This is a genomic window from Herbaspirillum sp. VT-16-41 (genome assembly GCF_001994935.1).
GTDB classification, from domain to species: Bacteria; Pseudomonadota; Gammaproteobacteria; order Burkholderiales; family Burkholderiaceae_D; genus Herbaspirillum; species Herbaspirillum frisingense.
This window is the reverse complement of the sequence record NZ_MUXB01000106.1, coordinates 55,730-262,002: the sequence shown is the minus strand read 5'-3', so window position 1 is coordinate 262,002 and position 206,273 is coordinate 55,730. Positions and strand designations below refer to the sequence as shown.

Here is a 206,273-nt window from a genome sequence, read left to right as displayed (position 1 = left end):
GACGCCGCAACAGTTTGCAGAGACTTTTTTAACCGCAGACTCCAAGTCGTTCTCGTACTAAATTGGGGAGCAGGTCAGCAGAATGTTAGCCAAATGGACCGAAAGCCGTCTCTCTCTTGGCCCAGCAAATCGCGACGCTCGGACAATCCATACGCAAGCCATGCGCGCATCTGCCGTTCCAAGTTGTCCAGCACCGTACATATTGGCGATGTTCCACATTGCCTCGGCCCAGCCTAGGTCTGCAGCTCTGGAATAGAGTTCAAAACCTTTATTTCTGTCTTGCGGAACGCCGAGCCCCATATCGTAAAGATAAGCTGCGCTATTTGTTGCCTGGGCATGCCCTTGCAATGCTGCTTTCTCGTACCAGAAAAGTGCATCCCTGTACTCTTTTCCCTCCTGAAACATGCTTCCCAGACTGTTCTGCGCTTCGACATTACCCCCTTCGGCAGCCACGCGATACCACTTCATCGCGTTACTTCTATCTTGCGGCGCACCTTTGCCGGTATCGTAAGCTAGGGCAACCTGAATCTGCGCTTCAGCATCGCCCGCTTCGGCTTTGACGATCAGTGCCTTGGTTTCTTCAGAAAGGAACCAGTCTGCTGTGGCTGTCAGAGGAAATGCGCTAAGGGAAATGAGTAAAAGGAAGATCAGGTTTTTGTTCATTATTTTTACCATGGGTTTCATCCATATTTTCTAGTGTGTCTTGAGGGAGCGACTCCGGCTTATTCTGGACATTGCCAAGAACGGTTTTCTGAATTATCGGTTCTTGCCACTAAGGTCGGCGCCCTAGAAAAGATTCTCGCCTCATCTTTTCTAATGCCATAACGCTCCCTCCTGTCAGCCTCGATTTCGCCAATGCATCCGCGGTAGTCGCCATCACAATCGACGGGCAGCGGGTCACCGCTTTGATTTAATATTTCTTGGAATATACCGCAAATGTTCGGCATCTCAGGTGCCAACCACAACGCAACGGCGGATGCGACCCGAAAGCCAATAATGAGCACAGCTTTCTGATCGGAAAAGGAGAGGAAATACTTGGTACCAGCCGTCGCCAGAAGCTCGTAGAACGCCGCAGTTCTAAGCCCTCCAAATGCAGACATTCCAACCAGGTTTCCGGCTAAGTGAGTGGCACGAGCGTCTCTGGAGCAGGGACGCCCCACGAAGGACAATTCAAACCATAAAACTCAAGCTGGGATAGAGCGACTGCTTTCTCCAGCAATACCGCAGCGACTAGATTCTCATTTGGATCAGTTCCCTGATATGAGGCAAGGTCGTACTCACGATGACCCGCTTGATGCGGTTGAAAGAAGATCGTTGGGCAATTTCCGCAGCCGCATCGACCAACTTTTTGCGCAGAAAGGAGTGGCGTTAGTCCGTCCCTGCGGGCGCCTGCTCAGCCTCACCCGCCACAGGAGTTTCCGGATCGCCACCCTTTGCACTTACTTCGCGATCACCACTTCGACATCGGTCTCGGCCAGCAGCTTGGCCAGTTCCGGCGGTGGAGGGGCATCGGTGAAGAGCACATCGATCTGCGACAGGTGCGCCATCTTCACCAGCGCCTGCCGGCCGAACTTGCTGGCGTCGGCCACCAGCCAGACCTGGCGTGACTGTTCGATGATGGTCTGGGCCACCTTGACCTCGCGGGCGTCGAAGTCGCGCAGCACGCCGTCCATCTCGATACTGGAAATGCCGATGATGCCGATGTCCACCTTGAACTGGCGGATGAAATCGATGGTCGCCTCGCCGACGATGCCACGGTCACGGGCGCGCACCACGCCGCCGGCGATGATCACTTCCAGTTCGGGATTGCTGGCCAGTGAATTGGCCACGTTCAGGTTGTTGGTCACCACGTGCAGGTTGCGATGCTGTTGCAGGGCGCGCGCAACCTCTTCCGTGGTGGTGCCCAGGTTCAGGATCAGGGAGCAGCCGTCGGGCACGCGGGCAGCTACGGTACGACCGATGCGGCGTTTGGCTTCGGCATGCAGGACCTGGCGCTCCGGATAGGCGATGTTCTCGGTCGAGGACAGCAGGCCGACGCCGCCGTGGTAGCGCGCCAGCAGGCTGGCATCGACCATCGCCTTGACGTCGCGGCGCACGGTCTGGGTGGTCACGCCCAGCTGTTGAGCCAACTCTTCGACCGAGATCGTGCCGTGCTTGCGCACGCATTCCAGTAGCGTCTGTTGCCTGGGATTGAGCATGGTGTGCTTGAAAAAGGATTAACGGTTGCGATCAGAGATGAACATTAAAAAACATAAACGAACTTAAAACAACAAATAATTGTTGATTTACGTTCGGGATGTCGCTTATCTTACTGGGCATTGCCAACTCCCGGGAAATGGGTGAGTTGGGTGCAGCGAACGAAGCAAAAAGCGAACAAGCGGAAAGTGGAGAACAGGCCAATGGCGCTCGAATACGATCTCTTGGTGGTAGGCGGTGGCATCAACGGTGCAGGCATTGCACGTGATGCGGCCGGCCGCGGGCTGCGGGTGCTGCTGTGCGAACAGCATGACCTGGCCCAGCACACCTCTTCGGCCAGCACCAAGCTCATCCATGGCGGCCTGCGTTATCTCGAATACTACGAATTCAAGCTGGTGCGCAAGGCGCTCCAGGAGCGCGAAGTGCTGCTGCGCTCGGCGCCGCACATCATCTGGCCCCTGCGTTTCGTCATGCCGCACGATGCCAACCAGCGTCCGGCCTGGATGATCCGCGCCGGCCTGTTCATGTATGACTACCTGGCCAAGCGCGAGATATTGCCAGCCTCCGAAGGTGCCAACCTGACCCGGCACGTCGCGGGCCAACCCTTGAAGGGCGACTATCGTCGTGGCTTCGTCTATTCCGATGGCTGGGTCGACGATGCGCGCCTGGTGGTCCTGAATGCGATGGACGCGCAGGAGCGCGGCGCCCGTATCCTCACCCGTACCAAGTGCATCAGCGCCCGCCGCGAGGGCGATGCCTGGCATGCCGTGCTGGAACATCAGCATGCCAATGGCGTGCAACAGGAAGAAGTGCGCGCCCGCGCCATCGTCAACGCTGCAGGCCCGTGGGCCGCACGCTTCGCGCAGGCGGTGCCGCAGGCCAGGACCGGGCGCAGCCTGCGCCTGATCAAGGGCAGCCACATCGTGGTCAAGCGCCTCTTCGACCATCCCTACGCCTACATCTTCCAGAACCCCGACAAGCGCATCATCTTCGCCATTCCCTATCAGGAAGAATTCACCCTCATCGGTACCACCGACCTTGAATACCACGGCGATGCCGGCAAGGTCGAGATCGATGCCGAGGAGATCGATTACCTCTGCGAGATGGCCAACCGCTACTTCAAGCGCCAGATCGGCCGTGAAGACGTGGTCTGGACCTATTCCGGTGTGCGTCCGCTGTTGGACGACAGCGCCGAGAATGCATCGGCCATCACCCGCGACTACCTGCTCGAATGCGACGACGCCGGTGCGCCCATGTTGAATGTCTGGGGCGGCAAGATCACCACCTATCGCAAGCTGGCCGAAGAGGCGCTGGCCATGCTGGCGCCGCATCTGGGCGCCTCCAGTCAGCCGTGGACAGCTGGTGCGCCGCTGCCCGGCGGCGACCTGGAACAGCCCGGCAAGACTGTGGCGCGCTACGATTTCGACGCCTTCCTGCGCCAGTTCCAGGCACGTCATCCCTGGCTGCCGGCCGCGCTTGCGCATCGCTATGCGCGCAGCTATGGTTCGCGCGTGACCCAGATCATCGGTCAGGCCGACAGCCTGGCCGCGCTGGGCGAGGAGCTGACCCCGGGCCTGTATGAAGCCGAGGCGCGTTACCTGGTGCAACACGAATGGGCGCGCGGCGCCGACGATATCCTCTGGCGCCGCAGCAAGCTGGGCCTGCACTGCGGGCCCCAGCACAGAGGACGGCTGGAGGCGTGGTTGGCGAGTCTGCCCGATCACGCCGCCAGCTGATCCCAGGTCGACGCCCACCATCAATCAAAAAAATGCAGTGAGGAGACAGCGTGACCCTGGAACTGAAACAAGTGGCCAAGACGGTCGGTGCCGAAACGCACCTCTACCCGCTTGACCTGAATCTCGCCAAAGGTGGCATCAACGTCCTGCTAGGCCCGACCCAGGCCGGCAAGACCTCGCTGATGCGCATCATCGCCGGGCTCGACAGGCCCACCGCCGGCCGCGTGCTGGTCGATGGCCAGGATGTCACTGGCGTGGGGGTGCGCGAGCGCAACCTGGCGATGGTCTACCAGCAATTCATCAACTATCCCGGCCTGACGGTGTTCGAGAACATCGCAGCACCCTTGCGCCTGCAAAGGCAGGGCGAGCAGGAAATCACCCGGCGCGTCAACGAGATCGCCGACAAGCTGCACATCGCCCATCTGCTGCAACGCCTGCCGGGCGAACTCTCCGGCGGCCAGCAGCAGCGCACTGCGCTGGCGCGCGCGCTGATCAAGCGCGCCCCGCTGGTGCTGCTGGACGAGCCGCTGGTGAACCTGGACTACAAGCTGCGCGAGGAATTGCGCAGCGAACTGATTTCGCTCTTCGCCACCGGCGACACCACCGTGGTCTATGCCACCACCGAGCCGCAGGAAGCCCTGCTGCTGGGCGGCCATACTGCGGTGATGCACGAAGGCCGGCTGCTGCAGTTCGCACCGACCCTGGAACTGTTCAATTCGCCGGCCTCCACCCAGGTAGCGGCGATCTTCAATGATCCGCCGATGAACCTGCTGGATGCCACGGCCGTGTCCTCGGCCAATGGCGTGGCCGCCGTCCGCATGAACGATGGCAGCGTGCTGGAGATTGCCGGCCGTGCGCTGACACTGGCCGAAGGCCAGCGCTGCAAGCTGGGCATCCGCTGCAACGACGTACGCCTGCAGGCGCTGGACGCACCGGGCGTGAGCCTGGGATGCAGCGTGGCCCTGGCCGAGCTGTCCGGCTCCGAGACCTATCTGCACCTGCGCCATGGCGAGGTACCGCTGGTGGCGCAGCTCTCGGGCGTGCATGAAGTGGCCATCGGCAGCACGGTGCAGGTCAGCATCGCCGCCGCCAAGGCTTTCCTGTTCGACACAGAGGGTCGCCTGTTGAGCGCCCCGTTGGAGACGCACTGACATGGCCCGCATCGAATTCAAGAACCTGGGCCATGCCTACAGCGGCAATCCGGCCAGCCTCAAGGACTACGCCCTGCAACCCATGAACATGGTGTGGGAAGACGGTGGCGCCTATGCCTTGCTGGGCCCCTCCGGCTGCGGCAAGTCCACGCTGCTCAACATCATCTCGGGGCTGTTGCAGCCTTCCGAAGGGCAGGTGCTGTTCGACGGTGTCGACATGACCCGCATGGCAACCCGCGATCGCAACATCGCCCAGGTGTTCCAGTTCCCGGTGCTGTACGACACCATGAGCGTGTTCGACAACCTGGCCTTCCCGCTGCGCAACCGCAAGATGCCCGAGCGCGAAGTGCAGGCGCGTGTGCGCGAGATCGCCGAGATGCTCGATCTCACCCGCGACCTCAAGCAGCGTGCTGCCGGCCTGTCGGCTGATGCCAAGCAAAAGATTTCGCTGGGGCGCGGCCTGGTGCGCAAGGACGTGGCCGCCATCCTGTTCGATGAACCGCTGACGGTGATCGACCCCCACATGAAGTGGGAACTGCGCCAGAAACTGAAGGAAATCCACCACCAGCTGAAGCTGACCCTCATCTACGTTACGCACGATCAGGTCGAGGCATTGACCTTCGCCGACGAAGTGGTGGTCATGACCGAAGGCAAGGTGGTGCAGCAGGGCAAGCCAGAGGCACTGTTCCTGCGGCCGGACCACACCTTCGTGGGCTACTTCATCGGCAGCCCCGGCATGAACTTCTGCCCGCTCAGCATCGAAGGCGATACCGTGCTGCTGGGCCGGCAGCAAGTGCAGGTGGACGCGGCGCAGTTGCAGGCGTTGAAGAACAGCAGTGGCGAACTGAAGCTGGGCATCCGCCCCGAATTCGTCGAATTGGCCGCGCCCGGCACGGCCGGTGCCATCAGCGCCGAGGTCACGCAGGTCCAGCATCTGGGAACCAGCCAGCTGGTGACGGCGCAGTTCGAGGGCATGAGCGTGAAGGCGCGCGTGGCGCCGGAGATGAAGATCGCTACCGGGCCGCAATGGCTGCGACTGGCCAAGCCCGAGACGATCTACTTCAGCAACGACCAGAGAATAGGACGCTAAGCCCATGAACAAGCCCTACAACAACAAGGCCTGGTTCTTCATCCTCCCGGTCTTCCTGACGGTGGCCTTCTCGGCCATCATCCCGCTGATGACGGTGGTCAACTATTCGGTGCAGGACATCATCAGCCCCGAGCAGAAGGTCTTCGTCGGCCTGGAATGGTTCAAGGATGTCATGCGCGACAGCGAGCTGCATGCGGCCCTGCTGCGCCAGCTGATCTTTTCCTTCTGCGTGCTGCTGGTGCAGATCCCGCTGGGCATCGGCCTGGCGCTGGCCATGCCGCACAAGGGCTGGAAATCCTCGGCCACGCTGGTGATCCTGGCCATGCCGCTGCTCATCCCATGGAACGTGGTCGGTACCATCTGGCAGATCTTCGGCCGCGCCGACATCGGCCTGGGTGGCTACGTGCTCAACCTGCTGGGCATCGGCTACAACTACGCCTCCAATCCGCTGGATGCCTGGCTGACCGTGCTGGTGATGGACGTGTGGCACTGGACACCGCTGGTGGCGCTGCTGGCCTTCGCCGGTCTGCGCTCGATCCCGGATGCCTACTACCAGGCCGCGCAGATCGATGGCGCCAGCCGCTGGGCAGTGTTCCGTTTCATCCAGCTGCCCAAGATGCGCGGCGTGCTGGTGATCGCGGTGCTGCTGCGCTTCATGGACAGCTTCATGATCTACACCGAGCCCTTCGTGCTCACCGGTGGTGGCCCCGGCAATTCCACCACGTTCCTGAGCCAGTACCTCACGCAGAAAGCCGTGGGCCAGTTCGACCTCGGTCCGGCCGCCGCCTTCTCGCTGATCTACTTCCTCATCATCCTGCTGTTGTCCTTCGTGCTCTACAACTGGATGCAGAGCGCCGGCAACAACGCCAATGCTTCGGGTGGCCAACATGAATAAAATCCAGGGAAAAAACCAGGACAAGACCCTCACCCGCGTGCTGGTGATGCTGGTCTACATCGCCTTCACGCTGGTCCCGCTGTACTGGCTGCTGAACACGTCGTTGAAGACCAACGAGGAAACCCTGTCGGTGTTCACCCTCTGGCCCAATGCGCCCACGCTGGACAACTACAAGGTGATCTTCACCGATCCTTCGTGGTATTCGGGTTACATCAACTCCATCATCTACGTGGCCATGAACACGGTCATGTCGCTGCTGGTGGCCTTGCCGGCAGCCTATGCCTTCTCGCGCTATCGCTTCCTGGGCGACAAGCACATGTTCTTCTGGCTGCTGACCAACCGCATGACGCCGCCGGCGGTGTTCCTGCTGCCGTTCTTCCAGCTGTATTCCACCATCGGCCTGTCCGACACCCACATCGCGGTGGCGCTGGCGCACATGCTCTTCAACGTGCCGCTGGCGGTGTGGATCCTGGAGGGCTTCATGTCGGGCGTGCCGCGTGAGATCGACGAGACCGCCTATATCGACGGCTTCTCCTTCCCGCGCTTCTTCCTGCGTATCTTCCTGCCGCTGATCAAGTCCGGCGTGGGCGTGACGGCCTTCTTCTGCTTCATGTTCAGCTGGGTGGAGCTGCTGCTGGCGCGCACCCTGACCTCGGTCAACGCCAAGCCGATCAGCGCCATCATGACCCGCACCGCCTCGGCGGCGGGCATGGACTGGGGCATCCTGGCCGCAGCCGGTATGTTGACGATTGTTCCTGGTGCCCTGGTGATCTGGTTCGTGCGCAACCATATCGCCAAGGGCTTCGCAATGGGGAGAGTGTGATCATGGCAAATGCATTTGCGTGGATGTCGTGGACGCCACCAGTGGCGATCTTCTTCACCTGTGTGGCACTGATGCTGGTGGGCATGACGGTGTGGGAGGTGCGTTCTCCCACGATCGAGCGCAAGGGCTTCCTGCCCATGCGCACCACCCGCGGCGATCGCCTCTTCATCGGACTGCTGGCAGCGGCCTATATCAACCTGGCCTGGGTCGGCCTGACCGACCTGGACCAGTGGTACGCAGCGGTGTTGGGTTTGCTCGCCCTGGTGCTGATCATGCGCAAGGGCTGATCGGAGCTGATGACTCCCGTTCGTCCTGAGTAGCGGCGCAGCCGCGTATCGAAGGTTCGCATGAGGCTGAGCGTCTTAGATACGGCCCTGGCGGGCCTGCTCGGTCCGAACGGTTCGTGGTGAGCTGGACATCGATTTTTTATAGCAGCAGGCAACAGATCTGTAGTGCCAATCAGAACGGACGTCCGGGGATACTCCTTCCCTACCCGGCACGCCAATTCAGGGGAAGGTGACGAGGAGACATGATGCAGAACATGCGGAAAATCAAATTAACCGTGCTGGTGGCTGCCATGGCGATGGCCGGTGTCGCCGGCAATGCCTGGGCCGACATCAAAGCGGCCGAGAAGTGGGTGGATTCGGAATTCCAGCCCAGCACGCTGTCGCGCCAGCAGCAGGTCAGCGAGATGCAATGGTTCATCGACGCTGCCGCCAAGCTCAAGGCCAAGGGCGTCAAGGAAATCCACGTGGTCTCCGAGACCCTGGATACCCACGCCTATGAATCCAAGACCCTGGCCAAGGCCTTCGAGGAAATCACCGGCATCAAGGTCATCCACGACGTGATCCAGGAAGGCGACGTGGTCGAGAAGATGCAGACCTCGCTGCAATCCGGCAAGTCCATCTACGACGGCTGGGTCAATGACTCGGACCTGATCGGTACCCACTACCGCAACGGCCAGACCGTGGTGCTGACCGACTACATGGCCGGCCCCGGCAAGGAATACACCAACCCCGGCCTGGACCTGAAGGATTTCATCGGCACCAGCTTCACCACCGCGCCCGACGGCAAGCTCTACCAGCTGCCCGACCAGCAGTTCGCCAACCTGTACTGGTTCCGTGCCGACTGGTTCGCACGCAAGGACCTGCAGGACAAGTTCAAGGCCAAGTACGGCTATGAACTGGGCGTGCCGCAGAACTGGTCGGCCTATGAAGACATTGCGGCCTTCTTCACCAACGACGTGAAGGAACTCGATGGCAAGAAGATCTACGGTCACATGGACTACGGCAAGAAGGACCCCTCACTGGGCTGGCGCTTCACCGATGCCTGGCTGTCGATGGCTGGCGCCGCCGACAAGGGTTTGCCCAACGGCTTGCCGGTGGATGAGTGGGGCATCCGCGTAGCCGACGACAAGTGCACCCCGGTGGGCGCATCGGTGGCACGCGGCGGCGCGACCAACTCGCCGGCAGCGGTCTATGCCCTGACCAAGTACCTGGACTGGATGAAGAAGTATGCCCCGCCCGAGGCGCTGGGCATGACCTTCTCCGAAGCCGGCCCGGTGCCGGCGCAGGGTCACATCGCGCAGCAGATCTTCTGGTACAGCGCCTTCACCGCCAGCATGACCAAGCAGGGCCTGCCGGTGGTCAACACCGATGGCTCGCCCAAGTGGCGCATGGCCCCCGGCCCGCACGGCCCGTACTGGAAGGATGGCATGCAGAACGGTTACCAGGACGTAGGCTCGTGGACCTTCCTCAAGAGCACCCCGCCGGACCAGATGGCTGCGGCCTGGCTGTATGCGCAGTTCACCACGGCCAAGACCGTCTCGCTGAAGAAGTCCATCGTCGGCGTGACCTTCATCCGTGACTCCGACATCCGCTCCGACTACTTCACCAAGAATGCGGCCAAGTACGGCGGCCTGATCGAGTTCTATCGCAGCCCGGCACGGGTGGCGTGGACCCCGACCGGTACCAACGTGCCCGACTATCCGAAGATGGCGCAGATCTGGTGGAAGAACATCTCCTCGGCCATCTCCGGCGAGAAGACCCCGCAAGGTGCGATGGACAACCTGGCCGACGAGATGGACGGTATCATGGCCCGCCTGCAGCGCGCCGGCATGAAGCAGTGCGCGCCCAAGCTGAACCCGAAGAAGGACCCGGCCTCCTGGCTGTCCGACAAGGGGGCGCCGTGGGCCAAGCTGGCCAACGAAAAGCCCAAGGGCGAGACCATCCCCTACGACAAGCTGCTGCAGGCCTGGAAGGATGGCCGCGTACGCTGATGCAGTCTGATCGTGCAATCTGATCCGCATCACGCGTAGGATGACGCCATCCCGGCTTGTGTCGGGATGGCGTCTTCGTGTTTCTGGTGTACCGGTCTTGTAGCCGGTCTGATTCAGTTTTTCCGTTTTCAAGGCTTCATTTTCAACCCGCCGTTTTCAGTACGTCAGCAAGGAACCAGCATGGCCTATCTGCTCGCCCTCGACCAGGGAACCTCCAGCTCGCGCAGCATCATCTTCGACCAGAGCGGGGCCATCGTGGCCACCGCCCAGCAGGAGTTCCCGCAGATCTTCCCCCAGCCGGGCTGGGTCGAACACGACCCCATGGACCTGTGGCAAAGCCAGTTGCAGACCGCGCAGAAGGTGTTGGCGCAAAGTGGCATCCAGGCCAGTGAGCTGACCGCGCTGGGCATCACCAACCAGCGCGAGACCACCGTGGTCTGGGAGCGCGCCACCGGCAAGCCGGTCTACAACGCCGTGGTGTGGCAGGACCGACGCGCCGAGGTGGTGTGCGCGGCGCTGCGCGAACGCGGCCTGGGCGAGGCCATCCAGAAGAAGACCGGGCTGGTGCTCGACCCCTATTTCTCCGGCACCAAGTTGCGCTGGATTCTCGATAACGTGGCCGGCCTGCGCGAGCGTGCCGAGCGCGGCGAACTGCTGTTCGGCACGGTCGACTCCTGGCTGGTGTGGAAGCTCACTGGCGGCCGTCTGCATGTGAGCGATGTTTCCAACGCCTCGCGCACCATGCTGTGGAATATCCACACCGGTGCCTGGGACGAGGAACTGCTGCAGTGGCTGGGCATTCCGGCATCGATGCTGCCGCAGGTGCATGCCTCGGCCCATCTCTATGGCGAGATCGATGCGCAGCACCTGGGCGCGCCGGTGAAGATAGGCGGTATCGCCGGCGACCAGCAGTCGGCCCTGTTCGGACAGGCCTGCGTGCGCCCCGGCATGGCCAAGAATACCTATGGCACCGGTTGTTTCATGCTGCTGCATACCGGCGACCAGTGCGCCACCTCGCACAACGGCCTGATCAGCACCGCCGCCTGCCAGGTCGACGAACGCAAGCAATATGCCCTGGAAGGCAGCGTCTTCATCGGGGGCGCAGTGGTGCAATGGCTGCGTGATGGCTTGAAAGCCATCAAGACCTCTACCGACGTCGAAGGCCTGGCCTGCACGGTGGAGGATTCGGGCGGGGTGGTGTTCGTGCCGTCCTTCACCGGCCTGGGTGCGCCCTACTGGAACCCGTCGGCCAAGGGCGCCATCGTGGGCCTGAGCCGGGGCAGTACGGTGGCGCACATCGCCCGCGCGGCGCTGGAATCGATCGCCTTCCAGAGCACGGCCCTGCTCAATGCCATGGTGCGGGACGCGGTCTCGCCCATCACCGAATTGCGGGTCGATGGCGGAGCGGCCGCCAACAACCTGCTGCTGCAGTTCCAGGCCGACCTGCTGGGCATTCCCGTGATCCGCCCGCAGGTCACCGAGACCACCGCGCTGGGCGCGGCCTACCTGGCCGGCGTGGCCACCGGGGTCTATCGGGATCTGTCCGAGTTGTCCGCGCAGTGGCGCATGGAGCGCACCTTCGAGCCGCGCTTCACGCGGGAACAGGCGCAGGAAAGAATCCACGCCTGGGAAGCGGCGATCCGCCAGGTCAGCGCGGCCTGACTGGTGGTCAGGCGGTGGGTGGTGCAATGTTTCAACTGAAATCCAGTCCGCACCGCCTGACATCGGATTGACACGGCGCGACCGCATGATGTTCTCAAGCCCGCAGCAATCAGGCGGCGGGTCTTTCAAGGAGAACGATCATGGAAAGCTTCCTGCTGGATTGCATGCAACTCGCCACGGGTTTCTTCGACGCCGCTTCCACCTTCGTGATGGCCTGCGACATCGGTGTACCCGATGCCTCCCACGAGGCCCATGGCCGCCACTTCATGACGGCACTGGGCATGGCCTGAGCGGATCGGGACAGGCTTAGCCCGGTGTGCCGGTGCTGAGCAATTGCATGGAATCCAGATGGCTCAGGCGCGCCCATTCCTCGCCGCCGCGGGCGACGATGGTATCGGCTTCGGGCGTGGCCATCAGGTCGAGGATTTCGGTATCGCTCATTTCCATGCTGTCGTTGTAGCGGAACACCTTCAATACCGGACGGGTCAGGTCCTGGGCGTTCTGCCGGATCACGAAGCCGGAACGGCCCGATTCCAGCTTGACGATGGAACCCACCGGGTAGATGCCCAGGGTCTTGACGAAGGCCAGGAACATGGCGCGGTCGAAGTGGCCGGTCCAGGTGGCCATGGTGGAGATCGCTTCGGCCGGGTCCCAGGCGCGCTTGTAGGGGCGGTCCGAGGTGAGGGCGTCGTAGACGTCGCAGATCGCCGCCATACGCGAATACAGGCTGATGGAGCCGCTGCGCAGGGCTTCCGGGTAACCGTTGCCGTCCATCTTTTCGTGGTGGTGCAGGCAGACGTCACGCGCGTAGTCGGGAACGTTGGGGTCCTGGCTCAGGTATTTGTAGCCCAGTTCGGGATGCTTCTTGATCTGGGTGAATTCTTCGTCGGTGAGCTTGCCGGGCTTGTTGAGCAGTTCATGCGGGATGAAGGCCTTGCCCACGTCGTGCAGGAAGCCACCCAGGCCCGCTTCGCGACAGGCTGCCTCGTCCAGGCCCAGGGTGCGACCCAGCGCTACCATCAGGGCGCATACCGCCACCGAGTGCAGGTAGGTATATTCATCGGCCAGCTTCAGGCGCAAGACGCTGAGCATGCCGCTGGGGCTCTTGACGACCGAACTGGCGATTTCTTCCACCACCGAGACGCAACGCTCCATGTCCAGCACCTTGCCCATGCGGGCTTCGCTGAACATGGCCTTGGTGGCTTTCTTGGCCGTCTCGCGCAGGGACATGGCATCCATCAGCGTGGTGTCGATGGCCGGGACCGGGGCTGGTTCGGGGGGCAGCGGGGCGGGTTCGGCTTGTTCTGCGTCCACCTCGGGGGCGTCCGTGGGCGCCTGTTCGGCCACGTCCAGGCCGCGTGAAATATCGATCCAGCAATAGGCGATGCCACTGGCATGGGCCTGCTTGAGCTCGTTCTCGTTCTTGAGCAGGAACTTGTTCTTCCAGAACGGATGGTCCAGCCATGCGGCCTCGAAGCCGCAGAAGTACATGCCGAGGACCAGATCCTCCGTTTTGATTTTCTTTAACATTTCTCGTACTTCTCTCCGGCGCGCCGGGGGAACAGGTTAGCTTGGCCCGCCCTGACCCGGGCTGGCGGCAGGTTGCCATTGAGTCCTGGTCAGGATTGCCAGTCGTTAATGATCTCATACGAAAGACCATAAGTGAACGGTTGAGCTGCCTGCAAATCCCTTGCAGCCGGCAATCCGACAAAGACGCCACACCCTGAAGCACGGGTAACGGGCGAAAAAAAGGCCCGTCCGGGGGATGGACGGGCCTGAAAGATCCGCTGGATGTCGTCGCAGCGGACAAGGGGAAAGAGGAGATCCCGATGTGCCCACTGTAGGCGTTGAAAATTAAGCGAGACTTAAATCGCCGAAAAATTGAGAGCAGGAAGAAATGCCATCGCCGCGCAGGTCGGTGAGTGGCTCCACCGGTGCCGATGATGCCGACACTCCCGGCCTGTGAGTGGCGGCAGGCAAAAAGCTGCAGCGAGGCAATCATTTGTGGCAAGTAGCAAACAAGATTGTAAATTTAGCTAAACTTTTTGTTGTCTTTTGATTAAAATCCTTTCCGGATTAATGTCGAATTGACAACAAAGAGAAGCCCATGAAAACCCTGATTGCAGCCATCCTTATGGTAGCCAGTTCAATCGCCAGCTCGGGCGCCAGCGCCGCCCCGAGCGCCCCCAGCGTGGCCAATGCCAGCCGCGACGATGTGACCCTGAGTGCTCACAAGGCCGACAACTTTACCTTTGCCGTAGGTAATGCGCAGGCAGGCCCCTCCGGAACGAGCTCGCTCTTCAGCAGCGCCTTCGGCGGCGGGACCTGGAACCTGCTCAACAAGATCGACTCGACCGGCGCGCTCGTCGGCAGCCCGGGCTCGGTGCTGGGTTCCAACATCAGCGTCAGCTTCACCCTGGGCAGCGACAGCAAGAGCGGGACCTGGACCATCACCTCCAGCAAGAGCCTGCAGATGGACCTGGTACTGGGTATCCACGCGGGCAATGCCACCGGTTCCTTCCTGTTCGACAACCTGGTGCTGACCGCCGGCCAGACCCAGAGTGGCAGCTTCGCCATCAACTGGACCAACAATGGCGGCAAGGTGCCGGGATACTCCAACCTGACTATGTTCTATTCCAACGCTGCCCTGCGCACTGTGGCCCCGGTACCGGAACCGTCGACCTACGCCATGCTGCTGGTAGGCTTGGCGTTGGTAGGTGGAATGGCCTGGCGCCGTCGTCGCCGGGGCGATGCACGTGCTGTCTCCGCCGCTTCCCTGAGCGCGGCTTGATCTGGCGGCACTGACTGAAGCGTCACGACCGTCCGACCGCAGCGGTCCAAAAAAAGCGCGCTGGCCTGAAAGCCAGCGCGCTTTTGTTTTGGGTCAGGGTTTTTCTCCGCCGTCAGTGCTCCCGCACGTCCGGCAGCAACACCGTCAGCAGCCCGGCCAGCGGCAGGAAGGCGCACAGACCGTAGACCCAGGCGATGCCGTAGAGATCGGCCAGGTGGCCCAGCAGCGCCGCACCGATGCCACCGAAGCCGAACATGAGGCCGAAGAACACCCCGGCGATCATGCCCACCTTGCCCGGCACCAGCTCCTGGGCGTACACCACGATGGCCGAGAAGGCCGAGGAAATGATCAGGCCGATCACCACCGACAGCACTGCCGTCCAGAAGAGGTTGGCATGCGGCAGCATCAGGGCGAACGGTGCCGCGCCAAGGATGGAAATCCAGATCACCAGCTTGCGTCCGATGCGGTCACCGATGGGGCCGCCCACGAAGGTGCCCACGGCCACCGCACCCAGGAACAGGAACAGGTAAAGCTGCGAGGACGCCACCGACATCTGGAAGCGGTCGATCAGGTAGAACGTGAAATAGCTGGTGAAGCTGGCCATGTAGAAATACTTGGAGAACACCAGCAGGGCCAGGACTACCAGAGCGCGGCGCACGGTCGAGGCCGGCAGCTGATGACGGGCCAGCACCTTGCCCTTGCCCTTGCCGGCGGCCAGGTGGCTGCGGTACCAGGACGACACCCGCGACAGCACCAGGATGGCCAGCGCCGAGAGCACCAGGAACCAGGCCACATGGGTTTGCCCGTAAGGCACCACGATGGCGGCCGCCAGCAGGGGGCCGAAGGCCGAGCCGGCATTGCCGCCGACCTGGAAGGTCGATTGCGCGAGGCCGAAACGGCCGCCCGAGGCCATGCGGGCGATGCGCGAGGCTTCCGGGTGGAAGGTGGAGGAGCCGATGCCGATCAGCGCCGCCGCCACCAGGAAGGCGCTGAAGCTGCCGGCCAGCGCCAGCAGTACGATGCCGACCAAGGTGGCGACGGCACCGGTGGGCAGCAGCCAGGGCTGCGGGTGGCGGTCGGTGTACATGCCGATCCAGGGTTGCAGCAGCGAAGCGGTGACCTGGAAGGTAAGGGTGATCAGCCCGACCTGGGTGAAGCTGAGCCCATAGCCCGTCTTGAGCATGGGGTAGATCGAAGGCAGCAGGGCCTGGATCATGTCGTTGATCAGGTGGGCGCCGCCGCAGGCCAGGATGATGCTCATCACCAGCGGCGGGGCAGCGCTGATGGCGGGCTGGGTGGCGGCGGCGGAGGCTGCAGAGGTGTTGGGATCGGTAGCACTTGTCATGACATGAGCAGTTCGAGTGAACAAAAAGGGAGGAGCGAAGCGTATCATTGGCATCTATTGATGATGATGCCAATTGTTAGCGATTAAATGCCATGGTTGCCCAGCTCAAGCCTGTCTGTCCCAGTGCCGAGGTCAATGCCTTCCAGCAGGCACGCAGTGTGGTGGTGGCCTTTGCCCGGGAACTGGCCTATCGCGACCTGCTGACGGCGCACTCGCATGCGCGTGGCCAGTTGCTCTACGCAGTGGAAGGCGTGATGCAGGTGCGCACGCCGCAAGGGGTGTGGCTGGTGCCGCCGCAACGCGCCCTGTGGGTGCCACCCATGGTCGAGCACGAAATCCGCATGCTGAGCAAGGTCAGCATGCGCACCCTCTACATCGCTCAGGCCGAGGGGCGCGCGATCGGTGAACAGTGCCGCTTGCTGGAAGTCTCGGTCTTGCTGCGCGAACTGATTCTGGCCTCGCTGGCCGAGCCCAGGGAATATGAACCGGAGAGCCGCGCCGGTCATGTGGCGGCCCTGATCATGTCGGAGCTGGCGCGGGCACCGTCCATTCCGGTGGCCATCCCCTGGCCGCAGGACCGCCGCCTGCAGGCCATCTGCGAAGCCATCCTGGCCGAGCCCGGGCGGCAGTTTGCGCTGGCCGACTGGGCCGGGGTGGGTGGGGCCAGCGTGCGTACGGTGATTCGCCTGTTTCCGCGTGAAACCGGCCTGCAGTTCCGGCACTGGGTGCAGCAGGTGCATCTGAGCGAAGCACTGGTGCGCCTGGCGCGTGGCGATGCGGTGGGCGTGGTAGCGCAGGCCCTCGGGTATCGCAGCCAGAGCGCCTTTTCCAACATGTTCCGCAAGGCCCTGCGCAGTTCACCCAATCATTACCAGCCGCGCCAGGAAAGGCGGCGCATCACCCTGCCGGAGCAGGATCGCGACGCGCTTCAATAGGGAATGACCACCACCCGCGGGCCGCGTCGGATCGGCGCTGTTGTGCTTGCCACCGGCGGGCCGGCCGATACGCTGGCTTGCCGTTTTGGCTGGTCGGGGTCACGTTCCAGGAAGTAAGGGTCATCTTGCGGTGCCAGTGCGCTGACCGCGCCGGTCACCTGCTGGGCCCGCTCATTGGCGGCGCCCCCGCCCACCGAGCAGACCTGGAAGAAGTCGGCGCTGCCCTCGGAGAAATCGATGCGGCATTTCTCCGCCACCACCACCGAGATATCGAGCGCGGCGAGGTTGGCCGCTGTGGCTGTTTCGCTGCGCTGGGCTTGCAGCACCAGCATGAGCGTCATCATGGCGATGACGGGGTAGGCTTTGTTCATGGCGTTCTCCTGTGCCTTCACTGTAGCGCTTGGCCCGTCATCCGCGCATCGGAGAAATCCTGAACTGTCACGTCCTGCAGAGACCGTGATCGCCCGAGACGCCGCGTCCCGCCTGGATGATGCCGATTTGCAAGTGTAAAGATTGTCGATTTTCTACCGTAACCAAGTCATGAGAACTCCGACCCAGGAGAGCGGACATGGCGATGGAAACCGATCTGGCCATCATGGCGCGCGAAGCCGTCGCGCAACTGACCACGCAGCAACACCCCCGGGGCGATACGCCACCGGCGAGCACGGCCGCCAGTGCCACGGCGCCGCCAGTGCCGCCCGATGAGGGCGTGACGCTGACACTGTCGGCGCAGGGCAAGCTCATGGCGGCCCTGGCCACGGCGGTCGACCATGTCACCACGGCGGCGGTGGATTCCACCGAAGCGGCGCAGGGTGCCACTGCCAGTGCACCGGCGGCGGTGAAGGCGATGCTGGACGCCACGCTGCCGATCACCCGCAATACGCTCTTCGCCATCGAGGCAAGACTGGTCGCGGCACGACGCGGGGCCGACGCGATTGCGGCGGCCGATGCCGAGGTGCCGCCCTCGTCCGATCCGCGTCGCCTGAACCAGGCACGGCAGGCCACCGAAGCACTGTATGGTCGCGCCCCCAATCCGTTTGCGGGCTGGTCACGGGCCGAGCTGTCGGCCATCGTCTATGACGAGAGCGGCGCCTACACCATCAATGAGCGCTACGCCGCCGCCAACCAGCGTACCGAGCTGGACCAGAAATTCTGGGCGCCGGTGTTCCAGCGAGCCCTCGACAGCGGTGACTGGAAGCCGGTCATCACCGCAGCGCTGGTGTTCTACGCCAGCCTGTCGGCCCTGGAGCAGACCGCCTATCCCGACAACTACGCCCAGTTGCTGCAGCAATATCTGGATCTCTACCAGTTGCAGCCGCAGGCGCCGTTGCCGCCGCAACAGCAGATCGATCTGGCGCGCATGCTGGAAACGCTGGTGCTGCCAATGGGACCGCTGGCGCTGGCCGGCGGTGTCATCCGGGGTCTGATGCTGCCCCGCCTGGGGCCGTCATTGGCCGAACTGATCGCCGCCGCTCCGCGCCTGGCCGACCTGATCCAGGTCAACAATGCCGCCCACAGCGTGCAGGACAGCGCCTATCTGGTCCTGCTGCAACGGGTCTTCGGGGTGCTGCGGCGCGAGGATGAACCTACGCCGGTGCGACGTACCACGGCCGGTGTGGCCAGCCGCGATTTCCTGGCCTATGGCGACCGGCGCCTGCTGGCCGAAGCCTATGCCTACGCCCAGGCCAACGGGATGGCGCTGGACGAGGTGGATGCATTGGCGCGGGATCTGGCCACCTATCGGCAGGCACGCGCCGGCGGCCCGGCTTCCTATGGCGGCGCTTCCAGCGGGCAGGCGGGTGCGGTATCGCTGGCGCAGGCAGGCCGCATGAGCAGTGAAGAGGCCGCCATCGCGCAGCGCCTGCTGACCAGCCGCGCGGCCAGCATGACCCGGCTGGACCATGGCTTCCTGGCGTGGCTGCTCGACCCTGCCGGCGGCGGCTGGCGTGACGGCGACCTGAGCGGTCATGTGAGCAGCTTCAGTGCCCTGGAAAAACTGCTGGCCGGCCTGGCCGGAGTACCGCTGGGCGAGAGTGCGGGAGAGAGCAGCGAACTGGAAGCCGCTTATCGGATGGTGCTGGAACGCATCGCGCTGCAGGATGCGCCCTCCATGAGGCAGCCACTGCTAGCGGCGGCGGCCGAGGGTGCGCGCAACCTGACCCTGGCGGCGCAGATGGCGGCGCTGGCGCGCAGTGACGCGGCCGACAACGCCTTCATGAACAATGCCCTGATGCTGCTGCGCATGTACCGCATGTCGCTGACGATGAGTGCGGCCGAGCAGCGTACTCTGTCCGAACTGGTCTACTCGGCCATGAAGCAGCGCCGCCTGCGCACACGCCGTGGCAAGCTCTTCGTGGCCTGGGGCGAACGCAGCCCCCTGATGCCATCGCTGCCATCCCTGCCGGGCTGAACGAGGTTGAACCGGGTGGGGGGCCGGGATCAGCCCGGCCAGGCGCGCTGCAGGATGGCTTGCTGGGCCGGCAGACTGTGGCCTGCCAGCGTGCCGTAGACCCGGCCGCCATCGCCTTCGCCACGACTGGCAAGGAAGGCATCGGCCGAGCCGGCAGGGGCGTGGCGCAGCATCAGCATGCCCTGCAGGGCCAGCACCAGTTGCTGTACCAGCCGCCGGGCACAGGCTTCGCGTTCTTCCTCGGGTGCCTGCAGCATCTGCTTGAGGGCGCTCACGCGTTGCGCCAGCGAAACATGCGCGCCGGCCGCGTCCTCCAGTTCCTGCAGTAGTAGCTGGAAACCTTGCGTTTCACGGCCAATGGCGCGCAGCACGTCCAGGCACATCACATTGCCCGAACCCTCCCAGATCGAATTGACCGGGGCCTCCCGGTACAGGCGCGCCATCGGCCCGGTTTCCACGTAGCCGTTGCCGCCCCAGACTTCCATGCATTCGCCGGTGAATTCCAGGGCACGCTTGCAGATCCAGAACTTGGCGGCGGGCGTGACGATGCGTTTCCAGGCGCGCTGCAACGGGTCGTCCGGGGCATCGAAGGCATGCGCCAGGCGCAGCATGAGCATGGTGGCGGCTTCGCTTTCCAGGGCCAGGTCGCAAAGGACGTTGCGCATGAGCGGCTGTTCGGCCAGCAGGCGGCCGAAGGCGCTGCGATGGCGGGCGTGGTGGATTGCCTGCACCAGGGCCTGGCGCATCAGCGCGGCGCTGCCGATGACGCAATCCAGGCGGGTATGGTTGGCCATCTCGAGGATGGTGGTGATGCCGCGCCCGTCGGCACCGACCATGATGCCCATGGCTTCCTCGAATTCGATCTCGCTGCTGCTGTTGGAGCGATTGCCGAGCTTGTCCTTGAGCCGCTGGAGGAGGATGGGGTTGCGCGTGCCATCGGGCAGCCAGCGCGGCACGAAGAAACAGGACAGGCCGTTCTCGGTGCGCGCCAGCATCAGGTGGGCATCGCACATCGGCGCCGAGAAGAACCACTTGTGCCCCGACAGCAGATAGGCCGTGCCGCAGCCGTCGTTGAGCGGATCGGCCGGCATGGCGATGGCGGTATTGCTGCGCACGTCGGAGCCGCCCTGTTTCTCGGTCATGCCCATGCCGATCAGGATGGAGCGCTTGTGCGTGATCGGCAGGTCGCGGGCGTCGTGCTCGCGCGAGAACAGGCGCGTGCGCAACTGTTCGAACAGGGCCGGTTCCTGCTGCAGCACCGGGATCGCGGCGAAGGTCATGGTGGTCGGGCAGAGCGAACCGGCCTCGATCTGCGCATGCAGGAAGTAGCCGGCAGCGCGGGCGGCGTGGGCGCCATCGCCCGGCTGCATCCAGGGCAGGGCGTGCAAGCCCGCGCGGCGCAGCTGTTCCAGCAGGGTGTGCCAGGCCGGGTGGAACTCGACCACGTCGATGCGATGGCCGGTGCGGTCATGGGTCTGCAATACGGGGGTGTGACGATTGGCCAGTTCGGCCAGCTGCATCATCTCGGCGCTGCCGAGCGCCTCGCCCTGGCTGGCCAGGGTGCAGTCGTGCCAGTGGGCGCCTTCGCGCCGGACGGCGTCGACCAGGGCGGCGTCGCTGCGGTAGAGGTTGTAGTCGTGCAGGTCCGGGACCTGGTTGCTGATCTCGTGGGTGTGCATGGCGTCTCCGAAAACGCGCACAGCTGTTTTGATGGGGCAGCTTCGCCCGCTTTTTTGTGCACTTTGATAGGTGGCAGTGTGCGCGTATTTGCAGGACTTGGGAACCGTTCCAGGCTTTTGCCTTCCTTGCTCCTTGCTGCGACTGCCCCCGCCCGGATCCTGCCTGGTCGTCCCTACGATGTTTTGGCTATATCCATATAAGCATCTTGTTAGGTGGCGTCGCCGGCACATGCGTTGCAGTCATATTAGAATGCTTGTTTCGACCAAAGATCGCCCCCGTGCGTGTGCACGGCTGCGCAAGGAAGCCCAGCAGATGTCTTATCCGACCATCGAATCCACCATCGGCAATACCCCGCTGATCCAGTTGCCGCGCATCGGCGGCGATGAAGCCCGGCGCCGCAACAACATCATCCTCGGCAAGCTCGAAGGCAACAACCCGGCCGGTTCGGTCAAGGACCGTGCCGCCTATTCCATGATCACCCGCGCCGAGGCGCGTGGCCAGATCAAGCCCGGCGACACCCTGATCGAAGCCACCAGCGGCAATACCGGTATCGCGCTGGCGATGGTGGCGGCCATGCGTGGCTACAAGATGGTGCTGCTGATGCCGGAGAACCTCTCCGAGGAGCGCCGCCAGAGCATGGCGGCCTATGGCGCGCGTATCGTGCTCACGCCCAAGAGCGGCGGCATGGAATACGCCCGCGACCTGGCTGAGCAGATGCAGAAGAACGGCGAAGGCCTGATCCTGGACCAGTTCGCCAACCCGGATAATCCGCTGGCCCACTACGAGACCACCGGTCCCGAAATCTGGCGCGATACCAAGGGCAGCATCACCCACTTCGTCAGTGCCATGGGCACGACCGGAACCATCATGGGTGTGTCGCAATATCTGAAGGAAAAGAACCCGCAGGTGCAGATCGTCGGTGCCCAGCCGGAAGAGGGCTCGTCCATTCCGGGCATCCGCAAGTGGCCCGAGGCCTACCTGCCCAGGATTTTCGACCGTTCCCGCGTGGACCAGACCGAATCGGTCAGCCAGGCCGATGCCGAGAACATGGCCCGCAAGCTGGCCGTGACCGAGGGGCTGTTCTGCGGCATCTCGGCCGCTGGCGCCTGTGAGGTGGCAGTGCGGCTGTCGCACCAGCTGGAGAACGCGACCATCGTCTTCATCGTCTGCGATCGCGGCGACCGCTATCTCTCTACCGGGGTGTTCCCGGCCTGACGCCGGCCGACGCATGACGCACAATGCAAAACGGAGCCAATGGCTCCGTTTTGTTTTTGTCGCACAGTCGGGACCAGGTCCCGGGCCGTTGCCTACTCCGGCGAACCGGCGGTCGGCGCAGCGCCAGGAGCAGCACCTGGCTTCGGCTTGAACTGCTTGTCGCTGATGCGGAATTTCTCGCGGCGATCACCCATCAGTTCGCGCAGCTCGCGAATGGACAGCTCGCTGACTTCATGCATGCGGATCAAGAGCGATGCACCCACCGGCAGGCGGCGGTGACGAATCTTGCTGATCACCGGCGGCGCCACTTCCAGCGCGCGTGACAGGGCTGCGTCATTCTTCAGGTGCAGCTTCTCGATCAACGCATCCAGCAGATGGTTCGGATCGTAGTTGACATGATCGGAAATGGAGTTGGTTTCAGCAGTATCGTTGGTAGTCATGATCGGGACGTTCCATTATGCAGATGTTTGTGGAAGGCTTTGCGCCTATGCATTAATTGTTTGTAAAACTGCAAAACGCGACTGACGGTATCTGAGAGCCAAGGCGATGCCTTTTTCTGCAGGATAACGAAAGCCCTATCAAAGAACGACTTCAAAACAACGCTTATCAAGTTCTCTGTTCTCTGACCAAGTGCGCTTGAGGCAGCACAACAATAATTCTATGTCTATATAGAAATAATTGCACATTTTTCATGCAGTCAGAAAATTCTATTCCACAATAGTTGCAGAAACTCATGCCCGAATTTGTAACAGATATTAACAGCATTCCTCGAAAAATTGCTAGCGTTGCCGTTTTGATACGACAAATGGCAGCATGTTCCAGCCAGTTAGCCCCAATTTCCTCAAGGTAACCATGTTTTTATCGAAGATGGCGGAGGCATCGGGGTAGGCTTCCACGGCCCTGTCGATGCTGTTTTCTCGCAACAGATGGAGGATGGGAAAAGGCGAGCGATTGCTGTAGTTCTCGATATCGTCGGGTTGCGTGTCGGCAAACTGGTAGTCCGGGTGGAAGCTGGCGATCTGCAGCACGCCGTCGAGCTCGAGTCGTTCCAGGATGCGATCGGCCCAATCCAGGAAGTCGTTGTATTCGTGGAAGTCGGCTAATGCGAGCGGAATGATGAAGAGGGTGGTGTCCACCTGTTCCGGGTCGGTCTTTGCCAGAAAGGCCAATTGCTGTTCCAGATCGGCCGCCAGGCTGTCCCAGTCCTGGCCCTGGCTGACGTGGTAGCGGACCTGGTCCTTCACATGGACCGACTTGGCAAAGGGACAAAGATTGAGGCCGATGACGGCCTGTTCCAGCCAGGCGCGGGTGAGGGCGATGACGTCGTCGTCGCTGAAGGGGGGCTCGGCGGCAGGGGAGGCGGAGGTGGCGTTCATGGGGCGGCATTGTCGCATGGGCAGGCGGACACGGGCAGCCGCCGGCCAGTTCAAGCCGCCACAAATGCCCACGCACCGGCCAGATCGGCTATGCTTGCCAACCTTTGGCGGCGGCCCCGTACCGGCGGCCCCGCATTTCCTTAGCAAGTACAAGTACACATTCCATGGCGCTCAAATCCACCATCTTCAAGGCTGACCTGCAGATCTCCGACATGGATCGGCATTACTACCAGCAACACGCACTGACCATTGCCCGCCATCCGTCCGAGACCGACGAGCGCATGATGATCCGGGTGCTGGCCTTCGCCCTCAACGCCAGCGAGTCACTGGCCTTCGGCAAGGGACTCTCCGATACCGACGAGCCCGACCTGTGGCAGAAGGACCTGACCGGCACCATCGAACTCTGGGTCGAAGTCGGCCAGCCCGATGACCGCGCCATCCTCAAGGCCTGTGGCCGCGCCGACCGGGTGCTGGTGTATAGCTACAGCAGCGTCTCCAATATCTGGTGGAACCAGACCGGCAGCCGCGTGGAGCGCGCCAAGAACCTGAAGGTGGTCAATATCCCGGCCGAGGCCAGCCAGGCACTGGCGGCCCTGGCGCAGCGCACCATGCAATTGCAATGCACGATCCAGGATGGTCAGGTCTGGCTGGGCGCCAATGAAGAGATGGTGTTGATCGAACCGGAAACGATCAAGGATTTTGCCTGATTCTCCACCAGGTTTGCGCGACGTGGCGCCTGTGCCTCAGCGCGCGGCCTGATTGACTGCAGCGGAAGCCCTATCCGGCTTGTGCTCCAGCGCATCGGCCCGATGCTGCAGATGCGTCAGCAGGCGCTGTCCTTCGCTGGTGTGGAACCACGCAGCGTGGCCCAGGAAATAGGTGTCATAGGCCAGCGAGGCATTCTGCGGCGACTGCGTCACGCCGTGGAAGTAATCCAGCTCGGCCAGCGCGAACTCGGCATGCACCAGCGGCAGTAGCGCCGCCAATGCGCGTGTCTGGCGCGCGTTCAGTGGTAGCACCGAGGCATATCCGTCCAGCATCGCATCCAGCAGATCCAGGTGCACCAGCTGCACCTGGCGTTGCGGGATGGCCAGCCATTCGACGATGTTGCGCTCGATGGCGGTCGCCAGGTCGTGCAGCGCGCAGGTGCGGTCGCACAGGCCGAAGTCCAGTACCGTCTCCACCTGCGCCTGTTCGGTGGCATCGCTCCACAGCAGGTTGGAGGCATGCCAGTCGTTGTGGGTCCACAGCGGCGAAAATTCATCCAGATAGGGTTTCAATCCGGCGTGCCAGGGCAGCAGGTGCTGTGCCACCTCGCCCCGCCAGGGGCGGTTTTCCAGGTAATCGGCGATGGCCGGACGCTGTTCGATGTAAGCCTGCAGGGGCCGCACCGGGTCTTCCTGCGAGAAGATGGTGAAGCTCGACACCAGCGGACGCGCCGGCCGCGCCGGCGCGTCGTAGCCGGCCGATGCCTGGTGCAGTCGTGCCAGCATGTGGCCTGCGGAATGCGCATGCTGGCCGCTGCTGAAGGGCGTCCACGACATCGCCTCACGGTACAGGTCGACCCCCGGCGCCAGCGGAAATACTTCATAGGTCCAGTATTCGTCGGCCAGCGCGGTGGCGCCCTCGGCGGTGGCCAGCGCCGGGCTGACCGGCAATCCGTTCGCCTGCAGGTGCGCCACGAAGCGATGTTCCTCGGCCAGTGCGACGACATCGCGTACCCGCGCATGATGGCGCTTGACGATGACGGGCCCGCTGGCGGTCTGCATCACGCAGGCCGCCGAGAACGGGCGTGGGCTATGCCACTCCAGCCGCAGCGGCTGGCCGACCTCGGGATAGTGATGCAGCACCCGGGCCACCTCCGCGGAGGTCAGCGCCGGCCAGTCGGAGATGACCGGCTCGGCGCCCATGCCATGGCTGATGACGCGGGTGAGATGGTGCGAGGCGGCTTGCATGATCGCGGCAACCGGTCAGAAATCGTATTGCAGCGACAGGCGCGCCGTGCGCGGCGCACCCAGGTGCACATAGCCGTCGCCCAGGTACTGGCCGGCATCCTTCCAGTAGCGCTTGTCGAAGAGGTTGTCGATGTTGGCGCGCAGGGTGGCGGTATGGCTGCCCATGCGCATGCGGTAGCGCAGGCCGGCATTGAAGACATGTACCGCCGGCAGATTGACGCTGCCATCGCGGGTGGCCGGCTTGCTGCTGCTGTAGAGCCAGTTGCCCATCAGGTTCAGGCCTTCCACGCCGGGCAGCGCGTAATCGGCATAGACGCTGCTGCGCAGGCGCGGCACGTTGACCACCTGCTGGCCATCGTAGGCGGCGGTGCCGGTATCGCTGGCGCGTGCGCGGGTGGCGGCCACGCTGGCACCAACGGCCAGGCGCGGGCTGAGCTTGCCGCTGGCGCCCAGCTCGATGCCGGTGTTGGTCTGGCGGCCTTGCTGGACGTAGGTAAAGCCGCTGGCGCTGGAATCCGGCTGCTGGTATTCGTAGGCCTTGCGGATACGGAACAGGGCGGCCGTCAGTGCCAGGTCAGGCGAGACATCCCATTTCACGCCGGTTTCCAGCTGACGTGCCACCGAAGGCGGCAAGGTGGTCGGGAAGTTGCTGACCCAGAACGGCGCGGAGGTCCCGAGGGTCAGTGTCTCTGCGTAGCTGCCATAGACCGAGAGGTCCTGCAGCGGCTTGAAGATCAGTGCCAGTTGCGGCAGGAACAGGTTGCGGGAGGTAGTGCGCGTGGCGTTGCCGTCGGCATCGAAGGCCTGCTCGTTCAACCACACCTGGCGGCCGCCGGCGATGGCTTGCCAGCGCTCGGAGAATTGCAGGCGGTCGCTGAAGAACATCGCCTTCTGGCGGCTGTCCAGGTTGCGATAGGCCGGGCCGGGAACATCGGTGGCCGGTGCCAATTCCGGTGTGCCAGTATAGATATTGCCCTCGCCCACCAACACGCTGATGCCATCGGGCTTGTCCACGGTCCGGCGCGACATCGCCAGGCCCAGCGTCAACTCGTGCTGCAGCCAGCCGGTGGCGAACTTGCCGATCATGACCGCCTGCGCTTCGTCATTGCGACGTTCGTCATTGGGGACGCGATAGTCATAGACATCGAAGTCGCCATTGGCACCGAAGGTGGTGGAAGCGAAGCTGCCGCTGCCATACGGGAAAGCCAGGTAATCATCGATCACCGCCCGGCTGCGACCGGCCTGCACGTAGCCGCGCCAGTCGGCATTGAATTCGGTATCCACGCGCAGGCGGTAGTTCAGCGCACTGTCGCGCACCGGTTGCGCCCACGATTGTGGCGTCAGCATGGTCTTGGGCGAGACTCTCGAGGGCAGGGTGGTGCCGCCCAGCAGCTGGTAGCCGGCTACCGAGTGCTGCGCCTTCTGCTGGTATTCGGCATCGAACTGCACCAGCGTCTTGGAGGACAGCGCCCAGGTCGCCGACAGCGAGGCAAAGTCGCGCCAGCCATCGCCATGGTCGACGTAGGAGTGGATGTCTTCATGCGCGGCGTTGATGCGCAGGCCGAACTGTTTCTGTTCGCCGAAGAGTACGCCCAGGTCGGTGGCCAGGTAGCGCGAGCCGTAGGAATCGGTACCCAGGGTGATCGAGCGTACATCGGCCGGGCGCTTGGTCACGTAATTGACGATGCCGCCGGCGCTGCTGACACCGGCCTGCAGTCCGGCCACGCCCTTGAGGAATTCGACGCGTTCCTTGTTTTCCAGCGCGATGTTCTGTTCGCCGGTCACCGTCAGGCCATCGATGCGATAGGCGCTGGCCGGGTCGAGCGTCACGCCACGGATGCTGAAGTTCTCGTAATAGCCCACCGGAGCGTAATTCTCGTTGATGGCGGCATCGTTCTTGACCACGTCCGAGAGCAGGCGCGATTGCTGGTCACGCATTTGCGCGGCCGTGACCACGGCCACCGAGGCCGGGGTATCCAGCAGCGGCGCATCGTCGAAACCGGCCACGGCGGCTGATCGAGGGCGCGCGCCATCCCTGGTCGTCCCGCTGGCGGTGACGTTGACCGTGGGCAGCGCTTCGCCCTTGTCGTCGCCGACATCGGCGGCGCGGGCAGTGGCCGACAGGCCGAGCGAGGTGCCGGCCAGCGTCAGCATCAGCGTGGAGGCCAGGGGTGCAATGCGTTTCATGGTGGTTCTGATCGTGGAGGGTAGGAGAGCCGGAGCGCCGGGCGCTCCGTCGTATCGGCCAGCGTGGTCGCCGGCTCAGCGATTGCGGGCGACGGCCACGGCGCGGCCGAGGTCGGCCACCGACATCGCATAGAAGTAGCTGCGATTGTACTGTGTGATGGCGTAGAAGTTATTGGTGGCGATCCAGTACTCGGTCGGGCCGGTGCCGTTCTGCAGATCGACCAGGCCGAAGCGCTGGCCGGCCGGCAGCGGCGGGGTGGAGATGCCGGCCGCGTGCAACTGGTCTTCGCTGTACTTGGCCTCCAGCCCCTGGTTGAGCATGGCTTGCCATTGCAGGTTGTCGGCCGAGACGGTGACCGGGAAGGCCACCGGTTCGCCGCGCTGCCAGCCATGCACGGACAGATAGTGGGCCACGCTGCCGATGGCATCCACCGGCGAATTGCGCAGGTCGATCTTGCCGTCGCCATCGAAGTCGACCGCGTATTCGCGGATGCTGCCGGGCATGAATTGCGGCCAGCCGATGGCGCCGGCATAGGAGCCGCGCAGCGACAGCGGATCGATACCGGCCTCGCGAGCCAGCAGCAGGGTGTTTTCCAGCTCGCCGCGGAAGAAGGCCATGCGGGCCTCGCGATTGGGCGTGTTGGGATAATCGAAGGCCAGCGTGGTGAGCGCATCCATGACGCGGAAGTTGCCGGTGTTGCGGCCGTAGACCGTTTCCACGCCGATGATGCCGACGATGATTTCCATCGGCACCCCGTATTGCGCTTCGGCGCGCGCCAGCGCCACGCCATAGGTATTCCAGAACTCGACGCCGGCATTGATGCGCACCGGTTCCACGAAGCGGGCGCGATAGGCGCTCCAGTTCTTGGGTTTGGTGCTGGGGGCCGGCTTGATCAGCTGGATGGCGCTGTCCACATAACGGGTCTTGGCGAAGAGATCGTTGAGGTCGCCCCGCTGGAACTGGTTGCGCTCGACCATCTCGTCGATGAAGCGGCCGACGTCCTTCCAGTCATTGAAGTTGACGAACTCGCCCTGATCGTCTGCCACGACTTTCTTCTTCGCTGCCGACTTTGCTGGCGGCTTGGCCTTGGGCTTGGCTTTGTCGCTGCCGGCTTTTTTGTCTGCCGGCTTTTTCTGGGTTTTCTTTTCCACAGGCTTGCCGTCCTGCGCATGCGCTGCCGGCGCCAGGGCGCACAGGCCGGCGAGCAACAGGGTGGAGAGGGACGAAGTCAGGCGAGGCAGGGAGATGGGCATGAGCGGCAAGCGGTGAAGCGATCTGGTCAGCGGAGCAGGGGCGGGACAAGCCTGCAAGTATACCGCATCGGCCCCCTTGCCCCGTGCTGGTGCATGCTGGGTGCTGCGTCCCGTACACGATACGCGACAGCGGATGTACACTAGGGCCTGTTCACATTCAATCTGGCGCCAACCCTCCGGGAGAGGCCGCCAAGCGTCGCCTGCCGTTGTTGCAGCTCCTTGCCGTAGCACCACTACGGCGCGTCGCTGCGCCTAGGCAGTCAACGCTTGGCGACCTCTCGCACTCGTAGATTGAATGTGAACAGGCCCCAGCCCGATGAGACAACCCGGCCGGCCACGGCTTGCCTGTTAGTAACAAGAGCAATAATGACCACCGCCATCTATACGCACGCCGACTGCCAGCGCCACGAAATGGGCGACTGGCACCCCGAGGCCCCCGCCCGTCTGGAGGCCATCGAAGATCAGTTGATCCTGAGCCGGATCGATCAATTCCTCGACCGCCGGGAAGCGCCGCTGGCCGATCCGGCCGAACTGGAGCGGGTACACACGGCTGCGGCCGTGGATTACGTGCGCGAGCACAGTCATGCGCTGAGCCTGTCGGGCGAGCGCTATTACTCCATCGACGGCGAGACCCTGATCAACCGGCACAGCTGGAATGCGGCCCTGCGTGCGGCCGGCGCGGCCGTGGCGGCGACTGATGCGGTGCTGGCCGGCGAGCTGGACAACGCCTTCTGCGCCGTGCGTCCGCCCGGGCATCACGCCACGCACGACAAGGCCATGGGTTTTTGCCTGTTCAACAACGTGGCGGTGGCGGCTCGGCATGCCATCGACGTGCACGGGCTGCAGCGGGTGGCGGTGATCGATTTCGACGTGCATCACGGCAATGGCACCGAAGACATCTTTGCCCATGATCCACGGGTGCTGATGGTGAGTTTCTTCCAGCATCCTTTCTATCCCTTTTCCGGCGATGGTCCGACCGAGTCGCACATCGTCAACGTACCGGTGCCGGCCTACTCCGATGGGGGGGCGGTGCGTCAGGTGGTGACCGAGAAATGGCTGCCGGCGCTGCATGCGCACCAGCCGCAGATGATCTTCATCTCGGCCGGTTTCGATGCCCATCGCGAAGACGACATGGGCCAGATGGGGCTGGTCGAGGCCGATTACGCCTGGATCACGCGGCAGATCATGAAGATCGCCGACCAGTACGCCCAGGGCCGCATCGTCAGCTGCCTGGAGGGAGGTTATAGCCCCTCGGCGCTGGGGCGCAGCGTGGTGGCCCACCTGAAGGTGTTGGCCGACCTGGAGTGAGCCACGCGCGCGCGGCGAGGATTTGCTGGCGCGCTAGGCCGGGTGGGGCTCGTAGGCCTCATAGGCCGCGATGATCGCATCGGCCACCGCCCGCACCCGGGCGGTACGGTTCAGGTCGCTGTGCAGGACCAGCCACATGTCGTAGGGCGTGGCCCGTTCCGGCCAGATGCGCACCAGCCCGCTGGCAGCGTCGCCCACATGGATGGGCAGTTCGCCGATCCCGAATCCCGCCTGCAGGCAGTCGTACATCACCAGCCCGGTACTGACTTCCATGGCCACGTTGGCATGGACGATGGATTCGCCACAGATCTGTTCGGGCTTGTTCGGCGAGATGCTGTACGGGTAGATCACGACGTCATGCCCCTTCAAACCGCTGCCGGATTCGGGCCGCCCCCGCTTTTTCACATAGGCCTTGGACGCATACATGCCTTTGTGCAGCCGCTTGAGATGGCGCGTGATCAGGTCCGGCGCGTCCGGGCGCACCGTGCGCACGGCGATGTCGGCTTCGCGCTTGGTCAGGTTGCTCAACTGGGTGGAGGTGGTGAGCACCACCTTGATGGTGGGATGGGATTCCCGCAGCCGCTTCAGGGCCGGCAACAGGAAATGCCGCGCCGTGATGTCGGTGGCGGCCAGCCGTACCACGCCGCACAGGCGCTCGTCGATTCCCTGCATCTGCCGCTGCAGTTGCTCGGCGCCTTGCTCCATCTGGCTGGCGGCCGCTGCAGCCAGTTCGCCAGCAGGGGTGGGCACGTAGCCACCCGGGGTGCGCAGGAACAGGCGTGCGCCCAGCGATTTTTCCAGCGCGGCCAGGCGCCGGCCGACCGTGGCCTGGTCGATCTCCAGGTGCTCGGCTGCACCGCGCAGGGTACCAACGCGGTAGATGGCGAGAAAGATGCGGGCGTTGTCCCAGTCCATGAGGATGTGCTTTCCGGGTAGATGAGCTGATGCAGATTTGCATCAGCCCGCTGATTTTATACCTCTTTATTGCATCGCAGCGAACGCCTAGAATCCATCCATCGTCACTCGCCCCGGGGGTACCGGCAGCGGGTCTGCCGCTCTCCCTTGCGCCCTTCGCGCAGAAAGAATGTCATGTCTTCCGTTCCTCGTCCGCTTGGCCCGGCACCCGCCGGCCATCCCCCTGTCACCGCTTTACCCCATCGGGCTGGCTTGCTGCCACTGGTAGCGCTGGCCATCGGTTTCGTCATGGCCATGCTGGACGTGACGGTGGTCAACGTCGGTCTCTCCAATATCGCCACCAGTCTCGATGCACCGCTGTCCACCCTGGTCTGGATCGTGGATGGCTATACCCTGACCTTTGCCGCCATGCTGCTGGTGGGCGGTGCGCTGGCCGACCGCTTCGGCGCGCGCAAGCTGTACCTGGCCGGACTTTTCCTGTTCGTGCTGGCCTCGTTGCTGTGCGGGGCGGCGCCCAATGGTCCTTTCCTGGTGGCGGCGCGCCTGCTGCAGGGGCTGGGTGCGGCTTTCTTCATGCCCAGTTCGCTGAGCCTGCTCAGTCACGTCTACGAGGATGACCGCGTGCGCGCCCGCATGCTGGGCGTGTGGTCGGCCACGGTCGGCCTGGCCGCAGCCATCGGTCCGCTGGTGGGGGGCGTGCTGATCCACTGGCTGGGCTGGCGCAGTATCTTCCTCATCAACGTGCCGGTCGGGCTGGTGGGCCTGTTGATGGCCAGGAAGCTCATCCCGCAGGTGGCCGGGCAGGCCCGTGCCCTGCATCTGTATAGCCACCTGGCCGGGGTGGTGATGCTGGCCGGGCTGTCCTTTGTGCTGATCCAGGGGCCGGTCTATGGCTGGACCTCGCCGCGCATCCTGGCCGGGCTGGCGGTGGCAGTGCTGGCCGCCGTGGCCCTGGTGCGACACGAACTGCGTGGCGTGGCGCCGCTGCTGCCCAAGGCCCTGTTCGCCACACCACAGTTTGCGGCCGCCAATGGCATCGGCTTCATGATCAACTTCGGGATCTACGGCAACCTGTTCTACCTGGCGCTGTTCCTGCAGCAGGGGCGCGGTGCCGATGCCCTGCATACCGGCCTGCAACTGGTGCCGATGATGGCCGTGGTGTTCTTCGGCAACCTGATGTCGGGCCGCATGGCCGCGCACTGGGGACCGCGCGTGCCGCTGTTGCTGGGTTTGTCGGTGGGTACGGTGTTTACCGCCGTGGCCATGAGCTTCCGCCCGGACACGCCTTACTGGGTGCTGGCCGTGGTCTGCGCTGCAGCCAACCTGGGCATCAGCACGGCCATCCCCGCCATGACCACGGTGGTGATGCAGGTGGCCGGCAAGGCCCACGCCAACAGCGCGGCGGCGGCCCTGAACGCCAATCGCCAGATCGGTGCCCTGGTCGGCGTGGCCCTGATGGGCGCCATCCTGCACAGCGTGGACGGCTGGGGGCTGCGCAATGGCCTGGCCTTTGGCGTCATGGCCGCCGCTTACGGGCTGGCGCTGTGGCTGGTGTGGCGTTTCGTCGGTGTTGTCAAGGAGTAATGGGTGACCCGGCGCGCCTGAGCGCGGTGTTGTTCCCCGTCCAACAGCCTGCCCCGACTTGTGCGCGGCAGGCTGTTTTATTGGGGATTTGTTAGGGATTGGCGGGGCAGGGCCGTAAAATAGCGCCTTCAACGAAATACGCACCAGAAAGAAATCCCGCATGTCCATCCAATGGTTCCCCGGTCACATGAACTCGGCCCGCCGCAAGGCCGCCGAGAGCATGGAAAAAGTCGATATGGTCATCGAAGTGGTCGATGCCCGCCTGCCGCAGGCCAGCTGCAATCCGATGATCGAGCAGTTGCGCAATGCGCGTCAGCGTCCCTGCCTGAAGATCCTCAACAAGACCGACATGGCCGACCCGGTGGCCACGCAAGCCTGGATCGACTACTACAACAGCCAGAAGGGCGTGACCGCCGTGGCGCTGTCGTGCAAGAAGCCCTCCGACGTGGCACGCGTGCCCAAGCTGGCCATGCAGGTGGCCCCGCATCGCGGCACGGCCCTGAAGCCCTTGCGCATGATGATCATGGGCATCCCCAACGTGGGCAAGTCCACACTGATGAATGCCTTGCTGAAAAAGCGCGTGGCGGCAGTCGGCGACGAGCCGGCCGTGACCAAGACCCAGCAGCGGCTCTACCTGGGCAACAACATGGTCCTGACCGATACCCCGGGCATGCTGTGGCCCAAGATCGAGCACCCCAGCGATGGCCTGATGCTGGCCGCCAGCCATGCGGTGGGCAGCAATGCGCTGATCGAGGAAGAGGTGGCCACCTTCCTGGCCGACCTGCTGCTGCAGCGTTATCCGCAATTGCTCAAGGCGCGCTACGGCTTCGATCCCGAGGACATGGATGGCGTGGCCGTGGTGGAGGGCGTGGCGGCCAAGCGGGGCTTCCGTCTCAAGGGTGGCGACTACGATTTCGAAAAGGCCGCGCATACCTTCCTGCAGGATTACCGCAGTGGTGCGCTGGGGCGCATCTCGCTGGAGACCCCGGCGTCGCGTGCCGAGCTGCTGGCGACCTACCGTTCCACCGACAACCCCGATGCCCTGCCGGCCGAGGATGAGGAAGACGAGGAAGAGGACGACTGGCGCAATGCGCCGGATCACCGGGAGCGCAAGGACTGAGTGCGCCTGTGCCGCTCGGTCGGCTTTCCTTCCGGCGTGCTCAAATCATCTAAATGATTTGAGCACGCCGGAAAAGCAACAAGGCCAGCGCGAAGCTGGCCTTTTCGTTTGCTGCAAGGATGCTGCAGGGGAGGCGGATTACCAGGAGGTGATCACGGAACCCTTGTACTTCTCCAGCACGAACTTCTTCACTTCCGGGCTGTGGTAGGCCTTGACCAGCTTGGCGACCCAGGGCTTGTCCTTGTCGGCAGCGCGGATGGCCAGCACGTTGGCGTAGGGGCCGGTCGACGCTTCCACGGCGATGGCGTCCTTGGTCGGCGACAGGCCGGCCGATTCGGCGTAGTTGCCGTTGATGACGGCAGCGTCGAAGTCATCCAGCGAACGCGGCAGCTGGGCGGCATCCAGTTCGATGATCTTGACCTTCTTGGGGTTCTCGACGATGTCCAGCGGGGTGGCCTTCAGACCGGCATCGGCCTTGAGCTTGATCACGCCCTTGGCCTGCAGCACCAGCAGTGCGCGACCGCCGTTGGTGGGGTCGTTGGGCACGCCGACACGGGCGCCTTGCTTGAGGTCGTTGAGCGACTTGACCTTCTTGGAGTACACGCCCATCGGGAAGGTGATGGTGGTGCCGACGCTGATGAACTTGTAGCCGCGATCCTTGATCTGCGCATCCAGGTAGGGCTGGTGTTGGTAGGAGTTGGCGTCCAGGTCGCCGGCGGCCAGGGCGGCGTTGGGCTGGATGTAGTCGGTGAATTCGATGACCTTCATCTGCACGCCGTCTTTTTCCAGCAGCTTCTTGACCTGTTCCATGATCTCGGCGTGCGGACCTGCGGTCACGCCCATCTTGATCTGGTCTTCGGCGAATGCGGGGGCCGACACCAGGCCGGCGGCCAGGCCCAGGCCTGCGATGAATTGAATCAACTGACGACGCTTCATGACTTTCCTTTCAAGCTTTTTTGAAATGCGCGGCGGATAGCTGCGCGGTGTTATCGATGCCGGTTGCGCGTGGCGCTCTTGGCGCTCTCTTGGCACGCTCTTGCGGCCACTCAGCGATGACTGAGCTTGCGCACCAGCAGGTCTCCCAGGGATTGCACCAACTGCACGAACACGATCAGGATCAGCACCACCGCCAGCATCACTTCCGGCAGGAAGCGCTGGTAGCCGTAGCGGATGCCCAGGTCACCCAGGCCACCGCCACCGATGGCGCCGGCCATGGCCGAATAGCCGACCAGGCTGACGAAGGTGATCGTGAGACCGGCGACGATACCAGCAAATGCTTCTGGTACCAAGACCTTGTAGATGATCTGCCAGGTGTTCGCACCCATGGCCTGTGCGGCTTCGACCAGGCCGTGGTCCACTTCGCGCAAGGCGGTCTCGACCAGGCGGGCGATGAAGGGCGCGGCGGCAATGGTAAGCGGCACGATGGCGGCAGCCGTACCGATGGAGGTGCCGACGAAGAAACGCGTCATCGGGATCACCGCCACCAGCAGGATGATGAAGGGGGTGGAGCGCACTGCATTGACCAGCAGGCCGGCGACGCGGTTGAAGACCGCATTGGGCAGTACGCCCTTGTCTTCGGTGATGTGCAGGGCGATGCCCAGCGGGATGCCCAGCAGCGAACCGACCAGGCCGGAAATCACCACCATCATCAGCGTCTCACCGAAGGAGCTGACGAACAGATCGATCAGTTCAGATGACATGGTTGAGCTCCTCGACGACGACGCCCTGCTCGCGCAGGTATTGCATGGCTTGGTTGATGTTTTCCTGCGAGCCGTTGGCGAGGATCGCCAGCGAGCCGAAGGCCTGGCCCTGGATCTCGTCGATCTGGCCGTGCAGGATGTTGAAATTCAGGTTGAAGCGGCGCACCGCTTCCGACAGGTGCGGCTGGTCCACATCGTTGCCGGTGAAAGCAAAGCGGAACAGGTGGTCGGTGCCCTGGCCGGCATCGGCGCGGGCCAGGCGCTCGCGCAGGCGCGCCAGCACGCCCTTGGGCAGTTCGTGGGCGATGACGTCGCCGATCAGTGCACGGGTGACTTCATGGCGCGGCTGGCGGAACACCTCCAGCACCTCGCCCTGTTCGATCACCTGGCCGGCTTCCATCACGGCCACGCGGTCGCAGATGTCCTTGATGACTTCCATCTGGTGGGTGATCAGGACGATGGTCAGGCCCAGTTCCTTGTTGATCTTGTGCAGCAGTTCCAGGATGGAGCGGGTGGTTTCCGGGTCCAGTGCGGAGGTGGCCTCGTCAGAGAGCAGGACCTTGGGATCGTTGGCCAGTGCGCGGGCGATGCCCACGCGCTGTTTCTGGCCGCCCGAAATCTGCGCCGGGTAACGGTCGCGCAGGGCGGTCAGGCCCACCAGTTCCAGCAGCGGCTCCACCTTGGCGGCGATCTCGGACTTGCTCTTGCCGGCCAGTTCCAGCGGCAGGGCGATGTTGTCGTAGACGCTGCGCGAGGACAGCAGGTTGAAATGCTGGAAGATCATGCCGATGCCACGGCGGGCCTCGCGCAGCTGGGACGAGGACAGGGTGGTCAGGTCCTGGCCGTCCAGGATGATACGTCCGGAGGTGGGGCGGTTCAGCAGGTTCAGGGTGCGTACCAGCGTGCTCTTGCCGGCGCCGCTGCGGCCGATGATGCCGAAGACCTCGCCTTTGCGGATCGACAGTTCGACGTTGCGCACCGCTTCGACATTGCCGAATCGCTGGGTGACAGCTTGTATTTCGATCATGATGGGAACGGAAATGGCAGCGGGCCCCCGGGTGCCGGCATCCCGGCACAACCCCTCAGGGAGACGCGCGGGCGGTCGCCGGATCACAGGTCTCCACTGCCATCGATATTTTTTATAAGAAGCCGCTATTTTAAGGCGGCAAGGTTATATAGGGAAAACAATTTTTCGCTTATGCATATAACCTCCGCGTCTTAGCATGCGACGGGAAGCCGCCTGGAGACTGACTTCCAGGGCGGCATCGGCACTTTTCCAGGCGCTGGTTGCCGGCCTGGTACGACAAAGTCTTCGAATAAATTCTAGTGGGTGCAGCAATTTTTGCCGGGATCGTCGCCGGGCGTCCGGGGAAGCGTATCTTTTTGCGTTCTTTCGGCCCGGTGGTGGCCGGTGCGCTACGTACCGCCTGCTGCCTCGACTACACCTATTCCCATGTACGCATACCCCGTCCAGGCGCTCAATGGTCGGCTCGATGAATTGCTGGAGCTGGCCAATATCGATGAAGTCATCCTCACCCGCGACAACGCCGAAAACCTCGTGCTGGTGCGGGAATCGGTCTGGCGCGGAGTCCAGGAGGCCCTGCACCTGCTGGGTAACGACCTCAATGCCGAGCGGCTCCTGTGCAGCCTTCAGCAGCTGCGGGCCACGTTGCCATCCGGACCATCCCCTTCGTGAACAGGCTCTGGCTTTCGCCGATGGCCCGGCAGGACCTGGCCTGGTGGCGCCGCCACGACCGTGTCACGGCCCGCGAGCTGTTGGGCCTGCTGCGACGGCTGCAAGACGACACCCCGCTGCCTGCCGCGCGCATGACCCGGTTGCCGCTGCGCTTGCCGGGCCTGTGGGCCATCCGGCTGTGCGGCGAACACCGCATCGTGATCGAGTGGATGCCGGGGATCGTCATCGTGCATCAGTGTGGATTTCATTACTGAAGCAGCAAAAAGGGACGTCCCTTTTTGTTGGCATTGGTTGCAATAAAGATACAGAATAATCTCATAAATCGACACAATTCAAATTATGAATCGATTGAGAAAATAAATACCGTTTAGATTTGCCGTAACTTCTTGAAGTCATCTTCCGGGAAGTGTGGGGGTGGCCACGCGAGATCGCGACCGGCACCCGCCAATCAACAGCAATCAAACCACTACGGAGTACTCTCTATGAAAAAGTCCATCCTGGCCCTGGCCGTGCTGGCTGCCTTCGCCGGCGCGGCGCATGCACAAAGCACTGTCACCGTCTATGGTTCGGTCGATGCCAGCCTGTCCTACACCAACAAGATCATCACTTCCGGCAAGGAAACCGGCGGTCAGGTGGCACTCGATTCCGGCCTGATGAAGGGCTCGCGCCTGGGCATCAAGGGTAGCGAAGACCTGGGCGGCGGCCTGAAGGCCGTGTTCAACATCGAGAACGGCTTCAACGTCGATACCGGCGAAGCTGGTCAGAAGGGCTTGCTGTGGGGCCGTCAGGCTTTCGTTGGCGTTTCGGGCAACTTCGGTACCATCCTGGCCGGTCGTCAGAAGGACGTCCTGGATGATATCGGCGGTATTACCTCGCCGGGTGACTTCGGCGGCGGTGTCAGCCGCATCCACTCGCTGAACCTGGACCGCACCAACGGCGAGCGCGTCAACAACTCCATCCGCTATAACTCCCCTGACTTCAACGGCTTCACCGGCAGCCTGATCTATGGCTTCGGCGAAGAGGCCGGCCGCACCGGTTCCGGTCAATCCTTCGGCCTGGGCGGCCTGTACGCCAACGGCCCGCTGAACGTCGGCCTGGGTTATTTCCAGAGCAAGATGGGTGATTCCAAGAATGCCAGTGACGTCAATGGCGCGGCAGCCTGCAACGGCCCCGGCAAGAATGGCGACACCTGCCTGAAGACCTGGACCCTGGCGGCTTCTTACCAGTTCGGCCCGGCCAAGGTCTACGGTTCGTACTCGCGCGTGAAACTGCCGCTGACCGCAGCACGTCCGGACTACAACCCGAAGGACTACAACTTCGCGATGCTGGTCGACCCGAAGCGCAAGGATCCTGCCTACAAGCCGGCAGAGAAGGCTGACTTTGCCATCGGCGGTCCCAACAACGAGTCCAGCCAGACTCTGGATGTAGGCGTGAACTACAAGCTGCTGCCGGCCCTGTCGCTGATCAGCAGTGTGCAACTGACCAGCGCCAAGTTCGTCAAGGGCTCCAACGGTCGCCTGGTGCAGTTGAACCTGGGCGCCAAGTATGACCTGTCCAAGCGCACCACGACGTATGCTGTCCTGCGCAACCTGCGTTCGAACGACATGTACAACGTCGGCACGGCCAGCGACCGCATCCCGGGCGCCAACCGCAGCCAGACCGGTCTGAATGCCGGGATGATCCACAGCTTCTAAGACGTTGGACGCCGCGCCTGCAAGGGCGCACTGTTCGAAGACCCGCATCCCACAAGGATGCGGGTCTTTTTCATTGTGTGAATTCCTGCATCAAGCTTCCGTCCTGGAATATGGTCGGCTGGCACGACCGCTCCAGAGACAGAGGGCAGGCGACTCAGAGTTGATCGCAAATCCGGCACGACCAGCGGCAAATGCCGATCGAAAGGTAGCGCGGAGCGGAACTGCCGCGCAGAGCGAAATCGGCCACCATCCAGTGGCACCAGCACAATAAAAAACCCGCATCGTCACCGATGCGGGTTTTCTTCTTGCAGCACAGGCCATGTCATCCATGGCCCGCAGCAGGAGGGCAATTACATCATGCCGTCCATACCGCCCATGCCGCCCATACCACCCATGCCGCCAGGCATGCCGGCCGGCTTGTCGTCAGCCACTTCGGCCACCAGGGCGTCGGTGGTCAGGATCAGGCTGGCCACGGAGGCAGCGTTCTGCAGAGCCGAACGGGTCACCTTGGCCGGATCCAGCACGCCCAGTTCCACCAGGTCACCGTAGGTGCCGTTGGAGGCGTTGTAGCCGAAGTTGCCCGAACCTTCCAGCACCTTGTTCACCACCACCGACGGCTCGTCGCCGGCGTTGAAGACGATCTGGCGCAGCGGCTCTTCGATGGCGCGCAGCACGATCTTGATACCGGCTTCCTGGTCGGGGTTGTCGCCCTTCAGGTCCTTGACGTTGGCGCGAGCGCGCAGCAGGGCCACGCCACCGCCAGGCACGACGCCTTCTTCAACGGCAGCGCGGGTAGCGTGCAGTGCATCTTCGACGCGGGCCTTCTTTTCCTTCATTTCGACTTCGGTGGCAGCGCCAACCTTGATCAGTGCAACACCGCCGGCCAGCTTGGCCACGCGCTCTTGCAGCTTTTCACGATCATAGTCGGAAGTTGCTTCGCCGATCTGGGTGCGGATCATGGTCACGCGTGCTTCGATGCCGGCAGCTTCGCCAGCGCCGTCGATGATGGTGGTGTTTTCCTTGCCGATCTCGACGCGCTTGGCTTGGCCCAGTTCAGCCAGGGTGGCCTTTTCCAGGGTCAGGCCGACTTCTTCGGCGATCACTTGACCACCGGTCAGGATGGCGATGTCTTCCAGCATGGCCTTGCGGCGGTCGCCGAAGCCAGGAGCCTTGACGGCAGCGGTCTTCAGGATGCCACGGATGTTGTTGACCACCAGGGTAGCCAGGGCTTCGCCTTCGACGTCTTCAGCCACGATCAGCAGCGGACGGCCAGCCTTGGCGACTTGTTCCAGCACCGGCAGCAGGTCACGGATGTTGGAGATCTTCTTGTCGAACAGCAGGATGAAGGGATTGTCCAGGGCGACGATCTGCTTCTCTTGGTTGTTGATGAAGTACGGCGACAGGTAGCCGCGGTCGAATTGCATACCTTCGACGATGTCCAGTTCGTTTTCCAGCGACTTGCCGTCTTCAACGGTGATCACGCCTTCCTTGCCGACCTTTTCCATGGCCTTGGCGATGATGTCGCCGATGTCCGCGTCGGAGTTGGCCGAGATCGAGCCGACTTGAGCGATTTCCTTGGAGGTGGTGGTGGGCTTGGACAGGTTCTTCACTTCACCGACGATGGCGGTGACGGCCTTGTCGATACCGCGCTTCAGGTCGGTCGGGTTGAAACCGGCGGCGACGTACTTGAAGCCTTCGCGCACGATGGCCTGGGCCAGCACGGTAGCGGTGGTGGTACCGTCACCGGCGTTGTCGGAGGTCTTGGAAGCCACTTCCTTGACCAGCTGGGCACCCATGTTTTCCAGCTTGTCCTTCAGTTCGATTTCCTTGGCGACGGAAACGCCGTCCTTGGTCACGGTCGGGGCGCCGAAGCTGCGCTCCAGCACGACGTTACGACCCTTGGGGCCCAGGGTGACCTTGACTGCGTTGGCCAGGATGTTGACGCCGTTGACGATCTTGGCGCGTGCTTCATCGCCGAAAATAACTTGCTTTGCTGCCATGTTGGATTCTCCAGAAATTCGGTTCAGTTCATGTCGCCGGGCTTGGTGCTGAAAGCTGGGGCAAGCGCCGGCTGCTGTCTTGTTGCCGAGGGCCCTCTATATATGAAGATACAGACGGGCCGGATGCCGAATTACTTCTCGACGACGGCGAACAGGTCTTCTTCGCGCATGACCAGCAGTTCCTGGCCATCGACCTTCACGGCCTGGCCGGAATACTTGCCGAACAGGACGCGGTCGCCGACCTTCACAGCCAGTTGGCGGACCTTGCCATCTTCCAGGATCTTGCCATTGCCGACGGCCAGGATTTCGCCCTGGTCCGGCTTTTCGGTCGCTGCATCAGGCAGAACGATACCGGAAGCGGTCTTGGTTTCCTGGTCGAGGCGCTTGACGATGACGCGATCGTGCAAAGGGCGAAGATTCATGAGAACTCCTTAATTTTCAATAAGTTAGCATTGATTGCGGCGAAGCCTGCAACGGTTTTCTTCCAAATGCAGCAAACCTCACCGCAAGAAAAAGGGGATTGCGCCCGGCGGGCTGTTAGCACTCTGCCGTGACGAGTGCTAAGTATAGGGATGGGCTTTGGATTTTTCAAGGCGTCAATTGACTGGCGCAAGTCGTGCTTACACCTTCAAACGCGAGGCAGCGAGGGAGCAGGGTGGCCGCGGACAAACCGATTTTCTCATCTTGCGGGATGAGTACCTTGGTGAGAAATGCGTACCCCCTGCGACCACTTGTGCGGGCGTGCAGTTTTTTTCGGTTTCACGTTCCCATTTGGTGCGAAACCCAATGCCGCGTATTAAAAAAGTGCATAAAACGTGCGATCTGTCTGAAGAACTGTACTGGTCTCCGTGCGCCGCTCCCAGCCGCACCATTACGGTGTATTCTGCCCAGCGGGGTGGATCGCGTCGTAGGAACTGCCCCGCCTGGCCTGGCGTTTCGTCCGGGCCGCTTACCTGAGGTGGCTCCGTCCCTTTTTAAGCGGGAAACACCACGGGGAGGGCTCCCGAGTCGTGATGCCATGGGGCATGGCTCGTTTTTTGCAGTAGCAGAGTCCGCAAGCAACATCCAGTCAGCAACTGGGGGTGCTGCGGTGTTGATCGTCCGGGCCTTCGTTCGCGGATGTCAGGATTGGTCAGCGCATATAACAAATGGCACAACGAACTGCGTTTTCAATCACTCTATCGGAAGTAATAGGAGCATTTCATGCAAAAAATTAAAGGGATTCCTGTCGCCACCGCCATCGTGGCAGCGTTCGCATTCGCAGGGGCTGCGCAGGCACAAGAGGTCATCAAGATCGGTCACGTCGCTCCCCTGACCGGTCCCAACGCCCACATCGGCAAGGACAACGAAAACGGCGCCCGCATGGCCGTGGACGAGCTCAATGCCAAGGGCTTCATGATCGGCGGCAAGAAAGTGACTTTCCAGCTGGTTCCCCAGGATGACGCTTCCGATCCGAAGCAAGCCACCACCGTGGCCCAGGCCCTGGTCGATGCCAAGGTCAAGGGCGTGGTCGGCCACATGAACTCGGGCACCACCATCCCCGCTTCCAAGATCTACTTCGATGCCGGCATCCCGCAAATCTCGCCGTCGGCCACCAACCCCAAGTACACCCAACAAGGCTTCAACACCGCCTTCCGCGTGGTGGCCAACGATGGCCAGCTGGGTGGCGTGCTGGGTCGCTACGCCGTCAATGAACTCAAGGGCAAGAACGTCGCCGTCATCGACGACCGTACTGCCTACGGTCAAGGCGTGGCTGAGGAATTCCGCAAGAGCGCGCTGGCTGCCGGTGCTACCGTGGTGGCGACCCAGTACACCACCGACAAGGCCACCGACTTCAACGCCATCCTGACCTCGGTCAAGTCCAAGAAGCCTGATCTGGTCTTCTTCGGCGGCATGGACGCCGTGGCCGGCCCGATGCTGCGCCAGATGGATCAGCTGGGCGTGGCTGCCAAGTTCATGGGCGGTGACGGCATCTGCACCACCGAACTGCCCAACCTGGCTGGCCCCGGTCTGAAGGACAGCGAAGTGGTCTGCGCCGAAGCCGGTGGCGTGACCGAAGCAGGCAAGAAGGCGCTGGACGACTTCAAGGCTGCCTACAAGAAGAAGTTCAACCAGGACGTCGTGATCTACGCTCCGTACACCTACGATGCGCTGATGACCCTGGCCGATGCCATGCAGAAGGCCGGTTCTTCCGATCCCAAGGTCTACCTGCCAGAACTGGCCAAGATCCACCACAAGGGCGTGACCGGCGAAATCGCCTTCGACGCCAAGGGTGACATCCTGAACGGTACCCTGACCCTGTACACCTACAAGGGTGGCAAGCGCTCGCTGCTGAGCGTGGTCAAGTAAAGAGGGAAGCTGCAGTTCTGCTCCTGCCGGCCACTGTTACGGTGGGCGGCAGCAAGCCAGGGCCGTACAAACCTGGACAAAGCCCCGGCCTCGTGCCGGGGCTTTGTCGTTTTTCCCGTCGATTAATTCACAAGGCTTCATCCGTAAATGAAGGTTTGTTGGCGCACCGTTCTTTACGGATTATAATGAGAACAGTTCTCATTATTTTTCGCCGTCATGACCGACGTCGTCCAACCCGCTCCGCGTCACCCAGACATCGCTGGCCTCTACACCGGTCATCACCAATGGCTGCTGGGCTGGCTGCGCCGTCGCACCCATGATGCGGAACTGGCGGCCGACCTGGCCCAGGACACCTTCGTGCGGGTCATGGTGTCGCGCCGCAGCTTCTATCTGGAGGAAGTACGGGCCCTGCTGGCGACCATCGCACGCGGTCTGGTGATCGATCATTTCCGTCGCTGCGCGCTGGAAGCCAGCTTCCTGGAGCTGCTGGCGCAACTGCCGCCCGAGCACCTGCCATCGCCCGAGGCGCAATTGCTGGTGCTGGAAACCCTCAACGAAATCGATGCCATGCTGGCCGCATTGCCGGCCAAGGTGCGCAGCGCCTTCCTGCTGTCACAACTGGATGGCCTGGGCTATGCCGAGATCGCCGAGCGCCTGCAGGTTTCGCTCAGTTCGGTACAGCAATACATGAAGCGTGCCTTCACCGCCTGTTACAGCGTCCAATATGGCCGCTGAGATCACCGCTCCCACCGACGACATCGTCAGGACCGCCATCGACTGGATGGTGCGGCTGCAATCGGGCACCGCCACCGCCCAGGAACACGAAGCCTGCCGCCGCTGGCGCACCGAGCAGCCGCAGCACGAACTGGCCTGGCAGCGGCTGCAGTCGTTGAGCGAGCGGGTTGCCACGCTACCGCGCACACTGGCGCATGGCAGCATCGGCGATGGTGAAGCCCGCAGTCGTCATAACCGCCGCTTCGCCGTCAAGGCCCTGTGCCTGGTCGCAGGGGTAGGGCTGGTGGCCACCGGCGCCGGCATGGCCACCTCCTGGCCGGCGTTGATGGCCGAATATTCCACCCGGGTGGGCGAGCGGCGGCGTGTGCTGCTGGCCGACGGTACCGTGCTCGAACTCAACAGTGCCACGGCCATCGACACCGCCTACGACGACCAGCAGCGCCTGATCAAGCTGCATCGCGGTGAAGTGCTCATCACCACCGCCCGCGAAGAGGGCCACCCCTATCGTCCGTTCATGGTCCACACCCGCCTGGGGCAGGCGCGTGCGCTGGGTACCCGCTTCCAGTTGCGTGACAGCGAGGCCGGCATGCGACTGGCCGTCTATGCCGGTGCGGTGGCCTTCACCGCCAGGGATGGCGTTGGCAGCGTGCGCATCGATGCCGGGCGGCAGGGCATGTTCGACCAGCATGGCCTGGTCGGCAATCTGACGCCCGCCAATGAACAGGCGCTGGCCTGGACCGACGGCGTCATCGTCGCCGACCGCATGCCGCTGGGCGAACTGGTGGCCGAGCTGGACCGTTACCTGCGCGGCAGGCTGCGCTGCGATCCGGCTGTTGCGTCGCTGCCCATCTCGGGCGTGTTCCCGCTGGACCAGCCGGCGCGTATCCTGGCCGCCATCGCGCGTACCTTGCCGGTGCAGATCGATACCTGGACTTCCTACTGGATCACCCTGCGTCCACGGGCAGCAGCCCCACACAGCACGACGTAAAGATTTCTTGGCCAGCCTCTGCAGTTTTTTGCAGCTCGTTCGGTTTACCTGATAGCAAGCTCGCCCATCACCGTAGACCGACATGAAAACAACGACCCGTTTCCCCTCCCGTCCGACCCTCTCCAGGCTGGCCGTACTGGCTGCCCTGGCAACGCCCATGGCCACCGTCCAGGCCCAGGCCAGTGACGCCCAGCGCCAGGCCTATGATCTGCCCGCCGGCCCGCTGAACCAGGTCTTGAACAGCTTTGCGCGCCGTGCCGGCGTGCTGCTCTCGTTCGACCCCGCCGTGACCCGCGAACGCCAGAGTGCCGGCCTGTCCGGGCGCTACACCGTGGACGAGGGCTTCGCCGCCCTGTTGAGCGGCTCCAGCCTGCAGGCCGTCAAGAATGCCGATGGTGGCTACACGCTGCTGGCACCCACCGTGGGCAGCAACGCCAATGCCGTCCTGCCCACCGTGACCATCACCGAAAGCGCCGACCCGACCGCCCCCTATGCCGGCGGCCTGGTGGCGCGGGGTGGCAGCCTGGGCGTGCTCGGCACTGCCAGCGTCATGGATACCCCGTTCAGCACCACCAACTACACGTCGCAAGGCATCGAAGACGTGCAGGCGCGCGCCATCGGCGACGTCATCGCCAACGACGCCTCGGTGCGCAACACCAATGGCAACGGTGGCTTTGGCGATAGCTACCAGATCCGCGGCTTCACCATGTCGGCCAACGATGTGGCCTTCAATGGCCTGTATGGCATGGTGCCGCTGACCCGCATGCCCATCTCCATGGTCGAGCGCATCGAAGTGCTCAAAGGTCCGGGCACCCTGATGTATGGCATGGGGCCGGCCGGCGGTGTCGGCGGCGCGGTCAACCTGATTCCCAAGCGCGCCCATGAAGACCCCATTTCCAGCGTGACGGCCACCTATCTGTCCAATTCGCAGTTCGGTCTCAAGGCCGACCTCGGCCGCCGCTTCGGTGAAAACCAGGAATGGGGCGTGCGCGTCAATGCGCTCTATGCCGACGGCAATACCGGCCTGTCCGGCAGCAATCAACAGCAGAGCATGGGGTCGGTCGGACTGGACTACAACGGCGGTCGTGTGCGCTGGAGCCTGGACGCCTATACCCAGCATGAAGATGCCCGCAACTTCCGCCCGCAATTCAGCATCAGCAGCCTGGTCATGCCGGACGCGCCCTCGGGCAAGACCAATCTGTATCCCGGCACCACGCTGCAATCGGACGACAAGGCCGCCACCACCCGTCTGGAATACGACATCAACGACCAGCTGACCGCCTATGGCGCAGTCGGCTACCACGTCGCCAGTTCCGCCCAGAGCTGGCCCGGCGCCACCATCCTCAATGCACGCGGCGACACGGCTACCCTGTACAACGGCTATTACGACCAGCAGGTGACCTCCACCTCTGCCGATGTCGGCATGCGGGCGCGCTTCAATACCGGCGGCATCAAGCACACCCTGATGCTGGGCGTGAACATGCTGAACCAGCAGACCGATTATTTCTACCTCTCCGAACCCAGCAGCGTCACCTCCAACCTGTATAACCCGGTGGCCCTGCCCACCGTCACCGGCAGCCGCGGCCAGCCCACGCCGCAAAGCCAGGTGCGCCTGACCAGCGTGGCCCTGACCGATACCCTGTCGCTGGCCGATGACCGCCTGCGCCTGATCGGCGGACTGCGCCGCCAGCAGGTCTATTCGCACAGCCTGGTTGACGATACCCAAACCTCCAACAAGACCGCCATTTCCCCGGTGCTGGGCGTGGTGGTCAAGCCGATGGAGAGTGTCTCCCTCTACGCCAACTACACGGCAGCCCTCAGCGCCGGCGGCTTCCCCTCAGCCACCGACGGCAATCCCAACCAGCTGTTCCCGCCGTACAAATCCAAGCAGATCGAGACCGGTGCCAAGATCGACTGGGGCCGCGTGACCACCACTGCCGCCGTGTTCCAGATCGAGCAGGCCAATTCCAGCACCACCCTCGTCAATGGCATCAACACCACCACCCAGGATGGTCGCAACCGCGTGCGCGGCCTGGAACTGGCGGCCTATGGCGAACTGCAGCGCGGCCTGCGCTTCAATGCCAGCGGCACCTTCTTCGACGCCAAGCAATACCACACCGACAATGGCACCAACGACGGCAAGGATGTCGGCGCCATCCCCAGCAGCAACTTCAACCTCGGGCTGGACTGGGACGCGCCCTGGCTGCAAGGCCTGGCGCTCAATACCCGCGTGACCCGCACCGGTTCGATGTGGTACAGCAATGAAAACACGCTCAAGGTGCCGGGCTGGACCCGCGTTGATATCGGTGCCCGCTACATCACCAAGGCGGCAGGGCAGGTCGTGACCTACCGCGCCAATATCGAAAACCTGTTCGACAAGAACTACTGGCTGATGCAGAACGGCTATGTGGGTACCTCGTCCGGCCGCACGCTGGTGCTGTCGGCGCAGGTCGATTTCTGACCTCACCCGCTTGCGCCGTCAGGCGCAGCGTCCAAGCCTGCAGAAAAGCTCTGTCGCCCTCGGGGCGGCAGGGCTTTTTTTCTTGAGCCTGTTGAGCCTGTTCTGGTCCGATGGCGAATATTTTTTATACGATTTATATCGCCGACCTCTTCTACAGGATCAGGGCCGCTTGACACTGCAGTGAGTCAGGCCGCTCAGGCCGCTCAGGTCGCTCAGGTCGCTAAGGTCGCTCAGGTCGGTACAGCATCCATCTCCCGCGCGCTTTCCAGGAATATCCGCCGCAGCCACTCGATGCCCGGATCATTGGTGCGATAGCGGTGCCACTGCATCATCTGATGCATCTCGGCCAGCGGCAACGGGCTCTCCTTGATCACCACCGGCCATTGCGGCGCCAGCTTGCGCGCCAGGCGGCCGTGCACGGTGGCAATCCGGTCCGTGCCCTGCACCAGCGCCACCGCAGAGGCAAAGCTGAAACTGGTGACTTCCACGCGCCTGGCAAAGCCCAGCTTGTTGGTCATCCACGCTTCCACCGACGAGGCATTGGCGCCCGGCGGCACCATCACCACATGGCCCGCGTTCATGTAGCGTTCCAGCGTCAGTTCGCCGTCGGCCAGCGGGCTGTCGCGCCAGACCACGCACACGTGGCGTTCGCGAAAGACTTCTTCGGCGGGGTGGTCGGGCGTGCAGAATTCCTGCGGCAGGATCAGCAGATCGACCTCGGCACGGTCCAGAGAGCGGGGCGGGTCTTGCACCTGCGGCATCAGCGCAAAGCGGATGCCCGGCCCCTCGGCGTAGGCACGCGCCATCACCCGCGGCACCAGCACACTCAGGCTGAAGTCCGAGACCGAGATGCGGAATTCCCGTTGTGATTGCGCCGGCACGAAAGCCGGCTTGGCGGCGATCGAACCCTCGATGCGCCGCAGGACATCATTGACCGCGTCGCGCAGCACTTCGGCCCGTGGCGTGGCTTCCATGCGGCGCCCGACCTGGATCAGCAATTCATCGTCGAAATATTCGCGCAGGCGGGCCAGCGCATTGCTCATGGCCGACTGGCTCAGGTGAATCTTCTCGGCGGCGCGGCTGATGCTCAGTTCAGTCAGCAAGGCATCCAGGGCGACCAGCAGGTTGAGGTCGAGCTTGTTGAAGCGCATGGGCGTATCTCCGTTGTTCGGGCGTGCCGGCCTTCTGTACACAGGGTGTGCGGGCGCGGTCATGTATTGATGCCGCCCATATCATGAATCAAAACAATCCATTTGATCAATATCAAGCTCGAACTTAAGCTTCCCTCATCCGCTGCACGGCCCCCGCAGATCGAAGAAAGGGCCGGCACGGCAAGCCGGCGGCGCCCTCTGCGCGCTGCTTTCGGCCTGGCCCCCAAAAGACGCCGCGATGGCGAGACAACAAGCCAGGCAGGGTAGGAGACAAGGAGACAGAAGTGAAGAGAGGATACGTACCAGTCCAGCAGCTGGCCACATGCGCCGTCCTGGGCATGCTGGGCACGGCGGCCATGCAGTCCGCACAAGCGTTTGAAGGTGGCATCTCGCCATTCCCCACCGGGTCCACCAGTGAATACATCGCCGCGCTGCCGCCCATCCCGGGCCTGTTTGCGGTGGAGCAATTCAACTACAGCAGTGCCGACGGTCTGTACGACAACAAGGGCAACAAGCTGCCCATCCCCTTCAAGTCCGAAGCTTTCTCCGCCACCACGCGTCTGCTGGCCTCCTATGGCGTGGAATGGTTCGGCGCCAAGGTGTATTCGCAACTGGTGCTGCCGGTGGTGTCGCTGCATACCGAAGTGGCCGGCCACGGCGAGAACCACAACGGCCTGTCCAACGTCACCGTCACGCCGCTGCTGCTGCGCTGGGATGTGGCGGCCCACACCAATGTCACGTTCGGGTTCGACTTCGCACTCAAGACCGGCTCCTACAATCCCGCCCGCCCCAGCGTGGCAGTGGGCTATACCTCGTACCAGCCGGTGCTGGCGATACGCCACAACGATCCCGATGGACTGGACCTGGGCATCTCCAACCGCCTGCTCTTCAATGACAAGAACAGCGATACCAATTACCGCTCCGGCACCGCCTACGTGGCCGATTTCATCGGCGGCTGGAACTTCGGGAAGTGGAAGGTCGGCGTGACCGGTTCCTACCTGAACCAGTTCACCGACGACCGCCAGAACGGCAGCGACATCCCTGGCAATCGCATGCGCAGCTTCGCCATGGGCCCGACCGTCGCCTATAACGCCGGTCCCTTCAGCATCAACATGAATGTCCAGCGCGGTCTGTACGCCGCCAACACGGCCAAGAGCGATGCCATCTGGATCAACTTCGCCATGCCGTTGTGGCTGGGCGGCCCGCACTGAGGACCTGGGTCCGGCCCACCCCAAGCATCACTCATCATCAAAGGAGTTTCACCATGTTCCGTTACTTCCCGACGAATTATGTCTGGAATCTTTCCGTCGACCTTGCCATCGAGATGGGGGCGCGCATCGGCGAGATCGAAGCCATGTGCGCACCTCTGCAGGAGGCGGCCAAGCAGCCTGACGCCGAAGGCACGGCCGCCTTCCGCGCCACCTGGGCGGACATGGCGGAAAAGCTGTGCAGCCTAGCCGCCGAGGACGAAGTGCGCGGCCGGCTGCTCTCGGCCGGCGCCAAGTACAAGCGCGCCGCCAGCTATCTGCTGACCTGCGAACGCCTGCAGGGCCACGGTGCGCCGGGCCGGCTGGCACTGTACCGGCGTTTCCTCGAAGTGTTCCAGCGCGGCATCGCCCTGGCCGGCGACAACTGCCAGCGCGTCGAGATCCCCTATGAAGGCCAGGTGATCTCGGGCCTCTATACCCGCGCCATCGGTGTGCAGGGACCGGCACCGGTGCTGGTCCAGCTCAACGGCCTGGATTCGACCAAGGAAATGAAATACCTGGTCGGCCTGCCCGGCTGGCTGGCCGAGCGCGGCGTGTCCTCGTTGGTGATTGACCAGCCCGGTACCGGCGAAGCCCTGCGCCTGCACGGCATGACCGCGCGCTTCGATGCCGAGCACTGGGCGGCTCACGTGGTGGACTGGCTGGAGCAGCGCGATGACGTGGACCCCAAACGCATCGGTTGCGAAGGCGTTTCGCTGGGCGGCTACTACTGCCCGCGCGTGGTGGCCATGGAGCCGCGCTTTGCCTGCGGCGTGGTGTGGGGCGCCAATCACGACTGGCGCGACGTGCAGAAGCGTCGCCTGGAAAAGGAGGGCGATTTCCCCGTGCCGCATTACTGGCAGCACGTGTGCTGGGTGTGGGGCGCCAAGGACGTCGACGACTTCATGCGTATCGCCGAAGACGTGCACCTGGATGGCGTGGTCGAAAAGATCCGCGTGCCCTTCCTGGTCACCCACGGCGAAAAGGACAGCCAGATTCCGCTCAAGTGGGCGCATCGCACCTACGAACAACTGGTCAACAGCCCCAAGCGCGAATTGAAGATCTTCACCGACCGCGAAGGCGGGGTGCAGCACGCCAGTTTCGATAACTCCATCAATGCCGGCCACGTCATCGCCGACTGGGTGGCCGAGACCCTGGGTGGTCGCACCCGGGGCTGAGGCAGAACGATCACCGATGACACACAGACTGAATCACAAGGAAATCCGCATGAACATCATTGGACCCGATGCCCTGGTCTTTGGCGTGGACGATCTGCCCGCCTGCCGCCAGTACCTGCTCGACTATGGCCTGAGCGACGCCGGCGACGACCGTTTCGAAGCCCTGGATGGCACCGCCATCGTGCTGCGTGCCCGCGACGATGCCACCCTCCCGCCGGCCATGAGCACCGCCAGCCTGTTGCGCGAAACCGTCTACGGGGTGGCCGATGCCGCCTCCCTGGACGCCATCGAAACCGAATTGCGCCGCGACCGCGAAGTCAGTCGTCGTGACGGCGTGGTACGCAGCGTGGACGACATGGGCTTTGCGCTGGCCTTCCAGCTGACCGTACGCCGCCCCCTGGTCATGCCCGCCGAACGCGTCAACGGTCCGGGCGACCCGCAGCGCGCGCCCAATCAGCTGGGCCTGCCGCCGGAACTGCCGGCCCTGCCGCGTACGCTCTCGCACGTGGTGTATTTCGTCCCTGATGCGGCACGGGCCGAGGCCTTCTACCAGCGGCTGGGCTTCGTCTGCACCGACCGCTTCACCGGCGTGGGGCCCTTCCTGCGCCCGGCCGGCACGCAGGACCACCATACCCTCTTCATGATCCAGACCCCGCCCTTCATGAAAGGCTGCGAACACTTCACCTTCCACATGGGCGGCCCGACCGAAGTGCTGCTGGCCGGCACCCGCTTCGTCGAAAAGGGTTACCAGAGCTTCTGGGGGCCTGGCCGCCATCGTTTCGGCAGCAACTGGTTCTGGTACTTCAATTCGCCGCTGGGCTGCCACGTCGAATACGACGCCGACATGGACCTGCATGATGAGGCCTGGGCCGCCCGCGAAGTGCCGATGGGCGCGGATGCCTCGCAACTGTTCCTGTTCCAGTATCGCGAGAAATGGGCACCCAGCGGTCCGCCGCCGCCGGGCGCCGCACACTGACCCCACCGGGAGAGACGGCCATGTACCTGTGTCACGTCACGCAATTGCCCGAGGATGGCGCACGCGGTTTCGATACCGACGGGGCGGGGCAGGCCACCATCTTCCTGCTGCGCCGGGGCGAGCAGGTGCGCGCCTGGCGCGACCGCTGTCCGCATCACGGCACACCGCTGCCGTGGCGGCGCGATGCCTATCTCGACGCCAGCGGGCAGCACGTGGTCTGTGCCGCCCATGGCGCCCTGTTCGATCCGCTCACCGGACTGTGCACGCTCGGTCCCTGCCTGGGCGACACGCTCACACCGGTCGCGCTGCGCATCGATGACGACGGTGGCCTGCACCTGGCCAGCGGCGATCACGTTTAACTCATCAAGAAAAAGATTCAGGAGACACCATGACACTCGCAGCCCAACGCATCCTCATCATCGGCGGCGGCTTTTCCGGCATGTCCGCCGCCATCAATCTGTGCCGCCGTGGCGCCCAGGTCGATCTGGTGGAGCTCGATGCCCAGTGGCGCAACTATGGCGCCGGCATCAGTCTGGGCCCGGCCACCCTGCGTGCACTCAAGCAACTGGGCGTACTGGAGGCCTTCCTGCGCGAAGGCGCGGCCGGTGACGGCGTGCGCCTGTGCCTGCCGCACGGCCCGCAGATCGCCGAGCTGCCCACGCCGCGCCTGGCAGCACCCGATGTACCGGGTGGCGGTGCCATCCTGCGCCCGGTACTGGCGCGCATCCTGGCCGATGCCACCCGCGCGGCGGGTGCCGATGTCCGCCTGGGTTGCACCTTCACCGCCCTGCGTGAGCAGGGCGACCAGGTCGTGGTGGAATTCACCGATGGTCAGACCCGCCGCTACGACCTGGTGATCGGCGCCGATGGCCTGTACTCCAAACTGCGCGCCCAGCTCTTTCCCGACGCACCCAAGCCGCGCTACAGCGGCCAGGCCGTGTGGCGCGCCATCCTGCCGCGTCCGGCCGAGATCGATACCTGCACCATGTGGATGGGCCCGCGTATCAAGCCCGGCGTCAATCCGGTCTCCCGGGACGAGATGTACCTCTTCGTGACCGAGCCACGTCCGGTCAACGACCACATCGATCCATCCACCTTCGTGGCGCGCCTGCGCGGCTTGCTGGAAGACTTCAGCGCCCCGGCGCTCAAGACCATCCGCGACCAGCTCGATGACAGCGCCCGCATCATCTTCCGTCCGCTGGAAGGCCTGCTGCTGCCGCGTCCCTGGTATCAGGGACGCGTGGTGCTGATCGGCGATGCGGTACATGCCACCACGCCGCACCTGGCCTCGGGCGCCTGCATCGGCATCGAGGATGCCCTGGTGCTGGCCGACGAGCTGGCACGCAACGATAGCGTGCCGCTGACCTTGTCGGCTTTCGAAGAGCGTCGCTGGGAGCGCTGCCGCATGGTGGTGGAGAACTCGGCGCGGCTGGGCGAGATCGAGGTGGAGGGCGGCGACAAGGACGAGCACTCCCGCATCATGCGCGAATCGCACGCGGCACTGGTGCAACCCATCTGAATGCCACCATCACCATAAAAAATAGAAACCATGAACGGCTTTGCAATCCGCGTACGACGCGAGGAGACAAGATGATCACGACCTATTCCAAGCGCGCCCTGGCTGCGCTGATGCTGGCGCACTGCGCCGGCATGATCGACCTGGTTGCCTTGCCGGTCTGGGTCGGCACGCTGGTGGCGCACTACCACTTCGATCCCCGCCAGGCCGGCCTGCTGGCCTCGTTGTTCCTGGGCGGCGCCGTGTTGGCCAGCGCCTGGCTGGCACCGCGCTTCGATCCGGATACCGCGCGCTGGAAGGCGGCCATCGGCTTCGCGCTCTCGGCGCTGCTGTTCACCGTGGCTGCGCAGACCCAGCACTACCTGCTGCTGGCCTTGCTGCATGCGGTGTGCGGTGTCACGACCGGGCTATCCCTGAGTGTCACGCATGGCACCCTCGCGCGGGGCAGCAATCCGCATCGCGGCTTTGCGCTGGTGGGTATCGCGCTGGGCGTGTTCGCCATCGTGTTCCTGGGCAGTGCGCCACCCATCATCGCCAGCCTGGGTGGTCCTGCGCTGTTCTATCTCTTCGCCGGCGTGATGGCCGTGGGTGCGCTGGCCTGTGCCCTGGCCTTTCCGCGTGCCGAAACCGATGGCACGGCGCGCGTCGCCGCTCCCCGTCTTCCCGTACCGCGCCAGGTCTGGTATGGCATTGCGGGCATCGCCTGCATGGGTCTGGTGCAATCCATGACCTTCAGTTTCCTGGAACGTGTCGGCAGTGATCGTGGCTTCGGCCTGCAGGCGGTGACCGGCGTACTTATCGCGCTGGGCTTCGTCAATCTCTTGCCGGCACCGCTGGCGGCCTTGCTGGAAAAACGCCTGCCCGCCCGCAGCGTGCTGATGGCCGGCCCACTGGTCCAGGCGCTGCTGGTGGTGGTGATCATGTCGTCGGCGCGCTTCCTGCCCTATGCCGCTGCCGCCTCGGTGTTCGCCGCCGTGATGATCTTTACCCACACCTTCGCCTTCGGCCTCATGGCCCGGCTGGACCGCAGTGGCCGCGCCATGGCCGCCACGCCTGCGATGCTGATGACGGGCGCGGCCATCGGTCCCATCCTTGGCGGCACGCTGGTGCAGGGCTGGAGCTACGCCAGCCTGGGCCCGGTGGCCGTGGTGCTGGGCGTGGCCGCATCGTTCTGTTTCTCGCGGCTGCCGCGCGCAGCCGCCATCCAACCCCAGGAGGCCCTGGCATGACCGCATCCCTGCAGGCGCGTCGCCGACATCGTTTCGTCGACCTGTCCATCTATCTCGAAAACGACGTGCTCTCCGATCCGCCGCCGCTGGCGCCCAAGATCACCTACCAGAAGCATGCCGACACCTTGCCCGAATTCATGGCCATGCTGCCCGGCACCCGGCCTGAGGATTATCCCGATGGCGAGGCGGCAGCGGCCGAATGGGTCACCCTGACCACCCACAACGGCACCCACCTGGACGCACCCTGGCACTTCCATTCCACCCAGGATGCCAAGAATGGCGGTGCACGTCCTTCGATCACCATCGATGAAGTGCCGCTGGAATGGTGTTTCCAGCCGGGTGTGAAGCTGGACTTTCGCCACTTCCCGGATGGCTACGTCGCCAGCGCCGCCGACGTCGACGCCGAACTCAAGCGCATCGGTCATGTGCTGCAGCCGCTGGACATCGTGGTGGTCAACACCCGCGCCGGTTCGCGCTATGGTCATCGCGACTATCTCGGCGCCGGTTGCGGCATGGGCTATGAAGCCACCATGTACCTGCTCGAACGTGGCGTGCGCCTGACCGGCACCGATGCCTGGAGCTGGGATGCACCGTTTTCCTACACCGCCCAGCGGGTGGCCGAGACCGGCGACAAGTCCCTGATCTGGGAAGGCCATAAGGCCGGTCGCGACATCGGCTACTGCCATCTGGAAAAGTTGCACAACCTGGAAGCCCTGCCACCACACGGTTTCACCATCAGCTGCTTCCCGCACAAGATCCGGGGCGCCAGCGCCGGCTGGACACGGGCGGTGGCGATCTTTGACGCTTCCTGAAGGAACCCGGATGATTTTTCCTCCCATCTACCGCGTGGTCACCGGCCACGATGCGCAAGGCCATTCCATCGTCAGCACTGAGGGTCTGCTACCGACGGTGGTGGAAGTGGCCGCCATTCCCGGCACGCTGTTCCATGAAGTCTGGAGTACCGGCGCCACGCCCGTGCCCGTGGACAACGGCCCTGATCCCACCCTGGGCGCTCTGGTGCTCTCGCCCCCGGCGCATGGCACGCGCATGCGCTTCGTCGATATTCCGCCCGACACCGAAGAATTCCTGGCCAGCGCCAGCAGCAGGATGCACGACGCCTTCAGCCAGATCGGCGAAGCCGCTGCCTCCACCGTGCAGGCCGACTCCCCCCATCCACTGATGCACCGGACCGAATCGGTGGACTATGGCATCGTCATCGAAGGAGAGATGACTCTGGTACTGGAGCGTGGCGAAGTCGACCTCAAGCCCGGCAGCGTGGTCGTGCAGCGTGGCACCAACCATGCCTGGGCCAATCGCTCGGGCAAGCCTTGCCGCATGCTCTTCATTCTGGTGGATGGCCGGTATGACCCGGCCATCGCCGCGCAACTCGGTCGGGGGGATAAGCCATGAAGTTTGCCACCCTGCATGACGGCAGCGCCGATGGCACCCTGGTTCTGGTGGCGCGGGATGGGCGCAGAGCCCTGCCGGTGCCGCAGATCGCTGCCACCCTGATCGATGCCATGGCGCGCTGGGAAGAAGTGCGTGCGCCCCTGGAAGCGTGTTACCGGGCCCTCAGCGAAGCTCAGGTGGAAGGGGCCATCGCCTTCGACCCCCGGCAGTGCATGGCGCCACTGCCTCGCGCGCCGCAATGGCTGGATGCCTCGGCCTTCCTCAATCACGGCAGGCTGATGGAAGAAGCCTTCAAGACGCCCCCGATCCCGCATTTCGATACGGTGCCGGTGATGTACCAGGGCGCCAGTGATGACTTCCTTGGCCCGCATCAGGATGTGCCTTTGTGTTCGGAATCCGAAGGCATCGATTTCGAAGGCGAGTTCGGTGTGGTGGTCGGTCCGGTGGCCATGGGCGCCAGCCCGGAACAGGCGCAGCAGGCCGTGCGCCTGGTGCTGCAGCTCAACGACTGGAGCCTGCGTGCGCTCGGCCCGCATGAAATGAAGACCGGCTTCGGCTTCCTGCAGGCCAAGCCTTCCACCGCCTTCGCACCCATCGCGGTCACCCCCGACGAACTGGGCGAGGCATGGCGCGACGGCAGGGTGCAGATGCATCTGCAGGTGCAATGGAACGGCGTGGACTTCGGCCAGCCACATGGCGGCGAGATGAATTTCTCCTTCGGCGAGCTGATCGCGCATGCCGCGCACAGTCGTCGCCTCACCGCTGGCTGCATCATCGGTTCGGGGACTGTCTCCAATGTGGCGCGCGCCGCTGGCTCCGCCTGCATCGCCGAGCGCCGCGTGATCGAAAAGATCGACCTGGGCGAGATCCGCACCGGTTTCATGCGTTTCGGTGACGAGGTGCGCATGCAGGCCCGCTACGCCGACGGCCGCGAAGGTCCCTTCGGCATCCTGCAGCAGCGCGTGGTGCAGGCGCCATGAAGGTATTGGTCACCGGTGCCGGCGGTTTCATCGGCGCGACCCTGATGCAACTGCTGCAGCAGGTGGGGCAGATCGGGGCGCAGCGCATCACGCAGCTGGCCGCCATGGATCGGCACTTGCCGCCCACGTCGGCTGACATCGTGCGCATCGAAGGCGAGCTGCAGGATGCTGCGGTGCTGGAGCGCATCTCCCGTTTCGGCGCTGATCTCTGCTTTCACCTGGCCGCTGTGCCCGGCGGGGCGGCCGAGGCGGATCCCGCATTGAGCCGTCGCGTCAACCTGGATGCCACCCTCGACCTGTTCGAGGTGCTGGCGGCCAGGCCGGCAGCGGGCGCTGCGCCGGTGGTGGTGTATGCCAGCACCATCGCCGTCTATGGCACACCCTTGCCCGACCCGGTCACCCCGTCCACGCCCGCGCAGCCGGCACTGGTCTATGGCGCCCACAAGCGCGCCTGCGAAATCCTGCTGGCCGATGCCACGCGTCGCGGCCAGCTCGATGGTCGTTCCTTGCGGCTGCCGGGTATCGTGGCACGCCCCCGCGCCGCATCCGGACTGGTCTCGGCCTTCATGAGCGAACTGCTGCATGCACTGGCTGCCGGCGCCCCGGTGACGCTGCCGGTCGGCCCGCAGGCTACCGCCTGGTGGATGTCGGCGCAGTGTTGCGCCGGGAATCTGCTGCATGCCGCCACCATGGACCCGACGCTGGATACCGAAGCTCATCGCGAACGTTGCTGGGCCTTGCCGGTGCTACGGCTCTCCATGGGCGAACTGGTGGACACGCTGTCGACGCTGTATGGCGTGGACGGCCATGCGCTGGTGCGCTATGCACCGCAGGAAGGGGTGGAAGCGATCTTCGGCAGATATCCCGTGCTCGATGACTGTCGTGCACGGCAACTGGGATTGAAGGATGATGGCGACGCCAGAACGCTGGTCAGGCGGGCCCTGGCGCCCTATGCCCTATAGCCGGCCGTGGTGAGCGCCGCGGGCGGTCAGGCCGCCAGTCCCAGTTCGTTGGCGGCTTCCGGCGGGCGCTGCTGCAGCACTTCATCCAGTTCCAGCGCCTTGCTGAACAACCAGCCCTGGGCGTGGATGTCGGGGGCGATGCCGCGAATGAGCTGCAGTTGCTCGTCGGTCTCGATGCCTTCGATGACCACCTGCAGATCCAGTTCGCCGGCCAGGCGCAGCAGGTTGGGCACCACCGAACGCAGCGGCGAACCGGTACTCAGCGCACTGGTGAACAGCCGGTCGATCTTGATGCCGTCGAAGCGGGCGTAGGAAAGGTGCGAGAGATTGGCGCTGCCCGTGCCGAAGTCGTCGATCCAGATCGCAAAGCCGGCCCGCCTCAGCAATTCGATATTGTGGGTGAAGGCATCGGAGCGGATATCGGCGCGCTCGGTCACCTCCAGGTGCAATTGCCGGCGCAGGGCCGCTTGGTTGGCGGTGAGGTCGAGTGCGAAGCGGATGAAGTTGGCGTCTTCGATGTCGGCAACTTCGGTATTGATCGCCAGGATGAGATCGGGATTGGCCAGCAGCAGCTGCTGCATCTCGCGCAATGCGCGCGCGAGGACGACCTTGGCCAGGGCCGTGCAGAGCCGATTCTGCACCGCCAGCGGCACGAAGATATCGGGGCCGATTTCCGGCTCATCGGCCGGGCGCCAGCGGGCAAGCGCTTCATAGCCCTTCAGGCTCAGATCGTTGATGCAGACGATGGGCTGGTACAACAGCACGATTTCATCGTTGGCAATGCCATGCCGCAGCCGGTCCAGCACCCCCTGGTGGCGCCGGCTGCGCAGGTGGAGCAGGCAGGCCAGGGCGCCGGCGACGAAGCTGCCGGCCAGCAGCGCAATGAGTCCTCGCGGATAGAGTACCGGGTACCAGTGCAGGCGCGCCGATGCCTGTGCGCACAGCGCCAGATCGGCATTGCAGTGGGTCACGTCGATCCCCGGCAGCAGCCCGATGGCACCGTCCGGGTTGTAGCGCATGCCTTCGCGCTCAACCAGCACGTGCGTGCCGTCTGCGTTGGTGATGCGCAGCGAGACATCCTGATAGAAGCGATTGAGATCGAAGGTGGTCGGTGCGGTAAGGGCCAGGCTGCGCTGCAGGCCGACCACGTTGCTGGGGGCGTGAGTGTGCACGATGGCCTGCCCCAGCCAGATCTTGAAGCCGCGGCCGGCCTGGTAAAGCGGCTCCGGCAGCACAAACGGCTCAGCCAGCTGGCCCCATAGCGCGGTACAGCGCACCATACCCTGGTCGATGCGTCCGAGATCGGCCACATAGCTGTTGGCGTAGGCGATATTGCGCAGCACCGCCAGGTCGTCGTCCGAGCAATGCTGGAACGGGCTGGCCTCGGCCCGACGCAGCGCATCCCCCGTGGCGCGTGCCGCATCCTCGGCGCGCTGCAAGGCCTGCAGCGACGAGGCGTCGATGTGGCGCAGCTCCGAAACGGTCAGCGCAAGCTGTGCCAGGACCAGCCCGATGAGCATGCCAAGACAGGCCCAGAGCAGGATTTTCCATGCCGACACGCGACGGAAGACTTTGCGATTCATTGTTTAAAAGATAACTATCCCTGGCGCAAGCTTAATTTAAATCCGTTATGACTTATTTGGTTTTTTTCGCAGGCTGTTGTTTTGAATCGGATTTCACTTCGATTTCCCGGCCGGCGATAGAAATCCGACCCCCTGCTGATGCGTATCGGACTCAATTCTCGCCATTCCTCCCCATTTCCCCGTCATTGCCCCGTCACTCCTCCGTGATTCCCTCTTTTTGTGACGTCCGCGGTGTGGTTCAGGACGTGACCTTCACGGCGCGTCCGATATAGAGGATGGGGCCGGTCGGTCGTCCGGTGGGCGAGCCGGTGCCGGGTTCCAGGGTGATTTCGAAAAGTTGATCGGCCTGCAGCGGGGGCAGTTTCTCCAGCGCCACCTGCTGCGTCCTGCCGGGCTGGACCAGTCCCAGCGATACCGGTGCGCTCCAGTTGGCGCCTTTGGTCCAGAACTGCAGGGCCTTTTCCTGCGGGATGGTAGCCACGCCCAGAGGGATCAGATTCAGGCGCCCACTGCCGCCGGTCTGGACTACCCAGCCCGGAGCCTTGTCCTGGGGCGCGACCAGTACCACCATGAAGGATGGTGCAGGACCCGGCGGCTCGGCACGCAGTACCAGCAGCGCCAGCAAGACCGAGCAGGTCAGCGCCCCAGCGGTGCTCCAGCGCCAGAAATTGACGCTCTCCCACCATTGTCGCCAGCCGCCCTGGCGGCGCACCGGCGCCGGCATCGGCAGGCTGCGTTCGATCCGCTGCCATAGGCCCGGCGAAGGTTGTTCAGGCGGCGCCAGTGCGGTCAGTGGATGCAATCTGGCTTCCCATGCATCGACCGCGGCGCGCAGGGCAGGCTCTTGCGGCAGGCGTCGTTCCACCGCCTGGCGCTGTGCCAGGTCCAGCGTGCCCAGCACATACTGGCCAGCCAGCCATTGCAGTTCGTCGTGTGATTCGTTCATCCGATGCACTCCCGCAGCGCGGCCAGGCCCCGCTTGATCCATGCCTTGACCGATCCCAGTGGCGCCTTGAGGCGTTCGGCGATTTCGGTGTGGGTGCAGCCATCGACATAGGCGTAGACGATGCTGGCGCGCTTGGCATCACTCAACTGCCCCAGGCAGTCTTCCAGCCGGCCGAGATCGGCTTGCCACTCGGGCATCTGGACAGCGGACTCATGGTGGTCGGCCAGTTCTTCCAGATCGTCGCCGGCATTGACCTCGTGCTGCAGGGCGCGCAGGCGGTTCAGCGCCGTATGGCGCACCACCGTGAAGATCCAGCCGCGCGCTGCACCCCGCGAGGGGTCGAAGCTGGCGGCGCGGGTCCAGATATTGAGGAAGGCGTCGTGCAGCACGTCCTCGGCCAGCGCCCGGTCGCGTACGATACGCAGCGCCACGCCCAGCAGATAGCGCCCCTCCTGCTGGTACAGCCTCTGCAATGCCCCGCGCTCACCAGCGGCGCAGGCGAGGAGGGTGGCTTCATGGTCGAAAGCAGGGGCGAAAGCAGGGGCGTCTGTCACGCGAAAGGGTCCGGGCGCTTGTTGCCCGGCCGGAACATCCGGCCGGGATGGCGTCGATTATAGCGACGCCAGCGCCTGACTTAGTTGGCTTTCCAGAAAATATAATCGGCCTGGTAGCCCACCTTCTGCTTGGCACCGGCCTTGCTCATGTCGCAGGCCTCGGCCGGCGCCACGCCACCCCGGGTGGCGACCCGCTGGATGTAGGTGGTCTGCGTCATCGCACCCATGCCGGTGGCCGGATTGGCCTTCACCAGCTGGTACGGGATATTGCCGGTGCCGGCCGGTGCCACCGCCACCTGGGTCGCGGTCACCTTGGAGCCGTCGCTGCTCTCCCAGGTGGCCGGCGGTCCATAGTAGCGACCGACCTGCATGCCGCTACGGTCCTTCAACACCGCATCCGGGCCGACGAAGGTCCATTCGAACTGGCCGGGCATGTCCTTCTTGGGGCGGCATTCATAGAGGATTTCGCCCGCGCCCACCGTCTGCAGCACCACCTTGTTGCCGGACGGCACCTTGACGGCGTCGGGCAGGCTGTCCTGCGAATACATGGTCGACATCGGTGCGCAGGCCGCCAGCGTGAGGCTGGCCGCGGCGGCAGCGACGGTGGCGGTCCGGCCCAGGACGGGGCGCAGGGCGGACAGGTGACGCGAGAAGGGGATGGACGGGATGGAATGTTGCATGATGGGCTCCTGTAAGTTCTTGAAATGGGTCGTACCACGATCAGCTTTTCCTGCTGACATGAGTACTACCCACCAGGCGCCCGAACGGATGCAGTCCCGCGAAAATTTATTTTTCGGGCGGCTGCAAGCCGTCCTGGATGGATCTCAGCTGCGGGTGGCAATGGCCGGGTAGCCTCCGCTGCCCTCCGGCCAGGGCGTGAGGATTTCATAGCCCTTGGCTGTGACCACCACCATGTGTTCCCACTGCGCCGACAGCGAACCGTCGGCGGTCACCACGGTCCAGCCGTCCTCGAGTTGCTGCGTATGGCGCTTGCCGGCATTCAACATCGGTTCGATGGTGAAGATCATGCCTTCCTTGAGTGGCAGGCCGGCATTGCGCTGGCCGTAGTGCAGCACTTGCGGTTCGTCGTGATAGACGGTGCCGATGCCATGGCCGCAATATTCCCGTACCACGGAAAAACCATCCCGCTGCGCCACCGTCTGGATGGCATGGCCGACATCGCCGAGCGTGGCGCCCGGGCGTACCGCGCGGATGCCCGCGCACATCGCCTCATAGGTGGTGTTGACCAGCTTGCGCGCCGTGGCATTGGGCGAACCCACGAAATACATGCGGCTGCAGTCGCCATACCAGCCGTCCTTGATCACGGCCACGTCGATGTTGATGATGTCGCCATCCTTCAGCACCTGGCCACCGGGAATGCCATGGCAGATCACTTCGTTGACGGAACTGCAGATGGTCTTGGGGAAACCGTGATAGCCCACATTGGCCGGCGTGGCCTTTTGCACGTTGACGATATGGTCGTGGCAGATGCGGTCCAGTTCATCGGTACTCACCCCGGCCCGGACGTGCTCGGCCACGATGTGCAGCACTTCGGCCGCCAGTTGCCCGGCCACGCGGGCCTGGGCGATTTCTGCGGCGTTGCGCAGCTTCACTTTTCTCATGCTTGTCTGATCTCGGTGTGCCACGCGCTGCGTGGCGGTCGTTCGGCCGTGTATTTTATCCGTCTCGTGCGCCGCCCGCCTCGGTTTGCGCGATCGTCGGGATTTTTCGACAAGTAATGGGTATTTTCGACTCCCGGCCTGGCCTCATGCACTTATGGGTAAAATCGATAGTTTGTACTTGATCCATCCATTTCACAGATAAACCAGATTCTCTCAAGAGGATTCTCACCAGGGGCCGTATGGAACTGAGGCAACTGCGCCAATTCGTGGCGCTGGCGGAAGAAAAGAGTTTTACCCGGGCCGCTTCGCGCTGCCATATCGTGCAATCGGCGCTGTCGTCTTCCATCCGCCTGCTGGAAGAGGAACTGGCCGCACCGCTGTTCGTGCGCACCACGCGCCGGGTCGAACTGACTGCGGCCGGCGAAGCCTTCCTCGACAGCGCCCGGCGCGCATTGGGTGCGCTGGAGCAGGGCGCCACCGATGTGGCCGATGTCAATGCCATGCGACGCGGCCGCCTGTCCATCGGCACGGTGCAGAGCCTGCCTTCCTTCGTCGACCTGCCGGCCGTTCTGGCACGCTTCCATCGTCGTCATCCTGCCGTGGAGGTCCGGCTGTGCCAAGGCGCGGCGGGCGAGTTGAACGAGAAGGTGGCTTCGCGCCAGCTGGACCTGGCCGTCCTGCCCATCGAAGAAAGCGGCGAAGGCCTGCAGAGCCATATCATCGCCTGCGAAGACCTGGTGCTGGCCTGCACCCCGACCCATCGCCTGGCCAAGGCGCGCTCGGTGACACTGGAACAACTGGCCGGCGAGGATTTCGTCGATTTCGAGACCGGCCTGGGTACGCGGGCCTTGGTGGATCGCGGCTTTGCCGAAGCCGGCCTGCGGCGCCGCCTGGCCTTCGAGGTCAGCGATCTGGTGACCTTGCTGGACCTGGTCGTACACGGACTGGGCGTGGCCCTGTTGCCGCGCGACGTGGTGCGCTCCCGCCGGGGCAAGCTGGCCACGGTCAACCTGCGCGGCGTGGAGCTGTGCTGGGAGCTGGTGGTCACCCACAAGGGTGCCGCCCGCAATGGCGCACCGGTGCTCGACGCAGCACCGGCGGCGTTTCTCGAATTACTGATGGAACAGGCGCGGGAGCAGGGGCGGGCGTGACTTGACCGACCTTTCCTGCCCGCACTTCGTGGTACTTGAACGCTACTGCTGCAGGGAATTTATTCGGCGCACCAGACCGCCAGCTCATAACCATCCAGGTCGCTGAAATGGAAGCGCCTGCCGCCCGGGAAGGAGAAGGTGGGGCGGGTGATGGTGGCACCGGCCGCCAGCAAGCGGTCCTGGATGGCATCCAGGTCGTCACCGTAGAGGATCACCAGCGGGCCGCCCGGGCGCACCGCTTCGCCGGTGGTGAAGCCACCCTTGAGGCGGCCGTCGCTGAATTCGGTGTAGGTCGGGCCGTAGTCGGTGAAGGTCCAGCCGAATACGCTGCCGTAGAAAGTCTTGCTGCGGGCGATGTCGGTGACGTTGAATTCGATGTTGTCGATCCTTAATGCAGCAGGGGCGGGGCTCATGGTTTGCGTCATCCTGATTCAGTGGCAATGGGTAGGCCGGTAAGGCGGGCAGCACATCGCGATGGTGCCCCGCGTCAGCCGGCAGGGACCGCCACCTTAGCATGCCGGCCGGACAACCCTTCAGATGAAACGCCGTACCGCCTTGCCGCCGAACAGTGCGACCACCACCATCACCAGCGATACGCCCACGAAGCTCACCCGCAAGCCCAGATGTTCGGCCACGCCACCGATGAAGACCGGCCCCAGCAGCATGCCCACATAGGCGAAGCGGGCCACGGCGGCAATGCTCTCGGCGGCCGCCATGCCCGGTACCCGGGCCGCAGCCAGGAAGAAGATCGGCATCAGGTTGGCAATGCCCAGGCCCGCCAGCAGCAGCCCGGCCATGGTGGCCAGGGGTACCGGCCAGGCCGCCGCCAGGGCGATGCCGGCGGCACCGGCCGCACCGCTCCAGGCCAGGGTGCGCAGGCCGCCGATGCGGGCACGGATGCGGTCGCCGGTCAGCCGTCCGGTCGCCATGCCGGTGGAAAACGCCGCATAGCTGTAGCTGACCCAGGCCGCCGGCGACTGCGCCACGTCGCGCATGTACACCGCCGCCCAGTCATACATGCCGCCTTCGCATACCAGCGCCAGGAAGGCGATGCCACCCAGCACCAGTACCATGCGACGCGCCCGGCCATCGGTGCCGCCAGCGCCCGTGGCCTCGTCATGCACGGCGTCGGGCAGGGCGAAGGGGCCGATGGACAAGGCCACCGCCAGCGTGCCGGCCCCGACCAGCGCCGCATGGGCCAGCGGCGACAGCCCGGGCAGGGCGCCCAGCGCCGAGCCGGCGATGCCGCCGATGCTGAACATGGCGTGCAGGGTGGACATGATGGGCCGCGTGCGCTGGCCCTCCACCAGTGCGGCCTGTACCGACATGGCCACATCGAAGGCGGCCATGGCGCTGCCGAACACCAGCAGCAGCGCCACCAGCATCCAGAACTGGGGTGCCAGCGGGATCAGCAACAGCGTGGCCGCATACAGGATGCCGACCTGGCGCAGGGCACGGGCGCTACCGACGCGCGCGATCCACTTGCCGGACTGGCCCATGGTCAGCAGCGCGCCCCCGGCCACGGCCAGCATGGCCAGCGACAGCACCGCGTCGGACAGCGCGAAACGATCCTTCACCGAGGGAATCAGCACGCCCCAGGTGGCGAAGGTGGCGCCGTTGACGAAGAACTGCGCCATCGTGGCGCGGGTGGCATGACGGATGCGGACGGGTTCGGCGGAGGAAGAGGAGGTGCCTGGCGTCATGAAAACCTGTGGAAAAAATCAAAAAGCGTGACTTTGCCAGTATTTGATTCATTCGTTAAATGGAATATTCAGATCAACTTCATCGATCAGACAGATGAATCAGCCCACCCATGCCAGCCGATGTCATCCGGTCGGCAGGTGGACGACCGAAAAAAAGCCCGGCCAGCTTGCGCCGGACCGGGCTGAGGGACTACCGAGGAGGAGGGTTTGGCTTACTGCCTTACCACTCGGCAAAGCTGCCGTCCTTGTGGCGCCAGATCGGGTTGCGCCAGCGGTGGCCGACTTCGGCGCGCTGACGGACATATTCTTCGTTGATCTCGATGCCCAGGCCCGGGCCTTGCGGGATCTTGACGTAGCCGTCTTCATAGGCGAACACGTTCTTGTCGCGGATGTAGTCCAGCAGGTCATTGCTTTCGTTGTAATGGATGCCCAGGCTCTGTTCCTGGATGAAGGCGTTGTAGCTGCCGGCGTCCACCTGCAGGCAGGAGGCCAGGGCGATCGGACCCAGCGGGCAGTGCAGCGCCAGCGCCACGTCGTAGGCCTCGGCCATCATGGCGATCTTGCGGGTCTCGGTGATGCCGCCGGCGTGCGAGACATCGGGCTGGATGATGTCCACGTAACCCTCGGAGAGGATGCGCTTGAAGTCCCAGCGCGAATACAGGCGTTCACCCAGGGCGATCGGGGTCGAGGTCAGGTGGGCGATTTCCTTGAGGGCCTCGTAGTTCTCCGACAGCACCGGTTCTTCGATGAACATCAGCTTGTACGGCTCCAGTTCCTTGATCAATACCTTGGCCATGGGCTTGTGTACGCGGCCGTGGAAGTCCACGCCGATGCCCACGTTGGGGCCGACCGCTTCGCGCACGGCCTGGACGTTGGCCAGGGTCAGTTCGATCTTGTCGTGGCTGTCGATGAATTGCAGTTCTTCGGTACCGTTCATCTTCACGGCGGTGAAGCCGCGTGCCACCGCATTCTTGGCCGCCGCAGCCGTATCGGCCGGCCGGTCGCCGCCGATCCAGGAATACACGCGGATGGAGTCACGCACTGCACCACCCAGCAACTGGTGTACCGGTACACCCAGGGCCTTGCCCTTGATATCCCACAGGGCCTGGTCGATGCCGGCCAGGGCGCTCATGTGGATGGCGCCGCCACGGTAGAAACCGCCGCGATAGAGCACCGTCCAGTGGTCTTCGATATTGCGCGGGTCCTTGCCGATGAGGTAGTCGGCCAGTTCGTCCACGGCGGCCGAGACGCTATGGGCGCGACCTTCGACGATGGGCTCGCCCCAGCCGACGATGCCTTCGTCAGTCTCGATCTTGAGGAAGCACCAGCGCGGCGGCACGATGAAGGTAGTGATCTTGGTGATTTTCATTGTTCTGTCCGGTTATGCGTTTAATCTGTTCAGGTGAAAAATGATCGGCGTGCGATCGGTTGCAACGATGAATGTCCTGGGCCGGCAGGCGTGCTCTCAGCCCAGCGCATTCCACGCGGTGACGAAGGCGACGGCGCGCTGGCGCACTTCCTCGGCCGACAGGCCGGGGGTGTACAAGGCCGAGCCCAGGCCGAAGCCCGATGCGCCGGCTGCGCGGAACACCGCCATGCCCTCGGGCGTGATGCCGCCCACTGGCAGCAGCGCGATGTCGCGCGAGATGACGGCACGCCAGGCCTTGACCACCTGGGGGCCGAGCTGTTCGGCCGGGAACATCTTGAGGACGTCGGCACCATTGTCCAGGGCGGCAAAGGCCTCGGTCACGGTGGCTACACCCGGTGCGCTGTAGAGGCCGGCATCACGGGCTGCGCGGATGACGGCGCCATCGCTGTGGGGCATGACGATCAGTTCGCCACCGGCATCCTTGACCTGCTGTACCTGCGCGGCCTTGAGGACCGTGCCGGCGCCGACGATGCAGTCGGCCGGCAGGCTCTTGCGCAGGGCGCTGATGCTCACCAGCGGGTCGGGCGAATTGAGCGGTACTTCGATGATCCGAAAGCCGCTGTCATAGAGGGCCGCGCCGATGGCTTCGGCCTCGGCGTTGCGCACGCCGCGCAGGATGGCGATCATGCCGGTGTTGCGCAGGGCGTCGTTGAATCGTTGGGTCTGGAGTTGCATGTTTTCTTCCGTGATGCGGTTGATGGTGGCGACCTTGGCCTCAGGCGACCAGTCCGGCGTGGCGTGCCAGCACCCACAGGCCGACTTCGGTGGCGGCGTCGGCCTGGCTGACCGGCCCCAGGCCGAACAGGTCCAGCGCCAGCTGGTAGCGGCGGCACAGACCGGCGTCGCCGATCAGGACGATGGCCGGCGCCTGGGCCGGGTACAGGGTTTTCAGCGCGGCCAGTTCATGGCCGATCAACAGGCCCGACAGGTAGTCCGGCTGCGCCTCGGCTGCCAGTTCGCCGGTCAGCCCGAGGGTGCGGCTGCTGAAGATGTTGGAGAGCACACCGCTCTTGCCTTCCGGCCCCAGCGCCACGCGCGCCCCACGCAGGAAGGCGGCATCATCGGCGGCATCGGGCTTGTGCATGGTGCGACCGAGGATGGTGTGGGCGCACAGGGCGCCGTAGACCTCGCCGGTCATGAAGGTGTCGAAATGCTCGATGCGGCCAGCGACCACGCGCACCCACTTCGAATGGGTGCCAGGCAGGCCGATCAGCAGCTCGCGCTCATGGCGTGTCTGCAGGGCGCCGATGACCTGGGTTTCCTCGCCGCGCATCACGTTGGGCAGGGGCGAGGCCTGCAGCAGGCCCGGCACGATCCACAGCGGACGGCCCAGCCCGGTATCGACCTCGGTCAGCTTGCTGCCGATCAGGTCGGGCGAGAGCGGCACGTTCAGGTAGGCGGCTTCGCGCCAGCCCTGCTTGCTGCCGACCATGCCGGCGGCAATCAGCGGAGCCTGCGGTGCAGCCTCCAGCCAGTCGCCGCAGGCGGCTTGCAGCGCGACGCGGTAGGGCGCGTGCGCGTCCTCGCCATGCTCCACGGCGGGCAGGTTCATGATGCCCCAGGGATGGGCGCGGCGCTCGATCACCTGGCCGTTGTGGTCGAAGCGGTAGCAGCGCAGCGAGGAAGTACCCCAGTCGAGGGCGATCAGGGCGCAGTCTGTTTGGATATCTTGGTGGGTCGTCATGTTCGGTGCCGGGCGTCAGCGCGCCAGGCTGGTATGGTTCGTTTCGCTGCGTGCCTGTTCCTGGGCGATGTCGCAGACCGTGAAGCGGGTCAGCAGCACCATGTCTTCGCCCGGGGCCAGCGCGATCAGGCCGGGCTGGTTGGGCTGGTGGAAGGCATCGATGGGATGGGTCACCGGCTCCAGACAGAAATACGGCAGGCCATTGGGCCGGAACATCAGCACGTAACCGCTGCGGTCAGTGGTGTGCATCTGCAGGCGCAGGCCGCGGGTGGGGTCTTCGATCATGGCCAGGCCGTCCCAGCCCTCGAAGCAGTTGTCGATCAGGCCGCCCTGCAACAGCGCCGGGCGGTTGTAGTCCCAGCCGGCCGGCAACTGGCGGCTGAAACCGGTGGGGATGCGATCAGGTCCGGACAGCCATACGCCGCGTGCACGGAACTGCAGACGGGTGTGGGCGTCGTGCAGGAAGTAGGGATGCAGGCCCAGGCCATAGGGCAGGGTCTCTTCGCCGGTGTTGGTGACCCGCAGTTCGATCTCCAGTGCATTCTCGCGCAGCGTCAGCACCTGGCGCGCCTGATAGACATAGGGATTGCCGTCGCAGCGCGCCGAGTCCAGCGCCAGGGTCATGCGATCCTCGCTCTGGGCCACGATGCTCCAGGCCTGGCGCCAGCTGTCGCCATGGATGGGAAACGGTTCGCCAGCGCGGTTGGGCTGCAGCGGGTAATGCTTGCCATTGAAATCGAAACCGCCGCCGGTAATGCGGTTGGACCAGGGCAGCAGCGGGAAGCAGGCCGTCGCGTAGAGCGCAGCCGGATCGGCGCTCCAGGGGCGCAGCAGCGGCAGCCACTTACGCTCGCGCTGCCATTCCCACCCGGCCAATGCCCCGCCCAGCGCGGGGAGCACGTGCAGACGCTGACGCCCTGATTGCAGGGTATGGATTTCCGGCAGCCCCTTGGAGCCTGCGCGGTTGGCATCGGTTGCTCGGGATGGCATGGTGTCTCGTATCTTGTTATGGAGTGCGGCGCGCATCAGCGTTGCGGTGGTGCGGCGTCCCGTCGTGGGGACAGCGAAGTCGTCGGCAGGAAGAAGGAGTGGGCTCACGTGGATTCGCGCTCGGTCTTCAGGCTTGCGCTTCTAAAAAAATCTGGCTGATCCTATCACCGCCCTCCGATAGGGAATAATGAAAAAAACATCGCAAACGATATCAAAATTGCGCGGCGCGTGCTGCTCGCTGCAGCACCTGCGGGCATGCGCCGGCGCGGTGCAGCGGTAGGCCGATTTTCCCCAACGATGTGCGAAACGGTATCGAAAAACATTAAAAATTCATTGGATACCTATTGGTCGCTTGCCTAATATGGAGCGCGAATCAGGGACTTCACGGCCTTCAGGGAGTACAGGGTCGTCCAGGATTTCAGCCGCACCGCGCCGCTTCCCGACTTCATACTTATAAATCAAACGCATTCCGGCGCAGCGCAACCCACGCATACAACAAAGGGAAGTCCACAATTCCCTGCCAACGGAGACTGACAATGAACTCGAAAAGAAGAGCGCTTCTGGGCGCAGCCATTTGCATGAGCCTGGGTAGCAGCGCCATGAGCCTTCCAGCTTTCGCTGCCGACAAACCGCTGACCATGGGCTTTTCCCAGGTGGGCGCCGAGAGTGAATGGCGCACCGCCAATACCGTATCCATCAAGGATGCTGCCAAGCAGGCCGGCGTCAATCTCAAATTCGCGGACGCCCAGCAGAAGCAGGAAAACCAGGTCAAGGCGATCCGCTCCTTCATCGCGCAAAAGGTGGACGTGATCGCCTTCTCGCCGGTGGTGGAATCGGGCTGGGAAACCGTGCTGCGTGAAGCCAAGGCCGCCAAGATCCCGGTCATCCTGACCGACCGTGCCGTCAACGTCACCGACAAGTCGCTGTATGTGACCTTCATCGGTTCGGACTTCGTCGAAGAAGGCCGTCGCGCCGGTCGCTGGCTGCTGGAAAAGGCCAAGTCCATGCCGGCAGGTGACATCAATATCGTCGAACTGCAGGGCACTGTCGGTTCGGCTCCGGCCATCGATCGCAAGAACGGCTTCGAGGAAATCATCAAGAGCGAACCGCGCCTGAAGATCATCCGCTCGCAGACCGGTGACTTCACCCGCGCCAAGGGCAAGGAAGTGATGGAAGCCTTCCTCAAGGCCGAGGGCAAGAAGATCAACGTGCTCTACGCCCACAACGACGACATGGCCATCGGTGCCATCCAGGCCATCGAAGAGGCCGGCATGAAGCCGGGCAAGGACATCATCATCATCTCCATCGACGGCGTGAAGGGTGCCTTCGAAGCCATGATGGCCGGCAAGCTCAATGTGACCGTGGAATGCAGTCCGCTGCTGGGTCCGCAACTGATGCAGATCGCCAAGGACATCAAGGCCGGCAAGGAAGTGCCCAAGCGCATCACCACCGAGGAAAGCGTCTTCCCGGCCGAAGTGGCGGCCAAGGAATTCCCGAACCGCAAGTATTGAGATCGGCATGAAGGCAACACACCCGCCCTGGGCTTCAGGGCGGGTGTGTTGCTGGTCTGGCGGGTCGGACCTGGTGCGCACGCTGGCGCATGAGGTGTTGCGATGGTTTTGATGGAGTTGCGATGACGATGTCTGTCGGGGCGCAGGCGCGTCCCATGCTGGAATTGAGTGGTGTACACAAGGCATTCGCGGGCGTGAAGGCGCTCACCGATGTCGGCTTGCGGCTGTTCCCCGGGGAAGTACATACCCTGATGGGACAGAACGGCGCAGGCAAGTCCACGCTGATCAAGGTGTTGACGGGTGTGCATGAGCCCGATCAGGGCAAGATCGAACTGGATGGCCGCGCCATTGCACCGGCCTCCACGCTGGAGGCCCAGGCGCTTGGCATCAGCACGGTCTACCAGGAAGTCAATCTGTGTCCCAATCTGTCGGTGGCCGAGAATATCTTCATCGGCCGCTATCCCAAGCGCTTCGGTCGGATCGACTGGAAAAGCGTCCACGCACAAGCCAGGCTGCTGCTGCAGCAGCAATTGCAGATCGATATCGATGTGGCTGCCCAGTTGTCGTCCTATCCGCTGGCGATCCAGCAGATGGTGGCGATCTCGCGTGCGCTGTCGGTATCGGCCAAGGTGCTGATCCTGGATGAGCCCACCTCCAGCCTGGACGAGGCCGAGGTGCAGCAACTGTTCAAGGTGCTGCGGCGCCTGCGCGAGCAGGGCATGGCGATTCTCTTCGTGACCCATTTCCTGGACCAGACCTACGAGATTTCGGACCGCATCACGGTACTGCGCAATGGGGTACGCGAAGGCGAATACCTGGTCGCCGACCTGTCGCGTCTGGAGCTGGTCAACAAGATGGTGGGCGTGACCGCAGTCGATCATCGCAAGGTCGAAGCCGGTGCCGAGGCCCTGGCCTCGGGGCTGTCGGCCGATGCGGCAGAGCAGGGCGAAGTCTTCCTGCAGGCCGACGGGTTCGGTCGGCGTGGCGTATTGGCGCCGCAGGACCTGGAATTGCGGCGCGGCGAAGTATATGGCCTGTGCGGCCTGCTGGGCTCGGGACGGACCGAGATGGCGCGTCTGCTGTTTGGCGCCGACCGCGCCGATAGCGGCCAACTGCGCATCGAAGGTCGCGCCGTCAAACTCAATGTGCCGCGTGATGCGATTGCGGCCGGCATCGGCTTCTGTTCCGAGGACCGCAAGAAGGAAGGCGCGATCCTGGAGCTGTCGGTGCGCGAAAACATCATCCTGGCGCTGCAGGCAAGGCAGGGCCTGTTCCGCGTACTGCCGCGCAAGCGCCAGAACCAGATTGCCAGCGATTACGTGAAATGGCTGGGCATCAAGACTGCCGACCTGGAAACCCCGATCGGCCTGCTGTCCGGCGGCAACCAGCAGAAGGCCTTGCTGGCGCGCTGGCTGGCGACCGACCCGGGCATGCTGATCCTGGATGAACCCACGCGCGGCATCGACGTGCGGGCCAAGCAGGAGATCATGGATTTCGTCATCGCCATGTGCCGCAAGGGCATGGCCATTCTTTTCATTTCCTCGGAGATTCCCGAGGTCCTGCGCTGCAGCGACCGTATGCTGGTGCTGCGCGACCGTCGTGCCTGTGGAGAATACCGTCGCGGTGAACTCGATGAGCAGACGGTCCTGCAGGTCATCGCGGGAGAGGCCGCATGAGTGCTTCCATGGATTCCAAACTGATTCCCGATGCCGCCACCCACGCCGGCGGGGCGGGCTGGACGGCGCTCTTGCGCCACCCGCTGGTGCGTCCGCTGGCGGCACTGGCATTGCTGTTGCTGATCGATTTCCTGCTGGTGTCGGGCTTCTTCAGGCTGGAGATCAAGGATGGCCACCTGTATGGCGCGCTGATCGATATCGTCAACCGTGCCGCGCCGCTGATGCTGGCGGCACTGGGCATGACCCTGGTCATCGCCACGCGTGGCGTGGATATCTCGGTGGGCGCGGTGGTGGCCATTTCCGGCGCGGTCGCAGCGATCCTGATCGGCGGCAAGATGGTGGTGGTCAATGGTGTGCCGGAGTATGTCAGCAACGTACCGATGGTGTGGGCCCTGGCCGCAGCCATGGGCGCGGCATTGCTGTGCGGCGCCTGGAACGGCGTGCTGGTGGCCGGGCTGGGACTGCAGCCCATCATCGCCACGCTGATCCTGATGGTGGCCGGGCGCGGATTGGCGCAGTTGCTCACCGATGGCCAGATCGTGACGGTCTACTACAAGCCCTTCTTCTTCCTCGGCGGTGGTTACCTGTTCGGCCTGCCATTCTCGCTCTACATCGCCGTCGGCATGTTCCTGCTGCTGGCGCTGCTGATGAAGAAGACCGCCCTGGGCCTGTTCATCGAATCGGTCGGCATCAATCCGGTGGCTTCGCGCCTGGCCGGCATCCGCACGGCGGCGCTGATCTTCTTCGTCTATATGTTCTGCAGTGCCTGCGCCGGGCTGGCGGGCCTGATGATCGCGTCCAACATCAAGAGCGCCGACGCCAATAATGCCGGTCTGCTGCTGGAGCTCGATGCCATCCTGGCCGTCACCCTGGGTGGTACCTCGCTGGCCGGGGGCAAGTTCAGCCTGGTGGGCAGCGTCATCGGTGCGCTCATCATCCAGACCCTGACCTATACGATCTATTCGCTGGGGGTGCCGCCCGAGGTCAACATGGTGGTCAAGTCCATCGTGGTGTTCCTGGTCTGCCTGTCGCAGTCGCCGCAATTCCGTCGCATGTTGAGGATGTCCAAATCATGATGCTCGTTTCTTCCTTGCGGCGCGCTTCCCATGCGCCGTGGTTTACCTCCATGGTGACCGTGGTGTTGCTGGTGATCATGCTGCTTGCAGGGGCAGCAGGGTATGACGGTTTCCTGTCGCCGCAGGTGATGCTGAACCTGCTCATCGACAATGCCTTCCTGCTGGTGGTGGCCATCGGCATGAGCTTTGTCATCCTCTCCGGCGGCATCGACCTGTCGGTCGGTTCGGTGCTGGCGCTGACCACCATGGTGGCGGCCTTCCTGCTGCAGCACTGGCACTGGCCCCCGCTGCTGGTGATGGTCACGGTGCTGCTGATGGGCGCAGGCTTCGGCGCGGCCATGGGCGCGATGATCCACTACTTCAAGCTGCAGGCTTTCATCGTGACGCTGGCCGGCATGTTCTTGGCGCGCGGCCTGTGCTACCTCATCAGTATCGATTCCATCACCATCGACGATCCCTTCTTCACGGCCATGTCACAGACGCGCATCGAGTTCGCCGGCCTGTTCATCTCGCCCAGCGTGGTGATCGCACTGATCGTGCTGGCCGTGGCCATCTGGATGGCGCATGGCACGCGCTTCGGCCGTGCCGTCTATGCCATCGGCGGCAGCGAAAGCTCGGCCATGCTGATGGGCTTGCCGGTGGCGCGCACCAAGGTCTTGGTGTATGCCTTCAGCGGTTTCTGCGCATCGGTGGGTGGTCTGCTGTTTTCGTTCTACATGCTGTCGGGCTATGGCCTGCATGCGCAGGGCGTGGAACTGGACGCGATTGCGGCCGTGGTCATCGGCGGCACCCTGCTCACCGGCGGCTACGGTTATGTGGCCGGCACGCTCACCGGCGTGCTCATCCTTGGCGTGATCCAGACCCTCATTGCCTTCGATGGCAGCCTCAGTTCCTGGTGGACCAAGATCTTCATCGGCGCACTGCTTTTCGTCTTTTGCGTGGCTCAACGCATCATTTCCCTGGGTGCCCTGCGCGGCAAACCGGCCGGATCGGCGAAAGCCGCGCCAGTCGGGGCTTCGGCGGGATTTTCTAAGCTTAGTTAAGATAACTTTACATAGAGGGAGTTATACCGAAAAACATATCCATTACGCTCAAAAAATCATTAGAAATGTATTGGTAAAGCAATTAATGTAGAGCCCGCAAAACAGTTGCTCTGCATGACATTCATCAGAAATCGCGGCGCTGTTTTAGAAATAACTACAACACGCCATTCCATAAATAGAGACTGGAGACTCGAAGCATGAAAATCAAATCGGTATTGACCGGGATCGCACTCGGCCTGGGCGTGACCCTGATGTCCATCAGCGCACAGGTGAGCGCACAGAGCAAGGCCCTGGTCGGCGTGGCCATGCCCACCAAGTCCTCGGCACGCTGGATCGCCGACGGCAACAACATGGTCAAGGTCCTGAAGGAAAAGGGCTACCAGACCGACCTGCAATACGCGGAAGACGACATCCCCAACCAGCTGTCCCAGATCGAGAACATGCTGACCAAGGGCGCCAAGGTGCTGGTGATCGCCGCCATCGACGGCACCACCCTGACCGACGTGCTGCAGAAGGCGGCCGACAAGGGCGTCAAGGTCATCGCCTATGACCGCCTGATCCGTGGTTCCAAGAACGTCGACTACTACGCCACCTTCGACAACTTCCAGGTCGGCGTGCTGCAGGCACAGTCGCTGGAAAAGGCCCTGGGCCTGAAGGAAGGCAAGGGTCCGTTCAACATCGAACTGTTCGGCGGTTCCTCGGACGACAACAACGCCTTCTTCTTCTATAACGGCGCCATGTCGGTCCTGAAGCCCTACATCGACAGCGGCAAGCTGGTGGTGCGCTCCAAGCAGATGGGCATGGACAAGGTCGCGACCCTGCGCTGGGATCCGGCTACCGCCCAGGCCCGTATGGATAACCTGCTGTCGGCCTTCTACACCAACGCCAAGGTCAATGCCGTGCTGTCGCCGTATGACGGCCTGTCCATCGGCATCCTGTCCTCGCTGCGCGGCGTGGGTTACGGTTCGCCGCAACAACCCTTCCCCTACGTTTCGGGTCAGGATGCGGAAGTGCCTTCGGTCAAGTCCATCATCCGTGGCGAGCAGTACTCCACCATCTTCAAGGACACCCGCGAACTGGCCAAGGTCACGGTCGGCATGGTTGATGCCGTCCTGGGTGGCAAGCAGCCCCAGATCAACGACACCAAGACCTACAACAACGGTGTGAAGGTCGTTCCGTCCTACCTGTTGAAGCCGGTCGTGGTCGACAAGTCGAACTGGAAGGAAATCCTGGTCGGCAGCGGTTACTACACCGAAGCCCAGCTGAAGTAAGCACGAAGGCGGGCGCGCCGGCAGGATTTCCTGCCGCGCCGCCCGCCGGGTCTTTCATGGCAGTCGTCACAACAAGACCAGCATAGTCCCGCCCTGTGCGGGACTAGTTCTTTCAGGAAGATGTGCTTGCACCAAAGCAATGCACACGAGATAAAAACTCCGGCTTGGCAGGGTTTCGCAAGACCGGCAGAAGAGAGGTCAGCATCATGAGCAACATTCTGGAAATGCGCGGCATCGAGAAGAGCTTCCCGGGTGTGAAGGCGTTGAACAACGTCAACCTGGCGGTGCGCGAAGGCGAGATCCATGCCATCGTCGGCGAGAACGGCGCCGGCAAGTCCACGTTGATGAAGGTGCTCTCGGGCGTGTACCCGCACGGTAGCTACTCGGGCGACATCGTCTACAAGGGTGAGGTGCGTGCCTTCAAGGATATCCGCGACAGCGAGCACCTGGGCATCATCATCATCCACCAGGAGCTGGCACTGGTGCCGCTGCTGTCGGTGATGGAAAACCTGTTCCTCGGCAACGAGCAGGCCAGTGGCGGCGTGATCGACTGGGAGCAGTCCTATGTGCGCGCCAAGGCACTGCTGGCCAAGGTCGGCCTGAAGGAATCGCCCCAGACGCAGGTCGGTGACCTGGGCGTGGGCAAGCAGCAGCTGATCGAGATCGCCAAGGCGCTCTCCAAGGAAGTCAAGCTGCTGATCCTCGATGAACCGACCGCCAGCCTCAACGAAAGCGACTCGGATGCCTTGCTGGAATTGCTGCTGGAACTGAAGCGCCAGGGCATTGCCTCGATCCTGATCTCGCACAAGCTCAACGAAATTTCCAAGGTGGCCGACTCCATCACCGTGCTGCGCGACGGCACCACGGTCGATACCTTCGACTGCCGCGCTGAACCCATCAGCGAAGACCGTATCATCCAGCACATGGTTGGCCGCGAGATGGCCGACCGCTATCCCCAGCGTGATCCGCAGATCGGCGACGTGATCTTTGAAGTGCGCGACTGGCGCGTGCACCATCCGCTGCACAGCGACCGCCTGGCCATCAAGGACGTCAACATGACGGTACGCGCCGGCGAGATCGTCGGCATCGCCGGCCTGATGGGCGCCGGCCGTACCGAACTGGCCAAGAGCATCTTCGGCCGCGCCTACGGCAAGAAGATCAGTGGCAAGGTCTTCCTGCATGGCAAGGAAGCAGACCTGTCCACCATCCAGAAGGCCATCAACAAGGGCATCGCCTACGTCACGGAAGACCGCAAGGGCGACGGCCTGGTGCTGGAAGAAGACATCAAGAAGAACATCTCGCTGGCCAACCTGGGTGGCGTTTCCGAGCGTACTGTCATCGACGAGGCGCGCGAGTACAAGATTGCCGCCGACTTCAAGGCGCAGATGCGCATCCGCTGTTCCAGCGTGCTGCAGAAGGTGGTCAACCTCTCCGGCGGCAACCAGCAGAAGGTGGTGCTGTCGAAGTGGCTGTTCTCGCAACCCGAAGTGCTGATCCTGGACGAACCCACGCGCGGCATCGATGTGGGCGCCAAGTTCGAGATCTACAACATCATCAGCAAGCTGGCTGCCGAGGGCAAGTGCATCATCATGATCTCGTCGGAGATGCCGGAACTGCTGGGCATGTGCGACCGCATCTACGTCATGAACGAAGGCCAGTTCGTGGGCCATCTGCCCAAGGCCGAGGCCAGCCAGGAAAACATCATGCGCGCCATCATGCGCAACAAGCGCATCGACGATTCCGGCCTGTCCCAGGCCGCCTGAAACCCTGACACCAAGCCGGAGCCAAACCGGCGGCAACTATCATAAAGACCAGAGAGCACCAGAGGAGCAAGACAATGGAAAGCATTGACGTGAGCAAGAAGCCGGCCGTCGCCGGTGGCGCCGCCGAAAAGAAGGACTACGGCAGCTTCCTGAAGAACAACATGCGTGAATACGGCATGTTGATGTCGTTGGTGGCCATCATGGCCTTCTTCCAGATCATGACCGACGGCACGCTGATGCGTCCGCTGAACCTGACCAACCTGGTGCTGCAGAACAGCTACATCGTCATCATGGCGCTGGGCATGCTGATGGTGATCGTGGCCGGTCACATCGACCTGTCGGTGGGTTCGGTGGTGGGCCTGATCGGCGCGCTGGCGGCGGTGCTGATGGTGGACTATGGCTGGGGCTTCGTGCCGGCCTCCATCGTCTGTCTGATCGCCGGTGGCCTGATCGGTGCGGCGCAGGGTTACTGGATCGCCTACTTCAAGATTCCCTCCTTCATCGTCACCCTGGCCGGCATGCTGGTCTTCAAGGGCATGGCGCTGGCGCTGCTGCAGGGCCAGTCGCTGGGCCCCTTCCCGCCGACCTTCCAGATGCTGTCCTCGGGTTTCATCCCGGAGCTGACGGACAATGCCACCTTCCGTACCACCTCGCTGGTCGTCGGCATCCTGGCCGCCGTGGTGCTGGTGCTGGTCAAGCTGCACGGCCGTCGCAAGCAGACCAAGCATGGCATGGAAGATGAACCGGTCCTGTTCTTCCTGCTCAAGAACGGTATCTTCGCCGCGGCCATCATCGCCTTCAGCTACCTGCTGTCGACCTATCGCGGCATGCCCAACGTGTTGATCATCATGTTCGCGCTGATGGTGCTCTACACCTTCATCACCAGCCGCACCACCCTGGGTCGTCGTGTCTATGCGGTGGGCGGCAACGAGAAGGCGGCCAAGCTGTCCGGCATCAAGACCGAACGCGTGTCCTTCTTCACCTTCGTCAACATGGGCGTGCTGGCCGCGCTGGCCGGCCTGATCTTCGCGGCCCGCCTGAACACCGCCACTCCCAAGGCTGGTCTGGGCTTCGAGCTGGACGTGATCGCGGCCTGCTTCATCGGTGGCGCATCGGCCTCGGGCGGCGTGGGCAAGGTGATGGGCGCGGTCATCGGCGCCTTCGTGATGGGCGTGATGAACAACGGCATGTCCATCATGGGCATCGGCATCGACTACCAGCAGATGATCAAGGGCTTCGTGCTGCTGATGGCCGTGTGCTTCGACGTCTACAACAAGAACAAGTAATCCGGATGAGCAAGGCGGGCAGGGTTGCCCGCCTTTTGCATTCGGGACCACCAGATCCTTTCGTTTCCTTCAGTCAGGAATTCAACAATGAGTAGCGATAAAAAAGACAAGAGCCGCACCCTGCGCTCGGCCGGCTGGTTCGGCACTGCCGACAAGAACGGCTTCATGTACCGCAGCTGGATGAAGAACCAGGGCATCCCCGATCACGAATTCCAGGGCAAGCCGGTCATCGGCATCTGCAACACCTGGTCGGAACTGACGCCCTGCAATGCGCACTTCCGCAAGATCGCCGAACACGTGCGTCGCGGCATCATCGAAGCCGGTGGCTTCCCGGTGGAGTTCCCGGTGTTCTCCAATGGCGAATCCAACCTGCGCCCGACCGCCATGCTGACCCGCAACCTGGCCAGCATGGATGTGGAAGAATCGATCCGTGGCAATCCCATCGACGGCGTGGTGCTGCTGACCGGCTGCGACAAGACCACCCCGGCCCTGCTGATGGGCGCTGCCAGCTGCGACGTGCCGGCCATCGTCGTGACCGGTGGCCCGATGTTGAACGGCAAGCACCAGGGCCGTGACATCGGTTCCGGTACGGTGGTGTGGCAACTGTCGGAGCAGGTCAAGGCCGGCGAGATCACCATCCACGACTTCATGGCCGCCGAAGCCGGCATGTCGCGCTCGGCGGGTACCTGCAACACCATGGGCACCGCTTCCACCATGGCCTGCATGGCCGAGTCGCTGGGCGTGTCGCTGCCGCACAATGCGGCCATTCCGGCCGTTGATGCGCGCCGTTACGTGCTGGCGCACCTGTCCGGCATGCGCATTGTCGACATGGTCTGGGAAGGCCTGACCCTGTCCAAGATCCTGACCCGCAAGGCCTTCGAGAACGCCATCCGCACCAATGCCGCCATCGGTGGCTCCACTAATGCCGTGATCCACTTGAAGGCCATCGCCGGCCGCATCGGCGTGGACCTGGAACTGGAAGACTGGACCCGCATCGGCCGTGGCACTCCGACCATTGTCGACCTGCAGCCCTCGGGCCGCTACCTGATGGAAGAGTTCTACTACGCCGGTGGTCTGCCTGCCGTGCTGCGCCGCATGGGCGAAGCCGACCTGCTGCCGCACAAGGATGCGCTGACCGTCAACGGCCAGACCATGTGGGACAACGTCAAGGATGCGCCGATCTACAACGATGAAGTGGTGCGGCCGCTGGCCAAGCCGCTGATCGAGGATGGCGGCATCTGCATCCTGCGCGGCAACCTGGCGCCACGCGGCGCGGTCTTGAAGCCTTCGGCCGCCACGCCTGAACTGATGAAGCATCGCGGCCGTGCCGTGGTGTTCGAAGACTTCAACCACTACAAGGAACGCATCAACGATCCCGACCTGGATGTCGATGCCTCCTGCGTGCTGGTGATGAAGAACGTCGGCCCCAAGGGTTACCCCGGCATGGCCGAAGTGGGCAACATGGGCTTGCCGCCCAAGGTGCTGGCCACGGGTGTGAAGGACATGGTGCGCATCTCGGACGCCCGCATGAGCGGTACCGCCTATGGCACCGTGATCCTGCACGTGGCGCCGGAAGCCGCTGCCGGTGGGCCGCTGGGCATCGTCCAGGATGGTGACTTCATCGAACTGGATGCCTACGCCGGCAAGTTGCAGCTCGACATCAGCGACGAGGAAATGCAGCGTCGCCTGGCCGAACGCGCCAAGGTGCTGGCCGAACGCAAACCGGAAATGGTTGGCGGCTACCAGTCCCTGTACGTGGACCGCGTTCTGCAGGCCGACGAAGGCTGCGACTTCGACTTCCTGGTCGGTTGCCGTGGCGCGGCCGTTCCCAAGCACTCGCACTGATCCATCACGACAAGACAGCGCCGGTGTCGGCATGACACCGGCCAGCAAGGAAACCTCATGAGCAACACTCCCCAGAACGTGCAGCTGGCGACTTTCCCCAGCCTGAAGGGCAAGCGTGTCTTCATTACCGGCGGTGGCACCGGCATCGGTGCAGCCATTGTCGAAGCATTTGCGCAGCAGGGTGCGCACGTGGCCTTCGTCGATATCGCCCGCGAAGCCAGCGAGACACTGTGCAATGAGCTGGCCAGCGCCGGCTATCCCAAGCCGCTGTTCCGCCATTGCGACCTGCGCGACATCCCGGCATTCCAGAAGACCATTGCCGAGCTGCAGGGCGAGCTTGGCGACTTCGATGTGCTGGTCAACAATGCCGCCAATGACGAACGTCACAAGCTGGAAGACGTGACCCTCGATTACTGGAACGACCGCATCGCCATCAACCAGCGTCCGTCCTTCTTCGCCGTGCAAGCGGTGGTGGACGGCATGAAGCGTCGTGGCGGTGGCTCCATCATCAACTTCAGTTCCATCAGCTGGCATCAGTCCAGCGGCGGATTCCCGGTGTACACCACGGCCAAGGCCTCGACCCTGGGCCTGACCCGCGGTCTGGCGCGCGACCTTGGTCCGCACAAGATCCGTGTCAACACGGTCACGCCGGGTTGGGTCATGACCGAACGCCAGATCAAGTTGTGGCTGGATGAAGAAGGCAAGAAGGCCATTGCCCGCAACCAGTGCCTGCAGGAGGACCTGCTGCCCTGGCACCTGGCGCGCATGGTCCTGTTCCTGGCCGCTGACGACAGTGCGATGTGTACCGCGCAGGAATTCATCGTCGATGCTGGCTGGGTGTGAGGCAGCAATGACCGCCCGATATCCCGTCGGCGCGGATCTTGAAAAAGAGTCGCCATTTGGCGACTCTTTTTTTTGTGATGCAGCCACATTCTCGTGTGGGTGATGCAGAGCTGTCATACAACTCGGAAAAAACTTAGTTTTTATCCGGTTTGTAGTGTTGTTTTTTTGCTGCGATTTTTTAATGAATTGGTGCGCCTGGAATTGTTTCGAGCAGCCCTATTTTTGAATTTTCAGATCGGCTTACTCTTCCTTACATTTCTTAATAAAACTCGGCGCAGTTCCGCCACCCCGTGATCGCATAATGCGCGGGTTGGCGAGGAAAGGGATCAGTAGATCATCTTGGCCACTTCACGGATGGCCTGCAGCACCAGATTGGCACCCGGCGAGAGCAGGTTGTCCTGGCGGGTGATGATGCCGAAGCCGGCCATGCGGCAGGGCAGCTCGATGGGCAGGATGTCCATCAGGCGCGCCTGGGTGTAATAACGCGCCACTTCAGTGGGCATGGCGTAGATGAAATCGGTCTGCTGCAACAGGCTGGTGATGAACAGGATGGCCGTGGTGTCGACCACGTTGGAGGGCGGCGCCAGGCCTTGTTCGCGGAACATCTGGTCGCAGCGAGCACGCAGGATGCTGCCCTTGGGCGCCATGATCCAGGCTTCGCCGGCGAGGTCGGCCAGGCTCAGGTCGTTGCGGGTGTGGAAGGGATGTCCCACCCGGGCCACGGCGCATACCGGCTCGTCGGCCAGCTCTTCATAGAGCAGGCCGCTGCGGGCTTCCTCGTCGAGGATGCGGCCGATGATGAAGTCCAGTTCGCCATGCAGCAGACGCGACAGCAGGATGTTGCTGCTTTCCACTTCGACGCCGATACGCAACATCGGCGCCTGTTCCTTCACGCGGGCGATGGCTGGCGGCAACAATGCCATGCCGGGCGAGAGAATCACGCCCACATCGACCTGGCCGGACAGGCCGGACTTCAGTGCCACGATGTCTTCATGCGCCTTGGACAGGCTGGTCAGGGCCATGCGCGCATGGCGGATCATGGCCTCGCCATAGATGGTGGGCCGCATGCCACGGGGCAGGCGCTCGAAGAGGGACACGCCCAGCATGTCTTCGAGGTCCTTCAACTGCTTGGAGGCGGCCGGCTGCGTCATATTGAGTTCGCTGGCGGCGCGATGGATGTTGCGGGTGTCGTCGAGGGCGATGAGCAGAAGGAGTTGGCGTGTCTTCAATCGCGCCCGCAGAAACCAGTTCGGGTCACTGTTTTTCATAAGTCTCCGGGGACGGTGTTCTAAATTTTTTCAATGATTTTTTTATTAGAAATTCATGATATCAAATCGCATATCGGAATTGCTAAAGATTTCATTGGAAAGACATGAACCGAATACTTAGTATCTAGCCACATTCCGGACTGTACAGGACAATGACCAAAGGGCCGGAATGAAAGAAGAGAAGGTCGGGCAGCATCAAAACAAAAAGTTGGGAGACCGTCAGGAGTCCGTCAGGATTCAAGGGGTCTGAAGTGCAAAGCTGCACGACCAAGCCCACCGACGACAAAAATTTAAACGGCAATATCCACGGAGACTATTCATGAAGCAAGTGAAGCCATCCTTTATTGGAGCAAAGACCCTGTGCGCGCTCGCGCTGATGGGAGCGTTCTCGGCACAGGCGCAGGCGCAAAGCAGTGTCACCATCTACGGTCGCGTCGTGGCCGGTGTGGACGTCATGACCAACGTGCCGAAGAACGATGGTTCCGGTACCACCGGCACCCGTATTCGCTCCGCCAGCAACCAGTGGGGCACGAGCATGATCGGCTTCAAGGGAACAGAGGACCTGGGCGGCGGTACTAATGCCTTCTTCCTGCTGGAATCGGGCTTTGGCTCCACCACTGGTGGCCTGAACGGCACCGATATCAACGGCACCTCGCTGTTCAATCGTCGTTCTTATGTCGGCCTGTCGTCGACCAACGCCGGTACCCTGAAGTTGGGTAAGAACTTGTTCATCAACAATGACGTCTGGTTCCTGGATCCGACCGGCCAGCAATGGATTGGTACCGCCAACCTGGTACGAGGCCGTAACTGGCCCGGCGCCAGCAACGTGATCGAGTACACCACCCCGACCTTCGGCGGCTTCGGTGCTACCGTGCAGACCAGCCTGGGCGAAGCGGCAGGTTCATTCAGCAAGGGCGGTACCAGCACCAAGTACGGTCGCAAGGACGGCCTGTCACTGGTGTATCAGAACAACGGTCTGGAACTGCGTGGTATCTACGACGTCGTGCGTGACCCCAACGGCCGCTACACCGACGTATATGACACCTCCAAGGAGTTGATCCTGGGTGGTACTTATAAGATCGACAAGCTCAAGCTGTTCCTGGGTTACGAAAATCTGCGTGCACCTGATGTCAATACCGCCAGCGGCGCACCGGATCGCGTTAACCACTACTGGCTGGGCGCGAACTACGACGTGACCTCGCAGTTCCAACTGGTCGGTTCGGTGTTCCACGTCAATGCCAACAACGGCAACGGCAGCGCCAACCTGTTCATGGCAGGCGTGAACTACTTCCTGTCCAAGCGTACCCTGTTGTACGTTGGTGGTGGCACCATGCGCAACGGCAACAATGCTAACTACTCGCTGGAAGCTGACAGCTCGACGGGCGGTGGCAAGGGCACCAATCAGACTGGCGGCTACTTCGGTATCGCCCACTCGTTCTGATGTAACGATCTAGTAGTATCTGTAATCCTTCCTGAGGTGGTCTTGATGTAGTTGAGGGTGGGCGCAAGCCCACCCTTTTTTGTCTTGTGGCCGGCGCACACGGGCGTGGCCGGGACACTGACATTGTTTTATATCGTTTATTTCATTTATCTTATTTAATTGATTTGCAGGCGGAAACCCGATGAATGCGCAATTGCTGGTCGACGGACATCATGAACTGGGCGAAGGCGTCCTCTGGTGCGAACGCTCGCAAACGGTCTTCTGGACCGATATCCACGCTTCGCGCCTGTGGAACCACGATCCGCAAAGCGGCGCCACGCGCAGCTGGCCCATGCCTGAGCGGCTGTGCTGCTTCGCCTTTACCGCCGATCCCGAGCGGCTGCTGATCGGCCTGGCATCGCGCCTGGCTTTCTTCAATCTCGGTACCGGCGCCATCACGCCGATCTGCCGCATCGAGGATGACCTGCCGACCACGCGCCTGAACGACGGTCGTTGCGACCGCCAGGGCCGCTTCGTCTTCGGCACCCTCAACGAGGACGTCGGCCGCGCACCCATTGCCAGCTTCTATCGCCTCAATGCCGACCTGAGCCTGGAGCGCCTGCCGCTGCCGGGCATCGCCATTTCCAACAGCATCTGCTTCAGTCCCGATGGCACGCGCATGTATCACTGCGATTCCATGGAAGGCAAGATCATGGTCTGCGACTATGATCCGGCTTCCGGCGCCATTGCCAACCAGCGCGTGTTCGCCGATCTGGCGCAACAGCCGGGCGGCCCCGATGGTTCCACCGTGGACGCCGACGGCCATGTCTGGAACGCGCAGTGGGGTGGGGCGCGGGTAGTGCGCTTTACGCCCGATGGCCGCATCGATCGCATCGTCGACATGCCGACCGCCCAGCCTTCCTGTGTGGCCTTCGGTGGCGCGGCGCTCGATACGCTGTTCGTCACCTCGGCGCATGAAGGCATGAGCGCCCGGCAGCGCGAGCAGGATGCATTGGCCGGTGCGCTTTTCGCCGTGCCGGAGACCGGCGTGCGTGGCCTGCCGGAAGTGCGTTTCGCCGGCTAGCACCGGCAGCTAGCACCGGCAGCTGGCGCCAGCCTCAGGCGCCGAAGCTCGAATCCCCCATCAGTCGCGACAGCCGCGCCGAAATCTCCTGGACGATGCCTTGCACCTCGTCCAGGCTGGGGTTGACCTTCTTGTCGATGCGTTCGATATAGGGCACATTGAGTGCAGCCAGCATGCGGTTGTTGGCCCCCATCACCGGATAGGACAGGTTGATCACGCCCCGGATCTGCCGGCTCTCCATGCGCGAATGCCCGCGCTTGCGGGTGTCCTCGATCTGCCGCATCAGCTGCGCCGTCCCGATCTCCTGCTCACCATCCATGCGCACATGCGCGGCCAGCATGCTGGCCTGTTCGGCCTGGTCGCGGAAGGCTAGCAGTACATGGCCGGAAGCCGTATCCGTCAGGCTCACCAGCGCCCCCACCTTGAGCCCGAAGGCCCAGCGTTCGGGGCTGTCCACCTGCGCCACCACGATCACCCGTCCGGCCTCATAGACTGTCAGATGCGTCGATTGCATGGATCGGTTGGCCAGTTCGCGCATGTGGGGCAGGGCGGTGCTGACCAGCGAGCGGATCGGCTGGTGATGGTGTGCCAGCTCGAACAGCTTCAGTGACAGCCGGTAGTGGTCGTTGTCGGCGATCAGGTAACCACGCTGCTCCAGCGTCACCACCATGCGGAAGATCTCGTTGACGCTGCGACCCAGCTGGCGCGAGATCTGGTTCAGCGTCAGCATCTGCTCCGAGCGGCTCAACAGTTCCAGGATATCCAGTCCCTTGTCCAGCGCTGGCGCGGCATAGCGCGTCTTGCCGCTGGTGCCGTCATGGCCGCTGTCGCTACCCATCTCATTGTCGTCGTTGATCGCGGCGGCGGCCGCTGCGGTCTGCAGCGCAGGGGCGTCGGAAGGATTGATTTTCCTGGTTCTGGGCATGGCAGCCTGGGTATCGTTAGCGGGCAGGAGGGCGGAAACAGAAGGGGGAATCCGCCGGTTTCTGGGGCCGGATTGTAGGGGATTTTTGATGGACGACGTGTTTTATTTGTAAAATTATTTTTTATAGATAGCTTTGATGCTACGGTGCTGACATCCCTAAATCGATATCGATCGATACCGAAACTTCATCGGGCCGGCCCGGCAATAAGAGGATAATCGAGGTTATGCTGTGTCGCTCACAGATAAAAACAAATTTTATTTGTGAGTAAAACGAACAAGGGGCCAGCCCCCGGAGACGACAACCGGCAGCCGCCCCCCAGCGGCCAGCCCGCCGACCAGCGGCAAGCAGAGGCAGCGCCCGAGCCCGAGGCGCCACCCGTCCCGCAGCGGCATCACGCTAGAGACCGATGACCAAGATTACCGCCATGCGCGTGCTGGACGTGCGCTTTCCCACTTCGCAATCACTGGACGGTTCGGATGCGATGAATCCGGACCCGGACTATTCCGCCGCCTACGTCATCCTCGACACCGACCACCCGCAACTGAAAGGCCACGGCCTGACCTTCACCATCGGTCGCGGCAATGAAATCTGCTGCGCCGCCATCCGCACCATGGAACATCTCGTGGTCGGTCTGGATCTGGAATGGATCGCCGCCGACATGTGCCGCTTCTGGCGTCACGTCACCTCCGACAGCCAGTTGCGCTGGATCGGCCCGGACAAGGGCGCCATCCACCTGGCCACCGGCGCGGTAGTCAATGCCGCCTGGGACCTGTGGGCCAAGGCCGAAGGCAAGCCGGTATGGAAGCTGGTGGCCGACATGACGCCCGAGGAGCTGGTACGCACCATCGACTTCCGCTACATCACCGATTGCATCACCCCCGATGAGGCCCTGGCGCTGCTGCGCGAGAAGGAAGGGGGCAAGGTCGAGCGCCTGCGTGTCCTGCAGCAGGAAGGCTATCCCTGCTACACCACCTCGGCCGGCTGGCTGGGCTATGACGATGCCAAGTTGCGCCGCCTGTGCCAGGAAGCCATCGACCAGGGCTTCAACCATGTCAAGCTCAAGGTCGGGCGCGACCTGGCCGACGACAAGCGTCGCGTCACCATCGCCCGTGAAGTACTGGGCCCGCAGCGTCACTTGATGATCGACGCCAACCAGGTCTGGGAAGTGGATCAGGCCATCGACTGGGTCAACCACCTGGCGTTTGCCAAGCCCTGGTTCATCGAGGAACCGACCAGCCCGGATGACGTGGAAGGTCACCGCAAGATCCGTGCAGGCATCGGCGCAGTCAAGGTCGCCACCGGCGAGATGTGCCAGAACCGTGTGCTGTTCAAGCAGTTCATCATGCGCGACGCCATCGACGTGGTGCAGATCGACTCCTGCCGTCTGGGTGGCGTCAACGAAATCCTGGCCGTCATGCTGATGGCCGCCAAGTACGGCAAGGTGGTCTGTCCGCATGCCGGCGGCGTGGGGCTGTGTGAATACGTGCAGCACCTGTCGATGATCGACTATCTGTGCATCTCCGGTTCCAAGGAGGGACGCGTGACCGAATACGTGGATCACCTGCATGAGCATTTCGTCGACCCCTGTGTGATCCGCAACGCGGCCTACATGCCGCCCAGCCTGCCTGGCTTCTCGATCGAGATGAAGCCGGAATCGCTGGAGCAGTACCGCTTTCGCGGCTAGCCCCCGGCAAGTGGCGGCGTCAGGAAATGATATAAAACATAACGGAGACTGAAGTGGATCTGAACCTGCAAGACAAGGTTGTCATCGTGACCGGCGGTGCCTCCGGCATTGGTGCGGCGATCAGCATGCAACTGGCCGCCGAAGGCGCCATTCCGGTGGTCTTTGCGCGTAGCGAACCGGAGCCGCAATTCTGGACCCGGCTGACCGCGCTGCAGCCGCACGCCACCCTGTTCCAGCTGGAATTGCAGGATGAAGCCCGCTGTGGCCAGGCCGTGGCCGAGACGGTGCAGCGCTTCGGTCGTCTGGACGGTCTGGTCAACAATGCCGGCGTCAACGACAGCGTCGGCCTGGAAGCTGGACGCGACCAGTTCGTCGCTTCGCTGGAACGCAATCTGATCCATTACTACGTGATGGCCCATTACTGCGTACCGCACCTGAAGGCTACGCGCGGCGCCATCGTCAATGTCTCGTCCAAGACCGCGCTCACCGGCCAGGGCAATACCAGCGGCTATTGCGCCTCCAAGGGCGCGCAGCTGTCGCTGACCCGGGAATGGGCGGCGGCATTGCTGGCCGACGGCGTGCGCGTGAATGCGCTGATCCCGGCCGAGGTGATGACGCCCCTCTATGAACGCTGGATCGCCACCTTCGAGCATCCGGAGGAAAAGCTCGCCGCCATCACCAGCAAGATCCCGCTGGGCAAGCGCTTCACCACCTCCGAGGAAATGGCGGACATGGCCGTCTTCCTGCTCTCCGGGCGCTCGTCGCATACCACCGGGCAGTGGATTTTCGTCGATGGGGGTTACACCCATCTCGACCGTGCCCTGAGCTGAGGCCCGTATGCGTACCGTGCTGGCACTGGACCTGAAGGACGACCCGGCGCTCATCGCCGAGTATGAACAGCATCACCGGCGCATCTGGCCCGAGATCGCGCAGCACCTGAAGCAGCAGGGGGTGACCGGCATGGAAATCTACCGTCTCGGTACCCGCATGATGATGGTGATGGAGACCGATGACGCCGTCTTCGACGCAGCAGCAATGGCAGCGGCGACCGACACCGATCCCCGCGTGCGCGCCTGGGAAGAATTGATGTGGCGCTTCCAGGCGCCCACACCCTGGACGCCGGCCGGACAGAAATGGGTGCCGATGACGCGCATCTTCGATCTGTCGCAGCAGCAGGATTAGGAACGCGTCGGCAGGGCCGCACCATGTGCGCTCAGTAGCAGTAGGCAAGCAGCAGGCAGCGACCGCAGAGTCGCGTCAATGATGGTCCAGGCAGCAAGGGCCGGCAATGCATCCGCATCCGAGGTGAGCATGCAACAAGATAACGAGACATCCAGACCATCCCCCGCAGCGACGCCCCCGCTGATCGCGCTGCGTAACGTCAGCAAGCGCTTTCCCGGCGTACTGGCGCTGGACAATTGCCAGTTCGACCTGGTCGCCGGCGAGGTACACGCCCTGATGGGCGAGAACGGCGCCGGCAAGTCGACGCTGATGAAAATCCTTTCCGGCGTCTACCAGTGCGACAGCGGCGAGATCCTCCTCGACGGCAAACCGGTGCAGATCGGTGAGCCGCGCCAGGCGCAGGCGTTGGGCATCGGCATCATCCATCAGGAACTGAACCTGATGAACCACCTGTCGGCGGCGCAGAACATCTTTATCGGTCGCGAGCCGCGCAAGGCGTTCGGCCTGATCATTGATGAAGAGCAGTTGAATCGCCAGACCGCTGCCATCTTTGCCCGCATGCGCCTTGAGATGGACCCGCGCACGCCGGTGGGCGAACTGACCGTGGCGCGCCAGCAGATGGTGGAAATCGCCAAGGCCCTGTCCTTCGATTCACGCGTGCTGATCATGGACGAACCGACGGCGGCCTTGAACAACGCGGAGATCGCCGAGCTCTTCCGCATCATCCGCGACCTGCAGGCGCAAGGCGTGGGCATCGTCTATATCTCGCACAAGATGGACGAGCTGCGCCAGATCGCCGACCGCGTCAGCGTCATGCGCGATGGCCGCTACATCGCCACCGTGCCGATGCAGGGGACTTCCATGGACAGCATCATTTCCATGATGGTCGGCCGTTCGCTGGAAGGCGAGCAACGTACCCCGCCGGATACCTCCGCCAACGAGGTGGTGCTGGAAGTGCGCGGGCTCAACCGCGGCCGCGCCATCCGCGATGTCAGCTTCCAGTTGCGCAAGGGCGAGATCCTCGGCTTTGCCGGTCTCATGGGCGCCGGCCGCACCGAGGTGGCGCGCGCCATCTTCGGTGCCGACCCGCTGGAGTCCGGCGAGATCATCATCCACGGTGGCAAGGCCGTAATCCGCCAGCCGGCCGATGCCGTGGCGCATGGCATTGGTTATCTTTCTGAAGACCGCAAGCACTTCGGGCTGGCGGTGGGCATGGATGTGCAGGCCAACATCGCGCTCTCCAGCATGGGCCGTTTCACCCGCGCCGGTTTCATGAACCAGCGTGCCATCCGTGAAGTGGCGCAGGGCTATGTGCGGCAACTGGCGATCAAGACGCCTTCGGTGGAACAGCAGGCGCGCCTGCTCTCGGGTGGCAATCAGCAGAAGATCGTGATTGCCAAGTGGCTGCTACGGGACTGCGACATCCTGTTCTTCGATGAACCCACGCGCGGCATCGACATCGGCGCCAAGAGCGAAATCTACAAGCTCCTTGACGCCCTGGCCGAGCAGGGCAAGGCGATCGTGATGATCTCCTCTGAACTGCCGGAGGTCTTGCGCATGAGCCATCGCGTACTGGTGATGTGCGAAGGTCGCATCACCGGCGAGCTCACTCGCGCCGAGGCGACCCAGGAAAACATCATGCAACTGGCCACGCAGCGCGAACCGGCGGTGGCGCACTAGCCGGTCGGGCCGCACTGCGATCCAACCCCTATCAGAGACCAGAACCATCATGGCAAACAACATCCATTCCGCAGCGTCCGCATCCACCATGGCCAATACCGCTTCCTCCTCGGGCCTGCGCGCCCGCCTGTTCAACCCGGCCGCTCGCCAGAAGCTGCTGGCCTTCGCCAGCCTGCTCTTGCTGATCGTGTTCTTCAGCGTCGCCTCGCCCAATTTCATGGAGGTGGACAACCTGGTCAGCATCCTGCAATCGACTGCCGTCAACGGCGTGCTGGCCATTGCCTGCACCTACGTCATCATCACTTCCGGCATCGACCTGTCGGTGGGCACCATGATGACTTTTTGCGCCGTCATGGCCGGGGTGGTGCTGACCAACTGGGGCATGCCGCTGCCGCTGGGCATCGCCGCCGCCATCTTCTTCGGTGCGCTCTCGGGCTGGGTTTCCGGCATGGTGATCGCCAAGTTGAAGGTGCCGCCCTTCATCGCCACGCTGGGCATGATGATGTTGCTCAAGGGGCTGTCGCTGGTGATTTCCGGTACCCGGCCGATCTACTTCAACGATACCGAGGGTTTCTCGGCCATTGCCCAGGATTCGCTGATCGGCGACCTGATCCCGGCGCTGCCGATTCCCAATGCGGTGCTGATCCTGTTCCTGGTGGCCATCGGCGCTTCCATCATCCTCAACAAGACAGTGTTCGGCCGCTATACCTTCGCCCTGGGCAGCAACGAGGAAGCGCTGCGCCTGTCGGGCGTGAAGGTGGATTTCTGGAAGGTTGCGGTCTACACCTTCTCCGGCGCCATCTGCGGCATCGCCGGCCTGATCATCGCGTCCCGCCTGAACTCGGCGCAGCCGGCGCTGGGCCAGGGTTACGAGCTGGACGCCATTGCCGCCGTGGTGATCGGCGGCACCTCGCTCTCCGGTGGCACCGGCACCATCATGGGCACCATCATCGGCGCCTTCATCATGAGCGTGCTGGTCAACGGCCTGCGCATCATGTCGGTGGCGCAGGAGTGGCAGACGGTGGTGACCGGGGTGATCATCATCCTGGCGGTCTACCTCGACATCCTGCGCCGTCGTCGTCGTGCCTGAACCGGTATCCACATCAGCCACAGCAGCAGTATTCGCAGTAGCAATGCAAGCCCCGCCGGGCAACGCCAATGTCCGGCACTCCATCATCGATAACAAAAGGAGACTTACCGTGTTCAAGAAACAACTACTGGGCGCTGCCCTGGGCCTGGCCTTCGCTGTCGGCGGTTCGGCCGCACAGGCGCAGGAAGTGTATGTGCCGCTCATTTCCAAGGGCTTCCAGCACCAGTTCTGGCAGGCCGTGAAGGCCGGCGCCGACCAGGCCGGCAAGGATCTGAAGGTGAAGGTCACCTTCGAAGGTCCCGAGACCGAAGCCATGGTCGACAAGCAGATCGACATGCTCTCCGCCGCGCTGGCCAAGAAGCCGCAGGCCATCGGTTTTGCCGCGCTGGACAGCAAGGCCGCCATCCCGCTGCTGAAGAAGGCGCAGGCCGCCAAGATCCCGGTGGTGGCCTTCGACTCGGGCGTGGATAGCGACATCCCGGTCACCACTGCCACCACCGACAACCGTGCTGCCGCTGCACTGGCGGCCGACAAGATGGCCGAGCTGGTTGGCAAGGAAGGCGAAGTGGCCGTGGTCGCCCACGACCAGACCAGCCGCACCGGCATCGACCGCCGCGACGGCTTCCTGGAACGCATCAAGGCCAACTATCCCAAGATCAAGGTGGTCAGTGTGCAATATGGCGCCGGCGACCAGTTGAAGTCCACCGAGGTCACCAAGTCCATCCTGCAGGCCTATCCCAAGATCAAGGGCATCTTCGGTACCAACGAAGGTTCGGCCATCGGTGTGGTCAATGGCGTCAAGGAAATGAAGCGCAAGATCGTCATCATCGGCTATGACTCCGGCAAGCAGCAGAAGGATGCGATCCGCGAAGGCGTGATGGCCGGCGCCATCACCCAGAACCCGGTGGGCATCGGCTACAAGACCGTGGAAGCGGCGGTCAAGGCAATCAAGGGCGAGAAGCTGCCCAAGGTCATCGATACCGGCTTCTACTGGTACGACAAGAGCAACATCGACGACGCCAAGATCGCGGCTGTGCTGTACGACTGATCTTGACGTGACGTGACGGGAGGGCGTCGCCAGCGGCGGCGCCTTGCCGTTTTCCTGTTTCTGGTGTTTTTGTATTCCCCTGCCGGTTGTGCGCAATGCAGACCGGCAATCCTGCGCCGTCCTGCCCCTCGAAGAGACCATCATGAAGCCGCATCGCATCGACGCCCATCAGCATTTCTGGTTCTACCAGCCCGACGCCTACCCCTGGATCGGCCGCGGCATGGAACTGTTGGCCTGCGACCGCACGCCCGGCCAATTGCAGCCCGTGCTGGTCGCCGAAGGGCTGGAACAGTCCATCGCCGTGCAGGCGCGCGCCGGTCGCGACGAAACCGAATTCCTGCTGGATCTGGCGCGCGGTAACCGACGTATCGCCGGGGTAGTCGGCTGGGAAGACCTCGCTTCGCCGCACCTGGCGGCCAATGTGGAGCGATGGGGAAGTGACAAGCTGGTGGGCTTTCGCCACCAGCTGCAGGATGAGGCCGACGTAAGTACCTTTGTCGAAGCACCGGCCTTCAATACCGGCATCGGCTGGCTGCAACGGCGCGGCCTGGTCTATGACGTGCTGATCTATGCGCGCCAGATGCCCGAAGTGCAAGCCTTCTGCGCCCGCCATGATCGCCACTGGCTGGTGCTGGATCACCTGGGCAAGCCGGCCCTGGCCGATTTCGGCAAGAGCGAGGCGGTCTTCGCCGACTGGAAGCGCCACCTGCGCGCCCTGGCAGCCTTGCCGCACGTGGCCTGCAAGCTATCGGGGCTGGTCACGGAGGCCGACTGGCAGCGTGGTCTGCGTCAGAAGGATTACGACAATATCGTCCTCTGCCTGGATGCGGCGCTGGACGCCTTCGGCCCGCAGCGCCTGATGTTCGGCTCGGACTGGCCGGTCTGCCTGCTGGCCGCCTCCTATGCCAAGGTGGCCGCCGTGGTGCGGGAGTGGGCCGCGACCCGGCTGTCGGCGTCCGAACAGGAGCTGTTGTGGGGGCAGACGGCCGCGCGCTGCTACGGCCTGGGCTAGGCCCTAATCCCGTGTGAAACCGTTGAAGGCCACGTGCAGCATGTACTTCACGATGTCTTCGGTACTCATCTTGCTGAACTTCTGCAGGTAGTCCACCGCCGGATCACAGGTGCGGGCGTAGTAGCTGTACAGGATCACATCGCTGGGCAGCGCGGCGTCGAGTTCGCCGCTTTTCTGTGCTTCCTTGACCAGCTTTTCCAGCTGGCCGTTGAGCTTGAGCACCCGCATCACATACTTGACGTTGCGCATGAGCATGTCGCGCACCGGTGTACTGGTGGAAGGCAGGAAGGGCAGGCCGCCCTCCAGCCGCACCCGCAGTGCCCATTCCAGCATCGCCTCCAGCTTGCCACGCGGGCTGGGAATGCCCTCCAGCTGCGCCAGCTGGTCGATGGCGCCATCGATGAGACGGATCATGGTCTCGCCGATCAATTCTTCCTTGGACTTGAAATGCTTGTACAGGCTGGGTTTGGAGATACCCACCGCACCGGCGACGTCGTCCATCGTCATCAGGTCATAGCCCTTGCTGCCCAGTACCGACGTGGCCGCATCCAGGATGGCGTTTTCCCGTAATTTGAAGGCTTGATCCTTGAAGCTCAGTTTGCCGAAAATACTCATTGGTAGTTTAAGTTACTAATTAGTAGATTTTATTTTTCTTTGGTAGTAATCTTAGCACCTAAATCGCGGCAGGGTAGAAATACTGAGACGCCAAAGCAGGCCAGCAGACAAAAAGAGTCCCGGCGGCAGGCGCCGCCCGGCCGAGGGCAACACCCCAATAACAAAGACATAGGTGGACAAGATTTCATGAATCCAGGTACAGCAGCCATCGAGCAGGCATCAGGACAGCGCATCGCCGTCATTGGCGCCGGCATTTCCGGCCTGGCCAGCGCCTATCTGCTGGCGCGCCGGCACCAGGTGGTGCTGTTCGAGTCCGCGCCCACCCTGGGTGGGCATGCCAATACCGTGGACATCGCGCCGCAGGGCGTACCGTTCCCGGTCGATACGGGTTTCCTGGTCTTCAATGACTGGACCTATCCCAACCTGATCGCCCTGTTCGATGAATTGAAGGTCGAGACCTACGACACCGACATGTCCTTCGGCGTCTCGATGGATGAGGGCCGCTTTGAATGGGCCGGCACCAATCTGGACACCGTCTTCGCCCAGCGCAAGCGCCTGCTGCAGCCCTCCTTCCTGGGCATGCTGCGCGACATCCTGCGCTTCAACCGTGCCGCCCACGCCAACCTGGCGGCTTGCGACGGGCATCCCGTGAGCCTGCGCCAGTTGCTCAAGGACGGCCGCTACGGTGCCCTGTTCAGCGATGCCTACCTGATCCCCATGGCGGCCGCCATCTGGTCCAGTTCGCCCTCGGACATCCTGGACTTCCCGGCCGCCACTTTCCTGCGCTTCTGCATCAATCACGGCCTGCTGCAGGTGAACAATCGCCCCCGCTGGCGCACCGTGCGCGGCGGTTCGCGCCAGTATGTACGTCGCATCGCCGCCACCCTGGAAGATGTGCGCCTGGGCAGCCGCCTGGAGAGCGTCACCCGCAATGAGCGCGGCGTGCTGGTACGCAGCGGTGGCGCCGAACCACGCGAGGAACAGTTCGACGCCGTCGTCTTCGCCACCCATGCCCCGCAGACCCTGGCCCTGTTGCAGGACGCCACTATCGAGGAACATCAGGTGCTCTCGGCCGTGCGTTACCAGGCCAATACCGCCTGGCTGCATGGCGACACGACCCTCATGCCGCTGCTGCCCAAGGTCTGGTCGGCCTGGAATTACCTGGGCTCGCGCCACGACGACGGCAGTCGCGCCGTCTGCGTGAGCTACTGGCTGAACCGTCTGCAGGACCTGCCTTGCAAGAGCGACGTCATCCTCACCCTGAACCCGCCGCAGGCCCCGAATCCGGCCACCGTGATGGGTCGCTTCGACTACGAACATCCGGTCTTCGACCAGCCCGCCATCGACGCCCAGCAGCGCCTGCCCCAGATCCAGGGCCGTCACCGGGCCTGGTTCGCCGGCGCCTGGACCGGCTATGGCTTCCATGAAGACGGCCTGAAGTCGGCGCTGCGGGTGAGCCAGCATTTCGGCGTGCTGCCGCACTGGGCGGTCCTATGAACGACTCGCGCGCTTCGCATGCCGATGCCGCCGCGCTGCTGCTGAGCGGACAGGTGATGCACCAGCGCCTGCGCCCGGTGCGGCACCGCTTCGTCTATCCGGTCTTTTGCGTGCGCCTGGACCTGGCACGCATGGCTGAGGCGGGCAATGCCTGGTTTGGCGTGGATCGTCGGCGCCTGATGTGCGTGCGTACCCGCGACTATGGCCCGCGTGACGGCAGCGACCTCGGTACCTGGGTGCGCGGCCATTTGCAACAGGCCGGCCTGCCGCACGATGGCACGATCTGGCTGCAGACCTTCCCGCGCCTGTTCGGCTTTGTCTTCAACCCGGTCAGCTTCTTCCTCTGTCATGACCGCGACGGCGCCTTGCGTGCCGTTTTGGCCGAAGTCAACAGCACCTTTGGCGAAACCCAGCACTACCTGCTGTCGGCTCCGCAGCAGGGCGTCATCGACGAGCACACCCGCCTGCACTGCAACAAGCTGATGCATGTCTCGCCCTTCTGCGAGGTCCGTGGCTTCTATCGCTTCCGCTTTCGCGACCATGCTGCCCGCGAGAGGGGGCAGGGTGAGCAGGGTGGCCAGGACGCGACCGCCTTCGTCGGCATCGATTACTACGACCTCGGCCAGCCTGCCGAGGTGAGCACCGGCCTGCAGCCGCTGATGCGCACCTCCATCGGCGGCCGTCTGCAGCCCCTGACCGCCGCCTCGGCCTTCGCCGCACTGTGCGCGCAGCCGCTGCTTACCCTGGGTGTGGTCGCCCGCATTCACTGGCAAGCCTTGCTGCTGTGGCGCAAGCGCGTGCCCTGGTTCAGCAAGCCCGAACGCAATAGCCCCACAGGAGCACCCTCCGGAAAGGAAACCCTATCGTGAACCATAGCCCCGCATTGCAGACCTCCGGCCGGCGCATCGGCGCACGCCTTGGCTCCATTTCGACCCGCCTGTTCCTGGCGATGCTGGAACGCCTGAACCACGGTCACCTGGAACTGATCACGCCGCACGGCACCACCCTGACCTTCGGCGACCTGCGCCAGCCGCCCAGCGCACAGCTACGCATCCTCGACTGGCGTGCCTGCGGTGCCATCCTGCGTGCCGGCGACATCGGTTTCGGCGAAGCCTACGGCAACGGCTGGGTGGATACCCCGGACCTGGCCGCGCTGCTGCGCCTGGCCATGCGCAACCGCAAGGCGCTTTCCAGCGCCGTCGAAGGCGGGCGCCTGGCCTCCTGGTGGTATCGCCTGCGACACCTGCTGCGCTCCAACACCCGCACCGGCAGCCGCCGCAACATCCACGCGCATTACGACCTGGGCAATGATTTCTACCAGCTGTGGCTGGACCCCAGCATGACCTACTCCAGCGCCATCTTCAGCCAGCCCGGCCAGAGCCTGGCCTCGGCACAGGCCGCCAAGTACCAGCGCATCATCGACCAGCTCGGTCTGCGCAGCGGCGACCGCGTGCTGGAAATCGGCTGCGGCTGGGGTGGCTTCGCCGAACATGCGGCGCGCCTGGGCATCCGCGTGCACGGCGTGACCATCTCGCCGGCGCAACTGGCCTTCGCTCAGGATCGCCTGCGCCATCAGCAGCTGGATCACCTGGCGCACCTGGAACTGTGCGACTACCGCGACCTGGACGGCCAATACGATGCCATCGTCTCCATCGAGATGTTCGAAGCCGTCGGCGAGCGTTTCTGGCAGACCTACTTCGACACCGTTGCCGCGCGCCTGAAGGCCGGCGGCCGCGCCCTGATCCAGTCGATCACCATTGATGAAGCCGTCTTCGAACGCTACCGCGACAGCGCCGACTTCATCCGCGAATTCATCTTCCCCGGCGGCATGCTGCCCAGCCACGAGCGCTTCTCGCTTAGCGCCCAGCGCGCCGGCCTGGCCACCCGCGACCGCTTCCATTTCGGACGCGACTATGCCGAGACCCTGCGCCGCTGGAACGAGACCTTCCAGGCCCGGCGCGAGACCATCGCCGCCCAGGGCTTCGATGAACGCTTCCGCCGCCTGTGGCAGCTGTATTACGTGTTCTGTGAAGTCGGCTTCGACGAAGGCCAGACCGATGTGGTGCAATTCCTCTTACAGAAGGAGTGAGTCATGGATGCCATCGCAATGCGCAAGGACGCCCGGGCGCGTCGGGGGGGCTGGCTGGCCTTGATCATGCTTGCCGTACTGGCACTGGCGCTGACCGGATGCGCCTCGCAGCAGCTGTCCGACTATGCCGGCAAGACGCCGGTGTTCGATCCCGCGGTGTTCTTCAAGGGCCGCACCGAAGCGTGGGGCATGTTCCAGAAGCGCGGTGGTGAGGTGGCCCGGCGCTTCCATGTCGTGGTCACCGGCAGCGTCGAGGGCAATACCCTGACCCTGGATGAGCGCTTCCGCTATGACGACGGCCAGACCCAGACCCGCGTCTGGACCCTGGTGCGTCAGCCCGACAACAGCTGGCGCGGAAGCGCCGGTGACGTCATCGGCGAGGCCATCGGCCACACCGCCGGCAACGCCCTGCACTGGAACTATACGTTGCTGCTGCCGGTGGACGACAAGCAATACGAAGTCCAGATGGATGACTGGATGTACCAGATGGACGAGCGCACCCTCATCAACCGCACCAGCATGCGCAAGTTCGGGGTTGAAGTCGGCCAGGTCACGCTGTTCTTCCGCAAGGAGGGGGTATGAGCATCCACACCAGTCCGCTGCCCAAGCAGGCCGCATCCGAGCGTGCCCCGATCTCGCGACCGGCGGTCCTGTTCGGTCCCATGAACCAGCCGGTCAGTGACCTGCGCGGCCTGCGCATCTGGCTGGTCGGCGCCTCCAGCGGCATCGGCGCCGAACTGGCGCGCCAGGCCCTGCAGGCCGGTGCGCGCGTGGCGCTGTCGGCACGCCGGGGCGACGTATTGCAGGAGGTGGCCGCAGGTCACAAGAATGCCCTCATCGCCCCGCTCGACGTGCTCTGCCACGATGCCTGGCGCGACCAGCATGCGCGCATCCTGGAGGCCTTCGGCGGCATCGACCTGCTGGTCTTCTGTGCCGCCAAATACCGGCCCGAACGCAGCTGGGAAGTACAGGAAGACGAAGCCGAGCACACCATCCGCACCAATCTCGCCAGCGTCTATTCGGCGCTCGGTGCGGCACTGCCGGACATGCTGGCCCGCGGCAGCGGCGGCATTGCCCTGGTAGCCAGCGTGGCCGGTTATGTCGGCCTGCCCGGCGCGAGCGTCTATGGTCCGGGCAAGGCGGCCCTGATCAACCTGGCGGAAATCCTCTACAGCGACCTGCGACCCAAGGGCTTGAACGTCTATCTGGTCAATCCGGGTTTCGTGAAGACCGACCTGACCGACAAGAACGACTTCCCCATGCCGGCCATCCAGACCCCGCAGCAAGCCGCCAGCGCCATCTGGCGCGGCATTGCCGAGGGTCGCTTCGAGATCCATTTCCCGCTGCGCTTTACGGCCTGGCTGAAGCTGCTGCGGCTCTTGCCGTTCCGCCTGCGCTTCATGCTGTTCCAGCGCTTCCTGCTGAACTGAATTGACTGAATGACTGAGTCGAGTGAATTGACGATGCAGAACCTGGACCGATTACTGCAATGGTATGCCGCGCTGGATCGCGCCAGCCTGGAGCGCATCGACGAGTTCTATGCGCCACAGGCCCTGTTCAAGGACCCCTTCAACGACGTCAAGGGCGTGCGCTCGATCCGGGCCATCTTCGCGCACATGTTCGCCACCACCGATGATCCGCGTTTCGTGATCCTGGAGCGCATGGGGCAGGGCGAGCAGGGCTTCGCCACCTGGCGTTTCGAGTTCCGGCTCAAGGGACGTTTCTATACTGTGCTGGGGGCGACGCATTTCCGCTTCGATGAGGCGGGACGGGTCAGCGAACATCGCGATTACTGGGATGCGGCTGAGGAGCTGTGGCAGAAACTGCCCGTCATCGGCGGGCCGGTCAAGTGGTTGCGGGGGCGGTTCAGGGCGACCGGGCATTGAGCGGCCGCCCTGTTGGATGTCATTGCCAGAACGGCGAGGCTGCAGAGATCAGACCGGCGATGTACAGGGCGCCTTCGGCAAGCATGGGCAGGATGGGCATGTTGTTCTCCTTGGGTTGATGCCGTCAGCGGTTTGCGTCTGGCCATGTAGTCATCATGCCGTCGAGCCGTTACAGGTCGATTGCAGGAAACCACCCCCGGATTTCAATTGAAACAGTTCCGCCCGCCAGCCCGGTAGCGCAGGTCAGTCGGTGGTGCTGGGGCTCCAGAATGCCTGCTTCACCGCCGGCAGGGCCAGCAGGCGCTCGATCAGCGCGTCCAGTTCGTCGCCATCGACCGAGGTAGCCGCCAGGGTCGCCTCGATTTCCACCTCGTCTTCGGCAAAAGGCCGCACCTCCAGGTCGTGCAGGGGATAGCGGCTTTGCTCCAGCATGTCGGTCACGGCAGCCAGCACACGCTTCTGGTGCTCGCTCTCCACGATCAGGTGCAGGGTGTTGGTCACTTCCACCGACGGCACATCCAGCGGCTTGCGGTTGATGGTATTGACCACCGGACGCAGCAGCGTATTGGCCGCCAGCACAAAGACGGTCGCCAGGATCGCCTCCAGAAGCAGGTCGGCGCCCGCCGCCGCCCCCACCGCCGCCGAGCCCCACAAGGTCGCGGCGGTATTGATGCCGCGCACATTGCCTTCTTCGCGCATGATCACGCCCGCGCCCAGGAAACCCACCCCCGACACCACATAGGCCACCACATGCACCGCGCCCTCATGGCCGCCCATGCGATTGGCCATGTCCACGAAGACCGCCGCGCCCAGTGCCACTAGGACATTGGTGCGCAGACCGGCAGTGCGTTGCCGGTACTGGCGTTCCAGCCCGATCAGACCGCCCAGGATGAAGGCCGCAGTCAGGCTGATGAGGGTATCGAGCAGGGAAGCGAGATTGATGTTGGCGAGAATTTGCATGGAGATCAGGTCTGGACGATGTGGAAGGGCAGGGCCGCTGCGCAATGGTGCGCGATGATGCCGGACAAATGCAACAGGCGCGTGACAAGCGGACCTGGCGTATACGCTGCAAGCGTGGCCGGCAAGGCCTACAATCCGGGGTTCCGCCTTCTCGGGCAGCAAGACGACTTATCCACAAGGAGTTTCCATGAGCAGCAAAGTAGCCCTGATCACCGCCGCCGGCAGCGGCATGGGCGCCGCCGCGGCGCGTCGCCTGGCGGCCGACGGTTTCCAGGTTGGCATTCTTTCCTCGTCCGGCAAGGGCGAGGCGCTGGCCGCCGAACTGGGCGGCATCGGCGTGACCGGTTCCAATCAGTCAGTGGACGACCTGCAACGCCTGGTGGACCTGGCCGTGCAACGCTGGGGCCGCGTCGATGTGCTGGTCAACAGCGCCGGCCACGGCCCGCGCGCGCCCATTCTCGACATCACCGACGAGGACTGGCATCGCGGCATGGATACCTACCTGCTCAACGTGATCCGCCCCACGCGCCTGGTCACGCCACTGATGCAGCAGGCCGGCGGTGGCGCCATCATCAACATTTCCTCGGCCTGGGCCTTCGAGCCGTCCGACATGTTCCCGACCTCGGCCGTGTTCCGCGCTGGCCTGGCCGCCTTCACCAAACTCTTCGCCGACAAGTACGCCCCTGACAACATCCGCATCAACAATGTCCTGCCAGGCTGGATCGACAGCCTGCCGCAACGCGAAGAGCGCCGCGCCGGCGTGCCCATGCAGCGCTACGGCACCAGCGACGAAGTGGCGGCCACCATCGCCTTCCTGGCCTCGCCCGGCGCGGGCTACATCACCGGCCAGAACCTCAGGGTCGATGGCGGGCTGATGCGTTCGGTCTGAGGGCGCTACCCGCCATGGCCGCGTATGCGGGCCATGGCGGGTGCTGCACTGCATCGTTTTTCATTCTTCCTGTTGTTTCCTGCAAAAAAGTATCGGTCGTCCGGCGCTGGTGATGTAGAAGCCGCACCTGGCGGGAACTAAGATGCGGTCAATGACAGAAACTGCCAACTTCGAGTTGCCAGTTTCGATAAAGAAAATGCTCTCGATTGAGAGGAGACACGATGCAACCCGACCTGGAACTGGTCCATATCCGTAAGGGCGAATCCTTCGCGGCCTGGATGCACGGCTACCCTTTCCGTACCGTGCGTTGGCATTACCATCCCGAATACGAAATCCATCTGGTGGTGGCCACCCGCGGCCGCTTCTATGTGGGCGACCACATCGGGGACTTTGCTCCGGGGCAACTGGTGATGACCGGTCCCAATCTTCCACAGAACTGGATTTCCGATATCGCCCCTGACGAAGTGGTGCCGGTGCGCTCGCTGGTGATCCAGTTTCCTGCGCAACTGGTGGACCAGTGCGCGGCCGGCATTGCCGAGATGGAAGCCATCATGCCGCTGCTGGAGCGCAGCCATCGCGGCCTGCTGTTCGACCAGGCCACCAGCGACACCGTGCGTCCGCTGATGCAGCGCCTCATCGATCAGCGTGGCTTGAAGCGCCTGGCCCTGTTTTGGGACATCCTCGACGTGCTGGCCAATGCCCCTGAGCCGGAGGTGCTGGCCAGCCTGTCCTACAAGCTGGACTTGTCGGACATGCAGGGCAGTGGCCTGAACCGCGCTATTGCCTACCTGCGCGAACATCTCACCGATGACATCGGCGAGCAGGACCTGGCCGACATGGTAGGCCAGCACCCGAGCAGTTTCTCGCGGGCCTTCAAGCGCCATACCGGCACCACGCTCGTGCGCTACAAGAACCAGTTGCGCGTCGATCTCGCCTGCCTGGCCCTGCTGACGCGGCCTGAGGCACGCATCACCGACATCTGCTACGAGACCGGTTTTTCCAACCTGTCCAATTTCAACCGTCATTTCCACCGGATCAAGGGCATGTCGCCCTCGGCATTTCGCAACACCTTTGCCACCAACAGCCTCTTTGCCGCTACCGGATAGTCAGGGCGGCGGCTGAGCTACGGAGCAGGTTTTCCCGGCTCGACATCTTCATCCGCGAACACATTCAAGGCAGCAATCACAGCATTCAGGAAAGCCTCCGCTTTCCGGAACAGGACAGGCATTGCCTGTCGCCCGCAAGAGCAATCCGAACGCCATCCGCAAGCAAGCACACTACCAACAACAATGGAGACTGCAATGAATAAAGCACTGACAAGCCTGGCCTTGGCCGGCGCCATCCTGGCCAGCTTCGGCACCACCCCGGCAAGCGCTCAGGAACTGGCCAAACTCAAGATCGGCATGAGCTTCCAGGAAATGAACAACCCCTATTTCGTCTCCATGAAGAAGGCCCTGGACGATGCCGCCAAGTCCTTCGGCGCCAAGGTCATCGTTACCGATGCCGCCCACAACGTGGCCAAGCAGCTCGCCGACATCGAAGACATGCTGCAACAGAACATCGACATCCTGCTCATCAATCCCACCGACTCGGCCGGGGTGGAGGCCGCCGTCAAGGCCGCCAAGGCGCGCAATGTGATCGTGGTGGCGGTCGATGCCAACGCCGCTGGTCCGGTGGACATGTTCGTCGGCTCCAAGAACAAGGACGCCGGCTACCAGTCCTGCCGTGCGCTGGCCGATGCCATCGGTGGCAAGGGGGAAGTGGCCATCCTCGACGGCATCCCGGTGGTCCCCATCCTGCAGCGCGTGGAAGGCTGCAAGCAGGCCCTGGCGGAATACAAGGACATCAAGCTGGTGGACAAACAGAACGGCCGCCAGGATCGCTCCATAGCGCTCGGCGTGGTGGAGAACATGATCCAGTCCAAGCCCAACCTGAAGGGCATCTTCTCCGTCAACGACGGTGGTGCCATGGGTGCGCTGGCCGCCATCCAGGGCAGCGGCAAGGACATCAAGCTGACCTCGGTGGATGGCGCGCCGGAGGCGATCAAGGCCATCGCCGATGGCGGCCCTTTCATCGAGACCACGGCGCAGTTCCCGCGTGACCAGGTGCGGGTGGGCCTGGCCATGGCGCTGGCCAAGAAGTGGGGCGCACGCGTAGTGCCCAAGGAAGTCCCCATCGACGTCATGCCGGTGACCAGGAAGAACGCCGCAGGTTTCAGCTGGTAAGCCGTCGGCGCGCCGCGCTTGCGCGTGCGCGCCTTTCTTTCCCTTGATGGAGGCAGCCATGCTCCAACTGACTGGTATCAAGAAGCACTTCGGCCCGGTGACGGTGCTGCGCGGCGTCGAGCTAGCGGCCAAGGCTGGCGAGGTCCACGCGCTGCTGGGTGAGAACGGCGCCGGCAAGTCCACGCTGATGAAGATCCTGTGCGGCATCGTCACCCCGGATGCAGGTGAAATTCGCATCGGTGGCCAGGTCTGTCGCTTTGCCAGCTACGATCAGGCCATCGCCGCCGGCATCGGCGTGGTGTTTCAGGAGTTTTCGCTCATCCCCTACCTGGACGCGGTGGACAACATGTTCCTGGCGCGCGAATTACGCAGCCCGCTGGGCCTGCTCAAGCGGGCCGCCATGCGGCGCCGGGCGGCGCAGATCATCGCGCAACTGGGTGTGGATATCCCGTTGGAAGTCCCTGTCTGCAAGCTCTCGGTGGCGCAGCAGCAGTTCGTGGAAATCGCCAAGGCGCTGGCGCTGGAAGCGCGCATCCTGGTGCTGGACGAACCGACCGCCACGCTGACCCCGTCGGAAGTCGCGCATCTGTTCAAGGTCATGCGCGGCCTGCGCGAGCAGGGAGTGGCGATCATCTTCATCTCGCACCATCTGGAAGAAATCTTCGAGATCGGCGACCGCATCACCGTCCTGCGCGATGGCGCCTACGTCGGCAGCTGCGCAGTCGCCGAGGTGGACCAGGCGCGGCTGGTGGAAATGATGGTGGGGCGCCGCATCGAGAACTGCTTTCCGCCCAAACCACTCAAGCAATCCGGAGCAACCGCCCAGGAGGTGCTGCTGGATGTGCATGAATTGCAGCTCCGGCGTCACAGTCCTGTGTCGCGCTTCCAGTTGCGGCGCGGCGAGATACTCGGCTTTGCCGGTCTGGTCGGTTCCGGCCGCAGCGAGACCGTGCTGGCCATGCTGGGTGCGCATCCCGCGCTGACCTGCAAGCTGTCCATGCATGGCGTGCCGCTACGCCTGGCCGATCCGGCCGCAGCCCTGCAGGCCGGTATCGGTCTGCTGCCGGAAAGTCGCAAGGAGCAGGGACTCATCACCAGTTTCCCCATCCTGCACAACATCTCGCTGAACAACTACGGCAAGTACCGCCTGGGCGGGTTATTTCTGGATCGCCGGCGTGAAGCAGAAGCCACCCGGGCGGCCATGCAGCGGGTGCGGGTCAAGGCGACGGATGCGGCAGCGCGGGTCGATACGCTGTCCGGTGGCAACCAGCAGAAGGTGGTGATTGCGCGCTGGATCAACCACGACATGCAGGTGCTGATCTTCGACGAGCCCACGCGGGGCATCGATGTCGGCGCCAAGGCCGAAATCTACCAGCTCATGCGCCAATTCACTGCGCAAGGCCATTCCATCATCATGATCTCTTCCGAGTTGCCGGAGGTGGTCGGCATGTCCGACCGGGTGTGCGTCTTCAAGGGCGGCGGCATCGTCGCCACGCTCGAAGGCGAGGCCGTCAATGCCGAAGAGATCATGACCCATGCCACCACGGGGAGACTCCACCATGCAGCCTGACTCAAACGCAAACACAAATGCCAACGCACATGCAATCCCAAGCGATGCCACCCCTGCACGCACGCCTTCCCGGGCTCGCTGGCGCGCCCTGGCCCATTCGCCACTGGCGCTGCCGCTGGCCGGACTGGTGGTGGTGTCGCTCCTGATGGGACTGGCCTCGGACAACTTCTTCACCGTCTCCAACTGGCTCAACGTGCTGCGGCAGGTATCCATCGTCGGCATCCTGGCCGTGGGCATGAGCTTCGTGATCCTCACCGGCGGCATCGACCTGTCGGTTGGCGCGGCCATGGCCCTGGCCGGCACGCTGTCGGCCGGACTGATCGTCAACAGCGGCCTGCCCGCGCCGGCGGCCCTGCTGGCCGGGGTGGCACTGGCGGTGGGTATCGGCCTGCTCAACGGAATATTGGTGGCCTGGGGGCGCATGCCGGCCATCATCGTCACGCTGGCCACCATGGGCGTGGCGCGCGGCGTCGGGCTGATCTATTCGGGGGGCTACCCGATCTCGGGTCTGCCGGGCTGGATTGCCTGGTTCGGGGTGGGGCGGATCGGCCCGATCCCGGTGCCGGTGATCCTCATGCTGCTGGTCTATGCAGTGGCCTGGGTGCTGTTGCAACGCACGCCATTCGGGCGCCACGTCTATGCCGTCGGCGGCAACGAGATGGCGGCGCGCCTGTCGGGCGTGAAGACGGCGCGCATCAAGCTGGCGGTGTATGCGATCTCCGGTTTTACCTCGGGTCTGGCGGCCATCATCCTGACCGGGCGCCTGATGTCCGGCCAACCCAACGCCGGTGTCGGCTTCGAGCTCGATGCGATTGCCGCCGTGGTGTTGGGTGGCACCGCCATTGCCGGTGGTCGCGGGCTGGTGCTGGGGACCCTGATCGGCGCGGTGTTGCTGGGCATCCTCAACAACGGCCTGAACCTGATGGGCATCAATCCCTACCTGCAGGACATCATCCGGGGCGTGATCATCCTGCTGGCCATCTATATCGCACGGGAATGGCGCTGAGTCCTTCCATGGCTTTTTGATCCCGCTTTTGATCCCGTTTTTCTTCCCTCTCATTCAACCTAAGGAGATAGACATGACCCAATCCCTGGCTGGCAAGATCGCCGTTATCACCGGCGCGGCCTCCGGCATCGGCCTGGCCACCACCGAAAAACTGCTGGCCAACGGCGTGACCGTGGTCATGGTGGACTGGAACGCCAAGGCCCTCAACGAACTTGCCGCTCGCCTCGGTCCGCAGGCCGTCCCGCAGGTGACCAATCTGCTGGACGCCGACAGCTGCGCGGCCATGGTGCCGGAGATCCTGCAAAAGGTCGCGCACATCGACATCCTCCATTGCAATGCCGGTACCTACATCGGCGGCGACCTGGTGGATACCACCCCCGAGGCCATCGACCGCATGCTCAACCTCAACGTCAACGCGGTCATGAAGAACGTCCATGCGGTCGCGCCCCACATGATGGCCCGCAAGAGCGGCGACATCATCGTCACCTGCTCGGTGGCTGGTCACTTCCCGACCTATTGGGAGCCGGTCTATGCCGGTTCCAAGTGGGCCATTACCTGTTTCGTCCAGACCATGCGACGTCAGATGATCCCGCATGGCGTGCGGGTGGGACAGGTCTCACCGGGGCCGGTGGTCTCGGCCCTGCTGGCCGACTGGCCGGAGGAAAACCTGCGCAAGGCCAAGGAGTCCGGCAGCCTGATCGAGCCCGTCGAAGTGGCCGATGCGGTCGAGTACATGCTCACCCGCAGCCGCAATGTGACCATCCGCGATATGCTCGTTCTCCCCACCAATTTCGACCGGGTATGAACAAGGCAGGTGGTGTTCAGGTCCCGGCGGACAGAGACAGCAGCGAGAACAGCGAGGAAAGATGGAGACCTATCTGATCGGCATTGATGTCGGTACCGGCTCGGCCCGGGCCGGCGTATTTCAACCTGACGGCAGGTTGCTGGCCAGTGCCCGGCATGACATTGCGCTCTTTCGCGACGAGCGCCGGGCGCGCGTCGAACAATCCAGCGCCCAGATCTGGGAGGCGGTCTGCGAGGCCGTGCGGGCGGCGGTGGCGCGGGCCGCCATCGATCCGGCAGCGGTCAGCGGTATCGGCTTCGACGCCACCTGTTCGCTGGTGGTGCAGGGCGCCCGGGGTGGCGTGGGTGACCCCGACCATCCCGAACGCGACGTCATCGTCTGGATGGATCACCGCGCACTGGAGCAGGCGCAGCGCATCAATGCCGGCGGGCATGCGGTGCTGTCCTATGTGGGCGGCGTGATCTCGCCCGAGATGGAAACCCCCAAGCTGCTATGGCTGAAGGAACAGCTGCCCGAGGTCTATCACAGCGCCGCGCAGTTCTTCGACCTCACCGATTTCCTCACTTGGAAAGCCACTGGTTCGCTGCAGCGCTCGTCCTGTACGGTGACCTGCAAGTGGACCTATCTGGCCCATGAAGGCCGCTGGGACGCCGACTATTTCCGAAGCATCGGCCTGGGCGACCTGGCCGACGAGGGCTTTGTCCGCATCGGCCAGGAAGTGGTCTGGCCCGGTACGGCCTTGCGCGGCGGCCTCAGCGCTCAGGCTGCGCAGGCGCTGCAGTTGCGACCCGGTATCGCGGTGGCGGCGGGCTTGATCGACGCCCATGCGGGCGGCATCGGCACCGTGGCCGCCCGCGGTGGCGCCGAGGATGCGGCGGCCTGCATGGCCTATGTGTTCGGTACCTCGTCCTGCACCATGACCAGCCATGCCGAACCGGTCTTCGTCCCCGGCGTATGGGGGCCGTACTACAACGCCATGGCACCGGGCATGTGGTTGAACGAAGGCGGGCAGTCAGCCGCCGGCGCCGCCATCGACCACTTGCTGCGACTGCACCCGGCCGAGCCGCAGGCGCGCCAGCAGGCTGCCGCCGAGCAGATGGAACTGCCGCAATGGCTGGCACAGCGTGCCTTGCAGGTGGTGGCGCATCCCTCGCAGGCGGCCTGGCTGGCCGGGCAGCTCAACGTGGTGCCGGAGTTCCTGGGCAACCGCTCGCCACTGGCCGACCCGCAGGCCCGAGCGCTGTTGCTGGGCCTGGGTATGGAGCAGGACATCGACAGCCTGGTGGCGCTCTATGTGGCCGGCCTGTGCAGCCTGGGCTATGGCCTGCGACAGATCATCGAGGCCCAGGCGGCGTGTGGTTTGCGTATTGCCAGTATCTCGGTATCGGGCGGCGCCGGCACCCATGCGCTGACACGCCAGTTGCTGGCCGACACCACTGGCCTGCCGGTGGAGATCACCGCCTGTCCGGAACCGGTGCTGTTGGGATCAGCCATGCTGGCGGCAGTGGCCGCTGGCACCTATGCCGACCTGCGCCGCGCCATGTCGGCCATGTCCAGCGTCGCCGGGCGCGAGCAGGCCGCCGGTGGCGACATTGCGCGGCTGCATGCGGCGCGCTACCAGGTCTTCCTCAACAGCCAGCAACTGGCGCGCGCGTCGCGCGAAAGCCTGGCGCCGCTGCTGGCCGCGCAGGCAGGCCAGCGACATTGAACAGGAGCATGTCATGGAATTTGCAGGAACATCGGTCATCATCACCGGCGCCGGCAAGGGCATCGGCCGGGCCTGCGCGCGCCTGATGGCGCAGCGCGGCGCCGAGGTGATCGCGCTCTCGCGTACCGTCAGCGACCTGGAGAGCCTGCGCGAGGAAATCGGCTCGCGTTCGGTGCAGGTCGACCTGGCCGACCCGGCCGCGGCCCGGCATGCCATGGCGCAGGCAGGCCGCGCCGATTATCTGATCAACAGCGCCGGCATCAACATTCTGCAATCGAGTACCGAGATGAGCGACCAGGCCTATGAAGCGATCCTGGCGGTGAACCTGCGCGCTGCCCTCGTCACCTGCCAGGCCTTCGCCCGTGAGCGCATCGCCGCCGGCGGTGGTGGGGCCATCGTCAATATCACTTCGATTGCCGGCCATCGCGGCTTTGCCGAGCATCTCTGTTATGCGGCTTCCAAGGCCGGTCTGGAGGGGGCAACCCGGGTCCTGGCCAAGGAACTCGGGCCGCACGGCATCCGCGTCAATGCGGTGGCCCCCACCATTACCCTGACGGAACTGGCCGAAGCGGCCTGGAGCGATCCAGCCAAGTCGACCCCGATGATGGTGCGCCACCCAATAGGCCGCTTTGCCTCGGCCGAGGAGGTGGCGCGCAGCATCGCCATGCTGCTCTCGGGCGACGCCGCCATGTTGACGGGGGCGGTGCTGCCGGTGGATGGCGGGTTCCTGGCGGTCTAGTGGCGAATGCAGTGTCAGGGCGATACCCATGCAAATGGGGCAACCATCCGGTTGCCCCATTGTCATTTCAGCCGACAGCATCAGCGACGCTGCCGGTGTGATGTGAGATCAGCGACCGATCTGGTGGCCGATCACGCCGCCGACGGCTGCGCCACCGGCAGTGCCGATGCCGCTGCCACCGGTCAGGATGGCGCCGCCCACAGCACCGACGGTGGCGCCGATGGCGGTGTTCTTGTCTCGGGTGCTCATGTTGCTGCAGCCGGTCATGGCGGTCAGCGCAATGGCAGTAACGGAAATGGCTGCGATCTTGTGTAGAGTTTTCATGATTTTTTTCCTGATCGTGAAGGTTGGTTCCTTGTGTTGAGGGACCGGCTCGCGCATCAACTATTGCTTCGCCCGCGTCGCCGGTACTGCAATAGACCAGCTTGGGCTAGAAAAAATTCGAGCTTTCACAACTTCTCTTACAGTTGTTACATACTCGGGCCTGCCCGACATGGCGACAATTGTGCGGGCGGGCAAGAAAATTATCAAAATAGAAATACAAAAACATCCAAACCATAACGACCAGAGAGAGACCTCATGCGATTGACCTCCCGTTTGCGCCGCGCCGCCGGCCTGCTTTTCACTCACACGCTGACCATCACCCTCACCTCGGCCAGCCTGCTGCTGGGTGCCGCACCCAGCCACGCGGCCGAGCCGCCCAAGCCGGTGGAGGGCAGCTGGGTCGCCCCGAGCTTCCAGTTCCACACTGGCCAGACGCTGGAAAACCTGCGCCTGCACTACGTCACCCTGGGCGATCGCAGCAAGCCGGCGGTGCTGGTGCTGCACGGGACCTACCAGAGCGCCGGGGCCATGCTCTCCAGGGATTTCGGCGGCCAGTTGTTCGGCCCCGGCCAGCCGCTGGATGCCAGCAAGTACTTCATCATCATTCCCGATGGCATCGGCGTGGGCAAATCCACCAAGCCGTCTGACGGTCTGCGCGCTGCCTTCCCGCAATACAACTATGCCGACATGGTATTGGCGCAATACCGCATGCTGACCGAAGGCATGGGCGTGCAGCATCTGCGCCTGATCATCGGCAATTCCATGGGCGGCATGCAGACCTGGATGTGGGGCGGCAACTACCCCGGCTTTGCCGACGGCCTGGTGCCGATGGCCTCGCAGCCCACCGAGATGGCCAGCCGTAACTGGATGATGCGGCGCATGCTGGTGGAATCCATCAAGCAGGACCCGGCCTGGAACAATGGCAACTACACCACCCAGCCCCCCTCGCTGCGCCTGGCCAACAACATGTTCGTCTTTGCCACCAATGGCGGCACGCTGGCCTACCAGGCCATGGCCGGCACCCATGCACAAGCCGACAAGCTGGTCGACGAACGCCTGGCCGCGCCGGTAACGGCCGATGCCAATGACTTCATCTACCAGTGGGGTTCCTCGGCCGACTACAATGCCGCGCCCGGCCTGTCCAAGATCAAGGTGCCGGTGCTGGCCATCAACTCCGCCGACGACGAGCGCAACCCGCCCGAGACCGGCATCATGCAGGCGGCTCTGAAGGAAGTGCCGAGCGCGCAGTTGCTGCTGATCCCGGCCAGCGCCGAGACCCGTGGCCATGGCACCACCGGCATGGCGAAGTTCTACGCGCGCGAACTGGAACAGTTCATCCAGGCCTTGCCGCAGCGTTGACGGCCGCCTCGGCCTTGTATTCGGCGGACGGCTTCCAGCTGGCACCATGCAACTGGAAGCCGCTCTTGCCGCTGCTCTTGACGTGATACATGGCGGCATCGGCCTGCTCCAGCAGCAGCGACAGGTCGCTGCCGTGGCTGGGATAAAGACTGATGCCGATACTGGCCCCCAGTACGAACTGCTGATCGCCCACCTCGATGGGCGCGGCCAGCCTGGCCAGCAGTTTGCGGGCGATTTCGGGGGCCTGTTCCTGATGCTCCAGCTGGGTGGCGATGACGGTAAATTCATCGCCCCCCAGGCGGGCACAGATGTCGGTACTGCGCACTGCTTCCTTCAGGCGCTGGGCCACACACACGAGCACCTTGTCCCCCACGGCGTGCCCAGCCTTGTCGTTGACCGGCTTGAAGTTGTCCAGATCGATGTAGTACACCGCCACCAGATGGTGGGGGCGGGTGGCCAGTAACAGCGCCTGATCGAACAGCTTGTTCATGAAATGCTTGTTGTAGAGCCCGGTCAACGGGTCCTTGAAGGCCATCGTCAGGGCCTTGGCCTCGGCGCTCAGTAGCCGCCGCTGGAACAGTGAGAGGATGGCTGCCAGCAGGCTCATGTACTGCAATGCCGCCAATGCCGTCCCCAGCACGAAGCCATGGTCCAGCCAGCTTGGATAGAGCGCGCCGATCGGCCCGCCACATGCCCAGTGCAGCAGCAGGGCGCCGAAGGCGGCGGCCATGACACGGCGGATCAGGGGCAGGCAATCCAGCTCGGTCCTGACGATGAACCACAGCACATAGCCCAGGATGAAGACGTTGAAGGCGGCATAGACGGGGCTGCGGATCAGCGGCACCGGCAGCCCGCTCCAGGAGGTCAGCAACCACAGCATGGTCGTACCGCTGACCAGCGCCACCAGCCAGGGATGGATGCCGACCTTGAAGAAGCGTGCAAAGCCCACCGCCATGAAACTCTTTTCCAGGATCGTGAAACTGCCATAGACCACATTGGACAGGGCGGGATCTTTCAGCGGGGCCAGGAACAGGAAACTCAGGCGCGCCACCAGCGCACAGCCGATGGCTGCGGCCCACCAGCGAGCGCCGGGATTGGTGCGTGGAATCCTTGATGCCAGCAGGAACAGGGCGATGAAGACGCAATACACCCCGGCCCCGAACGCGTGCACGATCTCATGTTGCATGGCGCCCCCTTGCGCTTGGCTCTTTGCTTCGTCCAGCCATCGTCGAGCAGTCGCTGCTCCCCCGGCAGCCATCATAGCCAAGGGGGATGGAGGCGTACAAGGGGGCGGACACGATTGGCCGGCAGCATCCCGCCGGGCAATATTGTCCCGGGGAAAAACGCTTGAGTACGCGCCGCAGCCAGCGCCGGCGGGGAGCTTCAGCCCAGCCGGGCCTGGCTGGGCGGGTGACCGATGATGCGCTTGAAGGCGCGGCTGAAGGAGGCTTCCGAATCGTAGCCGAGGCGCTCGGCCACCACCGCCACCCGCAGCCCGTCGCGGGCGATCCAGTGGCGTGCCTGGAACATCTTCACCCGGGCCACGTACTTGGCCGGGGTCTCGCCCACCGCGCTGGAAAACTTCTCGATGAAGCTCGATCGCGAGGCCCCCATCAGCGAGGCCAGTTCGGCCACCGACCAGTCACGCTCCGGGTGCTGGTGCACCGCCGCCAGTACGCGCCCGATCTGCGGGCAGCGCACCGCCGCGATCCAGCCGCTGGCATCGGTGCAGGCGCATTCCACCCAGCCGCGGATGATGCTGGCCGCCAGCACATCGGCCAGGCGTGCCAGGATGCCGCAGGCGCCGATGCGGTTGAGCACCACCTCGCGCTCCATCGCATCGAGAAGCGCCAGCACCGCCGGGTCGCGCTGGGCCAGGTCGCAGGCGCGCATGGCCTCCGGCATCATCATCAACAGCGGGTGCAGCGGATCGAGATTGAAGCGCAGCGTGCCGGAAAACAGCACATGCGAGGGCGCCGCCGTGACGGCTTCGGCACTGGCCCGGTCTACCTCCGCCAGGCCTGGCGCGCGGTCGTCCACCAGAAACAGGTTCTCCGCCAGCGCCTTGCGCGCCAGCTTGCCGATCTCCACCGTCGGCAACCCCGGCGAACTGGCCAGGGCATGCAGCGAACCCCGTGGCAGCAATACCGCATCACCGGCATTGAGCTGCAGCCAGTCATCCTGGCCGACCTGCATCCAGCAACTGCCCTGGGCGACGAAATGGAAAGTCGCCTCACGTCGCGCCGGAAAGGCCACGGCCCACGGCTCATGCAGCACATAGCGTGCATATTCCACGCCATCCAGCCGCAGGCCCAGCAGGATTTCGGTCAGCGCATCGCCTGGATCAGCCTGATGGGGCTGGCGCACGGCAGGCGCGGGACGGAACCCGGCAGTGGTCTCGGGGATATCGGACAAGTTTGGACGAATAGTCATCTTATTGCGAAATATCGGCATGGAAAGTCCAGGTATTTAACCATAAACTTCGCTTCCCTGTGATAAGAAAGGTATTTCCATGTCCAACCCCGGCACCCTCGAGGCCCCGCTGACCCAGACGTCGGCCCCGGCTCGCCCAGCTTCCTCTCCTGCCCACGAAGCAGGGCAGGAGGCCCCCGCCAACTGGGCCGGCATTGCCAGCCTGGCGCTCGGCGTCTTCAGCCTGGTCACCGCCGAATTCCTGCCGGCCAGCCTGCTGACAGCCATCGCCACCGACCTGCATGTCTCCGACGGCGCCGCTGGCCAGGCCGTCACCGCCACTGCCATCGTCGGCGCCGTGGCCGCACCCAGCATCCCGCTGCTGACCCGCAATATCGACCGCAAGCGCGTGGTGCTGATGCTCTCGCTCCTGCTGCTGATCTCCAACATCCTGGCCGTGACTGCACCCAGCCTGCCGGTGCTGCTGGTGGCGCGGGTCCTGCTGGGGGTAGCGCTGGGCGGCTTCTGGTCGATGGCGGCGGCCCTGGCCATGCGCCTGGTGCCGGAGCGCCTCTTCGCACGCGCCATGTCGCTGATCTTGACCGGGGTCTCGGTGGCGACCGTCTGCGCCGCTCCCATCGGCGCCTACATGGGCAATCTGTGGGGCTGGCGCAGCGCCTTCGTGGCCGCTGGCGTGGTCAGCCTGGTGGCCATCGCGATCCAGTGGATCGCCATTCCCCGGCTGCCGCCCAAGGATCACCCCAGCCTCAAGGTCTTGTCCGAACTGCTGGGCCGCACCGATGTGCGGGTGGCCTTGCTGGCGGTACTGCTGGTGGTGTCGGGGCATTTTGCCGGCTTCACCTATATCCGCCCGCTGATGGAGCAGATCACCCACATGTCGGTGGCCACCATCTCGGCGGTGTTGCTGGGCTATGGCGTGGGCGGCTTCTTCGGTAACTTCGCCGGCGGCTTCATCGCCGAGCGCAGCGAGCGCTATGCCATCGTGGCCGGCGGCACCCTGATTGCGCTGCTGGCGGCGTCCCTGTGGGTGGCCGGCAGCTCGCCGATGGTGGCAGCCATCGCCATCACGCTGTGGGGCTTTGCCTTTGGCGCTTTCCCGGTCGGCTTCCAGACCTGGATCGTGCGGGCCGCTCCGGACCATGCCGAAGGTGCTGGTGGCCTGCTGGTAGCGGCCTTCCAGGTCGCCATCGCCAGCGGCGCCATCGGTGGTGGCGTGCTGGTGGATCATGTCGGCGCCCTGGGTGGGCCGATCTTCGCGGTGGTCACCATCACCCTGGGTACGCTGCTGACCCTGCGCTACGGCCCCCGCGGCGGCGGCGCGGCGGTGGCCGGCAACGCCCACTTCTGAGCTGGTAGTGAGGCCGATCCAGCTGCCTGATCGTCCTCATTGGTTGTCCTCCCGCTTCCGGTGGCCTCTGGCACCGGAAGCGGCACCCCTCCCGGCATTATTCCTCCCCATGCAATAAAGAAGTGCTCACGGCACGGATTCTCTTCATCCGCGCTTGGCCCCACACTGGCTTCACGGTTCAGGAACAAGTCCTGACCGACTTAACCCACCAGGAGCCACCCTATGAAGATCCATCACCACCCCATGTCCGGCCACGCCCACCGCGCCGTCCTGTTCGCCTCCCTGCTCGGCCTGGATGCCGAACTGATCGAAGTCGACCTGATGGCCGGCGCCCACCGCCAGCCGGCCTTCCTCGCCCTCAACCCTTTCGGTCAGGTCCCGGTGCTGGAAGATGAAGGTGTGGTCATCGCCGACTCCAACGCCATCCTGGTCTACCTGGCCAAGAAAGCCGGTCGCAGCGACTGGCTGCCGGAAGACGCGCAGGGCGCAGCGGCTGTGCAGCGCTGGTTGTCGGTGGCGGCCGGCGAACTGGCCTACGGCCCGGCGGCGGCGCGACTGGTGACGGTATTCGGTGCCACCTTCAATGCCGAGGAAGTGATCAAGCGCGCCCACGTCCTGCTCAACCGCATGGAACAGCACCTGGGCCAGCGCACCTGGCTGGCAGCCGAGCATCCCACCGTTGCCGACGTGGCCGTCTACAGCTACCTGGCCCGCGCCCCGGAAGGCAATGTCGACCTGAGCGGTTACCCGGCAGTGACCGCTTTCCTGGCGCGCATCGAAGCCTTGCCTGGTTTCGTGCCGTTCATCCAGACCCCGGCCGGCCTGACCGCCAAGGCCTGAACGTCCAGTCCACCGATCAGCCGACCACCCACCATCCATCAGATTCAGCGAGGCCAGACATGAAGACTCCTTCCAACGCATCGACCTGGCATGCCGGCGAAAAGCTGCTCCAGCAAAAGCTGGGCGTGGCCGACAAGATGGAAGCGGTGGGGCGTCGCGTGGTGCGCGACTTCATGCCCGACCAGCATCGCGCCTTCTACGCCCAGTTGCCCTTCATCGTGCTGGGTAGCGTGGACGCCGAAGGCGATGCCTGGGCCACCTTCCTGGAAGGCCGGCCCGGCTTCATGGAGTCGCCTTCGCCCACGGTGCTGGACATCCGGGCCCGCCCCTCGGCCCAGGACCCGGCAGCGGCCGGCATGGTCGCCGGTGCGCCAGTGGGTTTGCTGGGGATGGAACTGCATACCCGTCGCCGCAACCGCATGAATGGCGTGCTCACGCCGCTGGCCGATGGCTGGCGGGTGGAGGTGGACCAGAGTTTCGGCAACTGCCCCCGCTACATCCAGCTGCGCGATTTTTCCTTCGAGCGCGAACCGCAAGCGGCCCACGTCGACCAGGTCGAGCCGATGACCAGCCTCGACGCTGCAGCCCGCACGCTGATCGGCCAGGCCGACACCTTCTTCGTGGCCTCCTATGTCGATCTGGAAGATGCTCGCCAGGTCGATGTCTCGCATCGCGGCGGCAAGGCCGGTTTCGTCCGGGTGAACCAGGACGGCTCGCTGACCGTGCCGGACTTCGACGGCAACCTGTTCTTTTCCACACTCGGCAACATCGTCCTCAATGGCCGGGCCGGCCTGATGTTCGTCGATTTCGACAAAGGCGACGTCCTGCAGATGACCGGCGAGGCCGAGCTGATCCTGGAGTCGCCCGAGATTGCCGCCTTCCAGGGCGCCGAACGGCTGTGGACCTTCCGCCCGCGCAAGATCGTGCGTCGGCCCGGCGCGCTGGCCCTGCGCTGGCGCTTCCAGCAAGACGCCTGGTCGCCGAATTCGCTCATGACGGGCGACTGGCAGCAGACCGGCCAACGCCTGCTGGCCCAGGAGCAGGGCAGCCGCTGGCGCAGGCTCAAGGTCGCCCGCGTGGTGCAGGAGAGCGATTCCATCCGCTCCTTCCACCTGCAGCCTGATGACGGTGCCGGCCTGCTGCCGGCGCTGCCCGGACAGCACCTGCCGATCCGCGTGCAGACCGCTGGCAGCGACAAGCCGCTGATCCGCACCTATACCTTGTCCTCGGCACCGTCGGATGCGCATTACCGCATCAGCGTCAAGCGTGATGGCCAGGTATCCCAGCATCTTCATGCGCAATTGCAGGAAGGTGACCATATTGAAGTGCGGGCGCCGGCCGGCGATTTCATGCTGGATGAAACATCCTCCCGGCCGGTGGTCCTGTTGGCCGGTGGCGTGGGCATCACGCCCATGATCGCGATGCTGCGTCACATGGTGTATGAAGGTTTGCGCACGCAGCGCATGCGCCCGGCCACACTGTTCTACGCTGCACGCAGCAAAAATGAGCGCGCATTCGACGCCGAACTGGCGCAACTGGTGGCCGCCGGCAAGGGGGCCATCAAGGTGGTGCGCGTGCTGGGCGACACCACCGATGCCATCGAAGGCCGCGACTTCGATGCCGCCGGCCGCATCGACATGACCTTGCTGGCACGCTCGCTGTCCTTCGGTGATTACGAGTTCTACCTGTGCGGGCCGTCACCGTTCATGCAATCGCTCTACGACGGCCTGCGCGGCTATGGCATCGGCGATGAACGCATCCATGCCGAAGCCTTCGGCCCGGCATCGCTCACCCGCACCGGCGCTGCCACCGAGACGGCACAAGCCTCACAGGCAGCACAAGCCGCACCCGCCCCGGTACCGGTTGCCACCGAAGCGGTGCCGGTGTTCTTCATGGACAGCCTCAAGGAAGCGCGCTGGACGCCCGGCACCGGCAGCCTGCTGGAACTGGCCGAGGCCCGCGGCCTGGAGCCCGAATTCAGTTGCCGCGAAGGCCACTGCGGCACCTGCCGCACCCGCCTGCTGGCCGGCGCCGTCACCTACCCGACGCCGCCCCAGGCCAAGGTCGGCGAGGGTGAAGTGCTGCTGTGCTGCGCCGTTCCCGCGCAGCCGGCCGAGCCGGGAAGTGGCCGCATCGAACTGGCGCTGTAGGCGGGATCGTGCGCGCCATCCGGGTTGCCTCTGGCCCGACGGAAGCAGGCATAATGCGAGCTTCTTCGATACCCAGGGAAGGGAAGCACATGGACCGTTGGCTGGCGATGCGCATCTTCGTACAAGTCGCGGAAACGGCCAGTTTCGCCAAGGCTGCGCGACAGATGCAATTGAGCGCCCCGGTGGTGACCCGTACCGTGGCGGCGCTGGAAGAACTGGTCGGCGGTCGCCTGCTGATCCGCACCACCCGCTCGGTGAAGACCACCGAAGCCGGCGCGCGCTACCTGGAAGACTGCCGCCGCATCCTGGGCGAGATCGCCGAAGCCGAGGCTGCCGCCGCCGGCCACCATGCCAGGCCCGCCGGCACGCTGGCGGTGACCGCTTCCTTCATGTTCGGGCAGATGCATGTGCTGCCCATCGTCACCGAATACCTGGATCTCTATCCCGACATGCGGGCGCGCACCTTCTTCATCGACCGCCCCGTCAACATCGTCGATGAAGGCATGGACGTGGCCATCCGCATCGGCCATCTGCCCGATTCGGGCTTTACGGCCATCCAGGTGGGATCGGTCAGCCAGGTGATCTGCGCCGCGCCGGATTACCTGCGCCAGCACGGCACACCTGCCTCGCCTACCGATCTCAAGCAGCATCGTATCGTCACCTCCACCAGCGCCTGGGCCTCGCCGGAATGGCGCTTCGCCGACGGCCAGCGCGTGCTGATCGACGCCGTCCTGCAGACCAACACCAACGAAGCCGCCATCAGCACCGCCCGCAAGGGCTGGGCACTGACCCGGGTGCTGGCCTACCAGGTCGCGGCCGATCTGAAGGAAGGCCGCTTGCAGCGCGTGCTGCGCGAATTCGAAGAGCCACCCCTGCCGATCCACGTGCTCTACCCGGAAGGACGGCACTCACCGGCCAAGGTGCGGGCTTTCATCGACCTGGCGGTGGCGCGCTTGCGGGGCAATCCGCTGTTCAGCTAGCTTGCCGTCCTGGCCTCCAGCGGCACCCGCTGCAGGAACCTCTCAAACGAGGCCAGGAAAGCCTGCTCCGGCGCCGACAGCTTGCGCTGCCCATGCCAGGTCAGGAAGACATCGATCTCGGCCACCGGCCCGTCCAGCGGGAGCACCTTCAACTGGCCCTCGGCCACATCCTGGCCGATCAGGTGCTCGGGCAGGAAACTCAGGCCCACGCCGGCCACCACCATGCGGCGGATTTCCTCCACATGCGGTGAGGTGCCGGCAATATGGCCGGTGAAGCCCTGCTGGTCGCGGAAGACGGTCAACGGGGACAGCGTGTCGCCCAACTGGTCGCTGGCGAAGCAGACGAAATTCTGCACCAGCAGTTCGGCCATGCTGACGCTGCGCTGGGCGAACAGGGGATGATGGCGTCCGCACACCAGCACATAGCGATGCCGCAGGAAGAGGCGCCGCTCCAGCTTTTCCACCGGCTTGCGGCACAGGCACAGGCCCAGGCCGCTGCTGCCCTTGGCCAGGGTGTCGAGAATGGCGGCACTCTGCATGACATCGATACGGAACTCCACACGCGGATAGCGACGATGGAAGCGCGCCAGGAAATCGTCATACGCCGCGCTCTGTACCCGGCTCATCAGCAACAGCCGCAGACTGCCCGCCACGTCCTCGCCGGCATGGCCGGCGGCGCCATCGATGCGCGCCACCATGCCATACATCTCCCGCGCCACGGCATAGATTTCCTCGCCCAGTGGCGTGAGGCGGAATTCACCATGGCGGCGGTGCAGCAGCACGCCGCCCAGGGTCTCTTCCAGTCGCCGCAGGGCCTGGCTGACTGCAGGCTGGCTCAGGCACAGGGTCTCGGCGGCGCGCCCCACGCCCCGCTCCTGGACCACGAACATGAAGGTGCGCAAGAGGTTCCAGTCCATGCGTTCCGAGGACAGCGGCGGCAGGAGAGGGCGGGGGCTGGCGGGGGCGTGGCTCATGGGGGCTCTGGCGTTGGGGGCTGGGGCGCGGCAATGGCGATTCAGGGATGCTCCAGTCCGGCGAAGAATCGCGCGGCATTGTCCTGCAATCCGGCAATATGGTAACCGCCTTCCTGCACTACCAGCGTGGGCAGTCCCAGCGCGCCCACCGCGCGCCCCAGCCGTTCGAAGCCGGCCGCGCTCACACCGACCACGGCCTGGGGGTCCTTCTCGAAGATGTCGAAGCCCAGGCTCAGCACCAGCACCTCCGGCTGATACAGGGTGATGGCGCGGCAGGCCTGCTGCAGCCGGTCGAAGAAGACCGCCTCCGGCGAGCCATGGGGCATGGGCAGATTGAGGTTGTAACCCAGGCCTTCGCCCTGGCCGCGCTCTTCCTCGAAGCCGGCCACCACCGGATAGAAATTCACCGGATCACCGTGGATGGAGACATACATCACGTCACGCCTGGCATAGAAGATTTCCTGGATGCCCTGGCCGTGGTGCATGTCGGTATCCAGCACCAGCACCCGCCGATGACGTTCGCTCAGCATCTGCGCGGCGATGGCGGCATTGTTGAGATAGCAGAAGCCACCGGCCGCATCGCGCCGCGCATGGTGGCCGGGCGGGCGGCACAGCGCATAGGCACGCCGCTCGCCGGCCAGCAGCGCCTGTGCGCCGGCGATGGCGCATTGCGCCGACCAGTAGGCCGCATGCCAGGTCTGCGGCCCCACCGGGCAGCTGCCATCGGCCAGGTAACGCGCCGCCTTGGCCAGTACGCCGCGCAGGGGATTGGGCTCGCGCACGAAAATGTTGGAGACCACTTCATCGCCCCAGTCGTCGGGCAAGGCCATCCATTGCGCATGGGCCTCCTGCAGGAATTGCAGATAATCCAGCGCATGCACCGCACCGATGGCGGCCGCCCCGGCATCCGGTGGCGCCTGTACTGCAAAGCCCAGGCGGGTGGCCAGCGCGGCCAGTTCGTCCAGCCGTTGCGGTACCTCCTGCGGCACGCGCATCTTGCCGCGCGAGTAATAGCTCTGGGGGTGATGCAGTTTCTGGTCGGGGTGGTAGAAGGTCTTCATCAGCTCTCCTGCGCCTGCAGACCGCGTTCCGGGGCGGCATGGTGCGCACGGCCCAGGCGTTGCACGCACAGCAGCGACAGCAGCGAGATACCGGAGAACAGCAGGGCCAGCGGCCACCACTGGCCCTGGAATTTTTCCGCGAGAACGGTGCCCAGCAAGGGTGTCAGTCCGCCGAAGATGGCGCCCGAAACCTGATAGGCCATGGAAATGCCGGTATAGCGGATGCGGGTCGGGAAGGCCTCGCTGACGAAGCCGGCGATGACCGCATAGTAGGCGCCGATGAAGAGCACCGCGATCGCCACGCCCAGTGTCACGCTGGCCAGCGAACCCTGGTCCACCAGCGAGAACATGGCATAGGGCGAGACCACCGACAGCGCCGACATCGCCACCAGGAAACGATGATTGCCGATACCGCGTGCCAGGTGCGCCGCCAGCGGCGTGATGAAGAACTGCATCACCGACACCACCAGCAAGCCATTCAACACCAGCGCCCGCTGCAGGTGCAGGTATTGCGTGGTGTACACCAGCATGAAGGTATTGGTGAAGTAGAAGCCGGCGATGCCCAGCACATTGGCACCGATGGCCAGCGCCAGCAGGCCGGGCGCGCCCCGCAGTACCTCGGTCAGCGGCGCGCGCTCGGCGCGGGTGGCGGGTGCCGTGGCGCGGCGCTGCTGTTCGGCCAGGAAGTCGGGCGACTCCTGCACCGACAGCCGGATCGCGAATCCCACTGCCAGCAGCAGGGCGCTCACCAGGAAGGGAACGCGCCAGCCCCAGTCGAGGAAGACCGCATTGTCCTGGCTGCTGACCAGCTTGAACATGAGCGTGGCCAGGATCAGCCCGGCGGGGCTGCCCAGTTGCGCGAACGAGGCGAGGAAGGTGCGCCGGCTGCGATCCGGCGAATGTTCGGCCGCCATCAGCACGGCCCCGCCCCATTCGCCGCCGACTGCTATGCCCTGGATCAGGCGCAGCAGCACCAGTGCTACCGGCGCCCAGATGCCGATGCTGGCATAGGTCGGCAGCAGCCCGATCAGGATCGTCACCGAGCCCATCATCAGCAGCGTGATCACCAGTGATTTCTTGCGACCGACGCGGTCGCCGATGTAGCCGAAGATCGCCCCGCCCAGCGGTCGCGCCAGGAAGCCGACGGCGAAGGTGCCAAAGGAGGCCAGCGTGCCGTAGAAGCCATTGGTGGTCGGGAAGAACAGCTTGCCGAATACCAGGGCCGAGGCCATGGCGTAGATGTAGAAGTCATACCATTCGATCATGGTGCCGACGAAGGCAGCCAGTGAGGCGCGAACCGGCTGGTGCCGGGGTGGGGCGGTGTGCATGGTCCAGTCTCCCGTGGTGGGTGTTGAGGTAAGGGGAACTGGAGTTATACGATTGCCGCGTTCATAAGAAAAATTAGCTTTTTGAATCTTTCACATTCGGTTTTCTTATCTATGTGCTAGGCGTGTGAACCTTCTTCGCCGCAGGCAATAGCTTCTGATTAAAAATAGTTCGTGGGACCCATCGTTTTGTTTCATGATGACGGCCACACCCATTTAACCGGAGGTCGCGCATGCGAGCCACGCAAGTCTCCAAGATGGAGTTCAAGGCCAAGGCGGTAGAGTATTTCCGACAGGTAGAAACTTTGGGCGGGAGTATCGTCATTACCGATAACGGTAAGCCGACGCTTGAGGTACTGCCTTTTCGCGGCGCTGGGCGCAAGCCGCTGGACATTCTGGCAGGCTCGGTGCTGCGCTATGAGGACCCAACACGCCAAGTGGATGTTGAGTGGTGAGGGAACGGTAACTCAAATGATGGGGGCAGGCGCCAAGCGATCCGCGCCTACTTCCCCGTCAAGGCCCTCTGGTAATCCGGTAATCCGACCGCCGCAGCGGTCGGCTGATCATGGCAGATCAGTTCAGTATCGTGCAGATCAGATGCCCCCCATGCACAGATACTTCACCACCAGATAATCATCGATACCATAGTGGGACCCTTCGCGGCCCAGGCCGGATTGCTTGACGCCGCCGAAGGGAGCGACCTCATTGGAGATGAGCCCGGTATTGATGCCCACCATGCCCGATTCCAGGCCTTCGGCCACGCGCCAGATGCGGCCGATGTCACGTGAATAGAAATAGCTGGCCAGGCCGAATTCGGTGTCGTTGGCCAGGACCACGGCTTCGTCGTCGGTCTTGAAGCGGAACAGCGGGGCCATGGGGCCGAAGGTCTCTTCGCGAGCGACCTGCATGGCCGGGGTGACGTCGGCCAGCACGGTGGGCTCGAAGAAGCCATGGCCCAGCGCGTGGCGCTTGCCGCCCAGCAGTACGCGGGCGCCCTTGGCGACGGCGTCGGCAACGTGCTGTTCGACCTTCTTGACGGCCTGTTCGTTGATCAGCGGGCCCTGGTTCACGCCGTTCTCCATGCCATCACCCACCTTCAGCTTCCTGACCGCTTCCACCAGCTTGGTGGCGAAGGCATCGTACACGCCGTCTTGCACGTAGATGCGGTTGGCGCATACGCAGGTCTGGCCGGCATTGCGGTACTTGGAGGCGATGGCGCCTTCGACGGCGGCATCCAGGTCGGCATCGTCGAAGACGATGAAGGGGGCGTTGCCACCCAGTTCCAGCGAGAGCTTCTTGATGCTTGATGCGCTCTGCTGCATCAGCAGCTTGCCCACGCCGGTGGAGCCGGTGAAGCTGATCTTGCGCACGATAGGGTTGGAGGTCATTTCTCCGCCGATTTCCTTGGCCGCGCCGGTGACGACGCTGAACACGCCCGCCGGCACACCGGCGCGCTCGGCCAGGACCGCCAGCGCCAGGGCCGAGAAGGGGGTGGCTTCGGCCGGCTTCAAGACCATCGGGCAGCCGGCGGCCAGTGCCGGGCCGGCCTTGCGGGTGATCATTGCCGCCGGGAAGTTCCACGGGGTGATCGCCGCGCATACGCCGATGGCTTCCTTGATCACGACGATACGGCTGTTCGGGGAGGGCGAGGGGATGGTGTCGCCGTAGGTGCGCTTGCCTTCTTCGGCAAACCACTCGATGAAGGAGGCGGCGTAGCCGATTTCGCCGCGTGCCTCGGCCAGCGGCTTGCCTTGCTCGGCGGTCATGATCAGGGCCAGGTCGTCGGCGTTGGCCATCATCAGTTCATACCAGCGGCGCAGGATGACGCTGCGTTCCTTGGCAGTCTTCTTCTTCCAGGCCGGCCAGGCAGCGTTGGCGGCGTCGATGGCGCGGCGCGTCTCGGTTGCGCCCATCATCGGCACATGGCCCAGCAGGGTGCCGTTGGCGGGGTTGTGAACCTCATGGGTGGCGCCGCTGTCGGCGTCGCACCAGGCGCCGTTGACATAGGCTTGCTGGCGCAGCAGGGAAGGGTCTTTGAGTTGTTGCAGCATGTCGGGTCTCCGTTGGGTTTCCATGTGGGTATCCGGATGGGCGCAGCGTCAGAAGCGGGCTGCGGCCTTGTTGCGCCCGCGCAGCCATTCCAGGGCCAGCAGCAGGCAGGTCGAAAACAGGATCAGGATCGTCGCCAGCGCGGCGATGGTCGGGCTGATGTTGTCCTTGATGCCGGCAAACATCTGGCGCGGCAGCGTGGCCTGTTCGGGGCCGGCTACGAACAGGGTAAGAACCACTTCATCGAAGGAAGTTGCAAAGGCGAACAGGGCGCCCGAGATCAGGCCCGGGGCGATCACCGGCAGGGTGATGCGGAAGAAGGTGCGCAAGGGGCTGGCGCCCAGGCTCAGGCTGGCGCGCACCAGGTTGTGGTTGAAGCCCTGCAGGGTCGCCAGCACGGTGGTCACCACGAAGGGCGCGCCCAGTGCAGCGTGCGCCAGGATCAGGCCGAGATAGCTGTCGGCCAGGCCGATGCGGGCAAAGAAGAGGTACACCCCCACGCCCACGACCACCACCGGCACGATCATGGGCGAAATCAGGATCGCCATCAGGATGCCCTTGCCCCGGAAGTCGGCCTTGTTCAGGCCGACCGCAGCCAGCGTGCCCAGCACGGTGGCGATGACGGTGGCGGCCGGGGCGACGATGAAGCTGTTCCTGGCGGCACGGATCCAGTCGTCCGAGGTGAACAGGTTCTCATACCAGCGTAGCGAGAACCCCTTGATGGGATACATCAGGAAGCTGCTGTCGGAAAACGACAGCGGGATCATCACCAGAATGGGCAGCACCAGGAACAGCAACACCAGCAGGTTGAAGCTGCGCGAGGCAAAGTACCAGACCCGTTCGACGAGCGAGGTATAGGGTGGAAAGAGAGGCGGTTTGTTCATGGCGGGTTTCCTGGATTCATCGATGGCAGCGCGGCAGTCGGTCGGTGCAAGCTCATCCGATGCCAACGTCCACCTTGGCGAAGCGGCGGTAGACGCTGTACAGCACCAGGGTTGCGGCCAGCAGCAGGGCGCCCAGCGCGCAGGCCATGCCCCAGTTGATGGTGGTATTGATGAAGTAGGCGATGAAGTAGCTCACCATCTGTTCGTTGGGGCCGCCCAGCAGGGCCGGAGTGATGTAGTAGCCACCAGCCATGATGAACACCAGCAGCACGCCCGCGCCCACGCCCGGATAGGTCTGCGGCACATAGACGCGCCAGAATGCGGCGAACGGGTGACTACCCAGCGACACGGCCGCCTTCAGGTAGGTCGGCGGCACCGACTTCATGACGCTGTAGAGCGGCAGGATCATGAAGGGCAGGAGGATGTGGGTCATCGAGATATACACGCCTACCCGGTTGAATACCAGTTCCAGCGGCGACTGCGTCAGGCCGGCCAGCATCAGGGCCTTGTTGACCAGGCCTTCCGACTGCAGCAGCACGATCCAGGCCGCCACGCGCACCAGGATCGAGGTCCAGAAGGGGATCAGCACCAGGATCATCAGCAGGTTGGCGCGGCGCTCCGACATGGTGGACAGCCAGTAGGCCAGCGGATAGGCCAGCAGCAGCGTGATCAGAGTGACCACCGCGCTCATCCATAGGGTGCGGCCGAAGATGGTGCGGTAGATGGCTGATTCGGGCGCGGCAGCTTCGATGTCGCCGAAGACGTTCTGGCGCAGGTCCAGCGAGGCCAGCAGGTAATAGGGTGAATAGACCGAGCCGTTCTGGGCGATCACGCGCCAGATGTCCGGTTGGCCCCAGAGCGGATTGAGGGCGATGATGGCCTCGCGCGCGGCGGCCGGCGCCAGCGGCTTGCCGTCGGCGTCGCGCAGCGGCATGGCGCGGGTGGTACCCATCACCAGCGAGCGCGAGCCGGCGATTTCGATATTGAGACGGCGCGCCAGGTTGCCGGCGGTGGTCTCTTCCTTGGCGCGGGCCAAGTCTTCGGCCAGGGCGGCGTAAGCCTGGTCGGGCAGGGCGGCCTTGCGGTCCCAGCGCGACAGTACGGCCACCGTCTGCGGCAGGGTAGCGGCGACTTCGGGATTTTCCACGGCGCGCTGCAGCAGCGCCACGATGGGGGCCACGAAGGTCAGCAGCAGGAAGATCGCCAGCGGGGCGATCAGTGCCAGCGCACCCAGTCGCTTGCGGGTCTGGGCGGCGTGCAGTTCACGCTTGAGTTGCTGCGGGTCGGGTTCGGCCAGGGGCATGGCGGCGGCGGTGCGGGTGGCGATGGTGGTCATGTCTCGGTAATCCGGTGGCAGCAGTTTCAACACAACAGTTCTTGGAAATCAGCGCGCCGTTGCGGGACGCATGCAACTGCTGCTGCAATACCCGCTCCCGTTCGGACTGAGTAGGCCCAGCAAGGGCCGTATCGAAGGCGCACAGAGGTGGGTGCCTTCGATACGCGGCTACGCCGCTACTCAGGACGAACGGGAGTGGGAGCGCGCAGCTGCATGGGGCCTGTTACTTCGCGATCCAGGCGGCGAAGCGTTGCTCCAGCTCTTCGCCGTGGTCGGTCCAGAACTGCAGGCTCAGTTGCACGGCGTCCTTGGCATTGGCCGGCGAGGTCGGCAGGTTGCCCAGGGTCTTGGCGTCCAGCAGCTTCAGGGCGCCCTTGTTGACGGGGCCATAGGCGATGTTGTTGGCATAGACCTTCTGGTTCTCAGGCTGGCTGGCGAAACTGATGAACTTCTCGGCCAGGGCCTTGTTCGGCGAACCCTTGGGGATCACCCAGTAGTCCAGGGTATAGACGCTGCCGGTCCAGACCACCTTGAGGTTCTTGCCTTCGCGCTGGGCAGCATCGATACGGCCGTTGTAGGCGTTGGCCATGACCACGTCACCCGAGGCCAGGAACTGTGCCGGCAGGGCGCCCGCGTCCCACCACTGGATGTTGGGTTTCAGCTGGTCCAGTTTCTTGAAGGCGCGATCCACGCCTTCCTTGGTGGCCAGCACCTTGTAGACGTCCTTGGTCGGCACGCCGTCGGCCATCAGGGCGAACTCCAGGTTGTACTGGGCGCTCTTCTTCATGCCACGCTTGCCGGGGTATTTCTTGGTGTCCCAGAAATCGGCCCAGCCGGTCGGTGCGGTCTTGAGCTTGTCGGCGTTGTAGGCCAGCACGGTGGACCAGACGAAGGCGCCCATGCCGCATTCGCTGACGGTGGCTTCGGGGATGTAGTCGTCCTTCTTGATGGTCTTGGCCAGGTCCAGTTTTTCGATCAGGCCATCGTCACAGGCGCGGTTCAGGTCGCCGCCATCGATTTCCACCACGTCCCAGCTGACCTTCTTGGTTTCGACCATGGCCTTGACCTTGGCCAGTTCGCCGTTGAATTCGGCGGTCACGACCTTGGTGCCGGTGCTCTTCTGGAAGGGTTCGACGTAGGCGACCTTCTGCGCGTTGCCATTGGCGCCGCCGAAGTTGACCAGGGTCAGTTCAGCGGCAGAGGCCGCGCCGGAAAGCAGCAGGCCCAGGGCGAGCGGGGACAGCAGGGCGGGTGTCAGGCGTTTCATTGTTGTTCCTCGTTGGTTATCGTGCTTGTTGACTGTGTGACGTTGTTGCGCTGGATCGGACTTCATGGGCAATCTGCGTTGCCTGGAAAACTAACAAATGGAACTGCAACATCAAGGTACGGCGAAACAAAAAACTAAGTAAACGGGAAGAAATCGGGGAAGTCAGAGGAAGCAGCGCAGGCGATCCTGCGCGATATGCAGCACCACGCTGCTGCCCTCGGTCAAGCCGGCCAGCGCCGGGTCGGACAGGGAGAGCTTGACGAAGCAATCTTCCTGCTCCGTGACGGTGCACCGTACGCGCACGTGATCGCCGAAATAGATCAGGCCGCCGATGGTGGCGCGCAGGCTGTTGGGTTCGCTGCTGCCGCCTGCGGCCAGGCGGATGCGTTCTGGACGCACGCAGGCGGTGATGGTCTGGCCGGCGTGCGCGCGGTGGACATTGAGACCGGTCAGCACGGTGCCATCGGCCAGGCGCACGGTACAGTGCTCGCCCTGTACCGATTCCACGCTGCCCTTGAAACGGTTGTTGTCGCCGATGAAGTTGGCCACGAACTGGTTGTCGGGATATTCGTAGAGTTCGGTCACCGGGGCCAGTTGCTGGATCACGCCCTGGTCGAAGACGGCCACGCGGTCGGACATGGTGAGGGCTTCGCTCTGGTCGTGGGTGACATAGACGAAGGTCACGCCCAGGCGCTTGTGCAGGGCCTTCAGTTCCAGCTGCATGTGTTCGCGCAGCTGCTTGTCCAGCGCACCTAGTGGTTCGTCCATCAACACCAGTTGCGGATCGAAGACCAGCGTGCGCGCCAGCGCCACGCGCTGTTGCTGGCCGCCCGAGAGCTGGGTCGGATAGCGGTCGCCGAATTTCCCCATCTGCACCATGTCCAGCGCCTGCTTGACCTTGGCTTCGCGGGTGGCGCGATCCATCTTGCGCACCGACAGCGGATAGGCCACGTTCTGGGCGATGGTCATGTGCGGGAACAGCGCATAGTTCTGGAACACCATGCCGATGTTGCGCTTGTGGGGCGGCACGCGGTTGAGCAACTGGCCATCGAGACGGATCTCGCCGCCGGTGGGAAACTCGAACCCCGCCAGCATCATCAGGCAGGTGGTCTTGCCCGAACCCGAGGGGCCGAGCAGGGTCAGGAACTCGCCACGGCGAATCTCCAGGTCCAGGCTCTTGACGATCAGGTTCTCGCCGTCATAGGTCTTCTTCACGCCACAGAATTGCACCAGCACGTCGCTGTTGCTGTCGGCCGTCGCTTGTTGCTGGGGTGCCTGCTTCATTGCATAAGCTGCCATCATCGATCCTCTCTCTATGCGGGGCCGGATTCGTCGCCCGGCCCGTCTACCCTGTTACTGATCTGCTACTGATCCTGCAGCTGCCCTGCAATGCAAATCTCAGGCCAGCTTGATGGCTGCGGCCAGGATGCCCAGCGCTTCGTCCATGACGGCATCAGGAATCGTCAGCGGGAACAGGAAGCGGATCACGTTGCCGTAGCTGCCGCAGGTCAGCAGCAGCAGGCCGTGATCCAGGGCGTGTTGTTGCACCTTCTTCGTGTAGTCCGCATCCGGCTTGCCGGTGGCCGGGTCGGCGAACTCCACGGCGACCATGGCACCCACGCCGCGCACTTCGGCAATCTGCGGCACGGCCGAACGCAGTTCCTTGAGATGCTCCTGCAGTTTGTCGCCCAGGCGTGCGCCACGGGCTACCAGCTTTTCTTCCTGCATCACGTCCAGCACCGCCAGCGCCGAGGCCACCGCCAGGGGATTGCCGGCATAGGTGCCGCCCAGGCCACCGGGGGCGGGCGCATCCATGATCTCGGCACGACCATTGACGGCCGACAGCGGCATGCCACCGGCCAGGCTCTTGGCCATGGTCATCAAATCGGGCAGCACGTCGTAATGTTCCATCGCAAACAGTTTGCCGGTACGGCCATAGCCGGACTGCACTTCGTCGGCGATCAGCAGGATGCCGTGCTCGTCGCAGATGGCGCGCAGGCCGCGCATGAAGTCGGCCGGGGCGGCGTAGAAGCCGCCTTCGCCCTGCACCGGCTCCAGGATGATGGCGGCCACGCGGCGCGCTTCGATGTCGCTCTTGAAGAGGCCCTTGACGGCTTCCAGCGCGTCTTCGGTGCTGATGCCGTGCAGCGCGCTGGGGTAGGGGGCGTGGTAGACGTCGCCCGGGAAGGGGCCGAAGCCCAGCTTGTAGGGAGCGACCTTGCCGGTCAGCGCCATGCCCATCATGGTCCGGCCGTGGAAGCCGCCGGCAAAGGCGATCACGCCAGGACGGCCGGTATGGGCGCGGGCGATCTTGATGGCGTTTTCCACCGCCTCGGCGCCGGTGGAGAAGAAGGCGGTCTTCTTGGGGTAGTCGCCCGGGGTCACGGCGTTGATGCGCTCGGCCAGTTCCACGTAGCTGGCATAGGGCACGATCTGGTAGGCGGTGTGGGTGAACTTCTCCATCTGGGCGCGCATGGCGTCGAGCAGCTTCGGATGACGGTGGCCGGTGTTGAGCACGGCGATGCCGGCGGCGAAGTCGATGAAGCGGCGGCCCTCGACATCCCACAACTCGGCGTTGACGGCACGCTCGGCGTAGAAGTCGCACATCACGCCCACGCCGCGCGGGGTGGCGGCGTTCTTTCGTTGTTGCAGTTCCTGGTTGGTCACCTGGGTGGTCATTGCTTGCTCCGTTCTTGCTGCGTTGAGTGGCGCCGGCACGGCGCGGAAATTGCTGAGTCAGGAAACAATATAAAACCCAAGTGGCACTGTAATATAGAGCCAATTTCAAATATCTGATGGTGCCACTTGAAACTCGCCTCCTTGTCCGACTATCTGCTGCTGCGCATCAACCGGCCTTCCTCCAAGGCCGGTCCGGGCAAGGGCCGTGCCGCTGCCGGCCGGGAGAGCGCCGCAGCGAAAAGCCCCCGCACAGGCAAGACCGCGGCTGCCGTTCCGGTGAATCGGCAGATCTACCAGTTGATCCGCGAAGCCATCCTGGCCCACACCTTGCCGGCCGGCATGCAATTGCCGTCCTCGCGCGACCTCGCCACTGAGCTGGGGACCTCGCGCAATACCGTGACCTATGCCTATGAGCAGTTGCTGGCCGAGGGGTATCTGGAAAGCCGCACCGGCGCCGGAACCTTCGTGGCCGACACGGCGCCGGACCAGATGCCCGAAGCAGTGGAGCGCAAGGAGCCGCTGACGGACCCCTCCGGCAAGTCCGAACTGTCGGCGCGGGGTGCGTTGCTGACGCGGCAGGCCGGTGTCGGCGAGCGTCAGTGGGGCGCCTTCATGCCGGGTGTGCCGGATGTCACCTGCGTGCCTTACAAGATCTGGGGAAGGCTGCAGAACAAGCACTGGCGTCGTTCCAATTCGGACCTGCTGACCTATGGCCCCGGCGCCGGTTATGCGGGGCTGCGCGAGCAGATCGCCGAATACCTGCGCGTGGCGCGCTCGGTCAATTGCACGGCCTCGCAGGTGTTGATCACCACCGGCATCCACCAATCGATCGACATCGTGGTCAAGCTGCTGGGCGAGCATGGCGATACTGCCTGGGTCGAAGACCCCTGCTACTGGGGCACGCGCAGCGTGCTCAATTCGCTGGGCATCCAGTCGGTCCCCATCGCGGTGGACCAGGAGGGCATGCGCATGCGCCTGGCCAACCTGCGCCGGCCGCCGCGCTTCATCTGCACCACGCCTTCACACCAGTATCCGCTGGGCATGGTGATGAGCCTGTCGCGGCGGCGCATGCTGCTGGAATACGCCGCGACCCACAAGGTGTGGATCATCGAGGATGACTACGACAGCGAATTCCGCTACGGCGGACGGCCGCTGGCTTCGCTGCAGGGCATGGATACCCAGGACCGGGTGCTCTACATGGGGACCTTCAGCAAGATCATGTTCCCGGGCTTGCGCATCGGTTTCCTGGTGGTGCCGGAATCGCTCTCCCGCGCCTTCGCCACCGGCATCGCCGAGTTGTACCGCAACGGCCAGGTGTTCCTGCAGGCGACGCTGGCCGACTTCATGGCCGAGGGGCATTTTGCGTCGCACATCCGCAAGATGCGGGTGCTCTACGCGGAACGGCTGCAGTTGCTGCAACAGGCCATCAATCGCCACTTCGGCGAAAAGATGACCATCACCGGCGGCGAGGCCGGCCTGCACCTGGTGCTGGGTCTGCCGCAGGAATGCGACGACGTGCTCATCTGCGAGCAGGCGCTGGCCGCCGGTATCGTGGTGCGACCGCTGTCGCGCTACTACATGCATGCCCGTGGTGCGCGGCGTGGGCTGCTGCTGGGCTATGCGAGTGTCCCCAATGACGAGATCGCCCGGGCCTTCGACAAGCTGGCAGCGGTGATCAAGCCGCATCTGGCGTGAGCCGCCTGCAGCAAGGGATTGCGGGCGATTTTCGCTTCTGCGATGAAAGTCTTTATCGGGGCAGGTTCTGGCGGGCGCGAGCTTGCGGACCTAAGATGGTGTCCATGCAAGGCAGGCAGATACAAGCCTCCTGCCTGATGCAACCCTCATGTTCCACAGAAAAGGATTTCCCATGAAAGCCATCGTCTACAGGCAGCACGGCCTGCCCATCAGCAACCCCGAGTCCCTGATCGATACCACCCTGCCCGAGCCCACACCGGGCGAGCGCGACCTGCTGGTCGAGGTCAAGGCGATCTCGGTCAATCCGGTCGATACCAAGGTGCGCGCCGGCTCGCCCGTCAAGGAGCCGCGCGTACTGGGCTGGGACGCCTCGGGCGTGGTACGCGCCGTGGGATCGGCGGTAACGCTGTTCCAGCCTGGTGATGAAGTGTTCTATGCCGGCTCCATCACCCGACCCGGCTCCAACAGCGAACTGCACGTGGTCGACGAGCGCATCGTCGGCCGCAAGCCCGCCAGCCTGGGCCACGCCGATGCAGCGGCCATCCCGCTGACGGCCATCACGGCCTGGGAACTGCTGTTCGACCGCGTGGCGGTGCCGGAAGGCAGCGGCCAGGGACGCAGCCTGCTCATCATCGGTGCTGCCGGGGGTGTCGGCTCCATGCTGACGCAGCTGGCCCGCCGCCTGACGCAGCTGACCGTCATCGGCACCGCCTCACGCCCGGAGACCGTGCAATGGGTGCAGGAGCTGGGTGCGCACCACGTGATCGACCATAGCCAGCCGCTCAAGCCGCAGCTGGAGAAGATCGGCATCCCCGAGGTCGATATCGTCATCAGCCTGACCCATACCGACCAGCACTTTGCGCAGATTGTCGAGGTACTGGCGCCGCAGGGCCAACTGGCCCTGATCGACGACCCGGCCACCCTGGATGTGGTGCCGCTCAAGCGCAAGAGCATTTCGCTGCACTGGGAGCTGATGTTCACGCGCTCCATGTTCCAGACCGCCGACATGATCCGCCAGCATGAGCTCCTGCAACGCGTGGCGCAACTGATCGACGAGGGTGTGCTGCGCACCACCACGGGCGAGCATTTCGGCAGCATCAATGCCGAGAATCTGCGCCGTGCGCATGCCCTGATCGAGACCAATCGGGCGCGGGGCAAGGTGGTGCTGGAAGGCTTCTGAGCCCTCGGGTGCCAGGCCAGGAGAGGCAATCAACCCTGAGCTCAGCCGTCTCGCGGGCCGACGCTTATTCGAGCGCCGGCCGCGGGTCATCCATTGGATGACCCGCGGTGTTGAACGTCGGCGCAAAATATTGTTATTTTGATAGCAAAACCGGTTCGCCCGCCGACCCATGGTAAATTACCGGGTCCGGACCGGTTCATTGCGTCCGGGCCCTTTGACAACCCCGATAGGAACCCTCGTTGGAAAACATATTACTGATCGTCGCAGCCTTCTTCCTGGTTGCGTTGAACGGTTTTTTCGTTGCTGCAGAATTCAGTCTGGTCAAGTTGCGTCAAACGCGCATCCGGGCCATCGCAAAAACACAAGGCTTGCGCGGCCGTATCCTGGCCGTGGTCCACAATCAACTGGACGCCTATCTCTCCGCCTGCCAACTCGGTATCACCCTGGCCTCGCTGGGCCTGGGCTGGATCGGTGAACCGGCATTCGCCCGGTTGCTGGAACCGCTTTTCTCACTGATCGGCGTGACCAATCAGGAACTGATCCACGGCATCTCGTTCGTCTTTGCCTTCTTCGTCATTTCCTTCCTGCACATCGTGGCCGGCGAACTGGCCCCCAAGTCCATGGCCATCCGCAGCCCGGAAAAGCTGGGCCTGTGGTGCGCGGTGCCGCTGTATGGCTTCTACTGGGGCATGTATCCGCTGATCTGGGTGCTCAACGCCAGCTCCAACTGGCTGCTGCGCGTGGCCGGACTGGGCGCCGGCCATGGGCATGACGCGCACTATTCCTCGGATGAACTCAAGCTGATCCTGCGCGCCGGTGGCAAGAGCGGCAAGAGTGGCAAGTTCACCCGCGACGAATGGAACATGCTGGCGCAGAGCCTGAACTTCGCCGAACTGGACGTGGCCGACATCATGCGCCCCGCCAGTGAAATCGTGGCCCTGGGCGATGACAAGACCCAGGAAGAAAACCTGGACATCATCTACCGCAACCGCTATTCGCGTTATCCCTACTTCGACGCCGAGCGCCAGCAGGTGCTGGGCCTGGTCCACCTGAAGGACGTGTTCCTGGCACAGCAGGATGGTCGCGCCATCGGCAACCTGAAGGATTACCTGCGCCCGGTGCAGTTCATCTCGCCCGCCTTGCCGGCACTGGACCTGCTGCGCCGCTTCCGTACCGGCACGCCGCACTTCGCCGTCATCGGCAAGAAGGGTCAGCCGCCGCAGGGCTTCATCACCCTGGACAATATGCTCAGCCTGCTGGTGGGTGAGATCCGCGACGAATTCCGCCACAACACCGGCGAGTGGACCCGCCAGGACGACGGTACCCTGCTGGGCAAGGGCAGCCTGCCCATCGTCACGCTGGAGAACATGCTGGGCATCGACATCGAGTACGACGACAGCATCGACTCCGTCGGTGGCCTGGTGATGGAGAAACTGGGCGACCTCCCCAAGGAAGGCCAGAAGATCGAGTTTCCCGCCTTCGACGTGGTCATCAAGCGCATGTCTGGGCCGAAGATCGTGCTGGTGAAGGTCTATCCGAAGATGGTGGAGATGCGGGAGTAGGTCTGTGCCTGATTGAGGACCACGCCGGCCCTTGCACCGGGAATGCCGTTCAGTGTCGTGCTGGACGGCATTTTTTGTTTCAGGGGCGGGGAGGGGGCTTCGATAGCGCCGGTGCAGCGGCTACGCCAGCTCCAGCTCCAACTCCAGCGGCGCCATGCCTTAGCGCGATGCCGCTGCCGTGAAGCTGGCCGTCTGCAATAGCATCGCTCGCGCAGAAGGATCGGCGGCTTGGAATTGTCGGATCAATTTGTCCACTTCCCGCTCCAGCAGCGTGGTGGCGACGTAATCGGTCTCGCCGCTAAGCAGCCAGTTGATATCGATGCCGAACTGCTCGCGCATGCCGCGCAGCAGCTTGGCACCGGGTATGCAGTGGTCGCGTTCGACCTGGCAGATGTGGTTGGATGCAGTGCCCAGCGCAACGGCGAACTGGCGCTGGCTGATACCCAGTTGCAGGCGAACGGATTTGAGCCGTTGCCCGAGAGATGCTCTGCATGGACTCATGCCTTGCTCCGAATGGATGGGGGCCCCTCCCTGCGCTATGTTCTCATCCAGCATGCGGTGCTTGCTGTGGCTGCTCATGGTCGTATGTTGTCTGTGCCTGAGATACTGAAAGCGTCCATCGGATGGTTACGTCTGCTTCACTGCAACCCCGGCTTACACACCAAACAGCGTATGTGTATTGGCCGGGTTGTAGGCGACGTTTTGCAGCTGCAGCGAGTAGGTCTGGGTACCCGCACCGGCGCCATCAAGGTCGATCACCAGCCGGGTGCCCATGCCGCCCTGGATGGGAGCGACTTCCTTGACGAACTTGTCCAGGTTCAGCGCATCGACGTTCTTGTCGAACACGGCCAGCTTGTCCACACCGAGAGAGAAATCGGTGACGGTGGCAGCGAAGTTGCCCTTCTTGCCGAAGGCACCCAGGCTCAAGGTGTCATAGCCGCCGTTGGTCTGGATCAGCGTATTGGCCCCATTCTTGGTGGCACCGAGCAGGATGGTGTCGTTACCATTGCCACCGCGCGTATCACCCAGCGATTGGGCCGCCCAGAACGAACCCAGTTTCAGGCCACCGATGCTGGCCGTCGCCCCATTGTTGTTGCCGGCGGTGATGTTGGTTGCCGTGAAGCTCAGATCGTCATAGACGCCCGGCGCCAGCAGATTGGCTGCGGAAGCCAGGGTGAAGTTGCCTGCCTTGACGGTGTCGAAGGCCAACACCTTGTCGCCCGCCTTGACGGTGACCAGATACTGGTCCGACGCACCGGCACCGCCGACCTTGCCCGAGAACACCAGGCCGCGCTCGCTGCTGCCCGGCGATGCGGCGGTGCCGTTTTCGGTGATGGAGGCGTACTGGGTCGTCGAGTCGTTGAGCAGCTTGGCAGCGGCCTGGTTGGGGCTGCCGACCTTGAGCTCGCTCAGTACCGGATTGGCGACATTGCCAGGGCGCGCCGGCGTGACCACCGATTCGACCTGGCTGATGTTGCCGGAGACCTCCTTGTACTGCACCTCGATCGTGTGCTGTGCGGCCGACAGGCTGTTGGCCACCTTCAGGCTCACCGCAGCCTGAGGCGAAGCCAGGTCTTCGGCAGTCAAGACCTTGCTGGTCGTCGCATGATTGGCGGTAACCAGCGAAATGAGATCACCGACACTGGCTTTCTTGGCGTCGAACTTGACGTTGAAGGTGGGATTCAGATTGCTGGCACCGGTATCGACCTGATACAGAATCCGGACATTGCCGATGTCATAGTTGCCGTTGGAGGTCTGGGTGAAACCGCCCAACTCATGCATGTCCTGATTGGCCACATTGCCGCCACCCTTGTGGTTGAGCATTACGCCCTTGCCGTCCGGGGTCAAGGTGAAGTTGAAGATGCCGGCCTTGACGTAGGGTCCACCCTGATGCGCCAGCACAAAATTCTTGCCTGCGCTCAGCGGCTGGTCGAAGCTTTGATAGCTCTTGAACAGTGAAGAAGTCGTATTGGCATTGCCCGTAACGCCCACGCCCCCCCATTCTGCCGAGATACCCTTGATGGACGCCAGGAAGTTCTGCGCGCTCAACCTCACCCTTGTCCAAACTACTGCCAATCCCACTATGTTCTATTACGGCTGTTTCTCTGCCAAATTCGTAGCGACTCACGACTTTAAGGTTCGTCACATCATTGATCTCCCAAGTTCGGATGCCGAAGAAGTCGACGGTTCGCGTCGGTTCAAAGTAGAGTTCATTTGATCGTGCTAACTGCGGGCCATTCCCTGAAAGCGTGAATTTGATGGAATCTGGATACATATCAGCCGGTGAACTAAGTTTCGCCGACGGAGCGAAGCTCGTACCAACAGAGAGATCGTTGCTAGTCACGTAGCGCTGAGATATCGGTTCCCTCTCCGATTTTCCCAAATCCGGAGTGAACCGCATGGCCGACGTATTTTCGCCTTCAAAAAACCAGTCTAACTCTGCGCTGAGGTTACCCGCCAGATCTTCTTGTTGTATGAATAAGCGGTTCGCCTTAGGCATCGCACTAATTCTCAGCGATGGTAGGACGTTCTGGTGTGATCGCGTGCCGTCTGCGAGAGGAACTTCTGTCGCTAGATATTGCGCAGGTGCACTGATCGCTTCCCACGCGGAAGGAGAGTTGAGCGCAGACTTACTGTCTCGAGAGAAATTTTTCTCCCGATACCATTCGTCAGTACTACTTAGGCGTGAGATGAGATATCCTCCGCCGACTTGTGCCCACAGATACCAAGTTTCTCTGGAGCTGACCATGCTATACGCCTCGCGGGCGGTATCCAGCACCGCTTTGCCCGTAGGGGAGAAATCGCCGCTGAAGCTCTGCTTCAGATTTTGTGTTTCTGCAGCCGACAAAGCGAAGTATTCGCCATTGGCAGAACTGGTGCTGCCGTCCACCTTGGTCAGCCCTGAGATATGACGTTTCCATTGCAGAGGGATTTCCCAAATACCGTCCTTCTGCGACGCCTGGGTGCTCAATCGTAGAAAGTCGCCGTCGCGAACGTTCACGCGCGCCCCTGTCTCCGCTGTCCCTGTCAGCAGCACCTGGCCGGTATCGAAATCGTTTTTAGCCGAAATCGGGGCCGCCGCGACCGTATCCAGAATGAAATCAAGCTGACTGGTACTCACCTTGCCACCCTTGTCCTCAACCCTGACGATCACCGACTTTGCGCCATCGCCACTGACCACAATCGTTCCACCGGGACCGGTCTTCTGATCGCTCCATTGCTTGCCGCCGTCGGCGCTCCATTGCCAGCTTGCATCGGCAGCGATGCCGCTGACATTGACTTGGCCGTTGTTGGTGACCTTGTCGGACTTGCTGAAGCCACTATCGACGGCCAGTTCCAGCTTGGCACCTTCTATCTGGATCGCAGATGCCTGCGCGACATCCTTGGCCGTCTCCACCTCCGCGGGTGCTTTTGCGGGGCTTCTCGGAATAGTCACAAACGTGGGCTGGCTGATATCCGGTAGGACACCGGCTTGCCAACTCATGCCCATCCCGAGGCACTGCACGCGTTTTGCAGAATCATGCGGGCGCGTCTGCGGGACAGGCGTTTCCCCTTCCTGTGGGCGGCATGGCGAGGGCGCCATTGCCTTTATGAAAAACTCTGTGGGTGCGGTGCGACTGGTAGCGGTACTTGCATCGGCTGGAAGTCACTACGGGTGGATGTTGGATGCGGTCCGTGCTGGTCTTTCGGTGCACGGGTGCCAGCGACGGCGGCGACGATACGTCATGGGGGCGACCGGCGTCAGCGGATCGAACGAAATCAAACACCGGTATCGAAAAAAGTTTGCGCCGCTACCCACCGTTGGTGATGGGTAGCGGCGCAGCCGCGTTCCTAAGGATCACGTCAGAAAAACAGGCGAGGCCCCTCGGTTTGCTCTCAGGTCGACTACCGCCATGGCGAATTACAGGCCAAAGATGCTCTTCGTATTGGCCTCGTAGTTGAACGGAACCGTCGGCAAGTACAGCGTGTACTTGTCCGTCCCCGCGCCGCCGCCATCCAGATCGATCACCAGTTTGGTGCCTCGCGAACCGTCGTTGCTTTGGTCCGCCTGCTTGGCAAACTGCCGCCAGTTTTCACTGGTGATGATCTGGTAGCCCAGACTATTGTCGCCGTTGCGCTGTAGCACCTTGACCGTGTCCTGGCCCAACTGGAAGTCGGTGATCGTGGCCTCCATGCTGGTGCCGGCGTTGTTGGACTTGCCAACGATCAAGCTGTCCTTGCCGCCACGGGTCGTGATGGTGGTGGCCCGGCCGTCCTTGGTCGTCCCCAGCAGGATTTCGTCGTTGCCGTCTCTGCCGACGACGTTCTCCAGCTTCTGCGGCAACCAGTAGTAGCCCAACCTGAGGTCTCCGACGGTGGTGCTCTGCCCATTGCTGGCACTGCCGGGGGTGAGCTCCGTGGCGGTGAAGGCGAGGTCGCTATAGATGCCGGGCTTGAGCAGGCTGGCGGCGGTCTTGATTTCAAAGGTGCCGGTACCGCTGGCAGCGCCCAGGTCAATGGTGTCGAATCCGAGCAGCTTGTCGCCAGCGGTGGCTTTCACCAGATATTTGCCGGTGGACGTTTTGGTGCCGTCCGGGTTCACGGTGCCCAGCGTTCCCGTGAAGGTCGGGCCCTGATCATAGACGGCCACGCCACGGTCACCCGGAATGCCTGCATCGACGACGGTGGCATAGTCGGTGGTGGAGCTGTTCAAGTTCTTCAGCACGCTCTTGCCACCTACGCCCGGCTGCTTGACCTGCAGGTTGCTCAGGAAGGGCTTGGCAATCGAATCAATAGTGAACTCAATTTTCTCCGAGGAAATGGTGGTGCCGCTGGTGCTTTCACGGTACTCGGTGGTAAGCACATGCTTGCCTACTCCCAGGTCGAGCGCCGGCAGAATTTTCTTGCCCGCGATGCGGTCGGCAGCACTCAGAGTAGCAGTAGCGGTTCTGATCGTATAGCCGTTATCCAGGACAGCGAAGGTCGCGCCGACGTCGGCTCTGTTATCAAACTGGACTTGGACCGTGGGTTTGGAGTTGGGCCGTTCTATCGTCTTCTCATAGATCAGGTTGATGTTGCCGATTCCGTAATTGCCGCTGGTGGATGCCCCATCGAACTTGGCATTGTAGAGGTCCTGATTGCTTAGGTCCGCACTTTCGCGGATGCTGCTGAGCACGACCTTGTCAACTCCGCCGATGTTCTTGATGGAGAATTTCAGCGCCACGCTACTGACCTTGGTGCCGTTCTGACGGCCGAAGGAGAGCACCGCGTCCCTGGGGATCGGGGCGTTGAAGCCAAGATAGCTGCGGGTAGCCTCGTCCAGGGTGTCGGCCGCGTTGCTAATGCCCTGCCCGCTCCAGGCGGCGGACAGGCCCTTGATGCGACTGAGGAAGTCCGCCGCCGTCAAGCCGTTAGGATTGTCGATGACGATCTCTTCATCTTTTTCCAATACGGCTGGGTTATTGGTGCCGAAGATATCCTTCAGGTTCAGCACCTCGAAGGCCGCCTGCTTGGGGTCAATCAGGGTGGTGCTCCAGGTGGGTGTCGGCTTGATGCCCGTCAGCTTGATCTCGACCCTGGCGCTGGGGCTGATGTTGCCCGCCTGGTCGGTGAGGGTGGCGTCGATGAAGCGGGCGCTACCGTCCTTGGAGTTGGTCCGGAACTTCAGTGATTCAAGGATGGCCGCAATCTCAACGCGACCCAAACTGTCGCCATTGCTCTTGCTCACGACGATCGACGCAGGATCCGTGGTGGCGCCACTGGTGTTGGCTCTCTTGAGTACCATGGTCAAATCGCGTACGCCGCCGATGCCCAGCGAGAAGGTGGTACTGCTGTCTAAAGATACGCTGGCCGAACTTGAATACCAGATCCTGTCTTCGCTTGCGATGGCTCCGGAAAATGTCAGGTTGAGGCTCCTGATATCCAGATCCACAGGTGCGGCGACGGGCTTGGCGAAAATCCGGGTTTCCGTAGTGCGTACAACGTCCCCCGCGATACTCACGCTCGCTGCAGTCTGAATTCCGTCGGTAGTGGCGTCCAGGTCAAGTACCGCAGGTGGTTTCTTGTCGAAGCGTATTTCTGACGATGAGCTCGGAGCCTCTACCCCGTTCTTTATCAGTGAGGCGGTGACAGAGTAGTTCTTGTCAAGATTGGAGCCAAATTTCAGCGCCCTTAGGATCGACCTGATCGTAACAGTGGTCAGTTCGCTGCCATCAGCCCTGCTCAGCGAAAGAAGAGCGTCCCTGCTGTTGACTGACACCTTGACATTGTTGACGCCCCCAACGGTGTATGAAGAGGTCGAATTGGCGATGAGTGAAATTGCTGCTCTTGATCCAATTCCATCCTCTAGCACTAGCCGCTCATCGGCTGTCAGCGGATTATTGCCGAGCCGAATTCGAATTTCACTGGCCGCACCGGTCGGGGTGACATCCGAAAAGAGTTCCACTTCTCCTCTCTCAGTGGCCATGAAAGTCCTGGTAGCCGTGGTGCGTTGGATTTTGGGCAACGTGCTGTCCAGGTCCAACATCGGACTGGTTTTGGGGTCGTAGACGTTGAACTCGAAGCTGGCGTCCCGAGCGCTCTTTTGCAGAGCGAAATCCTGCAAATTCACTTCGACCTTGAAGAGGTTACTGCCGCCGGTCGCTAATGCTGCATTCCTTATCTTGATGCCTTCGAGGATGGACTTGACCTTATAGCCCATCATCGAGGATCCATTGAACGTGTCACGGATGGTGAGCGTCTTCGAGGCAGTGTCATAGCGATAACTCAATCCGGAAATGCCGCCGATGGTCTGATTGTCTGTCCATGCCTGATCGCGATTCGTCGGCAACTTTACGCTGCCGAGAACGAACTCGTAGTTTTCAGGGTTCAGGCTGCCAGGAATCAACTTCACGTTGATGAACTGAGTGTCAGTGCAGGGTGATGCAATGCTTCATGTCACACCAGTCACATCAGAACCCCAGCGTACGTCCATCCGGATTGCGCGGATCGGAGAAGCCGTCAAAGCCGTCTTCCCGGATCTGGATGGTCTGCGTACGTCCCATGGAGGGCTGCACGCTGATCTTCTGGCCCTTGTCCTGCAGGATCTTCAGGGTATCGGCGGAGAGACCCTTTTCCACGCGCAGCTGGTCCGGCGCCCACTGATGGTGGATGCGCGGAGTGATGGTGGCTTCGGCCACGTTCATGTCGTGGTCGATCACGTTGAGGATGGTCTGCATCGTGGTCGTGATGATGCGGCTGCCACCCGGGCTGCCGGTGACCAGGAAGGGCTTGCCGTCCTTGAGCACGAAGGTGGGCGACATCGACGACAGCGGTCGCTTGTACGGGCCGACCGCGTTGGCGTCGCCACCGATCAGACCGAAGGCATTGGGTACGCCCGGCTTGGCGGCGAAGTCATCCATCTCGTTGTTCAAGGTGATGCCGGTGCCGGTGGCGACGATGCCGCTGCCGAAGTTCAGGTTCAGGGTGTAGGTGGTGGCCACCAGGTTGCCGTCCTTGTCGGCCACCGAGTAGTGGGTGGTCTGGTCGCTTTCATACGGCTGAGGCTGGCCCGGCTTGATCTCGGTGGAAGGCGTGGCGCGATCCGGGTTGATCTTCTTGGCCAGTTCGTCGGCGTAGGCGCGCGAGGTCAGGCCCTTGACGGGGACCTTGGTGAAATCCGGATCGCCCAGGTATTCCGAACGGTCGGCGTAGGCCAGCTTCATGGCTTCGGCCATCAGGTGGATGGTCTGGGCGCTGTCGGCGCCGTATTGCTTGAGCGGATAACGTTCCAGGATGTTCATCATCTGGATGATGTGCACCCCGCCCGAGCTTGGCGGCGGCATGGACATTACCTGGTAGCCACGATAGTTGCCCGACACCGGCACGCGTTCGACCACCTTGTAGTTGCGCAGGTCGTCGGCGCTGATGAGACCGCCATGCTTGTCCATCTCGGCCACGATCTTCCTGGCGATGGCACCGTCATAGAAGGCCTTGGGGCCTTCCTTGGCGATCAGGCGCAGGGACTTGGCCAGATCCTTCTGGACCAGCATTTCGCCTTCCTTGAGCGGACGGCCTTCCTTGAAGAAGATCGCCTTGGACGAATCCCACTGGCCCAGGTGCTCACGCTCGGCGGCCAGGATCAGCGCCAGGCTGCGGCTGACCGGATAGCCCTTTTCGGCCAGTTCGACCGCTGGCTGGATGACCTGCGACAGCTTCATCGTGCCGTACTTGGCGAGTGCATGCGACAGGCCCGCCACCGTGCCCGGTACGCCCACGGCCAGGTGGGTGTAGAGCGAACGGCCGGGGACGACGTTGCCCTTGTCGTCCAGGTACATGTTGCGGGTGGCGCGCTGCGGCGCCATCTCGCGGAAGTCCAGGGCCACGTTCTTGCCGGTCTTGGCGTCGTGGATCATCATGAAACCGCCACCGCCGATGTTGCCCGCATTGGGCAGCACCACCGCCAGCGCGAAGCCGACCGCCACGCCCGCATCGACGGCGTTGCCGCCCTTCTTGAGGATGTCCACGCCGACCTTGGTGGCCAGTTCCTGTTCGGTGGCGACCATGCCGTGCTGGCTATGGACCGGGCTGATGATGTCGTAGGTCAGGTCGTACTTGACCACGGGGGCCGCCGGTGGTGCCGTCTGGGCGCTGGCCGGCAGGAAGGCCAGTGCGCCGCACAAGGGCAGCAGGGCCATGGCGGCGGGTTTGCAAAGACCGGTGAATGTCTGCATGAGGGATGCTCCTGATGATCTGGACTTGAGAATGTGCATATTATTTATAGGAATGCCGTCCCGATGCGATGCGGCAGCAGCCTGGACGACACCGGAAGATTGTAGAGAATGGACCGCATCTGTCCAGAGCCAGCGGCCAGCGTTGGATGGATTATTGATGGTGATTCGTCCATGGATGGACGGGATGCGGCGGACCGATGAGGTGGTTCGCCGTGGGGGGAGGGCGGTAGCGCCAATGCGCAGCAGATGCCGACGAAGTCCTTCGCCGGTTCAGGTACTCTCGCGCACCGCCAGTTCGAAGCCGAGGTCCAGGCGGCCCTTGGCGATATCCTCACCCTTGAGCTGGCGCACCAGCATCTCGGCCGACTTGTAGCCGATGTCATAGCGCGGCGTCACCACCGTGGTGATGGACGGCGTGGCACAAGCGGCCCAGGAGAGGTCGTTGAAGCCGGCGATGGCCATCTGCCCCGGCACGCTGATGCCCTGGCGCTGACATTCGAAGAGCGCACCGAGCGCCAGGTCATCGTTGCAGCAGAAGACCGAATCGCAGTCCGGATGCTGCTCCAGTACCCGGCGCAGCAATTGCGCACCCATGTTGACGGTGGTCGGTTCCGGCAGCAGCACCTCGATATCCGGCTGGATGCCGGCCTCGTTCAGGCCTTTGCGGAAACCCTCTCGGCGCTTCATCATGCGCGGGTCCAGCTGCGCCGCCAGGAAGGCCGGTCGGCGATAGCCGCGCTGGACCAGATGGCGTGCCACCGCCTGCCCGGCGCGGGTCTGCGAGAAACCCACCGACAGGTCGTGCTGGCTGCGTCCCAGGTCGAACATGCGTACGGCCGGGATGTCGCGGCTGCCGGGGCGGGCCTGCAGGATGTCGTGCTGTTCGCTGCTGGAGAGCAGGAAACCGGCCGGCGCATGGGCCAGGTAGGTGGCGATGAGTTGTTCTTCCTTGTCCCGCACGTAACCGGTCTCGCCGATGAGGAACTGGTAACCGGCACCGGCCAGGTAGTCGCGGATACCCGAGAGGGTTTCGATGAAGACCGCATTGGTGAGCGACGGCACCAGCACCGCTATTACCTGCGAACGTGCCGAGGCCAGCGTCGAGGCGGCCTGGTTGGGGACATAGCCGAGCCGGGCAATGGCCTCCAGGATGCGCTGGCGGGACTGTTCCTGCACCAGGGCCGGCGTCTTCAGCGCACGCGACACCGTCATCGGGCTGACCCCGGCCTCGGCCGCCACGTCGATGATGGTGACGCGACCGGTGGCACGGCTGCCGCGTGCGGGGGCGGAAGACTTCGGCTTGGGCCTGGGCGTGGATTTGGGTGCTGCGCGCTGGGTCATGGAGAGCGGGAGAGTGCGGTCAATTCAGGGTGGCCACATGATACCTGCTTGCGGGGTGGGAGGGCGTGATTCCTGTGGGATGCGAGGAGACGCTGCGCCTTCGATACGCGGCCATGCCGCTACTCAGTCCGAACGGCTTCCGATGATCAACGCTTCCGCTCTTCGTCCTGCGCCCACCGCCCACCGCTCACCGCTCACCGCTCACCGCTCACCGCTCACCGCTCACAGGCCATCACCCCCTCCCGTTCGGACTGAGTAGCCGCGCAGCGGCGTATCGAAGACACGCCGACAGAGCACCGCCATCCTCCCCCGGCAGGATGAGTCCGGAGCACACCCGAAAGAAAATGATTTCCATACGGCACGCCCGGCCCTCCGTTCGCCCCTCCTTCTGCCGCACTGCAGCACAACAAGTGTTTGACCCGCGCAAAATGTTAGCGTTATCATCGCGCCCCATGTTAACGCTAACATCCGAACCTCCGGGCACACGGCGGCGGGGTCAGCGGCGGCATACCACACTCAGGTCAATCAGATAACACTACGCAGATAGTGCAGATGTTCGCGCCTCCCGCCAGGGCAGGCCGCAGGAGACGTCCGTCCTCAGCCTCGCGCCGGGGCCAGGCTGCTGCGGCTCTTTGCGGGCCGCACGGCATCGGCTATCGGCAATCGGAGATCCCATGCTGGGAATGAGCCACGACGCCACCTTGCTGTTCAATGCAGTCATTGCGATCCTCGCGCTGATCCTGATGATCACGCGCTTGCGCATCCATCCTTTCATCGCCCTGACGATCACCTCGGGCTTCCTCGGTCTGATCTCGGGCATGCCGCTGCCCAAGATCGTCAAGTCCTTCCAGGACGGCTTCGGCGGCGTGCTGGGCTTCGTCGGCATCGTGCTGGGCCTGGGTACCATGCTGGGCAAGCTGATGGCTGAGTCCGGCGGTGCCGACCAGATCTCGCAGACGCTGGTGCGTGCCTTCGGCCGCGAGCGCGTGCACTGGGCCATGATGATGGGGGCCTTCCTGGTCGGTATTCCCCTGTTCTTCGAAATCGGCTTCGTCTTGCTGATCCCGCTGGTGTTCATCGTGGCGCGTCGCTCGGGCGTGCCGCTGTTCAAGATCGGCATGCCCATGCTGGCCAGCCTGTCGGTGATGCACGGCCTGGTGCCGCCGCACCCGGGTCCGCTGCTGGCCATCGGCATCTTCGGTGCCGACATCGGCAAGACCATCTTCTACGGCCTGCTGGTGGGCCTGCCGACGGTCATCATCGCCGGCCCCATGTTCGGTTCCTTCATCTCGCGCTACGTCGACATCAAGCCTTCGGAAGAACTGATGGCGCAACTGGCGCGCGAGCCGCAGACCAGCAACCTGCCGGGCTTCACCACCACCCTGGTGACGGTGCTTTCGCCGGTGTTCCTGATGCTGCTGAAGACCTTCGTCGACGTTACCCTGCCTGAAGGCCACGCCGTGCGCGACCTGATGGATTTCATCGGCAACCCCATCGTGGCCCTGCTGGCCGCGCTGCTGCTGGCGATCTGGACCTTCGGCCTGGCCCGTGGCTTCACCCGTCAACAGGTGCTGAAGTTCGTCGATCAGAGCCTGGCGCCGACCGCGGCCATCGTGCTGATCATCGGTGCCGGTGGTGGCTTCAAGCAGATGCTGGTCAATTCCGGCGTGGGGACTGCCATCGGCCAACTGGCCGTGCATGCACAGATTTCGCCGCTGCTGCTGGCCTGGTTCGTGGCCGGCGTGATCCGCGTGGCGACCGGTTCAGCCACGGTGGCTACCATCACCGGTGCCGGCATCGTGGCCCCGCTGGTGGCACTGATCCCCGGTACCAACAAGGAACTGCTGGTGCTGGCCACCGGCGCCGGTTCGCTGATCCTGTCGCATGTCAACGATGCCGGGTTCTGGCTGGTCAAGGAATACTTCAACATGAGCGTGGGTGAAACCTTCAAGACCTGGACGGTGATGGAAACACTGATCTCGGTTGTTGCTATCATCTTCATCATGTTGCTCAACCTCGTCGTTTGATCGTCATTTAATACTCACGATGCAACGCCCGGCTGGTCCGGGCGTCTTGCCATCTGTCAGATAAGGAATTTCCATGTCCACCTCCGCCCGCTACATGCTCGGTGTCGATATCGGCACCACCAGCACCAAGTCCGTCGTCTTCACGCTCGATGGCAAGGTGGTCGCACAGCATGCGCAGGAATACCCAGTGATCTGTACCGAGCCGGGCATGGCGGAGCAGGACCCGCAACAGATCGTCGAGGCTGCGCTGGCCTCGATTGCCGGCGCCGTCAAGGCTGCCGCCGCAGCGCCGCAGGAGATCGCCCTGCTGTCCTTCAGCGCGGCCATGCACAGCGTCATTGCGCTGGATGCGGAGGACCGCCTGCTGTCCAACAGCATCACCTGGGGTGATATCCGCGCCTCGGTCTGGGCCGAGCGCATCAAGCACGAACACGATGGCAACGCCATCTATCGCCGCACCGGTACGCCCATCCACCCGATGTCGCCGCTGTGCAAGCTGATGTGGATGCGCCATGAAAAGCCGGAAGTCTTCAGCAAGGCGGCGCGCTTTGTCGGCATCAAGGAATACCTGCTGTACCAGTTGTTCGGCCAGTGGGTGGTGGACCACTCCATCGCCTCGGCCACCGGCATGTTCAACCTGCGCGAGCTGGCCTGGGATCGCGGTGCGCTGGAACTGCTGGGCGTCACGCCCGAGCAGTTGCCCACCCCGGTGCCGACCACCCACCGCCTGCCGCCGCTGTCACCCGGGATGGCCCAGCGCCTGGGGCTGTCGGTGGACACCCCCTTCATCATCGGCGCCAACGACGGCGTGCTCTCCAACCTGGGCGTGAACGCCATCGAGATCGGCCACGTGGCGGTGACCATCGGCACTTCCGGCGCGATGCGCACGGTGATCGATGAGCCCCTGACCGACCCGCATGGCCGCCTGTTCTGCTACGCCCTGACCGAGAAGCACTGGGTGGTCGGCGGCCCGGTCAACAACGGCGGCAACATCTTCCGCTGGGTGCGTGATGAACTGGCGACCGCCGAGGCGGCCGCGGCCCGCGATGAAGGCGTCGATCCCTATGAAGCCCTGACCCGTATCGCCGAGAAGGTGCGCCCCGGCGCCGAAGGGCTGCTGTTCCATCCCTTCATGGCCGGCGAGCGTGCGCCGCTGTGGAATGCCGACCTGCGCGGCTCCTTCTTCGGCCTGGCCCTGCACCATGGCAAGCACCACATGATCCGCGCCGCGCTGGAAGGGGTGATCTTCAATCTCTACAGCATCCTGCCGGCGCTGGAAGAACTGGTCGGCCCGACCAAGCGCATGATGGCCACCGGCGGCTTTGCCCGTTCGGCCCTGTGGCGCCAGATGATGGCCGACATCTTCAATCGCGAGGTGGTGGTGCCGGAAAGCGTGGAATCGTCCTGCCTGGGCGCGGCCGTGCTGGGCGCCTGGGCCTTGGGGCTGGTGCCGTCGCTGTCGGTGATTTCCGGCATGGTCGGGTCCACCAACCATCACGCGCCGCATGCCGACGCGGTGGCGGTCTATAGCCGCCTGCAACCCATCTTTGCGGCCATTCCGGCCAAGCTGGAAGCGGAGTACCACGCCATCGCCGCCTTCCAGCGCGAGACCGGAAAGGCGCACTGAACGCTGCTCCGGCGCAGGCCGGCCTGAGCAGTTTCGATCTGCCACCTCCCCAACAAGAAGAAAGAGACTACATGACCACCAAGACCACCTCCCTGCCGGCAGGCCTGCAGGGTTTTTCCCTCGAAGGCCGGCTGGCCCTGATCACCGGTTCGTCCGGCGGCATCGGCCTGGCACTGGCGCGCGGCATGGCGCAAGCGGGCGCGGCCATCGTGCTCAATGGACGCGATGCCACCAAGCTGGCCGCTGTGGCGGCGCAACTGCGTGCCGAAGGCCACGTCATCCATGAATCCAGCTTCGACGCCACCTCTTCTGACGAGGTCAAGGCCGCCGTGCAGAAGATCGAAGGCGAGATCGGCGCGATCGATATCCTGGTCAACAACGCCGGCATCCAGCGTCGCAATCCGCTGGAAGAGTTCAAGGAATCGGACTGGCACGACCTCATCAACACCAACCTCAACAGCGTCTTCTACGCCGCCCAGGCAGTGGCGCGCCACATGATCCCGCGTGGCGCCGGCAAGATCATCAACATCTGCTCGGTGCAGAGCGAACTGGGTCGTCCCGGCATCGCCCCCTATACCGCCACCAAGGGTGCGGTGAAGATGTTCACCAAGGGCATGGCGATCGACTGGGGCAAGTACGGCATCCAGGTCAATGGCCTGGGCCCTGGTTATTTCAAGACCGAGATGAACATGGCCCTGGTCAACGATGCCAAGTTCACCGACTGGCTGGTCGGCCGCACGCCCTCGCGGCGCTGGGGCGATGTCGAAGACCTGGTGGGCGCGGCCGTGTTCCTGGCCAGCGATGCCTCGCGTTTCGTGAACGGCCACATCCTCTACGTGGATGGCGGTGTCACCGCGACCCTGTAACTCATTGATGCCATTCAGGAGAAGATCATGGAACAAGGCCTCGTCATCCATGCGCCGCACGACCTGCGCATCCAGCAACTCGACAGCGGCGAACTGCAGCCGCAACAACTGAAGGTCAAGGTCAAGGCCGGCGGTATCTGCGGTTCCGACCTGCACTACTACCACCACGGCGGTTTCGGCGTGGTGCGCATCAAGGAACCGATGGTGCTGGGCCACGAAGTCTCGGGCCAGATCGCCGAAGTCGGCAGCGCCGTCACTGACATCGCGCCCGGTACCCGCATCGCCATCTCGCCCAGCCGCCCCTGCGGGCTGTGCAAATACTGCCAGGAAGGCAAGCAGAACCATTGCCTGGACATGCGTTTCTACGGCAGTGCCATGCGCACCCCGCACGTACAGGGCGCGTTCCGCCAGGAAATCGTCATCGAGCGTTCACAGGCCCACGTCGTGGCCGACCACGTCAGCGATGGCGAGGCCGCCATGGCTGAACCGCTGTCGGTGGCACTGCATGCGGTGCGTCGCGCCGGTCCGCTGGTGGGCAAGCGCGTGCTGGTGACGGGCTGCGGCCCCATCGGCGCCCTGGTGGTGATTGCCGCCCGTCGCGCCGGCGCGCTGGAAGTGGTGGTCACCGATGTGGCGAAGATGCCGCTGGAAGCCGCACTGAAGGTGGGCGCCGACCGCGCCATCAACATGGCCGAGACACCGGAGGCGCTGAAGGCCTACGCCGCCGACAAGGGGACCTTCGACGTGCTCTTCGAAGCCAGCGGCAACGAGCGCGCGCTGGTGGGTGCGCTGGAGGCGCTGCGTCCGCAGGCCGTGATCGTGCAGGTGGGCCTGGGCGGTGACATCCAGTTCCCGGCCAACCTGCTGGTGGGCAAGGAGCTGGACTGGCGCGGCGCCTTCCGCTTCCATGAAGAGTTCGCCATGGCCGTCGAGCTGATGAACCGTCGCCTGGTGGACGTCAAGCCGTTGATCTCGGCCACCTACCCCATCGCCCAGGCGGTGGAAGCCTTCGAGATCGCCGGCGACCGTTCGAAGATGATGAAGGTGCAGATCAGTTTCGACTGATCCGCCCGGGGCGATGTCCACGCTGTTCTGCAGTGTGGTGATCGCCCCGCATCCGAAAGGCAGTCCTGCCTTGCTTTCTGGTCCGATCATCTATGCCAGATTGACAATATCTTGTGTACGCTATAAGTTTTGCCCCCATGGGATGGCAGGGATGAATGCCCGTCCCGCCTGACAAGCACGGCAAACCTCTGGGGGGAGGACATGATGGCCAGACCTTATGCGCTGACGGTGGGACAGCGCCTGTTTCTGTTGATCGTGCTGGCCATGCTGGGCCTGGCTGCCACCGCCGCCGTCAGCCTGCGCCAGATCGAGAACGTCTACCAGGCCGCCAACTACGCACAGGTCAATACCGTCCCCAGCGTTACCTCGCTGGATGATGCGCAAAGCGCCTTCAATGCTATCCAGGGGCGGGTCTATCACTACCAGGCCAACCAGGACCCCAGCGACCGGCGCCGCCTCCTGCAGGAAATCGAGATCTACCGCCAGCGCCTGGACAAGCAGATGAAAGTCTACCGCGCGGCCTATGTCACCGATGAAACGGACCAGGCCATGCTGGAAGACGACCTCCAGCGCCTGACCGTTTTCGAGGACGTGGTGCGACGCCTGCTGGCGCTGGTGGACCAGGGCCTGGACGAGCAGGGCAAGATCGTGGTGGGGCTGGAGTTTCGCGGGGCTATCGAAGCCGTGCAGGCCGCCTTTGCGCGCCATCGTTCCTACAACATCGCCCTGGGCGAGGCCAGCGCCCTGTCCGCGCGCGAGATCATCGAACATGCGCTGCAGACCGTGCTCCTGATGGCCGGCGGGGTCCTGCTGATCATGCTGGGTGCCGGCTGGGGCATCACCCACACTCTCACACGCCAGTTGGGCGCTGAACCGGGCGACGTGGTCACGGTCATGCAACGGCTCTCCGATGGCGACCTCGTGCAGCAGATCGCTCTGAAGCCGCGCCATGGTCGGAGCATGATGAATTCCATCAAGAACATGATCGAACGCCTGTGCCAGGTGGTGGCCGAAGTCACCGCCAGTGCCGAAGCCATGGTCAGCACCGCCGAGGAGGTCAGCGCCACGGCGCAGTCGCTCTCCCGTGCCTCGACCGAGCAGGCCACTGGTGTGGAGCAGACCAGCATGGCACTGGAGCAGATCCACGGGTCCATCCTCAGTACCTCCGAGAATGCGCGCCAGACCGAGCAGATCGCCGCTGGTGCTGCCAGCCAGGCAGGGCAGTGCGCGCAGACCCTCAGGCAGATGGTGGAGGCGATCCAGCAGATCGCCGGCAAGATCGCGGTCATCGACGACATCGCCTACCAGACCAACCTGCTGGCGCTCAATGCCACCATCGAGGCGGCCCATGCGGGTGAGCACGGCACCGGCTTCGCCGTGGTGGCGGCCGAGGTCCGGCGGCTGGCCGAACGCAGCCAGGCCGCCGCGCAGGAAATCGATGAAGTCGCCCGCGCCAACGTGATCCTGGCGGGCGCCGCCGAAGAGCAGTTGCAGCACATGCTGCCGGCGATCGGACGTACCTCAGAACTGGTACAGGAAATCGTCCAAGCCTCAGAAAAACAATCCACCGCAGTCAGCCAGATCAGTGTCGCCGCCAGCCAGCTGGCCCAGGTGATCCAGCAGAACTCGCTAAGCTCCGAAGAGCTTGCCGTGACCTCGGAGGAGCTGAACCGACGCGCCATGGTGTTGCAGACCACCATGGGCTTTTTCCAGTGCCGGGTCGGCCGGCGTGATCGCGCAGTCGTTGCAGCGGCGCTCTAAAGCACGTTGGCTCCACGTTCTATAGCGCCATTTGTGCACGTTACCGGAAATAACGCAGCACATTGATTTCTCATGGCGTTGCAAGATTGCCTATAGACAATCTTCACTTCCGAAACTAATATTCTGACTCCAGACATCGGGGGAGTCTGTTTTTTCCGTCTCGTCGCCGGCCAGCCTGTGCGCGAGTTTCAGCGAAGAAACGATTTTCGTCTGCCTTTTCCGCGTTCTCCAATTTCTAATGCTCCGTCTTGCGGGGCAGGGGATCGCTTTAACTTTTTTCGACGAAGATAATATGCAAACAAAGTTGAAACATATCGCCCTGGCGGCCGTGATCGTGCTCAATGGCTGCGCCACGCAGCCCAGCGGTTCCCAGTCGTCCGCCGCAGCACCCGCACCTGCAGCGCCTGCGCAGCAGGCGGCGCCCGTCGCTGCTGCGGCCGCACCCGCACCGACGCCTGCTGCGCTGCCCGCATCGACGGCCGCGACCGGCGACAAGGACCCGGAAATCAAGGTGGGCGTGGCCTATACCACCAAGTTCACCAATGGTTCGTACCTGAAGGAGGTCCCCGAGGAGGTCTTCATCGTGCGCCCCAAGAATACCCAGAACAATGTCGCGGCCCAGGTGGCGCTGAACATGTTCATGTTCGCCCTCGGCGGCGGCTTGGCGGTCAATGGCTTCGACAAGGGCGACCTGAAGGGGGACAAGCTGGACGACGTGAAGGATCGCAAGCACGTGCGCAACCCAGTCTCCACCGACTACATCGGCAAGCTCAGCAAGGAAATCAATGCTGCCCTGCAGGCGCGTGCGGAACTAAAGCCGGGCGCCTTCAAGAACAGCGTCATGGTGGCCGGCGGCAGTTCCACCCTGATCTACGAATCCCTGACCGGTGATGAGGCCAATCTGTACAAGATGAATACCGAGCTGACCATCTACAAGCGCAAGGAAGATGCTGGTCTGTTCACCTTCAACCCGTTCGTCGAGGTGTCCTGCAATCGCGTATCGGAAAAGGCCCTGCCGCTGGAAGACTGGGCCAAGGACGACTACGTGATGGTCCAGCAGTGGGTCGATGAAACCCTGGACCAGTGCAGCAAGAAGGTGGTGGGGGCCTTGCCTGATCTGCTGGCGAGCTGATCGTCCATGTCCCGACCTGGTGGCCGGGCATTGCGTTTCATGATCCGCCGTTGACGACAAAGGCCGCATCGTTTGCACGATGCGGCCTTTGTACTTGTTGATCTGAACGCGGGATCTAGCGCAAGGCGTCCACGATCTGCTCCAGCTTGACCGCGTCGGCGGCGAACTGGCGGATGCCTTCGGCCAGCTTCTCGGTGGCCATGGCGTCGGCGTTGAGGGCCAGGCGGAAGGCCTTTTCATCCAGCGACACGCGCTCGATGTCGGCCGCATCGGCGGCTTCCTTGCTCAGCTTGCGCTCCACCGGAGCATCGCTGTCGGCCAGCTTCTGCAGCAGGTCCGGGCTGATGGTGAGCAGGTCGCAGCCGGCCAGTTCGATGATCTGCGACGTGTTGCGGAAGCTCGCGCCCATCACTTCGGTGGCATAGCCGAACTTGCGGTAGTAGTTGTAGACCGCCTTCACCGACTGCACGCCGGGATCGTCGCTGCCGGTATATTCCTGGCCGGTGGATTTCTTGTACCAATCGTAGATGCGGCCGACGAAGGGGGAGATCAGTTGCACGCGGGCCTCGGCGCAGGCGATGGCCTGCGGCAGCGAGAACAGCAGGGTCAGGTTGCAGCGGATGCCGTCCTTTTCCAGGATCTCGGCGGCACGGATGCCTTCCCAGGTGGAGGCGATCTTGATGAGCACGCGCTCGTGGGCGATGCCGGCTTCTTCGTACAGGCGGATCAGCTCGCGGCCCTTGGCGACGGTGCCTTCTGTATCGAAGGACAGGCGGGCATCGGTCTCGGTGGAGACGCGGCCCGGGATCAGCTTCAGGATCTCCAGACCGAAGGCGATCAGCAGGCGGTCGATGATGGCATCGGTACTCTTGCCGGCGTGGGCCTTGACCACCGACTCCAGCAGCGGCTTGTACTCGGCCTTCTGCACTGCCTTGAGGATCAGCGAGGGGTTGGTGGTGGCATCCTGGGGCGCAAAGGCCTTCATGGCCTGGAAGTCGCCGGTATCGGCCACGATGGTGGTGTACTGCTTCAACTGTTCAAGCTGGCTCATGGAAAGTCCTGTTGCTAGGGTGAAGAATAAGGATAGGCATTGTACGCAATGGCCGTTTCCTGTCTGTCGGTGAATGTCGCTAAATCAATGATCCTTGATCTGCCGCTGCACTTGGCACGCTTAGCGGAAGAAGGAGTCGAATTGCATGTCGAATTTCTGCAGCGACTTCTGCGCGTTCTGCATCTTCTTGCGGAATTCCGGGCCGCGTCGCAGCGCCAGTCCGACCGCCAGGATGTCGATCACCACCAGGTGCGCCAGGCGCGCCGAGATGGGGGTATAGGGGTCGATGTTGAAGGACAGGTCGATCGGCACCAGTACCGTGGCCAGTTCGGCCAGCGGGGTGCCGGAAGGGCCGAGCACGATGATGTCGGCACCGCCCTTGCGCGCCAGCTGGATCGAGCGCAGCAGGGCGGCGTTGCCACCGCGCTGCGAGATCGCCACCACGCAGTCGCCGGCCTTCAGGAGCGAGGCCGCGATGCTGTGGATGTGCGGGTCGGAATAGGCCACTGTGGGCACGCCCGAGCGGAAGAACTTGTGCTGCGCGTCGTTGGCCACGATACCGGAGGTCCCCTGGCCGTAGAACTCGATCTTGTTGGCCCGTGCCAGTACGTCCAGCGCCAGCTGGATGGCATCCGGGTTGAGGTGGTTGCGCAGGTCCAGCAGGGTATTGATGGAACGGCTGCAGATCTTGTTGACCAGATCGGCGGCCAGGTCGTCCTGGGCCAGCGTTTCATCCGCGCCCGGCAGGGCCAGCGCCAGGCTCTGGGCGAGCTTGAGCTTGAAGTCATGCCAGCCTTCGTAACCGATGGCGCGGCAGAAACGGATCACGGTCGGTTCCGACACTTCCGCATTCTTGGCCAGCGCCGTCAGGTTCTCGGCCAAGGCCAGTTGCGGGTTGGCCAGGATGGTCGCAGCCACCTTCTTCTCCGACTTGGAGAGGGAGTTGATGTGGGTGCGGATGGAGTCGAGCAGCATGGACATGACGGTGACCTGGTGACGCTAGCGGGCTCTGGTCAGACCTCGGGCAGGGCTTCTTCGCGCCACTGCAGTCCGTCACGACCGATCAGGGCGCTCGCCGCAGCAGGCCCCCAGGTACCGGCGTTGTAGGGGACCGGGTCGGCCTCCTGCTGGTCCCAGTAATCGATGATGGGCTCGACCCATTCCCAGGCGGCCTCCAGTTCGTCGCTGCGCATGAACAGTGTCAGATGACCGCGCAACACGTCCAGCAGCAGGCGTTCGTAGGCGTCCATGCGCGGGGTCTTGAACTTCTCGCGGAAGTCCAGCTCCAGCTCCACCGGACGCAGGCGCATGCCATCGCCAGGCTGCTTGGCCATCAGGTTCATGTGCAGGCCTTCGTCAGGCTGCAGTCGGATCACCAGGCAGTTCGGAGTGTCGTTCTGGTGCGCAAAGATGGAATGCGGCACGCTCTTGAAGCGCACCACGATCTCGGCCAGGGAGTCGGCCATGCGCTTGCCGGTACGCAGGTAGAACGGCACGCCGGCCCAGCGCCAGGTGTCGATCTCGGCCTTGACCGCGACATAGGTCTCGGTGCGCGAGTCGGGGTTGGCATCGGCTTCCTTGCGGTAGCCCGGCACGGCCACGCCATCGACATGGCCGGCGCGGTACTGGCCGCGCACTACGTTCATGGCCAGCGTGGTGGGGGTAAAGCGCTTGAGCGAGCGCAGCACCTTGAGCTTTTCGTCGCGCACGGCGTCGGCCGAGTTCGATACCGGCGGTTCCATGGCGACGATACAGAGCAGTTGCAGCAGGTGGTTCTGCAGCATGTCGCGCAGGGCGCCGGAGGTGTCGTAGTAGTCGAAGCGGCCGCCCACGCCGAGTTCTTCGGCGATGGTGATCTGCACGTCGGAAATCCATTCGCGCCGCCACAGGGGCTCGAACAGTACGTTGCCGAAGCGCAGCGCCAGCAGGTTCTGCACCGCTTCCTTGCCGAGGTAGTGGTCGATACGGAAGATCTGCGATTCCTGGAAGAAGCGGCCGACCTGGGCGTTGATGTCACGGGCGCTCTTGAGGTCGCGGCCCAGCGGCTTTTCCAGCACCACGCGGGAGGTCGGCGTGACCAGTCCGGCCTTGGACAGGTTTTCGCAGATGGAGGCGAACAGGCTGGGTGGGGTGGCCAGGTAGAACACCCGCGCCAGGCCGGCGATGTCGCGCAGGGCATCCTTCAGGTGGCTGAAGCTGTCGGCTTCCTTGGCGTTGACCGAGGCGTATTGCAGGCGGCCGGTGAAGCGTTCCCAGACGCTGGCATCCAGGTTGGCGGCCGGCACGTGGGGTTTGGAATCCTTCTCCACCAGCTTGAGGAAATCTTCACGCGATTTCTCGTCGCGGCCCAGGCAGATGATGCGTGCATCGGGCGGCAGGTCGCGGGCGCGGTCCCGGGCATACAGCGCGGGCAGCAGCTTGCGCATCGAGAGGTCGCCGGTGCCGCCGAATAAAACCAGATCGAAATCAGAAGTAGCCATGGTGTGTGTCGTCTCTTTGTACGTGAAGTAGCGGATGGAGCGCTACGTGTTTAGTGGCCCTGCCGGCTGGCCTGGGCGGCCTGGCGGGCCAGGGCGATCAGGGCGCTGGTGGAGGCGTCGTGGCGTGCGGCCTGCACAGCGTCCTCGGCCTGCAGCTCGCCCAGGATGGTCTTGGCCAGCACCTTGCCCAGTTCCACGCCCCACTGGTCGAAGCTGTTGATGCCCCAGATCGCGCCCTGCACGAAGGTCTTGTGCTCGTACAGCGCAATCATCGCGCCCAGGGCATGCGGGCTCAGTTCCGGCAGCAGCAGGGTATTGCTGGGGCGGTTGCCCTCGAAGGTTTTGTGCGGGATCAGGGCCGCGAGTTCCGCTTCGGGCAGACCTTGTGCCTGCAGATCGGCGCGCACCTCGTCGGCGTCCTTGCCGCGCATGAAGGCTTCGGACTGCGCGAAGCAGTTGGCCAGCAGCGCTTCCTGGTGTCCGGCAATACCGTGCGAGGGCTTGAGGACGGCGATGAAGTCGATGGGCGTGATGTCGGTACCCTGGTGCAGCAACTGGAAATAGGCGTGCTGGCCGTTGGTGCCGACGTCGCCCCAGATGGCCGGACAGGTCAGGGTCGTGACCGGCGTGCCGTCACGGCTGATGCGCTTGCCGTTGCTCTCCATGTCCAGTTGCTGCAGGTAGGACGGGAAGAAGCGCAACCATTGGTGATAGGGGGCGATGCTCAGCGAGGCGCTGCCGAGGAAGTTGCGGTTCCAGATGCCCACCAGCGCCTGGATTACCGGCATGTTCGATTCCAGCGGGGCTTCACGGAAATGGCGGTCCATATCGTGCGCGCCGGCCAGGAAGGCAGCGAAATTGTCGTAGCCGACCAGCAGCGCCACCGGCAGGCCGATGGCCGACCAGACCGAATAACGGCCACCCACCCAGTCCCAGAAGGGGAACATGTTCTCGGTATCGATGCCGAATGCGGCCACCTCGGCCGCATTGGTGGAGACAGCCACGAAATGCCGGGCCAGGTCTGCGGACTTGCCGTGCTGCAAGAACCAGGCGCGCGCCGAACGGGCGTTGAGCATGGTTTCCTGGGTGGTGAAGGTCTTGGAGGCGACGATGAAGAGCGTGGTCTCGGGATCGACGCGGGAGAGCACCTCTTCCAGGTCGTGGCCATCGACATTGGAAACGAAGTGGGTGCGCAGGCGTGGGTGCGCGTAGGCGCGCAGGGCAGTGCACACCATCTGCGGGCCCAGGAAGGAGCCGCCGATGCCGATATTGACGATGTCGGTGATCTCGCGTCCGCTGTAGCCGCGCCAGGTACCGCTGCGCACGCGCTCGCTGAATGCACGGATGTGCTTGAGCACCGCATGAACCTCTGACGCAACGGGTTGTCCGTCCACTACGGCCCCGGCCACATTTTCGGGTGCGCGCAGCGCGGTGTGCAGGACGGCGCGATGTTCGGTAAAGTTGATCTTCTCGCCATTGAACATGGCATCGCGCAGGGCTTCCACGCCGCGCTCGCGGGCCAGGCTCATCAGCAGCGCGAGGGTGTCGGTGTCGATGCGGTTCTTGGAGTAGTCCAGCAGGAGCCCGGCGGCGCGCACATGCATGCGCTCGAAACGGTCGGGCTGGCGGGCGAACAGATCGCGCATGTGCCACTGGACAGCCGTGGCGTGGTGTTCTTGCAATGCCTTGAAGGCGGCCGTGTCGGTCAGGGCGGGTGTATGCATGAGTCGGAGATGGGTTGGCTGTCGTGGCCTGTCATGTCTGGCTGCGGCATCCATCCCTGCGATCCATGCGCCATGTCGTCATGCGCATTGCAGGAAAAGAGCCGGGCAGGCCGTGTTCATGTTCTTGGGACAATGCGGGTGACTATACATCAAATGCCGCCGAAGTGGTAGTTTCACTACAGTTTATGACGGCCCTGTTACATTGCCTGCCGGCATCCATGCCGGTGGACGGGAAGCGAAGACTGATAAGGCTTTTGAAGCGGATTGATGTTCACCAATGAAAAGATGCGCGGTTTGGCCATGCTGCAGTGCTCTAAGTGTATGATTTCATTCGCGCAAATTTATGTAGTAAAATTACAGTGTTAACGCTAACAGGAAACCGACAATGCCTCTCAACGCTACCTTAGCCAGCGTCACCCAACGCATCGCCGAACGTAGCCGTCCTTACCGGACCGCTTATCTCGAACGCCTGGAAGCGGCCCGCCGCAAGGGCGCGCAGCGCGGCGCACTGGCCTGCACCAACCTGGCCCACGGCTTCGCCGCCTTCCCCGCCAATGACAAACTGAAGCTGAAGGAAGACAAGACGCCCTCGCTGGCGATCGTCTCGGCCTACAACGACATGCTCTCGGCGCACCAGCCCTTCGAGCGTTTCCCCCAGATCATCAAGGACGCCGCCCGTGAAGCCGGCGCCGTGGCGCAGTTCGCCGGCGGCACCCCCGCCATGTGCGACGGCGTCACGCAAGGCCAGACCGGCATGGAGATGTCGCTGTTCTCGCGCGACGCCATCGCCATGGCCACCGCCATCGCGCTGTCCCACAACATGTTCGACGCCGCGCTGTATCTGGGCGTGTGCGACAAGATCGTGCCGGGGCTGCTGATCGGCGCGCTGCACTTCGGCCACCTGCCGGCGGTGTTCGTGCCCGCCGGTCCCATGACCAGCGGCATGAGCAATAGCGACAAGGTCAAGATCCGCCAGCTCTACACGGCCGGCAAGATCGGTCGCGCCGAACTGCTGGAAGCGGAATCCAAGTCCTACCACGGCGCCGGTACCTGCACCTTCTACGGCACCGCCAACAGCAACCAGATGCTGATGGAAGCGATGGGCCTGCACCTGCCGGGCGCGGCCTTCATCACCCCCAACACCCCGCTGCGCGACGCGCTGACTGCGGCCGCCGCCAAGCAGGCCGCCAGGATCACCGACCTCGGCACCCAATACACCCCGGTGGGCCGCATGATCGACGAGAAGGCCATCGTCAACGCCATCGTCGCACTGCACGCCACCGGCGGCTCCACCAATCACACGCTGCACCTGGTGGCCATCGCCAAGGCGGCCGGCATCGTGATCGACTGGGACGACTTCGACAAGCTCTCCGCCGTGGTTCCGCTGATCACCAAGATCTACCCCAACGGCACCGCCGACGTGAACCATTTCCATGCCGCTGGCGGCACTGGCTTCGTGCTGCGCGAGCTGATCGATGCCGGCCTGATGCACGACGACGTCACCACCATCCTCGGCCAGGGACTGCGCCAGCACTGCAAGGAGCCGATGCTGGCTACCGAAGGCGAGAATGGTCGTCCCGGCACCGTGACCTGGCAGGATGCACCGGCCCAGAGCGCCGACGCCGGTGTGCTGGGCACCGTAGCCCAGCCGTTTGCGGCCGATGGCGGCCTCAAGCTGCTGCAAGGCAACCTGGGTCGTGCCGTCATCAAGATTTCGGCGGTCAAGCCCGAACACCGCGTGGTGGAGGCGCCGGCAGTGGTCTTCCATTCGCAGGAAGCCTTCATGGCCGCCTTCAAGGCTGGCCAGCTGGATCGCGACTTCGTGGCCGTGATCACCTTCCAGGGACCGCGCGCCAACGGCATGCCCGAACTGCACGCGCTGACCCCGGCACTGGGTATCCTGCAGGACAAGGGCCGTCACGTCGCCCTGGTCACCGATGGCCGCATGTCCGGCGCATCGGGTAAAGTACCGGCCGCGATCCATGTCACGCCCGAAGTGCTGGGCGGTGGTCCGCTGGGTCGCGTGCGCGACGGCGACATCATCCGCCTGGATGCCGAGACCGGCACCCTGGAAGCCAAGGTCGATGCCGCCGAGTGGGAAGCACGCAGCCTCGACACCAGCGACCTCTCCGACAATCAGCACGGCATGGGCCGCGAATTGTTCAGCCTGTTCCGCAACGCGGTGGGAACCGCAGAAGAGGGCGGCGCCACCTTCGGCCTGCCGCCGATTTTTGAGAAAGAGAAAGCCACGGTATGAAGACCACACTGGAAATCATGCGCGCCTCGCCGGTCATCCCGGTGATCGCCATCGACAAGTTCGAACACGCCGTGCCGCTGGCACGCGCTTTGGTGGCAGGCGGCATCCGCGTGCTGGAAATCACGCTGCGCACCGAGCACGGCCTGCCGGCCATCCGCGCCATCGCCGAGTCGGTGCCGGACGCCATCGTCGGCGTCGGCACCTTGACTGCGCCGGAAGAATTCGCCGCCTCGCGTGATGCAGGTGCCGTCTTCGGTGTTTCGCCCGGTCTGACCCCGGCGCTGATCGAAGCTGCCAAGCGCAGTGGCCTGCCGCTGCTGCCGGGCGTGATGACCCCGTCCGAAGTGATGGCGGCGCGCGAGGCGGGCTTCCGCCAGCTGAAGCTGTTCCCGGCCGTGCCGGCAGGCGGCATCGGCATGCTCAACGGCATCGCCGGTCCCTTGTCGGACGTGTCCTTCTGCCCCACTGGCGGCATCACGCAAGAGACGGCACCGCAGTTCCTGGCCTGCAAGAACGTGGTCTGCGTGGGCGGCTCCTGGCTGACCCCCAAGGCCGCCATCGAGGCGGGTGACTGGGACAAGATCACCGAGATCGCCAAGGCGGCCAGCGCATTGAAGAAGGCCTGATTTTTCCCCAGGCCAGCAAAACGAAGGGCGGTACCGAGGTCGAATCGGTACCGCCCTTTTTCGTGAGCAGGAGAGGATTACTTCTTGCCGACCAGTGCAGCTTCAGAAGGCGCCTGTGCCTGCTGCTTCAGCTTGTAGGCCAGCACCAGCAGGATGATGCCCAGCACGATCATCGGCACCGACAGCATCTGCCCGGCCGAGATGGTGATGCCGCCGAAGTGGACTTCGTAATCCGGCACGCGGAAATATTCCGTAAAGAAGCGCGCGCAACCGTACAGCAGCGAGAACATGCCGGCCACCGCCATGCGCGGGCGGGAGTGGCGCGCAAAGATCCAGAGGATGATGAACAGCAGGATGCCATCGACCAGCATCTGGTAGATCGGCGAGGGGTGGCGCGGGATGTTGTCCACATTGGGCCAGATCATGGCCCAGGGCAGCGAGGGGTCGGCCGGGCGGCCCGGCAGTTCGGCATTGATGAAATTGCCCAGGCGGCCGGCGGCATAGCCCAGCGGGACCATGGGCGCGATGAAGTCCATGATGTCCATCAGGTTGCGACCACGCTTGCGGCCCCACAGGTACATGGCCAGCATCACCCCCAGGAAGCCACCGTGGAAGGACATGCCGCCCTTCCAGACCGCAATCATGTCGGCCGGATTCGCAAAATAGTAGGCGGGGTTGTAGAACAGGATTTCACCCAGTCGCCCGCCGAGTACCACCCCGAGCACGCCGTAGAAGAGCATGTCGTCCAGGTCTTCCTTTTTCCAGCCGACGGCGGCGATGTGCGGCTGTTTGATGCGCAGGCGTCCCAGCGCGATGAATTGGGCGAAGGCCAGCAGGTACATCAGGCCATACCAGTGGACGGCCAGCGGCCCGATGTGGATGGCAATCGGGTCGGGCATGGGGTGGACGAGCATGAGTTTGATCTTTCTGTTGTTGGGCGGAACCGCAATTGGAACGCGACGGGCGATGCAAGTTCGCCGATGCTTTTCCCGCTAGGTGGGAAATGGCGCGGTCCAATGTGATCAGGTCGGCGCGTCCAGCAGGTCCAGGAGGGCTCGCAGGACGCTGGATGGATTGTCGCGCCGCCAGGCCAGGCCGGTCTGGATGTCGGGCGCCGGGTCGGAGAGCCGGCGGTAGTCGACACCCGGGCGTTTCAGGTTCGACACGGATTGTGGCACAAGCGCCATTCCCATGCCAGCCGAGACCAGGCCGACGATGGTCTGCATCTGGATGGCTTCCTGGCCGATGTGCGGGGTCACCCCGGCATCGCGAAAGCACGACAGGATGGTGTCATGGAAGGCTGGAGAGATGCGGCGCGGGAAGATGATCAGCGGCAGCTCGCGCAAGCTTTTCAGCGATACCGGGCCGCGCTTCCTGACGGCACCCTCGGGGATCGCCGCGATCAGCGGTTCGGACAGCACCGGCCGCACATCCAAAAGCGCCGCGGCTTTCTCGGGCAGCGGCGGCAGCAGCAAGCCGGCGTCGATCTTGCCCTGCATCAGGTCTTCCAGCTGGATGTCGGTGGTGGCTTCGCGCAATTCGATCTGCACCTGCGGATAGCGAGCGCGAAAACGTTGCAGCAGCGGTGGCAGGATGCTGTAGTCGGCGCTGGAAATGAAGGACAGCGACAGCAGCCCGGAGGCCCCGCTGGCGGCGCGTCGCGCCAGGTCCGGCAAAGCGGCCGCCTGCTGCAGGATGCGCTGGACTTCCGGCAGCAGGGCTTCCCCCGCCGGGGTCAGCGCCACACTGCGCTTGGTGCGTTGGAACAGTGGCGTACCCAGTTGCTCTTCCAGCGCCGCGATGGTTTGTGACAAGGGCGGCTGGGTCATGTGCAGGCGGGCGGCGGCGCGCCCGAAGTGCTTTTCCTCGGCCACGGCGGCGAAGTAGCGTAGCTGGCGCAGTTCCAGGCGGGGATGATCGGACATGGACTGATATCGATTCCGAATGAGTTGGGCGTTCATGATATCCCTGGCCATCGGTAGCGGCAAGCCAGCGACCTTGCCTGATATTTCCGTCATGGAATTTGATCTATGACAGATATACGCCAGGGCAGATAGAGGCTGGGTACCGAAGCCGGTTAGAATAGCCCCGCCTGCGAAGCGCCTGGAGAATGCCGCAGCAGGCGTCACTGTCGATCACCGCTTGCTGAGGAGCTCCCATGAAATACCTGTTGTTGATTGCCACCCTGGTGGCCGGATCGGCCATTTCGGCCGAAGCGCTGGCCAATGCGCAACTGGCCAAGTCCAAGAATTGCATGGCCTGCCACTCGGTGGATGCCAAGATCGTCGGTCCCGCCTTCAAGGACGTCGCCAAGAAATACGCCGGCCAGAAGGACGCCGAAGCCAAGCTGACCCAGAAGGTCCTCAACGGTGGCAGCGGCGCCTGGGGCGCGGTGGCCATGCCGGCCAACAAGGGCCAGGTGAGCGAAGCCGAGGCGCGTGAGCTGGTGAAGTGGGTGTTGAGCCTGAAGTAAATCTGCTTGCATGCAATGAAAAAAGGAGACTGCGGTCTCCTTTTTTTATTTCAAGGCGCCACGCATCGGTGCAGTCCGCGTTTTCGATACGGCCAATGACCGGATCCGGGGACGGCTGTAGCCCGTTGGATCAGCCCTCCCGCAACAGCCCTCCCTTTTCCGGCTGTCGCTTGTCTCTAGCTGCCCGCCTTCTGCTGCCGCGCCACTTCGTTGCGCTTCATGCCGAGGTATTCGTCCCGGCTGACTTCATGCAGTTGGCGCGGATATTGTTCGGTCGCGTCATACCAGTTGGCCAGGCGCTTTTCCAGTCGTTGCTCGGCGGGCGCCGCCAGTCCGGAGAGGTAGGCGTCGATGGCCAGGTAGTAGCGCATGGTGTTGCGCTCCACGGTGGCACGGGTACCTTCGATGTATTGCGGCTGACCCTGCGCGTCGCGCTTGACCACGCTGAAGCCGACCTTGTCACGCCCGGCCGTCATCAGGTAGGCGCGCAAGGCCAGCTTGCTGGCCAAGCCATACGAATAGGCATAGCTGAAGTGGAGGAAGGAGCGCTTTTCATCCAGGGGGATGGATTCGATCTCGATACGATAGTCGGAGGTATCCAGCGGTCCCTCCTCGGCCAGCATCGAGGACGAGAAATAATCAGCGCCGCTGGTGCCGCCGCGATAGCGCAGGTCGACCCGGTAGGTGCTGTCGAGGGACTCCTCGGTCTTCTTGCCGACCTGCATGCGCAGGGTGGTTTTCGCGCCATCGTGGAGGAGCCGGCAATACTTGGTGTTCAGGTGCAGGATCAGGATGTCACACCAGCGGTCGGGGCTGCCCAGGGCTTCGCGCACCTGGGTGAAGGGATAGTCCAGCACCGCGTAGATGTCGCCCTTGACGTTGCCGCCGTCCTCGCGCGAGTTGAGATAGAGCGGGCGATGGTAGGCATTGTTGTTGAGCTCGCCCTGCAGCTCCGTGTAACGGCTTTTCATGGCGGCCGCGCCCGTCTGGGTCTGGGCGTGCGCCCAGCCGCAGGCGGCCAGAGCCAGCGTGGCCGGGAAGATCAGATGCAGGGTCAGACGGGACAACATGGATCGCAAACCGGACTCCTCTTCAATGGTGCAGTGGTTTCAGTATTCGATGCTGGCTACAGCAGGCGGGACCAGACGCTGGCGCCGAATTCCTTCATTCTTTCACTGATCGGCCGCTGGTCCCATTGTTCCTTGGTAATTTCCTTGGAGGCGCCGAGATCACGGTCGAACATGCTCTTCATCTGGACGCCGAACTGCGGGCTCAGGATCACCGCATTGATTTCCTGGTTGTAGACGAAGCTGCGCCAGTCCAGATTGGTCGAGCCGATGGTCGACCAGACACCGTCGATGATGGCGGTCTTGGAATGCAGCAGGGCGTCCTGGCGTTCGAAGATGCGTACGCCGGCTTCCAGCAGTTCCGCATAGAAGGAGCGGGAAGCATACAGCACCAGCGAGGAATCGCTGTGCGAGGGCAGGATCAGGCGCACGTCCACGCCGCGCCGGGCGGCATCCTTGAGCGAGTCGCGTAGCTGCGGATCAGGCACGAAGTAGGCGTTGGTCAGGTAGATCGAGCTTTCGGCGTGCTGGATGGCGGAGATGAAGGTGGCATAGATGATGCTGTAAGGATCGTCGGGCGAGCTGCCGATGGCGCGCACGATTTCGTTGCCGGCCGGAGCCACCGGCGGGAAGTAACGGTGTTCGCCCAGATCGGGGCCACGCTGCTTGTGCCAGGTTTCGACGAAGAGCTTCTGGAATTCCAGGGCCACCGGGCCATCGATGCGTACTTGCGTATCGCGCCAGGGAATCTGTTCGCCGTCCTTGTTGACGCGCGGTTTTTTCTTGCGGGTGCTGAAGGATCCGCTGGAATAGACGCTGCTGATATTGATGCCGCCCACGAAGGCGGTCTTGCCATCAACCACCAGCAGCTTGCGATGGTCGCGCTGGTTGACCTCCCAGTCCTTGCGCACCTGGGTGGGATTGATGGGGTTGTATTCCAGCACGTGGATGCCGGCATCGATCATCGGCTGGAAGAAGGCGCGCGGGGTGTTGATGGAGCCCACGCTGTCATACATCAGGTTGACCTGCACGCCCTTCTTCTGCATGGAGATCAGCAGGTCGGCGAACTGGCGGCCGACCTCGTCGTCTTCCATGATGTAGCTTTCCATGTTGACGTGGTAGCGCGCTGCCTGGATGGCCTGCTGCATGGAGGCATAGGTCGCGGGACCATCGATGAGCAGCGTCACCTTGTTGCCGGTCACCAGGGGCGAGCCGGTGATGGCGCCTTCGATGGCGACGTGGCGGTCCAGCAGGGTATTGTCGGCGTTCTGGCTGCGCAGCTTGTCCAGCACGGCCTTGGCCTGCGCTTCACTGAGGACGCCGCGTCCCCCCTTCATCTGGATGTTGCGCGCCGACTGCGAATCCATATCGGGCACGATGGTGGGCAACGAGCTGCAGGCCGCCAGCATCAGGGAGAACAACAGCAGCAAGAGCCAGGCAGCGGGCCACTTGGAATTTGTTTTCTTGTTGGTCATGGAAGGTTCCCGGTTGGGCGCTGCCATTGACCTGAGGCTGTCTCGGATGCCGGGGAGGGCAACGCTGTGCGGTCGAGTATATGCCCGACAACAGCGCGATGGCGCAGCGGGAAGCGCGAATCGGAACTGTCCTACAGCGGAAAGCGGGGGCTGCCTACAGGGCAGGCCGGGGATGACCGCGCTATTGCATCGTATCTGCGCAGGGAGAGGGCAAGGATGGGCCGGTCGGCCCATCCTGAAGGGGATCAGTAGACGTCGCGGCGGTAGCGGTTCTGTTCGATCAGGTCCTGCAGGCCGGCCTCGCCCAGGACGGCGGTGAGCACCGCATCGACCCCGGCAGCCATGCCTTCCAGGCTGCCGCAGACGTACAGCACCGCACCCTGATCCAGCCAGTGGCGCAGTTCGGCAGCCGCCTCGCGCAGGCGGTCCTGAACATAGATGCGCTCGGGCTGGTCACGCGAGAAGGCCAGGTCCAGGCGCGTGAGCTGACCTTGTGCCAGCCACTGCTGCAGTTGTTCGCGGTAGAGGAAATCGTGCGCCTCGTTGCGTTCGCCGAAGAGCAGCCAGTTGCGTGTCTGCCCGGCGTGGATGCGCGCCAGCAGGTGGCCGCGCAGACCGGCCATGCCGGAGCCGTTGCCGATGAAGATCGCCGGCACCTGCGACGGTGGCGGCGCGAAGCCGGCGTTGTGCACCAGACGCAGCTGCAATGCAGACTGCAGCGGCGCGAATTCGGTCAGCCAGCCGGAAGCCAGGCCCAGGCCGTCCTCATGCTGCACCTGGCGCACCAGCAGGTGCAGGGCGCCATCCTCGGTCACCGAGGCTGCCGAATAGGAGCGGGGCGTCAGGGGCTGCAGCGTATCGACCAGGCCCTGAGCGTCGGCCACGGCATGCTGCGGCAGCACGCTGCATGACAGCGCTAGCGCCAGCGTGCAGGATTGGCCCTGGTGACGCACCGGAGTGGCGCCGTCCAGTTGCAGGCGTTGCAAGAGCAGGGCGATGCGGTCCGGCGCATGACGCGGCAGGATTTCCACCAGCGCGCCGGCTTGCCAGGCGGGCAGGGTGCCGTCCTGCGGCTGCAGTTCCAGGTGATACAGGGGCGCGCCCTGGCTGCCCGGATTCATCAGTACGCGGCGCGTGAGCGTCCAGGTCTGCCAGGCCGGTGCATGGGTCGGCAGGATATCGCTGACCGCGGCTTGCAGGCCATGTGCGGCCAGTTCGCTCTCCCATTTGCGTAGCGCCTCACCATCCATGCGATCCACTTCCACCAGCGGGAACATCGGCTTGGCACCGCACTGACGCAGGCCGTGATCAAGCGTGTGACCGAAGCCGCAGAACTGGGTGTAATGGCGGTCTCCCAGGGCCAGGACCGCGTACTGCACATGCGACAGCGATTGCCCGGCGGCCTGGCGCAGGCGCTTCTCGACGCCGCGTGCGCTGTCGGGGGCGTCGCCTTCGCCGAAGGTGCTGGCGATGACGAGGAGGCGACGATGGTGGCGCAGGATTTCCGGGGTGACCTGAGCCAACGGCAGCAGGGTTACCGGCACGCCGCTCTTGCGCAGTCCGGCAGCGGTATGCAGGGCGATGCGCTCGGCCTGGCCGGTCTGCGAGGCATGGGCCACCAGCATCGGTTCGCCGCCGGTGACGCTGGCCGCCTCGCCACTGTCGATGCTGGCCCGCTCGGCACGCAGCGCGGCCTTCTTGCGGCGCCGATCCAGGTAGAGCATCCAGCCGGAAATGCCGAACAACGGCATCATCAGGCTGGCAATGGCCATGATGATGCGACCCGGCAGGCCGAAGTAGGTCCCCATGTGCAGCGGGTAGATGGCGGCGATGAAGCGCCCGCCGCGGCTCTTGTCTTCGTAGCGCTCCAGTTGCCGCACTTCGCCTGTCTGCGGTGCCACCACCATGCGGCTGCGCGCACGCTCATGCGGCGCATCGTGGCCCAGGAAGAAGATCTGCACCGGCTGCGTACCCTGTTCGGGCAGGCGCAACTGGGCATTTTGGTAATCAGGGGCCTGGGTCAGGAAGCTGTTCCAGGCCAGGGTCAGATCCAGCGGCACGGGGGCTGCAGCCGCTTCCTTCTTCTTGCCTTCGCCGCGCTGTATGGGCGCACGGCGGCTCTCGCCGGCCAGCGTGTTGACGCCGTCCTTGAACCAGTCCAGCGCCCAGTAGGCGCCGGTGGTGGCGAAGATCACGTACATCACCAGCGACCAGGTACCGATGACCGAGTGCAGGTTCCACAGGAAGGATCGTCCCTGCAGCTGGAAATCCAGCCGCAGCCAGGCCCGCAGCGACAAGGGCCGGCGCGGCCAGCGCAGGTACAGCCCGGACAGTGCCAGGGTCAGCAGCGACAGTGCCAGCGTCCCCAGGACGATCTTGCCGATCTCGGTGGGCAGCAGCAGCCAGCGATGGAAGCGCTCGATGATCTCGAAGAACTCCGCGCCCGTCACCGGTGGCAACAGTGCTCCGGTATAGGGATCGGCATAGCGCGCCTGCCCGCGTCGTTCGCCCGGCGGCGGTGCGAAGACCACACGCACCGAAGCGCCCGGCTCGGCCGACAGGGTCAGGGTGGTGACCCGGCGCTGCGGTTCGGCATCGCGCAGCCGCTCCAGCATCTGCTGCGGTGTCAGTGTGGCCTGCTGGCGCACTTGCACGTGCATCACGCCGGGGCTCAAGGCCTCCATGATTTCTTCGCGGAAAGCCAGCAGCGCACCGGTCACGCCGATGGTCATCAACAGGGTGCCGGCGGTGATGCCGATGAACCAGTGGAGCTGGAACCAGATCTTCTTGAACATGTATCAGTAGGGCGGCGACAGGCGCGGGGAGCGCCTTGTTGATCTTGTCTGCCAGGCCAGTGAAACGGCCGGCGCGTCAATGACCGCCCGGATGGGCTGGGCGGATCAGCCGGCTATTATAGATCAGATGAAAATGATTCTTATTGATATCTGAGTGTTTGCTCGAGGGGCGATGCCGTGGTGCGAAAGTCTTCAATTTCCTGCATTCATTTCCGGCGGGGAAAAATCATTTCAACGGGAACTTGATACTCTGCTGCGCCGTAACTGAAGCCGCCGTCAACAGGATGTCCAAGGACGAGCTTCATTCTTTTAATGGAATATTCCTTGGGAGGAATGTGCGGACATTTTGCGAGGTAGAATACACAGACGAATTTGGTCAGTGGTGGAATAGTCTTGACGAAGCCGAGCAGACCTCTGTGGCAACCTATGTCGGTTTGCTCGAACAGAATGGTCCGGCTCTCAAGCATCCTTACAGTTCTGGAATCCATGGCTCGCGACACGCCCATATGCGGGAGCTTAGGGTCCAGCATGCAGGTAGACCCTATCGGGTGCTTTATGCGTTCGATCCGTTGCGGCGTGCGATTCTTTTGATTGGCGGAACCAAGGCAGGAAACAATCGGTGGTATGAACAATACGTACCGCTCGCGGATAAGCTCTACGACATCCATCTTCATTCATTGCGAATAGAGGCAGGCGACCATGTCAAAAAAATTTAACGAATTGCGCGCTCGCATGCGACCGGAGGCGCAACTGGAGGCTCAATCCAGAACAGAGTCGCTGCAAACGAGTATCAAGCTACAGAATCTCCGAAAGAGTCTGCACATCACTCAGGCTGCACTCGCAGAAAATCTGCAGGTACAACAGGCCGCGATTTCAAAAATGGAAAATCGGGAAGACCTGCTTGTCAGCAGCGTGGTGGATTTCGTGCGCGGACTGGGCGGTCAATTGATATTGACGGCGAATTTTCCAGGAGATAGGACTTTCGATTTGACTCCAGATCCGGGCCCCGCCCCACCACCAGCGTCGGTGAGTACTCAAAAGGTCGGGAAGCCGAGTTCGCAGAAGCGCCCGCTTAAACACCGCAAAAGTAGCGTCGGGGCAACGACCAGAAGCTCGTCTGCAAGAAATCCCACATAAACCGGAGGGCCGGTGCATACCGGATTTGCTCTCCGCGGCTGCAGGCTTCATTCATTCCAGCATCATTTTGATCATCGTCCGCGTCAACACACTCCCGGCATCGGCCGCCACGTCCACGATGCTCAGGTGATGTATCTGCGGTAGCGCCACGGTTTCCACCGCATGACCCGACTGGCGTAGCTTGGCGGCATAGGTGGCATTCTGGCGCAGGAATTCTTCCGTCTCCTGTTCACCCACGCTCAGCACTGCCTGCGCACCTTGCGGCAGGTCCAGTTGCAGCGGGCTGGCCTGCAGGGCGTCGGACGGGGACAGGTGCAGGGATTCGTTGACGTAGGACAGGCGCACCGGCTCAAGGTCGTAGATGCCGGAAAGACCGCAGACGCCGCGTACCGGTGCTGCGCCCAGCGAGGCGATCAGCGCGGCCAGGTGGGCGCCGGCCGAGTGGCCCATGAGCCAGATCGCCTCCGGATCGAAGCGCAGCGCGCCGGCCTTGGCGTGCAGCATACGCAGCGCCCGACCACAGTCGGCGGCGATGTCGCCCATGCGTACCTGCGGTGCCAGGCGGTAATTGATCAGCGCCACATTGATGTCCTGCGCCAGGTAGGGCAGGGCCAGCTGGCTGAACTGGTGCTTGTCCAGAGAGCGCCAGTAGCCGCCGTGGATGAACACCAGCAGGGGGCGGCCATTGCTGCGTCCGGGGAAGAAATCCAGGGTCTGCAGCGCATCCTCGCCGTAGGGTACATCGGCCAGGTGGGGGTGGGCCTCACGCGCGGCCAGCCCTTCACGGGCGAAACGGTCGAAGTAGTCCTGGAAATCCGGAATGTGCAGGCGCACGTAATACTGCAGGTCCAGCGCTTCGCGGTCGTAGTCGCGATAGATGTGCATGGTCTTCCTCCCCTGGCCTCTTGCGGCCCTGTTTCCTGTTATTCGGCGAACTGCTCTGAAATCAGATTGCGCAGCCAGACATTGCCCTCGTCCTGATTGTAGCGGCGATGCCAGAACATGTTGGTCTGCAGCGCCGGTAGTCGCAGCGGCGGTTTGATGTAGCGCAGTCCGAACGGCATGGCCGCGCTCTCGGCCAGCTTGCGCGGCACGGTCACGACCAGATCGGTGGTGCTGACGATGTAGGGTACGGCCGTGAAATGCGGCACGCGAAAGCGCAGGCTTTGCAGGATACCGGCCTTTTCCAGATTCTGGTTGATACGGTCATAAGGACTCTCCAGCGACGACACCATCAGGTGTTCTGCCGCCAGGAATTCCTTGAGACTGACCTCGCCGCGCCGGTCCAGCGCATGGCCGATGCGGAACATGCTGACGTAGTCCTGGCGGAACAGGCGCCGCTGGTACAGCGCCTCGGACAGGTTGTCGAAGGCGCCGATGGCCAGGTCCACCCGGCCGGCTTCCATCTCGCTCTTGAGATCGACGGCGCCGGCGCGCACCGTGCTCACGCTCACCCCCGGCGCTAGCGCGGCGCAGGCCTCGATCAGCCGGGGCATGAAATAGACCTCGCCGACATCGGTCATGGCGATGGTAAAGCGACGCTCGCTACTTTGCGGGGAGAAACCTTCCTGCAGGTTGAGAGCCCGCGCCACCTGTTGCAGTGCCGCAGCCACCGGCTCGGCCAACTGGTCTGCGAACGGCGTGGGTTGCATGCCCTGCGCGGTGCGCACGAAGAGTTCATCACCGAAGCTGCGCCGCAGCCGCGCCAGCGCATTGCTGACCGCCGGCTGCGACAGGCCCAGGCGGCGCGCTACCGAGGAAATCTGGCGTTCCTGGAAGACCTCCTGGAATACCACCAGCAGGTTGAGATCGATGTCGCGGGGTTCGATGAGGGCCATGGATGAGCTTGGAGCCTGGAACGTGCACACCGCAGGAAGCCCTGCAGTGCACTGCAATATTCACGAAATGAATGGATCGTATTTTCGTATTTATATCGTAAAAGAAGGGCGATTGCACTACAGTGACGTCGCCGCCCCAGCCATCGGGGCCACGTCGCAGGACGTGCGCAGAGCGCCATCCAGAGCGATATTGTCGGCCGTCATCGGCGCGCCAGACCGGCAACACAATTAAAACAACGTAAAGACAGACGAGGAGTCAAGACATGAGTATCCACGCAAGTGGCGCTCTCCCCACGGTCCATGTGGACCAGGTGGTGGAGCAGGGCCGTTTCGGCACTTTCCAGTTCGGCCTGCTGCTGCTGTGCGGCCTGTGCCTGATCATCGATGGTTTCGACGTCCAGGCCATGGGCTATGTGGCCCCGGCCATCATCGCCGACTGGGGCGTGAGCAAGGCCAGCCTGGGGCCGGTGTTCGGCGCCGGCCTGTTCGGCATGCTGCTGGGTTCGCTGGTGTTGACGCCGGTCGGTGACCGCTATGGCCGCCGCCCGGTACTGATCGTCTCCACGCTCTTTTTCGCGGCCTGCATGCTGGCCACGCCCCTGGTGACGACCCTCGATCAACTGTTGATCGTGCGCTTCATCACCGGTTTCGGCCTGGGCAGCATCATGCCCAATGCCATGGCGCTGGTGGGGGAATTCAGTCCTTCCTCGTCCCGGGTCACGCGCATGATGCTGGTCTCCTGCGGCTTCACCGTGGGCGCTGCTGCTGGCGGCTTCGTCAGCGCCGCATTGATTCCGGCGCACAGCTGGCATGCGGTGTTCTGGGTCGGCGGTGCGGTGCCGCTGGTGCTGGGCCTGGTCATGCTGGTCTGGCTGCCGGAATCGATCCAGTTCCTGGTGCTGCATCGCCGTCCGCGGGCGCAGGTGGCACGCTGGCTGCGCAAGCTCGATCCGTCCATCGTCATCGATGAGCGCACCGAGGTGGTGGTCAAGGAAGCCAAGGCCGAGGGCATGCCGGTGGCGGCGCTGTTCCGTGATGGTCGCGCCGGAGTGACCGTGTTGCTGTGGCTGATCAGCTTCATGAACCTGATCAACCTCTATTTCCTCTCCAACTGGCTGCCCACACTGATCCATGACGCCGGCTATTCCACCAGCATGGCCGTACTGATCGGCACCTCGCTACAGGTGGGCGGCGTGATCGGCACCCTGACCCTGGGGCGCTTCATCAATCGCTATGGATTTACCCGGGTGCTGGGTGTCTGCTTCCTGCTGGCCTGCGTCTCGATTGCCATGATCGGCAAGGTGGCGGCCCTGCCGGCACTGCTGTTCGTGGCGGTGATCGTGGCCGGCTTCTGCATCGTCGGCGGCCAGCCGGCGGTCAATGCCCTGGCCGGGACCTACTATCCGACCACCTTGCGTTCCACCGGCATCGGCTGGGCGCTCGGTATCGGTCGCATCGGCTCGGTGGTGGGCCCGGTGATCGGCGGCCAGCTGATCGCCCTGCAATGGAGCAATGGTTCGCTCTTCATCGCCGCCGCCGTGCCGGCCCTGATTTCGGCGCTGACCATTGCGCGCCTGCATCGTACTTCCCGAGGAGTTTCCGCATGACTACCGTCACCGATTCCGCCGTCAGTCACCACGTCCATACCCGTGGCTACCAGTCCGGCTTCGGCAATGAGTTCGAGACCGAGGCCTTGCCCGGCGCCTTGCCGGCGCACCGCAATTCGCCGCAGAAGGTGGCCTATGGTCTCTATGCCGAACAGATTTCAGGTACCGCCTTCACCGCCCCCCGTGGCCACAATCGCCGCTCCTGGCTGTACCGTATCCGCCCGGCGGCGGTACATGAACCCTTTGCCCCAATGGAGCGCGGCCTGCTGGTAAGCCACTTCGATGACGTGGCAGCGCCGCCGAACCAGTTGCGCTGGGACCCGCAGCCCATGCCCACGGTCCCCACCGATTTCATCGAGGGGCTGGTCACGATGGCCGGCAACGGCTCGCCGCAGGCCCAGAACGGTTGCGCCATCCACCTGTACGCGGCCAATTGCTCGATGACCGACCGCTTCTTCTATTCGGCCGATGGTGAGCTGCTGATCGTGCCGCAACAGGGCCGCCTGCAGTTGCGTACCGAACTGGGCGTGATCGACATCGAGCCGCAGGAAATCGCCGTCATCCCGCGTGGCCTGCGCTTCCAGGTGCGGCTGCCGGACGGCGAGGCACGCGGTTACGTCTGCGAGAACTTTGGCGCATTGCTGCGCCTGCCGGATCTGGGGCCGCTGGGGTCCAACGGCCTGGCCAATCCACGTGATTTCGCTACGCCCCATGCCTGGTACGAAGATCGCGAGGGAGATTTCCAGTTGATCGCCAAGTTCGGCGGCAACCTGTGGCAGGCGAAGATCGGCCATTCGCCGCTGGACGTGGTGGCCTGGCATGGCAACTACGCGCCCTACAAGTACGACCTGCGTCACTTCAACACCATCGGCTCGATCAGCTACGACCATCCCGATCCCTCGATCTTCCTGGTGCTGCAGTCGCAGAGCGATACGCCGGGCGTGGATACCATCGACTTCGTGATCTTCCCGCCGCGCTGGCTGGCCGCCGAGAATACCTTCCGCCCGCCCTGGTTCCACCGCAACGTGGCCAGCGAATACATGGGCCTGATCACCGGCCAGTACGACGCCAAGGAAGGCGGCGGCTTTGTCCCCGGCGGCGGCAGCCTGCATAATTGCATGAGCGGCCACGGACCGGACGCGGCTACCTTCGAGAAGGCCAGCCGCATCGATACCAGCCAGCCGAACAAGGTCGATCACACCATGGCCTTCATGTTCGAGACCCGCAACATCCTTTGCCCCACCCGCCATGCCCTGGCGTCGCCGACCCTGCAGCGCGACTACCAGGATTGCTGGCTGGGGATCCAGAAGAACTTCAACCCGGAGCGCGCATGAGCCTGCCTAGCCTGAAACTGAACGAGACCCACGACACCGAGCTGCGCAGCTGGGTCGAGAGCGCCAATACCGACGGCTGCCCATTCCCGATCCAGAACCTGCCTTATGGTGTGTTCCGTCGCGCTGCAAGTGAAGAAAGCTTCCGTGCAGGCGTCGCCATCGGTGACCAGATCCTGGACCTGCCGGCGGCACAGGCGGCCGGTGCCTTTTCCGGCTTTGACGAAGCCACGCGCCAGGCCGCCCACGCCGCCTGCGGCGGCAGCACGCTCAATGCCCTGATGGCCTTGACCCCGACAGCCTGGTCGGCGTTGCGCCTGGCGCTGTCGCGCCTGCTGCGCAGCGGTTCGCCGCACCAGACCGAACTGGCGGCCTGCCTGGTGCCGCAGGCCCAGGCCCGCTACGACGTACCGGCCGCCATCGGCGACTACACCGACTTCTATACCTCCATCCACCACGCCACCTCGGTGGGCAAGCTCTTCCGTCCGGACAACCCGCTGTTGCCCAACTACAAGTGGGTGCCGATCGGCTACCACGGTCGTGCTTCGTCGATTGCGGTCTCGGGCCAGCAATTCCGCCGCCCGGTCGGCCAGACCAAGGCGCCGGATGCTGAAACGCCCAGCTTCGGACCCTGCAAGCGCCTGGACTACGAACTGGAAATGGGCATCTTCATCGGCGGTGGCAATGCCCTCGGCGAACCGGTGCCGATGAGCCAGGCCGAAGACAAGGTGTTCGGCCTGTGCCTCCTCAATGACTGGTCGGCACGCGACGTGCAGGCCTGGGAATACCAGCCGCTCGGCCCCTTCCTGTCGAAGAGCTTCGCCTCCACCATCTCGCCCTGGATCGTCACGCTGGAAGCACTGGCCCCGTATCGTTGCGCCTGGACCCGTCCGGCCGACGATCCGCAGCCGCTGCCCTACCTGGATGCCCCCACCCTGCGCGAGAGCGGCGCCTTCGATCTGCAGCTGGAAGTGCTGATCCAGACCGCCGCCATGCGTGAGGCCGGCACCGCCCCGCAGCGCCTGTCGCTGTCCAACTACCGCGACGCCTACTGGACCGTGGCGCAACTGGTGGCGCACCACACGGTCAACGGCTGCAACCTGCGGCCCGGTGATTTCCTGGGTACCGGCACCTTGTCCGGTGCGCAAGCTGACGAAGCCGGCTCGCTGCTGGAACTGAGCGCCGGCGGCAAGGCGCCCATCACCTTGGCCAACGGTGAACGTCGCGTGTTCCTGGAAGATGGCGACACCATCATCCTGCGTGCTGCCGCTCGTCGCGACGGCTTGCCCACGATCGGGTTCGGTGAAGCCGCCGGCACCGTGCTCCCGGCACGCAGCCTGGCCTGATGCGCCTGGTTTCCAAGGAAGGATGAAAGGAAGAGGATGACTACCCTGTACAGCTATTTCCGCAGCTCGGCCTCCTACCGCGTGCGCATTGCCCTCAATCTCAAGGGCGTGACCTACGAGACGGCGGCGGTGCACCTGCTCAACCAGGGCGGCGAGCAATTGCTGCCGGCCTTCACGCAACTGAACCCGCATGCGCTGGTGCCGGTGCTGGCCGACCAGGGGCAACTGCTGAGGCAGTCGATGGCGATCCTGGAGTATCTGGAAGAGCGCTATCCCACGCCTTCGCTGCTGCCCGGCGATGCCTTCGCGCGCGCCCGCATCCGCGAACTGTCGCTGGCCATCGCCTGTGAAATCCATCCCCTGAACAACCTGCGCGTGCTGCGTTATCTCAAGCACCAGCTCAACGTCGACGAAACCCAGAAGACCGCCTGGATCCAGCACTGGATCAAGCTCGGCTTTGCCGCGCTGGAGCAGCAACTGGCCGCCGACACCACGCGCGGTCACTTCTGCGTGGGCGATGCACCGACCATGGCCGATTGCTTCCTGGTGCCGCAGATCTTCAATGCGCGCCGCTTCGAGGTCGACATGGCACCCTATCCGACGCTATGCGCCATCGAGGCTGCCTGCAATGTCCTGCCAGCCTTCGAACAGGCGCATCCGGCACGCCAGCCGGACGCCGCCTGAACTGGGCCAGGCTTAGCTGCGGCGCGGCACCAGCAGGTTGCCGGTCATGATCAGCACGGCTTCGTCGTGCTGGTTGTAGGTGGTCACGCGATGGTTGAGAAAACCCTGCAGGGGGCGCGATTGCGAGGTCTTGATACCCAGCACTTCGGCCTCCAGGCGCAGCACGTCGCCGGGGCGGGTGGGGCGTGGCCAGCGGAATTCGTCGAAGCCGGCGCCGATGATGCCGCCCTGGATGTGGAGCGTATCGACCAGCAAGCGCATGGTCAGCGCGGCGGTATGCCAGCCGCTGGCCGCCAGTCCACGAAAGAAGGTCTGCTGGGCGGCAGCGTCATCCAGGTGGAAGGGCTGGGGATCGAACTGGGTGGCGAACTGCTTGATGGCCTCGGCATCCACGGTCAACGTGGCGGGTGAACGGAAAACCTGGCCGGGCTGGAAATCTTCCAAATACTTGGGGGTATCCACGATGTCTCCTGATCGTTGTTATCGCTGTGATGTCCCGGTCTTCAGGAAACCGGAAAGGCCCCCAGTATAGCGACTTCCGCAAAGACCACAGGCCGCAGCGGAGGGCGCGCTGCGGCCTGTGGTGTTGTCACCGGCGATCAACCCGAGCTTCGGGCTCAGGACGACTTCGACAGCTTGGTCAACTGCTGCGTCAGATAGCTTTGCCTTGCCTGCATGGTTGCGAGTGTGACGTTCAGACGATTGAACTGGTTGGTGTAGTTATCCTTCAGGTCCTGCAGGCGCGAATTGGCCGCCGTCTGCTGGTCCGTGACGATCTTCAGGCTGGCCTGCAGGCCCTTGGTCTTGGTGGCCAGCGTGCCACCTTCCTTCAGGATGCCATCCATCACCGTCTGCAGCTTGGTGACCACGCCGCCCGTGGCGGTGAAGAGCTTGCTGATGCCCTCGAAGTCCTTGTTGGCAGCCGTGGTCAGCTTGATCGAATCCAGCGCCAGCGTGCCGTCCTTCTGGAAGGAGATGCCGACCTGCGACAGGTTCATCCCCCCGCCTTCGCCCAGCGCGCCCAGCATGGTGCTACGGATCTGCGTCATCATGTTCAGCACCGACGATTCCGACGCCAGCGGCGAGCCGGTATTGGCCTCGCCCTTGGTGGTGGACGGGGTTTGCTTGGTCAGGTTGGTCACCGCCTTGGCCAGCGTGTTGTAGGCGTTGACGAAGGTATTGGCGGCGGTGGTCAGGCCGCTGGTGTCATTGGAAATGGCCAGCGTGAAATTGTCGGTGGCATTGGTGACCTTGCTCAGGTTCAGCGTCACCCCCGAGATCACGTTGGTGACCTTGTTGCTGGTGCTGGTCACGACCACGCCGTCGATGGTCATCCGCGCATCCTGCGCCTTGGCCAGCTGGCCCATGCTGCTGCCGGTGAGGCCGGCGTAATCATTGCTGCCGGTCAGCTTGACCGCGTCGCTGCCGGTCGGGGTGAGCACCAGCTGCTCCTTGCCGCCGCTGGTGGTGATGCTGGCCGTCACGCCGGTGTTGGCGTCGTTGATGGCCTTCATCACGTCATTGAGCTGGATATCGCCACTGGCGTCCAGATCGGTCGGGGTGATGTTGAAGGACTTGTTGCCCACCTGCAGTGCCAGCGCGCCGGTGGCGAAGGTCTGGCCAGCCGTCACGCCCGGGGTGGTCACGGTGCCGCTGGGATCGAAGGCGAACGGCGCAAACGAGCCGGTGCCGCTGACCCGCAGGGTGTTGGCCGCGCCGCTGTCTTTGGCGGTCAGCACCAGGTGGTCATTGGTGCCATCGCTGACGATGGAGGCGCTCACGCCCGCTTCGCTGGCGTTGATGGCATCACGCACACCGGCCAGGGTATTGGTCTTGGGCTGGATCAGCACGGTCGAGCCGTTGCCGGTCTTGATGGCCAGCACGCCATTGTCGAAGGTGCTGCCCGGGGCGATGCCGGCCGAGCTGACCTTGACCGCTTGCGCCAGCTGGTTCACCGCCAGGCTGTACGAGCCCGACGCCGCCTTGGCGGCGTCGCGCGGGGCCTGCACCTGGGTCACGCTGCCCGGCGTGCTGGAGGCCGGATCGTAGCTCAGCCCCGAGAGGGTGTTGTTGGCGGTGATCTTGATGGTATTGGCGGTGCCGCCGGTATTGGATTCCAGCACCAGGTGGTCGCCGCTGCCGTCGGTGGTGATCGACGCCGTGACCCCGGCCTTGGAGGCATTGATCGCATCGCGCACGCCGGCCAGCGTGGCATTGGCCTTGAGCGTGATGAAGGTGGGCTGGTTGCTGCCCACCTTGATGGCGACCGAATCGCCGGCATTGAAGGTGGTGCCGGTGGCATAGCCGCCCGACTTCAGCTTCTGCGCCAGTACCTTGGTCGATTCATCGGTGTTGGTCTCGGCCGTGAGCGGATCGGTGGTGAGGCCCGTGCCGGTACCGGCATTGGTCAGGGTGGTCTTCTGGGCGCTGAAGGTGGCCGAGGTCATCCCCTTGAGGGCGCTCTGATAGGTCGACAGCGCGTTCTTCAGCGTCCCGTACGCCGAAATGAGCGTGTTGAAGCCGGTTTCCTTGTTTTTCAGCGGCGTGAGCCGCGACTTGCTTTCAACCGAAATGAGCTGGTTGACCAAGGTCGCCACATCGAGCGGACCGGCTGACGTGGAGATGGACCCGGTGGAAGTTGCCATGTTGACCCCTGAACAATATCGAATTCTTCTTGTAATCTGGAAACGCTGACAAATCGTCAGCGTTCGCCACATTAACGGCAGCTCTTTACAAAAGTAAAGGTCAGTTTGCTGACCAAAACTGGAATTTGTTCGGGATTTTTGTGGAGCTTTGATGGAGATACGGCCCGCGCAGCTAAACAGGGCGGCCAGCGGACGGGGGAGGGTGGCGGGAAGACAGAAGGAAGGCTGCAGAGGGCGGCAAGGAGCGGAAAGGAGCGGAAAGGAGCGGAAAGGAGCGGAAAGGAGCGGCACGGAGCCTCCGGCCCATGCCCCATCCCCCCCTGGCTTCAGTCCGGATCAGGTCTGGATGAACTTTTCCAGCGGGTAGTGATGCTTGATGAAGGGTGACTTGATGACGATGTAGCTGAAATACTTTTCAATGCGCAGGTTCTGCTCCAGCAGCGACTCGATCACGCTCTGGTAATGCACCACGCTGCGGGTCATGAACTTGAGCAGGTAGTCGTAACCCCCGCTGACCAGGTGGCATTCGATGACCTCGTCGACATTGCGGATATAGGACTCGAACTTGGCGAAGTCTTCGCGGCGGTGGTCCGACAGGGTCACCTCGGTGAACACGATCTGCACGTCGGCCAGTTTTTCCAGGCGGATGTAGGCGCCGTAGCCGCTGATGTAGCCGGCCTTTTCCAGGCGCTTGACGCGGATCAGGCAGGGGCTGGGGGACAGGCCGACGGCGTCGGCCAGGATCACATTGGTAATGCGGCTATTTTCCTGCAGGTGACACAAAATCCTCAGATCGATCCGGTCCAGTTTCAACGCGCCGTTAGTCATCATGTTGCCTCGGGTTATTCGACTCAACCGGCCTGCTGTCCCTGGGCGGGGAAGGCAGGCCGGATGTCAGGGCATTTTAACCCCTCCGGTCCCTGTTTTTGGCATGTGACCGGGGGCTTTGCTCGCATCGACCGGCTTATTTGACGGCCTGGCGCACCTCGGGCTGGGCCAGCACTTCATCGAGGATGGCCTTCAGCCGCTGGAACATCAGCTCGAAATCGGCCGGTGTATAGCACAGCGCCGGCGCAAAACCGAGGATGTTGTCGCCGAAGGCGCGGAACACCAGGCCCTGCTGGTAGGCCACCTTGAAGATGCGTTCATGCAGCTTCAGTTCGGGTGCGAAGCGCGCCTTGGTGTGCTTGTTGGCCACCAGTTCCAGCGCACCCAGCAGCCCCCGGCTGCGGGCATCCCCCACCAGCGGATGATCCAGCAGGGCGCGCAGGCCACCGGCGAAATAAGGCTCGACCCGACGACCGTTTTCCAGCAGACCACCTTCCTCGTACAGGCGCAGCACCTCCAGCGCCACTGCCGCACTGACCGGATGAGCCGAATAGGTCTGACCGTGGCCGACCACGGTGCTCATGGGCGCGCCATCGGCAATGCCCTGATAGACCCGGTCCGACATCATCACCGCGCCCATCGGCGCGTAGCCCGCGGTCAGGCCCTTGGCCATGGTCATCAGGTCCGGCTGCACGTCTTCGTCCAGGCAGGCAAACATGGGGCCGGTGCGGCCGAAGCCGGTGATCACCTCGTCCACCACGAACAGGATGCCCAGCTCGTTGCAAGCCAGCTGCATGGCCTTCAACCAGCCCTTGGGCGGCACCACCACACCGCCCGAACCCTGGATCGGTTCGCAGAAGAAGGCCGCCACCTGGTCCGCACCCAGTTCGGCCACCTTGCTGCGCAGCGCCTGTACCGAGGCGGCGATGATGGCTGCGTCGTCGGCCAGTTCGCTGCGGTAGGGATAGGGCGAAGGCAGGTAGTGCTGGGTCGGCAGCGGCAGATCGAAGTTGAAGTGGAAATTGGGCAGCGCCGTCAGTCCCGCCCCCACCGAAGAGGAACCATGGTAGCCACGCTGCAGCGAGATGAAATGCTTCTTGGCCGGCTTGCCGATGGCGTTGTGGTAGTGCGTGATGTAGCGGATGGCGGCATCCACCGCGTCCGATCCGCCCAGGGTGAAGTAGACATGCCGGAGCGAGGCCGGGCTGATGTCCACCAGCTTCTTGGCCAGCAGGATGGCCGGTTCCGAGGCGAAGTGGAAGTAGCCCGTGGCATACGGCAGGCGCTGCATCTGTTCGGTGGCGGCGCGGATCACGCTCTCCTGGCCATAGCCGGTGTTGACGCACCACAGGCCCGAGAAGGCATCCAGCAGTTCCTTGTCCTGATGGTCGGTCAGGTAGGCGCCACGGCCGGACTTGAGGATGATGGGACCCAGCTCTTCGTGTTCGCGAAAGCTGGTCACGGGATGGATCAGGTGGCTGCGGTCGAGGGCAGCCAGGGTCGATGTTTGCATGAAGGAGGACTCGCTGACGATGGCGTTGAACAAGGTCGTGCCAGGCGGGCGACACAACCGGGATGCGTTCTATGCTATGCCTGCCCGGTCGCAGCGGATGCGCAAGATGCGGGGTCCAAAAAGCATCTTCATGGGTTTTGCGGGCGGCTTTGGCATTTTCTGCGGCGTGCCCTGTGCGACCGGCTGCGGCCTTAGCCCAGCGCCTGGTTGACGATGGAAAACAACTGCATGCCCGCATCGCGCGCCGGCGGCGCACCCTTGCACATGCGGGTGACATGGTCGACATTGGTCAGGCCCAGCGTGTCCAGCCAGGCCGGCAGACCGCTCGATTCGAACACGTCGATGCGGATGAAGGAATCCGAATAGGTATTGATCCAGTGCGCGATCAGACCCTTGGCCCGTTCGGCATCGGGTGCCACCACCGGCCCGATCACGCGGCCATGGCCGAAGCGACGCACCAGCGCAAAGCCCAGCATCTCGCCATCGCGGTCCAGCGCCACGCCTTCCGACATCTCCAGCAGGGCCAGCAGCAGCTTGCTGCGTTCCATGCCGGTGGCGCGCGCATCCAGCGCCAGCAGCCGCTGCACATCGTTCTTGCCCATCGGCCGCACGCGCTCGCCGGGCGGCAGCGAGACCAGTACCGGCTGCGCCGACGAGCCCTGGAACTGGTGCAACACATCCTGCTGAATAAAGCCCAGTTGCCGATAGAGCGGCATGCCCGCCGCGGTGGCATTGACCACCAGGCTGCGACCATTGACCTGGCTGGCGGTGTGCTGCATCAGCCGCCGCCCCAGGCCGCGGCGCTGCAGCTCGGCCTGCACCAGCAGCATGCCGATGACCGCGTGCTGCTCGCCGTAGCAGGTGCACACTACCGAACCCACTACCGGCAGCGCGGCACCGTCGGCGGTGTGTTCCAGCAGATAGCCCTGGCCCATCTGCAACAGGAATTTCCAGTCCTCCAGCCGGTGTGGCCACTTGAAGCGCAGCGACAGCCGGTGGCAGTTGCCCAGGTCATCGGCGGCGATGGCACGCAGGCGCAGGTCGGGCAAGGCTTCCTGGCCGCTGCTCGGGACGGGGGTGGTCGGCACTGGCATGGGGGCTCCTGGTCGGTTCGTTGAAGGTAACGTAGTACAGGGATTTCAGGGCTGCAATTTCACAGCGGCGATCTCACAGCTGGCCCTGGCACACGTACTTGGTATGCAGATAATCATCCAGCCCGTGCACCGAGCCTTCACGACCATAACCGGATTCCTTGACGCCGCCAAAGGGGGCCGCCTCGGCCGCCAGTGCGCCCTCGTTGACACCGACGATGCCGCTCTCCAGTGCATCGGTGACACGATGGATGCGCCGTACATCGGTCGAATAGAAATACGCGGCCAGCCCGAAGGGCGTGCCATTGGCCGCGGCGATCACTTCTTCCTCGCTGGTGAAGCGCGTCACCGGTGCCACCGGGCCGAAGGTCTCTTCGCAGCTGCATTGCATGGCATCGGTCACGTTGGCCAGCACGGTAGGCGCGTAGTAGTTGTCGCTTTCGTAGCCGGGCCCCTGCAGGCGCTGGCCGCCGGTGATCACGTGGGCACCGCGGGCGACGGCATCGCGCACGTGCTGGTCGATCTTGGCGATGGCACGGGCATTGATCATCGGCCCGATCTGCGAGGCCGGATCGCTGGCCGGGCCGACCTTCAGCGCCGCCACCCGGGCGCCCAGCCTGGCCACGAAGGCGTCATAGACCTTTTCTTGCACGTAGATGCGGTTGGGGCTCACGCAGGTCTGGCCGCCATTGCGGAACTTGGCGGCCATCACGCCGTCGATGGCGGCATCCAGATCGGCATCGTCGAAGACGATGAAGGGCGCATTGCCGCCCAGTTCCAGGGAGAGCTTCTTGAGGGTATCGGCCGAATGACGCGCCAGGTGCTTGCCCACGGCGGTGGAGCCGGTAAAGCTGATCTTGCGCACCCGGCTGTCGGCCAGCCACACGTCGACCACTTCCGGCGTGCGCTCGCGCGAGGCCGTGACGATGTTGATCACCCCGGCCGGCACGCCCGCTTCCTGCGCCAGGCGCACCAGCGCCAGCGAGGTCAGCGGTGTATCCTCGGCCGGCTTGCACACCACGGTGCAACCGGCGGCCAGGGCCGGTGCGATCTTGCGGGCGATCATCGCGGCCGGGAAGTTCCAGGGCGTGATGGTAGCCACCACGCCCACCGGTTCCTTCAGCGCCAGCATGCGGCGGCCGGTCACCGGGGCCGGGATGATGTCGCCATTGGCGCGGGTGGCTTCTTCGCCGAACCATTCCACATAGCTGGCCGCATAGGCCACTTCACCGCGCCCCTCGGCCAGCGGCTTGCCCTGCTCGCGCGAGATCAGGCGACCCAGGTCTTCCTGGTGCGCCAGCAGCAAGTCGTTCCAGCGCTTGAGGATGGCGGCGCGCTGCTTGGCCGGCGTGGCACGCCAGGCCGGGAATGCGGCGGCAGCGGCATCCACCGCGGCGCGGGCATCGGCGGCATTGCCGTCGGGGACGCTGGCAAATATCTTGCCGGTGGCCGGATCACTGACCGCAAGTTCGCGACCGTCGGCCGCTGCGCGCCATTCGGCGCCGATCAGGTGGGCACCGGGCAGCAGATCCTGGCGGTGCAGTTCGAGTGTAGTCATGGCAGGCATTCAGTCAAAGTGAAGAGGATTCGAAAGGGCATTCACGCCAGCTTATCCTTGAGCCGGTAGTACATGCCCACCACCGGCAGGAACCAGGGTGGCCCGAAATGACCGGGGATGGCCGGCCATTCGCGGTCACGCCAGGGATTGGCCAGCGCATCGCCGGCCATCACCTGCGCCATGCACTGGCCCATGTGCACCGACATCTGCGTGCCGTGGCCGCTGTAGCCCATGGAATAGAACAGGCCATCGCGTTCTCCCGCCTGCGGCAGGCGGTCGCGGGTCATGTCGACCAGCCCGCCCCAGCAGTAGTCCAGGCGCACCGGTCCCAACTGCGGGAAGGTCTGCTGCAGGCCCTGGCGCAGGATTTCGCCACTGGCGGCATCGGACTGCGGGCTGGAAATCGCAAAACGCGCCCGTCCGCCGAAGACCAGGCGGGTATCGGGCGTCATGCGGAAATAGTGGTGGATATTGGCCACCGTGGTGTAGGTGCGCTGTTGGCTCAGCAGGCTGGCCGCGCGTTCGGCACCCAGCGGCTCGGTCACCACGATGAAGCTGCCTACCGGCACGATGCGCCGGCGCAGCCAGCCGAAGCTGCGGTAGGCGCCGTGACGGCTGGCACCGGTGGCCAGCAGGACCTGCCGCGCCAGTATGCTGCCGCGGGGCGTATGGACCCGATGTCCGTAGCTCTCGCCGATGCGTTCCAGCCGTCGTACCTCGGTGCCGGTGTGGATGGCCGCGCCGTGGCGTTCGGCCGCCAGCGCCAGGCCATAGGCGAAGCGGCCCATGTGCATCTGGGCGCTGCGCTTGTAGAGCATGCCGCCATGGAAGCGCTCGCTCTGCACCTCGGCACGCACGCGGGCCGCGTCCAGGATGTCGATGTCGCGGTCCACACCGTCGGCGTAGAGGCGCTCGGCGCTGCGTTGCAGGGCCTCCATCTGTTGCGGCCGTGTGGCCATCTTGAGCTTGCCGTGGCGCAGGAAGTCGCAGGCGATGTCTTCCTCCTGTACCAACCGTGCCACCGTATCGACCGCATCGTCATAGGCGTGGTACCAGGCGCGGGCGCGTTCGACCCCGACCCGGGCGGCGACCTCCGCGTAATCCATCGCCAGGCCGTTGTTGACGTGACCGCCATTGCGGCCCGAGGCTTCGGCCGCCACGTGCGCGCCGGCTTCCAGCACGACCACCGAGGCGCCACGCCTGGCCAGCGCCAGTGCCGCCGACAGGCCGGTAAAGCCGCCACCGACGATGGCCACGTCGACCTGGGCTGGCAGTTCTCGCGAGGGGGAGATATACAGCGGGGCAGAATCGGTCCAGTAGGATTCCAGCTTCATGGTCGGGATGTCGGGCAGGTGGATAGGGGCAGGGCGGCGCGTCTGCTGACGCAGCACGCCATGTCATCAAGGATAGGGCGTGCCGGCAAGCGATGTGGCGCGAACTGCAGCGCGCCGGCGGCATGGCATGCCGTTCTGGCGTGGGCAATCGGCATTTTGTTTGCCATGCGGCATCGCCTCCCGAGTCAGTAACCGCGCTGGCGGTCGATCAGACCCAGCAGCGGCAGGCCGGCGCGATGACGGCGCAGGTTTTCCAGCACCGCTTCCACGGCGCCATCGGGCTGGGTCATGCTGGCGATGTGGGGGGTGAGCACGATGTCGGGATGCGACCAGAACGGGTGGCCCGGCGGCAAGGGTTCGACCTCGCACACATCCAGTACCGCCGCACTGAGCTGGCCATCAGCCAGGGCGGCCAGCAGGTCGTCCTCGACCAGGTGGCCGCCACGGCCGACATTGACCAGCGCCGCCCCGCGCGGCAGTTGCTCAAACAGTGCGCGACACAGGATGCCGCGCGTATCGTCGGTCAGCGGTACCAGGCATACCAGCACATCGGTGCGTGCAAGGAAATCCCTCAGGCCCGCGCTGCCGCTGTAGCAATCGATGCCCTCCAGCTGGTGCGCCGAACGGCTCCAGCCGGCGCAGGGGAAACCCAGTCCATGCAACTGCTGCAGCACCGCCTGGCCCAGCATGCCCAGGCCCAGCACCCCGACCCGGCAGGCCGTGGCCGGCCGTACACGATGCGCCCGCCACACCTGTTCGCGCTGCTGGCGGGCATAGAGGCGGCTGTCGCGATGCAGGCCCAGCACCGCGTGGGTCACGTATTGCACCATGCCGGCGGCAATCCCGGGTTCGGTCATGCGCACCACCGGTAGCCCAGGCGGCAGGGTGGACATGTCGAACTGGTCGATGCCGGCACCGACCGAAAACAGGATTTCCAGGTTGGGGAAGCGCCGTGCGATATCGTCCGGCGGCGTCCAGGCCGCCAGGTAGCGCACGCTGGCGTCATCGCCCTGGTGTGGCCAGATCTGGAAGGGCTGCTCCGGTGCCTTTTGCGCAAACAGCTCGGCCCATTCGGCGCCCCGCACGGGGTCGGCTTTGTAGAGAAAGGTCATGGTGAGTCGCGCCGGCCGTTCAGCCAAGCGCCTGGTTGATCATGGAATAGGTGCGCCAGGTCGGATCCGCCTTGGGCGGCGTGCCCCGGCACATGCTGACCACGTCGTCCACGCAGGTCAGGCCGATCTCCTGCAGCCAGGGTTTGAGGCCGGTACGGCCGGGCACGTCGATGCGCAGGTAGGCGCCCGGGTAGGCGTTGACCCAATAGGCGATCAGCGCCTTGGCGTCTTCCACGTTGCTGGCGATGACCGGCCCGATCACGCGGCCGCGGCCGAATTCGCGCTGGAAGGCCACCCCCGCCACCTGTCCCTGCCGCTCCAGCACGACCACCTCGGCCAGCTTCAACAAGGCCTGCAGCAGGGCGCTGCGGTCGATGCCGCTGGCCTGGCGATCCAGTGCCAGCAGGGCCGGCACTTCATCCGGGCGCAGCGGGCGGATGTGCGTGCCCGCCGGCAGCGTGGCAGGCGCGCTGGCCGTGGTGCTCTGGTGCTGGCTGAGGGTATCGGTGACCACGAACCCCAGTTTTTCATACAGCGGGCGTCCGGCCTCGGTGGCATTGAGGATGACGTTGCGGGAGCCGGCATCGGCCAGCAGGCGCTGCATCATGGCGCGCCCCAGGCCGCGTCCCTGCAGGGCATCAGCGATGATCACCAGACCCAGCGACGCATAGTCATCGTCCAGCCGGCACAGCATGCCGCTGCCGGCCACATTGAGGGTGCCATCAGGCTGTTCCTGTTCGACCGCCCAGCTGCTGCTGACCTGATGGTGGAACTGCCAGTCCGCCAGGCGGTGCGGCCAGTGCAGATGGAGGCTCATGGCATGGCAGGCCGGCAGATCCGTGGCGCGCATGGGGCGCAGCGTGGTGCGGTCGGCCTGGGTGGTGTCGAGCGTGCTTTCAGTGTGCATGAAGCTTGTCCTTATCAATACGTGTCGATCCATGTGATCGCGTTCTATATGAGTGCTGCCTGCGGAGCTGCCGGGCAGTCGGCACACCTCAGCGATGATGCGCCATCGGCGGCATGCGGCGGAGGGTTTCGGTGCCGCGAATTCGCAATCTTATGGCGATCTGCACCCCTATCTCGGCACAAAATTGGGCGGCATCGGCATTAGCATGGTGCTGCCCCGCATGCCTCACTGCTAAATGATTTACGCATGTGTGGTGCAAGCGATTGCCCGGGCAGGGGTCATCTGCGCCAACACCCTGCCTGCCTCCGGATCGCCAGCCTGCCGATAGAAACCGCACCAGCTTGGTGAAAGTGCCCCAAAGCAGCGCACCCGGCTCGCATTGCTGCACTGCTCGGCAAGCTATGCTGATTGGGCCGTCGAAAACACATATTTCTGTTTCGCGGCCCCGTCAAAAAGGAATAAACCGCAAGTGTCGCCATGTTGTAATCCTTCTCATGCATTGAACCTCAGGCAAGAGAATTCGCCGCATCCCTTTGCAGGATCATTTTTTTGACAGGACGATTTTCCATGAGCACTTTCAAGCCCAAATTCATCACCTTCGACTGCTACGGCACGCTGACCCGTTTCCAGATGTCGGAAACCGCGCAGAAGATCTACGCCGACCGTGTATCGGCCGAGGACATGCCTTTCTTCCTGCGCCAGTTCGCTGCCTATCGCCTCGATGAAGTGCTGGATCAGTGGAAGCCCTACGAACAGGTCTGCAAGAACGCCATCACCCGTACCTGCGCGCGCTGGGGCATCAAGACCACCGACGAGGAAACCGGCGCCTTCTACAAGGCCGTGCCGACCTGGGGCCCGCATGCCGACGTGCCGGCCGGCCTGTCCAAGGTGGCCAAGGAATTCCCGCTGGTGATCTTCTCCAACGCCGACGACAGCCAGATCATGCATAACGTCGAACAACTGGGTGCGCCCTTCCACAAGGTCTTCACCGCCCAGCAGGCGCAAGCCTACAAGCCGCGCCTGAGCGCCTTCGAATACATGCTCGACAACCTCAACTGCAATCCGGAAGACGTGCTGCACGTCTCTTCCAGCCTGCGCTACGACCTCATGCCGGCGTCCGACATGGGGATCAAGAACAAGGTCTTCGTCAATCGCGGCCATGAGCCCTCGACGCCGTACTACGGCTATACCGAGATCAAGGACATCTCCGGCCTGCCGGGCGTGCTCGGGCTGTAAGCCGGGTAGGAGCAGGAAGGGAGCCGCCCACGCGCAGCACGTGCGCAGGCACTCCCGGTAACAGCAGTGTTCCGGTCGCCGCCGGCCTGGCATCAGGCTTGCGATCCATGCGACCGGCCCCACCAGGTGGCACGCCCTGTGCGGAGGGATCTGCGACAGCAGACGCCAGGGCAGGCCGGTGGTCTTCGTGGTTGAACTTTTATCGTGAGGCTTTTCATGAGCAAGCAGGAAAACGGACGACTCCCCGCAGAGGGCTCCATCATCACCGACCTATCGCTGGAAAATGCGCAGGGCGGTTTCACCCGCCGCGACATGATGCGCACCCTGCTGGCCGGTAGTCTCATGACGGTGGGCGGCAGCGGCCTGCTCACGGCCAGCGGCAGCGCAATGGCGCAGGCAGCACAGACCGGCAAGCGCGGTGGCAAGATGCGCATCGCCACCCAGACCAGTTCCACCGCCGACACCCTGGACCCGGCCAAGACCGCGCACTCCACCGACTACACCCGGGCGCACATGTTCTACAACGGTCTGACCAAGCTGGACGGCAAGCTGGCGCCGCAGATGGTGCTGGCCGAGGAAATGCTCACCAACGACGCCATCACCTGGACCGTCAAGCTGAAGAAGGGCGTGACCTTCCACGACGGCAAGCCCCTCACTCCGGCCGACGTGGTCTTCTCGCTCATGCGCCACAAGGACCCGGCGACCGCCTCCAAGGTCAAGGTGCTGGCCGACCAGATTGAATCGGTCAAGGCCACCGGCCCCAATGAAGTGCAGATCAAGCTCACCAGCGCCAATGCCGACCTGCCGGTGATCCTGGCGACCGCGCAGTTCCTGATCGTGCGCGACGGCACCACCAACTTCAGCAGCGCCAACGGCACGGGTGCCTTCAAGCTCAAGGAATTCACCCCCGGCGTGCGCACCATCGGCGTACGCAACGAAAACTACTGGAAGAGCGGCCTGCCCTACCTGGACGAGGTCGAACTGTTCGGCATCCCCGACGAGGCGGCCCGCGTCAATGCGCTGCTCTCCGGCGACGTGCACTGGATCAACGACGTCAACGCCCGCTCCACCGGCCGCGTCAAGGGTACCGCCGGCTATACCGTCATGGAAACCAAGTCGGGCCAGTACACCGACCTGATCATGCGCCAGGACGTGGCACCCGGCAGCAGCATGGATTTCACCCTGGGCATGAAGTATCTGCTGGACCGCGAACAGATCAAGATGGCCGCCTTCCGCGGTTACGCCGTCACCGCCAACGACCAGCCGATCGACCCCACCAACCGCTTCTATTTCGCCGGCCTGCCGCAGCGCGCCTTCGATCCCGACAAGGCCAAGTTCCATCTGGAGAAGGCCGGTGTCATGGGCAGCACCATTCCGGTCGTGGCCTCGGTGGCCGCCACCGGCTCGGTGGACATGGCCGTGCTGATGCAGCAGAGCGCCGCCAAGATCGGCCTGAAGCTTGATGTCAAGCGGGTCCCGGCCGATGGCTACTGGTCCAACCAGTGGATGAAGGTGCCGGTCGGCTTCGGCAACATCAATCCGCGCCCCAGCGCCGACATCCTGCTGACCCAGTTCTTCAAGTCCGATGCCCAGTGGAACGAATCGGGCTGGAAGAATGCCCAGTTCGACCAGCTGGTGGTGGCCGCACGCGGCGAGACCGACTTCACCAAGCGCAAGTCCATGTATGCCGACCTGCAGACCATGATCCACGAGAAGTGCGGCATCGGTATTCCGGTCTTCATCATCAACCTGGAAGGCATGAGCACCAAGGTCAAGGGCATCGATCCGGTGCCGCTGGGTGCCTTCATGAACTACACCTGTGCCGAGTACGTCTGGCTGGATGCGTGAGAACGGGAAGTCTCGCGCCTGACGCAATGAAGGCAGTGCAAGTCGTATGGGACCGGTCGGCACAGCCGGCCGGTCCCGGCACTGGTTACCGAGGATAGCTATGAATGGAATGGTCCTGCGTCTGATCGTGCGCCGCCTGCTGCAGGCGGTGCTGACGCTGTTGCTGGTGTCGGCCGGCGTGTTCTTCATCACCAACCTGTTGCCGGGCGATGCCGCCCAGACCGCGCTGGGTCAGGCTGCCACGCCCGAGACGGTGGCCGCGCTGCGCCTGCAGTACGGCCTGGACCTGCCAGCCCCGCTGCGTTATGCCCACTGGCTGGGCAACCTGGTCTCGGGCAATCCGGGCATGTCGCTGGTCAACAACGTGCCGGTGGCGCAGATGATAGGCGGGCGCCTGCCGGCCTCGCTGATGCTGGCCGCCGTCACCGCCCTGGTATCGGTGCCGCTGGCGCTGTTCCTGGGCATCTTCTCGGCCATGTACCGGGGCTCCTTCTTCGACCGCGCCGTCAACGTCAGCGCGGTGTCGATGGTCTCGGTGCCGGAGTTCCTGGTCGCCACGGTGGCGGTGATGATCTTCGCCGTCAAGCTGCGCTGGCTGTCGGCGCTGTCGCATGCGGGCGAGGCCGCCACCCTGGGGGCCTTCATCAAGGCCTATGCCATGCCGGTGCTGACCCTGTGCTGCGTGATCGTAGCCCAGATGACGCGCATGACCCGCGCCGCCGTGATCGACCAGCTGCGTTCTTCCTATGCCGAGATGGCCTTGTTGAAAGGCGTCAAGCGCACCCGCATCGTGCTGCGCCATGCGCTGCCCAACGCCATCGGTCCGATCGCCAACGCGGTCGCGCTGAGCCTGTCCTACCTGCTGGGCGGGGTCATCATCGTCGAAAGCATCTTCAACTATCCCGGCATCGCCACCCTGATGATCGATGCCGTGACCACCCGTGACATGCCGCTGGTGCAGGCCTGCTCGATGATCTTCTGTGCCGGCTACCTGCTGCTGGTGCTGGCGGCCGATGTGCTGGCCATTGTTTCCAATCCAAGGTTGAAGACCCGATGAAAGCCCTCCACGATTCCACCGGCGGGGAAGCTGCCGCCCCGGCCGCGCCTGTGCCCGCTACTACACTCGCTCCCGTGAAGCGCGTACGCCGCCACTCGACCATGGCCTGGATCGGCATGGCCATCGTCGGCTTCTGGGTGCTCATGGCCATCCTCGGTCCCAGCATCTCGCCCTATGACGCCACGGCCATCGTCGATACCGACGTGTTTTCCGGCATGAGCCACAAGTTCCTGCTGGGCAGCGACTACCTGGGTCGTGACATGTTGAGCCGCATCCTCTTCGGCACCCGCGCCACCATCGGCCTGGCGCTGGCGGCGACCGTACTGGCCAGCGCCACCGGCACGGCCGTGGCGCTGTTTGCGGCCTTCTCCGGTGGCTGGCGCGATGCCGTCATCAGCCGCGCCCTGGATGCCCTGATCTCGATCCCCAGCAAGATGTTCGCGCTGATGATGGTGGCCACCTTCGGCTCTTCCATGCTGCTGCTGGTAGTCACCGCCGCCATCACCTACATGCCCGGCGCCTACCGCATCGCCCGTTCGCTGGCGGTCAACGTGCAGGCCATGGAATACGTGCAGGCTGCGCGTGCCCGTGGCGAGGGCGTGTGGTACATCATGACCACCGAAATGCTGCCCAACATGATCCGCCCGGTGCTGGCCGACTTCGGTCTGCGCTTCGTCTACGTGGTGCTGCTGCTGTCGGGCCTGAGCTTCCTCTCGCTGGGCGTGCAGCCGCCGGATGCCGACTGGGGCTCGCTGGTGCGGGAAAACATTTCCGGCCTGGGCGAGGGCGCCCTGGCGGTGATCATGCCGGCGCTGGCCATTGCCTCGCTCACCATCGGCGTGAACCTGCTGATCGACAACCTGCGCGGCAAGCGCGCTGCCAAGGAGTAAGCCTGTGAAGCAGTTCGATACTTTCCTCGGCAAGAAGGGCAGCACGCCCGCCTCCCCGACCGGTCAGCCCCTGGTCGACGTGCAGGGCCTGCGGGTCACCGCCCGCAAGGACGATGGCAGCTCGGTGGAAATCGTCAAGAACGTCGATTTCACCGTGGCGCGTGGCGAAGTGCTGGCACTGATCGGCGAGTCCGGCTCCGGCAAGACCACCATCGCCCTGTCGCTGCTAGGCTACGCCCGTAGCGGTTGCCAGATCGCCGGCGGCCAGATCCGCATCGGCCAGCGCCAGATCGACCAGATGGATGAAAAGGCGCTGCTGGCCATGCGTGGCCATCATGTGGCCTATATCGCCCAGAGTGCGGCGGCGGCCTTCAACCCGGCGCGTACCTTGATGGATCAGGTCATCGAAAGTGCCCTGCAACATGGCGTGATGGACAAGGCCAGCGCCCGCGCCAAGGCGGTCGAGCTGTTCCGCGCACTGGCACTGCCGAAACCCGAGAGTATCGGCGACCGGTATCCGCACCAGGTCTCGGGCGGCCAGCTGCAGCGCGTGATGGCGGCCATGGCCCTGATCACCGACCCGGAACTGGTGATCCTGGACGAACCCACCACGGCTCTGGATGTGACCACCCAGATCGAGGTGCTGCGCGCCTTCAAGAAGGTGGTCAAGGAACTTGGCACCACCGCTGTCTATGTCTCGCACGACCTGGCCGTGGTGGCGCAGATGGCCGACCGCATCATCGTGCTGCGCGATGGCGCCGTACGCGAAATGGGCAGCACCGGACAGGTGCTGCATGAACCCGCCGACAGCTATACCCAGAGCCTGATCGCCGCCGTCTCCCCGGCCACGCGGGTGGCGCAGCTACGTGAAGTGCTGCCGGCCAGCATGCCGGCCGAGGCCAGGGCGCCGCTCTTGCGCATCAGCGGCCTGGTGGCCGGCTACGGCGCCCCGGACCGCCTGGGCCTGCCTGGCGTGCGCATTCTGGACGACATCAACCTCACCATCCAGCGCGGCAGCACGGTGGGCATCATCGGCGAATCCGGCTCCGGCAAGACCACCCTGGCACGCGCGGTGGCCGGCATGATCGCCCCGGCGCGCGGCAGCATCCAGCTCAATGGACAGAACCTCTCGCCGACCCTGGAGGGGCGCACCCGCGAACAGTTCCGGCGGGTGCAGATCGTGTTCCAGAACGCTGATACCGCCCTCAACCCGGCCCACAGCATCGGCCGCATCCTCAACCGCCCGCTGGCCTTCTATCACGGCCTCAAGGGCGATGCCATGCGGCGTCGCACGGCCGAACTGCTGGACCTGGTCAAACTGCCCTCCAGCGTGATCGACCGTCTGCCGGCCGAACTCTCCGGCGGCCAGAAGCAGCGCGTGAACCTGGCCCGCGCCCTGGCCGCCAAGCCCGACCTGATCCTGTGCGACGAGGTGACCTCGGCCCTGGATACGGTGGTGGCTGCCGCCATCCTGGAATTGCTGGCCGAGCTGCGGCGCGAGCTGCAGGTGTCCTACATGTTCATCAGCCACGACATCAGCACGGTGCGAGCCATCTGTGACGACATCGTGGTGCTCTATGCCGGTCGCATGGTGGCCAACCGCCCGCGCGAGGCGATGATGGCGCCGCCTTACCACCCGTATTCGCACCTCCTGCTGTCGTCGGTCCCGGCCATGCAGCAGGGCTGGCTGGAACAGGTGGCCGGGGCCGGCCAGCACAAGCTGCCGCCCATCGGCGCGGCCGACCCGTCGCCTGAGATCTGTGCCTTCCTGCCGCGCTGTTCGCTGCGGGTGGATGGTGTCTGCAACGTGGTGCCGCCGCGTCGCCGCAACATGGAACATGGCGGCGAGATCCTGTGCCATCGCTCCGACGCCGACCTGCAGCAGGCGCAGGCGCCGCTGCTGCCGGTGGAAGGCGTGACGGTCTGATCCCGGCACCGGTATTCGAATTCAAGGCCAAGTCGATTGGCCAACCCATAGGAGAAGAAATGTCTGCAGCGTTGGTGTTGTACCGTGCCTCTGGCGCACCCTTGTCCACCCCGTTCCGCCCGGCTGCGCTGGGTCAGGCCGATCCCTTTGCCGCTTCGCGTGAAATCGCCTGGCAGGGCAATGGCGGCATGAGCGCCGGACGGCTGCGCCTGGATGGCGCGTTTGCAATCGATATCACCCGTTTCCCGCACCAGGAAACCCTGGTAGTGGTGCAGGGCGAACTGCATGTCGAGACCGAGGGCGCCGCGCCGCTGGTGCTGAAACCCGACAGCGGTGTGGTGCTCACCACCGGTGCCGCGCTGCGCGTATCGGCCCCGGTGCCGACGCTGGTGGTGTTCTGCGCCGCCGATTGCCCGCAACCGGTGCAGCCGGGCGTGTTCCCGCTGGTGGCCGAGGCCGACTTCAAGCCCTCGGCCAATTCCCTGCCCAAGGAGATCCTGCTGGGGCCGGTCCCGCAATGCCGCAGCGACAACGTGGTCGATGAGACCTCCATCCACGCCAAGATCGGCACCTGGGATTCCACCCCTTACCACCGTATCGTGCGCGCCCATCCGGTCAATGAATTCATGCACATCCTCGATGGCGGGGTGCGTTTCGCCGAGCCCGATGGCAGCGTGGTGGCGGTGGAGCGGGGCGATGCCGTGTTCGTGCCGCAGGGTGCGTCCATCGGCTGGGAGAGCAGCGAGCGCGTGGCCAAGTTCTATGTGGTCCAGAGCGTGCCGGCCGGGGAGGGCAAGTAAGATGTCGCCCCCACTCGTCCAAGTCCAGAGCCCGACCACGCCGCCTGCTGCAGCCGACGTGGTCATCATCGGTGGCGGCATCATCGGCATCTTCACCGCCTACTACCTGGCCAAGCGCGGCATCTCGGTGGCCGTGGTCGAAAAGGGGCGCATCGGTGCCGAGCAGTCCAGCCGCAACTGGGGCTGGTGCCGCCAGCAGAACCGCGATGCCCGCGAGCTGCCCATGGCGACCAAGAGTATCGACCTGTGGGAGCAGTTCGCCGCCGAGAGCGGCGAGGACACCGGTTTCACCCGCTGCGGCCTGCTCTACCTGTCCAACGATGACGAGGAAATCAATCGCTGGGCCACCTGGGGCAAGTTCGCCAAGAGTGCCGGCGTGACCACCTATATGCTCGACAGCAAACAGGCCGCCGAACGCGGTCACGCCACCCGACGTCCCTGGAAGGGTGGGGTGTTCTCGCCCACCGACGGCACTGCCGATCCGGGCAAGGCGGCACCGGCGGTGGCGCGCGCGGTGATGAAGCTGGGCGGCCACGTGATCCAGCAATGCGCGGCGCGTGGTATCGAAACCGAAGGTGGACGTGTCTCCGGCGTGATCACCGAAGCCGGCGTCATCAAGACCCGCACCGCCATCCTGGCCGGCGGCGCCTGGGCGTCATCGTTCTGCCACCAGCTGGGCATCCGTTTTCCGCAGGCCTCGGTGCGGCAGTCCATCATGAGTGTGGCGCCGACCAGCGAGCCCTTGCCGGGCGCGCTGTACACCTCGGGTGTGGCGGTCACGCGGCGCAGCGACGGCTCTTATGCACTGGCCATCAGTGGTCGGGCGCGGGTCGATCCGACCTTGCAGTTCCTGCGCTTTTCGCCGCAATTCCTGCCGATGTTCGCCAAGCGCTGGCGCAACCTGTCGCCGGGTGGCCTGCAGGCCTGGCGCAGTGGTCACGAGAGCCTGTCGCGCTGGCGCCTGGATGCGCCCACGCCGATGGAACACATGCGCATCCTGGATGCGCCGGCCGATCCGGTGTCCATCCGTGCCACCCATCGCCGCGCCATCGAACTGCTGCCCGAGCTGGCAGAGGCCCGCGTCACCCATACCTGGGCCGGCTATGTGGATAGCACGCCTGACGGCGTGCCAGGCATCGGCGAATTGCCGCAGACCCCGGGGCTGATCCTGGCGGCCGGCTTTTCCGGCCACGGTTTCGGCATCGGACCGGGCGCCGGGCACCTGATCGCGGACCTGGCCAGTGGCGTTACGCCCATCGTCGATCCGCGCCCCTATCACCCGAATCGCTTCAACGATTCGTCCTGGGGCAAGGTGGCGGACTTCTGAGGCGCCCCCCGGCCGCTCTTGTCAGCGACGCCAGGGAACCGGATCGAAGGCGCGCCGGGCCGCTTCCAGGAAGACCCGCTGGCGCGTGGTCAAGCCCTCGCGCCCGGGCAGCAGCGCCATTACGGGGGCCGGCTCCAGCTGCCAGCCGGGCAGGATGCGGGCAAGGCGGCCCTCGGCCACCAGATGGGCGCAATCCCATTCGGAACGCGCCACGAAGCCTTCGCCGTCGAGCGCCCAGTCGCGGGTGATGGTGCCGTCATTGGACGAGAGCATGCCCTTGAGCTTGACCGTCAGGGCCTTGCCGGTACGCCCTCCGGCACGGTCCACGGGAGTGAAGCGCAGGCGACTGACGTCGTCGTCGTTCTCGCGCAGGCAGACATAGGGATACTCGGCCAGTTCGGACGGATGTTTCAGGCGCTGCATGCGTCGTGCCAGCGTCGGCGCGGCGCACAGGAAGCGTTCGTTGGGCGCCAGGAAATGCCCGACCCATGAAGAGTCCTTGACGCGCCCGATGGAGATCACGGCATCGGCACCGGTGGCGGCCGACAGGGGACTTTCGGCCAGCAGCAGGGAAATCGCCAGCTGCGGGTGGCTGCGCTGCAGATCGCGCACCAGCGGTGCCACATGGCGGCGACCGAAGCCGAACGGGGCCACCACCCGCAGCGATCCGCTGATCTGGGTCTCGCCAATGGACCCGCCGCGATCGGCCTCGCGCGAGATGCTGGCGGTGAGCGATTCGATGCGCTCCAGGATGTCCATGGACTCCTGCACCAGGCGCTGGCCTTCGTCGGTCAGGGCGATGCCTCGCGCAGCGCGGTGCGCCACGCGCACGCCGATGCGATCCTCGATGCGCTGCAGGCGCACCGTGACGGCAGGCGGCGTCAGGTCCAGCAGGCGAGCGGCGGCGGCCAGCGAAGACGACGCGCCAAGGGCGCGCAGCAGTTGCATGTCATCGAGTTGCAGCATTAAAGACCTCTTAATGGTGAATTGAACGGATATTAAACATGGATGAGCGCCATCTGGCTACAGTCCATCCAGGGAAACTGCGGTCGCATAGCGTTTTGCTTTCCGGTTTCTTATCTGTTTTCTGACTTTTCACTTCGATCAATGGACCTCATGAATCACGATACCGATCCCCACCGCTACCCGGTCACCCTCAACCCGGTCGGCCTGGCCACGCCCGGCGGCCACTACAGCCATGTCGCCAGCGGCAACGGCATGTTGTTCATCTCCGGCCAACTGCCCATCGATGCCAGCGGCCACAAGCTCACCGAGGCGTCCTTCGAAGTCCAGGCACGGCAGGTGCTGGCCAATGTCGAGACCGCCCTCACCGGTGGCGGCAGCGAGATCGGCAAGCTTCTGCAGGTGCGCATCTACCTCACCGACGTGGCGCACTGGCCCCTGTTCAACCAGATCTATGCGGCCTGGGCCGGCGCTGCCCGTCCGGCACGCGCGGTCGTACCGGTACCGGCCCTGCATTTCGGTCTGCAGATCGAGGTCGAGGCGACCGCGCTGCTGTGAACACCTGGCTTTGCGATCAGGACCGCCCCCAACCCAAGGACATCCCGACATGACCCTCCACGCTTCTGCCTCACTTCCGCTGGACCACCTGGGCCGCACCGCCCGGCTGGCGCATTTCTATATCGATGGTGCCTGGGTGCGCCCGCAGGGCAGCGAATGCGCCAGCGTCATCGCCCCGGCCACCGAAGCGGCGGTCGGCGAGATCGCGCTGGGCAATGCTGCCGATGTGGACCACGCGGTGCAGGCCGCACGACGGGCCTTCCCAGCCTGGGCCGCGACTTCGCCGGCCGAGCGCGCCGCCTTGCTGGGCCGCGTGCATGCCTTGCTGCTGGAACGCAGCGAACTGTTCGCCCAGGCGCTCACGCTGGAAATGGGCGCGCCCATCAGCTATGCCCGCAACGCCCACGTGCCGCTGGCGGCCGAGCACCTGCGCGTGGCCCGCGACAACCTGGCCGACTACCCCTTTATCCGCCCACGCGGCACCACTGCCATCGTGCGCGAGCCCATCGGCGTGTGTGCCCTGATCACGCCCTGGAACTGGCCGATCTACCAGATCACCGCCAAGGTCGGCCCGGCACTGGCGGCCGGCTGCACGGTAGTGCTCAAGCCCAGCGAACTGTCGCCGCTGTCGGCGCTGCTGTTCGCCGAGATCGTGCATGAAGCCGGGGTGCCGGCCGGGGTCTTCAACCTGGTCAATGGCACCGGCGCCGAAGTCGGCGCGGCCCTGTCCGTGCATCCCCAGGTGGACATGATTTCCATCACCGGCTCCACCCGTGCCGGCGTGCTGGTGGCGCAGGCGGCGGCAACCACCGTCAAGCGCGTGGCGCAGGAACTGGGTGGAAAATCGCCCAACCTGGTGCTGCCGGATGCCGACCTGGAGCGCGCCATCCCGCCCGGGGTGGCGGCCGCCCTGCGCAACATGGGCCAGTCCTGCAGCGCGCCCACGCGGCTGATCGTGCCCCGCGTGGCGCTGGATCGCGTGCATGCCCTGGCGCTGACAGCGCTGGCGCAGATGAAGGTGGGCGATCCGTGGCAGGAGGCCACCACCCATGGCCCGCTGGCCAATCGCGCCCAGTTCCTGCGCGTGCAGCAGATGATCGAGGCCGGCCTGCAGGATGGCGCCCGGCTGCTGGCCGGCGGTCCCGGACGCCCGCAGGGGCTGGAGCAGGGCTTCTATGCGCGGCCCACGATCTTCTCGGACGTGCATACCGACATGGTGATCGCGCAGGAGGAAATCTTCGGCCCGGTCCTGGCCATCCTGCCCTACGACAGCGTGGAAGAAGCCATCGCCATCGCCAATGACAGCGTCTATGGCCTGGGCGCCCATGTGCAGGGGACCGACAAGGACCAGGTACGCGCCGTGGCGGCCCGCATCCAGTCCGGCCAGGTCCACCTGAACTACCCGGCCTGGGACCCGCAGGCGCCTTTCGGCGGCTACAAGCAGTCCGGCAACGGCCGCGAATACGGCGTCGAGGGCATGGAAGAGTACATGGAAGTGAAATCGATCCTGGGCTATTACGCCTGATTGCCTGCCGAACCGGAGACAGAGCCGCATCATGGAACACACCCCCCATCAGCACGACAGCCTGCAGCCGCATCTGGCCCACTGGGCCGGCCTGCGCCGCGACCTGCATGCGCATCCCGAACTGCGCTTCGAGGAACATCGCACCGCCGACGTCGTCGTGCGGGAACTGGAGTCACTGGGCTATGCCGTCACCCGTGGCCTGGGTGGCACCGGCGTGGTGGCCAGCCTGCCGGGCAGCGACCCGCAGCGCGGCATCGTGCTGCGCGCCGACCTGGACGCCCTGCCCATCACCGAGGCCAATGACTTCGCCCATGCTTCCTGCTCGCACGGCGTCATGCATGCCTGCGGCCACGATGGCCATACCGTCATGCTGCTGGGTGCGGCCCGGGTGCTGAGGCAGATGCCGACGCTGGCGGGCAGCGTGCACTTCGTGTTCCAGCCGGGGGAGGAGGGTGGGGCGGGGGCGCGCAAGATGATCGAGGATGGCCTCTTCGAACAGTTCCCGACCGAGGCCGTGTTCGGCATGCACAACTGGCCGGGCCTGCCGGCCGGGCAGTTCGGCCTGCGCACCGGTCCCATCATGGCCGCCGGCTCGCGCCTGAAGATCACCATCACCGGCAAGGGCGCGCACGCGGCCCAGCCGCATCTCGGGCTGGACCCGATTCCGCTGGCCTGCTCCATGGTCTTGCAGTGCCAGACCATCGCCGCCCGTCACAAGGACCCGGTCGATCCGGCCGTGATCTCGGTGTGCATGTTCCATGCGGGTGATACCGACAACGTGATTCCCGACCGCGCCGAGCTGCGCGGCACCATCCGCACGCTCTCATCGACCCTGCAGCAGAAGTTGCAGGAAGACATCCGCCGCATGTGTCATGCGCTGGCCGACGCCTATGGCGCGCAGGTGGAGGTGGAATTCTTCCAGTACTACCCGGCCACCATCAATACACCGGCCGAGACCGAGTTCTGTGAACGGGTGATCCGCACCACCTTCGGCGATGCGCGCATCCACACCGGCATCCCCGCCAACATGACCTCGGAGGATTTCGGTTTCATGCTGGAGGAGCGGCCGGGGACCTATGTCCTGATCGGCAATGCGCCGCAGGACCGCAGCTCCCATTCGCTGCACCACCCGCACTACGACTTCAACGATGACATCATCGAAGAGGGCGTGCGCTACTGGGTGGCGCTGGCGCAATCCTATTTCGACAGCGGCCTGAACGGCGCGGCGCCTACCAGCCGTTGAAGCGCGGCCAGGTCGTCACGCTGCCGTCGGCGGCGATGGCCTGATAGTGCGGGTACTGCGCACCGGTGGCGCAGGCGTGGTTGGGCAGGATGCGCAGGCGCGTCCCGATCGGCAGGTGCTGTGCGATCTGGCTATCCGGGCTGCCCTGGCGCGAGAGGATGCCGTGCTCCTGGTTGGCGCCGCTCATCAGGTAGCCTTGCAGTACCTGGCCATCCTCGGTGCAGACTTGGCCATAACCGAAATCCTGGCGGCGTCCTTGGGTACCCCGGTCGCGGCTCATGGCCATCCATCCGGCATCGACAATGGCCCAGCCTTTCTCGGGCTGGTGGCCGATCACAGTGGTCAGCACGCTCAGCGCGATGTCATCGAGCGTATTGACTCCTACGTTGTACATCACCAGATCGAACATGGCATAGACCCCGGCCCGCACCTCGGTGACACCACGCAACTGTTCGGCGCGCAGGGCGGTCGGGGTGGAACCGATGCTGACCACCTCGCACGGCAGGCCGGCGGCGCGCAGGCGTTCGGCGGCGCGTACGCAGCCGGCGCGTTCCTGTTCGGCCACGGCGATGAGGGCGGCATCATTGTCATGGTCGTAGCTGGAGCCGGCGTGGGCCAATACCCCGCCCAGGCGCATGCCGCCTGCGTGCAGTATCGATCCCACGGCCAGCAGCACGGCATCGTCCGGGGCGATGCCGGAGCGATGACCATCGACGTCGATTTCGATCCAGACTTCAAACGACGCATCGTGCTCCCGGCCGAAGGCCACGATGGCCTCGGCACAGGCCACGCTGTCGGCCACGATCTTGAGATCACAGCCCTGGCGACGCAGGGCCAGCGCCTGCTCCAGCTTGGTGGGCGCCATGCCTACCGCATAGACGATGTCGCCGATGCCGGCGGCAAAGAACTGCTCGGCCTCCTTCAGGGTGGAGACGGTGATGCCGCTCGCCCCGGCCTGCAATTGGGCCTGCACGACCTGCTGGCACTTGGTGGTCTTGACGTGGGGGCGGAAGCGCACGCCCAGCGCATCCATGCGCTGCTGCATGCGGGCGATGTTGCGCTCCATGCGGGTGATGTCTATCAAGGCGGCGGGCGTGGGCAGGGATGCCAGGCTCATGGGGAACTCCTGAAGATTGCACGTGAAGGAGTGCTGACTATAGGAGATGCACCCGGGGCTGTGCTTAATGCTCATTGAATCCAGCATTAAACGGTCGTTAATGAGCCTGCGCGTGCCTCCGAAAGACGGGCTGGCAGGGAAGACCCCGGTTCAGGCCTGCTCGAACTGCCGTATCGTCTCCAGCACGTTGGCCGTCGCCTTGTCCAGGCCGGGCAGGGCACGATGCGCCACGCCGATGTGGCGCTTGAGTACCGGGGAGAGGGGAACGATGCGGATATCCTTGTGGCGCTCCAGTTCGGCGGCCAGGGGCTGTTCCAGCGGCAGGACGGCAGCGCCGTAGCCGGCCGAGACCAGGCTCTTCATGGCCTCGTTGTAGTTGAGCTCGATACGCGCGCGCGGGTTTTCCCCGGCCTCGGCAAACCAGGCCATGGTCAGGCGATACATTTGCGTGGTCGCGTCGTTGAAGATCATCGGCTTGTCCACCAGCCAGCCCGGCTTGATGGCAGCCGGTGATTTCCATGCGGCCGGCAGGAAGGCCATCATGCGGTCACTGCGCCAGTGCGTGATCAGGATGTCCTTGGAAGACTGGATGGGGGTGGCCACCAGGCCGATGTCGAGCGTGCCTTCCTGCAGGCGCGCCATGGTCTCGTTCGAGCCCAGGATGTTGACCTCCACATCGATGCCGGGAAAGCTGCTTTCCAGCTTGCGCAATACGCGCGGCAGCAGGTTGACCACCACCCCCGTCGACGTCCCCAGCCGTACCCGTCCCACCTTGCCTTCCACGTGTTTTCTGGTCACCTCCAGCAGATCGTCGGCGTCGCGCAAGAGGCGTCTGGCGCGGTCGATGACCAGCGCGCCCAGGGCCGTGGCCTGTACCCGGCGACTGCCGCGCATGAGCAAGGCACCGCCCAGGCGCGCCTCAAGATCGCTGACATGCAGGCTGATGGTTGGCTGGGCCAGGTGCAGCGCATTGGCGGCGGCCGAAAAGGTCCCCAGGTCGACGATGTTGACCAGTGTGCGCAACTGGTCCAGGCTGAGTTCTCGCATCAGGTTTCCTGATAATAGATGTCATCAAACTCAATTTTACCAATAGCCTGGATTGCCTGATCATGTGCGCATTCAACCAAGGAGAAGTCCATGTGGCCTATCGTCAGCCAGGTCCTTGCCCGCATGCTCGGGGACTACAGCCGATCACGCGGCGATGCGGCCGTCGAGATCAGGGGCATGGATGCCCGCGAACTCAATGACCTGGGCATCGGTGCCAGCGAAGTCGATTACGTGCTCAGGGATGGCCGCCAGGAGGCTGGCTCCCGCCTGCTTCCCGTCCATCTGCCGTAGGGATGAGGCCCTAGTCCAGCTTGAACTTGCCCACCACCGCAGCGAGGTTGCCGGCCTGGCCCTTGAGTGAATCGGCGGCGGCTGCCGCCTGTTCCACCAGGGCGGCGTTCTGCTGGGTGGTCTCGTCCATCTGCGTGATGGCCAGGTTCACTTCATTGATGCCGCCGCTCTGTTCCTGAGTGGCGGCGCTGATCTCGGCCACCACATCGGTCACGCGCCGCACGCTGGCGACCACCTCGTTCATGGTGCTGCCGGCGCGTTCCACCAGGGCGCTGCCGGCGCTGACCTTCTGCACCGAATCGTCGATCAGTTCCTTGATCTCCTTGGCTGCTCCGGCCGAACGCTGGGCCAGCGAGCGCACCTCCGAGGCCACCACCGCGAAGCCGCGGCCCTGTTCGCCGGCACGGGCTGCTTCCACCGCTGCGTTCAGGGCCAGGATGTTGGTCTGGAAGGCGATGCCGTCGATCACGCTGATGATGTCGGCGATGCGGCGCGAGCTTTCGGTGATGCCTTCCATGGTCTGCACCACCTGGCCCACCACCTCGCCGCCCTGGCTGGCGATGTCCGAGGCAGTGGCTGCCAGCTGGTTGGCCTGGCGGGCGTTGTCGGCGTTCTGGGTCACGGTGGAGGTGAGCTGCTCCATGGCCGAGGCGGTCTCTTCCAGCGAACCGGCCTGCTGCTCGGTGCGGTTGGACAGGTCCAGGTTGCCGCGGGCGATTTCGTTGGAGGCGGTGGCGATGGTGTCGGTACCCTGGCGCACCTCGTTGACGATGTCGCGCAGGCTTTCATTCATGGCGCGCAGGGCTTCCATCAGGCGGCCGGTTTCATCGCGCCCGGCCGGGCGAATGCGCAGCGTCAGGTCACCGCGCGCCACGCGCTGGGCGATCTCCACCGCTTCCTTGAGCGGGCGCGCCACATTGGCGGCCACCACGAAGGCCAGCAGCGAACCGATCGCCACGGTCGCCAGCAACAGCCCGCCGATCCAGCGCTGGGCGCCACGGAATACACCGGTGGCTTCTTCGTCGGCCCGGCCGCTGCCGCTGGCGTTGATCTTCACGATGGCGTCCAGATTG

At 63.8% G+C, this 206,273-nt stretch carries 178 protein-coding genes (1 of these 178 cut by a window edge); 102 read left to right on the top strand and 76 right to left on the bottom strand.

Features of this window, described 5'->3' with window-relative positions; genetic code table 11:
* Window positions 1–57: 57 nt before the first annotated feature.
* The 3 genes from BTM36_RS13655 to BTM36_RS13645 form a co-directional block, all read right to left on the bottom strand.
* Complete coding sequence (locus tag BTM36_RS13655) at window positions 58–684, bottom strand: tetratricopeptide repeat protein (RefSeq protein WP_077236704.1); 627 nt, start codon at window positions 682–684, stop codon at window positions 58–60.
* A gap of 38 nt (window positions 685–722) precedes the next feature.
* Window positions 723–1,100, bottom strand: coding sequence for a hypothetical protein (locus BTM36_RS28360; RefSeq protein WP_077236703.1), 378 nt, complete (start codon window positions 1,098–1,100; stop codon window positions 723–725).
* Between the two features lie 339 nt (window positions 1,101–1,439).
* Entirely contained in the window at window positions 1,440–2,198 is a 759-nt protein-coding gene (locus BTM36_RS13645) for a DeoR/GlpR family DNA-binding transcription regulator (RefSeq protein ID WP_006464950.1), read from the bottom strand.
* A 201-nt stretch (window positions 2,199–2,399) separates the two neighbouring features.
* Here BTM36_RS13645 and glpD point away from each other — a divergent pair, with 201 nt between their 5' ends.
* The 9 genes from glpD to BTM36_RS28355 all read left to right on the top strand — a co-directional run bounded on the left by glpD (window position 2,400) and on the right by BTM36_RS28355 (window position 12,121).
* Window positions 2,400–3,932 carry a glycerol-3-phosphate dehydrogenase gene (gene glpD, locus BTM36_RS13640; protein WP_077236702.1) on the top strand — a complete coding sequence of 511 codons (1,533 nt, stop codon included), beginning with the start codon at window positions 2,400–2,402 and terminating at the stop codon, window positions 3,930–3,932.
* Between the two features lie 50 nt (window positions 3,933–3,982).
* Window positions 3,983–5,083, top strand: a complete 1,101-nt coding sequence (locus BTM36_RS13635; RefSeq protein WP_077236701.1) for an ABC transporter ATP-binding protein — start codon at window positions 3,983–3,985, stop codon at window positions 5,081–5,083.
* A 1-nt stretch (window position 5,084) separates the two neighbouring features.
* Window positions 5,085–6,173, top strand: coding sequence for an ABC transporter ATP-binding protein (locus tag BTM36_RS13630; RefSeq protein ID WP_006464947.1), 1,089 nt, complete (start codon window positions 5,085–5,087; stop codon window positions 6,171–6,173).
* Window positions 6,174–6,177: 4 nt separating this feature from the next.
* Window positions 6,178–7,068, top strand: a complete 891-nt coding sequence (locus BTM36_RS13625) for a carbohydrate ABC transporter permease (RefSeq protein WP_006464946.1) — start codon at window positions 6,178–6,180, stop codon at window positions 7,066–7,068.
* Window positions 7,061–7,891: a carbohydrate ABC transporter permease gene (locus tag BTM36_RS13620; protein WP_077236700.1), complete on the top strand. Its 831-nt coding sequence runs from the start codon at window positions 7,061–7,063 to the stop codon at window positions 7,889–7,891. The genes BTM36_RS13625 and BTM36_RS13620 overlap by 8 nt, the downstream gene beginning before the upstream one ends.
* A 2-nt stretch (window positions 7,892–7,893) precedes the next feature.
* Window positions 7,894–8,178 (top strand): DUF2160 domain-containing protein, encoded by a 285-nt coding sequence (locus BTM36_RS13615; protein WP_077236699.1) that lies wholly within the window; start codon window positions 7,894–7,896, stop codon window positions 8,176–8,178.
* Between the two features lie 242 nt (window positions 8,179–8,420).
* On the top strand, window positions 8,421–10,169 hold the full coding sequence (locus tag BTM36_RS13610; RefSeq protein ID WP_077236698.1) for an ABC transporter substrate-binding protein: 1,749 nt from the start codon (window positions 8,421–8,423) through the stop codon (window positions 10,167–10,169).
* A gap of 180 nt (window positions 10,170–10,349) precedes the next feature.
* Window positions 10,350–11,831 carry a glycerol kinase GlpK gene (gene glpK / locus BTM36_RS13605; RefSeq protein WP_077236697.1) on the top strand — a complete coding sequence of 494 codons (1,482 nt, stop codon included), beginning with the start codon at window positions 10,350–10,352 and terminating at the stop codon, window positions 11,829–11,831.
* Window positions 11,832–11,971: 140 nt separating this feature from the next.
* The gene (locus BTM36_RS28355) at window positions 11,972–12,121 is read left to right on the top strand and encodes a hypothetical protein (RefSeq protein WP_158243320.1); all 150 of its coding nucleotides are present in this window, start codon (window positions 11,972–11,974) and stop codon (window positions 12,119–12,121) included.
* Window positions 12,122–12,137: 16 nt separating this feature from the next.
* Here the strand turns inward: BTM36_RS28355 and BTM36_RS13600 are convergent, their stop codons facing one another.
* Window positions 12,138–13,361: an HD-GYP domain-containing protein gene (locus tag BTM36_RS13600; protein WP_077236696.1), complete on the bottom strand. Its 1,224-nt coding sequence runs from the start codon at window positions 13,359–13,361 to the stop codon at window positions 12,138–12,140.
* A 577-nt stretch (window positions 13,362–13,938) separates the two neighbouring features.
* On the opposite strand from BTM36_RS13600, the gene BTM36_RS13595 reads away from it, so the two are divergent.
* Complete coding sequence (locus tag BTM36_RS13595) at window positions 13,939–14,622, top strand: PEP-CTERM sorting domain-containing protein (RefSeq protein ID WP_077236695.1); 684 nt, start codon at window positions 13,939–13,941, stop codon at window positions 14,620–14,622.
* Between the two features lie 112 nt (window positions 14,623–14,734).
* On the opposite strand, the gene BTM36_RS13590 is transcribed toward BTM36_RS13595, so the two are convergent.
* A complete protein-coding gene (locus tag BTM36_RS13590; protein ID WP_077236694.1) occupies window positions 14,735–15,967 on the bottom strand; it encodes an MFS transporter in 1,233 nt (410 codons plus the stop codon).
* Between the two features lie 92 nt (window positions 15,968–16,059).
* Between BTM36_RS13590 and BTM36_RS13585 the strand changes: the two genes are divergently transcribed.
* The gene (locus BTM36_RS13585) at window positions 16,060–16,902 is read left to right on the top strand and encodes a helix-turn-helix transcriptional regulator (RefSeq protein WP_077236693.1); all 843 of its coding nucleotides are present in this window, start codon (window positions 16,060–16,062) and stop codon (window positions 16,900–16,902) included.
* On the opposite strand, the gene BTM36_RS13580 is transcribed toward BTM36_RS13585, so the two are convergent.
* A complete protein-coding gene (locus BTM36_RS13580; protein ID WP_077236692.1) occupies window positions 16,896–17,273 on the bottom strand; it encodes a hypothetical protein in 378 nt (125 codons plus the stop codon). The genes BTM36_RS13585 and BTM36_RS13580 overlap by 7 nt on opposite strands.
* Window positions 17,274–17,470: 197 nt before the next feature.
* Between BTM36_RS13580 and BTM36_RS13575 the strand changes: the two genes are divergently transcribed.
* Window positions 17,471–19,312, top strand: a complete 1,842-nt coding sequence (locus tag BTM36_RS13575; protein WP_077236691.1) for a hypothetical protein — start codon at window positions 17,471–17,473, stop codon at window positions 19,310–19,312.
* Window positions 19,313–19,341: 29 nt separating this feature from the next.
* Here the strand turns inward: BTM36_RS13575 and BTM36_RS13570 are convergent, their stop codons facing one another.
* The gene (locus BTM36_RS13570; RefSeq protein WP_077236690.1) at window positions 19,342–20,991 is read right to left on the bottom strand and encodes an isovaleryl-CoA dehydrogenase; all 1,650 of its coding nucleotides are present in this window, start codon (window positions 20,989–20,991) and stop codon (window positions 19,342–19,344) included.
* A gap of 313 nt (window positions 20,992–21,304) precedes the next feature.
* Here BTM36_RS13570 and cysM point away from each other — a divergent pair, with 313 nt between their 5' ends.
* Window positions 21,305–22,207 (top strand): cysteine synthase CysM, encoded by a 903-nt coding sequence (gene cysM / locus BTM36_RS13565; protein ID WP_077236689.1) that lies wholly within the window; start codon window positions 21,305–21,307, stop codon window positions 22,205–22,207.
* Window positions 22,208–22,299: 92 nt separating this feature from the next.
* Here cysM and BTM36_RS13560 read toward each other — a convergent pair whose 3' ends face one another.
* Complete coding sequence (locus BTM36_RS13560; protein ID WP_006713143.1) at window positions 22,300–22,647, bottom strand: hypothetical protein; 348 nt, start codon at window positions 22,645–22,647, stop codon at window positions 22,300–22,302.
* 339 nt (window positions 22,648–22,986) lie between these two features.
* Window positions 22,987–23,583 (bottom strand): DUF1415 domain-containing protein, encoded by a 597-nt coding sequence (locus tag BTM36_RS13555; RefSeq protein ID WP_077236688.1) that lies wholly within the window; start codon window positions 23,581–23,583, stop codon window positions 22,987–22,989.
* Between the two features lie 164 nt (window positions 23,584–23,747).
* Here BTM36_RS13555 and BTM36_RS13550 point away from each other — a divergent pair, with 164 nt between their 5' ends.
* Window positions 23,748–24,290: a YaeQ family protein gene (locus tag BTM36_RS13550; protein ID WP_077236687.1), complete on the top strand. Its 543-nt coding sequence runs from the start codon at window positions 23,748–23,750 to the stop codon at window positions 24,288–24,290.
* 36 nt (window positions 24,291–24,326) lie between these two features.
* Here BTM36_RS13550 and BTM36_RS13545 read toward each other — a convergent pair whose 3' ends face one another.
* From BTM36_RS13545 to mltB, 3 genes are all read right to left on the bottom strand, one after another.
* Window positions 24,327–25,538 carry a phosphotransferase enzyme family protein gene (locus BTM36_RS13545; protein WP_077236686.1) on the bottom strand — a complete coding sequence of 404 codons (1,212 nt, stop codon included), beginning with the start codon at window positions 25,536–25,538 and terminating at the stop codon, window positions 24,327–24,329.
* A gap of 15 nt (window positions 25,539–25,553) precedes the next feature.
* Entirely contained in the window at window positions 25,554–27,725 is a 2,172-nt protein-coding gene (locus BTM36_RS13540) for a TonB-dependent siderophore receptor (RefSeq protein WP_077236685.1), read from the bottom strand.
* A gap of 75 nt (window positions 27,726–27,800) precedes the next feature.
* Window positions 27,801–28,979 (bottom strand): lytic murein transglycosylase B, encoded by a 1,179-nt coding sequence (gene mltB / locus BTM36_RS13535; protein ID WP_174616851.1) that lies wholly within the window; start codon window positions 28,977–28,979, stop codon window positions 27,801–27,803.
* Window positions 28,980–29,345: 366 nt separating this feature from the next.
* Here mltB and BTM36_RS13530 point away from each other — a divergent pair, with 366 nt between their 5' ends.
* On the top strand, window positions 29,346–30,287 hold the full coding sequence (locus BTM36_RS13530) for a histone deacetylase family protein (protein WP_077236683.1): 942 nt from the start codon (window positions 29,346–29,348) through the stop codon (window positions 30,285–30,287).
* A 33-nt stretch (window positions 30,288–30,320) separates the two neighbouring features.
* Here BTM36_RS13530 and BTM36_RS13525 read toward each other — a convergent pair whose 3' ends face one another.
* Window positions 30,321–31,202 (bottom strand): LysR family transcriptional regulator, encoded by an 882-nt coding sequence (locus BTM36_RS13525; protein ID WP_077236682.1) that lies wholly within the window; start codon window positions 31,200–31,202, stop codon window positions 30,321–30,323.
* Between the two features lie 288 nt (window positions 31,203–31,490).
* Here BTM36_RS13525 and BTM36_RS13520 point away from each other — a divergent pair, with 288 nt between their 5' ends.
* Together BTM36_RS13520 and ylqF are read left to right on the top strand one after the other, a co-directional pair.
* The gene (locus BTM36_RS13520; RefSeq protein ID WP_254427002.1) at window positions 31,491–32,786 is read left to right on the top strand and encodes an MFS transporter; all 1,296 of its coding nucleotides are present in this window, start codon (window positions 31,491–31,493) and stop codon (window positions 32,784–32,786) included.
* Window positions 32,787–32,946: 160 nt separating this feature from the next.
* Entirely contained in the window at window positions 32,947–33,906 is a 960-nt protein-coding gene (ylqF, locus tag BTM36_RS13515) for a ribosome biogenesis GTPase YlqF (RefSeq protein ID WP_077236680.1), read from the top strand.
* 138 nt (window positions 33,907–34,044) lie between these two features.
* On the opposite strand, the gene BTM36_RS13510 is transcribed toward ylqF, so the two are convergent.
* From BTM36_RS13510 to BTM36_RS13500, 3 genes are all read right to left on the bottom strand, one after another.
* Window positions 34,045–34,842 (bottom strand): MetQ/NlpA family ABC transporter substrate-binding protein, encoded by a 798-nt coding sequence (locus BTM36_RS13510; protein WP_077236679.1) that lies wholly within the window; start codon window positions 34,840–34,842, stop codon window positions 34,045–34,047.
* A gap of 110 nt (window positions 34,843–34,952) precedes the next feature.
* Window positions 34,953–35,606 carry a methionine ABC transporter permease gene (locus tag BTM36_RS13505; RefSeq protein ID WP_006713129.1) on the bottom strand — a complete coding sequence of 218 codons (654 nt, stop codon included), beginning with the start codon at window positions 35,604–35,606 and terminating at the stop codon, window positions 34,953–34,955.
* Window positions 35,596–36,633 carry a methionine ABC transporter ATP-binding protein gene (locus tag BTM36_RS13500; protein ID WP_006713128.1) on the bottom strand — a complete coding sequence of 346 codons (1,038 nt, stop codon included), beginning with the start codon at window positions 36,631–36,633 and terminating at the stop codon, window positions 35,596–35,598. Before BTM36_RS13500 ends, BTM36_RS13505 begins: the two co-directional genes overlap by 11 nt.
* A 426-nt stretch (window positions 36,634–37,059) precedes the next feature.
* Here BTM36_RS13500 and BTM36_RS13495 point away from each other — a divergent pair, with 426 nt between their 5' ends.
* The 3 genes from BTM36_RS13495 (at window position 37,060) to BTM36_RS13485 (ending at window position 38,996) form a co-directional block, all read left to right on the top strand.
* Window positions 37,060–37,302: a type II toxin-antitoxin system Phd/YefM family antitoxin gene (locus tag BTM36_RS13495; protein WP_077236678.1), complete on the top strand. Its 243-nt coding sequence runs from the start codon at window positions 37,060–37,062 to the stop codon at window positions 37,300–37,302.
* Window positions 37,299–37,556 carry a type II toxin-antitoxin system YoeB family toxin gene (locus BTM36_RS13490; protein ID WP_139347147.1) on the top strand — a complete coding sequence of 86 codons (258 nt, stop codon included), beginning with the start codon at window positions 37,299–37,301 and terminating at the stop codon, window positions 37,554–37,556. Before BTM36_RS13495 ends, BTM36_RS13490 begins: the two co-directional genes overlap by 4 nt.
* Window positions 37,557–37,784: 228 nt before the next feature.
* Entirely contained in the window at window positions 37,785–38,996 is a 1,212-nt protein-coding gene (locus BTM36_RS13485; RefSeq protein WP_077236676.1) for a porin, read from the top strand.
* Window positions 38,997–39,346: 350 nt separating this feature from the next.
* Here the strand turns inward: BTM36_RS13485 and groL are convergent, their stop codons facing one another.
* Entirely contained in the window at window positions 39,347–40,996 is a 1,650-nt protein-coding gene (gene groL / locus BTM36_RS13480) for a chaperonin GroEL (RefSeq protein WP_039876549.1), read from the bottom strand.
* Window positions 40,997–41,127: 131 nt separating this feature from the next.
* Window positions 41,128–41,418 (bottom strand): co-chaperone GroES, encoded by a 291-nt coding sequence (gene groES, locus BTM36_RS13475; RefSeq protein WP_006713122.1) that lies wholly within the window; start codon window positions 41,416–41,418, stop codon window positions 41,128–41,130.
* Window positions 41,419–42,199: 781 nt separating this feature from the next.
* On the opposite strand from groES, the gene BTM36_RS13470 reads away from it, so the two are divergent.
* The 4 genes from BTM36_RS13470 to BTM36_RS13455 all read left to right on the top strand — a co-directional run bounded on the left by BTM36_RS13470 (window position 42,200) and on the right by BTM36_RS13455 (window position 47,529).
* Window positions 42,200–43,345, top strand: coding sequence for a branched-chain amino acid ABC transporter substrate-binding protein (locus BTM36_RS13470; protein ID WP_077236675.1), 1,146 nt, complete (start codon window positions 42,200–42,202; stop codon window positions 43,343–43,345).
* A 216-nt stretch (window positions 43,346–43,561) separates the two neighbouring features.
* Complete coding sequence (locus BTM36_RS13465) at window positions 43,562–44,080, top strand: sigma-70 family RNA polymerase sigma factor (protein ID WP_077236674.1); 519 nt, start codon at window positions 43,562–43,564, stop codon at window positions 44,078–44,080.
* Window positions 44,070–45,068, top strand: a complete 999-nt coding sequence (locus tag BTM36_RS13460; RefSeq protein ID WP_077236673.1) for a FecR domain-containing protein — start codon at window positions 44,070–44,072, stop codon at window positions 45,066–45,068. The genes BTM36_RS13465 and BTM36_RS13460 overlap by 11 nt, the downstream gene beginning before the upstream one ends.
* A gap of 82 nt (window positions 45,069–45,150) precedes the next feature.
* On the top strand, window positions 45,151–47,529 hold the full coding sequence (locus BTM36_RS13455; protein WP_077236672.1) for a TonB-dependent receptor: 2,379 nt from the start codon (window positions 45,151–45,153) through the stop codon (window positions 47,527–47,529).
* A gap of 230 nt (window positions 47,530–47,759) precedes the next feature.
* Here the strand turns inward: BTM36_RS13455 and BTM36_RS13450 are convergent, their stop codons facing one another.
* Window positions 47,760–48,680 (bottom strand): LysR family transcriptional regulator, encoded by a 921-nt coding sequence (locus BTM36_RS13450; protein WP_077236671.1) that lies wholly within the window; start codon window positions 48,678–48,680, stop codon window positions 47,760–47,762.
* 338 nt (window positions 48,681–49,018) lie between these two features.
* Here BTM36_RS13450 and BTM36_RS13445 point away from each other — a divergent pair, with 338 nt between their 5' ends.
* The 10 genes from BTM36_RS13445 (at window position 49,019) to BTM36_RS13400 (ending at window position 58,178) form a co-directional block, all read left to right on the top strand.
* A complete protein-coding gene (locus BTM36_RS13445) occupies window positions 49,019–49,891 on the top strand; it encodes a transporter (RefSeq protein WP_174616854.1) in 873 nt (290 codons plus the stop codon).
* 53 nt (window positions 49,892–49,944) lie between these two features.
* Window positions 49,945–51,105, top strand: coding sequence for a S9 family peptidase (locus tag BTM36_RS13440; RefSeq protein WP_077236670.1), 1,161 nt, complete (start codon window positions 49,945–49,947; stop codon window positions 51,103–51,105).
* 49 nt (window positions 51,106–51,154) lie between these two features.
* Window positions 51,155–52,081, top strand: a complete 927-nt coding sequence (locus BTM36_RS13435) for a VOC family protein (protein ID WP_077236669.1) — start codon at window positions 51,155–51,157, stop codon at window positions 52,079–52,081.
* A gap of 20 nt (window positions 52,082–52,101) precedes the next feature.
* On the top strand, window positions 52,102–52,440 hold the full coding sequence (locus tag BTM36_RS13430) for a Rieske 2Fe-2S domain-containing protein (RefSeq protein WP_077236668.1): 339 nt from the start codon (window positions 52,102–52,104) through the stop codon (window positions 52,438–52,440).
* Between the two features lie 29 nt (window positions 52,441–52,469).
* The gene (locus tag BTM36_RS13425; RefSeq protein WP_077236667.1) at window positions 52,470–53,600 is read left to right on the top strand and encodes an FAD-dependent oxidoreductase; all 1,131 of its coding nucleotides are present in this window, start codon (window positions 52,470–52,472) and stop codon (window positions 53,598–53,600) included.
* A gap of 71 nt (window positions 53,601–53,671) precedes the next feature.
* Window positions 53,672–54,826: an MFS transporter gene (locus tag BTM36_RS13420; protein ID WP_077236666.1), complete on the top strand. Its 1,155-nt coding sequence runs from the start codon at window positions 53,672–53,674 to the stop codon at window positions 54,824–54,826.
* Window positions 54,823–55,638, top strand: coding sequence for a cyclase family protein (locus BTM36_RS13415; protein WP_077236665.1), 816 nt, complete (start codon window positions 54,823–54,825; stop codon window positions 55,636–55,638). The genes BTM36_RS13420 and BTM36_RS13415 overlap by 4 nt, the downstream gene beginning before the upstream one ends.
* A gap of 10 nt (window positions 55,639–55,648) precedes the next feature.
* Window positions 55,649–56,236: a cupin domain-containing protein gene (locus tag BTM36_RS13410; RefSeq protein WP_077236664.1), complete on the top strand. Its 588-nt coding sequence runs from the start codon at window positions 55,649–55,651 to the stop codon at window positions 56,234–56,236.
* Window positions 56,233–57,216 (top strand): fumarylacetoacetate hydrolase family protein, encoded by a 984-nt coding sequence (locus BTM36_RS13405; RefSeq protein WP_077236663.1) that lies wholly within the window; start codon window positions 56,233–56,235, stop codon window positions 57,214–57,216. The genes BTM36_RS13410 and BTM36_RS13405 overlap by 4 nt, the downstream gene beginning before the upstream one ends.
* Window positions 57,213–58,178 carry an NAD-dependent epimerase/dehydratase family protein gene (locus BTM36_RS13400; protein ID WP_077236662.1) on the top strand — a complete coding sequence of 322 codons (966 nt, stop codon included), beginning with the start codon at window positions 57,213–57,215 and terminating at the stop codon, window positions 58,176–58,178. Before BTM36_RS13405 ends, BTM36_RS13400 begins: the two co-directional genes overlap by 4 nt.
* A gap of 26 nt (window positions 58,179–58,204) precedes the next feature.
* Here the strand turns inward: BTM36_RS13400 and BTM36_RS13395 are convergent, their stop codons facing one another.
* The 5 genes from BTM36_RS13395 to map all read right to left on the bottom strand — a co-directional run bounded on the left by BTM36_RS13395 (window position 58,205) and on the right by map (window position 62,883).
* Window positions 58,205–59,761, bottom strand: coding sequence for an EAL domain-containing protein (locus BTM36_RS13395; RefSeq protein WP_254426999.1), 1,557 nt, complete (start codon window positions 59,759–59,761; stop codon window positions 58,205–58,207).
* 238 nt (window positions 59,762–59,999) lie between these two features.
* Window positions 60,000–60,707 (bottom strand): anti-sigma factor, encoded by a 708-nt coding sequence (locus BTM36_RS13390; RefSeq protein WP_077236660.1) that lies wholly within the window; start codon window positions 60,705–60,707, stop codon window positions 60,000–60,002.
* Window positions 60,704–61,261 (bottom strand): sigma-70 family RNA polymerase sigma factor, encoded by a 558-nt coding sequence (locus tag BTM36_RS13385; RefSeq protein ID WP_077236659.1) that lies wholly within the window; start codon window positions 61,259–61,261, stop codon window positions 60,704–60,706. The genes BTM36_RS13390 and BTM36_RS13385 overlap by 4 nt, the downstream gene beginning before the upstream one ends.
* Before the next feature lie 80 nt (window positions 61,262–61,341).
* Complete coding sequence (locus BTM36_RS13380; protein WP_254427001.1) at window positions 61,342–61,818, bottom strand: DUF3455 domain-containing protein; 477 nt, start codon at window positions 61,816–61,818, stop codon at window positions 61,342–61,344.
* Between the two features lie 267 nt (window positions 61,819–62,085).
* Complete coding sequence (gene map, locus BTM36_RS13375) at window positions 62,086–62,883, bottom strand: type I methionyl aminopeptidase (RefSeq protein ID WP_077236657.1); 798 nt, start codon at window positions 62,881–62,883, stop codon at window positions 62,086–62,088.
* 239 nt (window positions 62,884–63,122) lie between these two features.
* On the opposite strand from map, the gene BTM36_RS13370 reads away from it, so the two are divergent.
* Window positions 63,123–64,034 (top strand): LysR family transcriptional regulator, encoded by a 912-nt coding sequence (locus BTM36_RS13370; protein WP_006713087.1) that lies wholly within the window; start codon window positions 63,123–63,125, stop codon window positions 64,032–64,034.
* A gap of 59 nt (window positions 64,035–64,093) precedes the next feature.
* On the opposite strand, the gene BTM36_RS13365 is transcribed toward BTM36_RS13370, so the two are convergent.
* The 6 genes from BTM36_RS13365 to BTM36_RS13340 all read right to left on the bottom strand — a co-directional run bounded on the left by BTM36_RS13365 (window position 64,094) and on the right by BTM36_RS13340 (window position 69,840).
* Entirely contained in the window at window positions 64,094–64,447 is a 354-nt protein-coding gene (locus tag BTM36_RS13365) for a VOC family protein (RefSeq protein ID WP_077236718.1), read from the bottom strand.
* Window positions 64,448–64,567: 120 nt separating this feature from the next.
* Complete coding sequence (locus BTM36_RS13360; RefSeq protein ID WP_077236656.1) at window positions 64,568–65,737, bottom strand: MFS transporter; 1,170 nt, start codon at window positions 65,735–65,737, stop codon at window positions 64,568–64,570.
* Window positions 65,738–65,957: 220 nt separating this feature from the next.
* A complete protein-coding gene (dgoD, locus tag BTM36_RS13355) occupies window positions 65,958–67,106 on the bottom strand; it encodes a galactonate dehydratase (RefSeq protein WP_077236655.1) in 1,149 nt (382 codons plus the stop codon).
* Between the two features lie 96 nt (window positions 67,107–67,202).
* Window positions 67,203–67,841 carry a 2-dehydro-3-deoxy-6-phosphogalactonate aldolase gene (locus BTM36_RS13350; RefSeq protein ID WP_174616850.1) on the bottom strand — a complete coding sequence of 213 codons (639 nt, stop codon included), beginning with the start codon at window positions 67,839–67,841 and terminating at the stop codon, window positions 67,203–67,205.
* Window positions 67,842–67,881: 40 nt separating this feature from the next.
* The gene (locus BTM36_RS13345) at window positions 67,882–68,850 is read right to left on the bottom strand and encodes a 2-dehydro-3-deoxygalactonokinase (protein ID WP_077236653.1); all 969 of its coding nucleotides are present in this window, start codon (window positions 68,848–68,850) and stop codon (window positions 67,882–67,884) included.
* 15 nt (window positions 68,851–68,865) lie between these two features.
* The gene (locus BTM36_RS13340; RefSeq protein WP_077236652.1) at window positions 68,866–69,840 is read right to left on the bottom strand and encodes an aldose 1-epimerase; all 975 of its coding nucleotides are present in this window, start codon (window positions 69,838–69,840) and stop codon (window positions 68,866–68,868) included.
* 536 nt (window positions 69,841–70,376) lie between these two features.
* Between BTM36_RS13340 and BTM36_RS13335 the strand changes: the two genes are divergently transcribed.
* From BTM36_RS13335 to BTM36_RS13295, 9 genes are all read left to right on the top strand, one after another.
* Entirely contained in the window at window positions 70,377–71,351 is a 975-nt protein-coding gene (locus BTM36_RS13335; protein ID WP_077236651.1) for an ABC transporter substrate-binding protein, read from the top strand.
* 122 nt (window positions 71,352–71,473) lie between these two features.
* Window positions 71,474–73,027, top strand: a complete 1,554-nt coding sequence (locus tag BTM36_RS13330) for a sugar ABC transporter ATP-binding protein (protein WP_077236650.1) — start codon at window positions 71,474–71,476, stop codon at window positions 73,025–73,027.
* On the top strand, window positions 73,024–74,103 hold the full coding sequence (locus tag BTM36_RS13325; RefSeq protein ID WP_077236649.1) for an ABC transporter permease: 1,080 nt from the start codon (window positions 73,024–73,026) through the stop codon (window positions 74,101–74,103). The genes BTM36_RS13330 and BTM36_RS13325 overlap by 4 nt, the downstream gene beginning before the upstream one ends.
* Window positions 74,100–75,146 (top strand): galactofuranose ABC transporter, permease protein YjfF, encoded by a 1,047-nt coding sequence (gene yjfF / locus BTM36_RS13320; RefSeq protein ID WP_077236648.1) that lies wholly within the window; start codon window positions 74,100–74,102, stop codon window positions 75,144–75,146. The genes BTM36_RS13325 and yjfF overlap by 4 nt, the downstream gene beginning before the upstream one ends.
* Window positions 75,147–75,343: 197 nt before the next feature.
* Entirely contained in the window at window positions 75,344–76,417 is a 1,074-nt protein-coding gene (chvE, locus tag BTM36_RS13315) for a multiple monosaccharide ABC transporter substrate-binding protein (RefSeq protein ID WP_077236647.1), read from the top strand.
* A 206-nt stretch (window positions 76,418–76,623) separates the two neighbouring features.
* On the top strand, window positions 76,624–78,180 hold the full coding sequence (gene mmsA, locus BTM36_RS13310; RefSeq protein ID WP_006465195.1) for a multiple monosaccharide ABC transporter ATP-binding protein: 1,557 nt from the start codon (window positions 76,624–76,626) through the stop codon (window positions 78,178–78,180).
* Window positions 78,181–78,254: 74 nt separating this feature from the next.
* On the top strand, window positions 78,255–79,466 hold the full coding sequence (gene mmsB, locus BTM36_RS13305; RefSeq protein ID WP_077236646.1) for a multiple monosaccharide ABC transporter permease: 1,212 nt from the start codon (window positions 78,255–78,257) through the stop codon (window positions 79,464–79,466).
* A gap of 87 nt (window positions 79,467–79,553) precedes the next feature.
* Window positions 79,554–81,311 carry an IlvD/Edd family dehydratase gene (locus BTM36_RS13300; RefSeq protein WP_077236645.1) on the top strand — a complete coding sequence of 586 codons (1,758 nt, stop codon included), beginning with the start codon at window positions 79,554–79,556 and terminating at the stop codon, window positions 81,309–81,311.
* Between the two features lie 57 nt (window positions 81,312–81,368).
* Complete coding sequence (locus BTM36_RS13295; protein ID WP_077236644.1) at window positions 81,369–82,154, top strand: SDR family NAD(P)-dependent oxidoreductase; 786 nt, start codon at window positions 81,369–81,371, stop codon at window positions 82,152–82,154.
* 326 nt (window positions 82,155–82,480) lie between these two features.
* Here BTM36_RS13295 and BTM36_RS13290 read toward each other — a convergent pair whose 3' ends face one another.
* A complete protein-coding gene (locus BTM36_RS13290; RefSeq protein WP_006465191.1) occupies window positions 82,481–83,422 on the bottom strand; it encodes a LysR family transcriptional regulator in 942 nt (313 codons plus the stop codon).
* Window positions 83,423–83,741: 319 nt separating this feature from the next.
* Here BTM36_RS13290 and BTM36_RS13285 point away from each other — a divergent pair, with 319 nt between their 5' ends.
* Both BTM36_RS13285 and BTM36_RS13280 read left to right on the top strand, forming a co-directional pair.
* Window positions 83,742–84,863 (top strand): porin, encoded by a 1,122-nt coding sequence (locus BTM36_RS13285; RefSeq protein WP_077236643.1) that lies wholly within the window; start codon window positions 83,742–83,744, stop codon window positions 84,861–84,863.
* Between the two features lie 181 nt (window positions 84,864–85,044).
* Window positions 85,045–85,926, top strand: a complete 882-nt coding sequence (locus BTM36_RS13280) for an SMP-30/gluconolactonase/LRE family protein (protein ID WP_077236642.1) — start codon at window positions 85,045–85,047, stop codon at window positions 85,924–85,926.
* 34 nt (window positions 85,927–85,960) lie between these two features.
* On the opposite strand, the gene BTM36_RS13275 is transcribed toward BTM36_RS13280, so the two are convergent.
* Complete coding sequence (locus BTM36_RS13275) at window positions 85,961–86,851, bottom strand: IclR family transcriptional regulator (RefSeq protein ID WP_077236641.1); 891 nt, start codon at window positions 86,849–86,851, stop codon at window positions 85,961–85,963.
* Between the two features lie 407 nt (window positions 86,852–87,258).
* On the opposite strand from BTM36_RS13275, the gene BTM36_RS13270 reads away from it, so the two are divergent.
* From BTM36_RS13270 to BTM36_RS13240, 7 genes are all read left to right on the top strand, one after another.
* Complete coding sequence (locus BTM36_RS13270) at window positions 87,259–88,536, top strand: L-fuconate dehydratase (protein WP_077236640.1); 1,278 nt, start codon at window positions 87,259–87,261, stop codon at window positions 88,534–88,536.
* Window positions 88,537–88,589: 53 nt separating this feature from the next.
* On the top strand, window positions 88,590–89,366 hold the full coding sequence (locus BTM36_RS13265; protein ID WP_006465186.1) for an SDR family oxidoreductase: 777 nt from the start codon (window positions 88,590–88,592) through the stop codon (window positions 89,364–89,366).
* 7 nt (window positions 89,367–89,373) lie between these two features.
* On the top strand, window positions 89,374–89,718 hold the full coding sequence (locus BTM36_RS13260) for an L-rhamnose mutarotase (protein WP_077236639.1): 345 nt from the start codon (window positions 89,374–89,376) through the stop codon (window positions 89,716–89,718).
* Between the two features lie 129 nt (window positions 89,719–89,847).
* Complete coding sequence (locus tag BTM36_RS13255) at window positions 89,848–91,398, top strand: sugar ABC transporter ATP-binding protein (protein ID WP_077236717.1); 1,551 nt, start codon at window positions 89,848–89,850, stop codon at window positions 91,396–91,398.
* A gap of 49 nt (window positions 91,399–91,447) precedes the next feature.
* Window positions 91,448–92,488, top strand: coding sequence for an ABC transporter permease (locus tag BTM36_RS13250; protein WP_006465183.1), 1,041 nt, complete (start codon window positions 91,448–91,450; stop codon window positions 92,486–92,488).
* Between the two features lie 109 nt (window positions 92,489–92,597).
* Complete coding sequence (locus BTM36_RS13245) at window positions 92,598–93,536, top strand: ABC transporter substrate-binding protein (protein WP_006465182.1); 939 nt, start codon at window positions 92,598–92,600, stop codon at window positions 93,534–93,536.
* Between the two features lie 142 nt (window positions 93,537–93,678).
* Entirely contained in the window at window positions 93,679–94,548 is an 870-nt protein-coding gene (locus tag BTM36_RS13240) for an amidohydrolase (protein ID WP_077236638.1), read from the top strand.
* Between the two features lie 3 nt (window positions 94,549–94,551).
* Here the strand turns inward: BTM36_RS13240 and BTM36_RS13235 are convergent, their stop codons facing one another.
* Window positions 94,552–95,163 carry a TetR/AcrR family transcriptional regulator gene (locus BTM36_RS13235; protein ID WP_077236637.1) on the bottom strand — a complete coding sequence of 204 codons (612 nt, stop codon included), beginning with the start codon at window positions 95,161–95,163 and terminating at the stop codon, window positions 94,552–94,554.
* Window positions 95,164–95,349: 186 nt separating this feature from the next.
* On the opposite strand from BTM36_RS13235, the gene BTM36_RS13230 reads away from it, so the two are divergent.
* From BTM36_RS13230 to BTM36_RS13205, 6 genes are read left to right on the top strand one after another with little or no spacing between them, the layout of a single operon-like run.
* A complete protein-coding gene (locus BTM36_RS13230) occupies window positions 95,350–96,660 on the top strand; it encodes an NAD(P)/FAD-dependent oxidoreductase (RefSeq protein WP_077236636.1) in 1,311 nt (436 codons plus the stop codon).
* Window positions 96,657–97,529 (top strand): DUF1365 domain-containing protein, encoded by an 873-nt coding sequence (locus BTM36_RS13225; RefSeq protein WP_077236635.1) that lies wholly within the window; start codon window positions 96,657–96,659, stop codon window positions 97,527–97,529. Before BTM36_RS13230 ends, BTM36_RS13225 begins: the two co-directional genes overlap by 4 nt.
* Window positions 97,526–98,749 carry a cyclopropane-fatty-acyl-phospholipid synthase family protein gene (locus tag BTM36_RS13220; RefSeq protein ID WP_006465176.1) on the top strand — a complete coding sequence of 408 codons (1,224 nt, stop codon included), beginning with the start codon at window positions 97,526–97,528 and terminating at the stop codon, window positions 98,747–98,749. Before BTM36_RS13225 ends, BTM36_RS13220 begins: the two co-directional genes overlap by 4 nt.
* A gap of 3 nt (window positions 98,750–98,752) precedes the next feature.
* The gene (locus BTM36_RS13215) at window positions 98,753–99,331 is read left to right on the top strand and encodes a DUF3833 domain-containing protein (protein ID WP_077236634.1); all 579 of its coding nucleotides are present in this window, start codon (window positions 98,753–98,755) and stop codon (window positions 99,329–99,331) included.
* Window positions 99,328–100,179: an SDR family NAD(P)-dependent oxidoreductase gene (locus BTM36_RS13210; protein WP_077236633.1), complete on the top strand. Its 852-nt coding sequence runs from the start codon at window positions 99,328–99,330 to the stop codon at window positions 100,177–100,179. The genes BTM36_RS13215 and BTM36_RS13210 overlap by 4 nt, the downstream gene beginning before the upstream one ends.
* 33 nt (window positions 100,180–100,212) lie before the next feature.
* Complete coding sequence (locus BTM36_RS13205) at window positions 100,213–100,635, top strand: nuclear transport factor 2 family protein (RefSeq protein WP_077236632.1); 423 nt, start codon at window positions 100,213–100,215, stop codon at window positions 100,633–100,635.
* 243 nt (window positions 100,636–100,878) lie between these two features.
* Here the strand turns inward: BTM36_RS13205 and BTM36_RS13200 are convergent, their stop codons facing one another.
* Window positions 100,879–101,595, bottom strand: coding sequence for an MgtC/SapB family protein (locus tag BTM36_RS13200; protein ID WP_077236631.1), 717 nt, complete (start codon window positions 101,593–101,595; stop codon window positions 100,879–100,881).
* 187 nt (window positions 101,596–101,782) lie between these two features.
* Between BTM36_RS13200 and BTM36_RS13195 the strand changes: the two genes are divergently transcribed.
* The 8 genes from BTM36_RS13195 to BTM36_RS13160 all read left to right on the top strand — a co-directional run bounded on the left by BTM36_RS13195 (window position 101,783) and on the right by BTM36_RS13160 (window position 110,537).
* Window positions 101,783–102,484, top strand: coding sequence for an SDR family oxidoreductase (locus tag BTM36_RS13195; protein ID WP_077236630.1), 702 nt, complete (start codon window positions 101,783–101,785; stop codon window positions 102,482–102,484).
* A gap of 221 nt (window positions 102,485–102,705) precedes the next feature.
* Window positions 102,706–103,590, top strand: coding sequence for an AraC family transcriptional regulator (locus BTM36_RS13190; protein ID WP_077236629.1), 885 nt, complete (start codon window positions 102,706–102,708; stop codon window positions 103,588–103,590).
* A 195-nt stretch (window positions 103,591–103,785) separates the two neighbouring features.
* On the top strand, window positions 103,786–104,709 hold the full coding sequence (locus BTM36_RS13185; RefSeq protein WP_077236628.1) for an ABC transporter substrate-binding protein: 924 nt from the start codon (window positions 103,786–103,788) through the stop codon (window positions 104,707–104,709).
* A 58-nt stretch (window positions 104,710–104,767) separates the two neighbouring features.
* Window positions 104,768–106,279, top strand: coding sequence for a sugar ABC transporter ATP-binding protein (locus tag BTM36_RS13180; protein ID WP_077236627.1), 1,512 nt, complete (start codon window positions 104,768–104,770; stop codon window positions 106,277–106,279).
* Complete coding sequence (locus BTM36_RS13175) at window positions 106,269–107,285, top strand: ABC transporter permease (RefSeq protein ID WP_254426998.1); 1,017 nt, start codon at window positions 106,269–106,271, stop codon at window positions 107,283–107,285. The genes BTM36_RS13180 and BTM36_RS13175 overlap by 11 nt, the downstream gene beginning before the upstream one ends.
* A gap of 73 nt (window positions 107,286–107,358) precedes the next feature.
* Window positions 107,359–108,090 carry an SDR family oxidoreductase gene (locus BTM36_RS13170; protein ID WP_077236626.1) on the top strand — a complete coding sequence of 244 codons (732 nt, stop codon included), beginning with the start codon at window positions 107,359–107,361 and terminating at the stop codon, window positions 108,088–108,090.
* Between the two features lie 61 nt (window positions 108,091–108,151).
* On the top strand, window positions 108,152–109,798 hold the full coding sequence (locus BTM36_RS13165) for an FGGY-family carbohydrate kinase (protein WP_077236625.1): 1,647 nt from the start codon (window positions 108,152–108,154) through the stop codon (window positions 109,796–109,798).
* 13 nt (window positions 109,799–109,811) lie between these two features.
* The gene (locus BTM36_RS13160) at window positions 109,812–110,537 is read left to right on the top strand and encodes an SDR family oxidoreductase (protein ID WP_077236624.1); all 726 of its coding nucleotides are present in this window, start codon (window positions 109,812–109,814) and stop codon (window positions 110,535–110,537) included.
* Window positions 110,538–110,645: 108 nt separating this feature from the next.
* Here BTM36_RS13160 and BTM36_RS13155 read toward each other — a convergent pair whose 3' ends face one another.
* Window positions 110,646–110,861, bottom strand: a complete 216-nt coding sequence (locus BTM36_RS13155) for a glycine zipper 2TM domain-containing protein (protein WP_006465163.1) — start codon at window positions 110,859–110,861, stop codon at window positions 110,646–110,648.
* Window positions 110,862–111,116: 255 nt separating this feature from the next.
* Between BTM36_RS13155 and BTM36_RS13150 the strand changes: the two genes are divergently transcribed.
* The gene (locus BTM36_RS13150; protein ID WP_077236623.1) at window positions 111,117–112,220 is read left to right on the top strand and encodes an alpha/beta fold hydrolase; all 1,104 of its coding nucleotides are present in this window, start codon (window positions 111,117–111,119) and stop codon (window positions 112,218–112,220) included.
* Here the strand turns inward: BTM36_RS13150 and BTM36_RS13145 are convergent.
* Both BTM36_RS13145 and BTM36_RS13140 read right to left on the bottom strand, forming a co-directional pair.
* Entirely contained in the window at window positions 112,195–113,406 is a 1,212-nt protein-coding gene (locus BTM36_RS13145) for a GGDEF domain-containing protein (RefSeq protein WP_077236622.1), read from the bottom strand. The genes BTM36_RS13150 and BTM36_RS13145 overlap by 26 nt on opposite strands.
* A 197-nt stretch (window positions 113,407–113,603) precedes the next feature.
* Window positions 113,604–114,653, bottom strand: coding sequence for an AraC family transcriptional regulator (locus tag BTM36_RS13140; RefSeq protein ID WP_254426997.1), 1,050 nt, complete (start codon window positions 114,651–114,653; stop codon window positions 113,604–113,606).
* A gap of 79 nt (window positions 114,654–114,732) precedes the next feature.
* On the opposite strand from BTM36_RS13140, the gene BTM36_RS13135 reads away from it, so the two are divergent.
* From BTM36_RS13135 to BTM36_RS13120, 4 genes are all read left to right on the top strand, one after another.
* The gene (locus BTM36_RS13135) at window positions 114,733–116,001 is read left to right on the top strand and encodes an MFS transporter (protein WP_077236620.1); all 1,269 of its coding nucleotides are present in this window, start codon (window positions 114,733–114,735) and stop codon (window positions 115,999–116,001) included.
* Between the two features lie 222 nt (window positions 116,002–116,223).
* Window positions 116,224–116,841 carry a glutathione S-transferase family protein gene (locus tag BTM36_RS13130; protein ID WP_077236619.1) on the top strand — a complete coding sequence of 206 codons (618 nt, stop codon included), beginning with the start codon at window positions 116,224–116,226 and terminating at the stop codon, window positions 116,839–116,841.
* 59 nt (window positions 116,842–116,900) lie between these two features.
* Complete coding sequence (locus BTM36_RS13125) at window positions 116,901–118,991, top strand: pyridoxamine 5'-phosphate oxidase family protein (RefSeq protein ID WP_077236618.1); 2,091 nt, start codon at window positions 116,901–116,903, stop codon at window positions 118,989–118,991.
* A gap of 89 nt (window positions 118,992–119,080) precedes the next feature.
* Window positions 119,081–119,971 carry a LysR family transcriptional regulator gene (locus BTM36_RS13120; protein WP_077236617.1) on the top strand — a complete coding sequence of 297 codons (891 nt, stop codon included), beginning with the start codon at window positions 119,081–119,083 and terminating at the stop codon, window positions 119,969–119,971.
* Here the strand turns inward: BTM36_RS13120 and BTM36_RS13115 are convergent.
* The 3 genes from BTM36_RS13115 to BTM36_RS13105 are packed head-to-tail and all read right to left on the bottom strand — an operon-like array spanning window position 119,968 to window position 123,334.
* Window positions 119,968–120,945: a LysR family transcriptional regulator gene (locus BTM36_RS13115; protein ID WP_139347146.1), complete on the bottom strand. Its 978-nt coding sequence runs from the start codon at window positions 120,943–120,945 to the stop codon at window positions 119,968–119,970. The two genes, BTM36_RS13120 and BTM36_RS13115, sit on opposite strands and share 4 nt — an antisense overlap.
* A gap of 41 nt (window positions 120,946–120,986) precedes the next feature.
* Window positions 120,987–122,006 (bottom strand): histone deacetylase family protein, encoded by a 1,020-nt coding sequence (locus tag BTM36_RS13110; protein ID WP_077236616.1) that lies wholly within the window; start codon window positions 122,004–122,006, stop codon window positions 120,987–120,989.
* On the bottom strand, window positions 122,006–123,334 hold the full coding sequence (locus BTM36_RS13105; protein WP_077236615.1) for an MFS transporter: 1,329 nt from the start codon (window positions 123,332–123,334) through the stop codon (window positions 122,006–122,008). Before BTM36_RS13105 ends, BTM36_RS13110 begins: the two co-directional genes overlap by 1 nt.
* Window positions 123,335–123,564: 230 nt before the next feature.
* Here BTM36_RS13105 and BTM36_RS13100 point away from each other — a divergent pair, with 230 nt between their 5' ends.
* Complete coding sequence (locus BTM36_RS13100) at window positions 123,565–123,786, top strand: type II toxin-antitoxin system Phd/YefM family antitoxin (protein ID WP_077236614.1); 222 nt, start codon at window positions 123,565–123,567, stop codon at window positions 123,784–123,786.
* Window positions 123,787–123,924: 138 nt separating this feature from the next.
* Here BTM36_RS13100 and gabD read toward each other — a convergent pair whose 3' ends face one another.
* The 6 genes from gabD to BTM36_RS13070 form a co-directional block, all read right to left on the bottom strand.
* Window positions 123,925–125,382 carry an NADP-dependent succinate-semialdehyde dehydrogenase gene (gabD, locus tag BTM36_RS13095; RefSeq protein WP_174616849.1) on the bottom strand — a complete coding sequence of 486 codons (1,458 nt, stop codon included), beginning with the start codon at window positions 125,380–125,382 and terminating at the stop codon, window positions 123,925–123,927.
* A gap of 48 nt (window positions 125,383–125,430) precedes the next feature.
* The gene (locus tag BTM36_RS13090) at window positions 125,431–126,264 is read right to left on the bottom strand and encodes an ABC transporter permease (protein ID WP_006465263.1); all 834 of its coding nucleotides are present in this window, start codon (window positions 126,262–126,264) and stop codon (window positions 125,431–125,433) included.
* Between the two features lie 52 nt (window positions 126,265–126,316).
* Window positions 126,317–127,600 (bottom strand): ABC transporter permease, encoded by a 1,284-nt coding sequence (locus tag BTM36_RS13085; RefSeq protein WP_039876955.1) that lies wholly within the window; start codon window positions 127,598–127,600, stop codon window positions 126,317–126,319.
* A 223-nt stretch (window positions 127,601–127,823) separates the two neighbouring features.
* Window positions 127,824–128,867, bottom strand: coding sequence for an ABC transporter substrate-binding protein (locus tag BTM36_RS13080; RefSeq protein ID WP_077236613.1), 1,044 nt, complete (start codon window positions 128,865–128,867; stop codon window positions 127,824–127,826).
* Between the two features lie 162 nt (window positions 128,868–129,029).
* Window positions 129,030–130,151 carry an ABC transporter ATP-binding protein gene (locus tag BTM36_RS13075; RefSeq protein ID WP_254426996.1) on the bottom strand — a complete coding sequence of 374 codons (1,122 nt, stop codon included), beginning with the start codon at window positions 130,149–130,151 and terminating at the stop codon, window positions 129,030–129,032.
* Window positions 130,152–130,265: 114 nt separating this feature from the next.
* On the bottom strand, window positions 130,266–131,546 hold the full coding sequence (locus tag BTM36_RS13070; RefSeq protein ID WP_077236611.1) for a 4-aminobutyrate--2-oxoglutarate transaminase: 1,281 nt from the start codon (window positions 131,544–131,546) through the stop codon (window positions 130,266–130,268).
* 126 nt (window positions 131,547–131,672) lie between these two features.
* On the opposite strand from BTM36_RS13070, the gene BTM36_RS13065 reads away from it, so the two are divergent.
* From BTM36_RS13065 to BTM36_RS13055, 3 genes are all read left to right on the top strand, one after another.
* Window positions 131,673–133,241 (top strand): PLP-dependent aminotransferase family protein, encoded by a 1,569-nt coding sequence (locus BTM36_RS13065; RefSeq protein WP_077236610.1) that lies wholly within the window; start codon window positions 131,673–131,675, stop codon window positions 133,239–133,241.
* Window positions 133,242–133,413: 172 nt separating this feature from the next.
* A complete protein-coding gene (locus BTM36_RS13060) occupies window positions 133,414–134,421 on the top strand; it encodes a zinc-binding alcohol dehydrogenase family protein (protein WP_077236609.1) in 1,008 nt (335 codons plus the stop codon).
* A 239-nt stretch (window positions 134,422–134,660) separates the two neighbouring features.
* Window positions 134,661–135,983 carry a hemolysin family protein gene (locus BTM36_RS13055; protein WP_077236608.1) on the top strand — a complete coding sequence of 441 codons (1,323 nt, stop codon included), beginning with the start codon at window positions 134,661–134,663 and terminating at the stop codon, window positions 135,981–135,983.
* Between the two features lie 159 nt (window positions 135,984–136,142).
* Here the strand turns inward: BTM36_RS13055 and BTM36_RS13050 are convergent, their stop codons facing one another.
* The 6 genes from BTM36_RS13050 to BTM36_RS13025 all read right to left on the bottom strand — a co-directional run bounded on the left by BTM36_RS13050 (window position 136,143) and on the right by BTM36_RS13025 (window position 146,014).
* The gene (locus BTM36_RS13050; protein WP_254426995.1) at window positions 136,143–136,484 is read right to left on the bottom strand and encodes a helix-turn-helix domain-containing protein; all 342 of its coding nucleotides are present in this window, start codon (window positions 136,482–136,484) and stop codon (window positions 136,143–136,145) included.
* A gap of 153 nt (window positions 136,485–136,637) precedes the next feature.
* The gene (locus BTM36_RS13045) at window positions 136,638–137,807 is read right to left on the bottom strand and encodes a hypothetical protein (RefSeq protein WP_077236606.1); all 1,170 of its coding nucleotides are present in this window, start codon (window positions 137,805–137,807) and stop codon (window positions 136,638–136,640) included.
* Window positions 137,758–139,467: an Ig-like domain-containing protein gene (locus BTM36_RS13040; RefSeq protein WP_139347145.1), complete on the bottom strand. Its 1,710-nt coding sequence runs from the start codon at window positions 139,465–139,467 to the stop codon at window positions 137,758–137,760. Before BTM36_RS13040 ends, BTM36_RS13045 begins: the two co-directional genes overlap by 50 nt.
* A 417-nt stretch (window positions 139,468–139,884) precedes the next feature.
* Complete coding sequence (locus BTM36_RS13035) at window positions 139,885–142,854, bottom strand: hypothetical protein (protein ID WP_139347144.1); 2,970 nt, start codon at window positions 142,852–142,854, stop codon at window positions 139,885–139,887.
* A 58-nt stretch (window positions 142,855–142,912) separates the two neighbouring features.
* Entirely contained in the window at window positions 142,913–144,673 is a 1,761-nt protein-coding gene (gene ggt, locus BTM36_RS13030; protein ID WP_006465275.1) for a gamma-glutamyltransferase, read from the bottom strand.
* Window positions 144,674–144,943: 270 nt separating this feature from the next.
* Entirely contained in the window at window positions 144,944–146,014 is a 1,071-nt protein-coding gene (locus BTM36_RS13025; RefSeq protein WP_077236603.1) for a LacI family DNA-binding transcriptional regulator, read from the bottom strand.
* Window positions 146,015–146,688: 674 nt separating this feature from the next.
* On the opposite strand from BTM36_RS13025, the gene BTM36_RS13020 reads away from it, so the two are divergent.
* From BTM36_RS13020 to BTM36_RS28605, 6 genes are all read left to right on the top strand, one after another.
* Window positions 146,689–148,041, top strand: a complete 1,353-nt coding sequence (locus BTM36_RS13020; protein WP_006463834.1) for a GntP family permease — start codon at window positions 146,689–146,691, stop codon at window positions 148,039–148,041.
* Window positions 148,042–148,114: 73 nt separating this feature from the next.
* Window positions 148,115–149,668, top strand: coding sequence for a gluconokinase (gene gntK, locus BTM36_RS13015; protein WP_077236602.1), 1,554 nt, complete (start codon window positions 148,115–148,117; stop codon window positions 149,666–149,668).
* A gap of 71 nt (window positions 149,669–149,739) precedes the next feature.
* Window positions 149,740–150,534: an SDR family NAD(P)-dependent oxidoreductase gene (locus BTM36_RS13010; RefSeq protein ID WP_077236601.1), complete on the top strand. Its 795-nt coding sequence runs from the start codon at window positions 149,740–149,742 to the stop codon at window positions 150,532–150,534.
* Window positions 150,535–150,561: 27 nt separating this feature from the next.
* The gene (locus tag BTM36_RS13005; RefSeq protein WP_077236600.1) at window positions 150,562–151,599 is read left to right on the top strand and encodes an L-idonate 5-dehydrogenase; all 1,038 of its coding nucleotides are present in this window, start codon (window positions 150,562–150,564) and stop codon (window positions 151,597–151,599) included.
* A gap of 201 nt (window positions 151,600–151,800) precedes the next feature.
* A complete protein-coding gene (locus BTM36_RS13000; protein ID WP_254426994.1) occupies window positions 151,801–153,360 on the top strand; it encodes a methyl-accepting chemotaxis protein in 1,560 nt (519 codons plus the stop codon).
* 304 nt (window positions 153,361–153,664) lie between these two features.
* Entirely contained in the window at window positions 153,665–154,492 is an 828-nt protein-coding gene (locus tag BTM36_RS28605) for a hypothetical protein (RefSeq protein ID WP_077236599.1), read from the top strand.
* A gap of 115 nt (window positions 154,493–154,607) precedes the next feature.
* Here BTM36_RS28605 and tal read toward each other — a convergent pair whose 3' ends face one another.
* The 4 genes from tal to pgi all read right to left on the bottom strand — a co-directional run bounded on the left by tal (window position 154,608) and on the right by pgi (window position 159,747).
* Entirely contained in the window at window positions 154,608–155,543 is a 936-nt protein-coding gene (tal, locus tag BTM36_RS12990) for a transaldolase (RefSeq protein ID WP_077236598.1), read from the bottom strand.
* Window positions 155,544–155,663: 120 nt separating this feature from the next.
* On the bottom strand, window positions 155,664–156,518 hold the full coding sequence (locus BTM36_RS12985; RefSeq protein ID WP_034310514.1) for an SIS domain-containing protein: 855 nt from the start codon (window positions 156,516–156,518) through the stop codon (window positions 155,664–155,666).
* 38 nt (window positions 156,519–156,556) lie between these two features.
* The gene (gene zwf / locus BTM36_RS12980; protein ID WP_006463827.1) at window positions 156,557–158,023 is read right to left on the bottom strand and encodes a glucose-6-phosphate dehydrogenase; all 1,467 of its coding nucleotides are present in this window, start codon (window positions 158,021–158,023) and stop codon (window positions 156,557–156,559) included.
* A 50-nt stretch (window positions 158,024–158,073) separates the two neighbouring features.
* Complete coding sequence (gene pgi, locus BTM36_RS12975; protein WP_077236597.1) at window positions 158,074–159,747, bottom strand: glucose-6-phosphate isomerase; 1,674 nt, start codon at window positions 159,745–159,747, stop codon at window positions 158,074–158,076.
* Window positions 159,748–160,132: 385 nt separating this feature from the next.
* Here pgi and edd point away from each other — a divergent pair, with 385 nt between their 5' ends.
* Window positions 160,133–162,004, top strand: coding sequence for a phosphogluconate dehydratase (gene edd / locus BTM36_RS12970; RefSeq protein WP_077236596.1), 1,872 nt, complete (start codon window positions 160,133–160,135; stop codon window positions 162,002–162,004).
* A complete protein-coding gene (locus BTM36_RS12965; RefSeq protein ID WP_077236595.1) occupies window positions 162,001–162,630 on the top strand; it encodes a bifunctional 4-hydroxy-2-oxoglutarate aldolase/2-dehydro-3-deoxy-phosphogluconate aldolase in 630 nt (209 codons plus the stop codon). Before edd ends, BTM36_RS12965 begins: the two co-directional genes overlap by 4 nt.
* A 77-nt stretch (window positions 162,631–162,707) precedes the next feature.
* Here BTM36_RS12965 and lgt read toward each other — a convergent pair whose 3' ends face one another.
* Both lgt and BTM36_RS12955 read right to left on the bottom strand, forming a co-directional pair.
* A complete protein-coding gene (gene lgt, locus BTM36_RS12960; protein ID WP_077236594.1) occupies window positions 162,708–163,544 on the bottom strand; it encodes a prolipoprotein diacylglyceryl transferase in 837 nt (278 codons plus the stop codon).
* A gap of 108 nt (window positions 163,545–163,652) precedes the next feature.
* A complete protein-coding gene (locus tag BTM36_RS12955; protein WP_006463822.1) occupies window positions 163,653–164,555 on the bottom strand; it encodes a LysR family transcriptional regulator in 903 nt (300 codons plus the stop codon).
* Between the two features lie 233 nt (window positions 164,556–164,788).
* On the opposite strand from BTM36_RS12955, the gene BTM36_RS12950 reads away from it, so the two are divergent.
* On the top strand, window positions 164,789–165,103 hold the full coding sequence (locus BTM36_RS12950) for a c-type cytochrome (RefSeq protein WP_077236593.1): 315 nt from the start codon (window positions 164,789–164,791) through the stop codon (window positions 165,101–165,103).
* A gap of 176 nt (window positions 165,104–165,279) precedes the next feature.
* On the opposite strand, the gene BTM36_RS12945 is transcribed toward BTM36_RS12950, so the two are convergent.
* From BTM36_RS12945 to BTM36_RS12935, 3 genes are all read right to left on the bottom strand, one after another.
* Complete coding sequence (locus BTM36_RS12945) at window positions 165,280–166,173, bottom strand: hypothetical protein (protein WP_077236592.1); 894 nt, start codon at window positions 166,171–166,173, stop codon at window positions 165,280–165,282.
* A 56-nt stretch (window positions 166,174–166,229) separates the two neighbouring features.
* Window positions 166,230–167,645, bottom strand: coding sequence for a cardiolipin synthase (gene cls, locus BTM36_RS12940; protein WP_006463812.1), 1,416 nt, complete (start codon window positions 167,643–167,645; stop codon window positions 166,230–166,232).
* A gap of 245 nt (window positions 167,646–167,890) precedes the next feature.
* Window positions 167,891–170,440: a PepSY domain-containing protein gene (locus BTM36_RS12935; protein ID WP_077236591.1), complete on the bottom strand. Its 2,550-nt coding sequence runs from the start codon at window positions 170,438–170,440 to the stop codon at window positions 167,891–167,893.
* Between the two features lie 335 nt (window positions 170,441–170,775).
* On the opposite strand from BTM36_RS12935, the gene BTM36_RS12930 reads away from it, so the two are divergent.
* Both BTM36_RS12930 and BTM36_RS12925 read left to right on the top strand, forming a co-directional pair.
* Window positions 170,776–171,156, top strand: coding sequence for a type II toxin-antitoxin system RelE/ParE family toxin (locus BTM36_RS12930; RefSeq protein ID WP_077236711.1), 381 nt, complete (start codon window positions 170,776–170,778; stop codon window positions 171,154–171,156).
* Window positions 171,140–171,577, top strand: coding sequence for a helix-turn-helix domain-containing protein (locus BTM36_RS12925; protein WP_139347143.1), 438 nt, complete (start codon window positions 171,140–171,142; stop codon window positions 171,575–171,577). The genes BTM36_RS12930 and BTM36_RS12925 overlap by 17 nt, the downstream gene beginning before the upstream one ends.
* Before the next feature lie 51 nt (window positions 171,578–171,628).
* Here the strand turns inward: BTM36_RS12925 and BTM36_RS12920 are convergent, their stop codons facing one another.
* The gene (locus BTM36_RS12920) at window positions 171,629–172,462 is read right to left on the bottom strand and encodes an alpha/beta hydrolase (protein ID WP_077236589.1); all 834 of its coding nucleotides are present in this window, start codon (window positions 172,460–172,462) and stop codon (window positions 171,629–171,631) included.
* Window positions 172,463–172,500: 38 nt separating this feature from the next.
* On the bottom strand, window positions 172,501–173,415 hold the full coding sequence (locus BTM36_RS12915) for a LysR substrate-binding domain-containing protein (RefSeq protein ID WP_077236588.1): 915 nt from the start codon (window positions 173,413–173,415) through the stop codon (window positions 172,501–172,503).
* A 263-nt stretch (window positions 173,416–173,678) separates the two neighbouring features.
* Between BTM36_RS12915 and BTM36_RS12910 the strand changes: the two genes are divergently transcribed.
* The 4 genes from BTM36_RS12910 to maiA are packed head-to-tail and all read left to right on the top strand — an operon-like array spanning window position 173,679 to window position 178,383.
* Window positions 173,679–175,022 (top strand): MFS transporter, encoded by a 1,344-nt coding sequence (locus tag BTM36_RS12910; protein WP_077236587.1) that lies wholly within the window; start codon window positions 173,679–173,681, stop codon window positions 175,020–175,022.
* Window positions 175,019–176,356 (top strand): homogentisate 1,2-dioxygenase, encoded by a 1,338-nt coding sequence (gene hmgA / locus BTM36_RS12905; RefSeq protein WP_077236586.1) that lies wholly within the window; start codon window positions 175,019–175,021, stop codon window positions 176,354–176,356. The genes BTM36_RS12910 and hmgA overlap by 4 nt, the downstream gene beginning before the upstream one ends.
* A complete protein-coding gene (gene fahA, locus BTM36_RS12900; RefSeq protein ID WP_077236585.1) occupies window positions 176,353–177,699 on the top strand; it encodes a fumarylacetoacetase in 1,347 nt (448 codons plus the stop codon). Before hmgA ends, fahA begins: the two co-directional genes overlap by 4 nt.
* Window positions 177,700–177,735: 36 nt before the next feature.
* Window positions 177,736–178,383 (top strand): maleylacetoacetate isomerase, encoded by a 648-nt coding sequence (maiA, locus tag BTM36_RS12895; RefSeq protein WP_077236584.1) that lies wholly within the window; start codon window positions 177,736–177,738, stop codon window positions 178,381–178,383.
* Between the two features lie 12 nt (window positions 178,384–178,395).
* Here the strand turns inward: maiA and BTM36_RS12890 are convergent, their stop codons facing one another.
* The 9 genes from BTM36_RS12890 to BTM36_RS12845 form a co-directional block, all read right to left on the bottom strand.
* Window positions 178,396–178,845, bottom strand: a complete 450-nt coding sequence (locus BTM36_RS12890; protein ID WP_006463802.1) for a MaoC family dehydratase — start codon at window positions 178,843–178,845, stop codon at window positions 178,396–178,398.
* Window positions 178,846–179,000: 155 nt separating this feature from the next.
* Window positions 179,001–181,028 carry a flagellar filament capping protein FliD gene (fliD, locus tag BTM36_RS12885; protein WP_077236583.1) on the bottom strand — a complete coding sequence of 676 codons (2,028 nt, stop codon included), beginning with the start codon at window positions 181,026–181,028 and terminating at the stop codon, window positions 179,001–179,003.
* Window positions 181,029–181,364: 336 nt separating this feature from the next.
* The gene (locus tag BTM36_RS12880; protein WP_077236582.1) at window positions 181,365–181,859 is read right to left on the bottom strand and encodes an Lrp/AsnC family transcriptional regulator; all 495 of its coding nucleotides are present in this window, start codon (window positions 181,857–181,859) and stop codon (window positions 181,365–181,367) included.
* A gap of 133 nt (window positions 181,860–181,992) precedes the next feature.
* Window positions 181,993–183,369, bottom strand: a complete 1,377-nt coding sequence (locus BTM36_RS12875) for an aspartate aminotransferase family protein (protein ID WP_077236710.1) — start codon at window positions 183,367–183,369, stop codon at window positions 181,993–181,995.
* A gap of 191 nt (window positions 183,370–183,560) precedes the next feature.
* Window positions 183,561–184,463, bottom strand: coding sequence for a GNAT family N-acetyltransferase (locus BTM36_RS12865; RefSeq protein ID WP_077236580.1), 903 nt, complete (start codon window positions 184,461–184,463; stop codon window positions 183,561–183,563).
* Window positions 184,464–184,536: 73 nt separating this feature from the next.
* Window positions 184,537–186,018 (bottom strand): NAD-dependent succinate-semialdehyde dehydrogenase, encoded by a 1,482-nt coding sequence (locus tag BTM36_RS12860; RefSeq protein ID WP_077236579.1) that lies wholly within the window; start codon window positions 186,016–186,018, stop codon window positions 184,537–184,539.
* 41 nt (window positions 186,019–186,059) lie between these two features.
* Window positions 186,060–187,352: an FAD-binding oxidoreductase gene (locus BTM36_RS12855; RefSeq protein ID WP_077236709.1), complete on the bottom strand. Its 1,293-nt coding sequence runs from the start codon at window positions 187,350–187,352 to the stop codon at window positions 186,060–186,062.
* A 185-nt stretch (window positions 187,353–187,537) separates the two neighbouring features.
* On the bottom strand, window positions 187,538–188,464 hold the full coding sequence (locus tag BTM36_RS12850) for a glyoxylate/hydroxypyruvate reductase A (RefSeq protein WP_077236578.1): 927 nt from the start codon (window positions 188,462–188,464) through the stop codon (window positions 187,538–187,540).
* A gap of 19 nt (window positions 188,465–188,483) precedes the next feature.
* Entirely contained in the window at window positions 188,484–189,371 is an 888-nt protein-coding gene (locus BTM36_RS12845) for a GNAT family N-acetyltransferase (RefSeq protein WP_077236577.1), read from the bottom strand.
* Between the two features lie 567 nt (window positions 189,372–189,938).
* Between BTM36_RS12845 and BTM36_RS12840 the strand changes: the two genes are divergently transcribed.
* From BTM36_RS12840 to BTM36_RS12810, 7 genes are all read left to right on the top strand, one after another.
* Window positions 189,939–190,607, top strand: coding sequence for a haloacid dehalogenase type II (locus tag BTM36_RS12840; RefSeq protein ID WP_006463793.1), 669 nt, complete (start codon window positions 189,939–189,941; stop codon window positions 190,605–190,607).
* 216 nt (window positions 190,608–190,823) lie between these two features.
* A complete protein-coding gene (locus BTM36_RS12835; protein WP_077236576.1) occupies window positions 190,824–192,455 on the top strand; it encodes an ABC transporter substrate-binding protein in 1,632 nt (543 codons plus the stop codon).
* Window positions 192,456–192,555: 100 nt separating this feature from the next.
* Entirely contained in the window at window positions 192,556–193,512 is a 957-nt protein-coding gene (locus BTM36_RS12830) for an ABC transporter permease (RefSeq protein ID WP_077236575.1), read from the top strand.
* The gene (locus BTM36_RS12825; RefSeq protein WP_077236574.1) at window positions 193,509–194,402 is read left to right on the top strand and encodes an ABC transporter permease; all 894 of its coding nucleotides are present in this window, start codon (window positions 193,509–193,511) and stop codon (window positions 194,400–194,402) included. The genes BTM36_RS12830 and BTM36_RS12825 overlap by 4 nt, the downstream gene beginning before the upstream one ends.
* Window positions 194,403–194,406: 4 nt before the next feature.
* Window positions 194,407–196,329: an ABC transporter ATP-binding protein gene (locus tag BTM36_RS12820; protein ID WP_077236573.1), complete on the top strand. Its 1,923-nt coding sequence runs from the start codon at window positions 194,407–194,409 to the stop codon at window positions 196,327–196,329.
* Between the two features lie 59 nt (window positions 196,330–196,388).
* Window positions 196,389–197,129 carry a cupin domain-containing protein gene (locus tag BTM36_RS12815; protein WP_077236572.1) on the top strand — a complete coding sequence of 247 codons (741 nt, stop codon included), beginning with the start codon at window positions 196,389–196,391 and terminating at the stop codon, window positions 197,127–197,129.
* A 1-nt stretch (window position 197,130) separates the two neighbouring features.
* Window positions 197,131–198,456 carry an FAD-binding oxidoreductase gene (locus BTM36_RS12810; protein ID WP_006463787.1) on the top strand — a complete coding sequence of 442 codons (1,326 nt, stop codon included), beginning with the start codon at window positions 197,131–197,133 and terminating at the stop codon, window positions 198,454–198,456.
* 21 nt (window positions 198,457–198,477) lie between these two features.
* On the opposite strand, the gene BTM36_RS12805 is transcribed toward BTM36_RS12810, so the two are convergent.
* Entirely contained in the window at window positions 198,478–199,422 is a 945-nt protein-coding gene (locus BTM36_RS12805; protein ID WP_006463786.1) for a LysR substrate-binding domain-containing protein, read from the bottom strand.
* Window positions 199,423–199,572: 150 nt separating this feature from the next.
* Here BTM36_RS12805 and BTM36_RS12800 point away from each other — a divergent pair, with 150 nt between their 5' ends.
* The 3 genes from BTM36_RS12800 to BTM36_RS12790 are packed head-to-tail and all read left to right on the top strand — an operon-like array spanning window position 199,573 to window position 202,745.
* On the top strand, window positions 199,573–199,977 hold the full coding sequence (locus BTM36_RS12800) for a RidA family protein (protein WP_077236571.1): 405 nt from the start codon (window positions 199,573–199,575) through the stop codon (window positions 199,975–199,977).
* Between the two features lie 49 nt (window positions 199,978–200,026).
* Window positions 200,027–201,502, top strand: a complete 1,476-nt coding sequence (locus BTM36_RS12795; RefSeq protein ID WP_077236570.1) for an aldehyde dehydrogenase family protein — start codon at window positions 200,027–200,029, stop codon at window positions 201,500–201,502.
* 31 nt (window positions 201,503–201,533) lie between these two features.
* The gene (locus BTM36_RS12790) at window positions 201,534–202,745 is read left to right on the top strand and encodes a M20 aminoacylase family protein (protein WP_077236569.1); all 1,212 of its coding nucleotides are present in this window, start codon (window positions 201,534–201,536) and stop codon (window positions 202,743–202,745) included.
* Here BTM36_RS12790 and BTM36_RS12785 read toward each other — a convergent pair.
* Together BTM36_RS12785 and BTM36_RS12780 are read right to left on the bottom strand one after the other, a co-directional pair.
* The gene (locus BTM36_RS12785) at window positions 202,732–203,862 is read right to left on the bottom strand and encodes a DSD1 family PLP-dependent enzyme (RefSeq protein WP_077236568.1); all 1,131 of its coding nucleotides are present in this window, start codon (window positions 203,860–203,862) and stop codon (window positions 202,732–202,734) included. The genes BTM36_RS12790 and BTM36_RS12785 overlap by 14 nt on opposite strands.
* Window positions 203,863–204,012: 150 nt before the next feature.
* Complete coding sequence (locus BTM36_RS12780) at window positions 204,013–204,909, bottom strand: LysR family transcriptional regulator (RefSeq protein WP_077236567.1); 897 nt, start codon at window positions 204,907–204,909, stop codon at window positions 204,013–204,015.
* 90 nt (window positions 204,910–204,999) lie between these two features.
* On the opposite strand from BTM36_RS12780, the gene BTM36_RS12775 reads away from it, so the two are divergent.
* Window positions 205,000–205,200 (top strand): hypothetical protein, encoded by a 201-nt coding sequence (locus BTM36_RS12775; RefSeq protein WP_077236566.1) that lies wholly within the window; start codon window positions 205,000–205,002, stop codon window positions 205,198–205,200.
* 10 nt (window positions 205,201–205,210) lie between these two features.
* On the opposite strand, the gene BTM36_RS12770 is transcribed toward BTM36_RS12775, so the two are convergent.
* On the bottom strand, window positions 205,211–206,273 hold the 3' portion of the coding sequence (locus tag BTM36_RS12770; RefSeq protein ID WP_077236565.1) for a methyl-accepting chemotaxis protein. It continues 485 nt past the right edge of the window; 1,063 of the gene's 1,548 nt are visible here — the last part of the coding sequence; its start codon lies off the right edge, out of view — the gene reads right to left on this strand; the stop codon is at window positions 205,211–205,213.

What these genes read in the sequence shown, in the direction of transcription:
- BTM36_RS13655 (WP_077236704.1), bottom strand. Translation starts at nt 684, where the DNA reads ATGAAACCCATGGTAAAAATAATGAACAAAAACCTGATCTTCCTTTTA.
- BTM36_RS28360 (WP_077236703.1), bottom strand. Translation starts at nt 1,100, where the DNA reads ATGTCTGCATTTGGAGGGCTTAGAACTGCGGCGTTCTACGAGCTTCTG.
- BTM36_RS13645 (WP_006464950.1), bottom strand. Translation starts at nt 2,198, where the DNA reads ATGCTCAATCCCAGGCAACAGACGCTACTGGAATGCGTGCGCAAGCAC.
- glpD (WP_077236702.1), top strand. Translation starts at nt 2,400, where the DNA reads ATGGCGCTCGAATACGATCTCTTGGTGGTAGGCGGTGGCATCAACGGT.
- BTM36_RS13630 (WP_006464947.1), top strand. Translation starts at nt 5,085, where the DNA reads ATGGCCCGCATCGAATTCAAGAACCTGGGCCATGCCTACAGCGGCAAT.
- BTM36_RS13625 (WP_006464946.1), top strand. Translation starts at nt 6,178, where the DNA reads ATGAACAAGCCCTACAACAACAAGGCCTGGTTCTTCATCCTCCCGGTC.
- BTM36_RS13620 (WP_077236700.1), top strand. Translation starts at nt 7,061, where the DNA reads ATGAATAAAATCCAGGGAAAAAACCAGGACAAGACCCTCACCCGCGTG.
- BTM36_RS13615 (WP_077236699.1), top strand. Translation starts at nt 7,894, where the DNA reads ATGGCAAATGCATTTGCGTGGATGTCGTGGACGCCACCAGTGGCGATC.
- BTM36_RS13610 (WP_077236698.1), top strand. Translation starts at nt 8,421, where the DNA reads ATGATGCAGAACATGCGGAAAATCAAATTAACCGTGCTGGTGGCTGCC.
- glpK (WP_077236697.1), top strand. Translation starts at nt 10,350, where the DNA reads ATGGCCTATCTGCTCGCCCTCGACCAGGGAACCTCCAGCTCGCGCAGC.
- BTM36_RS28355 (WP_158243320.1), top strand. Translation starts at nt 11,972, where the DNA reads ATGGAAAGCTTCCTGCTGGATTGCATGCAACTCGCCACGGGTTTCTTC.
- BTM36_RS13600 (WP_077236696.1), bottom strand. Translation starts at nt 13,361, where the DNA reads ATGTTAAAGAAAATCAAAACGGAGGATCTGGTCCTCGGCATGTACTTC.
- BTM36_RS13595 (WP_077236695.1), top strand. Translation starts at nt 13,939, where the DNA reads ATGAAAACCCTGATTGCAGCCATCCTTATGGTAGCCAGTTCAATCGCC.
- BTM36_RS13590 (WP_077236694.1), bottom strand. Translation starts at nt 15,967, where the DNA reads ATGACAAGTGCTACCGATCCCAACACCTCTGCAGCCTCCGCCGCCGCC.
- BTM36_RS13585 (WP_077236693.1), top strand. Translation starts at nt 16,060, where the DNA reads ATGGTTGCCCAGCTCAAGCCTGTCTGTCCCAGTGCCGAGGTCAATGCC.
- BTM36_RS13580 (WP_077236692.1), bottom strand. Translation starts at nt 17,273, where the DNA reads ATGAACAAAGCCTACCCCGTCATCGCCATGATGACGCTCATGCTGGTG.
- BTM36_RS13575 (WP_077236691.1), top strand. Translation starts at nt 17,471, where the DNA reads ATGGCGATGGAAACCGATCTGGCCATCATGGCGCGCGAAGCCGTCGCG.
- BTM36_RS13570 (WP_077236690.1), bottom strand. Translation starts at nt 20,991, where the DNA reads ATGCACACCCACGAGATCAGCAACCAGGTCCCGGACCTGCACGACTAC.
- cysM (WP_077236689.1), top strand. Translation starts at nt 21,305, where the DNA reads ATGTCTTATCCGACCATCGAATCCACCATCGGCAATACCCCGCTGATC.
- BTM36_RS13560 (WP_006713143.1), bottom strand. Translation starts at nt 22,647, where the DNA reads ATGACTACCAACGATACTGCTGAAACCAACTCCATTTCCGATCATGTC.
- BTM36_RS13555 (WP_077236688.1), bottom strand. Translation starts at nt 23,583, where the DNA reads ATGAACGCCACCTCCGCCTCCCCTGCCGCCGAGCCCCCCTTCAGCGAC.
- BTM36_RS13550 (WP_077236687.1), top strand. Translation starts at nt 23,748, where the DNA reads ATGGCGCTCAAATCCACCATCTTCAAGGCTGACCTGCAGATCTCCGAC.
- BTM36_RS13545 (WP_077236686.1), bottom strand. Translation starts at nt 25,538, where the DNA reads ATGCAAGCCGCCTCGCACCATCTCACCCGCGTCATCAGCCATGGCATG.
- BTM36_RS13540 (WP_077236685.1), bottom strand. Translation starts at nt 27,725, where the DNA reads ATGAAACGCATTGCACCCCTGGCCTCCACGCTGATGCTGACGCTGGCC.
- mltB (WP_174616851.1), bottom strand. Translation starts at nt 28,979, where the DNA reads ATGCCCATCTCCCTGCCTCGCCTGACTTCGTCCCTCTCCACCCTGTTG.
- BTM36_RS13530 (WP_077236683.1), top strand. Translation starts at nt 29,346, where the DNA reads ATGACCACCGCCATCTATACGCACGCCGACTGCCAGCGCCACGAAATG.
- BTM36_RS13525 (WP_077236682.1), bottom strand. Translation starts at nt 31,202, where the DNA reads ATGGACTGGGACAACGCCCGCATCTTTCTCGCCATCTACCGCGTTGGT.
- BTM36_RS13520 (WP_254427002.1), top strand. Translation starts at nt 31,491, where the DNA reads ATGGCCATGCTGGACGTGACGGTGGTCAACGTCGGTCTCTCCAATATC.
- ylqF (WP_077236680.1), top strand. Translation starts at nt 32,947, where the DNA reads ATGTCCATCCAATGGTTCCCCGGTCACATGAACTCGGCCCGCCGCAAG.
- BTM36_RS13510 (WP_077236679.1), bottom strand. Translation starts at nt 34,842, where the DNA reads ATGAAGCGTCGTCAGTTGATTCAATTCATCGCAGGCCTGGGCCTGGCC.
- BTM36_RS13505 (WP_006713129.1), bottom strand. Translation starts at nt 35,606, where the DNA reads ATGTCATCTGAACTGATCGATCTGTTCGTCAGCTCCTTCGGTGAGACG.
- BTM36_RS13500 (WP_006713128.1), bottom strand. Translation starts at nt 36,633, where the DNA reads ATGATCGAAATACAAGCTGTCACCCAGCGATTCGGCAATGTCGAAGCG.
- BTM36_RS13495 (WP_077236678.1), top strand. Translation starts at nt 37,060, where the DNA reads ATGTACGCATACCCCGTCCAGGCGCTCAATGGTCGGCTCGATGAATTG.
- BTM36_RS13485 (WP_077236676.1), top strand. Translation starts at nt 37,785, where the DNA reads ATGAAAAAGTCCATCCTGGCCCTGGCCGTGCTGGCTGCCTTCGCCGGC.
- groL (WP_039876549.1), bottom strand. Translation starts at nt 40,996, where the DNA reads ATGGCAGCAAAGCAAGTTATTTTCGGCGATGAAGCACGCGCCAAGATC.
- groES (WP_006713122.1), bottom strand. Translation starts at nt 41,418, where the DNA reads ATGAATCTTCGCCCTTTGCACGATCGCGTCATCGTCAAGCGCCTCGAC.
- BTM36_RS13470 (WP_077236675.1), top strand. Translation starts at nt 42,200, where the DNA reads ATGCAAAAAATTAAAGGGATTCCTGTCGCCACCGCCATCGTGGCAGCG.
- BTM36_RS13465 (WP_077236674.1), top strand. Translation starts at nt 43,562, where the DNA reads ATGACCGACGTCGTCCAACCCGCTCCGCGTCACCCAGACATCGCTGGC.
- BTM36_RS13460 (WP_077236673.1), top strand. Translation starts at nt 44,070, where the DNA reads ATGGCCGCTGAGATCACCGCTCCCACCGACGACATCGTCAGGACCGCC.
- BTM36_RS13455 (WP_077236672.1), top strand. Translation starts at nt 45,151, where the DNA reads ATGAAAACAACGACCCGTTTCCCCTCCCGTCCGACCCTCTCCAGGCTG.
- BTM36_RS13450 (WP_077236671.1), bottom strand. Translation starts at nt 48,680, where the DNA reads ATGCGCTTCAACAAGCTCGACCTCAACCTGCTGGTCGCCCTGGATGCC.
- BTM36_RS13445 (WP_174616854.1), top strand. Translation starts at nt 49,019, where the DNA reads ATGCTGGGCACGGCGGCCATGCAGTCCGCACAAGCGTTTGAAGGTGGC.
- BTM36_RS13440 (WP_077236670.1), top strand. Translation starts at nt 49,945, where the DNA reads ATGTTCCGTTACTTCCCGACGAATTATGTCTGGAATCTTTCCGTCGAC.
- BTM36_RS13435 (WP_077236669.1), top strand. Translation starts at nt 51,155, where the DNA reads ATGAACATCATTGGACCCGATGCCCTGGTCTTTGGCGTGGACGATCTG.
- BTM36_RS13430 (WP_077236668.1), top strand. Translation starts at nt 52,102, where the DNA reads ATGTACCTGTGTCACGTCACGCAATTGCCCGAGGATGGCGCACGCGGT.
- BTM36_RS13425 (WP_077236667.1), top strand. Translation starts at nt 52,470, where the DNA reads ATGACACTCGCAGCCCAACGCATCCTCATCATCGGCGGCGGCTTTTCC.
- BTM36_RS13420 (WP_077236666.1), top strand. Translation starts at nt 53,672, where the DNA reads ATGATCACGACCTATTCCAAGCGCGCCCTGGCTGCGCTGATGCTGGCG.
- BTM36_RS13415 (WP_077236665.1), top strand. Translation starts at nt 54,823, where the DNA reads ATGACCGCATCCCTGCAGGCGCGTCGCCGACATCGTTTCGTCGACCTG.
- BTM36_RS13410 (WP_077236664.1), top strand. Translation starts at nt 55,649, where the DNA reads ATGATTTTTCCTCCCATCTACCGCGTGGTCACCGGCCACGATGCGCAA.
- BTM36_RS13405 (WP_077236663.1), top strand. Translation starts at nt 56,233, where the DNA reads ATGAAGTTTGCCACCCTGCATGACGGCAGCGCCGATGGCACCCTGGTT.
- BTM36_RS13400 (WP_077236662.1), top strand. Translation starts at nt 57,213, where the DNA reads ATGAAGGTATTGGTCACCGGTGCCGGCGGTTTCATCGGCGCGACCCTG.
- BTM36_RS13395 (WP_254426999.1), bottom strand. Translation starts at nt 59,761, where the DNA reads ATGAATCGCAAAGTCTTCCGTCGCGTGTCGGCATGGAAAATCCTGCTC.
- BTM36_RS13390 (WP_077236660.1), bottom strand. Translation starts at nt 60,707, where the DNA reads ATGAACGAATCACACGACGAACTGCAATGGCTGGCTGGCCAGTATGTG.
- BTM36_RS13380 (WP_254427001.1), bottom strand. Translation starts at nt 61,818, where the DNA reads ATGTCGACCATGTATTCGCAGGACAGCCTGCCCGACGCCGTCAAGGTG.
- map (WP_077236657.1), bottom strand. Translation starts at nt 62,883, where the DNA reads ATGAGAAAAGTGAAGCTGCGCAACGCCGCAGAAATCGCCCAGGCCCGC.
- BTM36_RS13370 (WP_006713087.1), top strand. Translation starts at nt 63,123, where the DNA reads ATGGAACTGAGGCAACTGCGCCAATTCGTGGCGCTGGCGGAAGAAAAG.
- BTM36_RS13365 (WP_077236718.1), bottom strand. Translation starts at nt 64,447, where the DNA reads ATGAGCCCCGCCCCTGCTGCATTAAGGATCGACAACATCGAATTCAAC.
- BTM36_RS13360 (WP_077236656.1), bottom strand. Translation starts at nt 65,737, where the DNA reads ATGACGCCAGGCACCTCCTCTTCCTCCGCCGAACCCGTCCGCATCCGT.
- dgoD (WP_077236655.1), bottom strand. Translation starts at nt 67,106, where the DNA reads ATGAAAATCACCAAGATCACTACCTTCATCGTGCCGCCGCGCTGGTGC.
- BTM36_RS13350 (WP_174616850.1), bottom strand. Translation starts at nt 67,841, where the DNA reads ATGCAACTCCAGACCCAACGATTCAACGACGCCCTGCGCAACACCGGC.
- BTM36_RS13345 (WP_077236653.1), bottom strand. Translation starts at nt 68,850, where the DNA reads ATGACGACCCACCAAGATATCCAAACAGACTGCGCCCTGATCGCCCTC.
- BTM36_RS13340 (WP_077236652.1), bottom strand. Translation starts at nt 69,840, where the DNA reads ATGCCATCCCGAGCAACCGATGCCAACCGCGCAGGCTCCAAGGGGCTG.
- BTM36_RS13335 (WP_077236651.1), top strand. Translation starts at nt 70,377, where the DNA reads ATGAACTCGAAAAGAAGAGCGCTTCTGGGCGCAGCCATTTGCATGAGC.
- BTM36_RS13330 (WP_077236650.1), top strand. Translation starts at nt 71,474, where the DNA reads ATGACGATGTCTGTCGGGGCGCAGGCGCGTCCCATGCTGGAATTGAGT.
- BTM36_RS13325 (WP_077236649.1), top strand. Translation starts at nt 73,024, where the DNA reads ATGAGTGCTTCCATGGATTCCAAACTGATTCCCGATGCCGCCACCCAC.
- yjfF (WP_077236648.1), top strand. Translation starts at nt 74,100, where the DNA reads ATGATGCTCGTTTCTTCCTTGCGGCGCGCTTCCCATGCGCCGTGGTTT.
- chvE (WP_077236647.1), top strand. Translation starts at nt 75,344, where the DNA reads ATGAAAATCAAATCGGTATTGACCGGGATCGCACTCGGCCTGGGCGTG.
- mmsA (WP_006465195.1), top strand. Translation starts at nt 76,624, where the DNA reads ATGAGCAACATTCTGGAAATGCGCGGCATCGAGAAGAGCTTCCCGGGT.
- mmsB (WP_077236646.1), top strand. Translation starts at nt 78,255, where the DNA reads ATGGAAAGCATTGACGTGAGCAAGAAGCCGGCCGTCGCCGGTGGCGCC.
- BTM36_RS13300 (WP_077236645.1), top strand. Translation starts at nt 79,554, where the DNA reads ATGAGTAGCGATAAAAAAGACAAGAGCCGCACCCTGCGCTCGGCCGGC.
- BTM36_RS13295 (WP_077236644.1), top strand. Translation starts at nt 81,369, where the DNA reads ATGAGCAACACTCCCCAGAACGTGCAGCTGGCGACTTTCCCCAGCCTG.
- BTM36_RS13290 (WP_006465191.1), bottom strand. Translation starts at nt 83,422, where the DNA reads ATGAAAAACAGTGACCCGAACTGGTTTCTGCGGGCGCGATTGAAGACA.
- BTM36_RS13285 (WP_077236643.1), top strand. Translation starts at nt 83,742, where the DNA reads ATGAAGCAAGTGAAGCCATCCTTTATTGGAGCAAAGACCCTGTGCGCG.
- BTM36_RS13280 (WP_077236642.1), top strand. Translation starts at nt 85,045, where the DNA reads ATGAATGCGCAATTGCTGGTCGACGGACATCATGAACTGGGCGAAGGC.
- BTM36_RS13275 (WP_077236641.1), bottom strand. Translation starts at nt 86,851, where the DNA reads ATGCCCAGAACCAGGAAAATCAATCCTTCCGACGCCCCTGCGCTGCAG.
- BTM36_RS13270 (WP_077236640.1), top strand. Translation starts at nt 87,259, where the DNA reads ATGACCAAGATTACCGCCATGCGCGTGCTGGACGTGCGCTTTCCCACT.
- BTM36_RS13260 (WP_077236639.1), top strand. Translation starts at nt 89,374, where the DNA reads ATGCGTACCGTGCTGGCACTGGACCTGAAGGACGACCCGGCGCTCATC.
- BTM36_RS13255 (WP_077236717.1), top strand. Translation starts at nt 89,848, where the DNA reads ATGCAACAAGATAACGAGACATCCAGACCATCCCCCGCAGCGACGCCC.
- BTM36_RS13250 (WP_006465183.1), top strand. Translation starts at nt 91,448, where the DNA reads ATGGCAAACAACATCCATTCCGCAGCGTCCGCATCCACCATGGCCAAT.
- BTM36_RS13240 (WP_077236638.1), top strand. Translation starts at nt 93,679, where the DNA reads ATGAAGCCGCATCGCATCGACGCCCATCAGCATTTCTGGTTCTACCAG.
- BTM36_RS13235 (WP_077236637.1), bottom strand. Translation starts at nt 95,163, where the DNA reads ATGAGTATTTTCGGCAAACTGAGCTTCAAGGATCAAGCCTTCAAATTA.
- BTM36_RS13230 (WP_077236636.1), top strand. Translation starts at nt 95,350, where the DNA reads ATGAATCCAGGTACAGCAGCCATCGAGCAGGCATCAGGACAGCGCATC.
- BTM36_RS13225 (WP_077236635.1), top strand. Translation starts at nt 96,657, where the DNA reads ATGAACGACTCGCGCGCTTCGCATGCCGATGCCGCCGCGCTGCTGCTG.
- BTM36_RS13215 (WP_077236634.1), top strand. Translation starts at nt 98,753, where the DNA reads ATGGATGCCATCGCAATGCGCAAGGACGCCCGGGCGCGTCGGGGGGGC.
- BTM36_RS13210 (WP_077236633.1), top strand. Translation starts at nt 99,328, where the DNA reads ATGAGCATCCACACCAGTCCGCTGCCCAAGCAGGCCGCATCCGAGCGT.
- BTM36_RS13205 (WP_077236632.1), top strand. Translation starts at nt 100,213, where the DNA reads ATGCAGAACCTGGACCGATTACTGCAATGGTATGCCGCGCTGGATCGC.
- BTM36_RS13200 (WP_077236631.1), bottom strand. Translation starts at nt 101,595, where the DNA reads ATGCAAATTCTCGCCAACATCAATCTCGCTTCCCTGCTCGATACCCTC.
- BTM36_RS13195 (WP_077236630.1), top strand. Translation starts at nt 101,783, where the DNA reads ATGAGCAGCAAAGTAGCCCTGATCACCGCCGCCGGCAGCGGCATGGGC.
- BTM36_RS13190 (WP_077236629.1), top strand. Translation starts at nt 102,706, where the DNA reads ATGCAACCCGACCTGGAACTGGTCCATATCCGTAAGGGCGAATCCTTC.
- BTM36_RS13185 (WP_077236628.1), top strand. Translation starts at nt 103,786, where the DNA reads ATGAATAAAGCACTGACAAGCCTGGCCTTGGCCGGCGCCATCCTGGCC.
- BTM36_RS13180 (WP_077236627.1), top strand. Translation starts at nt 104,768, where the DNA reads ATGCTCCAACTGACTGGTATCAAGAAGCACTTCGGCCCGGTGACGGTG.
- BTM36_RS13175 (WP_254426998.1), top strand. Translation starts at nt 106,269, where the DNA reads ATGCAGCCTGACTCAAACGCAAACACAAATGCCAACGCACATGCAATC.
- BTM36_RS13170 (WP_077236626.1), top strand. Translation starts at nt 107,359, where the DNA reads ATGACCCAATCCCTGGCTGGCAAGATCGCCGTTATCACCGGCGCGGCC.
- BTM36_RS13165 (WP_077236625.1), top strand. Translation starts at nt 108,152, where the DNA reads ATGGAGACCTATCTGATCGGCATTGATGTCGGTACCGGCTCGGCCCGG.
- BTM36_RS13160 (WP_077236624.1), top strand. Translation starts at nt 109,812, where the DNA reads ATGGAATTTGCAGGAACATCGGTCATCATCACCGGCGCCGGCAAGGGC.
- BTM36_RS13155 (WP_006465163.1), bottom strand. Translation starts at nt 110,861, where the DNA reads ATGAAAACTCTACACAAGATCGCAGCCATTTCCGTTACTGCCATTGCG.
- BTM36_RS13150 (WP_077236623.1), top strand. Translation starts at nt 111,117, where the DNA reads ATGCGATTGACCTCCCGTTTGCGCCGCGCCGCCGGCCTGCTTTTCACT.
- BTM36_RS13145 (WP_077236622.1), bottom strand. Translation starts at nt 113,406, where the DNA reads ATGCAACATGAGATCGTGCACGCGTTCGGGGCCGGGGTGTATTGCGTC.
- BTM36_RS13140 (WP_254426997.1), bottom strand. Translation starts at nt 114,653, where the DNA reads ATGACTATTCGTCCAAACTTGTCCGATATCCCCGAGACCACTGCCGGG.
- BTM36_RS13135 (WP_077236620.1), top strand. Translation starts at nt 114,733, where the DNA reads ATGTCCAACCCCGGCACCCTCGAGGCCCCGCTGACCCAGACGTCGGCC.
- BTM36_RS13130 (WP_077236619.1), top strand. Translation starts at nt 116,224, where the DNA reads ATGAAGATCCATCACCACCCCATGTCCGGCCACGCCCACCGCGCCGTC.
- BTM36_RS13125 (WP_077236618.1), top strand. Translation starts at nt 116,901, where the DNA reads ATGAAGACTCCTTCCAACGCATCGACCTGGCATGCCGGCGAAAAGCTG.
- BTM36_RS13120 (WP_077236617.1), top strand. Translation starts at nt 119,081, where the DNA reads ATGGACCGTTGGCTGGCGATGCGCATCTTCGTACAAGTCGCGGAAACG.
- BTM36_RS13115 (WP_139347146.1), bottom strand. Translation starts at nt 120,945, where the DNA reads ATGAGCCACGCCCCCGCCAGCCCCCGCCCTCTCCTGCCGCCGCTGTCC.
- BTM36_RS13110 (WP_077236616.1), bottom strand. Translation starts at nt 122,006, where the DNA reads ATGAAGACCTTCTACCACCCCGACCAGAAACTGCATCACCCCCAGAGC.
- BTM36_RS13105 (WP_077236615.1), bottom strand. Translation starts at nt 123,334, where the DNA reads ATGCACACCGCCCCACCCCGGCACCAGCCGGTTCGCGCCTCACTGGCT.
- BTM36_RS13100 (WP_077236614.1), top strand. Translation starts at nt 123,565, where the DNA reads ATGCGAGCCACGCAAGTCTCCAAGATGGAGTTCAAGGCCAAGGCGGTA.
- gabD (WP_174616849.1), bottom strand. Translation starts at nt 125,382, where the DNA reads ATGCTGCAACAACTCAAAGACCCTTCCCTGCTGCGCCAGCAAGCCTAT.
- BTM36_RS13090 (WP_006465263.1), bottom strand. Translation starts at nt 126,264, where the DNA reads ATGAACAAACCGCCTCTCTTTCCACCCTATACCTCGCTCGTCGAACGG.
- BTM36_RS13085 (WP_039876955.1), bottom strand. Translation starts at nt 127,600, where the DNA reads ATGACCACCATCGCCACCCGCACCGCCGCCGCCATGCCCCTGGCCGAA.
- BTM36_RS13080 (WP_077236613.1), bottom strand. Translation starts at nt 128,867, where the DNA reads ATGAAACGCCTGACACCCGCCCTGCTGTCCCCGCTCGCCCTGGGCCTG.
- BTM36_RS13075 (WP_254426996.1), bottom strand. Translation starts at nt 130,151, where the DNA reads ATGAAGCAGGCACCCCAGCAACAAGCGACGGCCGACAGCAACAGCGAC.
- BTM36_RS13070 (WP_077236611.1), bottom strand. Translation starts at nt 131,546, where the DNA reads ATGACCACCCAGGTGACCAACCAGGAACTGCAACAACGAAAGAACGCC.
- BTM36_RS13060 (WP_077236609.1), top strand. Translation starts at nt 133,414, where the DNA reads ATGAAAGCCATCGTCTACAGGCAGCACGGCCTGCCCATCAGCAACCCC.
- BTM36_RS13050 (WP_254426995.1), bottom strand. Translation starts at nt 136,484, where the DNA reads ATGAGTCCATGCAGAGCATCTCTCGGGCAACGGCTCAAATCCGTTCGC.
- BTM36_RS13045 (WP_077236606.1), bottom strand. Translation starts at nt 137,807, where the DNA reads ATGCTCAACCACAAGGGTGGCGGCAATGTGGCCAATCAGGACATGCAT.
- BTM36_RS13040 (WP_139347145.1), bottom strand. Translation starts at nt 139,467, where the DNA reads ATGAGTTGGCAAGCCGGTGTCCTACCGGATATCAGCCAGCCCACGTTT.
- ggt (WP_006465275.1), bottom strand. Translation starts at nt 144,673, where the DNA reads ATGCAGACATTCACCGGTCTTTGCAAACCCGCCGCCATGGCCCTGCTG.
- BTM36_RS13025 (WP_077236603.1), bottom strand. Translation starts at nt 146,014, where the DNA reads ATGACCCAGCGCGCAGCACCCAAATCCACGCCCAGGCCCAAGCCGAAG.
- BTM36_RS13020 (WP_006463834.1), top strand. Translation starts at nt 146,689, where the DNA reads ATGCTGGGAATGAGCCACGACGCCACCTTGCTGTTCAATGCAGTCATT.
- gntK (WP_077236602.1), top strand. Translation starts at nt 148,115, where the DNA reads ATGTCCACCTCCGCCCGCTACATGCTCGGTGTCGATATCGGCACCACC.
- BTM36_RS13010 (WP_077236601.1), top strand. Translation starts at nt 149,740, where the DNA reads ATGACCACCAAGACCACCTCCCTGCCGGCAGGCCTGCAGGGTTTTTCC.
- BTM36_RS13005 (WP_077236600.1), top strand. Translation starts at nt 150,562, where the DNA reads ATGGAACAAGGCCTCGTCATCCATGCGCCGCACGACCTGCGCATCCAG.
- BTM36_RS13000 (WP_254426994.1), top strand. Translation starts at nt 151,801, where the DNA reads ATGATGGCCAGACCTTATGCGCTGACGGTGGGACAGCGCCTGTTTCTG.
- tal (WP_077236598.1), bottom strand. Translation starts at nt 155,543, where the DNA reads ATGAGCCAGCTTGAACAGTTGAAGCAGTACACCACCATCGTGGCCGAT.
- BTM36_RS12985 (WP_034310514.1), bottom strand. Translation starts at nt 156,518, where the DNA reads ATGCTGCTCGACTCCATCCGCACCCACATCAACTCCCTCTCCAAGTCG.
- zwf (WP_006463827.1), bottom strand. Translation starts at nt 158,023, where the DNA reads ATGGCTACTTCTGATTTCGATCTGGTTTTATTCGGCGGCACCGGCGAC.
- pgi (WP_077236597.1), bottom strand. Translation starts at nt 159,747, where the DNA reads ATGCATACACCCGCCCTGACCGACACGGCCGCCTTCAAGGCATTGCAA.
- edd (WP_077236596.1), top strand. Translation starts at nt 160,133, where the DNA reads ATGCCTCTCAACGCTACCTTAGCCAGCGTCACCCAACGCATCGCCGAA.
- BTM36_RS12965 (WP_077236595.1), top strand. Translation starts at nt 162,001, where the DNA reads ATGAAGACCACACTGGAAATCATGCGCGCCTCGCCGGTCATCCCGGTG.
- lgt (WP_077236594.1), bottom strand. Translation starts at nt 163,544, where the DNA reads ATGCTCGTCCACCCCATGCCCGACCCGATTGCCATCCACATCGGGCCG.
- BTM36_RS12955 (WP_006463822.1), bottom strand. Translation starts at nt 164,555, where the DNA reads ATGTCCGATCATCCCCGCCTGGAACTGCGCCAGCTACGCTACTTCGCC.
- BTM36_RS12950 (WP_077236593.1), top strand. Translation starts at nt 164,789, where the DNA reads ATGAAATACCTGTTGTTGATTGCCACCCTGGTGGCCGGATCGGCCATT.
- BTM36_RS12945 (WP_077236592.1), bottom strand. Translation starts at nt 166,173, where the DNA reads ATGTTGTCCCGTCTGACCCTGCATCTGATCTTCCCGGCCACGCTGGCT.
- cls (WP_006463812.1), bottom strand. Translation starts at nt 167,645, where the DNA reads ATGACCAACAAGAAAACAAATTCCAAGTGGCCCGCTGCCTGGCTCTTG.
- BTM36_RS12935 (WP_077236591.1), bottom strand. Translation starts at nt 170,440, where the DNA reads ATGTTCAAGAAGATCTGGTTCCAGCTCCACTGGTTCATCGGCATCACC.
- BTM36_RS12925 (WP_139347143.1), top strand. Translation starts at nt 171,140, where the DNA reads ATGTCAAAAAAATTTAACGAATTGCGCGCTCGCATGCGACCGGAGGCG.
- BTM36_RS12920 (WP_077236589.1), bottom strand. Translation starts at nt 172,462, where the DNA reads ATGCACATCTATCGCGACTACGACCGCGAAGCGCTGGACCTGCAGTAT.
- BTM36_RS12915 (WP_077236588.1), bottom strand. Translation starts at nt 173,415, where the DNA reads ATGGCCCTCATCGAACCCCGCGACATCGATCTCAACCTGCTGGTGGTA.
- BTM36_RS12910 (WP_077236587.1), top strand. Translation starts at nt 173,679, where the DNA reads ATGAGTATCCACGCAAGTGGCGCTCTCCCCACGGTCCATGTGGACCAG.
- hmgA (WP_077236586.1), top strand. Translation starts at nt 175,019, where the DNA reads ATGACTACCGTCACCGATTCCGCCGTCAGTCACCACGTCCATACCCGT.
- fahA (WP_077236585.1), top strand. Translation starts at nt 176,353, where the DNA reads ATGAGCCTGCCTAGCCTGAAACTGAACGAGACCCACGACACCGAGCTG.
- maiA (WP_077236584.1), top strand. Translation starts at nt 177,736, where the DNA reads ATGACTACCCTGTACAGCTATTTCCGCAGCTCGGCCTCCTACCGCGTG.
- fliD (WP_077236583.1), bottom strand. Translation starts at nt 181,028, where the DNA reads ATGGCAACTTCCACCGGGTCCATCTCCACGTCAGCCGGTCCGCTCGAT.
- BTM36_RS12880 (WP_077236582.1), bottom strand. Translation starts at nt 181,859, where the DNA reads ATGATGACTAACGGCGCGTTGAAACTGGACCGGATCGATCTGAGGATT.
- BTM36_RS12875 (WP_077236710.1), bottom strand. Translation starts at nt 183,369, where the DNA reads ATGCAAACATCGACCCTGGCTGCCCTCGACCGCAGCCACCTGATCCAT.
- BTM36_RS12865 (WP_077236580.1), bottom strand. Translation starts at nt 184,463, where the DNA reads ATGCCAGTGCCGACCACCCCCGTCCCGAGCAGCGGCCAGGAAGCCTTG.
- BTM36_RS12860 (WP_077236579.1), bottom strand. Translation starts at nt 186,018, where the DNA reads ATGACTACACTCGAACTGCACCGCCAGGATCTGCTGCCCGGTGCCCAC.
- BTM36_RS12855 (WP_077236709.1), bottom strand. Translation starts at nt 187,352, where the DNA reads ATGAAGCTGGAATCCTACTGGACCGATTCTGCCCCGCTGTATATCTCC.
- BTM36_RS12850 (WP_077236578.1), bottom strand. Translation starts at nt 188,464, where the DNA reads ATGACCTTTCTCTACAAAGCCGACCCCGTGCGGGGCGCCGAATGGGCC.
- BTM36_RS12845 (WP_077236577.1), bottom strand. Translation starts at nt 189,371, where the DNA reads ATGCACACTGAAAGCACGCTCGACACCACCCAGGCCGACCGCACCACG.
- BTM36_RS12840 (WP_006463793.1), top strand. Translation starts at nt 189,939, where the DNA reads ATGAGCACTTTCAAGCCCAAATTCATCACCTTCGACTGCTACGGCACG.
- BTM36_RS12835 (WP_077236576.1), top strand. Translation starts at nt 190,824, where the DNA reads ATGAGCAAGCAGGAAAACGGACGACTCCCCGCAGAGGGCTCCATCATC.
- BTM36_RS12830 (WP_077236575.1), top strand. Translation starts at nt 192,556, where the DNA reads ATGAATGGAATGGTCCTGCGTCTGATCGTGCGCCGCCTGCTGCAGGCG.
- BTM36_RS12825 (WP_077236574.1), top strand. Translation starts at nt 193,509, where the DNA reads ATGAAAGCCCTCCACGATTCCACCGGCGGGGAAGCTGCCGCCCCGGCC.
- BTM36_RS12815 (WP_077236572.1), top strand. Translation starts at nt 196,389, where the DNA reads ATGTCTGCAGCGTTGGTGTTGTACCGTGCCTCTGGCGCACCCTTGTCC.
- BTM36_RS12810 (WP_006463787.1), top strand. Translation starts at nt 197,131, where the DNA reads ATGTCGCCCCCACTCGTCCAAGTCCAGAGCCCGACCACGCCGCCTGCT.
- BTM36_RS12805 (WP_006463786.1), bottom strand. Translation starts at nt 199,422, where the DNA reads ATGCTGCAACTCGATGACATGCAACTGCTGCGCGCCCTTGGCGCGTCG.
- BTM36_RS12800 (WP_077236571.1), top strand. Translation starts at nt 199,573, where the DNA reads ATGAATCACGATACCGATCCCCACCGCTACCCGGTCACCCTCAACCCG.
- BTM36_RS12795 (WP_077236570.1), top strand. Translation starts at nt 200,027, where the DNA reads ATGACCCTCCACGCTTCTGCCTCACTTCCGCTGGACCACCTGGGCCGC.
- BTM36_RS12790 (WP_077236569.1), top strand. Translation starts at nt 201,534, where the DNA reads ATGGAACACACCCCCCATCAGCACGACAGCCTGCAGCCGCATCTGGCC.
- BTM36_RS12785 (WP_077236568.1), bottom strand. Translation starts at nt 203,862, where the DNA reads ATGAGCCTGGCATCCCTGCCCACGCCCGCCGCCTTGATAGACATCACC.
- BTM36_RS12780 (WP_077236567.1), bottom strand. Translation starts at nt 204,909, where the DNA reads ATGCGAGAACTCAGCCTGGACCAGTTGCGCACACTGGTCAACATCGTC.
- BTM36_RS12775 (WP_077236566.1), top strand. Translation starts at nt 205,000, where the DNA reads ATGTGGCCTATCGTCAGCCAGGTCCTTGCCCGCATGCTCGGGGACTAC.